This window comes from Larkinella harenae (assembly GCF_054780515.1).
Window position 1 is genome coordinate 576,714 of record NZ_BAAGWE010000001.1, and the last position, 230,686, is coordinate 807,399.

Consider the following 230,686-nt stretch of genomic DNA (forward strand, 5'->3'; position numbering starts at 1 on the left):
GACAAACCGGTTTTTTTGTACCTGATGAATGCCTATGGGTTGTTTACACCTGGTATTTCGGTGATGTTTCTGCTCGGAATTCTCTGGAAACGAACCACCCACGCCGGGGCGCTAACGGCGGGTATTCTGACCATTCCGCTTTCCATTGCGCTGGAGTTTATGTTTCCGACTATGCCGTTTTTCAACCGAACCGGGATTGTGTTCTGGACTTGTATGGTACTATGTGTCCTTGTCAGTTTAGTAACCAAACCCAAAACAGAAACGGAACTGGAAGGGTTAATCTGGAATAAGGAAAGTTTGTTGCTACTACCCGAAGAGCGCGAACAACAGCGTGGATGGCGCAATCCTGCGATCTGGTGGGCCATCATTACGGCTGCGGTTCTGTACTTTTACATTCGGTATGCTTAATGAGGTTTACGGTTTTTGGTTTACAGTTTACGGTGGTACACCATTTTGGATAAGTCGGCTCATCAAAACCCGTGAACCAAAACCCGTGAACCGAGAACTGTAAAACGATTTATGGAGAACACAAATTGGGAAGTTGTACTGGAGCATTCCTGCCAGTTGGGTGAAGGCCCCGTCTGGGATGCTGAAAACAAACGTGTATTGTGGGTGGATATTCTGCCGGGTGACATTCATTCGTTCGACCCGGAAACCAAAGAACACCGCACGTTTAACGCCGGGCAAATGGTGGGTGCCATCGCTTTGTTGCCGTCGGGCAATCTGATAGCGGCCCTTCAGGATGGGTTTCACACCATTTCGCTGGAAACCGGTCGCGTCGAACCGATTGCCGATCCGGAAGCACATTTGCCCGAAAACCGGTTTAACGACGGAAAACGCGATCCGGCGGGCCGCTTCTGGGCGGGTACGATGGCGCTGGACGAGAAACCCGGTGCCGGCGCGTTGTACATGCTGGACGAGGACCAGTCCGTCTCGCTAAAAATAGATAACGTAACCTGTTCCAACGGATTGGCCTGGAGTCTCGACCATCGGTTGTTGTATTACATCGATTCTCCTACCCAGCAAGTCGTGGCTTATGATTACGATTTGCCAAGTGGTTCGATTACCAACAAGCGGGTAGTGCTTCAATTTGGGGAAGATGATGGTTTTCCGGATGGCATGACCATCGACAACGAAGGAATGCTCTGGGTTGCGTTCTGGGATGGCTGGAAGGTGGGCCGTTACAACCCGGGCACCGGTGAAGAACTCCGGCGGATTAAGCTGCCCGCTGCCCGCATTACCTCTTGTACCTTCGGGGGCGATACGCTACAGGATTTATACATTACCTCGGCCAAAAAGGAATTGAGCCCGGAGGAGCTGGAAAAGCAGCCGCTGGCCGGTCGTCTTTTCGTGGTGAAAAACGTCGGCAGCCAGGGCGTTGTCTAGGAAATTTGGTATAGCAAGAACATAAAAAAACCGTCATCAGATTGCTGGTGACGGTTTTTTTGTAAAACGATACGGTTATTTTTTACCGTACCGCTTCAGGAATTTATCAACGCGACCGGCGGTGTCGAGCATAACGTTCTTACCCGTGTAGAAAGGGTGAGACTCCGAGCTTACTTCGACTTTAACCACGGGATACGTGTTGCCTTCAAACTCAATGGTTTCTCTCGTTTGAATGGTCGAGCGGGAAAGAAACTTGTGATCGCTGGTCAGATCCCAGAACACAACATCTCTGTACTCTGGATGGATGCCTTTTTTCATGACAATATAAAAAATACAAAAAATGAATCAGTTGTTGAATGCTTTCTCCTCCACTTCGCTCAGAAGCTTATTGGATTTAAGGAGTGCAAAGGTACAGACTTTCTAATTGGTTTCCAACCTATTGAGTAGCTTTTGTTACAATCAAAAAAAGTATGTTGTTCCTGGTTGATTTTTTGTACTTTTTTTGTTATTTTAACTAACAATATGGTAACAATCAGTGTTTTACCGGAGGTCGCTACCGTTAGCTAAATAAGCGCTATCAAGTTTTTTAGACCTAGTTTTCGATAGGCTTTTCCTAAGTTATTCTGGGTTAGCTCTTAACAGTTTCGTAACATTGCTACAGGTTAGAATATTTCTAAGTTAGTGACGTAGGCATGAACGTTCCGCTTTGCATTGTTGTACTACTGCTTAGTACCTTTAAGGAATCATAAACGGAGAGTCAACTTATTCTTCTATACTATCTACAATAATATCCCAATCACACTATGTACGTAATCAAGCGTGACGGCCGCCGGGAATCGGTCAAACTCGATAAAATCACTGCACGGATTGAAAAACTGTGCTACGGTTTGGATCCCGCCTATGTACAACCCATCGAAGTATCGATGAAAGTAGTCAACGGGATCTACGACGGTGTAAAAACGACCGAGCTGGATAACCTGGCGGCTGAAACGGCGGCCTCGATGACAACTCGTCACCCGGATTACGCGATTCTGGCGGCCCGGATGGCTATTTCCAACTTACACAAGGAAACCAATAAATCTTTTTCGGGAACGATCAAACGGCTTTACAATTACGTCGATCCGAAAACCGGTGAAAATGCCGCGCTGATCTCGAAGGAGGTATACGACGTGGTTCGGAAAAATGCCGCCCAGCTTGATTCAACGATTATCTACGACCGCGACTACGGTTATGACTATTTCGGCTACAAAACGCTGGAAAAGTCGTATCTGCTGAAGATGGACGGTAAAATTGCCGAGCGGCCGCAGCACATGCTGATGCGTGTGGCCGTCGGGATTCATATGAACGACGTGGAAGCGGCCATCGAAACCTACAACCTGTTGTCGGAAAAGTGGTTTACGCACGCAACGCCCACGTTGTTCAACGCCGGAACGCCCAAGCCGCAGATGTCGAGCTGCTTCCTGCTGACGATGAAAGACGACAGCATTGAGGGCATCTACGATACGCTGAAACAAACCGCCAAGATTTCGCAATCGGCGGGCGGTATTGGCTTGAGCATCCACAACATCCGCGCGACCGGCACGTACATCAAAGGCACGAACGGAACCTCAAACGGGATCATCCCGATGCTGCGGGTGTTTAACGACACCGCCCGGTACGTTGATCAGGGCGGGGGCAAGCGCAAAGGTTCGTTTGCGGTTTATCTGGAGCCCTGGCACGCCGATATTTTTGATTTCCTGCAATTGAAGAAAAACCACGGGAAAGAAGAACTCCGCGCCCGCGATTTGTTCTACGCCCTCTGGGTGCCGGATTTGTTTATGAAACGGGTAGAAGACAACGATGTCTGGTCGTTGATGTGTCCGCACGAGTGCCCCGGTCTGGCTGATACGCACGGCGATGAATTTGTTGCCCTGTATGAACAGTACGAGCGCGAAGGCCGGTACCGCCGTCAGGTGAAGGCGCAGGATTTGTGGTACGAAATTCTGGAATCGCAAACCGAAACCGGAACGCCATACATGCTGTTCAAGGATGCCGCCAACTCAAAATCGAACCAGAAAAACCTGGGAACGATCAAATCGTCGAATCTTTGCACGGAAATCATCGAGTATACTGATGCCGACGAAGTAGCGGTTTGTAACCTCGCGTCGATTGCCCTGCCGAAATATATTACGAAAGGCCAGGACGGTATTTTGCGGTTTGACCACCAGAAGTTGTACGAAATTACCAAGGTGGCAACCAAAAACCTGAATAAAATTATCGACATCAACTACTATCCGGTGGAGGAAGCCCGCCGGTCGAACATGCGCCACCGGCCGATTGGTCTGGGGGTTCAGGGCTTGGCCGATGCCTTCATTATGCTGCGGATGCCGTTCGAATCGGAGGAAGCCAAGCAGTTGAACAAGGATATTTTCGAAACCATCTATTTTGCCGCCATGACCGCGTCGATGGAACAGGCAAAGCAGTATGGACCGTACGAAACCTGGAAAGGATCGCCGATTTCGCAGGGTATCTTCCAGTTTGATATGTGGGGTGTTACGCCCGAATCCGGTCGTTGGGATTGGGAGTCGCTGCGAAAAGAAGTCGTACAGCACGGTGTTCGGAACTCGCTGCTGCTGGCACCTATGCCGACGGCTTCGACCAGCCAGATTCTGGGCAACAACGAATGTTTCGAACCGTTTACGTCGAACATTTACGTTCGTCGCGTTTTGTCGGGCGAGTTTGTGGTTGTCAACAAATACCTGCTGAAAGACCTCGTGAAGCTCGGCATGTGGAACGACCGCATGAAAAACATGCTGATTGCCGCCAACGGTTCGGTGCAAAATATTCCGGGCATTCCGCAGAACATCAAGGATCTGTACAAAACCGTTTGGGAGATCAAGCAGAAAACCGTAATTGACATGGCCGCCGACCGGGGTGCGTACATCTGCCAGTCGCAGTCGCTGAACATTCACATGGTGGATGCCAACTTCGGCAAGCTGACGTCGATGCACTTCCATGCCTGGAAACGCGGGCTGAAAACCGGTATGTACTACCTCCGTACGAAAGCCGCAGCCGACGCCGTGAAGTTCACGGTCGAAAAGCAGGCCGACGCGCAACTGGAGCCGGTACTGGCCGAGACGATGGAAAAACCGTTGAACTACGAAAAGTTTGCTCAGGAAGGAGCCGCTGCGCATCCGGTGCAGGCTAGTGAAGCAGAAGCCGCCTATGCCGCAATGATGTGTTCGCTGGACAATCCGGAAGGCTGCGAAGCTTGCGGAAGCTGAGAAGTTCTAATACCGAATAATGAAAAGCCCTTCTCTTAGTGAGAAGGGCTTTTCTTATAAAATAAAACGAATTATTAAGGAATAAGGGTAGGAACGCTGTATTGATGAACTTTATAATTGTTTGACAATGCAAAAAAAAATAGCCCTATGGATTGGATTTTAGGTTCAATAGGAATTTTTCTTATTCTATTCGGACTTATCATTTGGCGGTTTCGACTTGTTGACCTACTGAGCAATGTGGACGGAAGGAAAGTTCTTGATAAAGAAAAAGCAACTCGCTTAACGTTCTATTATCTGGTAATCTTAGGAAGTTGCTTTTTACTAGTAAGCTACTTCATAGAAGAAATGAGCGAACGAACTTTAATGCTGACTTTAGCCTGCTTTATTCCGGTAAACACGGTAGTGCTGGTTTTCTACATGGTTGCGCAAAGTCGTAATATGAAATAATGCATAAAAAAACCGTCCTGAACCCGGGACGGTTTTTTGCGTTTTAGACTTGGTTATCTCGGGCGGTCATCCGGCTGTGCGTGGTAATACCGTTCCCCCTTTGGCATGACAATCCACAAAACGATGTAGACAATAACAGTCGGGAAAGAGGTTGGCAAAATGAGCATCAGCGCAAAAAAGAGACGGACCCATACTTTATCAATACCGAAGTAATCAGCAAGGCCGGCGGCAACACCACCTAGCATGGCTTCGGAAGGAATTCGGTGCAACTGATTCGTTGTCATGACTTTATTAGTTTAGTTGTTTACTTTTTGTTCGTTTGTTGCTTACTGTTGATACAAAGGTACTGTGCAATGCCAAGTAGTCAAACAACTTTCTTATGAGCGGATTGGGGACAGTATGACAGGACTAAAATCGGGACGGATCAGGCCAGAATGGTGTCGGTCAGCTTGCTGATATCGTGGCTGATTTTCTGAATAAAATCGAGTTGTTCCTTCAACGAGCGGTCGTCGTTGGTAGGTGTTTCTGGTTTCTCAGCCGTCATGACATCGTTTCCGGGAGCTTCTGTACCGATTTTGGCCGCTTCGGGGTCGAGACGCTTCAGGCTTTCATTCAAAACCGTCAGCGATCGTCGGATGGGGCGCAGCAAATCCGGCGAATAGGTAGGCGGTTGTCCAGCTACCAACTGGGCCGAGGCTATGGTAGCAATGTTTGACGACAGAATGTGGTTCAGCACCACGAATTCATAAATGTCATTCCGGTGCCACTGCTTACTCTGCGGTTCGGACGTCATACGCTGGAAAGCGGCAGCCAGGTTGGCCGAGCTGACGTAAACCTCTTTGCGGGTTAGTTTATAATCCGTCAGCGTCAACGGTTTTCCCGACAAGCTGTCGGCGAGTTTGCGCAGATAACTGCGGTTGGCCCGCAAAACATCGGAGAGCAGGCCCTTAAGTTGCTGCGACTCCCAGCTGGGAAACAGGTAGCTGGCCAAAAATGCAATGAGGCAGCCAATGAACGTATCGAAAATACGTTCTTCAACCAGGCTGATGCCGCCCAGACCAATAAACCGCAGAACAATCAGGATGTAAGGCGTCATCAGAATAACCATGACGATGTACTGAGTCCGCTGAAAACTGTAGGCACCGATCATCAGCGGCAGCATCGCCCAGAACAAACCCGTGGGGCTCGAAATAAACGTGAGCAGCGCTACCCCAATTAGTCCGCCCGCAACCGTGCCGATGATCCGCTCATAATTCCGCTGCTTGGTCAGGCTGAAAGCTGGTTTGAGAATCACCGAAACCGTCAACAAAATCCAGTAGCCGTGGTGACCGTAGGCAATGAGCTTGGCGACGACAAAACCAACCAGGCAACCAATAGTCACCCGGAGCGAGTGCCGGAAGATGGAAGAATCCAGGGTCAGGCTGTTCAGGATCAGTTTGGGGTCAATTTCCTGGTGTGACACGAATCGGGAATATTCAGTTACTTCGTGACGGCCCGGTTTTAAGGTTTGATCCCTTGGCGAATACGTGTGAATATCGTTCAGTCGCTGGTTGATGTTGCGGAGTGTGATCAGAATTTTTTTCAGGACGAAATTGCTCCCTTCCTTGTCCGTGGCGCCGATCTCGTCAATTTTCAGCTTCAGCCGTTCCAGGTGCCGGATCAGGTCCGTCCGGCTTTTATACGGGCGGTTTGACTGGATCGACAATCCGATATAATCCATTTCAATGGCAAGTTGACGAATCAGCCGGGCAATGTCATCCAGAACGCCGGTTTTGCCAAACCGTTCGCGAATAGCGGTATAGTCGTAATACATCGCCACGATTTGCTCATAAAGGTCCACAATATCGCCAAAAGTCAGCACCAGTAACCGGCCCGGCCAGGTGGATTCTTTCATGAAGACCCGGGTTTTGAAAAGCAGTTCGCGAACGGCGTCCTGCTTTTCGCTGACCACGGCCTGTTGGGCAACCAGCTTGCGGTAATCCTCCTGCAAGTCTGTCCGGATGCTGTAAAACTCGGCTTTGATGGTCAGGAACTTTGCAATTTCGTGGATGCATTCGCCCAGTGCCTGCTGGGCCGCCCGGTAGGGCAGAAGCTGCGAGAAAGACAGACTAATGGCGGTGTACCAGCATCCTCCGGCCAACACCAGCGCACCATACCGCCAGACTTCGGCCGGTTCGAGTTCCCGATCCATCATCAGAATCATGGCCAGCAAACCCGCCGATCCAACGGACGTTGCCCGGTTGCCGTAGATGGCGAACATTGAAAAGAAGAAGCTCAGGAGCGCAACTTCAATGCCCAGCATCCAGACGTTCATACGGGCAAAGCCGGTTAGCAACGAAATCAGGACTACGACCAGATTTCCGGCCAGCATACCGTTGCGCCGGTGCATGACGGGACCCGGCGCATCCGTCATGCTTACCCAGAGGGCACCCAGAGAAATGGGTAAACCGGTTTCGAAATCGCCAAACTGATACGAAACGACAGCTGGGATCAGAATGGCCAGCGTAATCCGCAAACCATCCGAAAAATGCTGACCAGATAGAAAATACCGGACTTCCCGGATCTGTCTTTTCATGGTGGCAAGGTAGGTGGTATTACCCGACTAACCAACCCCCAAAAGCAAGAATGAGTGCGAAAAACCGAGTTTGAGTTTACCGGACGGCGATGGAATAGCCGGCTTTTTCCAACTGCTTTGCCCAGTGGGACGGAACCACACAGTAGCGCATTTTTTCTAACCGAATGATGCTGTGCAATTCGCCGGTACGTTTGTCAATGCATTGACGACGATAAAGAGCGTCGGAAAGGCAGTTGAACTGCGGAAAAATTTTCAGGAAATCAGATGATTCAGCTTGCTGCTGGGTCAACGGTAGTGACATACACGCGTAACGGAAAAAGGTCGCTTAGTGAACACGGATAATACTTTTCAGAGGATGTTACGGCGCTTTACCCAAGTCAGTCACCTAGCTTAGGTAAAAGGTGGTTACAAAAATACAGTGTTTATCAAATAAATACAAATAAAGTAGTAACAAAATATCGGGTGAATAATATGACTATATCGTTAATTTTGACCGGTTAATCACCAGTATTTATAAAAATACGGAGTTGACCGCCCGGCGGTCCAACTCCGTATTGAAAATGCTGCCGGTAAAAATTTACTATTTGTAAATTGCTTTGTCAGACAGTACACTAAGTGTCAGTCCGGTCCAGCAAAAGCCCTCATGATGAAATCACGGTGCCAGGGCCACTTTTTTCTGTCCGGCTGCTCGCAAACCCAGAATTTGAGCGACGATTAAAGCTGCAACAATCATCGTGTCGATCAGCAAAACTTCCGTTGCCAGAGCTGAAAGCGGGGGCCCCCAAATCAAGATTTCGATGTAGTATCCGAACAACAGTGCATTCAGCGCAACAATTGCCAGAATCAAGCGCCGGGAAGCGGTTGCGCGCAGGGCAGCATACGTTGCCAGCCCCGCCATTACCAGCAGTTCGACTCCGAACACCAGCCGGTTGCCATTGGTGAGCTCATCGAGAAACGGAAGTTTATTGCCCAGAAAAAGAAAGGCAATGGCACCGAGCTCGGCAAAAACAACGTTCGCCCACAGGGCTCTCCGTAATAAGGGTGACTTTTCCATGTTTGTGTTTGTTTGAGTGATGACACAAAAGTAGCGGGGCACCGCCGGGTACGGTTTACCCGAATGCGCCAATCGATTACCAGTTGGCGACACAGGCATTGGGTGAATTGGATAACGAGTACCTTTAGGACATGGAAAATCCACAAAAGCAGTTTGTGCTGAGTTTGCTGGCGTACGCAGCGCAGAAAGATGTTGATCCGGAGCGGCTGTGTAGTTTGGCCGGGATCGATTTACCTTCTTTTAGGAAGCAACCAGACGCATCGTTGGTGCCCCGGCAACTGAGCGATCTCTGGCTGAATGCGGTGCACCTGACCCAGGATCCGCTGCTGGGCCTGCATTTTGGTGAGTCGGTACAGCTGGCGGCTTTGGGCGTGGTGGGGCAGTTAATACAAACTTGTGCAACAGTTGGCGAAGCCCTGACGCTGGCGGCCGGGGCGATGCACCTGATCACGGATTTGTTCCGCATGGAAGTCCGTCAGGCTGGGCCGACGTTTACTATTCAGTACACGCCAACGGACGGCGACGAAAACGAGCCCACACCCGTGCTTCGGCAGATGATGGAGTTCTTCCTGGTTTTTACCCTGCATGAGGCCGACGGCCTGGTTTTAAAGAAAATAAGTCCCCAAACCGTTAGCTTTCCCTACGATTTATCCAATCCGTCGGAATACGAGCGGGTGCTTCGTTGCAAGCCTGTCAGGAAGCCGGGGGCGTATTCGATGGAGTTTGAGAACCGGTACTGGAATGAACCCATTCTGACGGCCCACTACGAACTGCAAACGGTTCTGCTGAAGAAAGTGAGTGAACAAAACCGGACCTATGAAAACGCAAAGGCGATGAAGGAGCGCATCCATAATTTTCTGTTAACCAACGCTTACCTCGGCATGCCCACGCTGGAACAAATGGCGGCCAATTTTAACACCAGCCCCCGTAGTCTCCAGCGAAAACTTCAGGACGAGGGCGTTAGCTATCAGCAGGTTGCTGATTCCATCCGTAAATCGCTGGCCTTGCATTATCTGTCGCTGGGGCGTTATCCCGTCAAAGAAATTTCCCATATTCTTGGTTATAATGAGTTGAGTGCTTTCAGCCGGGCGTTTAAACGCTGGACGGGAACAACACCGGGATCTTATCAGAAAAGCCAGGGCTAAATGCTCGTCTGACGTACGCTCGTTCAGGGACCGACTTTCACTGACGAAACAAAACCGTATTGATGCTGTTTATCAAGGATCATTCCCGGACGCAGACGGTATCTGGAGCAGAGAAGGGGGATGACTAACACCGTAAAACTGTTTATATGCCGTCGTCTTCTACTCCGCCCTTTTATCACCAACTCTCGCATACCCTGCTGGCGCTGGGGCTGATTATGGCTGCGCTTTACCTGGGGCAGGACATTATTGTTCCTTTTGCAATGGCGGGGTTGCTGGCAGTGCTGTTACGGCCCATCGAAGCCTGGCTAATCCGGCGGGGCGTTCCCAAAGTGATTGCTATCAGCCTGGTATTGCTGCTGGCAATTGTTGTAATAGCGGGCTTAACTTTACTGCTTTCCATGCAGCTTGCCAACTTTACGGATGACTGGCCGAAGCTGAAAAAAAACGTCAATGACGTCTACAATGATGCCCGGCGCTGGATTCGGCGGGAGTATAACGTCAGCTACCAGAAACAGGAACAGTACCTGAAACAGGCACAGGCGCAGACCCTGGATACCTTGCAGGGGTCCGGAACCCTCGGAATCATTACAGGACCGCTTGGTACGCTGCTGTTGCTGCCCATTTATATTTTTCTGCTGCTTTATTACCGGGCCATGCTGATTCAGTTCGTTCTTCGGTCGTTTGCCGATCAGCACATGGAGCGGGTGCGCGAAGTATTGGGCGAAATTCGGGCGGTTATTCAGAGCTATGTAGTGGGGCTGGTGGCCGAAACCGTGTGTGTAGCGGTTCTCAACTCGGTGGGTCTGCTCATTTTGGGTATTCAATACGCGGTTCTGCTGGGCGTTATTGCTGCCATCATGAACCTGATTCCGTACATCGGTGGGCTGGTTGCAACGGTGCTGGCGGTGGCTGTCACGTTTGTCAATCATCCCGATCTGACTTCGTTGCTGGGAGTCGTGGGCGTATTCCTGGTGGTGCAATTTATCGACAACAATTTTCTGGTACCGGTCATTGTTGGTTCCAAAGTGCGGATTAACGCGTTAGTGTCCATTGTGGGCGTACTGCTGGGGGGAGCACTGGCGGGTGTTTCCGGTATGTTTCTGTCCATTCCGGTCATTGCCATTCTTAAAGTGATTTTCGACCGCGTTGAGGGCCTCGAACACTGGGGGATTCTGCTGGGCGATCAGACAACCGAAGCCGATATCAACAAAATGCTGCGGTTACGCGGTCGGAAGAAGAAAATCCCGTAACACGTTTGCGGTTCGTGTTTTATCTTCGGGAACATGAAACCAACACTTCGCTTCCTGCTCATGGCCCTCCTTCTGACGGGCTGGTTTTCTGCTTATGCGCAATCCATAAAACGCCCCCGCGATTACGGGATTCGCTTCGGCGTATTGTCGCCCGGCCCTCTGAATGCCATTACCGATGTGCCAGGTATTCGGGTGGGGCAGGTGACGTTACAGCAAGGTCAGGACGTTCGAACGGGTGTAACGGCCATCCTTCCGCACACGGGTAATCTATTTCAGGAAAAATGTCCGGCGGCCATTTACATTGGCAACGGGTTTGGCAAACTGGCGGGATACAGCCAGGTGGAAGAACTGGGCACGCTCGAAACGCCCATTGTCTTGACCAACACCCTGGGGGTACCGACGGCGGCTGATGCCGTGATCGATTATACGCTGGCACAACCTGGTAATGAGCAGGTTCGCTCCCTGAACCCGGTGGTGGGCGAAACCAACGACGGTGGACTGAATGACATCCGGAGCCGCCCGGTTACCAGACAACACGTTTTAGAAGCCATTCAACGGGCCAAAACCGGTGCCGTTGAAGAAGGGAACGTGGGCGCCGGAACGGGTACGGTTTGTTTCGGTTTCAAAGGGGGCATCGGCACGGCATCCCGCAAACTTCCGGCTTCGCTCGGCGGGTATACCGTTGGCGTTTTAGTGCAAACTAATTTTGGGGGTGTTTTACAAATTGCGGGTGTACCGGTGGGCGTGGAACTAGGACGGTTTTCGTTTAAAGAAAAGCTCGACGGTTCGTGCATGATGGTTGTGCTGACGGATGCTCCGATGGATGCCCGAAACCTGAAGCGCCTGGCCAAGCGGGCTTTTATGGGGTTGGCCCGGACGGGTGGTATGGCTTCCAACGGCAGTGGTGACTATGTCATTGCGGTTTCAACCGCCAACCGGATTCCGAACGTTTCGACCGCGTCGCTGGACGAAATGAAAGTACTGCGCAACGATGAGGCTTCTCCCTGTTTCCTGGCCGCGATTGAAGCGACCGAAGAAGCCATTATCAATTCGTTGTTTGCGGCCCGAACGCTAACCGGCTATCGGGGCAGCCGGGTGGAGCAGCTTCCGGTTGAAAAGGTAGTGGAAATCCTGCGAAAAGCGGGTCAGGTGCGATAAATCAGGCTGTTGGTCTCGCCAATCTTGGAAGCGTCAGCAACACTTCCTGCCAATCTTTCATGCAGATGGGTTTGGTCAGGTAGCAGTTGGCACCCCAGTGATAGGACCGTTCTATATCGTCAGAATCCGTTGATGCACTGACGATAACCACCGGAATGGATTGGTAAACGGCGTGCGCACGAAGTTTGCGCAACAGTTTCCAGCCATTGTCCCGATGGGGCATGTACAGGTCCAGCAAAATGAGACTCGGTAAATTTTGTTGACGCGCGCGGCAGTTTTTCAGATAAGTCCAGGCTTGCTGGATTGAGGTTGCCCCAACGGGGAGTACATCTTTGATCTGTTGGCGCAATAAATAGTGTAAAATCAACTGGTCGTCGAGCTTGTCTTCAATAATAAGAATACTGACACAATCTTGAATGATCGGTTGGAGGCCCGTTAGCGTTTCCATGGACAGGAAGATTCAATTACTTATTATAAGGTGTCTTGTTTCTATACGCATATTAAACTAAATTTTTGAAATAGTATTTCGTAAAAATCAGATTATTACTAACAGGTAAAACCGTCATTCGGCTTCGGCCAAATGACGGTTTTATAGGGGTATAGTCTTAGTTTGCGGTAGTTCATTAAAACTTCCGGGCCCAGATTAATCCGTAATCCATCTGGGTCGGAATGTTCTCATCGCTAGGTTGAAGCCCGGCCATTGTCAGCCAGTGGCGGTATTCTTTGCGGCTGTAACAGCGTCCTTTGGTTCCCCAGAACAATTGAGCCGAATAATCGGTGACAGGCAGGGGCCCATCCAGCGCATCGTTCAGGAAGGCATCATGTACCCAGAGCTCTCCACCCGGCCGGATGGCTGCGGCAAACCGGTTGGCCAGTGCCTGACAGGTTTCGGTGGGCCAATCGTGAAACAGGCTGGCCGCCAGCAGAAGATCCGTTTCGGGTATATCGTCGGTCAACATATCACCGGGCCGGAATGTCACCCGTTCTTTGATGGTTTCGGCCCCGGGGCGGCCGCTTTTTGCCAAGGAGTCGAGTAGTTCGGCGGCCACGGACAAAACGGCCGGCCGGTCCAGAATGGTTGCCGTTGCGGTTGGGTTGCGGAGCAGCCATTCGTAAGTGTAAAAACCCGTTCCACCGGCTACATCCAGCAAATGACCGCTGCTTTTCGAAAGCTTTTCGGCCACGATGGGTGAGAGTTGCTGAGCACGTCCGGCCAACCCCAGCGTAAACATCCGCGAAAGTTCGGCGTCGTCCATCGGTGAAAAATCATCGCCCTCCTTGATGTAGGAGATCCCGCCGGATGTATCCAGCGGACCATCATTGCGCAGCCGAACGGCCATTTCTACCGCACCCGGATCGTTCTTTTCCAGGCCCACATACCCAATCAGATTGGGCGTTTGGGCCTGCGTTATGTACGTTCCCAAAACCGTCAGCTGGAGCGCCCCGGCTTTGTTATATTCGAGCAAATTCATCGCGCAGAGGGCCGGAAACAATACGTTGGCCGGGCGCTCTTTTAAGCCGAGCCGCTGGCTGATTTCCGAAACGGAAAGGGGGCCGTTGCTCAGCTCTTCAAAAACAGACAGGTGATGAACGGCGGCAATCAGCAGTCGGGAGCCGAACATGGCCCGCAGGTGTCGGGTGATGGGAGCGAGGTCAGGTTGCGAGGTTTCCTGCATTCCGTAGAGGGTTTTGTACCACCCAAAGATAAGGAGCCGGAACCGATGCGCCACGGTTTTTCGAGGGCGTGGCCTCGTTTCTTCCGTACCTGCGCTGTTCGGGGTGTGCCGCAGCAACGGCGAATCGGTCCTGAATCCTTTGGTTGCCGCTTTGTAACCGACATTTACACCCTGATTCGCTCATAAACCGGCACGCCAGCCACCGGGTCAACGCCGAATAATTCGATATACTGCACCTTTGGAACCAGTCCGGATTCGGGTTCGAGTTGCACGAATACTTTCTGTAAACAGGCCCGGCGACCGCTGATGGTTGTCAGAGCTACGGGTTTTCCCTGTTGCAGATCGACCCAAATGGGGCGTTTTTTGAACGCGTTCAGGTGAATTTCAAAACCGTCGTTTTTTCGATCCACCAGCTGGTGTTTGTAGCCATAAGCCATCTTCCACTGAAAGAGCGAAAGCTGCTCGCGCTGCCCGCGATCGGCATACCGAATCCAGTAGACATTCACTGGTTCGTCGGGATTCAGCCGGTGACCCCCTGCCAGATTGGCTTCGTAAATAACGGTGTTGGCGTTGTTGCTCCGCTGAATGTAAAACAGACGATTGGGCGACGAAGGAGGAACCGGAAATTCTTTTTCGGCGGCAACGATGGGGCTGCTGGAACCGAAAAGTCCCAGCAGCACGAGTAGGCGGAAAATGGATCGGCAAGTCATGTAAGTAGTTCAATAGTATGTTGTTGTTGCGCTTAAGACCCTTATGGACAACTCAACCCCTACGCAGTTTCAAAAAAATAGCGAAGAACGAATCGCCCGGACCGTCGTTTTTTTCTCCTACTTTTGCACAACTTAACTGCTTTCAGCGTTTTACGCAGGTATGAAGTCATTTTTGTTTCGTTTTGGAGTGGTGTTGGCCGTGCTGATCGTGGTCAATCTATTATCGTCGTTTTTGTTTTTTCGGGTCGATCTGACGCAGGAGGGCCGGTATACACTTTCGGAAGGAACCGAAAACCTGCTGGCCAACCTAGACGATGATGTCCACGTCAACGTTTACCTGACGGGCAACCTGCCACCCGCTTTCAAGCGGCTGGAAACGAGCATCCGCGAAACCCTGGCGGAGTTTCAGGCCCGCTCCAGCCGAACGCTGACCTACCGCTTTATTGATCCGACGGCCAATCCGAACGAGAAGCAGCGCGTTGAGTTTCAGACGCAATTGCTGCAAAAGGGCTTGACACCGACCAGCCTGAATTTTTCTACCGAAGGCAACCAGCGCACCGAGCAGTTGATTTACCCCTGGGCTGTGGTGTCTTATAAAGGCCGCGACTTGCCGGTTCTGCTGCTGCGCGGAAACCGGACCAGTTCGAAGGAGGAGCAGCTGAACCAGTCGATTGAAAACATCGAATACGAGCTGGCGTCGGCAATTCGGCGGTTGACAATTCAGAAGAAAAAAGTGCTGGGAGTTACGGTAACCTATACGGATGTAGAACCGCTCCGGCTCTCCGACCTGCTGGCCACTTTGCAGGAATTTTACACGATTGAACTGATTGACTTGCAGGCATCCCGCGATCTGGTGGGGCTCGACGGGCTGATTGTTCCCAAACCCGACCGGCCATTTTCGGAAGCCGATAAATACAAACTGGATCAGTTTGTGGTCAACGGCGGCCGGGCGTTGTTTTTCGTCGATGGCCTGAAAATTGACAGTGTTGGGCGGGAAGGAACGTACGCCCAGCCGTTGAATCTGAACCTGAACGATCTGTTCTTTCGCTGGGGCTTTCGGGTCAACAATGACATTATCAAAGACCTGAGCTGTGCTTTTATTCCACTGAATGTGGGGAATATGGGCGATAAGCCAAACGTGCAGTTGCTGCCCTGGCGGTTTTTTCCATTGATCAATAATTTTGGAAACAGTCCGATCGTACGGAATCTGGATGCTATCTACAGCCGGTTTACCAGCACCCTCGATACCGTGCAGGCATCAGGGATTGTGAAAACCCCCCTGCTAATGAGTTCGCAGTACACCAAAATTCTGAAAGCGCCCGCGCTGGTGAGCTACAACGAAGCCCGTCAGCAACCTGACCCCCGAACGTACGATAGTGGGGTGCAGCTCATTGCCTGTTTGCTGGAAGGACGGTTTCAGTCGCTTTATACCAACCGCATTTTGCCGGGCGATCCGCGGGCTGCGGCTTTCAAAGCCCAGAACCAGGCCGCCAAAATTGTGATCTGCTCCGATGGAGATCTGCTCATCAACGATATCAATTACCGCAACAATACGCCCTATCCGCTCGGCTACGAACGGTTTTCGAAGAATACCTTTGCCAACAAGGATTTTGTGGTCAATGCGGTCAATTATCTGCTGGACGATAACGGAATTATCACCGCCCGCACCCGTCAGGTGACTCTGCGACCGCTGGATAAAATCCGGCTCCGCGAAGACCGGTTGTCGTGGCAGCTCCTGACGCTGCTCGGACCGGTAATTCTGATTGGCTTTGTGGGTGTTATCTGGCAGTTTTCACGCCGGAAGAAGTACGCCTAATTGGTATTTAAATGTTTATTAGGGTCAATCAGGGGGCATCAGAGTTGATCAGGGAACTTCGCTGATTACCCCTGCTAATTCCCGATAAACTCTGTGTCATAACCCTCCTTATATCTCGACTATTTTTCCTACTTTTGTTCTTATTGGACAAACGGCTTCAACTAAAATTGCATATGAAATTTATCGTTTCCTCCTCCGTAGTACTCAAGCAACTTTCGGCCATCAACGGTGTGGTGGCAACGAATCCGATTGTGCCCATTCTGGAGAACTTCCTGTTTAAATTGGAAGACGATACGCTGACGGTGACGGCTTCGGACCTGCAAACGACCATGATCACCAACATCGCCGTTGAGTCGTCGGAGAAGGGAGCCATTGCCATTCCGGCCAAACTGCTGCTGGATACGCTGCGCGGTCTGCCCGAACAACCGATTACCTTCAATGTCAACACGGAAACCTTCGGAACGGAAATCCTGACCGACAACGGGCGGTATAAATTATCGGGCGAAAACCCGATCGATTTCCCGAAAATTCCGACGGTGAACCGGAGTCTGGCCGTTGAGCTGTCGTCGGATGCTCTGTTGAGCGCCATCAACAATACGGTTTTTGCCACCAGTACCGACGACCTGCGCCCGGCCATGACGGGGGTGTATCTGCAACTGTCGGAAGATAACGCAACTTTTGTAGCTACCGACGGTCACCGGCTGATTCGCTACCGCCGGACTGACATCACGTCGCCGAGCAACAGTTCGATGATCATTCCGCGGAAAGCGCTGACGCTGCTGAAAGCGTCGCTGCCCGAAGATGCAGTAGTACGGGCTGAGTTCAGTCAGTCAAACGCGTCGTTTACGTTTGGAAACACACAGATGATTTGTCGATTGATTGACGAACGGTTCCCGGATTTTGAAAATGCCATTCCGGTGAACAACCCAAACATCATGACAATTGGTCGGACGGATATCCTGAATTCGCTGAAGCGGATTATGATTTACGCCAACCGGACCACGCACCAAATCCGGCTTTCGCTGAAAACCAATTCGCTGACGATTTCGGCGGAGGATCTCGACTACAGCAACGAAGCCAACGAAAAACTGCTTTGCGATTACGACGGTGATCCGCTGGAAATTGGTTTCAACGCCCGCTTCCTGACCGAAATGCTGAACAATCTGAGCGCCAAAATGCTCTCCTTTGAAATGTCGGCTCCCAACCGTGCCGGTCTGATCATTCCGGCCGATAAAGAAGAGAACGAAGATATTCTGATGCTGGTGATGCCGGTCATGCTGAATACGTACGCATAGTCTGAACTAAGAGTATACGAATTAAAGTGGTCCGCCGTAGCGGGATTAACGAGGATGAGTTGCGCGAAATCGCAATCTTTTACGTCCTACGTCGTCCTGCTACGGCGGATCGTTTTTAGTTGCTCTGGACAATTCAGTTCCGGTTCTTTACAGCTTCCCTTTTTATCTCCTGCATCGCTAATGACGATAGCCCTTTGCCCGGTTATTGCCAACAACCCGGCCTGAGCTACCACCCGGTGAATCCCGTAAGTCGGCAATGCGAAAACCGTCTGCCTTTCCGCTGATCACATAAACAGGCCGTTCACTCAGTTCACGATTGCTTCCGGGCGATTGCATTTGCCTTTGTTGCACCTATTCGTATATTTGAGTTTGTTGCTTATTCTAACCCGACGGTAAACCGTCCGTTTTGCTTGCTTTCAGAACGGATGGTTTTGGGCTGTCACCGGTGCGTTGGCCGCGCCGGATTTTGGTGAAGTCGTACTAAATACGGATCGCTTAATTTGTTATGAAAGTATCACCTGCGGAACCGTTTCAGTTGATCTACTCGCTGTTGGAGCACGAGTTTTTGGGCTATTTGTTCGAAGCATTTGTCGTACAGCTCAATGCCCGTGGTGAGTTAACCTTGCAGAACCAGACGCTGTCGGCCAAAAACGCCGGCGAGTTTGCAACGGGTCTGGATGAGGGTGATTTTGAACTAGTTCGGATCATTGATGATATTCAGCAGGATGTTATTCTGAAAAAGTTTAACTCCAAAAAATTACCGGCGGTCGACTTTTTTCTGAAAGTCTACGATCCCCAAAAGGGCGATAAGGAATTACAGGATCGGATTTGCGAATACCTGGAAGTGCGCCGGGCCAAGATTCTGGAACGGCTGTCCGACAAAAAGTTGTATATCATGGGCAGCGACGGCAATCCGGCCTGGATGCCCATCGAACGAATGCCGGAGAAGGCCGACGTGTATTTCAATTTTGTGCGTACCGAAACCGCAACGGAATACTTCCCAACGATCAAGTACCAGGGCGAGCGGATTGATTTTCAGTTCAAAGACGCGCTGCTGATCTGCGATGATCCGGCCTGGATGATGGTGGACGGCCGATTGTTCCATTTTGACAAAAACGTGGACGGGAAAAAACTGCGCCCGTTCCTGCAAAAACGGAAGATTGTTATCCCGAAAAATATTGAAGATCAATACTATCACCGCTTTGTAGCTCCGCTGATCGCATCCTATAACGTATACGCCAAAGGGTTTGAAATCCGAAAGGAAGTTGTTACTCCAGCGCCCGTTCTGACGGTTTCGGAACAGTTGGCGTCACCGCGTTCGGTACCTGCCTTGTTCGAATCGGCGGTTGCGAACGGGCACGGTCCGGCAGAGCGGATGAATAGTGTGCTGGCCGAAATGGCACCGGCGGTTTCGACCGACGATTCGCAGGTGGTTTTTGACCTGATGTTTCAATATGGCCAGTTTACGTTCCGGTACGACGGTTTCACGAATGCCTCCAACGTCAGCATCGAAAAGAAGGGCGATGACTATGTGTTCCACAAGATCCGCCGGGACATTGGCAAGGAGAAATCGACGCTGTGCTGGCTCAAGGAAAATGGGCTCGAACTGAAAGACAACGGTCACTCCCGACTGGATAAGGCAACGGCTTTTGAATGGCTTCAGCAAAAGCATAATTTGCTGATGGAGGCTGGTTTTCAGGTTTCGCAACACGCCAGCGATGCCAAGCGGTATTTCCTGGGGTATTCGTCCATCGTGGTTTCCATCAACGAAACCCGCGACTGGTTTGATATTTATGCCAAAGTGCAGTTCGGAGAATTTGAAATTCCGTTCATTAAGCTTCGAAACCTGATTCTAAACAAGAAGCGGGAGTTTACGCTGCCCAACGGCGAGATTGCGGTGATTCCGGAAACCTGGTTTACAAAATATTCGGAGCTGTTTGCGTTTATGGAGCACGAAATCGATGGTGATCGGCTCGTGCTGCACAAACACCACGTTTCACTCGTTCAGGAATTGCAGGAAGAAAGCCTGGCGTCGGCGGTGATCAGCCACAAACTGGAGCAACTACGGACGTTTGAAGAGATTCATTCGCACCCGCTGCCCACCCAGTTCAAGGGATCGCTGCGGCCTTATCAGAAAGCAGGTTACGACTGGTTGCAGTTTCTAAACCAATACCGTTTTGGTGGCTGCCTGGCCGACGATATGGGGTTGGGAAAAACCGTGATGACGCTGGCGATGCTGCAGTCGCAGAAAGAAGCTGGCTTTAAGGAACCAACGCTGCTGGTGATGCCTACATCGTTGCTGTACAACTGGGAGCTGGAAGCCCGCCGGTTTACGCCCGATCTGCGCGTGATGGTGTATACGGGCACCTACCGCGATAAAAATACGGCTCAGTTTGATGAGTACGATTTGATTCTGACTTCGTACGGTATTGTCCGGATCGACGTCGATCTGTTGAAAACGTACCGGTTTCATTACATCATTCTGGACGAATCGCAGGCCATCAAAAATCCATCCTCGCACATTACGCGGGCGGTGATGCAGCTCAATTCGGCGCATCGGCTCATTCTGACCGGTACTCCGCTGGAAAACAGCACGATGGATTTGTGGACGCAAATGACGTTCATCAATCCCGGTTTGCTGGGCAGCCAGACGTTTTTCCGGAACGAGTTTCTGGTGCCCATTGAAAAAAAGAACGACGAGCAGAAAACCCAGCGGTTGTACGGAATCATCAAACCGTTCATGCTGCGTCGGCACAAGTCGCAGGTCGCGCGCGATTTGCCCGAAAAGGTAGAAAATATTCACTACAGCGATATGTCGCCGGAGCAAGAGAAGCAGTACGAAGAAGCCAAATCGTATTACCGCAATCTGATTCTGGAACACATTGAAGAAGAGGGTGTTGCCAAATCTCAGATGGTGGTTTTGCAGGGGTTGACCAAGCTCCGGCAGATTGCCAATCATCCGCGCATGATCGACGAAACGTACGAAGGCAACTCGGGCAAACTCGACGACATGGTGATGCGGCTGGAAGGTGCCATGGCGGATAATCATAAGGTGCTGGTATTTAGTCAGTTTATCAAACACCTGGACGTGGTTCAGCAGTATTTGCAGGAGCGTGGTATTCAGTATGCCTACCTGGATGGCTCGACGCAGGACCGCCGGGGGCAGGTGAATCTGTTCCAGACCAACGATGCCATCAAACTATTCCTGATTTCGCTGAAAGCGGGCGGTTTGGGCCACAACCTGACCGCAGCTGACTACGTGTTCATTCTGGACCCCTGGTGGAATCCGGCCATCGAAGCGCAGGCCATCGACCGCGCCCACCGCATTGGGCAGCAGCGCACGGTTTTTACCTACAAGTTTATCTCCCGCAATACCGTTGAGGAAAAGATTCTGGCCTTGCAGCGGTCCAAACAAAAACTGGCCAGCGACCTGATCACAACCGAAGAAAACTTCATGAAGTCGCTGACGAAAGAAGACATCATGGCCCTGCTCGAATAGGAAACCGGTCAGAGGTTGAGCAGCGACTTCAGTTTTTCATAAAAGCCCGTATTGCGGAACGTAAAGGTTTTGTGCAGGATGTAGTTCGAGATAAAGCTCAGGCCCATTCCAAACGTGTGCGAGAAGAGTTTGTTGAGATTAACGGTTTTGACCGAGCCTGGCAGGGTGAAGGTATAAATCCCGTTCTGGCTGATGGAAAAATTGTACAAAGCCGAAGCACCATACACGGTTATTAAGCAGGAAATAATGGAGACCATCGCGAATTTTGCCATTTCCCGACGGGTTTTGGCGGAATTTTTGGCGTTGAAGGCCAGCAGTTTTGTCAGGAAAAAACCGATGAAAAAAGAGCTGACGTAGCCAATCAGTACACCATTTTCGTAAGAAATATGAAACCATTCCTGAAGCAGTGAACTAACGACAATTTGCAGGGATGCGCCGATGGCGGCTACAATAAAATACGCAACTAAATCTTTTTGATTAAAGAGTTTGTTCGACATAAAAAATACTTCCGGATGCGGCTAAGACCCGCAAATTAACAGGTAGAGTTGAATTTACGGTAAGCGGATTTATGATCAGACAGGGGTCTTTAGGAAACGGCAACGTTTGACAAGCGGTGTTGTCGAAAAACAAGTAACGGAAAAACTTCGATAAAGCCATAAATGGGGCTACTTTTGTGGACGTATCTTTCTACCTATGTCTACATTTAATCCCCAAACCCGCATTGGTATTCTTGGCGGAGGGCAACTGGGCCTGATGCTGTTGCAGGCTGGTATCGACTGGAACCTGAATGTTCATATTCTTGACCCGGATGCCGAGGCTCCGTGCCGTCAACTGGCCACTGTATTTACGCAAGGTTCGTTGACGGATTACGATACGGTTTATCAGTTCGGTCAGCAGGTTGATGTGTTGACGATTGAGATTGAGCGGGTTAACGTGGATGCATTGGAAGCACTGGAGCGTGAGGGTAAACGGGTTTTTCCGCAGCCATCCGTTATTCGGATCATCCAGGACAAACGGGCGCAGAAGCAATTTTACCGGGAGCACAACCTGCCCACGGCTGATTTTATCCTGACCGAAAACCGGGCGGATGTACCATCGGCGCTGGCTCAGCAACCCGATTTTCTGCCTGCTTTTCATAAATTGGGCCGCGATGGTTACGACGGACGGGGTGTGCAGCGCATTGCCAGCAGCGATGACTTCGGAAAAGCATTTGATGCGCCCGGTGTGCTGGAGAAAGCCGTTGATTTTGAAAAAGAACTCGCGGTGATTGTGGCCCGCAATGAACAGGGACAAACCGCTACGTTTCCGACCGTGGAGATGGTTTTTCACCCCGAGCAGAATCTGGTCGAATACCTGTTTGCACCAGCGGCTATTTCGGAGGCCATCAACCAGCAGGCGCAGGACGTAGCCCGTAAAACTGCCGAAGCCTTCGGCATTGTGGGCTTGTTGGCGGTTGAATTATTTCTGACAAAAGACGGACAGGTGATTGTCAATGAGGTAGCGCCACGCCCGCACAACAGCGGCCATCAGACAATCCGGGCCAATATCACGTCGCAGTTTGAGCAACACTGGCGGGCTATTCTGAACCTGCCGCTGGGCGATACGGCGGCCCTGACACCGGCCGCCATGATCAACCTGCTGGGGGAACCCGATCACAGCGGTCCGGCCCGGTACGAAGGCATGGAAACGCTGCTGGCTATGTCTGGCGTGTTTCCATTTCTGTACGGTAAAAAAATTACCCGCCCGTTTCGCAAAATGGGTCATATTACCGTTATTAGTTCAGATTTAGAGCAACTTCGCGCCAAAGCCGAAACCGTCAAGAAAAGCATTAAAGTGAAAAGTTAAGAATGAAGCGTTACGAGTTGCTCCGCGCCAGGTAAAACGCGTCAGCCAACTCCTAACCTTAGCTAAAAATATGGTTGGAATTATTATGGGCAGCAGTTCGGACCTGAAGGTCATGCAAGAGGCTGCCGACATTCTGAATGAGTTTGGGGTACCGTACGAAATCGACGTCGTGTCGGCGCACCGGACCCCGGAAAAGATGGTTGAATACGGAAAAACCGCCCGACAGCGCGGGTTAAAAGCCATCATTGCGGGGGCGGGTGGAGCAGCTCACTTGCCGGGCATGGTGGCTTCCCTGACCACCCTGCCGGTGATTGGCGTACCAGTTAAATCCAGCAACTCCATCGATGGCTGGGATTCCGTTCTTTCGATTCTACAAATGCCGTCGGGGGTGCCTGTGGCCACCGTGGCCCTCAACGGTGCCCGGAATGCGGGGATTCTGGCGGCTCAGATTGTGGGAACGTTTGACGATAAGGTGGCCCAGCGATTGCAGGATTACAAGGAAGATATGAAAGCGAAAGTAGCTAAAATGAGCCAGGAAGTGAAGAACAGTTAAAAAGTTTACGGTCTATTGCTGAATGACGTCCGATTGCGATGCGCCAGCCAACGAAAAACCGTAAACCGTAACCTATAACTATGGAAACCGAAAATGCGAAGCGTAACCCCCGGCCCACGGAGGGTTCAAGTTTGCCGACGATTACACTGGCTGTGCTGGTGCTGACGATTCTGGCGCTGCTGTACGTTGGCTATGAGTACGTGGCCGATGATACAAAAGGCTCGGAGGAACTGACGAGTGTAGCGTTGGATACGACGGTGCAACGACCGGTGGAACTGCCGATCGAACCCGAACTGGTGGCACCGATAGAAATCGATACGTCCAGCCGAAACGCTCCGATCGATTTGTCGCAGGCTACTCCGCCCCCGGTCGAAGAAGAAAAGCAAGTGGCTAAAAAACCGGCGCTGGATTCGGAAGAGCGGCCGGCAAAAGGAGTGCCTACGGCCGAAAAAGCCGCTGAAGAAAAGCCAAAAGAGGAGAAGCGCGTTCGGGAAGAAAAAACCGTAGCGGAAAAACCGAAAGAAGAAAAGAAAGAAACGCCCAAAGCCACTGTTCCGGCGGGTGGGGTTTCGATGACGCACACGGTTCGGCCCGGTGAAACAATTTATAGTGTTGCCACAAAATACAATATGTCGGTCAATACCTTGAAGGCGCTCAACCCGGATTTGAAAGATAACGATGTGAAAGCCGATATCACGAAACTAAAAGTGAAGGCACGGGCGTATCATACCGTTGGGGCGGGGGATATTCTGCGGGTGGTGGCCGAAAAATACGGGGTGACGGTTGAAGCCCTGATGAAAGCGAACGGCAAGACAAAGAATCACGCAGCCCGGGGTGAACGGCTGATTATACCGTATGCCGAAAAGCAGTAGGCAGTAGTTTTCAAAAACGACTGACTTTTTCTAAACATTCTGCCTGGCAGAGCCACTTACAAGCCAATTTCATGAAAACCGTTTTAGTAACCCTTCTATTTTTTGGTCTCGCCCTAACCGGCGCGACCGCTCAAAACAAAATGAAGAAAGCCACCCTTGAGCACGTCGTGCTATTTAAATTTAAACCCGAAACTACGCCTGAAAAGGTAAAGGAAATTGTGGCCGCTTTTGAAGCACTGCCCTCGAAGATTAAAGAAATCAAAAGCTTTAAGTGGGGCACCAACAATAGTCCGGAAGGCCACGATAAAGGATTAACGCACGCCTTTATCCTGACGTTTGATAACGAAAAAGACCGGGATACGTACCTGCCGCATCCGGCCCACAAAGAGTTTGGCAAAATTGTCGGCCCGTGGCTGGCCGATCTGACTGTTGTTGATTTTACGAATCAGGCGAAATAAGGATAAAAAAGAGGAAAGCAGGAAGGGATAAGAGGCAAAACCGCTTATTTCTTCCTGCTTTCCTCTTTTTGTGCTTTCTTACTCTTTCCCGTCCGCTAGATAGCCTTTCCGCTTCAGGAGGGTGTCCATGAATCTGAGTTCATTCTCGGTTGTGAAGATGGAGTACGGCAGGTAAAGAAACTGCGCATCCTTCATGCCTTTGGCCACGATTTTAGCCAGCCAGTTGACCTTCATCCCGTTCGTTGCCTGATCGTTGGACACTACCATAACATAGGCATCTTTGTCTTTGGTCACGCTGCGAATCTGATCCCACTTCAGAATTCCACCTTCGCGGGCATTCAATTTCATCAGAATCTGTCGGCTGTCGATTTCGTAGACGTACTTCTGAAACAGCGCTTTAGTCTGTTCCATTTGCGTAATGCCCGTAAATTGCACCGCCCAGAAGAGTACATACAGGATGGTGAGCAGAACGATGACGAGGTAGAGCCACCAGTTCGGATAAACGCCTGTTACGTTCAGAATGGCATTGGCAATGATAAGTCCCAGTGGCACAAAGGCCCAGTACCAGTTTTGTTTTACCCAGCTACGCATCGCCAGACTGATGTAGGTTTTCTGGTCGAGTGCGTATTTTTTGGTTTTGATAATCATTGAAATAAAGAACTTAATAGACAAGAGCCATTAGACAGGAGGAGAAGGAAAAAGAGATTCGACGTCTTTCATCGCTGTCCCAACGGTCTGCCGTTGCAGCTCTCTCGTCTAACGAAGTTGCAAAAATACGAAAAGGCTTTGTTTATTTTGAGCATTCACCCTTTTCGGTTAATTTTCATTTTTAATAAAGCGTATATGACTTCCGAAATGACCCAGATTTTGACGCGTGTGCAGGTAGAGCAGAAAATCCGTCGGATCGCGTTTGAAATTTATGAGAACAATTTTGAAGAATCGGAGGTGATTCTGGCGGGGGTGTCGGGTGAAGGATATGTACTGGCCGGATGCCTGGCAGATGTGCTCCGGCAAATTGCGCCCCTGGAAATCAAGGTGATGGAGATTAACCTGGATAAAACCATCAAGCAGCAGCCTCCTATTCACCTGAATGCGGAAGAAACGGTTTTTACGAATAAATCCGTGGTAGTGGTCGATGATGTGCTGAACTCGGGCCGAACGCTGGCGTTTGCGCTGCAACCGTTTCTGAATGTGCCGTTGATCAGCCTGAAAGTGGCCGTTATTGTTGATCGGGACCACAAACGCTACCCCATTGCCGCCGACTACATTGGCTACAAACTATCCACCACGCTGACCGAGCACGTGGAAGTGATCCTGAGCGACGAAGAACGGATTGGGGTATACCTCCGGTAAAGTCACGATGGTACGGGTTGCCAAGAACGGTTTATCGGGAAAGCGACAGTACTAAACTCTGCAAATCCTGGTCGATGGAACGGATGGATGACTGAAGCTGATTAAGCATGTTGGCGCGATTGTGAAGATCATCGGCCTGGTAGTTTCCTCCTTCCGTAAAATACAAAGCTACTTCCTCGGGCGAATCGTTATCCACTACAAAGCTTTGCCAACGTTGACGGATGTTATGGCTTAGGCTATACTGACCATCATTGCTAAATGATTTTTCGGTCAAAACATACCAGACCATTGGGGGGTAAACCGTTGATTCCCGAGGTTGCTTCCAGATATCGGTCAGCAAATTGCGGGCATGCTTGAAGGGTACGGTCTGGTTGGATTGAAAAGCCGCGATACCGCTCAGCCCCGCACTGACCACGCCACCCCCAATTCCAACAATATTACTGGGTTTTTCACCCGGAATCAAAGACGTGGCAACGGTTGTAGCAGCCCCCAGAATGACGGAATAAATAGTAAGACGCCGGATGCGCTGTTCGTCGCGCTTATCCAAATACGTGGCCAGCTGTTCGGCGCGCTCACCCTCACAATCCAGTTCGGCGGCCAAACTGGCTATTTGCGTAGAGGCCAGCATCAGCCGGTTTAGAATCTGCTGCCTTTTTTGCAGCAACGTTATCTTCCCTTCCAGGCTGGTATTGGAAATCAATTGATTTTCTTCTTGTAACAACGGCAAGATTCCGACGGCATTGGCCAGTAAAAGATCATGCTTGGAAAACCGTTGCAGCAGACTACTGCTAAATTCCCGGAGCGCCTGATCGGTGGGCTTGGGAAAATACGTCGAATCATAGCGGTATTGAATCGGTGGCTCACAATAGCGATCTGACACCCGCATTGACGACGGTTTGAATACGTTGCAGGAAACGAGCGCATGGAAGCCGATGCCCCAAAAAAGTAAGCGAAATACGTGCTGCATCATAAAGCTGAATGAGACCAAAGCGGACCGGTTTGAAAAGGAGCCAATAAGCTTACTTTTTGACTTCTTTGTAAACAAACAGACGAGTCCTTTGGTTATCTGATGTCCGCTGATGAGCGCAAATTCAACAAAACCGTTCTGAGCTACAACGTTTTCTCAACAACGCCCCCTTTCCGGCTGTCGACTGAAACCGTGTATTTGCCACTGCGGCCCCCTTTCACAATCCAGCGGACTTTTACGTAACCCATGCCCGGAATATTAGGCACTTCAATCGTAGCGGGGTTATTTCTCTGCTCCTTCGTGATGTTCAGGTCGGCATTTTCCACGATCATGCCCGCCAGCGGGTTGGCTCCCTTCAGCGTGATGTAATCAGGACGCTCGATCTTGAACCGGATGTCGTGCGATGAATGCGTCGGAATAACGCGCTGGTTGATGATGGTTGCCGTCACTTCCGTCAAGCCGTTGCCGAGCGGTTTGCTCGTGATGGCCTGAACGTCCAGTTTAGGCGTCTGGTAGGCGTGGAACAGCGTAAATGACATGTTCCGGTGGGCATCTTCTTCGAGCATAAAACCGGGGTGATTCCGGATGTAATTCTTCTTGGGGCCACCAATTTCAATATCGCCATACTGCGGATGTTTGAACGGTTTCCAGGGCACGTAGGCGTCATCGAACAGCAGGTATTTGCCAAACTGATTGAACTCGTCGTTCTGAAACCGATTGCTTTCGCCCGGTTTTTGGCGGAACAACAGGTAGGAAGACATCAATTCATTGGAGAACGTGAAAATGCCCCGGCCCAGCGCCAGCCAGTCGATTTCGCCCCCGTAAACCGTATACAAATCCTTGTAAATCACGTAGTAATTGTAGCCGGGGATGATTTTTTCGCCCGTGCGTCCGATCACATCATACACGGCAATGTCGCTCGGATTGTAATACTGCTGGTCTTCTTCGGCACCCGGCCCCCGCAGAAACATCCCGCCGTAATTGTGGTAACTCTGGGCTCCGGCGATGTTCGGGTGGCTCATGATGTATTTTTTGATGGCCTGCGTTTCCGGTAGTGTTCCGGGATAAAACAGCGCCCCGCCCTGAATATAATCCGGTTGCCAGCCCCAGCCCCAGTCGCGGTTGGGATCGTAGCGGCCCGCTACATCTTCGTTCACCAGTCCGTCGCCGTCGTTGTCGATGCCTTCATAGCCCAGCATTTCGTATTCACCGGGTTCGTCGGGTTTCGCCGGGATCATGCGCGTCGGGTCGTTGGGGTCCTGTTTCATGCGCCCCAACGGTGTTTTCCGGCGCATCAGCACAATATTTCCGTCGCCGTCCAGGTCGTCATACTTGTCTTCGTCCACTTCGCCGTCGCCATCGTCGTCAAACGGCATCAGTCCCGAGCGGGGCGAATTCGGATTGTTCGGGTTTTTGATGAAATCTTCCCGGGCGTCGAGGTTGATGCTGGGTGCGATATAAAACACTTTATCCTTGAGCAACTGCGTCGTGAATTCGATTGTGCCAAAGTTTTCGGCAAGGTACCAGGCCGTGTACATGGCGATTTCCGAACCCTGCAACTCGTTCGAGTGAATGTTGCCATCGATGTAAAAACCCGGCTTGCGATCTACATTGCCGGTTTTGAAATCGCTGACAACCAGTACCCACAAATCCCGGCCCTGAAAGGTTTTCCCCATGGATTCAACCCGAATCAGATTCGGATGCGCCTTCGCCATGTCCTGGCAGAATTTGGTGATGCCAGCGTAGTCGTTGTAATGGTTCCAGCGCATGGGCACCTTCGGATTGGCGGGCGACCCCACAGCCCGCAAACCGGTTAGATCATCGTTCTGCGCCGGTTTTTGCTGCGCCAGCCCCACAAACGGCAGGGCAGTTACTAAGAATAAGAATAGTTTTTTCATGTATCCTTTCTCTGACTCCCTCTGATTATTCTGTGTAACAACTATATCTCAGAGTTAATCAGAGAACATCAGGGTTTTATTTGAGGGTGATGTCGATTGATTTGGTGCCGGTCATGGCGTTGCCGGCTTCGAGCGTGGCTCGACCCGTGCCGGAGACGAGAAACGTGACTTCCATCGATTCGCCAGCCGCCATCGGGCTGCGCAGAATCCGTTTCCGGCCCGATACCACGGTTTGGTCGTTTCCGGTTCGCAGTTCGATTTTCATCTTGGGAACAAACCGCACCCGGTCACCGATTTCGGAACCCGTTGGGAGCAACCCCCGGTTGACAACCTGCGCCGTCACGCGCGTCAGGCCGCCCGACAGCGATTCCGTCCGTACATTCACCACGTCGATGACGGGCATCCGGCGGGCAAAAACCGTCAGAAATTTCAGGTGTTTCTCCGCCACATCGTTCAAAAACGAAACCGGCGGGTTCAAGCGGGCAAAGGGAACAATTCCGCCTACGTCGGTTTTACGGCCGGGAAAATCGGGGTGTTCGATAGACTGCCAGTTGACGAAAACATCACGCAGGTTGTTCGCATCGGCCCATTTCAGCAGCCTCACGTCTTCGTTATCCGACGGTTTGGCCGCACCTGGAGCTTTGCTTTTGGCTGTATCGGCGGGAGCAACGGTTTTGGGTGCCCACCAGCCCGGTGTCGAAAAGCTGAACCGACCGTAATGGTAATAGGCGGTTTGGGCAAAGTTCCCCTTGGTGGGTGGCATTGGCGGAGCGTCTTTCAGACCGGTTTGGCCATTATATAATTTCGAAACCTGTTCACCAACGGTGGCATCTTTCTCCAGTAAGCCGGTAATGATGCGCCGGACGGTTTTGGCGCGGTCGAATTTGGGGGCTTCTGAAAGGTTGTTGTAGGGGCCGAAGGTAAAGACGGCATAGACGTTCGGGGCTTTGTACAGAAAATCAAGCAATGCTCGGTTTTCGGGTTCCGATACGGGCATTTCGCCCGAGCCCGGCGTAAAGAACGGATAGTCGAACGTAAAATTCTTGTCCAGCGCAACACCCCCCGCGCCATCTTCGTTGAACATGCCGTCTTTATCATTATCAACACCTTCCGAAAGCAGAAGATAACGCCCCGCTTCACCTTTGGCCGGATCGGCTTTGATCAACACGCGCGGGTCGTCTTTGCTGGGAATAAAAGCGCCGGTTGGGTCTTCTACGCGGATTTGCGTAATCAAACCGTCCTTGTTCAAATCCTCAAACGGGTCTTCGTTCAAACGGCCATCGCGGTCATCGTCGGTATCGGTTCCGTTGCCGGTTCGCTCATAACGCGGTCGGGCGGTAAATTGCTCCTGCGCGTCGGGGTTGATGCTGGGGAAAATGTAAAACGTCTTGCTGTCGAGTAACCGCGCTACGCTGTCCTGGTTCGAGGCCGCCAGCAGCTTTTCGGCCAGTTGAACGGCCAGTTCGGTTCCGGCCAGGTGCGGACCATGAACTCCGGCTACGAGCGCAATAGCCGGTTTTTGAGCCGCCGTTCCGCGACCGAGTGTCAGCAGCCAGACGTCTTTGCCACCGGGTGATTTGCCAAGCGACTGAAGCGTGGACAGTGATTTGTAGCGGGTTGTCAGGGCTTTTAAGCGGTTGGAGAGCTGAGAGGCTGATGAGTAGGAGCCGGGAGACGGGGCCTGAGCCTGCACAGACGTGAAAAGGGCTAAACAAGAGGTGAATGTGCTCGCCAGCAGAACTGGGAGGTAACGATATTTCATGAAAAAGGGGTAACCAACGTTTGAATGACGGAGTGACGCTCTAAATTAGAGAAATTGCCGGAAAGATCAGTAACTTTCTGCCAATCGATTGCCCAACGAAACCACCCTTACCTTAACTTAGAGAACATGGCTACGGATCGCCGTATTTTTTTACAATCCCTGGCCGGATTGGCCGGACTGGTTCATTTTACAAAGCTGGACGGTTGGGCCGCCAGCAAAACTGTTGCTATCAAAAAGCCACACATTGCCTGCAACCAATACACCTGGCACACCTTCTACCAGCGGCAGGGGCGCAGCTGGTCGGCGGATCTGGATGCGTCGCTGGCCGATTTTGCCAACTCAGGTATCAAAGGGTATGAACCCTCGGTCAACTCAGCGGTTGATATTCAAAAACTGGCACCCTTGCTGAAAAAGCACAAACTGGAAATGCATTCGCTGTATGTCAACAGTACGCTGCATAAGGCCGACGAAGCCGATAAAACGCTGGCGACAGTAACGGCCATTGCCGACGCAGCCCGCCCATTGGGGGCCCGCCTTGTGGTGACCAACCCGAGTCCGCTCAAAGGAGGAAATGTGGCAGACAAAACCGATGCAGAATTGGCTGTTCAGGCGGCTAATCTCGACCGGCTGGGGGCGGAACTCAAAAAACGCGGCATGACGCTTTCGTACCATACCCACGACGTGGAAATGCGGAACTCCGCCCGCGAATTTCACCACATGATGCTGGCAACGGATCCCCGCAATGTGTCGCTTTGCCTGGATGTACACTGGATTTACCGCGGCTCCGGCAATTCGCAGGTGGCGCTGTTTGATATTGTCAAACTCTACGGTAAACGGATTACGGAACTGCACCTTCGGCAGTCGAACAACGGTATTTGGGCCGAAACCTTCGGGCCAGGCGACATTGACTACCTTCGTCTGGCAAAAGAGCTAAAAACGTTGGGTGTCCGGCCGCATCTGGTGCTGGAGCAGTGTATTGAAAAGCAATCGCCAAACACACTGGATGCCCTGGCGGCCCATCGGCAGGATCTGGCGTATGTTGAAACGGTTTTTGGCGGATGAGGTTTCGGGCTTCTGGCCACTCGGTATATATTTTCGATAAAACGATCCACTGGTATGCACAAAGAAGAGGACAGGGCGTTTATATGAAATATCCCTGTTCTCTATGAAAAAGTATGTACTTCTGTTTTTAGGGGCATTATTGAGTTTGATCACGGTTTCGGATGCGCTGGCAACGCACGTTCGGGCGGGAGAAATAACGACGCGACGGATTTCCTCTAATTCACTCACGTACGAGATAACCCTGACGGTTTATTACGACATGCGACCGGGGCCAACCGGTGGACTCAATGCCGCCCGCAGCCAGATCGATGTGAACTTCTGCTTCGGGGTTGGACAGCAAATGCGACGTGTCCCGCGCGTTGATGCCGAAACCCGGAATATCAACCCTAACACCAGTATCAATATATACCGGACGACTTATACCTATCCCGGGCCGGGCACGTACGAAATCAGTTGTACCATCATCAATCGGAACGAAAATACCCGTAATATTCCGGTTTCCGTTCAAACCAGCTTCAAGCTGCGGACCACCATCGTCGTCAATGCCAATCTGGGGCTTAACAGTACGCCGGTTCTGTTGAACCCTCCGCTGGATTCGGCTCGTGTTGGCCAGAAATGGTGCCACAACCCGGCCGCTTTCGATGCCGATGGCGACAGTCTGGCTTACCGGTTGTATACACCTTCCGGACGATTGTACGAAGCGGATGATGCGTCCTGCGATCCGGTTTTTGTGGCCGGTTATATAGATCCTTCCCGAATTGGCCAGAACCCGGTGACGGAAACCGGCTCCGGCCCGGCGACGCTGACCGTCAACCCCATTACAGGAGACGTATGCTGGGATGCACCCGCCGAACAGGGGCAATACAACATTGCCTTCATTGTAGAAGAATGGCGCGATGGGGTCAAAATCGGCGAAGTAGTCCGGGATGTACAAATTATTGTAACGCCTTCGATCAATCGACGACCGGAATTGCTCGTGCCGGAGGAGATCTGCGTCGAAGCGGGTACGCTGATCAACCAGACCATTACGGCCACCGATCCAGACGGAAACCGGATCGAACTAACGGGTTACGGTGGGCCGTTCAACCGGGGGCCGGATAATGCGACGCTGCCCCTGGTTGCCCCTCCAGCGGCAACCCTAACGCCGGGCGGCATTCAAAACAGCCCCCTGACGAGTACTTTCAGGTGGCAAACCAACTGCGCCCACGTTCGGGAAGAGCCTTACAATGTGGTTTTTCGTGTCGTCGATTTTCCGCGTGCGGGGCAGACGCAGCTGGCTACACTGGGTTCGTTCCGGATTCGGGTTTACGCACCCCGGCCCCAGAATCTAACCGCCCGGCCCGCCGTTGATGCCGCCGGTCGGGCCATTGCCCTGAACTGGGCGGCTTACAACTGCGGTAATGCGGCACCACCAGCCACTGCCGAAATGGTTATTTACCGCCGGGAAGGCTGTGCCACCATCACGCCGGAGGCCTGCGAGACGGGTATTCCGGCCGGATCGGGGTATGTGGAAGTAGGTCGTGTTCCGATCGGACAAACCAATTTTACTGACAATAACAACGGAGCCGGACTCGCTCGCGGGGTGCAGTACAGCTACCGCATTGTGGTGCAATACCCGCGACCGGCTTACGGGCAGAGCGTGGTTTCGGAAGAGGTCTGCGTGAACTTGCCCCAGCAAGTACCGTTGATCACCCACGTTACCGTCGATAGTACGTACGATACGCGGGGCGTTATTACGGTACGCTGGACCCGCCCACCCGGTGTCAATTTGCAGGATGCGGGGCCTTTTCAGTACCGTTTGTTGCGGGCTACGGGCCTGGAGGGGGGCGATTTTACCCAAATTGCCGCCATCACGACTACGCTCCAGCCCAACGTGGCCGATACGGTTTACGTTGACCGGGGATTGAATACCGTGGCCAACGCATACCGTTACCGCATTGAGTTTTATATCACCGACCCTGCTTCGGGGCAATTGCAGCGGTTGGATGCCACTGAAAATGCCAGCTCGGTGCGATTAACGGCCACTGCTGGCGTGCGCCGGATACAACTCAATTGGCAGGCGAGTACCCCCTGGAATAACGATAACCAGGTGCATCGCCTTTACCGCAGCACAACGGGGCCTAACGGACCCTTTAATCGAATTGCCGACGTAACGGTGCAGGGGCCCAATACCTACACCTATACCGATACCGGAACAGATACCTATGCCGCCGACGGGGTCGTGCCGGTGACGATGGACCTCGACAGTAATTATTGCTACCGGGTCGAAACCGTAGGTCGGTATGCCGCTCCGCAGCCGACGACGCTGCTTTACAATTTTTCACAAGGTGTTTGCGCATCACCGATCGATACGACCCGGCCCTGTCCGCCGGTACTGGCGATTGATACGCTGATTTGCGCTGATCTGACCGATGATGCATTTTGTAACCAGACGACCTTTGCCAATAACCTGAGCTGGCAGCGCCCTACGTCGGGCGATTGTGAGCAGAATCTGGTGAACTACAACCTATATTATGCGGCCTGTGAAGGGGATGAACCCCAATTGCTGACCACCATTGATGCGGCTGTCCTGTCGTATCGGCACGAAAATCTGACGTCATTCGCGGGCTGTTATTACATAACGGCCGTGAGTCGGAGTGGCCAGGAAAGCGTGCCCAGCAACCGGGTGTGCAAAGACAACTGCCCGATTCTGAAAATGCCTAATGTGTTTACCCCGAACGGGGATGGTAAAAATGATGTTTTTCAGCCTATGCAATGCCCACGGTTCGTTGAATCGGCTGAACTGCTGGTCTTGAATCGTTGGGGAGTAGCGGTTTACCGGAGTAACGATTTGAGCTTGCAGTGGGATGGTAAAACCGACCGGGGACAGGACTTGCCCGGTGGTCTGTACCATTATCAGGTTCGGGTGAAGTTTAAGCGCCTGAATTGCAACGCTCCGGCTGAAGTTTACAAAGGCTGGGTCGAGATGCTGCGAGAAACCGGCGGAACGAATTGACAGGGAGACGATTTACGGTTTAAAGTGTACGGTGCGGTTCTCCGCCGGGACGGACGCCTTCTTAATTCACGGGCGTAGCCACCGTACACTTTAAACCACCCCAAAACCCTACACTATTCCTCTGCCAGCGTCCGGGAGATGTTCATCCGGTAAACGCCCAGCGCCGGAAGGGCCGCAGCCAGAATGCCGATCAAAACCGCTACGCCGAGCACCAGCCATTCTTCAGACAAAATGCTCAGGTTATTCAGGGAGTAATGGAAACTTTGTTCGGTCCGGGTGGAGAGAAATAGCAGACCAACGCGGCTCAGCACCAGGCCGAGCACAAAGCCGATTAGCGACAGTACTAACCCTTCCAGCAAGAGCATCCCGAATAATTGCGTTCGTCCAGCCCCCATCGATAGCATCAGGGCCATTTCGTATTTGCGTTCCTTCAGCGAATTATAGAGCGATACAAACACGCTGATTCCGGCAATAAGCATGATGGCCACGGCTAGTCCGCGCAGTGTATCGACGCCAACACCTAGTAGCGAAAACAGCCGATTGATCTCGATGGAAGGCAAAGCCGCCTGCAATTTGGAGTTGTTGTTGATGCCCCGCGCAATCATCATGCCCAGCGGATTCCGAAATTTGATCAGCATACTTGTGATTTCGCGGGGTGCTTCGGCTTCGTGCTCATGATCGTGGCCTTCTTCCAGCGCTTCCACATCGTCGCCTTCGTGTTCCTCGTGGTGCTCGTGAATCGCCCAGACGCTGGACAAGGGTGTCAAAATCAGTTGGTCAATCACAGTATTGCTCGGATTGAAAATACCGACCACCTTGTATTGGGTATCACCGTGTTCTTCGCCTTCGCCGTCCAGGCCGTGTGAACCCGAAAAAGTGTCGCCGATTTTCAAACCGGTCACCTCGGCCACGCGGGCACCAATAGTGGCTTCAAGGTTTTTCTGAAACAAGGCACCTTCGCCAACTGTGGCCTCGAAATGGTCGACGTATTTTTTATTGGTACCAACGATCCGGAATGTCTGGTAACTATCGCCCATCGACAGTGGAATAGCGGTTTTGATCATCGGGTTGCGGGTCAGCCGTTCGGCTTCGTCCAGCGGAATGTTGCCCGTTGGCGCATCAATCTGGTAAATACTCGACAGGATGAGCTGCAACGGACTACCTTTGGCGCCTAACACCATGTCAACGCCTTTGACGTTGCGGGAAAACTGCTCATCCAGTTGCTTGTTGAGCAGCAGCAGCAGGGAGATGATGGTGATGCCAAGCGTCATCAGTAAGCCACTCAGGAAACTGCTGAGCGGTTTGTCTTTCAGATTGGCCCAGCTTATTTTTAACAGATTCATAGCGAGTTAGTCTGTTTTTAGTTTAGGGTTCATGGTTAGAAGCAATCCGCTTTATTTCAACGGGTTGGCCAGAAAAACCATCAACGTTAAACTAATTTTAACGAAACACTTTATAAAATCACCTGATTTGAAAATTCGTCTTTCAGCCGCTGGTCGTGCGTGACGACAATCAGACTAGCACCGATTTGTTCGGATTGTTCGCGCAGTAGAGCCACTACCCGGGCGCAGTTGACATCGTCGAGACTGGACGTGGGCTCGTCGGCCAGGATGACCCCCGGTTTGTTCATCACGGCACGGGCGATGCTGACGCGCTGTTGTTCGCCCTGGCTCATCTGGTGGGTGCGTTTGTCCAGATGATCGGCAAAACCCAGGTGAGCCGCCAGTTCGCGCGCCCGGTTTTTATCCTGCGGTTTGTTGGCCAGGTAGTTCGCCATGAGCAGGTTCTCCATCACTGAAAGGGAGCTGACAAAGTGCGGTTTCTGGTAGATGATACCCACGTGAGCCGCCCGGAAGCTGGCCGTTTTTGCCGGTGATAATTGAGTCAGGTCGGTTTGATCAATGGTGATGGAACCGCTCTCGGGACGCAGAAGCAGGGCCAGCAAATGCAGAAAAGTAGTTTTGCCGGTACCGGAATTTCCCAGGATCAAAACCGCTTCGCGATCATTGCAGCGAATATCCGGGAACGAAAACCGCTTGGTTGGTGAGTACGAAAAGGTGAGTTGATGCGATTGAAGCATAGGGCTAATATCATCAAATTTTGCTAAAGATACGTAGGTTTGTAGCGTTATTGCATTTTCTATTGTTTAATAATCCATGAAGCGAATTGCCATTTTTGCGTCCGGCTCCGGAACCAATGCGGAGAAAATCGCCGGTTACCTGACTGATCATCCCGATCTTGAAGTCACCCTGATCCTATCCAACAACCCGAAGGCCGGCATTATTGACCGGGCGCGCCGGGGCTTTGGTGCCGACCGAAAGCTGCACGTTCCAGTGCTGGTGTTTGACCGAGCCACGTTTTATGAAAGCAACCGTATTGTGGATGTATTGCGAAAGCAGGAAATTGATCTGGTTGTGCTGGCGGGCTTCATGTGGCTGATACCGGAAATGCTGGTCAACGCGTTTCCCAAACGGATTATCAACATTCACCCGGCCCTGTTGCCGAAATACGGCGGCAAAGGCATGTACGGTCATTTTGTGCACGAAGCAGTGGTAGCCGCCGGTGAAGCGCAGTCGGGTATCACGATTCATTACGTGAATGAGCGGTACGACGAGGGAGATGTTATCTTCCAGGCATCCTGTGAACTCGATCCGCAGGATACACCCGAAGATGTGGCCCGAAAAGTGCAGGTGCTGGAGCATCAGCATTACCCGGAAATTGTTGTGGATGTATTAAAAAGAATGGATTGATGGATGATCAATTAAAAAGAGGAAATGCGTCGGGTTGGGCAGCTATGATGATGGTATTGGTGACGGTTTTGGCGGGCTGTTTTCGTCCGGCTATTCCCATTTCCATGTCACCCCATTATCCGGTGGATGTGTTCTATGAAAATCAGCAGCCCGACCGGCCATTTACCGAGATGGAATGGATGGAATACAAGGAGGAAGTTCCGCTGGTTGACCAGCAAAAACCGCAGAAAGGCCGCCTGATGCAACGGGGCAACAACGTAGAGCAGAAGGAGTTGATGCTGGCGCGGCTGACCATGCAGGCCAAAAAACTAGGGGCCGATGCACTGATATCGGTACGGTACCAATATTACAGTTCCGCCACGGTCAATGGATACTCAATGCGGGGCATGGCCGTCAAATACCAAAAGGAGCGGGAAGTAGGGCAGTGAGCCTTACTTTACTTCGTCGTAATCAACATACTCACCACCCTTCAGTTTGGATTCATTCGCACCTGGAGGGGAGGTGTGGACGCGGGTTTCCCCTTCGCGGCCCTGGTAATATTGCTGATTTGCTTTGCGTTGTTCTTTGGCCAGTTGCCGGCCCACCAGCAGCCAGAAGAAAAACCGTCGTACTGGCGGTACGAACGCAATCAATAAGATAAGGACGAATAAGAATTTGAAAATCATGCTGAACAACATTCGGTGTCGGTTCTGATACTACAAGTATAACGTAAAAGCCCGAAAAACAGTTGCCCTACTCTTGAAGATTGCCCCTATTATTGGATATACTCCCTGCTTTCCGGTTTGAATGGTAATTTTTTGACCAACGAACCACAACGGTTAATCGTGGGCGGGTGGCGCTGGGTGGTATTGGAGGGTGGACTATCAAGCCAAAGAACAATGAGGAGCGTATACTTACTCGAGCTTTGTGGGAGGAAGCGTTATTGAACTTTCAAACACGGGGCTTGAATTGTATAAAGATTTCTGTGATGAATACGTTTTTGAGAAAATAAAAAAGCCGGTATTCACGTAATAAGTTGTGAATACCGGCAACAAACTAGTAGTTGGATAGGCCCTCCGTTTACCGGCTCAGGTACAAATTCCGCTCGGAATACACCTTCTGGAAAAACTCGTCTTCCAGGTCATCGATGAAATAAATGCCTTCACCAGTCGATTTCATTTCGGGTCCAAGCTCCTTGTTTACATTCGGGAATTTATTGAAGGAGAACACCGGAATCTTGATGGCGTAGCCATTTTTTACCGGTTTGAAATCGAAATCCTTCACCTTTTTCTCGCCCAGCATCACCTTCGTTGCGTAGTTGACGTACGGTTCCTGATAGGCTTTGCAGATAAACGGCACCGTCCGCGATGCCCGGGGGTTGGCCTCAATGATGTATACCTTTTCGTCTTTGATCGCAAACTGAATGTTGATCAGTCCAACCGTGTTCAGCGCCTTGGCAATGGTGTGCGTATGCTCTTCAATTTGCTTGATCACGGTCTCACTCAAGTCAAACGTCGGCAGTACGGCATAAGAATCGCCGGAGTGAATACCCGCCGGTTCGATATGCTCCATGATACCGATAATATACACATCTTCGCCGTCGCAGATGGCGTCAGCTTCGGCTTCGATGGCATTCTCCAGGAAGTGATCGAGCAGAATGTTATTGTCCGGAATGTCGTGCAGAATCTTGACGACGTGCTGCTCCAGTTCCTGTTCGTTCAGCACAATCTTCATGCTCTGACCGCCCAGAACGTAGCTGGGCCGCACCAGCAGCGGAAACCCGAGTTCGCGCGACAGCTCGACGGCTTCGTCGGAACCGCGCACCGTCCCGAATTTCGGGTACGGAATGTTGTGGTCCCGCAGCAGGGCGGAGAATCGGCCCCGGTCTTCGGCTAAATCAAGCGATTCGTAATCCGTTCCGATGATTTTGATACCGTAACGCGTTAGTTTTTCGGCCATTTTCAGGGCCGTCTGTCCGCCCAGCTGTACTATCACACCCACGGGGTTTTCGTGCATGATGATGGCATGAACGTGCTCCCAGAACACCGGCTCAAAGTAAAGCTTATCGGCAATGTCCGGGTCGGTCGAAACGGTTTCGGGGTTACAGTTGATCATGATCGTCTCGTAACCTGCCTCCTTGGCGGCCAGGACACCGTGCACGCAGGAGTAGTCGAACTCGATACCCTGTCCGATCCGGTTAGGCCCTGATCCGAGAATCACAACTTTTTTCCGGTCACTGGTGACCGATTCATTACCGGCCAGAACGCCAACCGGCAGCGCGCCTGTTTCGGGGGCTTCAACACCCTCAACCGGTAGTTGCGGACTGTTGAAGGTTGAGTAATAATAGGGAGTCCGGGCTTCGAACTCGGCGGCACAGGTATCCACGCATTTGAAGACGCGCCGGATGTTGTGTTCCTGCCGGAAGTTATAAATTTTGCTTTCTTTCACGCCCAGCAGGTGCGCCAATTGGCGGTCGGCATAGCCTTTCTGCTTGGCTTTCAGAATTAACGCGGGCGGTACATCTTCCAGGTCGTAGTGACCAATTTCGCGTTCCAGTTCCACCATTTCTTCAATCTGGTACAGGAACCACTTGTCGATTTTGGTCAGGTTCTGGATGGTTTTGAAGGACAGACCCGCTTTGAACGCATCGTAAATATGGAACAACCGGTTCCAGCTCGGATTGGCCAGGCTGTGTTTGATGGCTTCCTGATCGGTCAGTTCCTTGCCGTCGGCACCCAGACCATTACGCCGGATTTCGAGCGACTGGCAGGCTTTCTGCAAGGCTTCCTGGAAGTTGCGGCCAATCCCCATCGCTTCACCCACCGATTTCATCTGCAAACCGAGTGAGCGGTCAGAACCCGGAAACTTATCGAAGTTCCAGCGTGGTACTTTTACGATGACGTAGTCGATGGCCGGCTCGAAGAACGCCGAGGTTGAACCGGTAATGGGGTTGATTAATTCGTCCAGGTTGTAGCCAATCGCCATTTTAGCGGCAATTTTAGCAATGGGATAGCCCGTTGCTTTCGAGGCCAGGGCCGACGAGCGGCTAACGCGCGGGTTGATCTCGATGGCGATAATGTCGTCGTTGACCGGATTAACCGAGAACTGAACGTTACAACCACCCGCAAATTTTCCGATACCGTCCATCATCTTGATGGCCAGATCGCGCATTTTCTGGTACAGCGTATCGGGCAGCGTCATGGCCGGGGCCACAGTGATGCTATCGCCCGTGTGAATCCCCATCGGGTCGAAGTTTTCGATGGAGCAGATGATGATGAAGTTACCGGCACCGTCGCGCAGCAGTTCCAGCTCGTATTCTTTCCACCCCATCACCGACTGCTCGATCAGTACTTCATGAACCGGTGATGCGTGCAAACCGTTATTCAGGGCTTTATCAAAATCTTCGGGCCGGTCCACAAAACCGCCCCCGGTTCCGCCCAGGGTAAACGAAGGGCGGATAACGAGCGGAAAGCCAATTTCCTGCGCAATTTCTTTTCCTTCCAGAAAGGAACGGGCCGTGCGCCCCTGGCAAACACCGACACCCAGCTCGATCATTTTTAGCCGGAATTTCTCCCGGTCTTCGGTTGTCTCGATGGCTTTGATGTCCACACCGATGATGCGAACGCCGTATTTGGTCCAGACACCGGCTTTGTCGCACTCGATAGCCAGGTTCAGCGCCGTCTGGCCACCCATTGTGGGCAAAACCGCATCGATCGGGTGCCCTTCTTCCTGATGCTTCTTGAGAATTTCGACAATGGATTTTTTTTCGAGCGGCTTCAGGTAGACGTAATCCGCATTGATGGGATCCGTCATGATGGTGGCCGGGTTCGAGTTAATCAGCGAGATCTCGATCCCTTCTTCGCGAAGCGACCGGGCCGCCTGTGAACCCGCATAGTCGAATTCACACGCCTGACCAATAACGATGGGGCCGGAGCCAATAATAAGAATCGAACGAATGGAAGAATCTTTGGGCATTACAGTGAGGAAAATGAATAATGAATCGCTGCGGCAAAACCGTTGAACCGCAGCAAAAAACAATCACTGTTCCTGACCCCCTGAAACGTACTGGCCCGAAGCGAAAACAGGTTGGCAAAGCAGCCGGAACGCAGTCACAGGGCGAACCGTTTCGTCGTTTCTAGGCCAATCTGTTTCGGTATGGTCAAAAATCCCACAAAATTAGTAGATGCCGATGAATTTCGAAGAAAATTTTTAAATGTTTTTGCCGTTATGCCTTAAATCGCCCGCATAACGGCAAAAAAGCTTATTTTTTGCTAATGAACAGCAAGTCCTGGTAGTCGACGGTATTTTCCCGACCGCACCAGTTTCCAAACTTAACATCGCGGATGGTCAGCCCGGCTTTTTCGAAAGCTTCCCGGGCGTAGGTTTCGTCAAAGGCAATCATACTCTCGGGCAGATCCTGCAAATACACCATCGTTTTGTCCGTAAACGGCGTCAGATGGCGCTCGTATTTGTTCTTCCCGTCGGCGTTCAGTTTGCGGGATTCATCATTGAGCAAAAACATGGTGATGTAGCCACGGGCGCCTTTTTTCAGAACCCGTGAAATTTCGGCCAGATACCGCTCAAAATCCGCTTCGAGCATGTGGGTAAAGACCGAGTTCAAAATGACGTAGTCGAAGGTTGATGCCTCAAACGGAAACCGCAGTTCGTGGCCCTGCATCGTTCCCTTCGGGTTGTACATTTTGTTATACACATTCAGATGGTGAAAGTTGAAGTTCGGAAACCGTTTCCGAATCTCCTTATTGCACCAGTCGACTCCATCTTTCACAATTTCGATACCGTCGTACCCGCCGGGTGCCTTCAGGTATTCGGTTAATGGAACCGCCAGCCGGCCAATCCCGCTTCCTACATCCAGAACGCGATCGGTGGGCTTCAGACTGCCGATCTCCCGCATGCGGTCAATCGTCAGTTTACCGACTTTCTTGAAGTCGCCATCACCGATAAAAATCATCCGGGATGGGGGAGTGAGCACATCCCGTTCGCCAGTAATGATCTCTAGCTGATCAATGACTGAGATGGGGATCACATTTTTTAGTGCCGTTTTTATCGGATTGGGAATCAGGCTTTTAAGACCCATATATGAAAAGACTTTTGTTTTTAATAGTCAGCAAGTTAAACATTAAAGGCATTATTTTGTAAACTTAACCCAGATTTGACATTTTACAAGAATTAGTTTTTAGCAACTGGCTGGTACAACAAATCTCTTAACTGGAATGAACATGATGATACGTCGACGTGCCTGGATTTTGATTGGAGTGGTTGGTCTGACGTTAGCAGGCTGTTATAAATACGAAGAAAGGGTATGGCGGACGCCCTCCGTGCAGTCGGGTACGGGTTCTGACCCCAGCAATCCCGGTTCGCCCAATAATCCCGGTTCCGGCGGCCCCGGTGTTTCGCCAATCACCGGTTTGCCAAATCCACCTGCCCGCCCTTCCTATATAGATAATGGTTCGATTCGGTTAAGCATCGACCTGAATATGGGCGGGGCCATTACCTACCTGGCCGCTTCGGCCAATGGGCAGAATCTGGTGAATAACTGGGATTCAGGCCGCCAGATTCAGGCGTCATTTTATTCGGGTCCCACGCCGTTTGCTCCAGGGGGCCGACAGCCCCATCCGGAATGGAAAGAACTCGGCTGGAACCCCATCATGTCGGGTGACGTTTTCGGAAACCGTTCCAAAGTGCTCGAAACCCGGAACGACGGGCGGGAAATTTACGTCAAAACCGCTCCGTTGCTCTGGCCCAACAACAATGAACCCGCCGAGTGTACCATCGAAACCTGGATTACACTCGATAAGAATACCGTAAAAGTGCGTCACCGACTGAACAATGCCCGGTCCGACACGAAGCAATATTCGGCTAAACCGCAGGAACTGCCGGCCGTTTTCCTGAACGCTCCCTTTCGGCATATTGTATCGTATACCGGAACCCGCCCATTCACCAACGACGGTGTGACAAAAGCAACGAGTCAGACGGTCAACGAAATCTTTGGCGGAAAAGCCATGATTTCGGGCGAGAATTGGATGGCGATGGTCAATAATTCTGATTGGGGACTGGGGGTTTACAAGCACGACCACCAGTATTTTATTGGCGGCACCTTCGGCACCTCGCCCACCGGTGGCGAATTTGATTTTACAACGGGGTACATTACGCCCTCCGGGTACGAAGTGATCGACCATAACATTCAGTATCAGTACGATTACACCTTAATTCTCGGATCGCTGAACGAAATCCGGAGTTATGTATATTCACAACCCCGCCCCCGAACTACCCCGGATTACCGTTTTGTCAATGACCGGCAGTCGTGGTGGTACTACGGAGGAGTGGACCGGGGCTGGCCCATCAGGAATGAGCTGGATATTCCGCTCGACAACGGTAGCCTTCTGATGATTGGACCGTACGAGATGTGGCAGGCTGCCGACATGCCGAAAGTGTACGTGCGAGCCGCTTTTAAAAGCGATGCGACCCACTCCCGGCTGCGGTGGATTGTGCCGGGTGACCCCGAATTCGTGGCTGGTAATTATGTGGACTTCCCGATTATCAACGATGGTCAATTCCGCACCTACGAAATCGACATGACGAAAGTTCCCACCTGGAAAGGTACCATCATTCAAATGGGCTTTGAACCCGCGTTTGGCGAAAAGGGTGGCGCTGGTAAATTCGCCAAGATTCAATCGATTTCGTCGAAACCGTAATGACCTGTTTCCCATGAAGACGCTGGTTGCGCTGGCCGCTCTGTTGCTGTTGATGAGTTATCGAACGGCTTCCATCACCGAACGGCCGGATTTTGAACGGTTTTTTACCGACAAAAAGCTGAAAGGATCGTTTCTGCTTTACGACCCGCAGCGTGACCATTACACCGCCTACAATTTTGAGCGGACCCGGAAAGGCTTTCTGCCCGCGTCTACCTATAAAATTCTGAACACGCTGATTGGCCTGGAAACCGGCGTGTTGAAGGATGAAAACACCCTGATGAAATGGGATAGTGTTAAGCGGGAGGTGGATGCCTGGAACCGGGACAATACGCTCGAAACGGCGTTCAAAGTGTCGTGCGTGCCCTGTTACCAGGAGGTTGCCCGAAAAGTGGGCCTGAAGCGTATGCAGGAATGGGTGCGCAAAACCGGCTACGGCAAAATGGACATCACTGCCAATACCCTGGATAAGTTCTGGCTGGAAGGCAAATCCGTGATTACGCAGGAAGAACAGGTGGCTTTTTTGCGCCGGCTACACGAAGAAAAGGTGCCATTTGCGAAGAACAATCTGGCGATCCTGAAGAAGATTATGCTGATTGAGGAAAAGCCGGGAGTTCGACTGTACGGCAAAACGGGCTGGGCGGGCGGAACTGCCTATCCCAACATTGGCTGGTTTGTCGGCTACGTTGAAAAAGGCGATAAGGTTTACTACTTCGCCACAAACATCGAAAGTCCAAAACCCGTTCCCGATGCATTTGTGCCGGCCCGCCGTCAAATTACCGAATCCATTCTGAGCGAATTGGGCGTGCTTTAAAAAACCGGATGAAGGTTACCAGCTCGTCCAGCCGCCATCGACAAACAAGTTCTGCCCCGTCACATACGAAGCGGCATCAGAAAGCAAAAAGGCTACCGAACCCGCTATTTCAGGTGATTGGCCCACGCGCCCCAACGGCGTTTTCTGGGCTAGTCGTTCCACAAAAGCCGGTTCGTGTTGCTGAACCACCGGATTCGGAAATGGACCCGGCGAAATGCAGTTGCAGCGCACGCCCTGTCGTCCCCAGTGAACGGCCAGGTAACGGGTCATCTGAATGATTCCGGCTTTGCCAACGCCGTATTCAATCGGATTTTTGTTCATCGGAGCCTCGTAAGCCGCCGGATCGGGGGAAACCGATCCGTACATGCTAGAAAACAGCACAATACTGCCCCGGCCCGCGTGCGCCATTTCCTGACCCACCCGGCGCGCCAGCAGAAACGTAGCAGTAAGTCCGCCATGATTCACCTCGTCGAAATCCTGTTCGGTTAGTTCCTCCAAACGCTTGCCGGTCGATGCAAAGGCCAGATTGACCAAGCCGTGCGGTATCCCGCGGCTTTCGATCTGGTGGGCAACGAATTCATTAATGCTCGCTCCCTGGCAAATATCGAGGGAAACCGGTGTGACCTGCGGCAGGTGGGCGGTCTGCAAAAAAGCGGCTGCCCGCTCTTCCAGATCGGCACAAAGAACATTGGCCCCGGCAGCCTGAAGCAGCCGTACCGTAGCCTGACCCAGGTAGCCCGCTCCGCCAATCACCCAGATATCTTTCCCGGTCAGACCAAACGCGTTTGTAAATAGATCCGTCATTGATCAATTCAGATAAACGATTCTGCCGCCCTGCGATAAGCTTTCCTGAGCCGCCAGCAGGGTTCGGATGATATTTTCAGTTTTTGAAAACGCCAAACGGGGTTTGTTTTCCTCTACCGAACGGATAAACTCGATTAAATTGTCGCGGAACATACCGAACCAGTTTTTGACCTCAATCAGTCGCCAGCCGTCTTTGCCGAACAGCGAAATCTGGAAGGTCAGGGCAATGTCCATGAACAGATGCACCGTTGCCTGCAACCCGTCGGCAAATTCCAGGTAAACCACATCGCCCCCGTCGCGCCCAACGTGCCGGACGGAAACGGGCGTCGGATCGTCCAGCACCATAAACAGGCCTTCCAGCATGTGAACACCGTACCGAATCCAATCCTTCTTGCCCACCGACGTCGCCAGTTGCAGTTTGCCCAGCGCGGCAAAATCGTTCTTGACTGCCCGCAATTCGGTAGCGTAACGCATGGAGGAACACGACATGATAAACTTTCCGTTAGCCACCTGTTCGGCAAAATAAGTCAGATCGCTCAGGTTGCCAGCCAGCGGTTTATCGATAAAAAGTGGGATGCCCGCTTCGATGAACGGTTTAGCCATTGCGACGTGATTTTCCGGATCATCGCGACCCAGAATAACCGCATCGACCGATCCGATCAAATCGGTCATTTCGTCCACTACGTGTTCCACCTGAACGGCTTTGGATATGCTTTCCGAAATGGATCGATCCTGCGCCCAGACGTGCGTAACCTTCGCGCCCGGAATGCCTAGCAGATCCCGGTTCGCCGTTAGATACGCCGACACGCCGGGGTAGCCCACCCGATTGATTTCGTCGGCATCGAAAAAACCGTTGATGATGGCCGACCAGGAGTACGGATGGGCGTTGCCCGCACTCATGCCAATAATTCCAATTCTTACCACAGTTTTATTAGTTGTATGAGCCTTCGGTAGAAACCGCGCGCTTAGTTGAACAATCGGTTAATCAACGGTGGGCTCTTTTGCTAATCTTCAAAATCGCGTAAGCGGCTCCCGCCCGAACGTCGGCATTTTCGTGCTTCAGCAGGGGAACCAAGACCGGGATGTCAGTCCCTAGCCCTTTTTCGGCCAGCGCAGCAGTCAACTCCAGTTGGTCTCCCACGGCGGAAGAATGCTGGGCCGCCAGGAGTTTAACCCGGAGCAATCGATACGGTTCCGACCGAACGGCATCAGCCGAAGCTGTTACCAAAGCGGCATGAACCAGATTGAGTTGAAGGCCCGATGACATGGGTTCTGATAACGCCGATTCGGCCAGTCGTTTCCATTCAACGGTTGTCAGCCCCCCCAACCGACGGACAATAAAAGCGCCGAGTTTTCGGGGGGCGGTTTCTTCGGTGGGAGCGAGGGCCAGCTTCAGGAACGTTTGCCGGTGGGCAGATACGGCTCCCGGATCAGATAAAGAAGCTCCCCACAACGTGTAGAGCGACAGCGCCCGGTTACTACCCGCAATGGCCTGCCGAGTTGCTTCAGCATCAACGGTTTGGGGAGAAACTCCCAGTTTCGCCAGCGTTTCGGCGGCATGGATGCGGTCGGGGCCGTTGGGGTCTTTGAATGCTGCGGCAATCTGATCGGTCCACTTTTTCTTTTCCGCCGGGTTGGCAGCTGCCTGAGCCAGTACCCGCCAGATGCCAATGCGGTAAGGCGCTTTGGTTTCAAACTGCCGTAGTTCGTTCAAATACACCTCCTGAACGCCAGCCGGTTCGCCGAGCCAGAGTAGGTATTCGGCGGCATGAACCTTAATCCATTCCTGTTCGGTTTTCAAAACCGTTCGCAATTCCAGAAGGCATTGGCTTCGTAAAGCGTCGGATACGGTTTGGGCCGAAGCGGTCAGGTTGGCAGCGTACATCATGATGAAAAAAAGGAAAATAAATTTCATTGACTGGACCATGATCAAAGCTTATCAAGCGGAACCTGCGCCAGGTAAATAGCCGATTTGCCATCGTGGGTCGAGTAATACGACACCCACAATTTGTTCTGGTGAATCACCATGCCCGGGTAGCTGGCGTCGCCACTGCTGGGAAAGGGAATGGTTCGGGTGATGGTACCGGTTCGGTCGGTCAGGTAGAGCGCCATTTTGTTCGGCGACGCGTAGTTTCGGGAGCCAACTACCAGCTTCTGGTCATTCAGGAAGAGAAAGTTGGGACCGCCCAGCCGGATTGTCATTTTGTGGTACGTCCAGTTGGTATACGGCGCTTTGCTTTCGGCCACAACACCCATCTGGTCTTCGGCTTCCCGGCGGATCAGAACGAGCATGTTACCGTTTTTGTCGAAGCGGATGGTCGATTCATTGGGCCGGCCGGTTACGTCAAGATCAGAGACTTTGTCGTAGTGAATACCGTCTTTGGTTTTCAGCAGGTAAACCACCCATTTGTCATCGGTTTGGATCTGGTAGTCGATGGCATACCCCGTACCCTTGTGCCAGGTAGTACGCCAGATCCAGTCTTTGGAGGGCGAAATGGCCGGGTCGAGCGTCGATTGCTGCGGGGCCGAAAAATTGGTGCCCTTTTTGTCGGAAAACGAAACCATTGGCTTGATCCACTGAACCTTTACTTTGCCGCCAGTTGGTCCGAAAACCGCTCCAGCCATCGTGACCATCAGCTTTTTATCGGGCGTAATCGTCAGCTTGGGATCGCGCAGGTCAATTTTCGGAATCGCCAGCAACGCAACGCTTTCCCACTGCTTTCCGTCGCCCGATTTCAGCACCCGAACCTTGCCGCTGTTGGTGGTATCGACGTGGGTAAGACCTTCCCGAAACGTGCAGTAAAACGTATTATTAAACAAAACAAGATCGGTAAACGCGCTGTGGGGCGGTTGATCCCAGATTTTGGTGACCTGAACGTAATCCGGAAAAGGACCGTCCTGCGCGAGCACCGCCCGCAAATCGCATAAAAGCAGGGTTAGGAATAGCAGAAGTTTTTTCATCGGTTTGGGCTTATTCTTCAGCTTTTAGGTTGGTTCGGGATTTAAGCCAAAATAGCGTGGCGGCACAGATCAGCAGCAAAATCGTAGCAATCTGGAATAACTGGCTAAAACTTACCTGCGCATCCCGCAGTGCTCCACCCGCGTACAATCCGAACCCACCCACAATGCAGCTGCCCAGGTTCAGAATACCGTAACCCGTGGCCCGGTAACGTTCGTCGGCAATCAAACACAAAATGGGCATCATGTTGGTGTCGCTGAACACCCGCGTGAAAGCGTAAAAGATAAACCCAATGATGGCGACGGGCAAAACCGTGGTGGTGCTGGCGACAAAGATGGCCGGGGCGGCAATGCAAAGCGCAAGGGCCGGAACCAGAATCCGACCGCGCGGATTGTGGCGACTCACCCGGTCGGTGAGCGCTCCGCCGGTCAAAACACCGACCAGGGCGGCCGTGTGAAAATAACCGGTGGCATAGAGTCCGGCCTGCGACTGCGGCAGGTTGAAATGCTCCTGATAAAACGTCGGCAACCAGCCCACCACCAGCCAGCCCACCACGCCCAGCAAAGCCCAGAACAGGAGCAAGAGGCTAAAGGCCGGTTTGCTGAACAGGTTTCGGACGGCTTCCCCAAACCGAACCGGTTCTTCCGCTTTGGGAATGACTGCGGTTTCTTTTTCGGTCGGTTTCGGCGCGTCGCGCAGCAAGAATGCCAGCACCATGGCGTATCCGATGCCAATCAACCCAAAAACACTGAACGCTGCGCTCCAGGTACGGTTTTCGGCGATCATGCCGCCCAAAAAACCCAGGCTCTGCCCAACCATGACCCCGGCAATGTGGATGCCCGTCGCCAGCGAACGGGTTCGCCCCCGGTGGTAATCGACAATCAGCGCCATAGCCGCCGGGATGTAGCAGGCTTCGCTAATACCCATCAGCGCCCGCGTTGCCAGCAATTCCTCAAAGGTCGTCGCGTGAGCCGTCAGCCAGGTTACCAGCGACCAGACAAACAAACTGCCGATAATGACCCGGCTGCGGTTGAACCGGTCGGCCAGAAAACCGGCGTAAGGACTCAACAAACCGTATACCCAGAGGAAAACCGCCGTCAGCAACCCAAACTGCGCGTCGGTCATCGGGATGGCTGCCTTGATCGAATCGCGCATGGTGGTGATCATGATACGGTCGAGGTAATTCAGGCACCCCACCACGCAGAGCAGCGCGACAACCAGCCAGGCTCGGGCCGGAACAGCGGCAGTTTTGGAGGGAATCGCGATTGTTTCGGTTTTCATAACGGCTCAGGGTCGGAATAGTCTTATTTCAGTTCCAGAATTGATCCGGCGATGTGACGGGTACCGTTGTCGAGGTTGTAGTAATACACGACCAGAACCCGTTTTTTATCCAGTTGCACCGACCAGGGGTAACCAATGTCGGTGTTGCCACCATCTTCCCGCAGCACGATTTCGGGAGCGGTTTTGAAATCCGTGCATTCAGCATTCAGAATTCGGGCGCGAATGCCGAACGGTTTATGCCGGTAGCCGTAGACCAGCAGCACCCGGTTGTCGGCCAGCCGCAAAGCCTGCATTGGGTGACCCTGAAAACCCATCGATTCCCATTTAAAACTTTTGCCACCGTCGGTGGAACGGGCAATGCAGGCCTGATCGTCCAGATTCGCCGTGCGCAGAAAACCAATAATGTCACCTTCGGGTGTTTCGTAAGCGGAGGCTTCGTTGAACAACACTTTGTCGTCGATGGCCACCACACTTTCGTATTTCCAGGTCTGTCCTTTATCATCCGAAACAATCAGATGATTGGATGTTTTCTTCGGGGAGTTGGAGTCGCTTGACGCTACGATCCAGTAAATCCGGCCGTTTTTGCCTTCGTACAACGCGCCCCGGTTATAGGCCGGAATGGGTGTTCCACCGAGGGGGCTGAAATTAATTTCGGGCTTAATATGCGGAGGATAAATCGGCCCTGTCCAGTTTTTGCCACCGTCGGTTGAACGCACCAGATAGCCGCCCAGAAAAATAGCCCCACCCGCTTCAAAATACGGTTTTTTCAGATTCGCCATGCCGTCGGGACGGAGGAACGCCCAGCCGTAACTCGCGCACAGAATGTCGCCGTTTTTCAGTTGCAGCAGGCACGGGTCCTGCGAACCGCCAAAGGCATGCGAATAAATCAATTCTGGTTCCTTCGTCCAGTTTTCGCCATCTTTCGAGCGCAGACCGACCAGGTAGCTATTCGGGTCAACGTGGTTCGTTCCTTTTTCGCCGAAGCCTCTCCGCTCCGGGGCGCGCCGAAAGGCCAGCAGCAGCTCCCCGTTCGGCTTCTTGATAATGGAAGGAAACGAGGAGTAAAACCGTTCGTCCTGGTAAATCACGAAATCTTTTACTTTCCGGATGCCGGGCAAATCTTCGGTTGTTGAACCGAACGGTTTTTCGGGTATGAATGACATCATCCCAATTGAAATCGCGCTGATGATGAGAAGAGCGAAAAAAGCTTTGTGTATTCTTGAAAACATGGGTACGGGTTTAGGGTTACAGGTATTACGCCATTAATTCACGAAACGGCCACTATTCCATATTTTATTCGTTATCGGAATGTCTCAACAAAATTAAGTTTTGTTCGCTAGCGAGTCTTCTACTTTCCTTTTGATTTATGATACTATTCTTCAGTTTCATTAAAAACGGACCCGGTTCGGCCAATTGTTTTTGAATGATTGTACAAGTCTGGCCACACGAATCGGTCGACGTTCACCGGGTGTTTTCCCAACTTATCAACGTTCCTTTTTTAGCTTAAAAGTCGTGCTGTGGGCCATCGACACAATCATTTGCTGGTCTTTGACAGCGTTGCTACTGCCAACGGCGACGGTTTTGTCCTGAATCCAGGCAACAATCCGCGTTTGCACCCGCCCTTTCAATACGGTTCCGGTCTCCCGATCGACCCACTGTTCGCGTTTGTAGAGGATTTTGCCGCCGTGCGGATTGAAGAACTGGTACCGTGGCCCGCCCACGCGCCGGACTTCCTCATCGGGAATCAAATCCGTGATCTGAACGCCCAGGTCACTGAGCCAGAGTTCGCCCGTGGCCCGGATGAGCCGACAGGCCCGCCCTTCCAGTTCGGTATTGCTGATGTAGGTCATGGACATAGTAGTCGGTTTTACCGGTGGTAGTTCGGTACCGTTCAGCATCGGCACCCGTACGGTTTCCAGGCTTTCCCAGCGGTCGCCCGGCCGGATGCCATCTACGGGCAACAACGGAACCAGGATCGAGACATCCGGCGACAGCCAGCGGGCTGCGTGGCCCGTTGCCTCAATCTGACTTACTTTTCCCTGCCGACTGGCCACCAGCTGAATCTGCTGTTGTTCCTGCTGAGCTTCTTCAAACCACCGAAAACCGTCTATGTCTGCGGTCAGCGGAGCGGCTTCTTCCGGGCCGTGGCTGCCTACTTTCAAGGTCAGGTTGGCGGTGGCTTCCAGGTACGGCATGTTTGTGGCCGGGCGGGGCGAAAACATTTTGAAATGAGGATGCTCAATTCCCTTGAGCGTATTTGTGACCGGAATTCCCTGCAACTCGGCCACCGTCACCTCATAATTAAACGTTTTGCCCGCTGGTAGCTGGGGTGCTTTGACGCCCTGGTCGGGTTTTAGGTACCGGAAAAGCTGTTTCAGAATCCGTTCGTTCTCGGCCCAGGGGCGCGACATGTTACCGGTCCAGGAACCGTTGTCGCCAACCAGAATGAATTTTCCTTTGCCCGGCCGCGTCATCACGATGCCCGGTCCTTTGACGCTGCGGTCGGGATAACCCGCATCGGAAGCGACCTGCATCAAAACCGTTGGATTCTTGGCTTCTGGCAAAATCCGGAGCGTGCAGCCCGAACCGTAGTGGAAAATAGGAACGTCGTAGAAATACGGGTGGTTTTCGCCGATGGTAACGTCCGAATAATGCGTATCGTCGCTGTTCCAGTCGAGGCCAAAACTACGGACCAGTTTGCGCAATTGCACACCCTCAAAGTCTTCGGCGGCCCGGTCGTCGCCCCCGCTATTGATCATGACCATCAGACTGCCGCCTTTTTCGACGTAGCGACGGAGCATCGCAATTTCGGCATCGGAGATGAGCGTGGCCGTAGGGTCCAGCTTAGGGTTGTCGGGATTAACAATCACGACGGCATCTTTCTGCGCCAGCGTTGCTTCGGAATACGGTTCCTGCGCCATCGAAATGGCGAACTCCTTTTCCAGCGCCACAAAAACCGGGTCGAATGAATTGGTGTGTACAAAATCGTCCCAGCCATAACGCCCGTTAATGGTGGTCCAGGCGCCGGTTACCATAAAATTGCCAACTTTCGTGCTGGGGCCTTTGCGGTGATAATAGTCGAACAGGAGTCGGGGCGTCGGGGCTGCCGGTGGACTGTACAGAAACGGCACGGGTTCTTTTTTCGGCTGCTTCGTTTTGGCCGTCCGACTCGAATCGGCGACCAGCGGTTTTGCGCTGCGTCCGATTCCGCTGCCATCTGCTGCGCCCGCAAAAACCGTAAACCCAAAACTCAAAGCCAGAAAAAGCCAGTTGCGATGATTCATGTTGCGTAAAGGTTGAGTGCGTTGGGCCGGTTATATCAGCGCGGAGAAACCGTGACTTCCCGCACTTTGATGGCTTTGCGGAGTTGCCCCTGCGAATTTTTGTGATTGAAATCAGAATAAACGATCAAAAAGGAGTTGTCACCCGTTGGTAGCAAGCCGGTGTAGCCGCAGGAAACATGCTGAAACGAAGACGGTTCGTTTTGGTTAAATGGCAACATCTCAAATGCGTTGGTCCACTGCCTGCCCTGTCCGTCGCTGGAAAACCGGAGCTGAACCCCCGGGCGGCCGGAAGAAACAACGGTGACCCCGTTTTTCAAGGACAGGATGCGCGGATAAACCCCGTTCGGGGTGATGACTTCGGGTTTGGTGAACGTCTTGCCCTGATTGGCCGACCGGCTGGCGTACATCGGGCCGCTGTAAATGTCATGCGAGCGAATGACGCTGAGGTAGGTGTCGTTGGGCAGAATGTCAAAAGCGGGTTCGGTAAACCAGAATTTGTTGATGCCGTTCGTATCGGTTTTAGTATCAGGTTGGTACGGAATGCGGCTCAGGATTTTCCAGGAATGCCCCGCATCGGTCGAACGGTAAAAGAATACCCCACCTTTGGCATCCAGACTCCCGTCGTTCCGAAGGTGAAAACCCGGGTACACGCAGGCCACGACCGAGCCATCGGCGGCTACTTTCATGTCGCCCCACCACACCACCGGCACCATGCCACGGAGGCTGTAGCGCAAGGCCTGCGGGTCGTCGAGGCTGGCCTGCTCGTTTGTCCAGTCCGGTTCGCCTTTCTTCCGACGCGCCAGAAAAACGCCCTGCCGACTGGCGGGCATTTCACTTAGTTTATAAAACGTGTGTTCGTAATTCCTTCGTTTGAACGAACCGACTGGCTGGGGCATCTTCAGGTCGGATTCTTTCACGGGTTTCGGCGTCACAATTTTGATCCGGTCGCCGTTGGGCAACAACACGCCTTCCTCCAGTCGGGAGTGCTCCCAGTCCGTTGGGCTGATCTTCCAGGTTTTTCCGCCGTCGGTCGAGATGGCCGCTGGTGAAGACGTATTCCCATACGATTCCATCGCGTCGTTGGCCATCTGCCATTTCACCGCAATGGCGCCGTCAACGGTACGGGCGATGTCCGGAAACTGAAAATGTCCCCATTTTTCTTCTTTGTCGGCCACGCTTACCACCACCGGTTGGCCGAGCGTAACCCGGTATTTGGCTTTCCCGTTCTGTTTGTATTGAATAGCGGTTTGGTTATACGCAGGAATACCGTGCGTAATAATGGAAAGGGGGGCACTGCTTCGTTCGGTCCATTCTGTCGCGGATGTGGAGGATTTCTGAACGGTTTTACAGCCGGCCAAAAGAATTCCGAGCAGAAAAAGGTACGATTTATTCATGTTGAGCTGGGGTATGGAGGCAAAGAAAAACCGTTGGCCGGCAATCGGGCTGGCTACAGCGGAGTGACGGTGACTTCTCGCACTTTAATGGCCTTGCGGGTTTCGCCCTTTTCATTTTTGAATTTAAAATCGGAATAAATGAGCAGGAATTTATCCGGGCCGACGGGTAAAAGATCCGGATAGCCGCAGGAAACTGCGTCTTTATCATTTATAAAGGGCAGCATTTCAAAGGCATCGGTCCATTGCAAACCGTTCGAACCGTTTGAAAACCGAAGTTGCATACCCGGTCGGCCAGCGGCCAGAACCGTAACGCCGTTCTTCAATTGAAGCAGCTGGGGCAACACCCCGGTGCTGGTGAAGGCTTTCGGATGGCTCCAGGTTGCACCTTTATCCGTTGAGCGGCTGACGTACATGGGACTGTTGCCCAGGCCGTCGGCAGTGCGGAGCACGCAGAGGTACGAGCCATCAGAAAGAATTTCAAAAGCGGGTTCTGTGAAGCCCAACGCGAGCCGTTTGTTGCCGTTGGGGTCGTTGGTCAAATCCGGGGCATAGGGAATTTTACCAACTACTTTCCAGGTCTTTCCCTGGTCGGCCGATCGGTAAAAAATCACACCTGATGCCGGGACTTTTCCGTTTTGAATGAAAAAACCGGGGTAAATACCCGTAACGATGTCGTTCGTCGATTCTACTTTCATGTCGCCCCACCACACCAGCGGAAAAAGCTTGTCGTCGGTGTAACGAACCGCCGTCGGATCGATTAGACGGTTGTGTTCCAGGGTCCATTCATTTTGGCCTTTTCTCAGGCGGTTGAGGTAAAGGCCCTGTAATTGCTCCGGCAATTCGTCCAGTTTATAGTAGGAAAACGTTCTTCCGTAGGTTTCCGGAGTCGTACTCACTTTTTGGGGCAGTTTCAGGGTCGTCGTATCCAGCGCTGGTGGGGTATAGTTTTTGATCCGGTCGCCATTGGGCAGCAGCAAGCCGTCGCCCAGCGGTTTTGGTCCGTTCCGGGTGGTCCAGGTTTTGCCACCATCCTTCGAAACCGCAAAACCGTCGCTGTCCTTGCCGTAACTTTCGGCATGGTCGGTATGCATGGCCCAGGTAGCCACCAGGGTGCCGTCTACACTGCGGTAGATGTTTGGAAACTGGTAAAAGCCCCACTTTTCTTCCTTTTGGGCCACCGTAATGACCACCGGTTCGCCCAATGCCACGCTGAACTTCTTTTTGCCACCCTGTTTGTATTGAAGTTCCGTTTTTCCATACGCCGGAATACCGGGTGTTAGGCGGGTCAGGCTAGTTTTTTTCCGTTCCTCCCAGGTCGTAGAAGAAGAGGGCTGGGCCTCTACGGCCCAGCCTTGACACAGGAAGCCAATGAATAAAAGCAGTTGCTTTTTCATGGGCAGATTTATTTGGGTTAGGGTTTAGGAGTCGGTGGGCTAGTAACCGGGGTTTTGTTTGATTTTGGGTTCCAAACTCAGTACGTTGCTGGAAATTGGGAACAACAGCAGGTGGTCTTTGCCTTTCTGCGACTGGAGCGACGGCACAATATCAAACGCTTTGCCAAACCGCACCAGATCCCACCAGCGTTTGCCTTCGTAAATCAGTTCCAGCAGTCGTTCTTTCAGGATGGCCGCGTCGTTGGCTTCTTTCGTGCCGTTGACGAATTTGTACGTTTCGAATTTAGCGCCGTAAGCCCGCTGCCGAACCTGATTGATTTCGGCGCTGGGGTCCTGGCCCAAACCGTTCTTGGCTTCGGCTTTGAGCAGCAACACATCGGCGTAACGGTACAGAATGATGTCGTCGACGAAGACGCGTACCCCGCCGTCGACAACGCCTTGTCCTTTCAGCGGTACCGAGATAAAGTAGTTGCGGGTGCCGTTGGCTCCGTTGGTATAAATTTCGTGAAACGAACCGTTCCGGCGCTGATCGTCGGCCACAAACTGATTACGGACGAGGGCGCTGGCTTCCCACACGTTATTTCCGCCCGAAACGCCCACAATTGTTTTGGTCGCATCGTCCACGTTGGCGGGCAGCACACCCACCGCCATGTACATGTTGTCGAAATAGTTGCCAGTGGGTGGTTCCAGGAGCCGGAAGCCCACCGACATCAGAATTTCCTTGTTGCCCTTGTTCGCGTACCGGAAAATGCTGTTGAAGTCCGAAAGCAGCGCGACATCCGCTTTGGCTACTTCGTCGCAAGCTGCCAGCGCCGTGGTAAAATCAGCCGCTCCGCCGTTCATGCGTTTGGCGGTCCACAAAAATACGTCCGCCTTCAGCGCGTTTACCGAAGGTTTGGACCACATACTGCGGCCATTGGTAAAGGCATTGTCCGGGAAGAGCTGCAACGCTTTTTCCAGATCCTCCTTAATCAGCGTAAAAACCGCCGTCACGGGCGAGCGCTCCAGAAAGGTCGTCTCCGGGTCAAATCCTTCGGTGGGCGTAGTCCGCAGTGGCAAATCACCCCAGGTTTTGGCCATGACGAAGTAAAGATAAGCCCGCATTGCATACGCCTGCGCCAGCGTACTGTTTTTGGTGGCTTCGGAATTAAAGGTAATGCCCGGGACGTATTTCAGAATCAGGTTAGCGGCATTAACCGCCGAGTACAATCCGATCCAGTCGGGGGCCGTGGCGGCCTGGTTGAGCGTGTTCAGGTAATAGCGGTCGTAGTCGAGTGTACCAGCCAGCGATTTCTGCATGACTTCGCTGCGGCCCTCGCCGTAGATAAACAGGTTCAGGCGGGCTTCATTCCGTAATTTGACGTACATCCCGGACAAACCGCCCTTGGCATCATCCTCGGTTTTCCAGAAGGAGGCATTGGTGATTACGCTCGTCGGTTCAAGGTCCAGTTGATCGGTACAGGATGAGGTGCTAAGCAGCGTTCCCAACAGAACGCCCATCATTACTTTATAGGAGAGTTTCATGAGGAAGCGAATGATTTAGAAGGTTAATGAAGCACCAAAGGCGATATTTTTCGGAATGGGATACCGGCCATTATCGCGATCACCATCTTCCGGATTCAAGCCCTTGTAGTTTGTAAAGTAGTGCAGGTTGTTGCCGGTCAGGTTGAAACGCAGGTTGCTGATTTTGAACCGCTGCAAAACCGCTGTTGGCACACTGTAGCTGAGCGTAACCTCCCGGAGACACAGGTAATCGCCGGATTCGTAATAAATGGAATTGGTCGTTAGCTCATGCCAGGCCGTTCCGCGCCAGTTGCTGTAATTTCCGATACCCGGCTGGTACTGCACCATGCTGGCAACATCGCCCTGTCTTTTCCAGGATTTTTCGGCCATCTCCTTTGTCATGTTAACCCCGGCCCACTGACCATCCATGAACGCCCGGGCGTAGTTGTAAATGGTATGGCCGGTTGCGTAATCGAGCCGAAGCGCGAAACTGAAATTCTTGTACGATAAATTGTTGGAAATACCGCCAGTCCAGACCGGGAACGGATTGCCGACGTATACGCGATCCCGTTCATCAATGATGTTGTTGCCGTCGAGATCCTGAAAAATGGCATCTCCGCCGTACTTTGTTTTGTCGGCATAGGTGATCAACTGATCAACCGGCGCTGATTTGGCTTCTTCATCGGTGGCATACACCCCGATCTGTTTCCAGGCGTAATGATCGCCAATGCGACCGCCTTCCCGCAAACCACCGCCCCAGACGTACGTGCCGCTGGCCGGGTCGTAAACGTTGTACCCCCCGATGCGGTTGTTGGGCGTGCCGTTGAAAGGCAGCGTCAGGATTTTATGACGGGTTTTGGCGGCATTCAGGCCAATCTGCCATTGCAGGGGGGAAGACGGCGGCAAAATTTGTGCGCTCAGTTCCAGCTCGATTCCTTTGTTTTCCAGACTACCCAGATTCGTGAAGATGCTGGTAAAACCGGTGGACGGTGGCAGTGTCAGGCTGGTAAGCAAATTGTCGGTCACGCGCCGGTACACATCGACGATCATGTTCACCCGACTTTTGAAGAGGCCCAGATCGGCACCGACGTTGAACGTCTTGGACTGTTCCCATTTCAGGGCCGGGTTCGGAATAACGGTGTTCTGTACGGCGGAGGTTCCGAGGTAACGGTCGCCCACACCGTATTCGCCCTGCGCCTGAAAGTCGTTTAGCCCGCTGATGTTCCCGTTGACGCCGTAGCTTCCCCGCAGTTTCAGCTGGATCAGATCGGCGGGCAAAGCTTTCCAGAATTCTTCCTGGTGCAGGTTCCAGCCGACCGATACGCCCGGGAAAAAGCCCCATTTGTGGTTGGCACCAAGGTTGGACGCGCCGTCGTAGCGGGCATTCAGGGAGAACAGGTATTTCTGTTTATAATCGTAGTTGATCCGGCCAAAATATCCCAGAATCACCTGGTCGCTGATTACACCACCTACCGAAACCGGCGTAGCGGCCGCATTCAGGGTCGGAATCAGGTCCGTAGCGGCCCCCTGTCCGTTGGCTGTCATTCTGTAATTATTTCGTCCGAAGTAGGAAAAACCGGCTTTTGCCGACAGGTTGTGGAAGGTGCCAAACGTTTTGTCGTACGAGAAAACCGCATCGGCCTGCCATTGGGTCAACCTTTCATAAAGAGCCGAAGCCGCCCGGGTGGTGACGGGCGTGGTGCCGTTGTAAAAGGAGGGCAGAAAGGAATAGCCATCCGTGGTTACTTTATACAATGAGAGCTGCGGATCGAAGGAAAGTCCCGGCAAAATATCCCAGCGTCCACCGACCGACAGGGTCATGTTTTCGATGGAATTGCCCCGTTTGTCTTTGTTCAGAAAGTACAGGGCGTTGCCGTTGCCCCGGTTGGCACCCGGTGCCAGGGTACCGTCTTCGTAATAGAGTTTGGAGGTCGGGACGTTGGCGGCTGAGCGGTAAAAAATCTGCGAAATATTATAGACTTCATTATTGCTCGAGCGGGTGAACATCGTCCGGCCAAAAAACATCAGGTTATCCCGTACCTTGAGTTCGCCGTTCAGGTTGAATGTCAACCGGTCGTATTTGGTTGTAATGACGGTTCCCTGGTTGCTCAGGTAGCCAACGCCCGCATTGAATGTCGCTTTCTCAGAGCCACCCGTCAGCGCGACATAGTGATTGTGCGAAACGCCGTTCTGATAAATCAGTTTCTGGTAATCGGTATTCTGGAAGATGATCGTTTTGGTGGAATCCAGCGGATCCGGCATGCTTTCCCAGCCTTCGTTCAGTTTGTGCTGATTCTGGGGAGTCAGGTACTGGGTGGTATAAATGGTATTTTTCGTTAAGTCATTACCGGTTCCGGCCCCGGTTGCCAGGGTCAGCATGCGCGTGGCCGTCGGGTCTTTTTTAGCCGACCGAACGGCACCCACCCGTTGCAGATAAATATAATCCCGGGCGTTGGCCATTTCGTACATCTTGCCGGGTTGGGAGAAAACCAGGTCGTAGGAATACGTGACGCGGGTTTTGCCGCTTTTACCGGTTTTGGTGGTGATAATAACCACCCCATTAGAACCACGGGCACCGTAAATAGCCGTTGAGGCCGCATCTTTCAGTACTTGCAGTGATTCAATATCGTCGGGGTTGATATCATTCATATTGGTCCGGATAATCCCGTCGATGATGTAGAGCGGGGCCGCGCCATTCGGGTTGTTGATGGAGGTTCCGCCCCGCACAATGATCCGGGGAGCCGCGCCGGGCTGTCCGCCGTTGGCCGGAGCCTGGACCCGAACCCCGGGCAATGCACCCTGTAGGGCCGAAGCCGCATTGGCATACGGTACGTTCTCCAGTACTTTGGCGTCCAGTTTCGTGACCGATGTGGTTACCGTTTCCCGCGATTGGGTGCCGTAGCCGACAACCAGGACTTCGTTGAGGGTTTTGCTGTCGCCTTTCAGCGTAATGTCCAGTAAGGTCTGATTACCGACGGTTATTTCCTGCGATTCGTACCCCAGAAAACTGAATACCATTACTGCCTGGTCGTTGGGAACATTGAGGGTGTACTGGCCGTTGGCGTCGGTGGTGGTTCCGGAGGTCGTTCCTTTCAGAACAATGCTGACGCCGGGTAAGCCTTCGTTGCGTTCGTCGGTAATTTTACCTTTGACCGTGCGCGCCTGCTGCGCAAAAATCGTCAGGCTACAACAAAGAAGTACAACCAGCAAAAAACAGCGCTTCCCGTTTAAAAAAGCAGGTAAAGTTTTATTTTTCATAGTATTCCAAATAGAAAGTCGTGCCGATTTTGACAAAAGCAAAATTAAGTTTCGACCCTATCGGAATCTGCTACTTTTATTTGTATTTGTAATACTATTTTTCAGAATTGCCGTCCTGCTCCCTTTTTCCGGTGAAAAAAGAAAATCAAACGGCTGCGTTGAGGGTTTTCCGGTATTCGCTGGGTGTCATGTGTTTAATTTTTTTGAATTGCCGATTAAAATTCGCGAGGTTATTGAACCCGCTTTCGCTGGCGGCTTCAACAATATTCAGGTCCTTTTCGGAGATTAATTTGCAGGCATGGCCAATGCGTACCGTGTTTAAGTATTCCACGAACGAGACGCGGTAATGTTCCTTGAAAAAACAACAAAACGTTGTTAGCGCCATGTTCGCGACGCTCGCAATTTCCGGCAGCGAAATCTCTTCCTGGAAATTCTGCATGATGTACTGGTTGATTTTTCGCAGGTGGTCCGACGATTTGAGGTGGATGTTCTGGACGTAACCCGGGCTGGCAAGCATCTCATATTCAGTAGTGTTTGCCAGGGTGTCAAAGATGGATAGTAAGGCAGAAAGCCGCTGCAAACCGTTCATGGTTAGCATCTGTTTCATCAGCTCGGTGATCTTTTCGCGGGTTGCTCCCATTAGGGTCATTCCTCGGTTGGAGCGCTTGAGGAAGTTGCGAAAGGTGTCCATTTCGGGGATGTCCATGAACGGTTTTCCGAGGAAGTTATCCACAAACTGAACCACAATGGCCCTGGCCTGGTAGCCAGCTTCGCCTTTGAAAAACTCCGGATCATTGACCCAGACATGGGGCAGCGACGGCCCCATGAAAACCAGGTCACCCGCGTCAAAGTAGCCGATATGATCGCCCACCATCCGGCGGCCGGTGCTTTTCAGAACCAGTACCAGTTCATATTCCGGGTGATAGTGCCAGGGGCAAGGAAAAAATTGGCCAGTTTCCTGAAAGACAATAAAAGATTTGTCATATTCTTGCGGTAACCGAACTTCAACAGTCTTCATGGCGAAAAGGGCTTAAGGGCTATACTAAGAGGTGAGTAAGTATACCAAAATTATTGAATCAGCCGGAGGGTTGTGAAAAATAGTATCAGAAATATGGATAAAAGTAACAGAAATAGCAAACTCGCACGACTACTTTTGCTGTAAGTTCCGGGTCCGATAATTCCGGCTGCCCGTCAACAACCTTTCTATCTGCTTTTCACGCATGAGTAAAACAAAAGTGATTCACCCCGACCGTGATCCTGCCTTTGCAACCGGTGCTTATTCGGACGGGGTCATTGCCGGTGGTTTTCTGTTCATCAGTGGACAGGCTTCCGTTGACTTTAAAACCTCCCAATTTGTACTGGGAACCATTGAAGACGAAACACACCGGACGTTGCAAAACATCAAAGCCATCCTTGAATCGGCGGGAGCCACGATGGACGACGTGGTCAAATGTACGGTTCACCTGGCCGACATTGCCGAGTTCGACCGCTACAATGTAGTGTATGCCAGTTACTTTCCGGCCATCAAGCCCGCCCGGACTACCGTGCAATCGGTGCTGGCGGAGCAGTTAAAAGTAGAAATTGATTGCATTGTTAAACTTCCGGCCTGAAAACCGTTCGGCGAATGGATGAGATGATACAAACGAGTGAGATCAGCGTAGGCGTTGTTGGGCTGGGGTTGATGGGGAGCAGTATCGTAGCAGCGCTTCTGCTGGCGGGTCATCCGGTAAAAGCCATTGCGCCACTCCCAACCGAACTGGCCGATGCCCCAGAGCGCATTCTGAGCCAGATCAAACACGGTGAGGAAGCCGATTTGCTGACCAAATCACCGGAAGAACACAGAACGCAACTGACGGTTTCGGCGGATTACGCCATTTTGAAAGAGTGTCGGCTGGTCCTGGAGTGCGTTACGGAGCGCATCAACATCAAACAGGTCGTTTACCAGAAAATAGCCGCCGTGGTTGGCAATGACGCCGTCATTGCCAGCAACACCTCGGCTATTCCGATCAGCCAGCTTCAACAATACGTGCCCAATCCGGAACGGTTTCTGGGCATTCACTGGGCCGAGCCGGCGTACATGACCCGGTTTATGGAAATTACCTGCGGTAGCCAGACCTCGCTGGAGCGTGCCAACTGGGTGTTTGAATTGGCGCACTACTGGAAGAAAGAACCCACGCTGCTGCGGAAAGACATTCGCGGATTTGTCACCAACCGGCTAATGTACGCCATTTACCGGGAAGCCTTTCACCTGGTAGAAACGGGGGCGGCCAACATGGACGATGTGGATAAGGCTTTTCGCTACGATGCCGGTTCCTGGATCACGATGATGGGTATTTTTCGGCGCATGGATTACACCGGATTACAAGATTATGCGGAAATTTTCCGGCGTATTTTCCCGCTGTTGTCCAATTCTGATGACGTGCCTGATTCAATGAAGCCTTTGGTAGAGAAGCAGTTGCGCGGCACGCAAAGCGCACAGGGTTTATACGATTACACGGAAGACGAAGCGAAGGAATGGGACAACGCCTTTGCGGTTTTTAACAAAGATATTTTTCAGTTGGCGGCCCGGTATCCGTTCCGGAAAGACCAGCAAATCGGTTAAATCCAACCATGACAAACTATTCTGAATCGGCAGCCCTGCTCCAACGGGCCAAGGCCGTGCTGGCCGGGGGCGTATCGTCCGAATTTCGCAAATACAACCACCCGCACGCCATCTTTTACACGCATGGCAAAGGCAGCCGGATTTACGATGTCGACGGCAACGAATACCTGGATTTTACCCTGAGCCAGGGGCCATTGCTGCTGGGCCATTCGCACCCGGAGGTGCTACAGGCCATCAATGAATACTCCGACCTGGGGCAACTCTTTGCCGGGCAGCACATCCGGGAAATTGAGCTGGCCGAAAAGCTGGCCGAACTCATTCCATCCGCCGAACTGATGCGGTTTTGCCTGGATGGCTCAGAAGCCGTCCAAACCGCCTTTCGGATCGCCCGGGCTAAAACCGGCAAGTCCAAATTTCTCCGTTTTGAGGGCCATTACCACGGCTGGCTCGACAACGTGGCCTGGGGTCTTTCAACGCCTTCCGTTGATGCGCTGGGCGAGCGCGAAAATCCGACGGTTTTTCCCTGGAGCGCCGGTCTGGCCGAAAACGCCCGCGAGGAATTCATTATTCTGCCCTGGAATGATTTGGAGCTGGTGCGCAAAACCGTGGCCGAACACCACCACGAACTGGCCGCCATCATCACCGAGCCGATTATGTGCAACAACGGCTGTATTGTGCCGCAGGACGGTTTTTTGCAGGGCCTCCGCGACCTGTGCGATGAATACGGTATCGCGCTCATTTTCGACGAAGTAATCACCGGTTTCCGGGTAGCGCTCGGTGGGGCACAGCAGCGGTTTGGCATTACGCCTGATCTGTCCATCTTTGCCAAGGCCATCGCCAGCGGCTACCCGATCAGCGCCATCGTGGGTCGGCGGGAGTGGATGCACCTGATTGAGGATGCCAAAGTCATTCACGCGGGTACCATGAACGCCAGCAACCCGACTGTGGCGGCTGCCTTGGCCACCATTCAGGTGCTGGAGCGGAACCAGCCTTACGAGCGACTGTACCAATTCGGCCAGAAACTGATGGCTGGTTTGCGGAAAGCTGCCGCCGAAACGGGGCAGAATCTACTGGTGCAGGGGCTTGGGCCGATGTTTCATGCCGGGTTTACCGATCTCGAAACCGTAACCGACTACCGGGGCACCCTGTCGTACGACAAAGCCAAGCTGGGGAAGTTCATCGCGGCCATGCACGATAAAGGCGTGCGCGTCATTGGCCGGGGGCTGTGGTACATCAGTGCCGCCCATACCGAAGCCGACATTGACCACGCCATCGCCACCGCCCGTCAGGTGCTCGAAAGTATGGCCCTGGAAACAGTAAAGAACTAAAAGCGACTCATGCGCAAGCCTGTTAACGAACAATAGTATGGGTACTACATCCGCTAAAAGAGACGCTATTTTGGTCATGGGCTGGAGCAAAGCCGTCACGGGCATTGTGGCCTGTTTGCAGCAGGCCGGTCATCCCGTGACGGTTTATACCAACAACGGTTTTGAAGCAGCCGAATGCCAGCCAATTTCACCGAGAACGATCAATTTGCCGGAGCTGGATTCATCGGTGGAAATCACCGACCGGCTAGACGATGCCCATGACTTTAGTCTGATCATTGTCTATACAGACGAAAATGAGTTTCAGAAAAAAGCGTGGATTCAGCAGTTGGAAGGTATCATTTCACCAGCTACGCTGATTGCCATCAATACCGAGAGTATTCCTCTCAGTACGATTCAGCAGGGGAGTCGATACCCGGAGCGAATCATGGGTGCCAATTGGACCGAACCCGCCGATACGACCTACTTTCTGGAAATTGTTGCCAATGAAAAAAATGATCCGGAGCAGGTCGGCGGTTTTTGTGAGTTGGCAAAAGCAAACTGGCAGAAAGACCCATACGTCGTGCGCAGCGACCGGGGTATTCGGTCACGGATGCTGTGCGCGATGATTCGGGAAGCGTTTTATCTGATCGAAAACAAGTACGTTTCCATTGAAGACGTGGACCGGGCCTGCCGCAATGATCCGGGGTACTACCTGCCGTTCAGCGGCCATTTTCGGTACATGGATTTGATGGGGGCGTTTATCTACGGCGTGGTGATGCAGGATTTGTTTCCTGAACTATCGAAGGCCCGTCATATTCCCCGTTTTTTTGAAGACATTGTACAAAACGGTGGGCTGGGCATGATCACCGAAAAAGGATTTTATCCCTACGAAGCGGGCGAACCGGAGCAGTGGGAAGAGTCATTTCGGGAGTTTAGCCAGCAAATCCGGGAGTTGATCAGCAAGTACCCGTTCAATTACGAAGAGGTCGCGCAGCCGTCGGCCAATCATTCCATTGTGCAATGAAAAGACGACTGATTTTCGACGCCCACCTCGATCTGGCGATGAACGCCCTGGAATGGAACCGCGACCTCTCGCGTCCGCTGGCCGAAATCCGGCAGCGCGAAATGGGAATGCGCGACAAACCCGACCGGGGTAAAGGCACGGTTTGTTTGCCCGAACTGCGGAAAGGCGGCATCGGGCTGGTGGTGGCCACGCAGTTGTCGCGGGTGACGCCCTACGGCAGTTCGCTGCCCGGCTGGCATTCGCCCCAGCAGGCCTGGGCCATGACGCAGGCACAACTCGTCTGGTACCGCGAAATGGAAGCGCTCGGCGAGATGGTACAAATCACCAATCTGACCGAACTGGACAACCACCTGGCGCTCTGGAACGATCCCGAAAAACCGGACGAAGAAAAACCGATTGGCTATATTCTGAGCCTGGAAGGAGCGGATTCGCTGGTCGATATTTCGTATGTACACCGGGCCTACGAGTACGGGTTGCGGGCGCTGGGTTTATCGCATTTCGGGCCCGGTCGCTACGCGCCGGGAACCAAAATGGAAGGCCCTATTACGCCCCTTGGACTGGATTTACTGACGGAAATGGGGGAACTGAACCTAATTCTGGACGTGACGCACCTGACCGACGAAGGCTTCGAGCAGGCGCTGGATCGCTATCAGGGACCGGTCTGGGCGAGTCACCACAACGTTCGGGCCATTGTACCGACCCAGCGACAACTGACCGATGAGCAGATACGACGGCTTACGGAACGGGGGGCGGTGATTGGTGGGATGTTGGATTGCTGGGCGATGGACATCCGGTTTATCGATACGGTTTCGGATCCCTGGCAATTGAACATCCGACTCGAACAGCTCGTCGATCACTGGGATCACATCTGCCAGATCACCGGAAACAGCCATCACGTAGCCATCGGTAGCGATCTGGACGGTATTTTCGGGACCGAGCAGTCGCCCTGGGACATGAATTCGATTGCGGATTTGCAGAAATACGAGGACATTCTGACCCGTCGTGGCTATCAATCCGAAGACATTGACAACATTTTTCACGGAAACTGGCTGCGGTTTTTACGCAAAGCCTGGCAATAAACAACAGCAATAGCCATGAACGCGCACGATTTTCAGGCCGGTGCGGCACAGGTTGATATTACGCCCCCGTTGGGAACCCTGATCAACGGCGACTTTATTACGCATTACGCTCGCTCTATTCATGATCTGCTATATGCCAAAGCGCTGGTGTTGCAACACGGCAGTACCACCCTCGCCATTGTGATCGTGGACATCTGCGCCATGCCGAAGGATTTACTGGACGAGGTGAAAAACCGCATCCAGACCGAAGCCGGGTTACTCCCACAAAACGTCCTGATTGCCAGTACGCACACCCACGCAGCGGGTTCGGTGGCGAGCCTGTTGCTGGGCGCGGCCGATCTGCCCTACCGTCAGAAATTACCAAGCCTGCTCGTCGAATCGGTGAAAGCCGCTTTGCAGAATCTACGCCCGGCAAAAATCGGGTTCGGGTCGGTGGACGTGCCGGAACACGTGGTGTGTCGCCGGTTTTTCATGAAGGAAGGCTATCAGGCGCTCAATCCCGTCACGGGCGGGCTGGACGGTGTGAAAACCAATCCGTTTGGTGATGAACAGCAGATCGACCGTCGGGTGGTTCCGGTTGATACGGAGGTGAGTTTTCTGGCCGTGCAAGGATTGGACCATCAATGGATTAGCCTCCTGGCCAATTACTCGCTGCACTACGTCGGCGATTGGGAAAATGGCACCATTACGGCTGATTATTTCGGCGTGTTTTCGGCCGAAATCGGGCGCTTGTTGCAAGCCGGTTCGGGCTTTGTCGGGATGATGAGCAACGGCACCAGCGGAGAAGCCAACATCTGGGATTTTCTGGACCCGGACCGTTACCCGACGGCGCATTTTGCCAAAAGTGAGCTGATCGGAAAAGACATTGCCAGTAAAGTGTTTGATGCGCTGCAAACTGTTGACTGGCAAACGGAGCCCGCCCTGTCCGCCCGGTATGCCGAGGTCGTTACGGGCATTCGGAAACCGTCGGCGGATGAACTGGAAGCGGCTAAAAAACTCGTGGCTGAAACCTATTACGAGAACATTCAACAACTTGATATGGATACGCTTCGCCGGATTTATGCCCGCGAACAGGTGCTGCTGAACGAGTATCCGGATACAAATGTGTTTCCAGTGCAGGCATTTCAGATCGGAACTGGCCAGATCGGGGCGCTGGGTGCGGAGTTTTTTGCCGAAACCGGCCTGAAATTGAAGCAAAACCGTCCGGCCTATTTTACGATTACGATGGCCAATGGGTACATCGGCTACGTGCCGCCCGCCCACGAACTTTTACGGGGTGGCTACGAGACCTGGCGCTGCCGGACCAGCTTTTTGGAACCGGGCGCCGAAGAGACGATCCGGACAAAGCTGACGGAATTGCTGACATCCAGCGTAGACAGTCCGGTTTATCAACCAAACTAAGCGTTCAAAACTGTTTAAATTCCGATGAAAACCCTTGACATTCAAGCTCTGAAAGAATCGTTTCGGACTAACGGATACGTTTTTCTGCCCGGTTTTTTGTCCGCCGAGGAAGTGAGCGAACTAAACGAAAAAGTGAAAAGCTTCGTCAGCAGCCAGGTTCCCGAGATGCCCCGGGACCTTGTTTTTTACGAAGACAAAAACGACCCGACGACGTTGAAGCAGCTAATCGATATGCAAAAGTATAATGCCTATTTCGATACGATGCTGAACAACAGCAAGTTCAAGGCTATTGCCGAATCCCTGCTGGACGACGCTGTGGTGCCCAAAACGCTGGAATATTTCAACAAACCGCCCAAAATTGGGAAGCCGACTCCCCCCCACCAGGATAATTATTACTTCATGCTAAAACCGGCCGAAGCCGTCACGATGTGGCTGGCGCTGGAAGACGTAGACGCCGAAAACGGCTGCGTTCGGTACGTGACTGGTTCGCACCAGCACGGCGTTCGGCCACACGGACGGACGCAGACACTCGGTTTTTCGCAGGGCATCACGGACTTCTGGACTGACGACGATCAGGCCAACGCCATTGCTTTTCCGGCCCAACCGGGTGACCTGCTCATTCACCATTCCATGACCATCCACTGGGCGGAAGCAAACCGCAGCGAGACCCGGACCCGCAAGGCTATCGGCTTGATTTACTGGGCCAAATCGGCGCAGGAAGATACGGCAGCTAAAGCCGTTTACCAGCAGAAACTGAAAGCCGAAACCATTCAGTAAGATGGTCGATGAAGCGCTCGTAATCGGACATGGCTCGCACCGGTATCGGGTTTCTCCGGACTGGGGCAAACTGGACCCGGCCACGCATCCGGTGAACGATTGCCACGAAATGGTGATTGACGCACGCGGGCGGATTTTTCTGCTGACCAACGAAACCCGCAACAACGTGCTGATCTACGACCGGTCAGGGAAGTTGCTGGATTACTGGGGAATCGATTATCCCGGCGGCCACGGCTTGACGCTGGCGAACGAAAACGGCGAGGAGTTTCTGTTTATCACCGACATTGACCGGCATCAGGTGGTTAAAACGACGCTTTCGGGCAAGGTCGTGATGGTACTGGATTACCCCAAAGAAACCGGCCAGTACGCGTTCGCCGAGCAATTTTTGCCCACGCAAACCGCCGTCAATCCCGCCAATGGTGATTTTTACGTAACCGACGGATACGGTTTACAGTACGTGATTCAGTACAACAACCGGGGCGAGTACATCCGGCACTGGGGCGGCAAAGGCGACGCGAATGAGCAATTTGACTGCGTGCACGGTATCGCGCTCGATATCCGAAAGCCAAATCAGCCAACGTTGCTGATTACGTCGCGGAATCACAATGTCTTGAAACGGTTTACGGTGGACGGCCAGTATATTGCCACGATTCCGTTGCCCGGCTCCTTTGTCTGCCGACCGGTTATCCACGGGCAGCACGTATTTGCCGCCGTTTTCCGGTCAACTACAAACCGGAATTTCGGCTCTGGTTACATCACGATGCTCGACGAAACCGATACGGTTATTTCGACGCCGGGTGGAACCGAGCCGGTTTATCAGGACGGTTTGCTGCAACCACAATCGCAGGCCGAGCCGGTGTTTGTGCACCCGCACGATGTGTGCATCGATGCCGACGAGAACGTGTACGTTTGCCAATGGAATGCCAATAAAGTGTATCCCATGCGTTTGCAAAGGGTATAAACGAAATAGAGACAAACCGTACATTGGATACGGGTTCAGAAACGACATAAACAGCTAGTTAATATGAAAATGCGCGAAAGCCGGGTCCTGAAGAAGTTGCGGGCTGGTGAAGTGGTAAGTTGTTTTAAAGTAAACATTGGCGACGGTCAGGTGTCGGAACTGGTGGCCATGACCGGCTTTGACTGCATCTGGATCGACCAGGAACACCAGGGACAGGACTGGTCGGTGGTGAGTGCTCATATCTGGGCGACCAAATCGCAGGGGGCCGACATCATGGTGCGGGTGCCGCGCGGCAGTTACAGCGGCTACGTCAAACCGCTAGAACTCGACGCGACCGGTATTCTGGTGCCACACTGTATGGGCCTGGAAGATGCGAAAAACGTGGTGAAAATGACCCGGTTCCACCCGTTGGGTCTGCGCGCCATCGACGGCGGAAATGCCGACGGAGCTTACACCAACCTGGAGTTCAGCGAGTACCTCCGCCAGGCCAACCAGCAGCGGTTTGTGGCGCTCCAGATCGAAGATCCCGAACCACTCGACGAACTGGACGAAATTGCGGCCCTCGACGGCGTGGATATGCTGTTTTTTGGCCCCGGCGATTTCAGCCAGGCCATCGGTGCCCCCGGCCAATGGAACCACCCCCGGCTGGTTGAGGCCCGGAAACGCGTGGCGGAAGCGTGTCGGAAACACGGCAAGTTTGCCGCGACCACCGGGCCCATCGACCGGCTGGAAGAATTCGTGAACATGGGCTACCAGTTCGTCAGTGTGGGTGCCGATGTACTAGGCATCAGTACGTATTGCCACGGTCTGGTCAGCCGGTTTAACAAGGAAACTACGACGACCCAACCCGCGCAGGGCGGTTACAAATAAAATGAGAAAACGAGCTTTAGGAGGCACCGGGATGGCGGTTTCCGAACTGGCTTTCGGGGGCGTCGAAATCGGAATGCCCTACGGCATTGGCGTCAACGGCGCGGAGGATATGCTTTCCGAGCAGGACGCCATTGCCCTGTTGCACGCGGCCACCGATTCGGGGGTTAACTTTTTCGACACGGCCCGGCTATACGGCGCCAGCGAAGTCATCATGGGCAAGGCGTTCCGGGACCGGCGTGAGCAGGTGATTATCGAAACCAAATGCCGCCAGCTGCGGGATGCCAACGGCGAGCTTCCAGACGGAGCCACCCTGAAAAAGATCATCAAAACGTCTTTGCTGGAAAGTCTGACGGCCCTGCAAACCGACTACGTGGACGTTTTCATGCTTCACCAGGCCGATCTGGGTATTCTGGCGAACAACGACATTCCGCTGATTTTTGATGAACTGAAAACCCAGGGCGCGATCCGCAGCACGGGCGTTTCGACGTATTCCGTCGAAGAAACCGGGAAGGCCATTGAAACCGGCGTGTGGGATGTGGTTCAGTTGCCGTTCAATCTGATGGACCAGCGACAGGCGGCTTTGTTCGCGCGAGCCCAGGAAAATGGCGTTGGTATTGTCATCCGGTCGGTTTTGATGAAAGGCTTGCTCACCAGCAAAGGTCAGCAATTGCATCCGGCTCTGGCTGATGTGGAGAACCACATTCGGCGGTTTGATGAACTGGTTGCGGAGCCGATTCCGGACTTGTCTACGCTGGCGATCCGGTTTGCGCTGGCCTTTCCGGAAGTGTCGGCGATTCTGGTCGGAATCGACAAACTGGATTACCTGAACCAGGCGCTGGCCGCTGTCAACGGTTCGGCGCTAACGTCTGAAACTGCCAACCGTGCCCAACAGCTGGCGTACCCTGACCCAGCCTTTCTGAATCTGCCACACTGGGACCGGATGGGCTGGCTGACGTAGCGGTTTCTTCTTAAAAACGCTTATTGCTATGCATGTCAAAGACTTACTGAGTTTAAAAAATACCGTTAGCCTGGTGACGGGCGGGGCCGGAAACTACGGCAAATGCATTGTGGAAGGACTGGCCGAGGCCGATTCGACGGTGATTATGGCTTCCCGGAATCTGGAAGCTGGTCAGGAAGTGGCCGCCCGGTTTCAGGCTCAGGGACTGGATGTTCACGCGTTGCCTGTCGATCAGGGAAACCCGGCTTCGGTTCGGGCGCTGAAAGAACAGATTCGTTCACAGTTCGGGAAGCTGAACGTATTCGTCAATAATGCGGTTTCGCGGCCGATGAAAGGGTACGACGCACCCATTGAGGATTTTGCGGAATCGATGCGCGTCAACGCGACGGGTTCAATGGATATTCTGCGCGAAATGGCCGACCTGATCGTTGAAAGCGGGGGCGGCAGCATCATCAACATCGGCTCGATGATGGGCATGTTCGGGCCGGATTTATCCAATTACGAAGGAACGACAATGGGCACTCCACCCCCCGATTATTTCTTTCACAACGCCGGTTTGCTCAACCTGACGAAGTACATGGCGCAGGTGCTGGCGGGCAAAAATGTCCGGGTCAACTGCATCAGTCCCGGCGGTTTGTTCAACCACCAGCCGGAGCGGTTTCTGGAAAATTACACCAAAAAAGTGCCATTGCGACGCATGGCCAACAACGACGACATCAAGGGGCTCATCGTGCTGCTGGCTTCGCAAGCGGGCGCGTACATCAACGGCGAAAACATTCTGATGGATGGCGGGCTGAATGCCTGAAACCGTCAGATATATTTCAGTTCTGTGGCCTTATGAATGAGAGCGGCAGCATTGACAACCTTGAACTTTTGCAGCAGATTCCGGCGGTGACTTTCAACGGTGAGCGGGCTGACGAAGATTTTATCGGCAATTTCCGGCGTGGTCATCCCTTCGGCCAGCATCCGAAGCACTTCTTTTTCCCGCCGGGTGATGATCGGTAGATCGCCCGCAGTAGCGCCCTGTATAATGTCCCGGACGCTCTGGCTCAGCGCAATTTTGCCATCCATGGCGGTTTCTACGCAGGAAATCAATTCTTCCGGCGAGGCATTTTTCAGGATGTAACCAGCCGCTCCGCTTTGCAGCATCCGTTGGATGATGCTGTGTTCGTTGTTGTTGCTGATTGCAATCACTTTGCACGACGGTTGTACCCGGATAATTTCTTCGCAAGCGGCAATACCGTTCATGTCAGGCATGTTGATATCCAACAAAACAACATCAATCGACTGGTCTTCGATGAACGCAATGCCGTCCGTTGCCGAGGTGAACGAACCCCGCAGGTCAATGTGTTCCATGTCTTGCAGCATGAACGTAAAGCCCTGCAAAACAATGGGATGGTCGTCGATGATGATAATTGATACCTTAGTTTCCATTCAGCGGGATGTCTATGTGGAAAGTGGTGCCTTCCCCGGTTTTAGAGTCAACGTCCACCGTTCCGTTCAGGATGGTGACCCGGTTTTCAATGTTCGACAGACCGATGCCTTTGCCCTGGCGGGCGGTTGTCGGGTCAAAACCAACGCCGTCGTCTTCTACAGCAATGTAAAGATGGTTCTCGTTTTCACTGCATTGCACCACAATATTGTGGGCTTTGGCGTGTTTAATGGCGTTGGTCAGCAATTCCTGTACAATCCGGTAAACCGTGATCAGCAGTGCCTGATCGTAGGTTTCCCGCAGATCGAAGGCCTGAAACTTAACGGTGGTTCGATCGGTGTCGAGGGCCGCACACAAATCCCGCAGCGCCGGTTCCAGTCCCATGTAGAGCAGTGACTCCGGCATCATGTTGCGGGCAATCCGCCGGAGTTCGTCCACGGAATGGTCCAGCTGGTTGATGACTTTGTAAAGTTCCATATCGGGTTGTTTGATCGTATCGTGCTTCTTGGTGGCAATGGACGAGAGTTTGAGCTTGACACCCGCCAGCATCCCGCCCAAACCATCGTGTAAATCCCGGGCAATGCGGTTACGTTCCTGTTCCTGGCCCTGGAGCATGGCGTTGTACTGGTTGATTTTTTCCCGCTGGCGAATGGCTTTCAACTCCTGTTGGTGCAGGGCTTCGTGTTGCCGGGCGGCTTCCTTGTTTTTGCGGTATAGTTTCCAGCCCAGGTACGATAGCAACAGCATGACTAGTAACCCCGTGGTCAGCAGCAGGATAGACAGTCGGTTTCGTTCAATTTTTGACTGCTGCTGGTAGTTCTGATCCCGGAGTTTCAGGATTTCGTTTTCCTTTTCAACAGTTTGGAACTTCTTCTCCAACTCGGCAATGCCCACCGCTGCCCCGACCTCGAACACACTATCCGACAACGCGGTATACTGGTTGAGCCATCGCAAAGCCGACCGATAATCGCCCAGTTTGGCATCGGTTTCGGACAGTTCCTTCAGCAAAAGCCGCCGGTTGTGCGTATTGCCCGCTTTTTCGAAATACCGATACGCTTCCAGAATGGCAGGCTTGGCCCGGTGGTAATCGCCCGCATCCTGAAAAAGAATGCATTTTTCAAACAGAATGTCGGCTACGTAAAACTCATCCTTCAGCTCATGTGCAACGGCCAGGCCCCGGTCGAAACTGGAAAGGGCTTCCGAATACTGCTTGACATGCCGGAAGTAATTGCCTTCCGTCCGGTAGAAAGCCGGAAGATAAAGCGAATGCGGAATCGCCCGCACCTGAACCCGGGCGCTGTCGAGGTACGTTCTGGCTTTGGCGTAAGTGCGGCTGTATACCGCATTTTTGGCGGCATTGACGAATGCCGTGAGCTTCTTCTCATGCGCTTCGGGATACGCGGATAAGCCGCTCAGAGCCCGCTGGTAATAGAGATCGGCTTTGGCATAATCTGTCGTATTCATCAGCACCAGGGCCACGTTGTGGTAATACTCCGAAATCATCAGAGTATCACGGGCTTTTGTGGCCAGCGGAATCGCCTTATTCAGCAGAATATCGAGGTACGCTTTTTCCTGTTCGGCCGACTGGAGCAGAATGCCGTAATTGTTCCAGGTACGGGCGCGAAACCGGTAGGCTTCCGCGTGATTGTATTTTTTCAGCAGCTTTTCAGCCTGCTGATATTCGCGTTTGGCGCGGTCACTGTCTATACTGAAGTGGATTCCGGCGGTATAAAAATGCAGCAGCCCCTGGTAATAAGAGTCACCGTCGGGCATAAAACGGCGGGCCTCCCGAATATACGCAAAAGCTTTAGTCGTATCCCGGTCCGACCAGAAGTTGCTCAGTTCCAGGAAATGCCGGATTCTGGCGCTATCAGTTTTGGCTTGTCGGGCCTGTTGCAACAGGCTGTCTGCATAGAGCGTGGCGCTGTCTTTCTCCTGCGAAAATGACAGGAGACTCCACAAACTGAACCACACGGTTATGACTGCCTGTTTCATGCAAAATCGGTTATTCCTTGCTGCCGTACTGGCCCGGTTTACGTTCGATCATCTGGTTGGTTCAACGGCTCACTTTGATGAGTTCAACCCGGCGGTTTCTGGCTTTGTTTTCTTCCGAGTCATTGGCCACCAGCGGTTTTTCGGAACCAAACCCCCGGGCGGTCAACCGGTCTTTGTTAATCCCGGACGCGATCAGCGCCCCCACAACGGTTTCGGCCCTTTGTTGCGACAACGTCTGGTTGTGGCTGGCCGAACCGGTATTGTCAGTATGGCCTTCGATGGACAGACTCAGATCGGCGCTGGCTTTCAGGACCGACCCGATTTCGTCGACGGCCCGTTGCCCATCGGTCTGAAGTGTCGCCTTATCCACGTCAAAGTTAATGTATAAAACCGCCCTGCCTTTCGCGTCCAGCTCTTTCTGAATCTCGTCGGCTTTGAGCAGGCTCATGGTGTTGTTCAGTTTGCCGCGCTGGACAATGGCAATCGAACCGCTTTTATTCAGGGGCGATAAATAAAACTGCACCCATATCTCCGCGTCGTTGGTACGAATGACGTACGTTTCGGGATTAAAATTGCTGGACGAATGCAGGTATTTCTTGGTGTAAGCACCCTCTTCCAGGTTTTCCTTCTGCCCTTTTTCGGGCACTTTTCCATCATTCACCTTTACCCCACCCAGTTGCCCGATAAGCTCTTCGAAGCTTTTACTAAGTTCCCGTTCGCTGAATTCCTTCTCTTTATTGGTTCGCGCGATACTGATGCGAGCCTTGTAACTTTTTCCATCCACCGGGTGGTACTTGCCATCAATCAGAAAATATTCCCGGTCAAACTCTTTGGTAATGCCGATTCCAGAGTTGTTTTTCCCAGGGGCCGTATACACGTAGCCATCGGGCAACTTAAAGAAAGGAAAAGTTCCCAGATCGGCGTCGGTTACCGGAATAGCCTGAAGATCAAAACCGACAGCCGCTGCCTCTGAAGTGGTCTGGGGCGATTCCTGCACGGTTTTTTCCTGAGTGGGCGTTTGGTTTTCACTTCCCTGCTGACCGCATGATGCCGCCATCAAACTAATGACTAAAAGAAACCCTAGTTGCTTCATTCTTTCAAAGTTAACTTTAACGTAACACGTCTATTCAGAATCAAATATGACTAATTTAAGTGTTACTATGTTACTATTTTCATTTAATGTTCTAACGGAGCATCGGTTGTGCCCGGCTGCTTAATTCCGTGTACTCGCCAGTTTGGGGCCATTTTTCGTACAACATGATGGCGGTTTCGCTCTTTTCGTTCACCTCAATCGGCTCCGGGGCGTTTGCTGGAATCAGGAAGATATTGGGTGTGCTTAGGTGATTCTGCTGCTGGTTGGCACCCCACAAAACCGACAGGTGTTTTCCATCCGGACTCCAGCTGGGCGAAAAAACCTCCAGCGACGAGCGGGTCACTTGCTTCAACTCACTGCCGTCCAGCTTCATGGTCCATACGTTGCCTGCGTGGTAAAACGCCAGCTTTTGCCCGTCCGGACTGACGTCCGGTTCCCGCACGGCACCCGTCAGCTTTTTGACGGTGGAACCGCTCGTTAGCTCTTTGTTCGTCAGGGCAATTTCACCGCCGTTATTCGTCAGGATCAGTCGGCCATCGGGCGTCCAGGCGTAATGGCTGACTCCGCTCATGGCGGTAATGACGGCACCATTGCGTCCATAAATCGCCACTACATCGTCGGTTAGCTTTTTGGTCGCAAACTTCGATTTGTCCGGTGAAATTTTAACATTGACATAGCTCTCCGGGGTCGGGAAAGCCAGGACGCGCCGACCGGACGGATCCATGACCCGGATTTCGTAGACGTTGCGTCCCGCGCTGCTGTTGTAATCAAAATAATTGAACGCGATTTCCTGACCATCGCGGGAAACATCAACCGACCGGGACTGGTCGGGTTTGTCATCGCTTCCACCAATGTTCGTGATAACGCCCGTTCCGAGGTTGATTTTTTGGATGTTCTGATTGGCAAAAAAGTACAAATCACTTTTGACGGGCAGGTTGGGCCAGCCCCCGCTTTTGCCAATACGATCCTGGTCCGAACAAGCCAGCAGGCCGGTCAAAAGAAGCAGGTAAATACCGTATTGAACTGTTTTTATCAGGTGTGTGGCGTTCATATTTTGTGCTTTTCGTGGAGCCTGTTTGTACCGTCTGGCAGTCTGGAGAGGAATGACAACGGTATGTTGACGAGTTTCATCTAACTAAATAGACAAAAGTAGACCGGCCCGCCAAGCCGATCAATCCACGAAAACCAGTAATTTTAAGTAGGGATGGACGAAAGAACTCTCTCCGTTCTTGCAAAACCGGTTTTATGCTACCTGATGTAGCGTCCGGAACGCAGAATCTCTGCCCACTTGCGGTAGCCCGCCAGCGTTAGGTGGACCCCGTCCCAGGTATATTCTTTTTTGAGCTTTCCGGTGTCGTCCGCGAAGTGTGGATGCAGGTCAATCACTTCAAAACCCTCGGTGGGGGCCATTTGCTTTAGGGCATCGTTCAGGTATCGGGTGTTTGCTTCCTTGTTGTAGTGGTTTTTGAGTTTCTGAAACGTGTCGTTGGTGGGCAACAGCGTCTGGAAATAAAGGCGGGTATGGGGCGAACCGGCTTTTAACCGGCGCGCGATTCGGCGGTAATTTTGCAGAACCACGGAATCTGGTATGTTGCGGGCCAGATCGTTAATTCCGATCAGAACGAAGACCTTGGCCGGCCGTCCCTGAATGACTTCGTCCAGCCGTTCCAGAACGCCAAAGGTCACATCGCCCGGAATCCCCCGGTTTTTGTAGCGGCTGTTGCCGAGTAGTTCGCTCCAGTTTGCCCAGAAGGTAATGCTATTGCCCAGAAAAACCACATCTTTTCGGGCGTGGGGCAGCGAGCGGAAAAGCTCAACCTGGGCTTGGTAAATATCGGGCCGAATAGTGCTGTCCCACTTGACTTCCTGAGCAAACAAAGTCCTGAAAGAAAGTCCGAGAAGAGCGATCAGAAAACCGTTCTTTTTCATGATCAATGACCTGCTAGTTGATCTGGTGTTAGTTCATTGAGCAACTTCTGCCCCTTTTGAAACCGGTCAATATTTTGTAAAAAGATGGATGAAACCCGTTCCAAAAATCGGGGGCTCAGGCTGGAACCGGAAATATGGGGCGTCAGAAGCACATTTGGGAAGGCCCAGAGCGCATGTTCCGGCGGCATCGGGTAGTGGTAGTGGGTGTCGAGGGCGGCTCCCGCAATCCAGCCTTCCGTCAGTGCTTTCAACAAGGCCGCTTCCTGAATCAGGGGGCCGCGGGCGGGGTTCAACAAAAAAGCCGTCGGTTTCAGCATTCGTAGTTCGGCTTCGCCAACCAGCCCCGTTGTGGTAGCGGTTTGCGGCAGGGCCATGACCAGAAAATCCAGGCTGTTGAGAAACGCTCCCTTTTCGTGACTGAAAAAAACGCGGTCGGGCAGCGCACCTTCGGGATCACCGGTTTCGGGAACACCATAGGTTGTTTCGCGTTTCGGGATCGGTTGCCGGACCAGTACGTGCACGGTCATGCCCAGCGCTTTCGCTAACCGGGCCGTTTCGCGCCCAATACCGCCGTAGCCCCAAATGCCGACCACCGAACCACGGATTTCGTTCTGAAACCGGGCCGAGCGATCCCAGATCCGGTTTTCCTGATTTCGAACCAGCCCGCGCAGGTCCCGTGACAGGTTAATCATCATGGCGATGTTCCACTCGGCAATCGGTACGTCGAACACGCCCAGCGAATTGCAGGCCCGAATGCCCCGCTCCGTCAGGTTTTTGCCAAACAACTGACTATACCCCGCCGAGCTGATCTGCACCAGTTTCAAGTGCGTCATTTCGTCGTGGTTTTCGGGCAGGAACGTGCAGAAAAGCACATCGCAATCCCGAATCTGGTCTGTGGGTAATGGCCGTACTTTTTCTTCCGGCTGCGCCACTACCTCCACGGATACATCCGGCAGGTTCTGCAACGAACGAAGCACCGGTTCGTATACCGGCATGTCAATCAAAATTTTCAGCATACGTCAGGTCGTCAGGATTTTGCCGGGAACGCTGTTGAATTCTCCGCTGCCCGGAATGAATGGAAACCGCCGGATGGTCTCGTCCGTCAACTCAATGCCCAGACCCGGTTTTTCAGGACGCTGGACGTAGCCATTTTTCAATTGCAAACTATCGCCGATGACTTCCCGGTGCAGCGGGCCATACGCCGGGGCTACTTCCAGAATGACGGTATTCGGGCAGGCGAAACCGGCGTGGATGTTCTGCATCTGCGAGCCGCCCGCACCCCAGGCATGGGGAGCGATCTTCTGCCCGCGCTGGGCCAGGCTGGAAGCCACCTGCATAAATTGATCCAGCCCGGCGGTAAACGACGCATCCGGTTGACCTACGCCGAAACTGTCCTGCTCGATGAACGTCTGCCATTCGCAGACCGCCGTCAGGCATTCGCCCCCGGCGATGACGGTTTTGGTAGTTCGGCGTAGTTCGGCGTAGAGGTCGGGGCGGGTATAGTGGAGCGGTTCTTCCAGAAAAAACAGGTTGTAGGGTTCCAGCGCCTGGGCCACGGCGGTGGCGGTTTCCAGACCCCAGGTCAGCGTCGGGCTGTTGCCCATGTGGGCGTCGAACAGCAGCCGGAGATGGTTACCAAACTGAGCGCGGACAAATTCCGCTTTCTTCGCTTCCAGATCGGCGGCTTCATGGGGGTCGGTAGAAACTTCAAAACCACGGTTTTTCCAATACGCGCCGGCTCCGATTTTGACACCCTGAAAACCGAGTGACTGGTAAAACGCGATTTTATCGGCCAGCTTTTCCAGTGGGTAGTTGCTCGGCCCGCCCGTGGCGTAGGCCGGAAGCTGGTTTTGGGGAGCAAATGGTGTTTGGACCGTTTCCGGAAAATCGTCTTTCCAGGCATCGCCCAGCAGTTTATAAACTGGCACGTCCAGCGCTTTGCCTTTCAGGTCCCAGAGCGCGGCTTCGATCCCGGCCAGCACAATCGCGCCCAGCCCAACCCGGCACCAGAAATTCCCGCATTGGTACATGCGTTGCCAGAGCTCCGGAATGTTATCAACGGTCTGGCCAATTAGAATCGGTTTGAAAAACTCCACAATAGCGGGTACGCCTTCCGGGAAAAAATAGCCCGCGTAGGTTTCGCCCAGACCTGTCAGACCCGCGTCGGTTTCGATGCGGATGAAAGCGGCACTGCGAAGTTTACGCGCTTCGGAAAGGTACGGATCGTCGGTGCAGGGGCCCGTCAGCAAAATCGTTTGAACGTCGGTAATTTTCATGATTATCCGGCTCCATTAAACCGTTTTGGGTTGAACAACGAGTTCGATGGCGGCCACCGTAATAGGCTCTTTGCTTTGGTTTTCAACGACAATTTTATTCCAGCCGTCGGTCACAAGCGAAACCGGAAAGCGATAATTGTAGGCCACATTTTCCGGCGAGTGGTGCGTCAGCGAACCGCACGGCATGAGCAGCTTCTGGCTGGATTCGTTTTTGAGATTGGGCCAGCAACCGTTGACCGAAACCGGCAAGTGAGTCACCTTATCGCTCGCTTTCAGCACCACCTGTACCACTAGTTCCAGGTTCTGGTCGGTGGGTTCGGCGCACATGGCTAGCTGAAACGGTCGTTGCGCAAAAGGACCAATGCTGGCGGGCATTTGAGCGGGAAGTTCAAACGGCGTTGGGTTGAAATTCGCACCGGCCGTGCTGAAACAGTAGTGTTTGGGTTTGCCGCGCAGGAAGTCGAGTTTATGAATGTCGCGGAGGGCCGTGTAATCGGCCTTGATACCCGACAGTCGGTTTTGATCGGAACAGAAAAAATTGAACCACTCGATGCCGTGTACGCCCATGGCCAGCTTGCCAGCCGCGTTGGCCCGTTCAATTTCCGGACTCGCGCCGATGTACCGCATCCGTTCCTTAACCGTTCCGGCTTCATTTTGTGTGGGCAGGCTGTTGGCACCGTCATCTACGGAGCCGTAAATAGTCACGCGGTCGCCCAGACGTCGGCGAAACTCGTCGTGTGGCATATCCCAGGTTGTAGCCCAGAATCCCGCCGGAATGATGAAGTCGAGTGTTCCTTCCTGGCATAGCGTCACCACATCCACGCCAATGGCTTTCAGTTGATCCAGCGCCCCCGGAATGCGCATCCCGAACGGATACGGTTTTCCGGTTTTCTTGGCTTGCCGCTGCGTAAGCGCCCGAATCTGACGAAACCAGTCGTTCATCACGGCAATGGTCTGGGGTGACGCGCCGGGTTCGCAGCAGAGGGGTTGTCGCCACCAGTCGAGTTCCAGTCCTTCGAAGTCGTAATCTTCTACCACCTCCCGAATCTGCTCCAGCATCAGCGCGCGGACTTCCGGTTTTTCGTAATTCAGCCCGATCCGATCCTGTGCGTTCTGCAAACCGTAGGAAGCGTGCTGGAGCCGCATTTCTTTCTGCTTGAAAAGCGGAAGATTAAAAAAGCTACCTTCGGGATTCCGACTGCCGTGCATGTCGTTCATCCGAATGCTCACCCAGGGCGAGATTTTCCGGCGTCGGCACGCTTTGGAGGTTTCGGCCAGCCAGTCGACACCTGCGTCGATCAAATCCTGGTAGCGATTCATGAACAGGGTAAAATTGTCCAGAAACTCCTCCACGGCTTCGGGGTCGGTAATGCCCTGGCAGATGGCATGGCCGCGAAAGAAGTCGCGATCGCCCCGTTTGTAGCCGTCAAGAATGCTAGGGATTTTCTTGCTGGGATACCAGGCGCGGTTGGCGTTGGCGTTGATTACGAAGGTATCAATGCCGTTGTCGGCCAGCAGATCCACATAGCGGTGAATGGATTTGGCTTTGAAGGGGCCACCCACGAGGGTGGGCTTGGCGTTCATCTTACCGGTGCGGGGGTTGACAACGGTTTTTAACGAATAGTCTTCGGGTTGCCAGAGCTCCGGGTTGTAAAAATAGACGCAGGTGTCACCATTGAACAGGTTACGGTGGGTGTCAAGAATCGATTTTTTGGGTGGCTTGGCCTGAGCCTCAACGGATGAAGTGGCAAAGATATTCGGCAGGACAGGGGCCGTGGCGGCACTGACGAAGCCACTGCGCAAAAAATCCCGCCGGGTTTTTGAAGGTTCGGATCCCATGACAAACGGTTGTGATAATTTCAGGGCGAAGGTGTACGGCAACGGTACGGTTTTAGCCGGTTTGACCTGCACTCCACAAAATTAGCTGCTGCGTCTGCCGCTTTCTTTTACTTTCTTATGGATTACTGATATTATTTTTCGGGTAGGAGTTCAGCGCTCCAGCAGCATGGGTTGTCGGTGCCAGTACGTGAGTGATCGCCAGAGCCACTCAAAGGGGCCAAAGCGAAAAAAACGGAGCCAGAGGGCCGAAAAAAAGAGTTGAAACAGCCAGACGGCGGCCACGACGTAGTAGAGTTCGTGCAGCGCCAGTTTGCCGAAGTACCCAAAGCCGTATCCGTAGAAAATCAGTGTGCAGATGATACTCTGCATAAGGTAGTTTGTAAACGCCATTTGTCCAACGTTTGCCAGGGCATTCATGAGCCAGGAAACGATGCCCGATCGGTAAATCAACAGGAGTAAGCTTGCGTGGCCGAGCGCCGAGGCAGCCCGCCGGATATGGTAGAAAGCCTGAAACGGAAACGTATCCGCATCGAGCACATTGCCGGGATTAGTAAACCAAGCCACACCGTTCCAGAAGCTGAACCAGCCGAGCGTCAGGCCAACACCGTAGCCAGCCAGCAACGTGATCACGTACGTTTGGGTACGCAGTTTGTTGGAGAAAAACCCCCACTTGAACAGCGCCATCCCCAGAAACATCAGCGCCCAGGCATCCCAGACGTAACTCTGGTAGAATTTGGTCGATTCAAGTTTGGTGTTGAGCGGCAGGTAATTAGTAAAGATGGCTTCATAGCTGCCTTCCTGCATGGTTTTGTTGATCTCTTGTTCTTTCTTAGGGTCGTATTTGGTGTTTTTTTCTACGGATAGCCAGGCTTCTTTCGCTTTCTTCTGCTCGGCGGTCAACGGTTTTTTTTGTTTTTCGAGCTGAAGGGCGGCAAGATACCCTTCGCGTTTTTCTTTGGTTTCCATGGTTCGAAAAAAGCCCTTTGCACCCAACACTGCCACGCAGAAAAATGCGATCAGCAGGTACGTCCGGGCTTTCATTTTCCGAAAGGGAAACAAAAACAGGCCGCAAATTCCGTAGGTATACAGGATGTCGCCCGGCCAGAGAAGCACAAAAGCGTTGAAAACACCGAACAAAATGAGCCAAAACAACCGGCGGTAATAATAATCGGCCATGCCGTAGCCATCGGCCAGCGTGTCTTTTTTGGCCATGAACAACAACATTCCGGCACCGAACAGCATGGAAAACAACCCCCGCATGGTACCTTCAAACAGCACCGAAACAACCAGGAACGTCTTGAAATCGGCGGAATCGGCCGGGGCGGTGAAAAACCGGGGCGTGGCTGTATGCGAGATGCCGAAGAAGGGCATGTTCATCATCAGAATGCCGAGCAGGGCAAACCCCCGAATGATATCGATGGTTTGAATTCGCTCCACTTTGGCTACGGGCCGGGCTGATTCGCTGGCCGGCAGAACCTCAAAAGAGACGGGAGAAGTAGAAATTGCATCCATGAGCGAATTGTGTAGGTTAAAGAAGATTGTTTTGATTTGAAAAGGCCAGAGGATAAGTTTACTCCCGGATCGGAAAACAACGCAGACTGAAAGGGCATTTTTATTGTTTACTATCCGTAATGTATCGAGTTATACGCTGTAAATCAAAACGTTTTATTAAACGGAAGTTTTGAAAGGTTGCACCATTATCCTATGAAAACCAATCTATTTATCGTTCTCACGCTGGCCGGTTTAGGCTTATTTTCATCGGCGCAGGCTCAGAAAAATGTCCGGCTGCAAGGCAATGTTAGCGGGCTGGGAACGACCACGATTTACCTGAAGAAAACGGATAATTCCAACAGCCGTCCGGTGCTGGTTGACTCGACCCGGGCCGTCGATGGAAAGTTTACGTTCAGCCGCAGTATTCCCGAAGTCGATTTTTACAACGTGGTGGCTGCGGGTTTGCCGGGGCAGGTGCAATTTATCTGGGATGGTGATCTGACCTTGGAAGGAACCCGGGATGCATTTCGGGAGGCTGAAATCAAAGGGTCTCCGCTGACCGCTAGCTGGCTGAAATTCCAGAATGACGTGGATCGACCCTACCGCGATATTCTGATGGATTTGTACAACGAGCGTCAACGATCGAACAGCGACACGGCGGTGGCCAACCGGGTGGCTCGCGAAGAAAAGCGGTTGAAGCAGGAACAGATTCAGAAAGTGGCGCAGCAGATCCGCGCTGAACCAAATTCGCAGTTGAGTCTTTATTTGCTGAATTGGTACTGGATGCAGTTTCCCAAAGCCGAAGCCCGCGCCATGTACAACCAGCTAAATGCTTCGCTCAAAACTCACTCGCTGGCGAAGCGGTTACAAAATCAGTTGAAATAGGACCTCATGCAAGGTTTTCAGACGCGGAATGGTCTCACTCGTCTGCTGTATGGTTTGTTGCTGGTGGTAGGGCCAGGCTGTTGGGTCGGTTGTCGGGTTCAGTCGCCCCAGGGCATTATGGAGCCGGATTTTTACCGGATTTTGCAGAAAACACAACCGGGTCTGAAAGGCAGGGACGTCTATGTGGTGGATTCGGGCGACTCGCTGGAACTCGTCTTCCCGCAAACGGATCATCGTCGGGTCGTGCGCTCGCCGGACTATAAAACGTGGACGTTCCGGCGCACGGAGGTTGACGTGGATGTTTTTACCATTCCTTTCAAGATCAGGCCCGCCCGGGCACACCTTCCTGCCCAGCTGAACTCCAACTTTAATGCGGCCCTGTACGTGGGCCGCCGGACGGATTTGTACAATTACCGCTGGAAAACCGTCAGTCCTTCATTTGCGGTTCGTCAGCTGCAAAGCCGGGGGTTTGGTTACGGTTTGTTTGCCGGGATTGGCTCTACGTCCATCAGTGATTTTGTTTTGCGTCGCCCCATCGGGGTGGAGTATGAGGGGGTGGTGCTGGATGCCGGTGTGGCTGCTATTTACGATGCCCGGGTGTTCAATGTCGGGATTGCATTGGGCGTGGACCACCTACTGGATGTGAACCGGCGCAACTGGATTTACCAGCAACGACCGTGGTTTGGCGTCTTGTTTGGTCTGAACCTGAATTAAGCGGAATGCATCCAGCAAAAGGGCACCGATTGCGTCATTTTGTGGCCGGTTGCTCAATCGATCGCCGTTGTTTCATCGCATCCGGGCTAGTTTTAGGGCTTCATTCATTCTATTCATACCACCGCTTATGAATGTTGCCTGGCTCCGAATTAGGTTAGTATTATTGCTTCAGCTCTCAGCTTTCGCGGTTTTTTCTCAATCACAGCAACTTACGCTGGCAACGTATACGTACGCCGATAATAACCGTTTGGGTAATATTCAGCCATTGGCCGAGGTGCTGAGTCAGCGGTTGGGGATGACGGTGCAGACAAAAAGTTACGCAAATGTGGCGGCTTTCATCAGCGGTCTCGAAGCAGGAGAGGTGGATATTGCCCTCATCAGTACGTTTGGGTACTTGCTGATGATCAACCGAAATGCCAGCCCGTACACGCCGGTGGCGGCCTTGCAGGTGCCTCCCGACGTAAGCGATAATTACAAAACCGCCCTCGTTGCCCACGCATCGCTGCCGATTACCCGGATTGCGGATCTGAAGGGCCAAGCTGCTCAATATCGGATGACGTTTGTCAGCGAGACTTCCACGTCCGGTAACCTGATTCCGCGCGCTCTTTTATACGCCAACGGCCTGACGCAGCCCGAGCAGCAATTCAAAAGCGTGTCGTACAGCAAAACGCACGCCAACGGGTTGCGCCAAGTGCTGGATGGAAACGTCGATCTGGCGGCCTTCGGCAGTGAAGAATATTACAAAGCCGTCAGGAACGATCCGACGTTGCAGAAGCAGGTCAAATTGGTCTGGGAGTCGGGCGAAATTCCGCTGGGACCGGCTTTGTTGAAAAGTTCGCTGGCTCCATCGTTGCAAAAAAAGATTACCGACATTTTACTGAGCCTGCACGCTGAAACGCCCGACGCACTGGCGGCACTCCGTTCGGGCTGGTCAGAAGCCCGGCAAGCGGAGAGATTTACGCCCATCAACCGCGCTTTTTATCAATCATACCAGCAACAGATTGGTGCTCCGAAGGAGTTGATCGAACAGTTTGCGAGTCTGATTCGCTGAGTCAGGCCAGCGGAATGCCCGCTTCGGTGGCTTGGCTGATGACGTATTTCCGCGCTTCGTCGTATTCTTCCGGAGTGCGCAGGTGTTCGAGCAGAAACGGTGTTTGCTGCGGCAGGGCGGTGACATTTCGGATGTACGTACGGTAATCGAGCGCTCCGCGTCCCGGCATGGTTTCGGCAAAATGAACATCTTTACCATGTACATCTTTGGCGTGTACCGATACAATCCAGCGACCTAGTTTTCGGAAGGTGTCGTTGATGAGTTTCGGATTCTGGTAAAACCGTTCGGGCGTGTTGATGATATTGGCAATGTCGATATGAGCCGCAAACGCCGGTCGGTCGATGGCTTTGATGAATTTCAGGTATGAATCCGGGCCGTCGGGTAGGCTCCAGCCCATCATTTCCAGCGCAAATTTGGCGTTTTTAGGTTTTACAGCATCAATTACCTTCCGGCAGTTTTCGACTGTAGCATCAAAATACTCCCTGGATACATTCCGGGCATCCGGCCCATCCCATTGCTTCGGATTGTAAGAACCGCCAATATTAACACAGGTTAGCGCCCCAATTTCGTCGGCCAGCGCCAGCCGTTCCGATACGTACGTCATGTTTTTCTGCCGCTTGCTGGCATCTTGTTCCAGCATATTGACCCAGGCACCCACCTCGGCAATAATTACGTTCTGAGCCGCAAACGCTTTTCGAATCGCTTCTATTTTAGCCGTATCCTTTATGTCAACCGCCGGCACATAGGCCGAGCTGTACTGCAAACGCCGGTGTTCCCGCGCCAGGGCTTCCGGATCATCGCTTTTCAGGAAAATGGGACCGCCCAGCCGCAACGGTTTTGGCACTGCGCTGAACGCGGGAAGAGACGGGGTGAACAGGCTTCCGGCCAGCAGGGCTGACGTTTGTAAAAAAGCGCGACGGGATGACGGTTTCACGGCGGTTTGGCGTTCAATCGGTTTTTCAAAGCTACACTTTTCTACGTGACGCTATGGATTTTGCGCCGGAAAACGTTGCGGACCGATTGAAAGTATGCCGGAAAGATTTTGCAAATGCGAAAAACTGTCTACTTTTGCATCATTGTTGCATTTGCATTATAGTTGCATTTAAAAGAGCAGAAATGAAAACCGTTTTTTACAAACTTGCCTTTACGCTGGGCGTGGTAGTAGCCCTGACAGCGTGCCAGAAAGAAGAAAACCCAACGCCGGGAGAAGTTGCCAGTGAATTCAAACACGTTCGCTTACTGGTTTCGGATGGCACCAGCAACCAACTGACGCAGGTGACGCCCGCCGGTGGGGCCGTTACGACCTTTGAGGGACAGTATCCTAATGCTACCTTATACACAACGGCTTCCGGACGGTTTGCGGCTTTGCTGTACGGGTCTCAAAATTTTGTGCAATTCTTCGATAGTGGACTGGAATACCACGGCGATCATGTCGATGTGAAGGGCACGCCCAAGTTTGCCGCCATCACCAGTGACCGGCCTAAACCGACTCACTTTAAAACGCGAGGCAATGAGTCGCTGATTTTTAACGATGGTGATGGAACCCTGAGTGCGGCCAATGAAGCTGATTTTCATACAGCGGGTGCCAAGATGAAGGTAATTAATGCCGGTTTGACGGCGCACCACGGAGCGATGGCTAAATTTGACAACGGGACCTACGCCGTTACGTTTGTGGATGCCGCGTCGAAATTGTCGGGGCCGCATGGGGTAAAAATCATTGATGCTACCGGAAAAGAGCTATTTGCCTCGAAACTGGCGGTGAGCCGTCTGCACGGCAATGCCACCGACGGTACGAATGCCGTTTTTGGTGTGGCTGGTGGCGCGCTGGTAGTAACCCAAAACGGCGATCAACGCCTGATTCCCAATCCAGACGGTTTTGGTGATATTCGTTTGGGAACGATCCTGGAAGCCGCTGGTGTTAAGAAATTCGTTGGCTTTGTTGCGACCAAAGGTGCTTATTTTGTGGATGTTACAGGCAACAAAATTACGCCGATTTACGAAGGAACGGACGTGATGCAGTGTAAAGTGGACCGGGCCGGAAAGAATCTGTTGTTGCTGCTGACCGACGGAACCCTGAAAGTATACGATTTGTCGACGGGCAGTCTGAAAAAGCAGGGCAGCGTGATTGGCGCTACACCGTCGACCGACACGTTCAAGCCGGTGCTGGAGGCCACGGAAAAATACGCTTACATTGCGCTACCAACGGCCGGAGAAGTGCATCAGGTCAACTTGGCGGACTTTGCTCAGATTACCAAACATAAAGTCTCGGCACAACCTACGCGGCTGGTCATTCTAGGCTTCGAAACCGACGAGTCACATTAAAACCGTACGCAACGGCATCCGGCCATTCTTGGGAAACAATCTGTTTCGTTTGAGAATGGCCGGACGTGCTAAAAACCGTTCTCAATTGATTAGCTAATCCGGCTCCAGTTTGTTTCACCTTCCCGCTGTAGTTCCACCTGATTGCGGATGGGGGCGTTCTGGGGCAAAATTAATTCCGGATCTTCCTCCAGAATGCGCTGGGCCGATTCGCGGGCGGCCGTCAAAATCGCTCCGTCTTTGGCAAGGTCGGCCAACACCAGATCGGCAATTCCGCTTTGCTGGGTTCCGGAAAGATCGCCGGGACCGCGGAGTTGTAAATCCACGTCAGCAATTTCAAAACCGTTGTTGGTCTTCACCAGGGTCTCGATGCGGGTGCGGGTTTCTTTACTGAGTTTATAACCCGTCATCAGAACGCAGTACGATTGCTCGGCGCCCCGCCCGACGCGCCCCCGCAGCTGGTGTAGCTGGGCCAGTCCAAACCGCTCGGCACTTTCTACAACCATCACGCTGGCATTCGGTACGTTCACGCCCACCTCAATAACCGTTGTAGCCACCATAATTTTGGTTTCGCCCTTCACAAACCGTTCCATCTCAAAATCCTTGTCGTAACCGGTCATTTTGCCGTGTAAGACGCCAATAGGATACTGCGGAAAGGCCCGGACGATGCTTTCGTAGCCGTCCATCAGGTCCTTGAAATCCAGCTTTTCCGATTCTTCGATCAACGGATATACCACGTAAACCTGCCGTCCCTGCTCGATTTGCTGCCGGATAAACCCAAAAACTTCCAGGCGGTGGGTATCATAACGGTGAACGGTTTTAATCGGTTTGCGACCCGCCGGAAGTTCGTCGATAATGGACAAATCGAGGTTGCCGTAAAGCGTCATGGCCAGCGTTCGCGGGATGGGCGTGGCCGTCATGACCATCATATGTGGGTAAATTTCCTGGTTCTTGTTCCAGAGCCGGGCGCGCTGTGCCACACCAAAACGGTGTTGCTCATCAATGATGCACAGGCCGAGGTTCTTGAACTGAACCGCATCTTCCAACAGCGCGTGCGTTCCAACGATGATGTGCATCATGCCGCTCTGCAACTGTTCGTGAATGATTCGGCGTCCTTTGGTGCGGGTCGAACCCGTCAGCCGCCCGATGTTCAGGCCCAGTTGATCGGCAAAAACCTTTAAACCGTAGTAATGCTGGTCGGCCAGAATTTCGGTGGGGGCCATGATACAGGCCTGTGCACCATTATCGATGGCCATGAGCATCGTAATGAATGCCACGATGGTTTTCCCGCTTCCAACATCGCCCTGCAACAGCCGGTTCATCTGATCACCGCTGACCAGATCGCCGTGGATTTCGCGCAGAACCCGTTTCTGGGCATTGGTCAGCGGAAAGGGGATGAATTCCTTGTAAAACCGGTTCAACAGGCTCATGCTCCGGAAAACTTGCCCCGGATATACGGTTTTGTGAACCAGCTTATTTTTGATCAGCCGCAGCTGATTGTAAAACAACTCCTCGAACTTTAGCCGCCGTTCGGCCTGCTTGAGCCAGGCCTGACTTTGGGGCAGGTGAATATTTTCGATGGCATCGGCTTTTGAAATCAGCCGGTATTGTTCGATCAGCGTGTTGGGTAAGGTCTCGTGAATGTGCGGATAAGCCAATTCGAGCAACTGGCGCATGGTGCGCGCAATCAATTTGCTATCCACCCGCATCCGACGCAGCTTTTCGGTCAGGTTATAAACGGGATGAAACGTGCTATTCTGTTCGCTTTCCGGCGTCAGCGGGTCCAGCTCCGGGTGCGTGATGCTGTAGGTTGATCCAAACGCGATGGCTTTGCCGTAGGCGACATATTCGGCACCGGGGCGCAAAAATTTCTCAAAATGCGTAATGCCCTGAAACCAGACCAGGTCCATTGAACCGGTATGGTCGGTAAAGGTGGCTACCAGCCGTTTCTTAGGCCCTTCGCCGACTATCGTCCAGTCCCGAACGCGACCGATCACCTGAACGGCCGGAAGCGTGTCAGACAGTTCGGCGATGGTATAAAAGCGGGTACGGTCTTCGTGCCGGAACGGGTAATACTGAAGCAGGTCCCGGTAGGTGAAAATACTAAGCTCAGTATTGAACAACGCTGCCCGTTGGGGTCCAACACCTTTCAAATACTCAATTTTTGTGTCGAAAAACGTGATGCGCTCCGTCATACCCTCTATATGTAAACCATTCCGTTTCGGCGAAGTGGCTTTACTGTCAGTTCTTCAGATTGATCAAAACTACAAATTTTCTTAAAAGATACGCTTATTCGGGCGTTTTGCTACCCCTGGAAGGTCAAAAAGTAGGCTAGTTGGGTGTCGGTTTCCAAAAAATGTATGGGTGATTTTAAACAAAATTCCGACAATGGCTTGCTTTTTGTGCGTATCTGTTCAGGACAGCCTGTGTTCTATGACTCAACGTACTACTTTCCTTCTTCTCTTTTTTCTGCTTGGTATAAAGGGCTGGCTATCAGCATCTCATATTACCGGCGGCAATGTTCGGCTAACCGCTAAGCCCGCACCGGGTTATTATACGCTCTCACTGGATTTATTCATTGACGAACAGAATAGTCAGGTAGGTGATATCAAACCGTCGCTCAAACTCGCGATCTACCGTCGGCGGGATAACCTGAAAATGGGCGAATTTGAGTTGCCGTTTCTCACTCAGAAACCGCTGACGGCTTCCAACCAGGCCTGCGCCATGCTGCGGCCCCTGAAACTGAGCGAAGTGATTTATAGCCAGGATATTGAACTGTCGCTGGACCGCTTCGACGATCCGGGCGGTTATTACGTGGTTCACGGCGTTTGTTGCCGCAGCGGTGCCATCGATAACATTACGCAGGCCGACGAGTCCGGAATGGTGTTCTACCTGGATTTCCCGGCCCCTAAAACAACCCTTAACTCCTCGCCCCAGTTTTCGGTGCCCACGGGCGAATATGCCTGCAAAGGTCAACCATTCACGTTTAGCTTCAAAGCAACTGATGCCGATGGCGATCAGTTGAAGTATTCGCTGGTGACACCCTACAAAGGATTTACGGACCAAGGTCTTGCTTATGACAACCGCCCCAGTTCGGCTTATCCAACAGTAGGCTGGGGCTCGGGTTTCAGTGCAGAAAATGCCGTTCCCGGCACCCCTGGTCTGCGCATCGATGCAGCAACGGGCGAGTTGAGCGTAACAGCTAGTCAGGTTGGCTTATTTGCTTTTGCGGTTTTGTGCGAGGAATTCCGAAATGGTCAACGGATTGGCTCGGTTCGGCGCGATTTCCAGCTAGCCGTTGTTGACTGCCCCACCAATACCCCTCCGGCTCCCGTTATTTCGCTCGAAAAAGCACCTGAGAAAGCTAAAATCGGGCGGGCGGCTAACGGAACCGTCACCAGTGTTTCGGCCTGCCAGGGGCAAACCATTTCGCTGAAAACCGAGTCATCGGCGGAGTGGACATTTCAGTGGCAACGCGACGGCCTGGATCTGGCTGGCGATACAACCGCCAGCCTGGTCGTCAACGAATCGGGAAATTATACGGTTATCAAGAAATTCCGCAAAACCTGTGGCAAGCCAAGCCCGGCGCAGACGAGCGTCAAGGTGGATTTGATGACAGCCGAGCAACTGAAAGTAACCGCAAGTGGCCCCACCACCTTCTGTGCCGGACAAACCGTACTGCTGAAAGCTCCCGAAGGTGATTACACCTACGCTTGGTTTCGGGATGACCGGGTACTGCCGGGAGCCAACGTTTTTTCGTACCAACCCCGCGAAACGGGCGAGTACAAGGTTCAGATAACCAGCTCGTCGACCGGCTGTGTGATCACCGACAGTATGGTGGTAAAAGTTCATCCCAACCCCCAGGCTTTGATTCAGCCACCGGCGCTAACAACGGCCTGTCTGGGCGATACAATCCGGCTGAATGCGGTTGCCCGCCCAACCTATATGTACCAATGGACAAACATGGGGAATGTATTGTCGGAAAAAAGGGCTTTGCTGGCGGTAACGCAGTCGGGTCAGTATGGGCTGACGGTCACCGATACCAACCAGTGTCAGGCAGTGGCCGATGAAGTGCTGCTGGATTTTAAGACTACGCCGGGCGTTACCATGGCTTCATTACCGTCGGTTTGTGAAAATGCCGCCGAACGCTTACCCCTGTTGGCCGAACCGGCTGGAGGATCTTTTACCGGTATTGGCCGGGCGGCTGGTGCCGTGAACGGTGCTGAGTTTGATCCGGCTAAGGCGGGCCCTGGCCAGTTTGTGATCACATATACGCTTGCCATGCCCGGAAATGCTTGTCCGGGACGGGCGCAGCAGGTTGTAACGGTTCTTCCAGCGCCGGTTATTGCTGTGACCGATGCAACGATTCGGCGGGGCAGCGAAGTTCAATTGAATAAGAACAGCGTGGATTCGTTGAACTATGATTGGTCACCTTCCGTGGGTCTAAGCAGTTCGGTGATCGCGCAGCCTTACGCCAGCCCCGATACTACCACCACGTACCACGTGCGGGTTACATCGCCCCAGGGGTGTCAGTTTACGGCCCAGTTGACTGTAACGGTTACAACTGCGCTTTACATACCGGATGCGTTTACACCCAATCACGACGGTTTGAACGATAACTGGGTGATTCGCGGAATTGAGAATTATCCCGATTGTCGGGTGGAAGTCTATAACCGTTGGGGGAATCCCGTATTTGTTTCCAAGGGCTACGCGGAACCGTGGGATGGCCGCAGCCAAGGGCAGGATGTTCCACCAGCGATGTATCATTACGTGATCAAACCCGGTGATTCACAACCGCAGCGAAGCGGTAGCCTGCTGATTACCCGATAAACTGTACCCGGAGGATAGGCAGGCCGAATGGCTGAACCAATTTTTGTTTAGCTTTTCTTCAACAAATTTGCGCTTTTCCTATTCAATGGGTTTATGGATTGCCGATGATTGCCGATTTTTGATCCTTCATTGGATGACAAAACCGGATCGTATGGAAAGACCGTATACCCAATCTGACCGAAAGCCAACGGTGTTGCTGGTGGATGACGATGAGGAAGATCGGATGCTGATGCGCATGGCCCTGGAGTCGATGGAAATGACGGCTCTTATTCAGGAGTTTCCGAGCGGAGAGCAACTACTGGATTTTATGCAGCAGGAAACCAGCGGTCCGGTGCCCACCGTGGCATTATCGTGGATTGTTATTCTGGATAAATACATGCCCGGGCTCAACGGGTTTGATACCTTGCGGGAAATCAAGGCGAACCCGGCCTGGCAACGTATTCCGATTGTATTATTTGTCAATACCCAGAACCAGGGAGAAATGGAATTATGCGTCGATCTGGGTGCTACGGTTTGTGTCAGTAAGCCCCTGTATTTTGAAGAAATCAAGGAGCTACTGCGCGAAGTTTACCAACACTGGCAGGCTTCCGTATCAATTTCGTAGGTCAACGATTGCTCATTCTAGCAACCGCACTTCAACCCGACGGTTTTTTCGTTTATTTTCCTCCGTATCATTGGCCGCGATAGGGCGCGTATGGCCGTACCCTTTATGACGCAGCCGGCTTTCCGAAATACCGTTGGTAATCAGATAGGATGTAATGACCCGGGCCCGGTTTTCGGAGAGCGCCAGATTCAGGCGGGGATCACCCACATTGTCGGTATGGCCCGCAATTTCAATCTTCACTTCCGGGCGATTTTTGAGCAAGTTTACCAGTTGGTTGAGCTGCGTATAGGACTCCGGACGGAGCATATAACTGCTCTGGTCAAAATAAACATTGTTGAGTGTAACGGTTTTACCCGAAGTCAGTGCGGAAAGGTCTGAGCTGGCGGGGGCGGGTGCTGCGGGTTTGGGTACCGGATTGGCAGCCGGTGGGGGCGCTGTTGCCGGAGCCGGGTTGGTGGGAGCCGGTACAGGGGCAGTTGCTACGGGGGGAGCCGCTGTGGGTTCCGGACGCGTAGTGGCTGGTGGTGTGGCTGCCTGCGGGGCAGATTCCGTTGGGGTGGACTCCTGAGTAGCAACCGGATTCTGGAAGCGCTGCAAGGGAATGGTAATGTCGTGCTGCTCTTTTACATCGACCGTGTAAGTGTATGGCTGATAGCCCGGTGTTTCGACCACAAACTGTATCTTTTGGCCAAATTCAGCCAGAAAGGTAAATTTTCCTTCGCGGGGCGGGCCGGTCATGATCACGCGTCGACCGTCAAAATCCTGAACCTGAACATTGAGCTTCTGCCGGATGAGCTGCTTGGTTTCGTAATCGATAACCGTGACATTAACGGGCGATTCACTCGAAACCTCCCGATCCATGGTCAATACGATAACCTGCTGGCTCTGATTTGGATCGAAGACGCGATCCAGGCGCAGTACTCTCTGGGCGGGGCGGTATCCGGCCTGGGTTGCATCAAGACGGAAAACGCTTCCGGCCGGGAGGGCAACCGTATAAGAACCGGACCGTAAGGTGCCCCGTTGCACTTTTTTTGTTTTTTCGTTGGTGATGGTCAGCGTTGCCGGCACCGGTTGCCCGTTGCGGTTTTTGGTTTCAATTCGGACAGTGTATTCTTCGACCGGATTGTTCTGGCCGGTACAAACCGCTGCCTGTAAATACAGAAGCAACGAAATCATAAAAACGGTCAAACGCTTCATGGGCTGGGTTACTACGGTTTCCGGCGCAAACTAGCCAGGGCTAACCCGGCATAAATGTCTGCCCCGCGCGGTCGCAGCTGATTCGAATTACTGCCAATCATCCCGAACAAATTATCCGTACCGAGAAAAACCGGTCCAAGCCGGATGGAGGCACCTGCAACGAATGAATTATTGATCAGAGTCAGCGGAATGGACACGCCCAGGGTTGAGGTTTCCAGCCGGGGAGCGACCGAAACCAGCGAAGGCTGGCGGATGGAAATGGCGTTGCTGGAGCGTAAGTTCTGTAATACCGTACCGGTTAGGTAGAAGCCCCGGCCAACATAAATGTCGGCATTGACGGAAAGGGCTGCAGGCAGGCCCGACGTAAACTGACCGGTGTTGTTGGCTTCGGTTAAGTTAAGTTCATCCCGGATTACGTTGGCAATGCTTTCGCTACCGGTAACTTTTTTGAAATCGTCCGAAGTGAATTGCTGATCCGTCGTATTGATGACGTAATGTTGCACGTAAGGGCTGTTGCGGTATCGAATAGCACCCAGATCCGTTAACGCTACGCCCAGGCGGAGTGCGTATGCATCCGGGTTATCGCTTGATTTAAGCTGGTAGGAAAAACCGACATCCGCACCCCAGCCCCGACCCGGATTGCTGCCGTCGAAAAACCGGCGTATGGAAACTGCCGACCGCTCCATATCCTGCAAATACGTGGTGTAACCCAGTTCTGCATTGAGCTGGTCTACTTGTAGATAATAATTATTAGGCAGGTTCTGATCCGCCAGGACACGGTAGGAAAGGCCATTGTTCCTCATAAAACCAGCCGTGATTCCCTGCAATCTTTTCACCGTAACCCCAATCGAAAGTTGCTGATCATCGTCTTGGATGAGCGTTCCGGCCAGGGTTAGACCAACTTCTGCGTACGTATTGGTGTTGATATTGAATTGGTTATCCTGACTCGGGATATTATAGAGCCGTTCGTCCTGCAGCCCCGCGCGGACCACCGAAAGGAGTGATTCGGAGGTATTGTTAAACTGAGCAGCCGCGCGTAACCGGGTTGTCAGACCCACTGCAAACCCATCGCCCATCCGAACCATCAGCGAAGGGCCCCGGAAATCCGTCCAGGCCGACCCGGACTTGGATTTGCCGTTGGAGTCTTCGCCCAGGTATTCGGGCTGGAACAAAACCGCGCCGTCGGCCAGCCTATACTGATCAGGTACCCGGTTCAGTACGAGTGAGGTAAGCGAAAACGGTGCCTGATAGCGGAAATAATCGTTGTTGATGTGGGCATTTGCAGCCCCCAGATTCAGGTAAAAACCGTATCGGGAGTCGGTTGCAAAAGCGGGATTGAGGTAAAGACTTTGCGTGCCCCCGTACGGGCTGGGAGCTATTCCCAGAAAGTTCTGGGCAACCGCGGATGTTGTAAGCAGACAGAATAATACTAAACGCAGAAAGCGCAAACCCATAAGCCAGAAATTAAAGGATGGAATGATGAATGATAAACAATGACGTTACAGCCGCACGGGCGTGCATCCGATCATCAATCGTTCATCATCCATCATGTATTCCTTAAACGCCTTCGGCCTCGACTTGTTTTACGTCGGGGACTAATCGCGTCAGGAGATTTTCAATTCCGGCCTTCAACGTCAGCGTTGATGAAGGGCAGCCGCTGCACGAACCCTGTAGTAACACTTTTACCGTACCGCTTTCGTCATCGAACGAGTGAAAGCTGATGGCTCCCCCATCAGACTCAACGGCGGGGCGGATGTACTGGTCGAGTACGGATTTTATTTTCTGAATTGTGGGCGAATCGGCTTCTACTTTCGTGGTGTTGGAGTCGATGGTTTGCTTTGCAAATACCGGTTTCTGATCGTTGAAATACGACCGGATGAACTGTTTTACTTCAAACAACACCTCTTCCCACTCGGTTTCCTCGTCTTTCGTAACCGTGATAAAGTTGCTGGCAATGAATACCCGCTTCACAAAGTCGAAGCCAAATAAAGCAACGACCAGCGGAGAATCTTTTCCGGTGATGAGCGCTTCGGATGCGTCGGCATAATCAAAGGAGAGCCCTTCTGGAACCAGGGGAAAGTTCACCACGAACTTCATCGAGTTGGGATTCGGGCTGCTTTCGGTATACAGCGATACCGGCGGATATAGCGTCGTCGTCATTTCTTTAATCAATGAGTAGTCCTGATAAAGGTTGATATAACCTCGTACCGGGAGAACAGCAGCGGGCTTGGATTAGTTTGCGGATATGAAAAAACCTGCCTGGCATCAGCCAGGCAGGTTTGCTATCACTTTGATTGTTTCGTTGGAAATAATCAAAAAGCTTATTCAGCCGCTACGGTTTCAACCGGAGCTACTTCAACCGCGGATGGGCCAGCAGCGATGATGCTCACGAACGAACGACCGCCTTTACCTTTACGGAATTGAACCTGGCCATCCACCAACGCAAACAGCGTATGGTCTTTGCCAATGCCAACGTTTTTGTCGGGGTGATGTTTGGTGCCACGCTGACGAACGATGATGTTACCGGCAATGGCTGCTTGACCACCGAAAAGCTTAACGCCCAGGCGTTTGCTGATCGAGTCGCGACCGTTCTTGGAACTACCTACACCTTTCTTGTGTGCCATTTTGTTAGAAAGTTTACGGTTTACGGTTTATGGTTTACAGTTTATCGTTAGCTATGCATTCGTGATAAGCGCATGTCAACTAACCGAAAACCGTAGACGGTATACCGTAAACGATTTTATACTGTAATATCTTCGATTAATACTTTGGTCAGATACTGACGGTGGCCATTTTTCTTTTTGTAGCCTTTCCGACGTTTCTTTTTAAAGACGATCACTTTCTCGCCTTTCAGGTGCTCCAGAATTTTGCCTGAAACCTGGGCGCCAGCGACGGTCGGGGCACCTACCGAAATAGTACCGTCATTATCGACAAGTAACACCTTGTCGAACACAAGTGCAGCGTCCGTGTCGCCTTCCAACCGGTGGGTGTAGACGTAACGGCCCTTCTCAACTTTAAATTGCTGCCCTGCGATCTCTACGATTGCGTACATGATTGATACAAAAAAAGTTATTTCCAGAAATGAGGTGCAAATATAGCGGTTTTAGTTTGAAAAAAGAAACCCGAACCTTCTATTCTGTTGAAATGTTATTTTGCTGGAGAACCGACTGGCTACTTGCCAGTTAGCATGAATTTTGCACGGGTTTCCGGACATAGCGGCCCGCCAGCCCGTAGAACTGGCGAACCGAACTTTACCTTGCCGGAAAAGAAGTGGATGAGGACCGGCCGCGCATTGTTCTACGGAAAGCTTTTTCGACTGATAACGCATCTGATTATGAAAGCATGGATAAGGTTGCTTGCTGTGCTGATGACGGTGGTAGCGGCTGCTTATGTTCCCAGGGCTCGTTCTGACGAGAAAAAGGCATATGCGCTCGGCGACGTTGTGCAGGATTTTAAACTTAAGAATGTTGACGGGCGGCTGGTTTCATTGTCCGACTATAAAAACGGAAAAGGGGTCATCATCGTCTTTACGACCAATCACTGCCCATTTTCGAAGGTTTATGAAGAGCGCCTGATCGCGCTTGACCGTAAATACGCTGCGCAGGGCTTTCCCCTGATTGCCATTCAGCCCAACGATCCGGCGGCCTATACTGAAGATTCGTTCGATAACATGAAAATCCGGGCGAAGGAAAAGAATTATCCGTTTCCGTATCTGGCCGACGAGAGCCAGACGGTGGCCCGCGCCTTTGGGGCCAGCCGTACGCCCGAAATATTTGTTCTGAAAAATGCGGGTGACCGTTTCACGATCGAATACGCGGGAGCCATTGACGACAGTCCCCAGAATGCAGCGACCGTGCGCCGGCGGTTTGTAGAAGAAGCCGTCAACAACCTGCTGGCGGGGCGGCCCGTTGTGACTACAGCTACCCGCGCAATTGGGTGCGCGATCAAATGGAAAGGCATTTAAGGAATCAGGCCTCAAGAATTATAAATTGATGTCTTCCGGAATCTGCTACCACCGGGCCGCCCCGTTTTAATGCTTAACTTCTATTTGGCATTGCTTTTGTCAAACGGTCTTCTACAAACCAATCAATCAGTAATTGCTATGAAAAAGTTAATCACGACGTTCAAACAGGTTCGTATCGTGGCCGGTGCCGCCTTGATTATCACTTCAATGTCGCTGACGGCTTGCCAGAACGACGGTAAAAAGGATTCTCGCACCGAAGATGCCCTGGAAAATACGGGGGAAGCTATTGAAGCTGATGCCGAAGCCGCTGGCGATAAAATGGAAGCAAAAGGTGAAGAAGCGGCTGCCGATTTTCGGGAGGAGCGCGATAAAGCCGTGGCCAACATCAAAGAAGAACAACGCAAACTGGATGCGCGTATTGATGAATTGAAGGCTGATATTCAGCGGGAAGGCGCACAGGCGAAGGAAAAATCACGCGAGAAACTGGCGGATCTCGAAAGGGAGCGCAAAGAGCTGGGCGATGATCTGGACAAGGCGCAAAATGCCACCGCAGCGGCCTGGGGCGATGTAAAGAAAGGATTTAAACGGGCCGGCAAAGAAATTGGCAATGCATTCGACAAAGCTGGTGAAAAGCTGGATAACGATAACCGATAATAAGTAGTTTTCAGTTAGGTAATGCAGTAAAGCCGCTCCAACGTACTGATTGGGGCGGCTTTATTTCTGGGTATATTTTTCCACAAAATTGTTGGCGTAAATTGACAGTGTAAGAGTCGGTGAGCGCGTGCATCGGCGCTTCTGGAAAAAAATCTCGTTGGCTAAAAAAAAACGTTGCGGCCAAACAAGCTGACCCAGTTTCAGTAGTATCAGGAAGACAAAATCAGGAAAGTACATTGATTGTTACATTTACATTGCTGCGGTATCCGCTTCGTAATTGGTACCGGGCTTTTGCCAACATGGGGCGTTGGGTCATGCAACCGTTTCAGGCGGAAGGATTGCGGTTTCAGAAAATGATGGGGTGTGGGAAAAACTTCGGTCTGATGCCGGATTTTTCCGCCTATGTTTTTCTGGGCGTCTGGTCGGACGAGCAAGCGGCTCGCCATTTTTTTGAATCCGAACGCTGGCAGTCGGTCCGCCATGGGGCTATCGAGACGGGTACCCTTTACCTACGGCCAATTCGCTCACACGGGGCTTGGGATGGCCAAAATCCGTTTGAATCTCCGCCTGGTCCACGAACGGCAGATGGGCCGGTAGCCGTGCTGACCCGGGCTACGATCCGGCTGGCGTCCTTACCTGATTTCTGGCGTCACGTTCCGCAGGCACGGGAGCGTTTGAACGCACACGGCAACGAATTGCTGCTGGCGTTGGGCGTTGGCGAAAAACCGTTGATGCAGCAATGTACGGTCAGTGTCTGGGCGGATGAGAAAAGTATCGAACAGTTTGCCTACCGGCAGAGCGGTCATAAGGAGGTTGTCCGGCGGACCCGCGAGCGTCGGTGGTATTCGGAAGAACTGTTTGCCCGTTTTGCAGTGGTAGCACATGAGGGCGTTTTTTTGGGAAAACCGTTGGTTATTCCCGAGCAAACTTCCCCGGTTTCGGCTGCCTGACAGAGGTGTCTACTTGGGCGCCATTCGAATCGCTCCATCCAGCCGGATTACTTCTCCGTTCAGCATCGGGTTTTCAACGATAGCTTTGGCCAGCAGGGCATATTCGTGCGGGCGGCCCAGTCGCGACGGAAACGGAACTTGCTGCCCGAGCGATAGGCGGGCCTCTTCGGGTAGTCCCTGCAACAGGGGTGTCTCGAACAAGCCGGGTGCAATGGTCATCACCCGAATGCCGGTTTTGGCCAGATCCCGGGCCACCGGAAGCGTCAGACTGGCGATAGCGCCTTTGGAGGCTGCGTAGGCCGCCTGCCCGATCTGCCCGTCGTAAGCTGCAACGGAAGCCGTGTTGATGATGAGGCCGCGTTCCCCTTCCTCATTGGGGTCGTTTTTTTCCATTGCAAAAGCCGCCAGCCGGATCACATTGAATGTGCCGATAAGATTAATTTTAACGGTTTTCTCGAAAGCCTCCAGCGAATGCGGGCCGTAAGTGCCGCCCACTTTGCCCACGGTTTTCCGCGCTTCGGCAATCCCGGCGCAGTTGACAGCGATCCGAAGGCTCCCGAACTCCTGAAGGGCCAGGTCAACCGCAGCCTGGACGTCGGATTCGCTGGTAACGTCGGTGCGCAGGAAACGAATCTGTTCCTGTAATGCCGTGGCCAATGCATTTCCTTTGTCTTCATTGAGATCCAGAATAACAACATTGGCGCCCAGCGAATGAAACAGCCGGACCGTGGCTTCTCCCAGGCCGGAAGCTCCGCCGGTGATCAGCGCTGTTGTGTTGGCAAATTGCATAACGATCAATTTAAAGAATAACCATCAGTTCTTTCAGATGCTGAATTTCGTACGTCGGTTGGATATTACCAATTGGCAGACTGCTGATGTTGTAATAGACAACGTCTATGCCGGCATTCAAGGCACCACAGACATCCGCTTCGTAATTGTCACCAATCATTAAACTTTCGTTCACCGATGCGCCGGACACCTCCAGGGCAAATTCAAAAATGCGCGGATCGGGTTTTTTTGCCGCAGCTTTCTGGTTGGTGATGACATGCTGAAAATAATCGGTCAGGCCCGAACTCGCCATTTTCAACGCCTGAATCTCGTCAAAACCGTTGGTGATGATGTGTAATTCGTAGCGATCTTTCAGGTAGTCGAGTACTTCAATAGCCGATTCCATCAGGTGCGCTTTGCGGGGCAGGAGCTGTAAATAGGTTTCGTTGATGTCGTCACAGAGCGAGTGGTCTGATACCCCAATGGCATCCAGCACCATCCGAAACCGGCGGTATCGTATGTCGCTATGAGATAGTCGGTTATTGTCGAAGTCGGACCAGAGTTGCCGATTGATTTCAAAGAAATGCCGATTAAAAACTTCCACCGACTCAACGCCTATTTCTACGAGTCGGTAGGTTTCGTACAATTCACAGAGCGATTCGGCAGAGTTGCGATCAAAATCCCAGAGGGTGTGGTCAAGATCGAAGAAAAGATGCTTATACATAAGTTGATAAAAGAACGTATTTTAAAATTATCATACGTTCAGCAAACCGTTGGGCAACAAATTTCGTATATTAGATTCGTGCGGCAAAGCCTGGGTATAATTTACAGGAGTGCTGCTCAAAAAAAACAGAAGAATTTGCAGGATGGTTTAAACCCTTTGGAAGGCAAGGGGGTCCTTTTAATTGATTGGGTGAAAAGAGTACAACTATTCCTTGAATTAGGATAAAATTTAGAAAAAGATCAAAACTGAAAGTTTTTTACATTATTGCACAATAAAGTGGTTTATTTTGACTCATTTCTATGAAAATAATTCTTCCGGCTATTGCAAAGTACAATGAAAATATTTTACTTTGAGACAAACAATCAGATCTTTCACTAAAAATTCCAACGCTCACACACTATCGATACAACGCTCTACGTTACCTAACTGATTACTGAAAATGGACAAATTGCAGGTTAGCGACAGTGAGCTGATATCCCTGTACATCCGCGGTAGTGAAAAAGCTTTTGAGAAGTTGGTTCAGCGCCATAAGTCGAAAGTTTATACCACGATTTATCTGATTGTAAAGGACCAGTACGTTGCCGAAGACTTAATGCAGGACACCTTTATCAAGGCCGTCGAAACGCTTAAGTCAGGTAAGTACAACGAAGAGGGTAAATTTCTGCCCTGGATTATTCGGATCGCTCACAACCTGGCTATTGATTTTTTTAGAAAGGAAAAACGCTACCCCAATGTAGTGTTTGAGGATGGGAGTAATGTTTTCAATACGCTGGAGTTTGCTGAAGATTCAATTGAGTCCGTGCAGATTCGGCAGGAAACACACGAACATCTGCGTGAGCTGATTCAACGGCTGCCCGAGCAGCAACGTCAGGTTCTGATTATGCGGCATTACGAGGAAATGAGTTTCCAGGAAATTGCCGATGCAACCGGAGTCAGTATCAATACGGCATTGGGGAGAATGCGTTATGCTTTAATTAATTTGCGGAAGCAACTAAGCAAACGTTCCCCATACTATGATACAAATTTTTACCAACGATGACGTTATTCGGTATGTTTACGAAGAAACATCCGCTGAGGAGAATCGACTCATTGAAGATGCCTTGATGGCGGAACCCGAGTTGATGAGTTTCTACCTGGATACGCTGGAAATTAAATGTCTGATGAATAAAATCGAACGGACGCCAGCCGCTTCATCCATCCAGAACATCCTGAATTATTCAAAGAATTACATACCAAACCCGTCGGCCTGATTGCAGGGTCTGACGGGTTTTTGTTTTCTCCGATGCGCTCCGAATAATTTCGGATCAACGCTGTGTAACAACTGAAAAATTATTACATAGCGTTGATCCGGGAAAATCAGAGTTGATCAGAGAGAGTTATCTTTGCTTCATGCAAAAGAAAGAACGGTTTCGCCTGTTTCTCGAATACTTCACGACGCATTTCCCCGAACCCCAGACGGAATTGAATTACGGCAATCCGTATGAATTGCTGGTGGCGGTTATTTTGTCGGCGCAGTGTACTGACAAGCGGATCAACCAGGTTACCCCCAAATTATTTGAACGGTTTCCGGAACCGGAATCACTCGCAGCAGCTTCGGTTGAAGAAGTGTTTGGCTATATTCGCAGTGTCTCTTATCCCAACAACAAAGCCAAACACCTGGTGGGGATGGCGAAGGTGCTGACCGAGCAGTTTGGTTCAGAAGTACCGGCAAAAGTGGATGATTTGCAAAAAATGCCGGGTGTGGGCCGAAAAACCGCCCATGTCATCGCTTCATTGATCTTCAATCAGCCTACCATGGCCGTTGATACGCACGTTTTTCGGGTGTCGCATCGGCTGGGCTTGGTGCCGCAAACCGCAACAACTCCGCTGGCGGTTGAGAAAGCCCTGATGCCTTACATTCCGAAGGAGTACGTGCCCAAAGCGCATCACTGGCTGATTTTGCACGGTCGTTACGTTTGCATCGCTCGCTCGCCCAAATGTAACGAATGCGCGTTGACGCACTTTTGTAAATACTATGAGCGTCTTGAACTAGGATTACGCCGATTAAAGGATGAACGGTCATGAACTGGGATTACACCGGTGTAATCCCAGTTCATGACCGTTCAAACTAAAATTGTTCAATTCCCGCAAAGAAGAAGTCGCTTTCAATTTTCGCATTTTCGTCGGAATCCGAACCGTGGATGGCGTTGGCCTGCATCGATTTGGCGAACAGTTTACGGATGGTGCCTTCCGCTGCCTTGGCCGGATCTGTTGCGCCGATAAACTGGCGGAAATCGGCAATGGCGTTATCTTTTTCCAGAATCATCGGAATAATCGGTCCGGATGACATATAGGTAGTTAGGCTGTCGTAGAAGGGTTTTCCTTCGTGTACAGCGTAGAATTGTCCGGCGCGCTCTTGGGTCAACTGGACTTTCTTTAGGGCTACTATCCGAAAACCGGCTTCTTCAATCATTTTGATGATTGTACCGGAATGGCCCTCGGCTACAGCGTCGGGCTTGATCATGGTAAACGTACGGTTGGTCGTCATCAGAAAGTAAACAAAATATTATTTGGTTCCAAAGGTATAAAGATTACATAACAATTCTTCGTAATTTTGCGAATTGATACCTACCCGTTTAAGAACGGGCTTACTTATAAATGCAAGACTTCGACGCAATCCGTGATTTGATCGATAAGCCCCAAACGGTGCTGATTACCACTCACCTCAACCCCGATGCCGATGCGATGGGATCGTCGCTGGGGTTGGCAGGTTATTTAAAAAAACGAAACCACCGGGTGACGGTCGTGGCTCCGACGGATTATCCCGAAAATTTGTACTGGTTAAGCGGAAACGACGAAGTAATCGTATTCGACGAGAAAAAGCGGGTAGAAATAGCCCAGCTCTTTGAGCAGGCTGACGCTATCTTCTGTCTGGATTTTTCCGTTCTAAACCGCATCCGTGATCTGGAGCCGCTGGTGCGCCAGTCGCGGGCGAAAAAAGTGATGATTGATCATCACCTGGAACCGGAAGCTTTTGCTGATTTTACGTATTGGGACACGAAGGCTGCCGCAACCGCCCAGCTCATTTTTCAATTAATTGATCAGATCGGTGATAAAGCCCTGATCGATGTTCCCATCGCCGAGTGTCTGTATGCTGGAATCATGACCGATACGGGGTCTTTTCGGCACGCCAGTACGACGGGGGCGGTTCATCGGGTGGTTGCCGACCTGATCGATGCAGGCATTGAGGTCAGTTCTATTCACCGCCGGATTTACGACAACATTTCGCTGGATAAACTGAAATTTACCGGGTACGCGCTGTCGGAAAAGCTGGTAGTGTTGCCCGAATACCGGTTTGCGTACATTACCATTACCGATGCCGAACTCAAGCGGTTTCGTTCGAAAATGGGTGATACCGAGGGGTTGGTCAATCAGGCGCTGGCTGTGGAAGGCGTTATCATGGCAGCGATTCTCATTGATCGGGGAGACGAGGTGAAGATGTCGTTTCGGTCGGTCGGTGATTTTTCGGTGCGGGATCTGGCCAGCCAGCATTTCAACGGCGGAGGCCATAAAAATGCCGCTGGTGGCCGGACAACGTTGACGTTGAAACAAACGGAGGAAATGTTACTCAAGGTGCTGCCTGCGTACCAGGAGCAATTGTTGGAAACGGTTTAATGAAACGCATAAAAATAATTCCTACGGTTTGTGGTGCGTAGTTGACCACAAATTCTAACCATAAACTACAGAACTACAAACTTTAATTTCATGAATCTCAAATCCATTGGTACACTCTCCCTGCTGGTTGCGACTCTGGCTGCCTGCGACAACAACCGAGTGCAAGTAACCGAAAACGGCTTGAAGTACAAGTTTCACGAAGATGTTGAGGATACGCCCAAAGCCAAAGTCGGCGATGTGATGACGTTCAACATCACGGTTAAAAACAGCAAAGACTCCCTGCTGGGAAGCAGCTACCAAAACGGTGGTCCCGTTAAGCAGCCTTTACAAGCTTCCACGTTCAAAGGTAGCCTGGAAGAAGGAATGGCTTTGCTGAGCAAAGGTGACAGCGCCACCATTTATGTAAACGCGGATTCGATCGCAGCCCGGTCGGGACAGCAGTTGCCGCCGTTTATTCCGAAAGGCTCTGAAATTGCGTACACCCTTAAAGTGATTGATGTTCAGTCGATGGAGCAATTCCAGAAGTCACAAGCGGAATCGCGGGAAAAGCAAAAAGGCGTAGATGCGAAAACCATTGCGGATTACGTAGCAAAAAACAAACTGGCTGGTCAAAAAACCGCATCGGGTCTGTACTATGTCATTACGCAACCCGGTACGGGACCACAACCGGTGTCTGGCGATGTGGTAAAAGTAAAATACACCGGCAAGCTGATGGACGGAAAAGTGTTCGACAGCTCGGAGAAAAATCCGCAGACGCAGGCTGGTATTGATTTTCCGCTGGGACAAGGTGCCGTGATCCCCGGTTGGGAAGAAGGCATTCAGCAGTTACGCAAAGGTGGCAAAGGTACGCTGATCATTCCGTCGACGCTGGCGTACGGAACCGAAGGAGCGCCGGGTGCCATTCCGCCGAACTCCGTGATCATGTTCGACGTGGAACTGGTGGATGTAAAGAAAGGTGCAGCTCCAGCTCCGCCTACCATGCCCCACGGCGGCCGGTAATAAGTTGATAAATCTGTCGACGAACCCGATACCAGATTCCGTATCGGGTTCGTTGTTTACAAACAGAAGCGGTATAAACGGAAAAACCGTGCGAAGAACCATATTTATCTATAGGAGTAAAATGAATGGAATGAAAAATTGGTCGAAATGGTGCGCAGCCATCTCGCTGATTGGCTTGTTAATCACGCAGTTGGCTTGTCAGCCGGATCCGGGCGAAGCGCTGAACGATCGGAAGCGACGCGAAAACGAACAGGAGATCAACGAATACATCGACAAATACAACCTGAGAGGGAAGGCGGAAAAGAACGAAGTAACGGGTCTGTACATCATTCGGACGAAAGCTGCTACCAATGACCAACTGCCGGCTATTGGCGACGAAGTAAAATACTATTTTGTGCAGAGCCGTCTGGATAGTGTGATCGTTGATAGTTCGGACCGGTCAAAAGGGCCTAATATGGTGACAGTCGGATCGCGTGTTAATATGCTTGCTAATAGTGGAATCACGGCCCGGCTCTATCAAAGCCTGCAACTACTAAAAGAAGGAGAGGAAGCTATTGTATTAGCGCCCTATGACCCGACCGATAACAAAAGTGGTAATTTGCTGCTACCGGCCTATACACCCGTTCGGTACGATATCAGGATGGTGAGTGTTCGGACGGAAGACGAACAAATTCAGGATTATCTGGTGGCTAATAAACTGACCGCAGCGGAAAAAACCGCATCAGGGTTGCGTTTTCTTCGGACAAAAGCCTACTCGGATTCGGCACAGGTAAAAACCGGGCAGACGGCAAAAGTTAAATATACGGGCCGTTTCCTTAATGGAGCTCAATTTGATAGTAATACAACCACGGGGCTGGATTGGAGTATCGGTACAGCGCAAGGTATTGCTGCTTGGGATGAAGCACTTGTAAAAATGCGGGTGGGTGAGAAAGCTACTATTGTGTTGCCTTCTTCCATCGGTTATGGAGAAGCAGGAAGGCAGAGTAATAATGCATATTCGATATTACCCTACTCTCCGTTGATGTTTGAGTTAGAAGTCGTCAGTGCGAAATAACCATACTTTCTTTTAAATTCAGGCTGCTTCTTCAAACGGGGCAGCCTATTTTTTTAACGTTCTTGTTATGATTCTTTGTTTTGCGACCAATAACGCCAATAAGCTGGCAGAGATTTCGGCTATGCTGGGCGACCAGTTTGAATTGAAAACCCTGCAGGATATTGGCTGTTTCGAAGAAATTCCCGAGACGCAGGATACCATTCCTGGCAATTCGCGCCAGAAAGCCGCGCACGTCTGGGATCATTATCGCGTCAATTGTTTTGCCGATGATTCGGGGCTGGAGGTGGATGCGTTGGATGGCGCGCCGGGGGTCCATTCAGCGTACTATGGTGGTCATCCGCGCAGTTACGAACGGAATTTGAATGCATTGCTTACGAATCTGAACGAAGCGGCCGATCGCAGGGGCCGCTTCCGAACTGTTATCACGCTAGTGCTCGATGGGCAGTACCATGTTTTCGAAGGAGTGGCCGAAGGCAAAATCCTGACGGAGCCGCGCGGTTCCGGTGGGTTTGGTTATGACCCGGTTTTTCAACCCGACGGCTATGATCGCACGTTTGCGGAGATGAGCATGGAGGAAAAGGCCGCCATCAGCCACCGGGGTAAGGCTTTTCAGCAGCTGGTTCGCTTTCTGAAAGCGCTGTAAACCGTTGTTAAATGCAAAAAGCCCGGTCAAACCGGGCTTTTTGCATGCTGCTGGGCTAGCAATTAATAGAATTTTGCCCGGCGGTCTTTGATGTTGGAGTTGTCACGAATGGCTTCGTTGATCATGAAACCGGCTCGGCTACTGGCATTTTGTTGCAACTGATTTTTGTACAGTGCGTAATCTGCCACCGATGGAGCAGGGGTTACTTTCGTAGCTTCCACCACCAGCACACCCGCATCACCCGCGAAAGGCTTGGAGCGTTTGCCCGCTTTCAAACCGAAGATCTTGCCGACGGCCAGCGGATCCACACCCGCGCTTTTCAGAAAACCGTTTGCCAGGTTGATGTCCGATACGGTTTCGACCAGCGCACCCGCACCATATTTCTGGGCAATCGACTCGAGGCTTCCCGATGCGCTTCCGAGCTTGGCAATAATTTGCTCCGCTTTTACCTGGTTACGAACCTTGGCGGTCAGCTCCTGCCGGAAGTTATCAACCGATGCTTCATCTTCGTCGGTTTGGCCGGTCAGGACCGCTACTACATATTGATCATCCACTTCAATAGCGGAAGAAACGTCGTTCAAATCAGTTTTGTCATTGAAAGCCCAGCGAACCAATTCACGGGCATTGCCGAGTGCATTGACGCTGGTTGCATTTTCCGGAACGCGTTCGGCCGTTGCCACGACCAGATCCTTATCTTTCTTCGCGTTTTCTTCAAAATCCGCTTTGGATTTGCTTTCGGTCGCAAATTGCTCGGCTCTCCGGTATACTTCGTCGCGTGTTACCTGGCTCGGCGTGATGGTTTTACCGATTGTTGCAATGCGGTAAAGAGTATTGGTTTTTGGCTCGGTTATTTTGATGATGTGATAACCGAAGTCCGTTTCAACCAGCCGGGGAATCAGCCCTGCGCCATTGAATCCAAAAACCGCGTCCTGGAACGGTTTGACCATTTGGTTATTGTTTTTGAAATAACCTAGGTCGCCACCCGTCTGCCGTGAGCCGTCATCGCTGTTGGCCTGGGCTAATGCTTCGAAGCTGGCTCCTCCCTGAATCTGTTTCAGAATGCCTTCGGCTTTCACCCGGGCTGCGGCTTTGGCCGAATCACTACCGGCTGCGCGAATCAGAATGTGGCTGGCCCGAACCGTAAAGTTCGTGTCTTTTTTAACTCCACCGTATTTGTAGATGTAATACGTGTTGCCTTCTTTGTAAGGACCGTACACACCGCCCGCTGCGAACGTACCAACGGTTGCTTTCAACTGCTCGGGCATTTCGCCGAGGGTCATGTAAAGCGGAGCCTGAATATCGGAATTCATGCGGGCATATGACGAATCGTTCGGGGCCGACGCCAACCCACGTGCCAGTGTTTTAATCTGTTCGTATAAAGCCGTGCTGTCTTCTTTGGAAGGAGCGACCGGAAACGTTACGTATTGAAGCGTCCGGCTGTTGTAGCTTTTGTATTCGTCTTTATGCTTATCGAGGTATTCTTTCAACTGGCTATCGGTAACTTTTACCGTCGTATCAGGAACGGCAAAATAAGGAACCAGCAGGAATTTGGCATCCGCCCGGGTGTTTTGCGCCTGATATTCTTTCTGAGCTTCGGCGGTGGTTACAAACGACGATAACCGAACCAGGTTTTCGTATTTGGTCCGCATACGGTCGGCGCTCAGGTTTTTTTCAAAATTCGCCCAGGCCTGTTGTTGTTCGGCGGGCAGCGTCTTGAGGCTTTTGAGGTAATTGATAACGGTATTTTTATCAAAGGCACCGGTTTGGGGGTCGGTAAACGTCTGGCGGATGGCGGGGCTGATGTAATTGCCCTGAACCATGTCGATCAGCTCTTCCCGGGTCACCGTCAGACCAAGCGACTCGTATTCTTTCTGATAAGCAATGTCTAAAATAAACTGATTCCAGGCTTGATCGCGGAGTTGCAGTTGATCCTGCTCGGATGCGGGCCGACCGGTTTGCTGTTCGTAGGCAGCCCGGGCTTCGTCTACTTTTGCATTAAATTCCTGATAGGAGATTTTCTGGCCGGCAATCTCGCCCACATTCTGGTCCTGTCCGCCAAACAAGCTTCGCGAACCGAGCAAGTCTCCTCCCACAATAAATAAAATCAAACTGACGGCAATAATACCTACCGCAACGCCCGATTTTTCCCTGATCTTGTTAATTAAAGCCATTATTAGTTATACAAAAATGAGAACCGCAAAATAACACCTTTTCTCGCAGAAACACAAGGCAAAAGCCGGGCCAAAACGGCTAAAAACTTCAAAACGAATCTTCTAAATATGGGCTGTCCAGTGGCGTCCTCTGACGGAATAGGAAGGCTGTCTGTTCCGACGATCCTGCCCAAGGCATTACGCGCCGGGAGCTATGGGTGCAAGAAACCCGCAAACTGGTGACCGCTGACAGCGTCATCGGGTCGGTAGGTGGCTGACCATGAGTTTGTTGGCGTAGGAGGTTTTACGGGAGCCGGTTCTTTCTTCATTCTGTAATGCATTCTTCGTTTTAGGAGCCCATATTCGCAAAGGCCAGCGGGAAGAATGGCGTTATTTAATACCCTGAGATGCGGTTGGGTCGGTGAACGTAAAACCGTTAAGGCAGTGTAAATGGAGTTTCGGAAAACGTTTGGAAAACAAGTTGTTGAGCCTTTATAAATTCGTCAAAGTAATCGTGTCTGCCTGGTAGTTTCGCGCGGCAACTTAAGTCATTCCGATTGTGTACCGTATATCCTGCTACATTTCAGTAATGCATCAATACCAGATTATTAAGTACCACGATCTTTACGTTAACAAATGTGCTATTTATTTTTCAGGAGCGATGGAATAACGCTGGAAGTCCGGTATAAGATTGTCGCTTATTGGAATTGACAATAAGTAACGAAAGCTGGATTTAACAATAAGTTAACCACGGTAAATCATATGTCAACGAAGAGTGACAAACACGGCAATTAATAACAGCTGAATTATTGTTCATCATCGTAAAAATAACCAGCTATACTTCCGTCTACATAGGTTGTTTTTTAAGTATTTATACGCTGTATATAAAGATGTTTAGGTTACCCAGCTGGAACTTCGTTCATGAAGCTTTGGGTGAAACTGTAGTACTCAATGAAACTGGTGGTGAATAAAAAAGAATCGGCTGTGGTTTACTTTTGAAAAAGCAAACCATAGCCGATCAAAGCCTATTTATAAGCAAGAAAATAGGTTTCGTTACAACGAATCAGAACTGGTGGAAACCCGCCGAAACAAACTCCAAAACCGTTGGTAAAGCCGTTCGCCAGTACGTCCAGGTATGGCCACCGTCCCGAATGCGAAACTCATGGGGAATTTCTTTTTTGCGCATCGCAATATGGACCAGCGAATTGCCTTCATACAAAAAGTCATCATCCCCGCAATCGATGTACCAGCGCACGGCTTTTTTCTGGTCATCCGGTAGGTTCTCGATCAGTTGCAATACACTCTGCCGTTTAAAATAAGCCTGTAGTTCATCGTCGGTAGCAGTTTGGTTGCTGCGGGCCAGTTGCGCTTTGGCGGCTTCCAGGTTTAGCGGTCCAGTAGCAGCGCTGAGCGGGCAGGCTGAAGAAAACAATTCCGGATGATGCAGGGCGTAGGTAAAGGTTCCGCCACCGCCCATTGACAAACCAGAAACGGCCCGAAACCGCTTTTCTGCTTTAATCCGGTAGTTTTTTTCAACGTGGGGCATTAACTCTTCAAAGAAAAAATCTTCGTAGCGCCATTCGCCTTTGGGGTCGTTGGCGTAACCCCGTCGCCCCGTATTGGCATCCGGCATAACAATTATCATCGGCGTTGCTTTGCCTTCTGCAATCGCTTTATCGGCAATGTGCAGTACTTCCCCAAACTGCACCCAGCCGGTATGATCGTCACCCGCGCCATGAAGCAGGTATAAAACCGGATAAGCGCGCTGGGAGGATTCATAATCCGGTGGTAAATAAATGGCAAATTTTCGTTCACCTTTCAGAACTTTGCTTTTCAGGGATTGATTGTCCAGTACTTTTCCGGTTTGAGCCAGGAGCAGATGGGGAAAAAAAGCGAGAAAAATGAGGAATCGGTAAATAAATCGCTTCATGTTTAAATGGATTTAGGAGGAAATAAAACCGTTGTTTGGCCGGAAGCCAAGATACAACAAAGAAATAAAAAAGGAGCGCTGGCCAGCCAGCGCTCCTTTCAAATAACCTGATGATTGGTTATCTCATGCCATCCTGAATGGCTTTTACGGCATCGTAGTGCTTTTGAAGTGTCGGCAGCGTTTTACCGGCAAACGCTTTTACATCCGGGTCTTTGGCGCTGAAAGAAGCATCCTTGAACAGATCGATATCTTCCTTATGATCATCAACCATAAGTTTAACGTATTCTTTGTCAAATTCAGCCCCCGATAATTTACTTAACTCATCAACGTGTTTCTGATGGTCTTCGCTCAGGGTGGCCGGTATAGTGATGTTTTTAGAGGCTGCCAGCGCTTTTAGCTCTTCGTTCGCTTTTGAATGATCAGCCGCCATCATCGCGCCGAACTCCTTCACTTTCTGATTCTGGGCTTTCTGTTCGGCCATTTTGCCCAATTCCACTTCCATCATTCCTCCGCTGGCCGCCTTTATCGCAAATTCGGAATCATCCTCAGGCATATCTTTGGCCTCGTTTACTTCTTCAGCCTGCTCGGCGCTGTCTTTATTACTAGTGCTATTACACGATTGGAATGTCCACGCGCTCAAGACGAGCAGCATAAATAAGCTTACTTTTTTCATGATTGGTTGAGTTTTGTTTATACTCTTTGTGTTAACGTTTCATATAAACTACCGAAATCCGTAAAAGTTATTTTTCGAAGGTTTAAAATTTCTTGAACGGCAGTTTATACGTTTGGGCATTCTAAAATGCAGCGGATAAATCTGGCAACGTTTCAGGTGAACAATTGTTTATTTAATGGGCGATCCAGTGGCTGAGATCCGTACAAACGAACAGAAATCATTTTTAATGTAAGGAGTGTGTAAACGATAACCGATTCTGAGACCGTATCCGATTGCAAAAGTTTCGCTCAATTTGACTTCTGATTCATCAGCAACTGAGCAAGTATTTTACTGGAATTAATTAGGGGTAAGTTAGATTTAGTAAAGAAGACTTTTTGATATTCTTGGGAAAACGCAGAAATCGATGTTCAAAGCAACATTTGTAATCACCTGAAATAATACGGATAATGAAACTTTTTATACGCCGTTAAGCCAAAAAAATAAATATTTTAAACAGAATTATATAGTTTTGCACAACAACATTATTTACACACCCAATGAAAGTGAAACCAAACAAAATCCGTTTTTTCTCTCCGGCAGATAATACGGATGAAGCACCCAAAGTAACTCCTAAAGAGACAACTTTCACCACCGCAGTTACGAAAACCGGACGGCTGGCTTTTCCGCAAAAATTAATGGAAGGGCTGAACATTGATCCGACCAAACCTTTTTACAAAGTAGGAACGGTTAACCGTCGGAAAGGTGTAAAAGCATTGTATTTAATGCCTACTGAACAAGGTGATAATGAGGCCTTTGAATTGGCTAAGACGGGCCGCGGTTATTCGATCCCACTAAAAGGTGTATTTCAGAAAATTGGTCTTAATTTTCAGGATCAGGAATATACTTTTACCATCAAACCGTATGATTTTGGCGACGATATCTCCGGATTTGAACTGGTATCGGATCAGCAAACGCCCCGTACTGGCGCATCCGATGATTCTGACGAATAAAGCCCGAATGGCCGGAATAGTGTTTGCCCTTCTGGTAAGCCTATCCGGCTTTTCCCAAACCAAGTATGCCGATCAGATTGCGGCTCATCGGGAGGAATACAAAGCTGAATTTCTAAAATCACCGAAGAGTCCGCTCAAAAAAGAAGATTTGCCACGCCTGCGTTTCTTCAACCCCGATTCAACGTTTCGGCTCGAAGCGACGGTGCAGCGCACCACGAATGCTGAACCCTTTGAGCTGCCTACCTACGACGGTAAGAAAAAACCGTACGTCAAGTACGCCGTGCTGACCTTTCATTTGCAGGGCAAACCGTACCAGCTTGCCCTTTATCGAAGTCTTCAACTCGCCCAACTTCCTCAGTACCGCGATTACCTGTTTCTGCCCTTCAAAGACGCAACCAACGGAAAAGAAACGTACGGTGGAGGGCGCTATATGGACGTACGGGTTGGTGACATAAAAGATGGGAAGGTCGTACTGGATTTTAACAAAGCGTATAACCCCTACTGTGCTTACAGCGATGGGTACGCCTGTCCTATTCCGCCGAAAGAAAACCACTTGGCGGTCCGCATTGAGAGCGGGGAAAAAAACTACCAGAAAACGCAGTAGTTGCTTGATAAAAAGGGAATGTGTAGTTTCGAAGGGTAATTTATCTGTCCCTATCATACTAGCATGTTTTCATTTCGATTCAAGGATTGCGGGCTCGGTGTAGTTTGCTGGCTGATCTCCTATTGTGCTTTTTCTCAAAATGTTACCTTTGGTCAGGTAAAGATGGAAGATTTGAGGATGACGGTTTTTTCGGCCGATTCCTCCGCAGAAGCCGTCGTTTTGTCAGACATTGGGAAGACGACAATCACTAAAAATGACACCCGGGGGTATTATGTTTACTACGAACGTCATGTCCAAATCAAAATTCTGAAGAAAAGTGCTTTTGACCGGGCCACGGTGACGATTCCTTTTCACCGGGTTCGCGCTGATCTGCAAGAGGATGTAAGCAATGTTGAAGGGATTACGCACAACATTTCCCCTGATGGATTGCTAAAAACAGATCGGCTGGCCAAAGATGCTATCTTCGAAGAACACCGTTCGGATAAACTGTACATCAAGCGGTTTACATTGCCGAACGTTCGTGAAGGGTCAATCATTGAATTCCGCTATACGCTCGCTTCCGATTTTGTGTTTGAACTACGCGAATGGGATTTTCAGCGCGCCATTCCCGTGCGCTGGAGTCAGTATGATCTGTACCTGATGCCAGGGTTTGAATACCGCATTTTGTTTCAGGGTTATGAATCGCTGGTTGCCGATGAAAAGCAGCAAGTCGGCAGCGATATTCACTACCGCTGGGCAATGAAAAATCTGGTGGCCTTGCGGCAGGAGGATTTCATGACGACGCCCGATAATTACCGCGCTAAAGTTTGGTTTGAGCTGATTCGAACCAGCCTTCCGAATCAGATTGGCCCCCAGAACTTCGCCAGAAAATGGGAGGATCTCGATAAGTTTTTGTTGGGCGATGGGCAGTTTGGCCAGGCGATCAATCGAAGCGGTTTTTTGAAAGAAATTGCGGTTGCTCTCCAGAAGCAGTCCACCGATACATTGCAACGGGTGACGGCAGCTTATCAATTTATTCGAGGAGCCATGACCTGGAACCGGCAACGGGGCGTTTTCGCAAAAAGCAGCCTCAAGAGTGCTTTCGAGGCCAAAACCGGTAATACTGCCGACCTGAATCTGATGATGGTGAGCTTGCTGCGGGAGATGGGGCTGGAAGCGCATCCGGTTATTCTGAGTACGAAGCAGAACGGTACCGTCAGTAAAGACTATCCACTACTCTCCCGATTCGACTACGTAATCGCCTTGGTGACCTGGGGAGGAAAAGACCTACTGCTGGATGTTTGCGAGCCGGGGTTCAGGGTGGGGGTCTTGACCGAGCGCTGCCTAAACGGTGATGGCAGGCTTGTTCACAATCGCCGACCTCGCTGGGTGCCCCTTTCGGCTGTTGAAAAACGCAAGGAAATTGGGCAGTTTGTTTTTACAATGACCAAAGACGGGCAGATGGACGGCACGATCTCAATTAGTCACACGGGCTATGCGGCTGTCGACAGCCGTCGCGCAATCCGGGAAGTGGGTCCCGCCAAGTTTCGCCAGGCGTTTGTAAGCCACAACCCCGACTGGCAATGGAACAACCTGGAAATACAAAATGCGGACTCCAGCGATGTGCCGTTGACCATCAAAGGAAAGGTGGTGATTTCGGATGCTGTCAGCCGAATCGATAACCGCTTGTTTCTGCGGCCGCTGCCCATTGCCAGCATGATGCAAAATCCGTTCAAATCACCAGAAAGACGTTTTCCGGTCGATATGGGCGTGCCCATTGAAAAGTCATACGTTGCCAGCTATACCTTGCCTAAAGGCTATACCGTCGACGAAGCTCCCAAAGACGTAGCATTGGTTATGCCAGGCAAAGCGGCCCGCTTTACCTTTATGACGCAAGCAAAAGAAGGACAGTTGCAGGTAATCAGCCGATTGGTCTTCCAGAAGGCTATCTTTAGTCCGGAAGAATACGGCTCGCTGCGGGAGTTCTACAACCAGGTTGTTGCCAAGCATGTTGAACAAATTGTCCTGAAAAAAGCAGAATGAAGATGAAACGGCTCATCAGTCTGGCGATTTTGGGGTTTGTTAACCTGGTGGCTCGGGCGGCAGAACCTTTTTCTGTGGCGGCCATTCCGGCAGAGCTATCGGTGGGCGCCAAGGTGGTTATGCGGCTCCAGGAACATACGTTTCAGGTCAAAACCGTAGCGGAAGCCACCGAATCCGTCCATTATGCCGTTACAATTTTGAACAAAGAAGGGCAATCGTACGCCAAGTTGAGTGTGCCTTACAACAAACGTTCGAAAGTAACCAGCATTGAAGGAATCCTCTACAATGCGGAAGGCAAAGTCATTCGGCGGCTGAAACGCAGTGAAATCAAAGACCTGAATGCCATCAGTGATGTGTCTTTATTTGAAGATAGCCGGGTCAAAGAAGCTGAATTTACCTATGCTGATTATCCGTTTACGGTTGAGTTTCGCTACGAAACAACGACCAGTAATACGATGTCGTATCCGGCCTGGTTTCCATTGGATGATGAGAAGCTAGCGCTGGAATCGGGAATTTTTCGGGTGGTTTTACCAACGGGGCAGCGGTTACGGTATAAAACGCTGAATCAGCTCTCGGAGCCCACGCGGGTCGACGATGCAGTAAGTCAGTCTTATACCTGGCAATTGAAGCAGAAAAAGCCGCACGAAAAAGAACCGTATGCGCCTTATTTTTCTACCCTGGGACCCGGTGTTCTCACTGCGCCGGAAGAGTTTGAGCTGGAAGGGCGTCGGGGTAGTATGCCTACCTGGCAGGAGTTGGGACGTTTTCTTTATCAGTTGAACGCGGGTCGTGACCAATTGCCGGAATCGCTTCGGAGGCAGGTGCTGGAACTCGTTGCCGGTGAAACGGATGTGCAGAAAAAAATCGAGAAGGTATACGGGTTTATGCAACAGCATACGCGCTACGTAAGTATTCAGCTGGGCATTGGGGGCTGGCAAACTTTTCCGGCTGCGGTGGTGGCCGAGAAAGGCTATGGAGATTGTAAAGCGCTGTCTAATTATACCCATGCGCTGTTGAAAGCGGTAGGCATTCCGTCTTATTGGGCCGTGGTATCGGCTGGCCGAAGGGTGGGGGATGTACTCCCGGATTTCCCCATGTCGGGGTTTAATCACATGATTCTGTGTGTTCCCCTGGCAAAAGATACCGTTTGGCTGGAGTGCACCAACCCGCACGCTCCGGCGGGTTATGTTGGGAGCTTTACGGGCAATCGGCATGCGCTGCTGCTGACGCCCGAAGGCGGTAAATTGGTTCAAACTCCCATTTATCGTTCAGGAGATAACCAGCAGAACCGTTTGGTGAGGGTACGGCTTACAACGTCGGGAAGCGCGACTGCTGATGTGCAAACCGTCTACACGGGCATCCAGGCCGAAACCGTCGAATCCGTGATGCGTAAAAACACCAATGAACAGCAACAATGGCTTTATGGGCAATTCCGGATTCCTAATTTTTCGATTTCCTCTTTTGTCTTTCAGGAACGAAAAAATAAGGTGCCAACTGTTGTTGAAAAGCTGACGGTTCAATTGCCGAACTGTGCAACACGCAGCGGAAATCGTCTTTTTTTTACGCCGAATCAACTGTCGCCCGCTCAGGCCCTTCCGTTGCAGTTGGATTCCCGAACGGCAGAGCTGCGATTGCCTGCCGGGTATTTGGATGTCGACACTGTAGTCTGTGAATTGCCGGCCGGACTTGGCGTCGAACACGTGTTTGAACCGGTTCAGATCGCGACTCCCTTTGGAAACTATCAGGCGTCGGTACAAGTGCAAGGGAATACCGTTATATATATTCGAAGACTTGTTGTGGAAGGCGGTTTTTATAAACCGGAAATGTATGCCGCCTACATTGACTTTCGCAGAAAGATTGCGAAAGCCGACCGGATGCAAATTCTGCTGAAATAAAAAAGCCCCGGCAAAACGTTTTGCCGGGGCTTTTTCAAGAAACTAGCTCCAGTCGCGGTCGGAGGAATCCCGGGTGTTCCAGGTGTCGGTTGGAGCAAACCAGGTGCCGCCTTTCTTGAGGAATTTTTTGGCAACTTCTTCGTTCAGCTCAACGCCCAGACCCGGTTTATCGGGCACTTTCGCGAAACCTTTTTCAACAATCGGTTTAATACCGGTCACGATATCTTCCCAGCCTTCCACGTCCACGCCGTGGTGTTCGAGGGCCACAAAGTTTTCCGTAGCGGCTGCGCAGTGGATATTGGCCATCATACAGATTGGCGAGCCCGCAAAGTGCATCGCCATTGGAATACCCGCTTCCTCGGCATAATCGCCGATTTTTTTCGTTTCGAGCAGACCGCCCGACGAGGCCAGATCCGGGTGGATCATATCGATGGCCTTGGCATCGATGAGTTTGATGAACTCTTCTTTGGCGAAGATATCCTCACCTGTCAGCGTGGGTGTATCGATGGCGTCAGAAATTTGCTTCCACTGATCGGTATAGAACCAGGGCACGAGGTCTTCAAGCCAGGCCAGCCGGAACGGTTCCATGGCTTTGCCGATCTGAATGGCGGTATTGACGTCGAAATGGCCAAAGTGGTCCGCCGACAGCGGGGTGTCATACCCAACAATCTCCCGCACTTTACCGACGTGTTTTGCCAGTGCATCAATCCCTTTGGAGGTGACCTGAATCCGGGTGAACGGGTGTTTGGTCTGGGCGTAGTTGCCCATCAGGCCCGGCTTGGCATCATTCCACTGTTGTTTGACATTCCAGTTTTTGGCACCCACGAGCATGCCCGGCGTGTCGGCCAGCATGCCGATGCCGAAGTCCATTTTCAGGAACGTGTACCCCTGATCCCGGCGACGAACCATGTGTTTGGCAAATTCATCGTAGTCGCGGCCTTCCGGCGTATCGGCATAAAGCCGGACATAGTCGCGGTATTTTCCGCCCATTAACTGATAGGCCGGTACGTTATATGCTTTACCCGCTAAGTCCCAAAGCGCCATTTCGACCCCGCAAACGCCACCGGCCGCCCGTCCGTGGCCACCAAATTGCTTGATCTGTTTGAAGATCTGCTCGACATTACAGGGGTTTTTGCCCAGAATACGGCTTTTCAGCATTAGCGCGTAATTAGCACTGGCACCGTCGCGCACTTCTCCCCAACCCACCAGGCCCTGGTTGGTATCCAGCCGAATGATGGGACTGCTAAACGGAACGCCCTGCAAAACCGCAATGCGCATGTCAGTGATTTTCAGCTCAGACGGTTTCGAATCACGTTTCACTTTTTGGGTAATAAACTCCATCTCGCGTTCCGGCTTTCCGTCAAACATCAGACCCAGCGATAGGCCGCCCAGGGCCGAATTGCGGAGAAAATTACGTCGGTCGACACCTGACGAAGCGCTTTCCGGCTGAGGAAGAGCCGCCGTTGGGGCCGGGTATTTCTTAAGCAACTCAAGTAAACGTTGAACTTTTTTCATGGGTTAACTGGATTTAAAAACTGGCTACCCGCCGAAATTGTAGTTGATGGAAAAAGAGAGTTATGTCTGGTTATAATTCTATTTATTGGGTAAGTTAATCAAAAAGTGTACTTTCCGGTTTGTAAAATCCATTTTTTTCTGTGTTTGCTTTCAGCAGTATTTTGCTTTTTTTGTTGCCTTTTAGGGGAAAGCAAATCATTTTTGGCTAATAGAAACGGTTGTTTTTGGTTTTACCCGCGTTCGGCAGAGTATAATTTCGTTGATTGATCATCCTTACCCTATAAAGCAATGTTAAAGAAAAGTTTACTAGCGTTGGCCATCGTCCTTGCGGGAAGTTTGCTGGCGCAGGCCCAGCAGATTGGTTCATCGCCGGATTATGTGAAGGCCCTAACGTCGAACTGGAAGGGCGAACGCTTTCCCGATGGTCGTCCGAAAGTGCCCGACATTGTGCTCGAACGCTTACAGAATTGTACGCTGGAGCAGGTCTGGGGCTATCTGGGTAACCGCGGATACCGAAATCAGGTCGAGAAAAACTGGATCATTCTCAAGCCCGGCGAAACCATGACCGGACGGGTTGTAACGGCTCAGTTTATGCCCACCCGACCCGATCTGGATAGCCTGGTGCGGAAGACGGGTAAGGCCGAGGGCCGTTCTCAGAAGGGCGGTATCAACATCTGGCCCATCGATATTCTGACGAAGGGAGATGTATACGTAGCTGATGGATACGGCAAAATCAAAGACGGAACGCTGATCGGGTCGAGCTTGGGAAATGCTATTTACGGTAAAACCGGCAAGGGCGTTATTTTTTACGGTTCAATCCGCGACATGCAGGAGCTGAAAGACACCAAAGGCTTCAACGCCTGGGTGAAAGGCCATGATCCGTCGTACATCAAGGACATGACGCCTACGTCGATCAATGCTCCGATTCGTGTTGGGGACGTGACGGTTTTTCCGGGCGATGTTGTGTTTGCGAACGAATACGGAGTCGTCTTCATTCCGGCCCACCTGGTCGAAGGACTCGTGTCGGCTTCCGAAATGACGGCTTTGCGCGATGAATTTGAGCGGGTTTTGCTCCAACAGGGAAAATACCCGTCGGGTGAAATTCACGGCGACTGGTCCAATAAAATCAAAGATGAATTTAGAGCCTGGGTAGGCAAATACCCTAAAAAATTAGCTGTCACTCAAAAAGATATTGAAGCGTACCTGGCCAAAGATGGCCATTAATTGACTTACTACATGAAATCCAGAATTGCCTTCCTCGTAGCGGTTTTAGCCGTTTTATTGATCGACCGCCCTGTATTGGCCCAAACCATTCCGAAAGATGAGTTGGTATTTTTAACGTCTGAATGGAAAGGCGAACGCTTTCCCGACGGGCGCCCTAAGCTACCGGATGCCTTGATTGAACGGGCCAAAAAAATCGGTATTGATGATGCCTGGACGGTTTTGAAAAATGAAGGCTATTTGAACCAGTTTGAAGGCGGCTGGAAATTCATTCACGACGATGTGATTGTGGTTGGACGGGCCGTGACGGCCATGTTTATGCCCACCCGCCCGGATGTGGAGAAAAACATCAAAGACCGGGGCATCAATAAGCAAGGTCGGAAAGGAAACACCAATACCTGGCCCATCGAAACCCTGACGAAAGGGGATGTGTACGTGGCCGACGGTTTTGGTAAAATTGGTGGAGGAACACTCGTGGGCGCTACCCTGGGCAATGCCATTTTTAGCAAAACCGGTAATGGCGTGGTGTTCAACGGCTCAGCCCGCGATTTGCAAGAATTGCAAAATATCAAGGGATTCAACGCTTATGTGCGGGATTTTCATCCTTCATTTCTGGAAGAAATGGTGCTGATGGGTCTTAATTCGCCGATTCGGATGGGCAACACAATGGTATTGCCGGGTGATCTGGTGATCGCTCAGCGCGAAGGCGTCCTTTTTGTTCCGGCTCACCTGGCCGAGCAGGTGGTTACCACCTGCGAGTTTGTGACTCGCAAGGATCAGTTTGGTTTTGAAATGGTTAAATCGGGACGGTATAACACCGGGCAGATCGATAGCCAGTGGACCGACGAAATCAAAACGGAATTTCTGAAGTGGCTCACCAAGCATCCGGAACTGGGTACCATGACCCGGGCTGAACTGGACAAAGTTATGAGCAAACGAACCTGGTAATTTCCGTTCGAATACAGCAACGGCCGGAGCTATCTTCGGTCGTTTTTTGTTAATTAGAAACGATAGAATAAAGAATTGTGACAAAATATCTCGTGCCACAATTCCAGCATCGCACTTCTAAGAAATGACGGATCAACAAAAGGATATTCTGCGCCGGGCGGCTTCGTTCTGCGCCTATCAGGAACGAACGCAACGGGAAGTTCGCGAACGGCTGAGTGAGTGGGAGGTATACGGCGATGAAGCAGAAGAACTCATCGTCTGGCTGATTGAGCAGAATTACCTCAATGAAGAACGGTTTGCCAAAACATTTGCGGGCAGCAAGTTCCGGGTAAAACGCTGGGGAAAGCAGAAAATCAAGCAGCACCTCAAGCAGCGCGGCATCACCGGCTATAACCTCGATCAGGCTATGAAAGAAATCGAATCCGACGATTACCGGCAAACCTTGGTCGATTTGCTTGAGAAAAAGAAACGGAGCTTACAAGGCGAGAATCCGTTGGTGATGAAACAGAAACTCGTTCGTTTTGCGATGAGTAAGGGGTACGAAAGTGATCTGATCTGGTCGGTGTTGGGGCAGGAGCAGTAAACCAAGCTGGATAAAAAAGTAGCGACCAGCGCAGAAAGACAAATCCGATTTGTCTTTCTGCGCTGGTCGCTACGCTTTAATTCTCATTAGAATTGAAAGAGTGCTGCCCCGTGGAGGTTCTTCTAATTCTACAAAAGGTATTTGTAATGCCTTAAAAATCAGCGTCGAACGTAATCTTCTGATCTTCTTTCTCTTTGGTCGATCCCATAACGCCCGCTTTCTGGTATTCGCCAACGCGCTTCTCAAAGAAGTTGGTTTTGCCCTGTAGCGAAATCATATCCATGAAATCGAACGGGTTGGTCGAATTGTAGACCTTTTTCAAACCCAGTGACACCAGCAGGTGATCAGCGACGAATTCGATGTATTGTTTCATCAAATCCGCATTCATCCCAATGAGCGATACCGGCAATGATTCGCTGACGAACTCCTGCTCGATACTGACGGCGTCTTTGATCATGTTGTAGACCTCAACTTCCGGCAATTTATTCTGAATGTGTTCCGTGTAAAGCAGACAGGCAAAGTCGCGGTGCAGGCCTTCATCGCGCGAAATCAGTTCGTTTGAGAACGAAAGACCGGGCATCAAACCACGTTTTTTCAGCCAGAAAATGGAACAAAACGAACCGGAGAAGAAAATGCCTTCAACAGCCGCAAATGCCAGCAGCCGCTCAACGAACGTACCGTTCTCGATCCAGCGCATGGCCCAGTCAGCTTTGCGTTTCACACACGGAATGGTATCAACCGCCCGCAGCATCTTGTCCTTCTCAACGGGATTTTTGATGTAGGTATCGATCAGCAGCGAATAGGTTTCCGAGTGGATGTTCTCCATCATGATCTGGAAACCGTAGAAACATTTAGCCTCGGCATACTGCACCTGCGACAGAAAACCAACCGCCAGGTTTTCATTAACGATGCCATCGGAAGCAGCAAAAAAAGCCAGTACGTTGGAAATGAAATGCCGTTCGCCATCGTTCAGGTTTTCCCAGTCACGTTGATCCTGCGAGAGGTCGATTTCTTCGGCTGTCCAGAACGAAGCTTCGTGCTGTTTGTACATTTTCCAGATGTCGTGGTGCCGAATGGGGAACAGAACAAACCGGAGCGGATCCTCTTGTAATATCGGTTCGAGTGCTTCAGGTTGAGTCATGATCTATTGACTTATTTATACGATTTATATGCAGTTAACCAAAAAAGTAATCTAACAAAGTTACCGGATTGCGGGAGGAATACAACCGAAAAAATGAACGGTGAAAGTAGTTGATCAACTGCTTGTGAAATAACTATATAACTATCAAACAGTTGTTGGCTCTGGCAGATAATAAGTTCTTAGAAATCTGCTAAAATTTGATTTTTGCATTGAAAAACAGTCATTTGTATTTTTTTCCATCCTTTTTTCGCCTGCCATGTCCCGATTGCCCGTGTCCAGTTTTCCAGCGGTGAGTGCCGTCATGATTACGCTGAACTCCGCCCGCATTCTGCCCGCTGTTCTGGATGCTTTGCAATGGTGCGACGAAATTGTAATCGTCGATTCGGGCAGCACGGATCAGACCTTGCCGATTGCCCAGCGAGCGGGGTGCCGGGTTATTCACCGCGATTTCGACGGTTTTGGGTTGCAGAAAGGATTTGCCGTTGAACAGGCCCGAAATCACTGGGTGCTGGTGGTGGATGCCGACGAAGTGGTGACGGACGAACTCCGGGCCGAAATCCAGCAACGATTGGCTGAGGTGGAAGCCGGAAGGCAAACGTTCCGGGGGTTTGAAGTGCCAATTTCGCTGGTTTTTCTGGGACGGCTGATGCGGCACGGGGGTGAATACAAGATGCCGCACCTCCGGCTTTTCGACAAACGGTTTGGGAATTATAATTCGGCGCGGGTTCATGAAGATGTTATCCTGAACGGTTCGGTGAGCCGGCTCACGCACCACATGCTGCACGACAGTTACGGCAGCCTGCACGAGTATTTTGAGAAATTCAACCGTTATACCACTGCAGGAGCTCGCGATTTGCAAAGCCGGGGTAAAAAAGGAGCCGTTGCGCAGGTGATCTTTCGTCTTCCGCTCACGTTCCTGAAAGAATACCTGCTTAAGCAAAATATTCTGAACGGTTATCCCGGATTCGTCTGGTCGCTGTTTTCGGCCATGTACCCCGTCGTGAAATATGCCAAGCTGCGGGAATTGCAGCAGAAAACGGGTCAGGATTTGCAGTCCTAACCAGCTTTGTAATCTGCTTCTCCAATAAAATTCTACTTCTCAACCACTTTCCGAATCATTTCCCGGATTCGAAGGCTGGTCGTGTTGCTTTGTCCGGGCACCGTGCGCGTAAAAATGATTCCGGCCACCTGATTCTTCGAATCCTGCCACGGGTGCGTGCCAAACAAGCCCGGGCTGCTGCTTTCGAGAACCGTACCGTCCGGCGCAACCACATCCAGCCAGTTGCCCATACCGTAGCGGATTTTGGTAGCCGGATATGGCGAATGCGGGTTGGTGGGGTAGGGAGTTCCGACAATCGTTGCACGCATGGTTTGGTCTTTCAAGAGTTCGGCAATGGCTTGCTCGCTCAGCACCCGGGTCGTGCGGAACCGGCCTTTGTGGACGATCATTTCCAGAAAGTTCAGGTAGTCGCGGGCACTGGTACGGACTCCTCCGGCAATCAGCGGGTTCCGGTGGTTGATTAATAAATAAGTAGCTTTTAACTGGCAGGGAATGGCAATTTTTTCGTTGAAGAGGGTTTGCCAGGAGCGCCCGCTCACTACTTCGGCAATGCGTCCGGCAATGTGCATGCTGGCGCTTCCATAATTGAACGTCGTACCCGGCACGCTGGTCAGTTTGGTATGCACCGCGAGGGAATCAACGGCCTGCGCCAGAGTCAGGTCGCGCCGGTATTCAAATTTTTCGGGCGAATCGCCTGCAAAGCCAGCGGTATGGGAAAACAACTGACGGATGGTGATGTGACCTTTCCCGTATCTCGAAAAAATAGGAAGGTATGTGCCGACCGTGTCTGTTAACGCCAGTTTTCGATCGTCCACCAGCGCCATGATCACAGCACCAGACATCCATTTGGAAGCCGACGCAACGACGCGGTTGATCTCGGAAGTGAGGTTGTGTTCATGTTGGTAAATGATTTGCCCATTCTGCGAAACAAGCACTACCACGCTGTCCCGATAAACGGCGGCATTTTCCGTAATAAAACGGTCCAACGCCGAGAAATCATACGGTGAAGATTGGGGAACAACAGGCGAAGTACAGCATAGCAAGGTAATCAACAAAGAAAGGGTTACTAAAGCGGTTCTCATGACTGGATTTTAGTTGGCAATGGACAAAGAAATCACCTTCGAGAATGATGAAATTGAAAACCAGTCTGAAACGTCTGAATTGATTGGTGAGCCGGCTTAATAGCTGGGTCAACTTTTTAGCTTGCTCATTCATTTGCCTTTAAGTAGGAGACAAGTACTTTGGTTTTTGGCAACTGTTTGTAAATCAGTCTCATTTTTTTGTCTGAAAAATAATTTAGAGGAAATAATTGACAGTGTTTTTTCTTTTACTTTGATTTACAAAGTTCTTTTAATTTTAAAATGATGGAAAAACCTTTAGCCTCAACTGTGCGCGAAACGAACATTTCGCCTTCCAGATCTCATTCGGTGGAAGAGCCGGAATTTTCCTCAGAACTAACCAATCGACCTCCCGAATGGTGGAAGGTTTTTCAAGAGTTAGACGTCCGCTGGGGACTCCTGTGGGTAGGCTTATCGGCCCTATTGTTTGCGGGGTACGACTACTATGTGCTTCGCCATGAAGACCAGCATAGTTTCCTGGTTTTTATGATTCATTACGCCATTGCGATTGCCTATACCATTGATTTATTGAAGGAAAAAAAGTTACGGTTTTTGGGTGAGCAACCCCCCGAAGGGCGATCCGCGCGGATGGCTGCTCTGGTGTTATGGCTGCTTAGTGCCTATGCGTTAAACCGGAACTTACCGGTTTTTCAGGAGTCGGTGCCGTGGTTACAAGGTTTACTGGTGTTGTCCGGTCTGCTGATGCTGGGCGTTGCCTGGCTGGATAAGCTGCCGGTGCGGGGCCAACAGGGGCTTGTGTTTGGCTTGGCGGTGGTTTGGGGTCTGTTTTTCTACCAGGCGCTTTACCTGTTTCTGTACTATTTTTTTGGTGTCCCGGGTATTCTTTTGTTGGGCATTGGCGTGCATGCGTTCATTCCGCTGCTGATTGCAGTTACTATTGGCAGGATACTCTGGCGGAGCTGGATCCAACACGAACACCGGCAGCCTGCTGTTGTTGCCGGGCTATTGGTGCCGGTGTTCGTGCTTGTCTGGTTTTTGTACCAGTGGACCCAGGTGGATACGCAGGTCCGGTACGAATCGAACGCGGCCAATGCCCGTAAGGACGACGAATTTCCGGTCTGGCTATTACTGGCGCAACGCTTACCGGATAATTGGGTGACGGATCGGTATTTGAAAGCAGGAACAAAATATAGCCAGGCCGGAGATCAAGCAGGGAGCTTATTCGGAGCGAAGGTAGAATACCAGCGGCATGATCCACTGGTGTATATTGCTACGGCGTATCAGAGACCCGTAACGGCTGGTAATTCGGATATGGATAAAGCCAAAATCGTCAGGACAAAGTATGGATTTCGGCATCAGACTGAAGAGCGGCTGTGGCGGGGTACGGCTCTGCGGACGACCAATGTGCTGACGCAAGCCCGAATTTATCCGGAATACCGTCTGGCTTATACCGAAAAAACGCTTCAGGTCCAAAATGGCGACAGATGGAGTCCGCAGGAAGCTCTATACACGTTTCATGTACCAGAAGGCGCAGTTGTTACGTCGCTGTCGTTGTGGATCAACGGGCGGGAGGAAAAAGGCCGATTAACCACAAAAGCCCGCGCCAATGCTGCTTATCGTACCATTGTGGGCGTCGAAAGCCGCGACCCGGCGGTGGTTCACTGGCACGAAGGTAACCGTGTAACGGTGCGGGTGTTCCCCTGCCCACCGAACGGCACGCGCCAGTTTAAAATTGGCATCACGTCGCCCCTGCGGCTCGAAAACCGCCTGGATGGACCGGCTCAGCTCGTGTATGAAAATTCCTGGTTTGAGGGGCCGGACGGGCAAATAGCGACCGAAACCGTTAAGCTGAATTTTTCGCAAAAACCGCACCATCCGGTTTGGCCGGATTTTCTGAAACCGGGTTGGTTGGACAAACCTGTTGAGCATGAAATCATCAGCGAGTCGACGTATCAACCGCTTTGGGAATTTCGTTTCGACGCGCCACCGCTGGCACCGAATGGATTTCGGTTTGGCAGCAACACCTATGCCCTGCAAAGCGTCCGCCAACAGACGGAAGTATTCAACCCAACAGCTATTTTTCTGGATCTGAATCAAAACTGGAGTGAGAACGAAACCGATGCGGTTCTGAAAATGGTCGGAACCCGTCCCGTTTGGGTCTATGATGAAGGATTGGTGCGGCTTACTCCCCAAAACCGTAAGGAATTGACAGAGCGACTCCGGCAGCAGCGGTTTAGCGTATTTCCGTTCTACCGAATTCCGAATCGGGCGTCGGCCTTGCTCGTTACAAAGGGCGCGGAAATGGGGCCTTATTTGAACGATCTGGCCGGTAGCGCCTATGAGAAAGGCCTCAAGCATGATCCGGTGAACCAACCGGCCTTGCGGACCTTTTGCCTGTCGAAACCGTCCGAGCTGGTGAAAACGCTGAGCGAGCTGGGTATTTTTCAAACGGATTACGGTACCCTCCGCGAATTGCAGGGCTTGCTGACGAAAAACCGTTTTTTTCGACAAACGCATGGTGATGACACCGTGGTACTTCCCCAATCGGGCGTGCGGATTGTGCGTACGCCGAACGCGAAGAATACCGTTTCGATAGCGAATATCCCTGACCATGTGTTTCGTTTGTACGCCTATACCCACTTGCTGAAGCAGATCGGGCGGTCTTATTTAGCCGACAACTATACGCAGGATTCGTTTCTGGCTGATGCTCAGCAGGCCAACATCGTTTCACCGGTGTCGAGTCTGATTGTCCTGGAGACGCAGGAAGACTATGACCGTTTCGGCATCCGGAAATCGCGGGATGGGCTGGAAAATGCGACGTTGAAAAACACAGGCGCGGTGCCCGAACCGCACGAGTGGGCGTTACTTCTGCTGCTGCTGGGCTGGGGAATATACAATTGGTGGAAAAAACGGCATGTGGGCGTTTGATCTGACATTTGGGCTCGGACTGGCGCTGGCCGTTTATGTTCTGCTAACACCCGCCCGTGTCCGTTGGGGGGGATTATTGGGCGGCTTTTTGCTGGTATCACCGGTTTTGCGCTGGTTTACAACGGTTTTCGGATTTCCGATCCGGCTGCATTTGAGCGCCTGGGTTGTGGCTGTTTTGCGCATAACCGGTGCCGATGCCAGCGCAAGCGGCAATTTGATTCGGCTAAACGGAACGGACTTTGCCGTTGACCCAGCCTGTATCGGCTTGCAAATGACGGGATTGGCAGCGCTGGCCGGATTGTTTCTGGTCATTCATCTGGAAAACCGTACACGAATGCGGCTTTCGTTGGGCTGGCTGGTACTGGTGGCCGTCGGTACGGTTGTATTGCTGTTGCTAACCAACCTACTACGGATGCTGGCTTTGGTTGTTTTCATGATCCGGCCCGAGAATCCTGCTCACGATGCAATCGGCCTGATGTGCCTGGTTTTTTACCTGTTGGTCCCCTTAAACGAGGGAGTGCGTCACCTGTACCAGCGATTCGGAAAACCGGTGCCGGTTTTGGGGGGGCGAGTCTGGATGCGGCTGGCATTATTGTATAGCGTTGTGGGCCTGGTCGCTTTTGGAACGGTTCGGAATGGTCCACCGGCGCGGTCAGTTCGGATTGACATCCCGGCTGGTTATGCTGAAAAGCAGGTCGAGAACGGTTTTAGGCAGTACAGCAAAAAGGGGGTACTGGTTTATGTGAAACCCGTCCGGACGGCGTACAGTGCTGAACACAGCCCAACGGTTTGCTGGAAGGGCAGCGGTTATGTGTTTGGAGCCATCGAGGAAAAACGGATCAATGGACATTTGATCTACGTTGGACTAATTCAACGGGGGAGCGAACGGCTGTATACGGCCTGGTGGTTTACCAACGGGACGCACCAAACCGTTGGACAGATCGATTTCCGCTGGCGAATGCTTCGGGGCGATCCCGCTTTTGCCCTCCTTAATGTAACAGCCGCCCACCCTGTAGTGCTCGAAGACGCCGTGAAAAGCTGGTTGAACGAAAAGCATAACTTGTGGCTGTAAACTTGAAGCCTAGCAGTTTGAAGGAGGTTTTGTGTGAATCCAGGCACGTGATCGAACCATTTTGGTAAATTGACGTTACTAGGAGAAATTATTGAAAGTCAGTATTTAAGATGAGGAGTTGCTAATTCCTCAATCTGTCGGAGTATGAAGCTTTTTAAATGTACACATTGCGGAGAGCCCATTTATTTTGAAAATACGCGCTGTCCCCACTGTGAATATCCGCTGGGTTTTGTCCCTCAGGAGCTGGAGTTGTGGCCGCTGGTTTCCCACGATACCGATACCTTTCGAATCTACGATCGGGGCGAAACCGTTTATCGGTATTGTGCTAATCACCAATACGGGGTGTGTAACTGGCTGGTAGAAGACGGGCAGAAATCGCGCTACTGCGAAGCCTGTAAATTAAACCGGACGATTCCGAATCTGAGTAAATCAGAATACCTGCAACGCTGGAAGGGTATCGAAACTGCCAAACACCGCTTGATCTACGCGCTCCACCGTATGAACTTGCCGTTGATGAGCAAATCGGTCGATCCCGACAACGGCCTTTCGTTTGATTTTCTGGCCGACGGCACGCAGCGCCGGGTACGAACGGGCCACAAACGGGGATTGATCACCATCAATATTGCGGAAGCGGATGATATCGAACGGGAGATGACCCGGCAGAAAATGGACGAGCCGTATCGAACGGTTTTGGGCCACTTCCGGCACGAAATTGGCCACTATTACTGGGATCGGCTGATTCGGGGAACTGAGCGGATCGACGACTATCGCGAAATGTTTGGCGACGAACGCCAGAGTTATAAGGATGCCCTGAGTCGACATTACCGGGAAGGCCCCCCGGCGGGCTGGAACCTGAATTACATCAGTGCCTATTCCACTGCACATCCGTGGGAAGATTGGGCGGAAACCTGGGCCCATTACATGCACATTCTGGACACGCTGGAAACCGCCCACGCCTTCGGGTTGAGTGTCCGGTTTCAGTCCGTTGTAGACGCCGTGGGCGCTGTAGAAGAAAAAGTTGATCCGTACGATCCCGAAGATTTCAAAACCCTGATGGATTTATGGGGCCCGTTGGCGTTTGCAATGAACAACTTAAACCGCAGCATGGGGCATTCGGACCTGTATCCGTTCATTATTCCACCCGGTGTCATGGAAAAACTGAGCTTCATTCACCAGGTCTGTTACCAGACCCGGCGAAAATAGCTTATACGGTTAAACGCCGGTAGACCCCTTCTTCCATTCCGAGTAAGTCCTGGTGTGTACCGCGTTCGACGATTTCACCGTTTTGAACCACCAGAATTTCGTCGGCGTGCTGAATGGTGCTGAGCCGGTGGGCAATGACCAGCGTCGTGCGGTTTGCCATCAGGCGCGTCAGAGCCTCCTGTACCAGTTTTTCGGATTCGGTATCCAGCGCCGACGTAGCTTCGTCCAGAATCAGAATGGGCGGATTTTTCAGAACGGCGCGGGCAATGCTGATGCGCTGCCGCTGTCCACCCGATAAACGCCCTCCCCGGTCGCCGATTACGGTTTGGTAGCCGTCAGGCTGGGCCATGATAAAATCGTGGGCATTGGCGATTTGGGCCGCCCGGATCACTTCCTGTTCGGAGGCTTTGCTGCCAAAAGCGATGTTGTTGAAAATCGTGTCGTTGAACAAGATGCTTTCCTGCGTCACAATGCCCATCAGACTGCGGATGGAATGCGTTGTGCCATCGCGTAAGTCAATGCCGTCGATGAGAATCCGGCCACCCGTAGGGTCGTAAAACCGGGGAATCAGATCCGCGATGGTCGATTTGCCGCTACCCGACGAACCGACGAGCGCAACGGTTTTGCCTTTTTCAAGCGTAAAATTAATTCCTTTCAGAACGGGTCGATCGGCGTGGTAGGCAAACGATACGTTTTGTACTTCAATGTTGCGCTGAAAATCTTGGATGGCGAGGGCGTTGGGTTTGTCCTGAATGGCCGGTACGGTATCGATCAGTTCGAGCACCCGTTCGCCTGAGGCAATGCCGCGTTGCGAGCCACTGAAGGCGTTGGAAATGTCTTTGGCCGGGCGCGTTACCTGCGAAAAAATAGCGATGAACGTAATAAAATCCGACGCCGACAGATCCGACTGCTGAGTCAGCACCAGGGAGCCGCCGTAGAGCAGAATGATCGAAACCACCGTTACACCCATGAATTCGGAAAAAGGGGAAGCCAGCTCGCGCCGGTTGGCCAGCGCCTGAATGGATTGCCGGTACCCATTATTTTCATCCTGAAATTTCTGCGTGACAAACGGTTCTGCATTGAATCCTTTCACCACGCGCATGCCACCGAAGGTTTCGTCGAGCAGGCTCAGAATACCGCTCAGCCGCTGCTGTCCGGCCTGTGCATCGCGTTTCATCCGGCGGACGAGCATGGCAATAAAACCGCCCGAAACCGGAATAACCAGCAGGGCAAAAAAAGTCAGGTTGGCCGAGATGTTGAACAGCGTAATGATGTAGGCAACCAGCAGAAAAAGTTCTTTGGAAACCGCCGAAAGGCTGTTGGCAATCGAGTTTTCTACCTCCTGTACGTCGGTCAGAATGCGGGCGATGAGATTGCCTTTGCGCTCATTGGAAAAGAAACCCAGGTGCAGTTGGATAGACTTGGTAAAAACCGTTTCGCGCAAACGGGCTACCATGCGGGCTTTGAAAGATTCCAGCTGCCGCACCGACAGATACTTGAACAGGTTGTTTAGTAACACCGTTGCCACAACCGTTAAACAGACGAATCGCAGGGCACCCAGTTTGCCCTGCTCCTGAAAAAAGCGGGCAAAGTGATAGCGAAAAACATCAATAGGAGAAGTGTCGAGCGATAGGGTTGGAGCAGGCTGACTGAGCAGCTTCTGTAATTCCACCGGATCAACCTTATCAAAAAGGACATCCAGCAGCGGAATCAGTAACGTAAAGTTTAGTACGCCAAACACGCTGGCTAACAGCGAAGTAACTAAAAACGGCGCTAGAAAACCGCCCAGCGGCCGGGCGTACGAAAGTAAGCGAAAGTAAGTCTTCATGCGGTACAAAGATACACGATGATTATGGTGTTGTGTATGAGAGGAGAGGATAAGAATGATGCATAAGAATTATGGGTATATTGATTTTGTTGGTATATTGCCTTCATGAGCAGCAATCAACAGGTCCTTAAAGGCAGTTTGTCCGTTATAATTCTGAAGCTACTCGAAGAGCAGGAACGGATGTACGGATATGAGATTACGCAGAAGGTAAAAGCATTGACGGCGGGTCAGATGACTATCACGGAAGGGGCGCTTTATCCGGCGCTGCACAAAATGGAAGCCGAAGGCTTGCTGAGCACCGACACACAGGTGGTGGAAGGCCGCGCCCGGAAGTATTACTCGTTGACTAAAGAAGGGCATACCGAAGCTACCGGGCGGATTTCGGAGCTGAGCATGATGCTGGAAAATCTGCAACGGCTTTTGACGCTAAAACCGGCTATCTGATACCGTATTGAGCACCGGCCAACTAGTTGAGATTAGGATTTTTAGAAACAGTAAACGGCTTTAAGTATGCTTGCTGAGTACCAAATTAGCGTATTACGTCATGACCTACGGACACTGGCGCATATTGAATACGAGGAAGTTGAAAACGAGCTGCTAGATCACTACGCAACCCTGACTGAACAGGCAATGGCCAATGGGCAGACTTTCGGGCAGGCCAGCTATGAAGCCTGGGTTGCGCTAGGCGAGGGGGTTGGCCTGCTGCAAATTCAGGAAGATTTTGTGAAGAATGTCCGTAAGCAGGTATCGGATCGCCATAAAGAAATTGTAAAAAGTTATTTCCGCTGGCCAACGATCGTAACCACTTTACTAATCTGTGGCTTGCTCTATCTGTTGTCAACGGTGCTTTCACCCGGAGTTCTTTACCTTATAATCTGCGCACTGTTTATCAGTCCTGGGTTAATTCTGCTATACGCTGTTCTGCGACGGGAAAACCGTCATACCGATTCGCGTAAATTGGTTTGGCAGTACATGAACGAGAATGCTAACTTGCCTATTTTTAGTATACATTTTGCCAAGTTGGTCGATTATTTTGTTGGAAATAAAAACAAGCCGGTTTTTTTCTTTCAGGAATATCCTGCCTTTTCGGCGGGTCTGGCCTGCATACTGCTGATCTATGCGTTAACCTTTCTGCAACTTTACCAGGAGCGATTTTATTATAAAATTGCCCGCTAGTAATGCCTGCTCTAATGCGTTCAGTCAAAATTCGGGCTGCTTACTAATCATATAGGCCGGTTTTCGCGTTATTTGTAGCATACAACCAACCTTGAATCGAACGCATGCATTTCCGTCACCTGGCTGCGAGCCTGCTCCTGTTCCTCTCGTCTTGTGGAATCATTTCGCCCAATCCGTCAAAATCCGACCGGTTTTCGACCACCCCGGAAAAGTTTACCGTCGAACCGGGCCTGGTGGATGAAGCGTCCGGAATGGCCGCCAGCCGGACGATGGACGGGCGTTTGTGGGTTCATGAAGACAGCGGAAACCCCGCCGAAATCAACCTGCTGACGACGGACGGAAAACTGGTCAAACGCTTTCTGCTAAACGGGGTCGTTAACCGCGACTGGGAGGATATGGCCATCGGACCGGGACCTCAGAATGGCCTTTCTTATCTGTACCTGGCCGACATTGGCGACAATTTCAAGCAGAATGAAGTTAGCTACATTTACCGTTTTCCCGAACCGAAAAACCTGGACGAAACCATCAGCGGAGTTGAGCGCATCAGTTTTCAGTATCCCGACGGCCCGCGCGATGCGGAAGCGATTTTGCTGGACCCCCAAACCCGTGATTTGTGGGTGATCAGTAAAGCCGAAGAGAAAGTGCGGGTATACCGCTTGCCCTACCCACAGAGCACGACCGAAGTGATCAGGGCCGATTACTATGGCGAAATTCCCCTGACCCTGATCACGGGCGGAAGTGTGTCGGATGATGGCAATGAAATTCTGCTGATCTCTTACCTGGGAGCTTACCACTGGCGCCGGAATGAAGGGCAGTCGATGGCGGATGCGTTGCAGAAAAATGCCTATAAATCAGTGGCCAGCGATCCCCTGGGCATACAGAGTGAAGCAATTTGTTTCGACAAAGGCAGCAACGGTTATTACACGTTGCCCGAACGAGGAAGCCAGCCGTCTGTAACATTGAACTACTACAAACGGTTGTAGAAAGTTGAAAAACGAGGGCCAGCGTGTCCGCTCAACGCTTTACCATTCATTATTTTGTCCAAAACTGCTGCTGTTGTCGGGGCCGGAATTGCCGGAATTGCGGCTGCGATCCGGCTATCGCTCAAAGGCTACCGGGTTGATATTTACGAAGCCAACGCCTATCCCGGTGGTAAATTGTCGGGGTTCACGCAGGACGGTTTTCGGTTTGATGCCGGTCCTTCGCTGTTTACCATGCCACACCTGGTTGATGAACTGTTTCAACTGGCCGGTCGAAATCCCAAGGATTATTTTGATTATAGTCGGCTGGACGAAACGTGCCAGTACTTCTGGGATGATGGCACGCATCTGACGGCCTGGGCTGATCGGGAGGCTTTTGCCCATGAGGTAGAAACACAGCTCGGCGAACCCGCCAGCACATTGCTGACCCATCTGGCCGACAGCGCAACCAAATATTCCATTACCGAGAAGCTGTTTTTGCACCGTTCGCTGCATAAACTGTCGACCTGGTTCAACCGGGATGCGTTGTATGGTTACCTGAATCTGCCGAAACTGGAAGTGTTCAAAACGATGAACCAGGCGAATGAACAACGATTTCGGAATCCGAAGCTCGTCCAGCTCTTTAATCGGTACGCAACCTACAACGGTTCTGATCCGTACCAGACACCTGCCACCATGAACATTATTCCGCATCTGGAATACAATATTGGGGCATTTTTTCCGAAAGACGGCATGATTGGCATTACCAACAGCCTCGTTCAACTGGCGACAGACCTTGGTGTACGGTTTCATTTCAACACCCGCGTGACGAAACTGGTGACGGAAGGCGCGCGCGTGGTGGGCGTTGTACCAGCGGACAGCAGGCAGGCAGGCAGGGGCGCGTCAGCGGCACCCACTGCTCCAAGTCATCTGCCCTACGACGTTGTGATTTCCAACATGGATGTGGTCAGTACGTTTCGGAAACTGCTGCCACAGGCCCGGCAGCCGGAGCGGATTTTACGGCAACCCAAATCGAGTTCCGGACTGATTTTCTACTGGGGAATCAAGCGGGAGTTTCCGGAATTAGGGTTGCACAACATCTTCTTCAGCAACGATTACCGCGCCGAATTTGACCACATTTTCAACCGGCAAACATTGTCAAATGACCCAACGGTTTACCTCAACATAACGTCTAAACACAAACCGGACGATGCGCCCCCCGGTTGCGAAAACTGGTTTATCCTGATCAATGCGCCCAATAATTCCGGGCAGGACTGGGATGCCCTGATTGCGGAAACCCGGCAGCACGTGCTCCGGAAATTGAGCCAGAATCTGGGGGTCGATGTGGCCGCTTCCATTGCCTGTGAGTCGATTTTGGACCCTCGAACCATCGAAAGCCGTACGTCGAGTTCGCAGGGCGCATTGTATGGCAACAGTTCCAACAACCGGTTTGCGGCTTTTCTGCGTCACGCCAATTTTTCTCCACAATTCAGCAATCTGTATTTTGTGGGGGGCAGCGTTCATCCGGGTGGTGGCATTCCGCTGTGTTTGCTGTCGGCCCAGATTGCAACCGGTCTCGTATAGTTTGTCTGGTAATAAAGACCGCTGAACACCGAAAGTCTGAAAACCGTATATTGCGTTTTTGCAGCGAAACTCGACGGCATGGATACCTCGTACCTGATTATTATTTTCAGTTTATCGGTTCTGATTTCTTACGTATTCGATTTGCTCAGTAGCCGCTACAAAACGCCGTCGGTGATTCTGCTGCTGGCGTCGGGGATGCTGATGCGTCAGGTGACAAACTACTTTGCATTTCAACTGCCGTATGTTGACACTCTTTTGCCCACGCTGGGTACTCTGGGGCTGATTTTGATTGTATTGGAAGGGGCTTTGGAGCTTGAGCTGACGGGAGATAAACTGGGCATGATCCGGCGGGCTTTCTGGGCGTCGCTTTCATCAATTCTGATTACCTCGCTGCTCATGGCCTCGCTGTTTTACGTGCTCATGGAAGCGTCGTTTTTCAAGTGTCTGGTAGCGGCTACTCCCTTTGCGGTCATCAGCAGTGCTGTGGCTGTTCCGGCCACCAGAAACCTGAATTTGTCCAGCCGCGAATTTGTTGTCTACGAATCATCGCTGTCCGATATTCTGGGCGTCATGATTTTTAATTTTCTGGTTTACAACGCTTCCGGTGGTATTTTTTCCATCTTGTCGTTTGCCAAAGACACGCTGATCATGGTGGTCATATCCCTGATCTGCTGCTTTTTTTTGTTGTACCTGATCAGTAAAATTAGCCATCATATCAAATTCCTGCCGATTATTTCGGTGCTGTTTCTGGTGTATGCCGTGAGCCGGATTTATCAGCTTTCTCCGCTCTTGTTGATTCTGGTTTTTGGGCTATTCCTGAACAATACCGAACTCTTCATCCGGGGTCGGCTCGATCAGATTTTTAAAAACGATCTGTTTGAGAAAGAGTTGGATCAATTCAAAAACCTGACGGCAGAAGGCGCGTTCATTGTCCGGACTTTTTTCTTTCTGCTGTTTGGGTATGCCTCTAACGTACAGTCGCTTATCGAAGCGGATGCATTGATTGTCGGTTTTCTGCTGCTGCTGATTCTGTACGCGGTGCGGGCAAGCGTTCTGCGTTTATCCTTGCCCGGAAGCATCAATCCGGTCGTTTTTATTGCCCCGCGCGGGTTGATTACGATTCTGTTGTACCTGAGCATTCCGGAAAACCTCAAGCTGGTGGGTTTTCGCGACGGTATACTGATGGTAGTGGTGTTGCTAACGGCTTTGGTAATGATGGCCGGGGTCGTCAGTTACCGCGAAACAGAACCCCTCTAAGATTCTCGAATACGTTGACGGTAAGCCCAGAAACCGTACCATTTTCGGGTTTTCCAGTACAGTAAATTATGTTCGTTGGCAAACGCTTCGCGTTCAAAACTGATGTTGCGGTAGGCCAGATAATGGTCATTGTACTGCCAGCGACGAACGAGGTATTCCAGCAAATACCAGACATAGAACGGGATAATTCCCAACTCCAGTTGCTGGCGGAGATGAATGCGTTCGTGGTGAAGCAGGAAAGCATCCGGGTGTTTGGTTCGTACCAAAACGAACGGAAACAAGGCCATGCCGCTAACCCATAAAAAGGGAATCCGGACAACGATCATAGTCGGTTTTCAGTCCTGTAAAACGGTTTTCTCGGGTAAAGATACCGGCCCGGCGTTTACACCCGGTCTTTTTGGTTTAACAAATTGAGAGAGTTTGCCGTTCGCCACTCACATTCAGCCTTTTGACAAACTTTAACAGATGCCCCTCCCTTAGATTGTTTCCCCAAAACAAAACAATTGTATATTTGAAAATGGCCGGAATACCGGAATTAATCTATTCTCTATTTTAGTAAACACTTTATGAAAAAAACCGTGCTTTACGTTGCGTTGAGCCAATGCCTGCTCTGGTCGGCTATAGCGCAAACGCCCAAGAAACCGACGGCGCCCCGGCCCGCGCCCAAACTGGCCGCAGCATCGACAGCCCCTCGCATTAAATTTACGGAATACGATCTGCCCAATGGGCTGCATGTTATTCTGCATCAGGATAACACAACTCCGTTGGTGGCCGTCACAATGATGTATCATGTAGGCTCAAAAAACGAACAACCGGGGCGGTCGGGTTTTGCACACTTTTTCGAACACCTGATGTTTGAAGGGTCCGACAACATCAAGCGGGGCGAATACATGAAAATCATTAAAGCCGCTGGGGGGCAACTGAACGCCAACACCTCCAATGATCGCACGTTTTATTACGAAATTCTGCCTTCTAACAAACTGGAGCTGGGACTTTATATGGAATCAGAGCGGTTGCTGCACGCCAAAGTGGATGAAAAAGGCGTCGAAACCCAGCGTGAGGTGGTAAAAGAGGAACGGCGGCAACGGTATGAGAACCAACCCTATGGCAGCTTTTTTCCGCAGGTGTTGAGTCATGCCTATAAAGTACACCCGTATAAATGGGCACCCATTGGTTCGATGGAAGACCTGAACGCGGCCAAAATTGACGAATTCCGGGCTTTTTATAAGGAGTTCTACGTTCCGGGCAACGCCATTTTGTCCATTGCCGGCGATATCAATCCGGAGGAGACAAAGAAGCTCATCGAGAAGTATTTTGGTGAAATTCCGAAAGGTGCCAAAACACCGTTCCGCCCGGATGTGAAAGAACCGGAACAAAAAGCCGAGGTGCGCGACATTATCTATGATAATGTTTCACTGCCGGGTGTTTTTCAGGCCTACCACATGCCCGCACAGGGCGATCCAGATTATTACGCGCTGGATGTTTTGCAAACGTTGCTGGCTGCGGGCGAGAGTTCCCGGATGAATAAGGAACTGGTGGATAAGCAACAGAAAGCCGTGCAGACCGGCGTATTTCCGCTCTCGACCGAAGACCCCGGTTTGTTTATTTCCATTGGTATTGCCAACATGGGCGTGAAGGCCGAAGACCTGGAAGCAGGTATGAATGCGGAGATCGAAAAAGTGAAAAAGGACCTTGTCAGCGATGCTGAATTCCAGAAAGTGAAAAACCAGATCGAAACCAATTTCGTGAATCAGAACGCGGGTGTAGCGGGTATTGCCGAAAGTCTGGCCAACTATAAAATGTACCTGGGCGACGCCAACCTGATCAACACCGAACTGGAACGGTACAACAAAGTAACAAAGGAAGACTTGCGCCGGGTGGCTAATAAATACCTGACGAAAGAAAACCGCGTTGTGCTCTACTACCTGCCGAAAGCGATGGAACCCAAGAAGAGCGAATAGGCCCGTTTGAATTCGATAAACGCATTTTGAAAACAAATGATGAAACCAAAATATATATTGACCGCGGGGCTGCTCGCTCTCGGTTTGTCGATGCAGGCGCAAACGCTTGACCGGACAAAATTACCCGCCGACGGACCGGCACCTACAATTAAGGTTGGAAAGCCCGTTTCGTTTACCCTCGCCAACGGCTTAAAAGTGTTTGTTGTTCAGAATAATAAGCTGCCCCGGGTAGCCTTTAGCCTGCTGTTTGATTACCTGCCCATTCGGGAAGGCGAGAAAGCGGGTTATGTGAGCATTGCCAGCCAGCTAATTAAAACCGGGACAAAAACCCGGACGAAGGATCAGATCGACGAAGCGGTTGACTTTATCGGTGGGAGCCTGAGTACCTCGCCAACGGGTGTTTACGCCATGTCGCTGAAAAAGCACACCCCGAAAATGCTTGAGTTGATGTCGGATGTGGTTTTGAATCCGAAATTCACGCAGGAAGAACTGGATAAGCTAAAAAAACAAACCAAGTCGGGTCTGGCGGCCCAGAAGGAAAACCCGTCGGCGATTGCTACCCGCGTGAGCAGCATATTGGTATACGGAAAAGATCATCCGTACGGCGAACCTGACTCGGAAGAAACCGTTGACCGGATTACGCTGGACGATTGCCGTAAGTTCTACGAGACCTACTACCGGCCCAATATCGGCTATCTGGCCGTTGTGGGCGACATTACCCCCGCCGAAGCACGGTCGATGATTGAAAAATACTTTGGCAAGTGGCAAAAGGGCGAGGTGCCCAAACCCAACTACGACATGCCGAAGCCGCCCGCAAAAACCACGGTAGCCATTGTGGACCGGCCCAGCGCCGTGCAATCCATCGTATACATCACGCACCCGGTTCAGTTAAAACCGTACACCAGCGAGTCAATTCAGGCTAGCCTGACCAATGATATTCTGGGCGGTAGTGATGCCCGTTTGTTCAATAACCTGCGCGAAAAACACGGATACACCTATGGCGCTTATTCGTCGCTGACGAGTGATCGGCTGGTAGGACGGTTCCGGGCCAACGCGAGCATCCGGAATGCTGTGACCGACAGCGCCGTAGCGGAATTCATAAACGAGCTGAAAGCCATCCGGAGTGCAAAGCCAACCGCTGAGGAGTTGAGCCATACGAAAAACACCTTTACCGGCAACTTTATCTTCACCCTGGAAGACCCCGAAACGATTGCCAATTTTGCGATTAATACCGCTCGTTATAAGCTGCCGGAAGACTTCTTTTCCAATTACCTGAAGAACGTAGACGCTGTGACGGAAGATCAGGTACAGACCGCTGCGTCTAAACTCATTGATCCGGAGCACGCTTATATTGTGGTCGTTGGAAAGGCGTCGGAGGTGGCCGATAAACTGAAGCGGTTTGGCGATGTTACTTACTACGACGTAAACGGAAATAAAGTGGAAGCTTCGTTGGCGGGGAAACTGACGACCGCTCCAACGGGGGTAACCGCAGATCAGGTGGTTGATAACTACCTGAAGGCCATCGGCGGGAAGGATGCCATCACCAAGATTGCCGATATGACCCAGAAAATGAGCACCGAAGTGCAGGGAACGAAGGTTGAGGTGATTGGTAAACAAAAAGGGCTGAATAAATACTCGCTCGCTGTAACGGCCATGGGGCAGGTACTGCAGAAAGTGACTTCCGACGGTGAAAAAGTGAAGATGGAAGGCGGAGGGCAAGCCAAGATTCTTACCAACAATGAAGCGAAGGTCGAAATGTTGAAAAATGCGGCTTTCCCTGAATTGCTGTTCGCAACGCTGGGCGCTAAGACAACACTGGTGGGAACCGAAAAAGTAGACGGAAAAGACGCATACAAAGTGGATGTGTCGCTAGGTGGCAAGACGATTTCCATTTTTTATGATGTTCAGACTGGTTTGAAAACACAGTATGCAACCGTTGAGCAAGGGCCGCAGGGCGAAATTTCTGTCAATACCGGCCTAGGTAATTACAAAGAGGTCAATGGGGTTAAATTCCCGCAAACCCTCACCCAGAACATGGGGCCGATGGTGCTGAAAATGGAAACGCAGTCGCTGGTGGTTAATACCGGATTGGATGACAAAGAGTTTGTCGTACAGTAAAGGCGGCTTTTAACGTCACGGTTTTCATAAAAACCGCTGACAGATCAAAATAAAATGGGCCAGACAACTCACTGTCTGGCCCATTTTATTTTGTCTTCTTGGGATTACCTGCCAATCGGTCGGATGCCTGATTTCCGGACGTCAGCTACAACAATAAACCGGTAACGGGGGTCTTTTTCAAAGAAATCCTTCGAGCTGCGGTAATGTTTCTGAGCGCGCTGGCGGGCTTCGGTAAATAGCTTTCGGGAAGCTTTCCGGCGACGAACCGGCATTACTTTGCGCAAATCCACATCACCAATCATCGACGTTTCCAGGCAGGCCAGGTCTTTATGCTCGGCATCACGGTAATACCCCAGTACGCAGTGATCGGCCATCAACACCAGCACCGGATCAATGTGAATCGAGCGCAGCACCGACGCCATCAACACCATGCCGTCGACGCAGTTGGCTTGTCGGTTGTTCCACGTCTGGTCAATTCGGCGGATGCGCTGGCTGTATAGATTGGCCGAAACGCCCGTGCTCGAGTTGGTAGAAATGGAGCTGTATTTGATGCCTTGTTTCTGCATGGCGTACCAGACGGAAAAAACCTGATCATCGACCCGCTTTTTATCGCCGGTCTGATAGCCGTCAAAGGCATCAACAATATCATTTTTCAACGCCTGACTCAATACTTCATCCACAACCGGATCGTCCTCGTTGATGTAAGCCACGTACATATAATTCAGGTCCAGATCGCCCGAACCGGTTTCGTCATCTTCCCAATAATAGGGACAGTCGTTGATCGAACGCATGGTAGCCACGATGGTGCGATGGCTCACTTTTTCGTTGTCAATGTACGTCGTAATCGTAAAATTGACGGGAGTTGGTTGCAGCAGACCGCGCAGCTTTTCGTAATTCCACGAAATACGGGGGTTGATTTCATAGTCTTTATCCGCTTCCTGCAAAACACCTTCAAAAATGGCGGCATCGCTAAACGGGGTCGCTCCGACTTCCACGCGCACCGACGTATTCAAGCCCGGATTGTGGAACATCACGGATACATTGCCGTCGCCATCACCTAATTTGTAGTTCTTGCTTTTTCCGGACATGGTGGCCCTTGCCAGCAGATAGGAAGGGAAAAGTTGCTGCTCCATGCCTACCATGACCGAAACCCGTTGCCGGTTGTTCAGTACAGTTTTGACAGGAGCTGACGAGACATGAGCGAGTGCTTCACCAGCGGTTTCGACAGAAGCTAACTGCGAAAAGCCCGGGGTACAAAACAAATAAAGCACACTAAAAACTAGCGTAGTACGCAATAATGTCATTTTCGGTTAAGTAGTTACGATATATTCTTCGGTCGGCTATGCGAATATACAAAATGCAGCTATTTTAATCAATAAATAACGGCTGGGAGGTGTCAACATTTTTTTGTACTATTGCGCGGATTTCAGAATTCATATGCGCGTTGTACTGGCATACATTTTATTGATTGCCACGCTGCTGCCAACTTGTAGTCAGTGGGGTACGATTGCGTATTACCACGCCAACAAGGACTATATTGCTAAAGTTCTCTGCGAAAACCGGGCCAAACCGCAGTTACGTTGTAACGGGCAGTGTTACTTGGCCAAACGGCTGAAAGCGCAACAGGAGCAGCAGGACAAAGCAACCACCGAACGCGTGCAGAAAACCCCCCATTTTCAACTGTTTGTTCAGGTTACCTCCTCTTTTCAATTTTCCCCGGTCGGTTTACCGGTTTTGGCGGACTTGCCCGCCTATCTTCTGAAAACCTACCAGGCCCCCTTTCATACGTTGCTCCAGCCTCCACGGGTTTGATGATCCGATAACGCACCGGTCAGGAGCGGGTGATCCCGTTTTTACGACCTGATCGGGGTATTGTTTTGACCATCCGTTGGTCAGCATTTTTCATCAAACCTAGCCATTTCATGCAAGTATTATACCGGCTCATTGCTGCGGTTTTCGTGGCAGTTGTGCCTCATTGGGTCATAGCCCAATCCCTTATTGAGGGAACGGTTTTAGACGCCCAAACCAAAGAACCGCTGGCGGGCATTACCGTTTCGTCGGACGATCATCAGAGCGGAACGGTAACGGACGCCAATGGTCATTTTTCCTTTCCGTCAACCACACCAACTGTCTTGGTTTCGGCGGTCGGGTACCGGTCCCAAACCGTAAAACCGACGGAAGGTCCGTTTCGGATTGCGCTGGAACCCGCGGTCGAAAACCTGCAAACTATTGTGGTAACGGCCAGCCGCGAAGCCCAGAAACGAACGGAAGCACCGGTGGCCATTTCCCGGTTGTCGTCCACGCTGATTGACGACACTAAACCGACGGTGCTGGCCGAACTGATCAATAAAACACCGGGCGTGGTCATGCTCAATTACAACAACGAGCAGCACGGCATGGGCATCCGGCAACCGTTTGGCACCAGCGCGTACTTCTTATACCTCGAAGATGGCCTGCCACTTCGGCCAATGGGCGTTTTTAACCACAATGCCCTGATCGAAATGAACCTGTTTACGGTCAGCTCGGTAGAGGTCGTCAAAGGTCCTGCTTCGTCGCTGTACGGCCCGGAAGCGGTCGGAGGGGCCATCAATTTCATTACACAGCGCCCTACGGCGGTGCCAACGTTTCGGATTGGTTTGCAGGGCGATCAGTGGCATTACGGTCGGATTCAGTACGGTGGGGGCGGAATGATCACCAAAAAGCTGGGCGTTTATGCGGGCGGTTTTTTTGCCCGGCAGCGCAATAGCTGGCAAAGCCGTTCCGATTACGACAAAGTATCGTTCAACGCCCGGGCCGAGTACGCGTTTACGGGCCGCACCCGGCTGACCGGTACGTTTTCCTACAACGATTATTACTCACAAACCGGCGGGAGCGTCGATAGCATCGCCTTTTACAACCGGCAGTATACGTCAACGTCCGATTTTACGTACCGCAACGTGAAGGCAATCCGTTCGCGTCTGACACTCGATCACCAGTGGAAAAATGGCTCGGACAGCTACGTGACGGTTTTTTACCGCGACAATTCGATTGGGCAGAATCCGAGCTACGGTATTCGCTGGACGAGTGGGTCAACGAAAGCAACGGGTCAGATCAATGTCAATGCCTTCAGCAGTTACGGACTGATTGCCCAGCATAGCCAGCGGTTGCCGTTCTGGAATGCCCGGTTGCTGGCGGGCGTCCTGGCTGATGTGTCGCCCACAACGTACAACGCCTACCAGATTGAGCTGGAAGCCCAGTTACGCCCCGACAAACGGTCGGTGCAACGGTACCGGCTGGTGGCCGAACGACCCGATCTCAAGCTGGCCGATTACGCTGCCAATATTCATAATTCGGCGGTTTACGCCCAGTTTGACCTGAATCCGTTGCCCGCCCTGCGTCTTTCGCTGGGCGGGCGGTTTGATCAGATGGCGTTCAGTTACGACAATTACCTGGATCAGAGCACCGGTCGAAAGGCTTATCGCCAGTTTACACCCAAAGTGGGCGTGACTTACGATTTGGGCCATGATCGCGGTTTGTACGGGAACTACAGCCGGGGTTTTTCACCACCGGGTCTGACATCGATTTTTACCAAGCGAACCAACGCTCAGCCGGGCGAATCGCAATTTTACTATAACCTGCAACCGGCCTATTTCAACAATTACGAAATCGGTGGCTGGGCATCGCTTTTAAACCGCAAGATTTACCTGGATATCGCTCTGTATCAGATGGAGGGACGCAACGAATTGCTCAATATTCGGCAACCTGACAACAGCACCGATTACCAGTCGGCGGGGCAGACGTTGCACCGGGGCATCGAGTACAGCCTGACGTACCGCCCGACCAGCGAATGGTTTTTCCGGTTTGGGGGGACCAACGCCGTGCACCGGTTTGTCGATTTTACGCTGAGTACCCGGACGTCGGACGTAGTCAAGAACGTGAACGGTTTTGACATGCCACAGGCTCCGCGCTGGATCGCCAATACCGAACTGACGTACAAACCGCGCTGGGCAAAGGGGCTACGGATGTCGGCAGAATGGCAGCGGATCGGTTCGTGGTATCAGAATCAGATCAATACGGTTTCGTACAACGACCGGGGTGCTTTCGGAGGACGGGGCGTCAGCGTGATCAATCTGCGGGCGGGTTATCCGTTCCGGCGGTTTGAGGTATTTGCCAACCTGATGAATGCAACCAACGAACTGTACGCAACCTCGGCTACGCGGGGCAATAATCCGACCGATCGCACGACCTACACCCCAGCTGCACCCCGGACGCTGGCGGGGGGAATTCAGTACAATTTTTCAAAATAAACCGTTCGCCGTTGCTGAGGGGCAACGCTTTTTAGCAACGGCGGAAAACCGTTTCAACCATGAAAAACACCATTTTAATCGCAGCTGCGCTCCTGCTGGGCTTTGTTGAAAAACCCGTCCGGGAGGTTCGGCTTTCGAATCCACAGTTTGTGGGCGCTACTCCGCGTCTGACGCGGGATCACCGTCAGAAACCCGTGCTGAGCTGGACGGAAAAAGAAGGCAAAACCGTAGCGTTCTATTTTTCTGTTTCGGACGACGATGGCCGGACGTTTGGCCCCAGAATCCGGGTCCAGACGCCAGCGGTTTTTTCGGCGCATGCGGAAGGAATGCCGAAAGTGGCTTTTAAAAAAGATGGTACCATTCTAGCCACCTTCGAAGTCTCCAAGCCAACCGATAACGCCCCCCGGGCCAGCGATCTGCTGTATGTTACCTCATCCGATGGCGGAAAAACCTGGACCGAACCAAAAGCCGTTCACCGGGATACGACGCCGGGAAAAGGGCACTCGTTCAGCAACATGAGTCGGCTGCCCAACGGGGAAATTGGCATTGCGTGGCTGGATGAAAAAGCACCCAACAAAGAAGGCCGGACCGTGAAATTTGCCCAAACCGTGAACGAGGGTGGATTTTCTGACGAGGTACTGGTGGACGATAACGCCTGCCAGTGTTGCCGTACCAACGTATTTGTTGATGCGCAGAACCGGATTCACGTCGCTTACCGCGATTTGCTCGACAGTGGTGCGCGTGACATCAGCCAGGCGGTGTCAACGGATGGTGGAAAGACGTTCACCCGGCCCAAAACCGTTTACAACGATGGCTGGAAAATCAACGCCTGTCCGCATACCGGTCCGGATGTGGCGCAGGTCGGCAACGATTTATTCGTAACCTGGTTTTCGGGGGGCGAAAAAACGCCGGGAATCAAGCTGGCGCGGCTGGGTTCGGAGCAGTTGGTGGCGGGTATCGTTTCCGATCGTACCAAACACCCGCAGGTGGCTTCGGTGAACGGTCAACTGGTCTGGTTGTGGGACGAATCAATGGAGGTTAAAACGCCAGAAGGAGAGAGTCGCTTCATTTCGAGGATCGGTATGCGAAAGGTCGTGAACGGCAAGGCGTTGCCCGTGACTTACCTCACGCCAACGGACGTCAATGCGCTTTATCCGGTCGTTCTACCCTCAAAAAAAGGCTTTTTGGTTGCGTATGAACAGCAGAAAGGAGGACAGAACAGCGTTATAGTAAGTAGATGGATTGAATTACTTTAAGCAACGTGTGACCATGAAAAACTACTTTTCCCTTTCCATGATGAGCGGATTTCTCTTTCTACTTGTTTTGCTGGCCTGCCAAAATGACCCGCTGGAGCCCGAATATGGTACCTTCCAGCTGCGGTTTGATAATGTAGTAGGAACGCGGGATTTACGCCTGGACAGTAGTACGACGTATACCAACGGAAGTGGAGAAACGTTTACGGTTTCCAGACTGAATTATTTTGTCAGCAACATCAAACTGAAGAAATCGGACGGTTCGGAGTATGTGGTTCCGCAGGATAGTAGCTATTTTCTGATCATGGAAAGTGATTCGCTTTCGCGGACGGTTTCACTGCGCAATGTTCCGACGGGCGATTATACGGAGGTTTCGTTTGTGCTGGGCGTAGACCCTGAGCGCAACAAAATGGGTATTGACCGGCGAACCGGCGCACTGGACCCGGCGGGTACGGCGGCTGGCATGTACTGGGACTGGAACTCGGGGTATATCTTCCTGAAACTGGAAGGTACTTCTCCCAAAGCCCCGGTTGATGCCACTGGAAAACGGAATTTTATGTACCACATTGGGTTGTTTGGCGGTTATGATGCCGCTCCGGGAACCTTGCCAACGATTAATAATGTAAAAACCATTTCGTTGCCGCTGGCTACCGCACGGCTGTTGCCGGATGGAGCAACAAATGTTACCATCAAAGCCGATGTACTGAAAATCTTTGACGGCGTAAAGCCCATCAGTATTGCGGCCAAGCCGAATATCATGGTGGCCAGAGAGTCAGAAGACGTGGCCGCTAATTATGCCAGAATGTTCAGTGTAGGTGGTGTTCAGGTGAATTAAGAATTTTGATAAGAGACACACTGTTTCATGGCCCGGAATATACTCCTTTACAGCTGGTTGTGTGCCGTTTTACTGCCGACGTTCAGTCGGTGGGGAACGATTGCGTACTTCCAGGTCAATAAGGAGTATATTACCCGGGTGCTCTGCGAAAACCGCACTCGGCCCGAATTGCACTGCGACGGTCACTGTTATCTGGCGCGGCAGCTCAGGGCGCAACAGGAAAAACAGGATCAGCAGACAGCGGAGGAGGTGCAGAATACACCCATTATCCAGTTGTACAGCCAGCCTCTCGTTCAGTTTGATTTTGCGGAGACGCCAGCGGTTCTACCAAACCGGGCGCTTTTTTACTACCAATTACTGACCTATTCGGCTCCGCTAGCCGATTTATTGCATCCTCCCCGGCGGTAATCAATCACTACATTTCTCAATAGAACCGTTGGCGCACTTTGTCCATGCTGCGTTCGGTCCAGGCCCGTGGCTGTCGACATCGGAATGCTCGACGGACTGGGGATCTTATTTATTTTAGTGTAGTTAGACCGTATAATCTTGGTTAATAATGAATTATCTGAAAAGTTTTCCGTTTTTTTGTTTGTTCAATCTCCTCATTTGGTCGTGCCAATCCGGGCAGGATCACCAAACACACCATCATTCGGAATCCGAGAGTCAGGCGACCGGGGCGGTTGCCGAGTTGGAGAAACAGGTGCTGGCGGTACACGATAGCTTGATGCCCCAGATGAGCGATTTGATGGAGTTGCAGGCAGAAGTGACCGCTAAAATCGCCCGGGCCGATGCGCCAGCGAAAGCGCGGGGAGCGCAGATCAGTCAGCAACTTACAGCGGCCGATGATGCCATGACGGACTGGATGCATCAATACAAGGGTGATACGCTTTCGCAACTCAGTCAGGAACAGGCATTGGCGTATCTGAAGATTCAACAGGGCAAGGTGGAGACCGTACGCCAGCACTTGCGCCAAAGTCTGGCCGATGCCCGGAAGTACCTGGCCGAATAAGAGCAAACGGGTTGGGGCGGAATTAACCTGAATGCTCGAACAATCATACGTTAACGGTTATCCGTTCGTTTTAAAAGCGTAAATTTGTTGTTGATCTAGAGAGAAAGGTTTAGAGATTGATATGAAGTCGTGGCAACATGCGGGAATTATAGCTGCCATCGTTTTTTACGCTTTTACGGTCGCGTGTCAGAGCGATTCGGGCGGAGATGGACCGATTGAGCCCGATCCGGGCACCAAACCGGTCGAGTTTCAGACAACGCCCTATGCCTGGCGAAAACCGGCAAATTTCGATGCAACGCACTACGACCTCGCCAAAAATCCATTGACGGTTGAAGGGGTGGCCTTGGGAAAAGCGTTGTTCTACGACGGCCTGCTGTCGAAAGACGGTAGCATCAGCTGCGCCTTTTGCCACCAGCCCGCTGCGGCCTTTGCGCATACCGATCATCCGTTGAGCCACGGCATTGGCGATAAAATCGGTACGCGCAATGTGCCCGGTATCCAGAATGTGGCCTGGAAGAAGGCTTTTTTCTGGGATGGTGGTATTGTTGACCTGGATCTATTGCCCATTGCGCCCATTCAGAATCCGGTCGAAATGGGCGATTCGCTGGGGAACGTGTTGCGGAAAGTGCGGGCCAGTGGCCGGTATCCGGCGATGTTCAAATCTGCTTTTGGAACGGAAGAAGTTACCACCGAACGGTTTTTAAAGGCGCTGTCGCAATTCATGCTGACGATGGTATCGGCCACGTCAAAGTACGACAAACACGTTCGGAAAGAAGCGGGCGTTGAACTGGGCGAGCACGAACAGCATGGGTTGGCCCTCTTCAAGCAGCATTGCGCCGGTTGCCACAGCGGGGAGCTGTTTACCGATCAGAGTTACCGGAACAACGGCCTGCGGATGCAGCTTGCCAACAGCAAAGACTACGATCTGGGCCGGTATCAGATTACGTTGAACCTGGACGATTACAACAAGTTTCGGGTGCCGAGCCTGCGGAACATCGAGCTGACGCCACCGTATATGCACGACGGACGGTTTCAGACGCTGGAGCAGGTGCTCGAGCACTACATCAACGATGTGCAGGATACGCCCCAGCTAGATCCCTTGCTGAAGAAAAATGGCAAACCGGGCATTTCGCTTACGCCCGATGAAAAAGCCGACGTGATTCTCTTTCTCAAAACCCTCACCGATTACGATTTCCGGAATGATCGGCGTTTCCAGCCGGATTAAGCGGTTTTCGTCAGTTTCGGTAGTAAGCCTGATTTTCCCGCGTGACAATGTCAATCGGCATGTATTGTTCTTTGTCGATGGGTTTGGAAAAAATCAGAAACTGGTACAGGGTCATGATGCTTCGGTAGCCCTGGTCTTCGGGTTGGTGGCAGATCAGGAAATCGATCAGGCCGTTGTCCAGGTAGTTCGCATTTTCTTTAATCAAATCGTACCCAATCAGCAGGGGTTTGTGCGCCCGGTTGGCCTGTTCCAGAAAACGTGCCACCAGAAAAGACCGCGAGTTGGTCACAAACAGCACATCAATGGCCGGATTGGCATCAAACAGCGGTTGGAGATTTCGGAACACCGATTGCTCATCGGTTTGGTGAATGTCGACCCGCAGGATGGGATACGGTTTGGCATGATCGGCAAAATAGGCCCGAAAACCCGCTTCGGTTTGCTGGTACGTGTAGCTGTCCGTGGCCGTTGCAATATTAACCACTAACAACTGGCTCGTCTCGCGCAGCGCGTACGTGCTTAATTTTGCGGCCAGGTAGCCACTCTGAAACAGCGGAGGACCGATGTAGGAAAGGTTTTGCTGGTTGGGCAGGTTTGAGTCGATGAAAACGTAAGGAATTTTTTTATCCGCACAGGCCGCAATGAATGTTTGAGCTTCCTTGATAAACATTGGGGTCAGCACGACGCCGTCGATGGGTGATTCCAGGATGGTGTTGGCCTGATTGATGAAGGATTGCGGATCGCTGAGATCAAAGAAGAACAAATCAACTTGTAATCCGTACTGGCTGATTTCGGTGGTGGCCCGCTGAATGCCCCGCAGTGGCGCGTCCCAGAACTCGGTTTCTTCAGTAACGGAGGGAATCAGAACGGCCAGCTTGATAATTTTGCCGGAAGCCAGTCGCCTGGCCAGCATATTAGGCTGGTAATTGAGTTCCGCAATGATTTTATTAATTTTGTCGCGCGTTTTAACCGATACGCCAGCCCGGTTGTGGATAACCCGATCAACGGTCGCGATGGTTACATTGGCCCGGCGGGCAATTTCTTTAACGCCCTGTAGTTCTTTTTTTTCCATAGTTGGCTTTCCGGAAATACAAATATACCTTCAAAATGACGGCGTCAAAAACCGCTCGTCAAACTGAGCGGTTTTTGACGCCGGGCATTCTCGCTACGCCGGAAAGTTCTACTGAGCCGTGCCGGGGTTAGGCCAGACGCGATGCGCTGTCGTTATCGGCGTAGAGAATGGCGTTTTCGTGCAGCCGCAGTACCGTGGAAGGATACTGCTCACTCACGGGCGAAAGCAGCGTGTGGTAGATTGCCGGGGCTTTGTTGATACCGGGCACCATGCAAAAAACGTGGGGTGCCTGCATCAGGGCCGGAACCGTCAGCGTCAGCGCGTGCGTCGGAACATCTTCAAACGTGTTGAAGCAGCCATCATTCACCTGCTGCTGACGGCAGGCGTTGTCCAGATCGACGACTTTCACCAAAACCGGATCGTTGAAATCCGCCACGTGGGGGTCGTTGAAGGCAATGTGGCAATTTTCGCCAATGCCCATGCAAACCACATCGACGGGCTGGTTTTGGAGCAAGGTACTATACCGTTCACATTCAGCGGATAAATCCGGTGCATTTCCATCCAGGTAATTGACGGTTTGGAAAGGAAGAAGATCGAAAATCCGTTCTTTCAGAAAGTTACCAAAACGCTGCGGAGCCTCTTCCGGCAATTGCACATACTCGTCCATATGAAAGGCGCAGACCCGGCCCCAGTCGATGCCTTGCTGCCGGCACAAAGCCGCCAGAAATTCTTCCTGCGAAGGGGCAGCGGCAAAAATCACGGAAACCGTATCCTGCCGCGCTAATAAATTTCGCAGGCAGTTGCCAACGTCCTGGGCGGCATTTTCGCCCAGCAGGTTACGGTTGTCAAACCGGCGGAAATCAAGTTGTTGGGTATTCGATTGACTAATCATTCGGTTGGTTTCTAATTTTCACAGTATGGGTTGCAAAGGACGGCGCGATTTCACAAAGCCATATAATCCGGTAATCCGGCCTTTTACCACAGTTAATTATACAGCACAGGCTTCCACGGCATCCTATCCGTGGATCACGACCGTTGATTTTTAATGCGTTGTGGTGCTGTGCCAGTTTGATTCATGAACAGTCGGGTTGTCAGACCCGGAGACACGCCATCGGCGAATCTTGTGACCGTAAAAGGCATAATAGGCCAAATATAGGTAGCAGGGAAACAGAACCCAATAGGCTTCCCGAAGACCGTACCGATCAGCCAGGTAACCATAGATCAGGGGCAGGATGGCATTACCGCTTAGTCCCATGATCATCAGGGCTGCGCCTACTTTGGTAAACCGTCCCAACCCATCAAGCGCCAACGGCCAGATGCTGGCCCAAACCAGCGAATTGGCCAGGCCCAGCAAAACAATAAACCAGATGGAAACGTCGGCTTGATGACCTAGAAATGTTACGCTGCTTTTGGCAAAAATGATGAGTAAGGTAAAAGCCAACCCCAATACCGTACAGATTCGGAATACATTCACCTGGCTGATACGTTTGGGAATCAGGATGATACCCAGCAAATAGCCGCAAATGGAAGCTGACAGCGTATACGACGGAAACGTTTTGGCCTCCAGTAGGGAAATGCCCATCGAACTGGCGTACCCGATGATGGTATCAATGGATATTACCTGCGTTCCAACGTGCAGAAAAATGGCCAGGGCCCCTAAAACCAGGTGCGGAAACTGAAGGATGGACGTTTTTCCGACGTTGGCAGCCGCTACTTCGGTGGTTTCCTGCTCGGTGTTGATTTCGGGTAAAGGCGAGTAACGCACCAAAATGCCCAGCCCAATCAGTACGCAACCCATCACCGAATACGGAACAATGACCCGCCGAACCAGTTCATCCAGCGCCTGTGATCTCTCGGTGGGCGACATGCCCGGCAACTGACTGAAAAGGTCGGTGTCGGTGGCCCGCAGAATGACCGCAGCAAACAGGATGGGCGCCAGAATCCCGGCGGCCTTGTTGCCAATGCCCATAATGCTGATGCGTTGGGCGGCCCGTTCTTTCGGCCCTAAAACCGTAATGTACGGATTGGCAGCGGTTTGCAGAATAGCGAGCCCAACCCCAATCATAAACAGCCCCAGCAGAAAAATTTCGTAGGTCCGCATCAGGGCCGCCGGTACAAAAATGAAAGCGCCCAGCGCCATCACCCAGAAACCAACCATCATCCCTTTCTTGAAACCAACGGCTTTCAGCAGGTACGACGAGGGGACCGACATTAGGAAATAAGAAATGTAAAACGCGAACGTAACCAGGTACGACTGAAAATTCGTCAGTTCGCAGGCAATCTTGAAATACGGGATCAGAATGGCGTTCACCCAGGTTACAAACCCGAAGACAAAGAACAGCAGCCCGATCAGCGCAATGGAAATACGCGTATCCCGCTGACTCAGCGATCCTACTTCAACAACTTTTCCTTGATTTTTCATGAAAATTAAAGCTAAACGGTGGGTTCCCAGCCCCGCTGGTATTCACGCTTCCAGTATTGCTGCGCCTGGCGGTTGTTTTTGATATGGCCGTTGGAGGGGTCAATTTCCAGCGTTCCACCCGACCGAAGGGCAATGTTCCCCAACTGACACAGCAACGTACTTTGGTGCCCACTCAGAATGTCGGCGTTCAGAGCGGTTCCTTTTTTGATGCCGTCAAAAAAATTCTGGATGTGAATCGCGTCCAGCGCCTGCGACGGATTCATCCGGTCGCGGGCATTGATGACCACATTGTTTTTTACTTCCTTCACCAGTTTGTTATCCAGGTCATAAACCGTGTAGGCATTTCCCCCGTCAATTTGTAGCGAACCGTTATCGCCGTAGAAAACAACGCCAACGCTGCTGCCTTCAATGGTACGCCCGTTGCAGCTGCGTCCTTCCCAGGTCATGGCCGTGTTGTTTGGAAACTCTAGGTTAATCACCTGTGTATCGGGCGTTTCCCAATCGTCTTTGTAGCGATACCGCCCGCCCGAGGAGGTCACGCGGTTGGGGTAGGTAACGTCGAGGCCCCAGCGCATCAGGTCCAGCATGTGGGTACCGTTGTTGAGGGCTTCGCCGGTTCCCCAGTGCCAGAACCAGTGCCAGTTGTAATGCACCAGGTTATCCTTGAAGGCTTGCCGGGGGGCGGGTCCCTGCCACAACTCATAATTGAGCCACGACGGCACGGCGGCCTCTTTGCCGACGCCGATGGACGCCCGGTTGTTGGTATACCAGCCTTTGGCGAAATAAGGCCGTCCGATTATTCCTTCCCGAACCGCCTTGACACCAGCCGCTACGTTGGGCCACGACCGGCGCTGGTTGCCCATCTGAATGACGTTTTTGTATTTTTTGGCAGCCTGCACCAGAATTTCCCCTTCGTTCGGATTGTGGCTACACGGTTTTTCCAGGTAAACGTGTTTGCCCGCTTTCGACGCCAGAATAGCGGCTGGTGCGTGCCAGTGATCCGGTGCGGCTACTACAAGAGCGTCCAGGTCTTTGTCTTCCAGTGCTTTCCGAAAATCGGGCACGTTCCGGGGTTTGGATTTCTGAATGCCTTCAACTGTGGTGATGCATTTGTCAGCCGCGCGGGTGTCTACGTCCGAAACCGACCGGATTTCGCAGTTGGGTTGCAGGGCAAAATTACTGGCCAGGGCCAGTCCGCGGCTGTTGACCCCCATCATACCCACCTGAATGCGTTCATTCGCTCCCAGAATCCGGGCGTAACTTTTGGGACTGAAACCGGGCAGCATTCCACCCAGCGTTAACGTAGCCGTGCCGGCCAGTGTCTGGCCCAGAAACGTTCTCCGCGATTGGCCCGAACGGGCCGTGTCTTCTGTGTTCTGTGTTGATTGAATCATTGTACTCGTTTTGGTTAAAAATGAAAAAATGGCGGAATTACCGATTGGCCGATAGGGTCAGAAACCGGGTGATGTCAGCCTGCATGGATTGGGTGATCCGATTAATTTCAGGGGGCATCTGAAAAAGCAAGGCGTCGGTTTTCTGGTAATGAGTGTACACGGCTTTCACCCGGTTCATGGCCGACTGCACTGCCAGCGGATCGGCGTGACGGTTCAGGCTGGGAGAAATCACCAGCAGCGGACGCGGGGCAATGCAGGCCATCATGTCATCAAAGTCGACCGGCGTTTGCTGCGGAGTATCGGCGTAAAGACCCAGCCGGGGCAAAAAACCGTGTTGATGCGAATAATTCTTCAGGCTTTCGTACTGTTTGGTACTCGCTCGCCAGGGCGAAAATGCGGCCACCACGGCTACACCAGCAATTCGCGGGTCCAGCGCAGCCGCCATCAGTGCGACGCTTCCGCCCAGGGTTTCGCCCAGAACATAAATCTGTTTTCCATCGATCCCTGCGTAGGTCTCCAGGGCATCGACACAGGCCCGTACATCGCTCACCATCCTGCCCATTTTGGACCAGGTCGGGAAACGTTCGTAGAAGTAACGCCCTTCTTCCTGACGGTTTCCAAACCCGACCAGGTCGATGGCCAGCACCGCAAATCCCTGATCCAGCAAATGTTGAAAGAGTGCTTCGTTGCCCCGTCCACCTTCCGGTTTGTAACCAACGGCATAACCCGTGTTGTAGTTGTAAGCGTGCAGGTAAATAACCACCGGTCTTTTTTGGGCAGAATTATCGGCGGGCTGGTATAGGGTGCCGCTCAGGTGGTCACCGATGGCGGAATAGGGCCCCAGGTACGTGACCGTCGCACGTTTGGGCCGGGGGCGGCCCATAATTCCGTCGATCCAGTCGACGCGGTCGATGGTAGTGGGCGCAACGGGAGCGGGTTTGGCCCCCGCCGGTTCGTCGCCCAGCAGCCAGTTGAGCCGTTCGCGAATGGTTTTTTGCTGGCGGCCAATTGCCACGGTATCCGCTGTTTCACCCAGTTTGATGGTGGGCCAGAGCGGGCGGGCGGTTTTTGTCGTCTGGAGCCATTTTTCGTACGAAAAGTCGCAATAGCGCACATTTTCCCAGGGTATGTTTCGCTTTTTAAACTGGTTGTCCAGAAAATCCAGCGTCCGTTCCACATCCCGCGTCGTTACGGCGTGTTCGCCCATGCGGGGCAGCAAGCCAATCTGGTTGGGCGAGCCCAGGAAATCATACACGGTTTTGACCGATTGGAAACACTGCTCATTCGCCCACGGATTCAGCTGTCGTTCCACGGTTGAGTAGGTGAGCAACAAACCGCGGGGGGCAACCAGCGCCAGTAGCTGGTTCTGGTCGATGGGCAAGCGGTCTTCCCGGCCGAATAAAAATCGTAATCGCGGGTGAAACCAGTGAGCCGCATTGGCACAGATGTCGTCGAGGGTCTGGTTGCCATACTGCGGGTCGCTAAATCGCCAGGGGGTAATGCCGCCCGTTCCGCAACTGCTGGAAATCACGGCGGCAAACCGCTCGTCGAAGGCGGCCGCCCACAGCGCCTGTTTGCCATTCCGCGAATGCCCCGTAATCGCAATCTGGGCCGGATTCACGTCGGGGCGGGTAATCAGATAATCCATGACCCGCGACGCACCCCAGGCCCGGCGCATCAAACCCGTGAAATCGTAATCGGGGTAAAGAGCCTGATAGGCCTGGGTATCGTCTTTGGTATCAGCCGCGGCATACACACAACCGATGTAGCCCCGCTTTACGGCCAGTTGCGCCCAACCCCGGTGCGTCCAGGGAGCCATGTAGACGGGTAACGGTCCTTTTTTCGACGGAACCATCAGCTCCAGTGTCATCCGGCCCCGGTTTTCAGGGCCGAACGACAGCTCAATCAGCTGAACCAGAACCCCACCTTCCTGGCGATTGGATAGAATCCGGGCCTTGACGGAAGGGGGAGCGGGAGGAACCGTGCCGCCAATCCAGTGCTGAAACGCCTGCCTGATGCGTTTTTTTTCCTGTTGCCATTCGGCTGCGGTTTTCATGCGTTTGCCGGTTTGGGCAGACAGAAGCGGATCCGGAAGAAAGGGAATGGACGGCAGGAGCGAAAAATCCGGCGGCAATTCGCCCGTTCGTCGTTGCCAGTCCAGCCAGGTACTATCCTGAAGCGTCACCCGCCGACTGATCGGGTGCCGGTGGTCCTGCCGGACGTTCAGGAGCAGCGATTCGTCCAGATACTGCTTTCGCCGGGCCATATCGCCCTGCGCCCGGAGCGACGTTGCCCAAAAAACACCCAGCAAACTAGTCAGCCAAAAGGAATACCGCATGATGGACAGGATTTACGAATCAGTTAAAATAAAAAAGATAAGGCGGTTTTAGAACGTATAATGCGGATTTTGCTCCAGCGCCTTGTTGCGGTTCCAGGCATCGCGGGGAATGGGAAACAAAATCGGGACGGTACTCAGCCACGGTTTTTTGTCGATTTCCAGGTCTTTGATGTTGGGCCGGTTGGCTTTGATAAAGTTGATAAACCGGCCCCGGCGGTTGAGATCGGAGAAGGCCCCGGCCGGTTCCCAGATAAATTCCATGCGCCGTTCGTAGAAAATAGCATCCAGCACCTCGGTTTTGGCCAGCGTCGTCGGTTTGGCGGCAAGACCAGCGCGGGCGCGAATCCGGTTGACCTGCTGCATGGCCTCCTGGGAACGCCCCACTTCGTTGAGAGCTTCCGCGTAATTCAGCAGGGCTTCGGCAAACCGGAGCACGGGCGGATTGACTCCGCCGTTGGCCACCACCGGGCCTTCCCAGTATTTGGTAACGATATACCCCGTTCGGGACCACCCGGCGGGAACGTCTTTCGGCATCACGAAGGCAGGCATGTCCTGGTGGGCTTCGCCGGGTCCGATGATGACGCTCCAATACCGTTTGTCGATTATTTTGCCGCTGGCATCTTTCTCAAAAGCATTCACCCATTGGGCTTGGGGCACGAAGTTACTCCAGGCCGCACTCCCGCTGTATTGCGACGGCGATCCGCGGGGGGCGGTGCGTTTCACGAGGTTGTTGCCCTCGGCATCGGGCGAAACCCGAAACTGCGTCGAGAACAAAATCTCCTTGTTATTTTCGTTGGCTTCGCGGAAAACATCGCGGAAGTTCGGGATCAGGTCATGCACTCCGGCGGTCATCAGGTCTTCGCTGTATTTGACGGCTTCGGCCCATTTTTGCTGCCACAGACTGGCTTTTACCAGGTAGCCCAGTGCTGCGCCTTTGGTGGCTCGGCCGATGTCGGCGGTTTCTTTCCAGGTAGCTGGCAGGGTAGTGGCGGCTTCCTGGAAATCGGTTTCGATCTGCTTCCAGGTTTCGGCAGCCGTGGCCCGCGGAATGGACAGGTTGGAGGACGCATCCAGTTTTTCCAGAATGAGGGGAACACCGCCGAAATAATTGGCCAGCCGGTAATAAAACAAGGCTCGTAAAAATTTGGCCTGACCCAGAATCAGCGTTTTCTTTTCGGCGCTGAGGCCCGTCATTTTGTTGACTCCGTCGATCACCAGGTTCGCGCGGCCGATTCCGAGGTAAGCTGCCTGATAGACGTCCCGAATGATGGTGTTACTGGAAGGCAGATTCAGGGAATGCAATTCGATCCGGTTGGCGCTGCCGTCCATTTCGTACATATCGCCCGACATGGCCCACTCGATATCGGCGGCATCCCGCACGTTTGCGAATGTTTCTTCGCGTTGCAAAACCGCATACGTTCCGATCAGGGCCGCTTGAGCATCCGACTCGGTCAGGAAAAAGTTGGCATCCGTCAATACATCCTTGGGCGTCAGTGTCAGAAACGAATCACTGCACGCGGTGGCCGTCAGCAACAAACCGACAAGAACCAGTTGGTTAATATACTTGCGCATGATTTCGGTTGGGTTAGAAGGTCAGATTGATGCCCGCCATGAAGGTTCGGGGTTGCGGGTAAACGCCGTCGTCGATACCGGCCTGCAACGGATTCAGGCTGCCGATTTCGGGATCGAAACCCGAATATTTGGTGAACGTGAACAGGTTCAGAGCCGAGACGTACACGCGGGCACCCTGGAAAGCCCGGGTCCGGGAGAGCAGGGCCGCCGGAATCCGGTAGCCCAGCGTGACGTTGCGGACGCGGAGGTAGTCGCCGTCTTCCACGTAAAAGGTCGAGCTGTTGCCAAAGTTGCCGTTGGCGTCCGTGTATTGCAATTTGGGAACGTCGTTGCGGCCGCTTCCGGGCGTCCAGCGGTTCAACACGTCTTTGACCCCGTTGATGACGCCCGACCCTCCGAAATACTTCAGCGGGTAAACCGACCGGCGGTTGGCGTTGTAAATCTGGCTGCCGCCAATGCCCTGCATAATGATGTTCAGATCAAAGCCTTTGTAGGACAGATCGGCGTTGGCACCGTACATAACCGTCGGCCACGGACTTCCGATCCGCACCTGATCGGCATCCGACAGTTTGTTGTCGCCGTTGATATCCCAGAACCGGAAATCACCCGCCTTGGCGTTGGGTTGCAGGGTTTTATTGACTTCGTCGTCGGTTTGGTAAATACCGTCAACCTGATAGCCCCGGTAATAGCCAATGGGTTGCCCAACTTCGGTGTACGTCGCCCGCATATCAAAGTAGCCGGAAACCGCAGCGCCCGTGATGGGCTGACCGACGCCCAGACTTTTTACCTCGTTTTTCAGCGTCGAGAAGTTTGTGTTGACGTCGAACCGGAATTGACCCACGCGGCCCCGGTAACCCAGTAAGAACTCCCAACCCCGGTTTTGCACCTTGCCGCCATTGACCGAAGGCGCATTCTGAAAACCGGCTTCGACGGACACCGGCAGACTCACCAGCATATCTTTGGTGTTTTTGACGTAATAATCGGTGGTCAGGTAGAGCTGGTCGTTGAGGAAAGAGGCATCAATACCCACGTTGGTTTGTTCGCTGACCTCCCATTTCAGGTTCGGATTTCCCGGCCGCGACATACTGGCTCCGATGATCAGCCCCTGATTGGTGCCCAGCACATAGTTGTCGTTGACGGTTCCGATCTGGATGGTACTCAGATACCCAAATGAGCCAATGGCGTCGTTCCCCAGTTGGCCCCAGCTTCCGCGCAGTTTCAGCGAGTTAATGGCCGGAATCCCTTTCATAAAGGCTTCGTCAGACAGGTTCCAGCCCGCCGATATGGACGGGAAATTGCCCCATTTGTGCGTCGGTCCGAAGTTGGACGAACCGTCGCGTCGCAGGCTGACGGAGAACAAATACCGCTCTTTGTACGAATAGTTGACCCGGCCCAGGTACGATGCCAGAGAATACAGTGAACCGGTTCCGGTTGCCCGGCGCTGGGTATCGTTGCTGCCGTTGATCACCTGTAGCTGCTCATTCTGGAAATCCAGCGCCGTGACCGACACCCAATCCGAAACGTTTTTCTGGGCAGTTTGCCCCACCACGGCACTAATCCGGTGAGCACCCACTTCGGTGGAGTACGAAAGCGTGTTTTCAATCAGCCAGTTAAGGCCCTGCGTAAACGTATTCCCCAAACGGGCCTGCAGGTTCCGATAATGGCCGCGCTCCGCTTTCGGCTCCCAGGTCGTGGCCCGGTTGTTATTGGCGTCAATACCTACGCTGGTACGCCATTTCAAGCCCCGAATTACTTCATACTCCCCAAACATATTGCCGTACAGGCGCAGGTTGTACAGGTTGTTCTGAATGGATTGAGCGCGCAGCAGCGGATTGTCGCCCTGCGTGGTATAATACGCTGAAGAGCCGTTGACCACATCATTGGGGCCGAGCGTCGGGTAGAATTGCTGGGCCAGGTTGAAAATACCGATGCGCAAATCCTGGTTCTGCTGTCCGCGGGCTTGTGAATAGGCGAGTGCCATCGTTCCACCAAATTTCAGCTTGTCATTCACAATCAAATCGGCGGTGGCGCGGGCGGTGTAGCGTTTGTACCAGGTTTCGATCAGAGTTCCCTGCTGATCCCGGTAACCGAGGGTCAACGCGCCTTTCAGTTTCTGACTGCCTCCCGAAATGCTGAGATCGACGTTTTGTAGCGGAGCACTCCGAAAAACCTGGTCAATCCAGTCGGTTCCCTGGCCAAACGATGCTGGATTGGCCCATTCCGGATTGGGCGTCATACCCGAGTTGGTATACAGTTCGTTAGCCAGGGTAGCAAACTCCTGTCCGTTCAAAAAATCGGGCTTTTTCCACAATTGCTGCACACCGGTATAGGCGTTCAGGCTTACTTTCGCCTGACCTTCTTTACCGCGTTTTGTTGTAATCAGAATCACGCCATTGGCCGCCCGTGCGCCATAGATGGCTGCTGCTGCGGCATCTTTCAAAATTTCTACGGATTCAATATCGTTCGGGTTAATGATGGACAACCCATCGACCTGATCCGAACTGCCGCTAATGCCCATGTTGCCTCCACCGAGCGGAAAACCGTCAACCACATACAGCGGTTGGTTACCCCCCGTCGTTCCGACACCCCGAATCCGAACCGATGCGCCCCCGCCGGGAGCACCACTGGTCTGGCTGATGAATACACCCGGCACCCGCCCTTGTAGGGACGACGTTACGCTGTTGGTGGCCACTTTCTGCAATTCCTCCGCTTTTACGGACGAAACCGATCCGGTCAGTTCGCGTTTGAGCTGGGTTCCATATCCCACGACTACCACTTCGTTGAGCGAAGAAGCCGCCTGAGCCAGCACCACGTTAATTGTTGTCTGACCTTCGACTTTCACTTCCTGGGTGGTGTAGCCGATGTAGGAAAACACCAGAATGTCGTTCGGTTTGGCATCGATGCTGTAGCGGCCCTCGCCGTCAGTGGAAACGCCCCGCGTTGAGCCCTTGATGGCAACGTTGGCACCCGGCAAGGGGGATTGAGCGACGTTGTCCCGAATAACTCCTTTGATCGGGGTACTGGTTTGGGCCGACGCTGGTAGGATGGCCAGCATCATTAATAGCCCTAGGCAGGCCAGAGGCCACAGAAGGCGGGGCACTTTTGGGGGAGCAATTGTCATGGCGTAAAAGGTTTAAGCATAGGAATACGTGGAAAAATCAGTCAATGAGTTGGATTAACTGAATCAAAATCCATTTTCCGGGTACGTACCCGGAAACGGAGCAAAAAAAGGCAATTACGATTTTTGCGCTTTTTTAAGGACGCTAGCCAGACTCACCGGAGCTCCTCCCTGGCGTTTGCTTTCGTCGGCGGCTTCCATAAAGGCGAAGATTTCGAGCGTCTCGGCGGGTTTGATCGGCGTCTCACCCGTTTCGAAGAAATGAATAATGTCTTTTAGCAGAGGGTTGTACCCTCCGTAAGGACCCAGCGTTACATTTCCATTTTTGGTATAAACCGTGCCGCCGTACTCGTGCTTACCCGTTCGGGTTCCGCGGAAAGTGCCTATGCGTCCGTCATTCCAGATACCAATCACGATATCGGTGTCGGGCGTGTTGACCCGGGTGACCTGCTGACAGCCGGTTCCCATGGCGGTAAATAGGGCTTCGACGCCGTGAATACCGTACCAGAACAGGTCGGGGTGCGTTTTTTCCAAAACCGCCGGGCTATACGTGTCGGCACCAACTACCTGACTCTTGTCAACATCCGGCATTCCTTTGATGTAGCGCAATGACGATGCGGAGAAAACGGGTACGCCTTTTTGTTTTGCGGTTTCAAAAATGGCGACGGCGTCGGCGAGGGAAGCCGCAACGGGCTTGTCGATAAAAACTCGTTTGCCCGCAGAAAAAACTTTTGTTGCCTGTTCCCGATGCAGCCGGCCATCGTTGGTTTCCAGCATCACCACATCTACTTTTTTTAGCAAGGCATCAATGGAATCAACGATTTCGACACCTAGTTTTTTGACCTCTTCAATGTAGCCGGGAATGCGCTTTACGCTGCTTTCAATGTCATTGCTTCCTTTTGGGTAAGCCGCCACTACCCGGTAGCCCGCCCAGTCTGGATTCGGTGTCGGGTTGTTTAGTTCTTTCGTGAAGGCGATGCTGTGGGAGGTGTCCAGTCCAATAATTCCCACTTTTTTCCCCTGAAGCGGTTCGGTAACAGAAAGGCTATGGGCACCAAAAGGAAGTAGATAAGCCCCGAAACCGGCTGAAGCAGCTGTCACGGAGAACTTTCTACGGCTAAGCGTATTTGCCATATAAAATTCTAGTAAGGTAAGGGTTTAGGAAAGCGTGTACGTACCCGAAATATCAACAGCAAAATTTTATAAAGCAAATATTTTCTGATTTTATTGGATGGGCTCTGGTTTTCGTGCAGCTAGTAGAAATGGTACCGACGCTGAGAAATACACTGGTCGGCCTGAAATACGCCTTCTGGTTGGCAATGCTATCCGGCGCTGAAACGATAAAAGCTGTAAAAAACAAACGTGCCGGGGCGCCCCGGCACGTTGACTTATGATGTAAAAATGTTGCGATCAGTGTGAATGACGCAGCCTGTGAAAACGAATGTTGGTGAGGTGGGTTAATACTAGACCCAGTGATGCAGCATAGCCAATGTACTCAAATGTTTCGCTCACGTCTTCGAGCATGATGGCTGCGGCAAATACGCTCAGGAAAAACCACAGACACATTTTGATGGCGGGGGTTGTAAAATGCCGGGTGGCGAAATAAACCGCCAGGATGTTGACACCGATAAAGACATAATCGAGGCTCAGAAAGCCAACCCGTACGGTATCGTTTTTCAGAAAAGATGACGAAACCAGCAAAACGGGCGTGATCAGGCAGTGAATAATGCACAGAACTGACCCGCTGATTCCAATATAATCGGCTTTCCTATTTAGTATGTCTGATTTCATATCCTTCAATTCTACTGACTTGGTTTTGCAAAATAAACAGATGCTATTGTACCGGACAAGATTATTTGCAATAAAGTTGCATTTATTTTGCATCGTTGTTGCAATCAGATACTTTTGTACCGCGGCTAGTGAATAATTTAACGGAAAACCGTCAGCCAAACCAGATCGAATTGTATGGAAATAAAGCAAAAACAAACCCGTCGGTGGTTGTTTCTCTTAACGCTCGGTGCGTCGATGACGCTGTTGTCGGGGTGTAATGATAAAGCGGATGAGCCCGAGCCCGCCGACGAAAATGAACTTATTACGACCGTGAACCTGAAATTTACGGAGCAGGGAACTACCACTATTCAGACCTTTTCGTGGCAGGACAAAGATGGAGATGGCGGGCAGGCACCCACCAAGTTTGATAAAATCACGCTGAAGCCTAACAAGACCTACGATCTGTCGGTGGAATTGCTGGATGAAAGCAAAACACCCGCCGAGGACATTACGCGGGAAATCAACGAAAAAAGCGCCGAACACCTGTTTGTGTATACGCCCAATCCGGCTACACTGGCCACCTATACCTACGGTGATAAAGATGCCAACAACTTGCCCATTGGCTTGAAAGGGACCTTGAAAACAAACGCAGCCGGTGCCGGGAAACTGCGCGTGCAGCTACGGCATCAGCTGAATTCAAAAGACGGAACGCCGGGGCCGGGGTCCAATGATGTGGACCTGGAATTTGATTTAACGTTGCAATGAGAGGCACGATGAAAACGTCGTAAACGGACGGTTTTGGATTTGAGCACTCAAAAAGCGGTTTTATAACAGAACGGGTTGGCGAAACTGTTTCGCCAACCCGTTCTGTTGATTGCCCGGTGTGGTGCTTACTGTGTGGAGGAAGCTGATTCGGAAGGATCATGGGGTTGGGACTCTTGTGGTTCCCGTCCCCAGCGACGACCGTAGCCAAATCCGCGCGGGGCGCATCCGTTGCGCCATTGCTCCTTCATTTGCTGCTTGAATCGCTGGCGTTCCTCGGGCGTCATGTTTTGCCAGCGGTTCGACAGTTGCTCCCGCCAATAGGCCTGCTGAGGGTGGCCGCCGTATCGTCCCCAGCCGCGCCCTCCCCAGCCCCCGCGGAATCCGACCAGAATCCGGCTGAGCAGCAGCAACCCCAGGGCCTGCCCAAATGTGATGATTGGTCCGGCGAATAGGGCCGGAATGAGCCAGTTCCAGAGGTTCATGACGGCAAAACCGGCAAGGCCGACAAAGAGCAGACCGAATGCCAGAATACCCAGCCCGCGTTTAATCCAGAATATTTTCATAATAGTTTAATGTATAAGTAAATAAGGTGGTGGAGAATCCGGCGTATTACTGCGGCAGTGGTTGGGCAGTTTTGGCGGGCTCCGCGGTTTTTTCGTACGGCTGGCAAACGGTAGCGTGATGGCGATCGAAGCCATGATGACCGCGCCAGGGGCCGCTATGCCCCCCGCCGAATCCGCCCACCAGCAGCCGGGTTAAAAACAGCAGTCCCAAGGCCTGTACAAACCGGATGCGCGGACCGTTAAAAATGGCGGGTACCAGCCAATTCCAGAGCCGCATGACAACCAGCGTTGCCAGCATGAAAAGAGCAATGCCGAGGGCCAAAAAGCCGAGTCCTTTTAAAATCCAGATGGTTTCCATTTGTAGTTGATGCTTAGTTAATTAGTAATCCATTCTTCATAGACTTCCCGCAGCCGTTCCCGGAGGTACAAAACCGCGTACCGTTTGCGCGACAACAGCGTGTTGATTGGGACGCCAGTGTCGTCGGCCATTTCGCGGAAGCTCTGCCCCTCCAGTTCGTGCCGGACAAAAACCTCCCGTTGTTCAGCGGGCAATTCCGCAACAGCTTCCATGACCGCTTCCATGATTGCTTCACGCATCAACCCTTCGTCGGCGGTCATTTCGTCGGTGGGTAGCAGCGCCGTCAGCAGCAGTGGTTCGCCTTCGTCGCCGGCATAACCACTGTATTGGTCGTCCAGCGAAACCGTCCGTTTTTTACGGTACCAATCGATGATTTTCCGCCGGGCCACCGCAAAGAGCCAGCCAGCCAGGTGTTCAATCGGCTGGACCAATTGTTCGGCGGGCGTCGGCAGTTGGGTTCGTCGGTCAATCTCGGCCCAGTCCATGAGCACATCCTGGAGCAGGTCTTCGGCATCCTCGCGCGTCGGAAGCCGTCGACGGATGAAATCCAGTAGCCGGGAACGCTCGCGCTGAACCATCCGGGCAGCCCCGTCGGAGGGCCGTGGTGCGAAACCGGTGTTCTCGGTTTCGTCCGGATTCAGGGAAGTAGACAGCGCAACGTTTCTCATATACCAGGGAAGTCGGATGGAGAACAACGGATATTGTACAGGCGGTGTAAACAATCGCTAGAAAGGGATGAATGGCGCTATCGACCCGTGAGAGGCTGGAAAAGAGGGCAAGAGCGTATCGACTGGAAGCCGGGAAAGAACGACGGTTTTGCAGGGTTTGCTTCGATCGCTTTTCTCTAAAAAGAAAAATTCATTTCTGATGGCTTTTGAAGCGATTCTGCGGTTCAAAAGCCATCCGTACGGCGAGAACGATTTTTAGCTTTTATTATTTATGGTGAAACCGGTTGGCGACCGTACAAATAGCCATCCGATTGTATATATTTGTCATGGATTATTCCGTTAGTTTTTTGAATCTCACTTATCTTTTTACTGAATTAACATGAACAGAAGAGATGCCTTGATGCGGGTTGCGGCTATGATGGGAACCGCCCTGACGCTGCCTGCACTCGCGGATACGCTCGAAGCATCGGCCACTCAACGGGCCTTTAGCGGGAAGCCTCTGTTGTTTACGGCCGACCAGGATGCGATGGTGGCTGAAATGACCGAAGTCATTATTCCCACAACCAGCACTCCCGGCGCCAAAGCCGCTAAGGTCAATGAAATCATTGATATTATTCTGAAAGATTGCTATCCACAAAAAGACCAGAAATTGTTTCTGGACGGACTGGCGCATACGAACGAACTGAGTCAGGCTGCTTACAGCAAAAACTTCGTGGCACTTGATGAAAAACAGCGCATCGACATCCTGACGAAACTACAGGCTGAAGCCGCTGAGCAACGCAAAGCCATGGCCTCGATGCCCGCCGAGCAACGGTATACCCCCTTCTTTAATACGCTGAAATCGCTGACGCTGAACGGTTATTTTACGTCCGAGATTGGGGCTACGCAGGCACTGGAATACATTGCGGTGCCGGGGCGTTTTCAGGGGTGTATTGATCTGAAACCCGGGCAAAAAGCGTGGGCTACCTAGCGTGTACTACCAATTCCCAAGCGTGATGACTACCTCCGGCGGACCAATCAGGATCGTCCGGCGCGGGTTATCGCTCACGACTACTCACTTTTATTATTGAAATAACCATGAATCTCAACATAGATAGTATAAAAGCAATGACCTACGACGCCATCGTGGTCGGATCCGGGATCAGCGGGGGATGGGCCGCCAAAGAACTAACGGAAAAGGGGCTGAAGGTTCTGATGCTTGAGCGGGGCGAAGACATTAAACACATCGAAGGCTATAAAACGGCGATGACCGACCCCTGGCAGTTTCCGCACCGGGGCCGGGTGCCTTCCCAGATTGCCGAAGAACAGGCCGTACAGGCCCGGACGGGATACACGATTTCGGAAGCGACTGGTTATCTGTTCGTCAATGATAAAGAAAACCCGTACCTGGAAGACAAGCGTTTTGACTGGATGCGCGGCTACCACACGGGCGGTCGTTCGCTGATGTGGGGCCGGCAGAGTTACCGGTTGGGGGATCTTGACTTTGAAGCCAACCTCAAGGAAGGCGTTGGGGCCGACTGGCCGATTCGCTACAAGGATATTTCGCCCTGGTACGATTACGTGGAGAAATTCATCGGTGTTAGTGGATCGCGCGACGGGCTGGCGCAGTTGCCCGACGGCCAGTTTCAGCCGCCTATGGAGATGTACTGCCTCGAAAAGCACGTCAAAGATGCCGTTTCGAAAAAATTCAATCGGTCAATCACGATTGGTCGGGTGGCACACATCACCAAACCAACGGCCCAGCAAACCGCTTTGGGCCGCGCCCAGTGTCAGTACCGCAACCTGTGTAGCCGGGGCTGTCCGTTTGGTGCTTATTTCAGCACGCAGTCGGCCACGTTGCCAGCAGCCATGAAAACCAAACGGCTGACGTTGCGGCCGCATTCCATCGTCACGTCGGTTATTTACGACGAAGGCAAGAAAAAGGCGACGGGCGTGCGCGTACTTGATCAACTGACGAAGGAAGAACTGACTTTCAACGCCAAGATCATCTTCTTGTGCGCTTCATCAATGGCGTCGACCTATATTTTGATGAATTCCATCTCAACCCGTTTCCCGAACGGGTTGGGCAACGACAGTGGGGTGCTGGGCCACTATGTGATGGACCACCATTTCCGGGTGGGAGCCAGCGGCACGTACGAAGGCTTCGAAGACAAGTACTACTACGGTCGGCGGGCAAACGGTATTTACGTACCGCGGTACCGCAACCTGCCGGGGCAGGAAAAGCGCGATTACCTGCGCGGTTTCGGTTACCAGGGCGGAGCGGCCCGCATGAACTGGGGCCGTGGTACGGCCACGGAGGGCTTCGGAGCGGCTTTCAAGGACGAGATGACCAAACCCGGACCGTGGACGATGAACCTCGGCGGTTTTGGCGAATGCCTGCCGTATTTCGAAAACAAAGTGGTGATCGACAAATCGAAAAAAGATGCCTACGGTTTGCCGGTGCTGCGTTTCGATGCCGAATTCAAGGACAACGAGAAGCGCATGCGGAAAGACATGGGCAACGATGCCGCCGAGATGCTCGAAGCCGCTGGTCTGAAAAATGTCAACATCAACGACAACGGGTCGTGGCCCGGGCTGGGTATTCACGAGATGGGTACCATCCGGATGGGAAATGATCCCAAGCAGTCGGTGCTGAATAAATTCAACCAGGTACACGCGGTCAAAAACGTATTCAACACCGATGGCGGTTTTATGGTGTCGGCGTCGTGCGTCAACCCATCGCTGACCTACATGGCCATGACCGCCCGCGCGGCCAACTACGCCGTGCAGGAGCTGAAGCGGCAAAACCTGTAAAACCGGAACGGTTTTTTGCAATGAAGAGTGATGAGTTGGGAGGGAAGAGTTAAAGACGCGTCAGCCAACTCTTCCCTCCCAACTCATCACTCTTCATTTTTTAAAGTGAATTATTTCGTAATTTCGGTGTTCTATCAGAAATAAGTCACTTAACTCATGCTAGAAAGACCCCTTACCGACTGGTTGCCTCTGACGATGAAAGAAGTCGAAAAAAGAGGCTGGGACGAAGTGGATATTGTGCTGGTGTCGGGGGACGCTTACGTGGATCATCCGGCTTTCGGAACCGCCGTGATTGGCCGGATCATGGAAAGTGAAGGCTTTCGGGTCGCGATCATTGCCCAGCCTAACTGGAAGGACGATCTGCGCGATTTCAAAAAATTCGGAAAACCGAAATATTTCTTTGGTGTGACGGCGGGTTGTATGGATTCGATGGTGAATCACTACACGGCCAACAAGCGCCTGCGCTCCAACGATTCCTACACCCCCGGCGGAGAAGCGGGTTTTCGGCCCGACTACGCGACGATTGTGTACACCAAAATTCTGAAACAGCTGTATCCCGATGTGCCGGTATTGCTCGGCGGGATTGAGGCTTCGCTGCGCCGGGTTACGCATTACGACTACTGGCAGGATAAGCTCATGCCGTCTATTTTGGTGGATGCCCAGGCCGATATGCTGGTGTACGGGATGGGGGAGCAGCCGTTGCGCGAGATTCTGAAACTGGTGCAGAAAAATGTGCCGTTTTCGTCAATGCGCAACATCAATCAGGTGGCGTTTCTGCACGAAGCCAGTACCGAGCTGCGGGATTATAACAACTGGAATACCGTTGAACTGGCAAGCCACGAGGTTTGTCTGGAAGACAAAATCAAATACGCAGCCAATTTCAAAATCGTTGAGGTTGAGTCGAACAAATGGCAGGCCAACCGAATTACGCAGAAAGTAGGCGACCAGGTGCTGGTGATCAATCCGCCGTTTAAAACGATGGATGAAACCGAAATCGACAAATCGTTTGATTTGCCGTATACGCGGCTGCCGCATCCGAAATACAAAAAGCGGGGACCGATTCCGGCGTACGAAATGATCAAATTTTCGGTCAATATGCACCGGGGTTGTTTTGGCGGCTGTAGCTTCTGTACTATTTCGGCCCATCAGGGTAAGTTCATTGCGTCGCGGAGCGAAAAATCCGTGCTGAAAGAAGTCGACGAAATTACGAAACACCCGGAGTTCAAGGGCTACATCTCGGATTTGGGCGGACCGTCGGCCAACATGTACAAAATGAAAGGCAAGGATGAGGATATCTGCGCCCGTTGCCAGAGCCCGAGTTGTATTCACCCGGTGATTTGTTCGAACCTGGACACTTCGCACAAACCGTTGACGGAAATTTACCGCAAGGTGGATGCGAATCCGAAGATCAAAAAAGCGTTTGTTGGCTCGGGAGTGCGTTACGATCTGTTGGTTGATGATTTCAATAAGAACAACCAGGACGGTAACCACGACGAATACCTGGAGCAACTGACCACGCGTCACGTCTCGGGCCGTCTGAAAGTGGCCCCCGAACATACATCGGACGACACGCTGCGGATCATGCGAAAACCGTCGTTTAAGTACTTCAAGCAATTCAAGAAGAAGTATGATCAGATTCAGGAAAAGCACAACCTTAAACAACCGCTGATTCCGTACTTCATTTCATCGCACCCTGGCTGCGAAGAGCAGGATATGGCCAATCTGGCCGCCGAAACAAAGGATCTGGGCTTTCAGCTCGAACAGGTGCAGGATTTTACGCCGACGCCCATGACCGTGGCCGAAGTTATCTATTACTCGGGCGTTCATCCGTACACCCTGAAGCCGGTTAAAACCGCCAAAACCCGGGAGGAGAAACAGGCCCAAAACCGTTATTTCTTCTGGTACAAACCCGAGTACAAAGACTGGATTAGGAACCGGTTGAATAAACTCAATCGCCCGGATCTGCTCGAGCGATTGTTGGGCAAATCCCAAAAAGAAAGTACTGGAAAACCTACTTTTTCCCGGAATCAGATAGGTCGGAAAAAAGGGAAGCGGTAACTTCGCGTTGGTATGCAACCCTTTCGTTATCAGCCTTGTCATAACTTTCAGCGCGGGGGCTTGAAAGGATATGATTAAAACCAGAATCTATAGTACGGTAGTTGCGGTATTGCTGCTGAGCACGGTAGCCTGCGATCGAATTGTGCAGGATGCCGAGCCCGGCCCGACCCCCATTGATACCGAAGAAATCGAGTATTATACCCTGCCTGATCAACAGGTGGCCATTGACCTCAAATCCATATCCGGGCTGAGTGCTGTCACAACGTTGCGCATTACCCAGACTCCCCGGCTCGGATATGCGAATTTTAGCGGGAGTGGCCTGCTGATCTATACCCCCCAGTCAACGTTTGTGGTGGGCGAGGATGGCTTCTCGGTGAGCGCCAGTCAGGAAGCCCGGCTGACCCGAAATTTCCGGATCAATATGGCGGCCGATAGCAGCCGGATTCCCTGCAACGCCGGACCACTTCCGGATTGGTTCCGAACCCCTGAAAACCAGACCGCTACGCTGGATGTGCTCAAAAATGACCGCTTTTGTGATGCCACGGTTGACCTGGCGAGCCTGGAAGTGGGGCAGCAGCCTGAACACGGCAAACTGACCGTCGAAAATGGAAAAATTGTGTACACGCCCACGGCGGGTTTCAACGGGTTTGATTACTTCTTTTACAAAGTTAAGGCGGTTTTCCCGCAGAAAAACCGTACGTTTTTAGCGCCCGTCCGGATTGGCGTTGGCGATCCTTACAAGGATTGTAAACTGGTTTTGCGGGATGATGACGTATACTGGAAACAGTGGTTTATTACCGACTCCCTGCGCATTCCGGTTTTGGCCAACGACCAGCTTTGTCGATCCCGTTTCGATTTGCCGGTTACCATTATCAAAGCACCCGATAACGGTATTGCGAAGGTGTCCAGGTACAATGTGATCACGTATTATCCAACCAACGGTTTTACAGGCGACGATCAGTTTACTTACCAGCGTTGTGACGACGGAACCTGCCTTGAGGCTACGGCCCGCATTTCGGTAACAGACCCGGGAGCAAACTGTAAGTTAATGGCTCAGGATGATAACGGGCAGATCGCGTCGGCGGCTTTGCCAACAGACCCCAAAAAGCGCACTATTTACATCTATGCCCTTGGTAATGATCAGATTTGCGCCCCTTTGAAACAAATGGTGATTGCCGAAAATCCGACTGGCGCGGATTTGCAGGTGCAGGCCAACGGGGTTATTGTGTACCGACCACCTTTCGATTTTACGGGAACTTTGCAGTTTACGTATGAACTGACCGATGTGAAAAACAATCGCTCGTCGGCAACGGTAAAGCTTACGATAAAATAAAAACCATTTCGTTAATTTGTGCACTCAACGAAAAAATCGTAACTCGTAAGATTACTAACGCACGTTGGATCTCCTTTGTCAGAAATAGAATTGTTGCTTGCATGTCAGCGCCAGGATTCGCGGGCTCAAACGGTTTTGTACGAACGTCACAAAAGCCGGATGATGGCACTTTGCCGTCGTTACGCCCGTTCGCGCCAGGAAGCAGAAGACATGTTTCAGGAGGGATTCATTCGCATTTTTCAACAGATTCATACCGTAGAACAACCCGAACGACTGCTGCACTGGATGAAGCGGGTGATTGTCAATACGGCGATCAACTGGTATCACAAACACCAGCACGAACAATCCGAAACCGACTACGAAGAAGCCTGGGAAGCCAGTAACACCGAACACACAGACATGTTGTCGCGGATTTCCACCGAAGAATTACTCATCCTGGTGCAGGGGCTGGCCGACGGATACCGGATGGTTTTTAACCTGTATGTGATTGATGGCTACAGTCACCTGGAAATTGCCCGCATGATGAACATTTCGGAGGGAACGTCAAAATCACAACTGGCCCGGGCGAAGGAAGTGCTAAAGCAGAAATTGAAAAAAATGGGAATTGTCAGCTATGGCAACTACTGATGACGAGTGGGAACGACTCTTCCGACAGCGGTTGGAAAACTACGAGTCAGAACCAGAGGATAATGCACTGGAACGTATTTTGGAAGGAGCTCAACCGCCAGCGGTCAAAAAGCCGGGAGGAGGTTTGGGGCATCCGTATGGCTGGAGCCTGGCCTTGTTGGGGTTGATGGCTATCATTGCCGTTCGCATCAGTTCTTACTGGGATTTAAAACATGCCGTCAAACCGATATCGGGTAACTCGTCCGGAAAAACCGCACAAACAGCTCCCACAACAGTTTTCGAAAAAACCGTTATCCGCGCAACACCGGAGGAAAACACACCGGCGGATAACCGCAGCCAGCTACGGGCGGCTTCACCCCAGATTGCACCCGACCAGCGGATTGTGACTTTGGGCACACCGCTGAGTCAGCAACCGCCCAAGCTGGTCCAAGTACCTGCCGGTCAAATGATTATGCGGTATGTGGAGGGCGAGAAGGTAGAGATAGTTACTTCAGAGTTGGAAAACGAAATGCCTGGCTACGAGGTGGGCGAGCGAGCCACCCACCCCATAATCGGTCTGGATAGATCCGGTCTGGATAGATCCGGTCTGGATAGATCCGAATTACTGTTCGAACCCATTGCCAGCCGACAACACCGTCGCTTGTTCCTCACCGGGAGCCTGCCCGCCGTTCCTCCTGTTTCGGCAGCATCTACTAGACGGGCCGCAGCCATTGAACCCGCGCGCTACGCTTCCCGGCCTGTTTTCCGGACCAGCGTGATGCCTTTGTACACTTTCCGGGAGTTGACGCCCATGCGGCAAGACGATATTGTGATGGAGAAAATCCGTCCGGCAACCGATCTTTCGGCCCGAACAGGCTGGCGGGTGCAGGCCGGAGCCGAGTGGGACATCAATCGCGTGCTTGGCTTTCGGGTTGGCCTCGTGTATCAGCAGTTGCAGCAGCAATTCACGTATACCGCCCGGGCGTTGCGGTCCGACTCCGCGAAGGTGGAGTGGGTTGACCCCCGGACGATTAAACTAACTCCGCTGTATCAATCCCAGGAACGGCAGGTCAGAACCGTCTGGCGGTACGTGGCGCTGAGTGCCGAAGGTCGCTGGCAACTCAGTCCGGGGGCGGCTGGCGTGCGGCATTATCTGGTCGCTGGCGGAAGTGCGGGATATTTAATTGATGGAAAATCGCAACAAAAATGGCAACCTTTTTTACAGGCTTCTTACGGAATTGAACGTCGGCTGACAACAAATCTGAGACTACAGGTTGAACCCGGAATTGTGTATAATTTGCGCGTAATGCAGGATTATTCCCGGATTTTCAGCGTCCGACCGTATAGCTATGGACTGACGGTTGGAGTACGTTGGCAGCCCGAAATTTGAAAACCGGCCTGTCCCGCTGCCTCAAAAATTAAAAATTTTCTTGAACAACTTTATAAACCGTCGTGTTTGTTTTGTATTGGTTTGACAAAAACAACCATCATAAAACAAACTCAACGATGAAAAAGATAGTGATGATGGGGGCTCTGTTACTGGCGGTTGCCCTCAATGCGAAAGCACAGAACCCCGCGGGAACAGGAACTACGGTAAACCCGCAAACGCAAACGACAACTCCTTCGGCCACGCAGCCGACAACGGGTAACTCAGGTACCACTTCTTACCCGCAAGGACAGACCACGCTGGGTACGCAGTCGCCGACTGGCTCTACGGCTAATCCACAGTCGCAGATGCCACAGTCACAAATGCCGCAGTCAACGCAGCAGCCATCGACAACCGGCACAACTACGCTCCCGCAAACGCAGGATCGCCCACAGGATCAGCAAGGCCAGATGAACCGTGAACGTCGTTCGACGGATCCGACATCCAACCAGACCGATTCAATGCAGAATTCGACGCTGAACACGCCGGGTGCAAACACCAACGATAACATGCGGAATGATCGGAAGAACCGGAAAAACCGGAATCGGAACAACTCCAGCATGCAACGGGATACATTGCGCAATAACTAATAAGTTATAGTTATGTGTTTCACAAAAAGCAGATATCCAACGGTATCTGCTTTTTTACTTTCTACAGCTATGAAAAAGATACTAGTTAGCAGCCTGATTGGAATAACGGTTTTCGGAATGACCGTCCTAACGCCATCGTCGGCAACGACGCCTAGAGCAGCGTCACCGCAGACTGTTTTACAGGATACAACCCGAAACGATACAAATCGTCTCCGGCAGGGTGATCGGATGCGTCGGGGACAGATTGATGATCGTCGACCCACGGGGGACCCGAAACAATTTCGCTCGGATTCGCTCCGTCGTGGTGGCGCGGTTAAAGTTGATACCGTTCGGCATTAATTGGTAAGGGGGTGATTGGTCGTTGTGGTTAGTTATTTTAACCTGCTTAGCGGAATTTTTGAATAAATTTAACCCGCTACGCTGGTAAAAGAACGGTCAGTACGTCTTTATACCGTACCGGTGCTCCAGGGCCGGTATATTATTATGCAGATGTATTTGGTTAAAACCGTTGCCTTATTCCTACTTTGCTTGGGTGTCAGGATTATCTCCGCCCAAACACCCGGATTTAATTACGAAGAGAGCAAAGTCCCCGCATATACGTTGCCGGACCCGCTCGTGACATCGTCAGGAAAGCGCGTAAAAACCGTTCGGCAGTGGGAAACCGAGCGTCGTACGGAGTTACTGAACTTGTTTGCCCGTGAAGTGTACGGTCAGACTCCCAACCGACGGCTGGCTACTCGGTATGACCTCAAATCGGTGGACTCGTCGGCATTGAACGGTACGGCGATTCGCAAACAGATCGCCGTCATCTGGACCCAATATCCCGATTTGCCCCCGCTGAACATTTTGCTGTATATTCCCAGGCAAAAACAAGGAGCTAAAAAACCAGCGGTTTTTGTCGGCCTGAATTACATGGGCAACCATAGCGTAAGTATGGATCCCGGCATTGCGCTTTCAACCAACTGGCTACCCAATCGCCCAGACGGAAAAGTGGTCAATAACCGGGCAACGGAGGCTGCCCGGGGCCTACAGCAGTCGCGCTGGCCTCTTGAACTCATTATTTCAAAAGGCTATAGTGTTGCTACGGCGTATTACGGCGACCTGGAGCGGGATCATGCGGAAGGGTGGAAAACGGGCATTCGCTCGGTACTTGATCCGCCCACTGATCAGAAAGGCGACGGCTGGCAGGCTATCGGAGTTTGGGCGTGGGGCATGAGCCGGATGCTGGATTATTTGGAAACAGACGATCTGGTGGATGCAAAACGAGCCATTGCCATCGGGCATTCTCGCCAGGGAAAAGCTTCGTTGTGGGCGGGTGCGCAGGATCAACGCTTTGCCGCCGTGATTTCAAATGACTCGGGAGAGGGTGGAGCGGCTCTGTCGAAGCGCGAATTTGGCGAAACCGTTCAGCGACTTAACACGACATTTCCGTACTGGTTTTGCCTTAACTACCGCGCGTACAACAACCGGCCCGCAGCGATGCCGTTTGATCAGCACGAACTGCTGGCTCTGATTGCTCCCCGCCCGCTCTATGTGGCCAGTGCTCAGGATGATCATTGGGCTGATCCGAAAGGTGAATTTCTCAGTGCCCGGCAAACCGATCCGGTGTATCATTTATACGGTAAAAAGGGAATCGGCACCGATACATGGCCCTCTATTCACAACCCCGTAGGAGAAACCGTTCGTTACCACATCCGTGCGGGCGAACACGACGTCAAGCGGTATGACTGGGAGCAGTTTATTGATTTTGCCAACAAGCAGGTAAAGTAAACGGGAGAAGTAAGGCAGGAGCGTAAAGTGCCCGTATCTTACTTCTCTTGTCTCGTCTCTTTGGTCAATCCAGGATCAAGCCGGAACTTCAGCCAGAGCCGGGTAATCAATGAAGCCTTTCTCACCACCGGCATAAAGCGTTGCTGCGTCAAGCTGGGCCAACTCGGTTCCCGTGCGTAGCCGTTCCACCAGGTCGGGGTTGGCAATAAAGGGGCTGCCAAACGCAATCAGATCAGCCAGGCCACTTTGTAAATCTTCTTCCGCCCGTTCGGCGCTATATTTATTATTTAGAATCAGGGTGTTACTGAACTTCTCCCGGATGGTTTTGATCAGAGGGCGGGTTGTTTCGGTGCCATTCGGAGCTGCCGTATCGACCAGGTGAATGTACACAATGCCGATGTTGTTCAACTTTTCGGCCAAGTAGGTGTAGGTTTCGACGACTTCTGGGTAAGCCCCCATATCGTTGAACGCATTGTAGGGTGATAGCCGAATGCCGACCCGTTCTTTGCCAATTGCCTGCGCAACCTGCTCGGCGGTTTCTAGCGCAAAGCGGGAACGGTTTTCAACACTGCCGCCGTATGCGTCGCTGCGCTGGTTACTATTTGGATTCAAAAACTGCTCGATCAGGTAACCATTGGCTCCGTGCAATTCAATGCCGTCAAAACCGGCTTCTACGGCGTTTTTGGCCGCCTGAACGAATTCTTGAATGGTCTGTTTTACTTCTTCGGTTGTCAATTCGCGGGGTGTTGCATTGTCTTTCATCCCTCCCTGATCGGTCCATAGAGAGCCGTTCGCTGGCAGGGCCGACGGAGCCACCACTTCAGCACCAACCGGTAAATTCAGGGGGTGCCCAATGCGCCCGGTGTGCATCAGCTGGGCGAAAACGCGTCCGCCTTTTTCGTGAATAGCCCGTGTAACGGTTTTCCAGCCAGCTATCTGTTCGGCGCTGAAAAGACCCGGAATCCGGGCGTAGCCCAAGCCGTTGGGTGAGGGAGCAACGCCTTCGGTAATAATCAGACCGGCCGATGCCCGCTGGCCGTAATAAGTCGCAATCAGATCGTTCGGAAGGTTGTCAAAAGCCCGGCTTCGCGTCATCGGAGCCATTGCAATATGATTGGTTAATGTTAGCGAGCCGAGTTGCGTTGGGGCATGCAGTAATGAATTCATTGACGGTTGATGTTTTGGTTCGGCGGGATAACACATCGATACATTTAAAAGTTTGGATGTTTTAGGGGAAATTTTTTTACGTGAGCTTATTCAGGAAACTGGACAGGTCTTTCAATCCTTCTTTATTTAAACTTAAGTTCTGGGTACGGCCTTCTTTGTTGGAGGTTACTAGTCCGCTGTCAACCAGAGTCTTGACGTGATGCGAAACGCAGGGTTGCGACAATCCGGTCATTTCCTGAATATCCGAATTGTTCAACGTTCCTTTTTCGGAAAGGGCCACTAAAATTTTCAACCGGTATTTGTCAGCAATGGCACCGGAAGCTTTTTCAATAAATTTGCAGTCTGAATGCGGGTGTGACTCCATACGGTTTGTTCATCAATGATTCGTACATATACTACATCGTGCCGCCTGACTCCGTTCACGGTATTGTAAAATTGAGTAACTTTCTTCAATTATTCCAGCAAAACGGGATAAGTAATTACGAATTAGCTAGTTCACGTATGCATCGGCTTCTGCGCCATTTTTTCCTACTCCTGATCACCAGTCAGATTTTACAGGCTCAAACGGTTTCTTCTACGTCTACCTCCCTGAAAACCGCAGCTCCTTTTCCCATTGGGGCAGCTCTTAATCCGAATCTGTTGAAAAAGAATCCAGCCTACCGCCGGATTGCTCAGAACGAATTCAGTGGCATTACCTCCGAAAACCATTTGAAAATGCACCATGTTCATCCGGAACCGAACCGGTATGACTGGTCGGGTGGAGACGCGCTAATGCTGTTTGCCCGGCAAAACGGGCAACGGATGCATGGCCATGCGCTACTTTGGCATCAGGCCGTTCCTAAGTGGGTGCGGGAGTTCCAAGGCGATTCGACGGCCTGGCAGCAACTGATCAAAACGCATATTTACGCGGTTGTTCGGCACTATAAAGACCAGATTGCGGCCTGGGATGTGGTCAATGAAGCTTTCGAGGACGATGGTACGTTGCGAAAAAGTATCTGGCTGGAAAAACTCGGGCCGGACTATATCGCCCGCTGTTTCCGGTACGCCCGCGAAGCCGACCCGGATATCAAGTTGTTCTACAACGATTACGGCCAGGAAAGTAGTCCACAAAAACTGGCGGCCATCGTTAAACTGGCGGCAGATTTTAAAAAACGCCGGATTCCGATCGATGGGATCGGGCTACAGATGCACACGAACATCAAACACCCGGATGGGCAGATTGAGAACGCCCTGCGAAAAACCGCTGCTACCGGACTTCTGGTGCATATTTCAGAACTGGATGTTCGGATTAATCCCGACAAACAGCCGGGTTTTGTACCAACCGATGCCCTCTGGCAGCAACAGAAGCAAAAATTCACCGCGATAGTCAAACTCTACAAAACCGTGGTTCCGAAAGCGCAGCAGTACGGTATTACAACCTGGAACGTTGGTGATGACGATAGCTGGATACCGAATTTCTGCAAGTGTACGGACTTCCCGCTGCCGTTCGATCGGCAATACGCCCGAAAACCGGCTTACGACGGTATTCTGGATGGCTTAAAATAAACGAGTTATTCCAGCCGTATTTTTTTGTAATACGGCAGCGATACAGTTCCGTCGAAATCTTCAAACGTCAGGGTATAGTCTCCGGTGGGTATCGTGGTCGGAATCGTCCATTTCCACATAATGAATTCGGGAGCCGCAACGAACGGAGCGAAGGAACCGCCCGCTGCCAGGTCGTAGGAGCGGTTAGTGGTATCGGTCAGCCGGACGAATTTAACGGTTCGTCGTGCCAGAGACGAAGGCGACAGATTGCCCGTCGTGAATATGTACCGCATTTCCAGGGCCGCCCCCCGCTTGAGAATCGGTAATGTCGGCAACCAGTTCATGTTGGCCGCGTATTGTCCCTGCGGAGCAACATACGCAAAGGAAGCACTGGATTTTTCGGACGGAATGGCAAACAGGACCCGGTAGGCTTTTCCGCCATCCGGCGCTACTTCCAGGTGGTATTGCCCCGCCGACAGACTGGCCGGAAGCGAAACCTTCGCCAGCGTATCGCTCTGAACGGTTGCCCGGGTCACCGTAGCCGGGACAAAATCGTTGGTTAACCGGACGGTGACGGTTTTTGAGGGCGTAAAGTTACGCCCGGTGATCCGCAATTCGCGGTTGGCGGTCGGTGATGAATTGATGAATCCTACAATCGGACTCCCCGCTTTGATAACCAGCGGAATGGGCAGCTCCAGGTATTCATTGCCAAATGAGGAGCAGGCACCGCTGGAGCTGGGCGCATAGCAGGACTGCACCTGTAGCGTAACGGTATATTCACCGGCTTTTATACCCAGGGGCAGGGTGCCGGTCAGGCGCAGTTTGATGTCGTTGGGTACGGGCGGGCCGTTCAATTCGTTAAGAATCACAAGCTGATCTGCCCGATCGAAAGCGATGTAATTATCGCCGGTATAGCTGTAGCCGGTGGCTTTGTTGACCAGCCGGACCTGGAACGTGCGGGTGACGGCCGTAGCGGTTTTCAGGTTGCTTAGGTTGAAAAGAAATTCATAGGGTTGGTAAAACTCGGTCAATTCCATTCGCATGGTGGCCGGATCAACCGAAACCGTTATCGGGCTTGGTGCCTCAATGATGAGTTGGTAGGGCAACGTGCAATTGCCGGATTGGTCCTGCTGAATGCAGATGGTTCGGGAAGGCGTATCGCGGATGGGCAGCTGCGAACCCGAAGCTGGAATAACCACTTTGACGCCTTCCGTAACTTTGTAATCCAGCCGAATGGTATTTTTGGTGTAACCCGCCGGAATTTTTATCCGGATCGTCTGCCCGTCGATTGTAGCTTTTCCAATGCCCTCAACTTCCGCTTCTAAAATAGCGGGTTTGTCGCCCGAGCCGGGTACTACCGTTCCAACAGATGGCGAGGGTGGGTTGGGGTCGGGGTCAGGATGTTCGGGTTCGAGCGGTGCAGTTTGACAACCCCAAAGCAGGATGACAAAAATAACCGGCAGAAGTGCTTTCATAACGTGGATACTGGTTCGTAGTGGTATTGTTTTTAGACAATTTTATATGGTTTATTATAAGATTGTCAGGTTAATTGGTATTAATTATCAGATTCAAAATTCGGGCCAATTGGTAATAAGAACGCTGTAAAAATAAAATTGGTTGAAAGCCCCAGGCTTTCAACCAATCGAATTTAACCCTACTTACTGATGGGTCTGGTTTGCTACAACAGTATTAAAATTGAATACCGACATTCAGGCCTGGCCACATCCGAACGCGCACCTGGTCGTCGCTCCATCGGCGGGCGAATGTCTGGTCGTAAACCTGCCACTTAACCCATTCCGTACCTACGCCTTCGCCCGTTTCAAACTTTGTTACCTGCACATTGAAGGTAGGCGTGACGGTGAGCGCCAGGCGGTTGTGCAACGGGAAGATAAAGCTCACCCGGGCCTGGTTCAGCATGTTGAGTTCATCCCAATAATTGCCGTTTTCCAGGATCTGGTACGAAAGCAATTCGACGCTAATCTGGTTGCTTCTACCGATGAAATGGTTGGTGCCGATCCCGTAACCGTATCCCCAGCGGAGGTTGCTCCAGCGGTTCTGATCGGGTTTGGGCCAGGCGGCTCCGACCGTGAAAATGTTATAAAACTTGCGATTGCCACCCATTTTGTAAGCAATGTTGGCGTGGAGCGCATCACCAGCCCAGGCTTCGAACCGGTGATACCCGTTTTTGGATAAGCTGATCAAACCAATCTGGGCACCGTCGACGGTTTCGGCGATGTTGATCAAACCGATCTGTGTCCCTTTCACCCGTTTGGCCACGTTGGCAATGCCTGCAATCTGCACCCCGTCGACCGATTCGGCGATGTTCGCAATCCCGCTAATCTGCGCTCCTTTCACGTCTCCGCCGGTTACATTGACAATACCAGCGGCCTGAAATCCTTTCACGTCTCCGCCAGTTACATTAGCAATACCAGCGGCCTGAACACCTTTCACATGCTGGGCAACAACATTGGTAATGCCGGAAAATTGGGCACCGTAGAGCGGCCCACCAACGATGTTGGTGATTCCGGCAAACTGCGCGCCATCCACTTCGTTTCCGACCCCGTTCAGGATACCCGAAAACTGCGCTCCTTTCACGTAATCTTTTTCGAGACTAAACCAGCCACTGAACTCGACCCCGTCCAGTGCCGCTGCGTAACCGCCGAAAAGATTCAGGGAAAACCGGTTGCTTATAACCGAGTTGCTGATGCCGTTGGTGCTTAACGGAGGAATGATTCCAATCTGGACGGGGCGTTGGGAGTAACGGTTCTGCCGGGCTTTGCTCAGTTCGTGGCGGAGCGAGTCCATATCCTGCGAAAACGCGCTTAAGACGGAACAAAAAAGAAGCGAGGCTGATAAAAATAGCTTTTTCATGTTTAGTTAGAATTGTGTTTACTGTCGTATCAAACTTGATCAATCAGGGGAATCTATTTGCTTCTATGACCACCGTGTTGCAGAATACCCCCATCGGCCGTTGAAAAAAAACTTTTGCCAAAACCCGCCAAAGGGGTAAGTCCAGAAAATCGGGACCCTTATTTTTGTAAAAACTCATCAATGCTATGAACCGCATCGACCGCCTGACCGCCATTCTGATTCACCTCCAGACCAAGCGCGTTGTGAAGGCGCAGGAGCTGGCCAAACGGTTTGGAACCAGCCTACGGACGATTTACCGCGACATCCGGTCGCTGGAAGAAGCAGGCGTGCCCATTGGAGCAGAAGCCGGAATTGGCTATTTTCTGGAGGATTACCACCTGCCGCCGGTCATGCTGACCCGCGAGGAAGCTGCGGCTTTGTTATTTGGCGCTAAAGTGATTGAAAAATTCGCTGATGAGTCAATCCGTACGGAGTTTGACTCCGCCTTGTACAAGATCAAATCCGTGCTGAAACGGACGGACCAGGATCACCTTGACGATCTGGAACCGCGCGTCCACGTGCAGAAACGCCCCACAACGCCCCCTTTTTCGGATATGTTACTGGCGGATATTCAGCGGGCGATTGGGATGCGACAGGTTTTGCAGCTGGATTACCGGTCGGCGTATAAAGAAGAGACGACGCTCCGACTGGTTGAGCCGGTGGGGTTGTACCATTACGGTGCGGGTTGGCACCTGATTGCTTTTTGCCGATTGCGGCAGGATTACCGTGATTTTCGGGTCGACCGCATCCGGAAATTGGACCATACCGGACACACGTATTCCAGCCAGAACCTGCTTTCTCTTCCTGCCTATCTGGAGCAGATTCAGCAGAATCAGAACCTGGAAGAAGTAGTCATTTTCTTTACCCAAAACATGGTTCGGCACCTGCAGGAGATGAAATACAGCTACGGTTATGTATCGGAAGAAAAAGTTGACGGCGGAGTCCGAATGAAATTCATGACGCAGTACACCCGTGGATTAGGCCATTGGTTGATGATGTTTGGCAACCAGGTTCGGGTCGAAAGCCCCGCATCACTCCAGGAGACCATGCGGGAGCTGGCGCAGGAAGTGCAGGAGCATTACCTCCAGTTGTTGTGATCGGACCGTTTTAAGCTGCATAATCCCCGTTCACACTGAACCCTACTGACACACCGTTGTCACAGCCGGGCAGTTACTTTGGAGCATCAAACCAACATCTTTTCGCGATGCAAATCAAACATGCTCCATCCGTCACCGCACTGGCCTTTTCGACCCGCACTACGCTGCCTGAATTAAATTCGTTTGTGCGGACGGTGGCACGAAGATTATACCAGGAGGCTGCCCGGCTTGATCTCGAGATCACCGGACCGATCATTTGGCAATACGAAGGAGTAGATGGCCGGCCAGAAACCGTTTTTACGCTGGATATTTTATTGCCGATCCAAACGATCCAGGGGCAACCGGGTGACAGCCTGGTAGTTAAGCGGTTTGAAGCCTTTTCTTGCATTTCGGCGGAACATCCGGGGCCCTGGGACGAACTAGTGACTGTTTATCCAGCCCTGCGGGCCCAATTGTTGCAGGAAGGGTACCAGCAGGGCGCGTTGAGCCGGGAAGTCTACACCAATATAGACTTTGAAAATCCAGCAAATAATGTGACTGAAATTCAGGTGCAAATCCTTTAAACACCAGCCCACTTATGAAACTGAACGCAGGCGTTATTACCCACAAACTGGCCGAAACCAAGGCCTTTTACCAAACCGTGCTAAACTGCGGGATTACATTCGAGAACGATTTTTACGTATTGCTACACACACCCAATCAGCAGGCTGAGCTGAGTTTTCTGCTGCCCAACCACCCGTCGCAGCGGCCTATTTTTCAAAAACCGTTTGCGGGGGAAGGCATGTACCTGACGATTGAAGTAGACGATGTGGACGCGGAATACGAGCGCATCCGGTCGCTGAACGTACCGATCGAAATTGAGATTCGTGACGAACCCTGGGGTGATCGCCACTTTGCCATCGTTGACCCGAATGGGATCGGGATCGATATTGTGACGTATGCCGCGCCGGACGCTTGAATGTCTTGAACAGGGATTACACAGATTTAAGGATTAACTGGGATCGGATTTTAAATGATTTGTTGAACTTGTCGTGACAAAATGCTTCGTTCGACTTCTAAAGAAAAATATTTTTTAGAAAAGTGAATCTTTTTCAAAGTAAAGACTTGACAGGTCGGATTATTGGCAGCGCGATGGAAATTCATCGACAGTTAGGTCATGGCTTTCAGGAAGTCATTTACCCAGGCCATTAATTACCTCGAAGCATACCGGCTTCAACTTGGGTTGCTAATTAACTTCGGTTCGAAAAGTTTGGAGTTTCGCCGATTAATCAACAGGAAAATTGCGGCAGCCTCTTAGTTAATCCTTAAATCTGGGTAATCCCCGTTCAAGACTTTCTTTTTTTCAACCAGTCCCGCACCGCTGGTCCCGTTCCGAACGGCCACGGTTTTAGCTCCCTGATCGGAACGAGCTTATGCGCCTGGAGTTCTTCCTCGTCGATATGAATGGTGCCCCATGCCCGGACGTGGTAGGTAATGATGACTTCGTTGCGCTGGTAGAACGTGTATATGCCGAGCCGCTCGACAATCTCGGCCTCCAGGCCAACTTCCTCCCTGATTTCCCGCAAAACCGCCTGATCGGGCTCTTCGCCCGGTTCCAGAAAACCCGTAATCAGTCCAAACCATTCGGCGGGCCAGCCCCGGTTCTGAATCAGCACAACTGTATCGTTTTCGTACTCGACAATAGCGCCCACTACGGGGAGCGGATTGTTCCAGAAGATATAGCCACAAGCCGCCGAACAGATCAGCCGCTCGCGGCCTCCCGCAACGCCGGGCGTCAGCAAACTGGCGCATTGGGGGCAAAAAGTCATTTTGGTCATTGGCGAGCCATCAAGGATATTCGGGTGAATATAAACAGCCCCGTTCGGATTTCCGTATATTTGCAACTCATTTAGCAAATGTTACTTTGCCGAGATTACTGGCTATCGACTACGGAACCAAACGGACGGGTTTGGCCGTCACCGACCCTTTGCAACTGATCGCAACGGCGCTGGAAACCGTTCCAACCCACCAGTTGTTGGACTACCTAAAACGGTATGCTGCCGGCGAACCCGTTGAAGCGTTTGTGGTGGGATTGCCCACGCGTCTGGACGGAACCGATACCGATAACACGCCCCGAGTCAGAGCATTTGTTGAAAAGCTGAAAACCGCATTTCCGGCCATTCCGGTGCATTGGCACGATGAGCGGTTTACGTCGGTGATGGCGTTGCAGGCCATGATTGCGGGCGGAACGAAAAAGAAAGACCGTCGCGAAAAGGGCAACATCGACAAGGTAAGTGCCGTGATTATTTTGCAATCTTTTATGGAATCCAGACGATAATGATACTCCCAATAGTGGCTTACGGCGACTCCGTTTTGCGAAAACGGGCGCAGGACATCGAGAAAGGAAGCATCGATGTGAAAAAATTCAGTGAAGACCTCTTCGAGACGATGTACAATGCTTCGGGCATTGGGCTGGCCGCTCCGCAGGTTGGCAAGAGCATCCGGATGTTTGTAGTGGATGGTACGGCACTCAACGAAGACGAACCGGAAGAGGATAAAGACCCGAGTCTGGACGGTTTCAAGAAGGTTTTCATTAATCCTGAGATTGTGGAAGAAGACGGTGACGAATGGGGTTTTGAAGAAGGTTGTCTGAGTATTCCGCAAATCCGGGGTGAAGTGTTCCGGCCCGAAATCGTTAAAATTCAGTATTTCGATACTGACTGGAACGAGCACCTGGAAGAATACGACGGCATGGCCGCCCGAATCATCCAGCACGAATACGACCATCTGGAAGGCAAACTGTTTACCGATTACCTGCCGCCCCTGAAACGCCAGCTGATCAAGAAAAAACTGGCTGACATCACGAAAGGAAATGTGAAGGCGGATTACAAAATGAAGTTTCCCAAATAAAAAAGGGCGATGATTTACCCGATTGTGGCTTACGGTGATCCGATTCTGCGCAAGCGGGCCGAAGACATCAAGAAAGAGGAGCTGGATGTTAAGCAGCTGAGTGCCGACATGCTCGAAACCCTGTTTGCCATTCCGGGCGCGGGGCTGGCGGCTCCGCAGATTGGCCAGGCCGTCCGGCTTTTTGTGGTCGATGCGCGGGCGCTATTGGACGAGGATGACGACGAGGAGGTTGTGACCGAGCCCACCGGAAAAGTATTTATCAACCCCGAGTTGCTGGAAACGGATGAAGATGAAGGCCTTTTCGAAGAAGGCTGCCTGAGTATGCCCGGTTTTACAGCCCGCATTTTTCGACCCGTTTGTGTTAAGATCCGGTATTTTGACACCGACTGGAACGAACACATTGACGAATACCAGGATCGGGCGGCTTCCGTTATCCAGCACGAATACGATCATCTGGAAGGCAAACTGTTTACCGATTACCTGCCGCCCCTGAAACGCCAGCTCCTGAAAAAAAAACTGGCCGATATTGTCAAGGGCCATGTTAGCGTAACTTACAAGATGACATTTGTAAAATCATAAAAAGAGGGAGAGAGCCAAAAAACCTCTCCTTTTTCTTTGTATCGTATGCTCCACCTTACCCTCATCCAAACGGAACTTTACTGGGAGAACCCAACGGCAAACCGCGCTATGCTCGAGGAAAAAATCTTTTCTCTGCCCGAGCCAACTGATCTGATCATCCTGCCGGAAATGTTTACGACGGGGTTTACGATGAACGCCCGCGCGCTGGCCGAACCAATGAACCTGACGACGTTTCGCTGGATGAAGCAAATGGCCGCCCACACCAACGCGGTGGTAACGGGTAGTTACATTGTGCAGGAGAAGGGCCAGTATTACAACCGGCTGATCTGGATGCAACCCGACGGTTCGTTCGATGCCTACGACAAACGGCATTTGTTCCGGATGGCGGGTGAAGAACGGACCTATACCGGTGGCGATAAGCGAATTGTGAAATCCTGGAAAGGCTGGAATATCTGCCCGCTGATCTGCTACGACCTGCGTTTTCCGGTTTGGAGTCGTAACGTCGGGCTGGACTATGACCTGCTGATTTATGTTGCCAACTGGCCCGCGCCCCGCGCCCTGGCCTGGAACGCCCTGTTGCAGGCCCGCGCCATCGAAAATCTGGCTTACGTTGCGGGCGTCAATCGGGTGGGCGAAGACGGCAACGGGCATCCTTACGCGGGCGATTCCTGCCTGATTGATCCGAAGGGCGAGGTGCTCTTTCGGCAAAACCAGATCGAAACGGTTTTTCAGACCACCTTATCACTCGACGACCTGCGGGCGTACCGGGAACGGTTTCCTGCCAATCGTGATGCCGATCAGTTTCAGATAACCGGATAGCGGTTCTGTTCTCAATGTATGCAGTTTGGACCCCGATAAGTATAAAAATTGAAATAATACATACTTATCGTTAGATAGTTAGTAATTTTGCGGTCGGGTTAAAGCCCGGTTACTGAATTAATCACCTCATATCTCATGTCTGCATCGGTAGAAACTGCCAGTTTATTGGCAGACCGCATCATCGCGCTGGAGGAATCGTCAACGCTGGCGATGACCAAAAAAGCCCGCGAACTGGCCGCTCAAGGCCACAAAGTAATCAGTCTCAGCGTCGGCGAGCCTGATTTCAAAACGCCGAAACACATTTGCGAAGCCGCCAAGCAAGCCATCGACGAAGGCTACCACGGTTATTCGCCCGTAGCGGGTTACCCCGATCTGCGGAAAGCCATTGCAGATAAGTTTAAACGGGAGAACAACATCGACTGGAAGCCGGAGAACATCGTGGTTTCAACGGGGGCCAAGCACTCTCTGGCCAACGTGATTCAGGTGCTGGTGAACCCCGGCGACGAGGTAATCATTCTGGCGCCGTACTGGGTGAGCTACTCCGAAATGGTGAAGCTGGCCGAAGGAAAGTCGGTTGTCCTCGACGGGGCCTTCGATAATGACTTTAAAGTAACAGCCGACCAGCTGGAAGCGGCCATCACCGATCGCACAAAAGTGGTGATGTATGCCTCGCCGAACAACCCGACGGGCTCGGTGTACAGCGAGGAAGAACTGCGGGCCATTGGCGACGTGATTGCCCGGCACGAGAACGTTTTTGTCCTGGCCGACGAAATCTACGAACACATCAACTTTACGCCCAAAGGCCATTTCAGCATCGGGTCAATTCCGGCAATCAAAGACCGCGTTATTACCGTCAACGGGGTTGCCAAGGGATATGCGATGACCGGCTGGCGGATCGGCTATATCGGAGCCGCCAAATGGATTGCCGACGGCGTGGAAAAATTGCAGGGCCAGGTAACGTCCGGCACCAATTCCATTGCGCAACGGGCTACCATTGCCGCCCTGAACGGTCCGCAGGAAACAACGAAAGAAATGGCTCAGGCCTACGAACGTCGCCGGGATCTGGTGGTAAAGCTGCTGAAAGAAATCCCTGGTTTCAAGGTGAATGTACCGGAAGGCGCTTTTTACGCGTTCCCGGATGTGAGCTATTACTACGGCAAATCAGACGGAACCACTACCATTAAAGATTCCGATGATTTTGCGGCCTGGTTGCTGAATACCGCCTATGTCGCTACAGTAGCTGGTTCGGGATTCGGCGCGCCCTATGGTTTGCGGATCTCCACCGCGGCTTCGGATGAAGCCCTGACCGAAGCTGTGCAACGGATCAAAGACGCGGTGGCAACGCTGAAATAGAAGTTAGAAGTAAGACAAGCGAATAAAGACAAAGCCCAACCACTTCGTGACATTCTGTCTTTATTCGCTTGTCTAACTTCTTTTCTCTAAAAAATCATCAAGCATTAATTTACACTTCTTATGTCTACAGAAACATCCACCTACGTTCCCTACAAAGTTAAGGACATCGCGCTGGCCGAATGGGGCCGCAAGGAAATCCGGTTGGCTGAAGCCGAAATGCCGGGTTTGATGGCACTTCGCAAAGAGTACGGTCCGTCGAAACCGTTGGCGGGTTCCCGCATTGCCGGTTGCCTGCACATGACGATTCAAACCGCCGTTCTGATCGAAACGCTGGTGGAACTGGGTGCCGAAGTTACCTGGTCGTCGTGTAACATCTTCTCGACGCAGGATCATGCCGCAGCCGCTATTGCTGCCGCCGGTATTTCGGTCTACGCCTGGAAGGGGATGAACGAGGAAGAATTTAACTGGTGCATCGAACAAACGCTGTTTTTCGGCGAAGATCGCCAACCATTGAACATGATTCTGGACGATGGTGGTGACCTGACTAACATGGTTTTTGACGTGTACCCGGAATTGATTGCGGAGATCAAAGGCTTGTCGGAAGAAACCACAACGGGGGTTCACCGCCTGTACGAGCGGATGAAAAACGGTACGCTGCACCTGCCCGCCATCAACGTCAACGATTCGGTTACAAAATCGAAATTCGATAACAAATACGGCTGCCGCGAGTCGCTGGTGGACGCCATCCGTCGCGGAACGGACCTGATGCTGGCTGGTAAAGTAGCTGTTGTGGCCGGTTATGGCGATGTAGGGAAAGGCTCGGCGGAGTCATTGCGGGGCGCGGGTTGCCGCGTGCTGGTGACCGAAATTGACCCGATCTGCGCGCTGCAGGCGGCTATGGACGGTTACGAAGTGGTAACGATGGACGAAGCGGCTACCCGCGCCAATATCTTCGTAACGGCTACGGGGAATATCAATATCGTGAAAGACCGTCACTTCAAGGCCATGAAAGACAAAGCCGTGGTGTGTAACATCGGTCACTTCGACAATGAAATCGATATGGCCTGGTTGAACAAAAATTACGGTTCGAGCAAAAGCCAGATCAAACCGCAGGTGGATCTGTACGAAATCGATGGCAAGGAAATCATTGTACTGGCCGAAGGCCGTCTGGTGAACCTGGGCGTGGCAATGGGCCACCCGTCGTTCGTAATGTCGTGCTCGTTCTCAAACCAGACCCTGGCACAGATCGAGTTGTGGAACAATTCCGATAAATACGAAAACAAGGTATACATTCTGCCGAAACACCTGGATGAAAAAGTTGCCGCTTTGCACCTGGATCACGTCGGGGCAAAACTGGAAAAACTGGAGCAGGATCAGGCGGAATACATCGGCGTAACCGTCGAAGGTCCGTTCAAATCGGAACTGTACCGGTATTAATCAGTATGAATAATGGAGCCGCCTGGCTGCTCCGTCATTCTCCCAAAGCGCGGTTTCGGAAACGGAGCCGCGCTTTTTGTATTTACCGGGTATTTCCAGTTTCAGAACGGGTTTTGAAAAGAGAACAATTCGATTCAGAGGGGACAACTGACGCTTCAAACGTGAAATAAAGCAGTTAAAACAAAAGCGTTCTTGCCACGCTTGCGACGGGCCTAATTTCGTAGCGATTCACACCTCGTATCGCGAATTCGGCATGAAAAACCGTTGTCTGTTAATTGTTGTCTGCTTTTTACTTTTTCTCCGTCAGTTCGCATACAGCCAGCCTACGGGTATCGTTTCGGGCACGGTGCAGGAACCCACTGGACAACCGCTGGAGCTGGTAAACGTTTTGCTGGTTAAAGCCGCCGATTCTGCGCAGGGACCGGAACAAGTGGTCAAGGGAGCGGTGAGCAATGCACAAGGGCAGTATGTGTTTGAAGCGGTTCGGCCGGGCACTTACCGGGTAGCGGCTTCGCTGATGGGGTATCAGAAAATCTATTCAAAACCGTTTACGGTTGATGAATCGCGTCTTCAACACGTTTTGCCGCCCCTGGTTATTCAGCAAGCAGTCCGGACGCTGGACAATGTGACCGTGAAAGCGCAAAAACCGTTCATTGAACAGCAGATTGACAAAACCGTTCTGAATGTTGAAAACAGCATTGTGGCCAGCGGGGGCACGGCGCTGGAGGTGCTGGAAAAAGCGCCCGGCGTGGTGGTCGATCTGCAATCGGAGCGCATTAGCCTGAAAGGGCGGGAAAATGTGCTGGTGATGATCGATGGGAAGCCAACCTATTTGTCGACCGCCGAAGTGCTTGATCTGTTGCGCAATACGCCTAGCAATACCGTCGAAACGGTCGAGCTTATGACCAACCCATCGGCGCGATACGACGCAGCCGGAACGGCAGGAATCATCAACATCCGTCTGAAGCGGAACAAATCCCGCCAGCCGTTGAACGGACAACTGTCGGTCGGAGCGGGTTACGGGCGTTATGCTAAGTATAATACGGCTTTAACACTGAATGCCCGACCCGGCAAGTGGAGCTTTTTTGGCAATTACGCCTTCGACCAGCGCAACTATTGGGCCTTTGCTACCATTGATCGCCGATTGAACACGGGCGGGCAGGCTACCTTGATTCATCAGGAAAACTACCGGCCTATCCAGAACACGAGCCATACATTCCGGTTGGGTGCCGATTATGCTTTTAGTAAACGAACCGCGCTCGGATGGCAGCTTAATGGGTTGAAAGTCAACGGAAAATCACAAGGTGGAACCAACGGGGAAATTTACCAGTCGGAAAAGCTGACGGCTTTGCAGCAAACGGAGAATGATCACCGGCGGACCATCAGCCGGCTGTCGACCAATGTGAACTTCCGGCACCAGTTCGATTCGACTCGCCGGGGTGGCAAAGGACGCGAGCTGCTGGTAGACGTGGATTATTCCGACGCTTCGTTTCACCCCGTCGAGCGCTTCGAAACCCGCTACCTGACTCCGCAGCAAACCGAAACCGGACCGCGTTCGTTTCAGCGGCTCAATACCGTGTCGAAAGCCGTAATTCGGGCGGCCAAAGCGGATTACGTTCATCCGCTTGATGGCCGAACAACGCTTGACGTGGGTTGGAAAAGCAGCTTTGTAACGCTCAACAACGACTTGCGGGCCGAAATTAAACAATCCGAACAGGGGCAAAGTATTCCCTGGCAACTGGACAGCAGCCGGACCAACCAGTTTGAGTACCGCGAAACGATTCACGCGGGCTACCTGACTGGCCGGCGAACCTGGACCAATTGGACGTTGCAGGTCGGGCTTCGGCTGGAGCAAACGCAAACCGATGCGCAGTCCCTAACGACGCGGAATACCGTCAGCCGTTCTTACCTGAATTGGTTTCCGAGCCTGACACTCACCCGGAAACTGGGCAACAATCACCAGCTTCAATATGCTTTCAGTCGCCGAATCGACCGCCCAAACTACCAGTACCTGAACCCCTTCATACGGGTTTTTGATCCGTATGCGTATCAGCAGGGTAATCCCTACCTGAATCCACAATATACCACGGTTTTTGAGGTAGGCTATAGTTACAAGGATGAAACTACTGTCAGCCTGAGTTACAACCGGACGCAGGATGTGATTGTCGATATCAACGAGCAGAATGACCAGACCGGTGTGACCCGCATTACGTTCATCAATCTGTCGAAACAACATAATCTAAGCCTGAACCTGAGTGCTCCCCTGCGACTAACCCGCTGGTGGTCGTCGCGCAATTCGGCGAGTATCTTTTACAATGCTTACCATGCTGAGATTGGTGGTACGCCTTTGAATTATAGTCAGTTATCGGCAAATCTGTCTAGTAGTCACTCCCTGGTGCTGCCCCACGGTTTTACGGCGGAGCTGATTGCTGCTTACAGCTCGCCCTACGTCTACAGCCAGAACCGGATGCGGGCATTTGGGCAACTGAACGTGGGAATCCAGAAAAGTCTCTGGCAGAAAAAAGCCGTTTTGCGGCTCAACTGGAATGATTTGTTCCAGACGCAACGCTTTTACGGTACAGTGCAGTTTCAGAACATGGATTTTCGGTTTGCAACCTACACCGAAACGCGGGTGGCCCGACTGACTTTTACCTACAACTTCGGAAACAGGGAAATGAAAGCCCTGCGCAATCGCCGGACGGTTTCGGAAGAGGAGCAAAACCGCATGAACTGAGCGGTACGGTTTACTCCGGAATCAGCGCGTACTGGTTGACAGTATTACCGGTTTTGCGGCTTTCGGCGGTGCGCTGGAGGTTCAAGGTCGAACCGTCGGGTGCCGTCAGAATATAAAATTCGATGATGCCGCCGGTGCTGGTTGGTTTCGGATTCAAATTATCCAGAATCAAGCGTTTATTGTCCGTCGAAACCGTCCAGGTGCCGGTTACCAGACGTCCATCAATGTCTTTCAGCGTGGCTTTTTCGGGCTGGCTCAGGTCAAGCCGGTAGGTGGTGTACGCCGGTTTGAGATTCGCGGGTGCGCCCAGCGTAAACACCAGCATATCCGCTTCTTTGACGGTATTGGCCTTCCAGATTTTGTTGATCAGATCGGTAACCGGTTTGACCGGTTTGGGCTGACACCCCGCCATCAGGGCCAGCATGAGAAGCGCAGTAAGCTTTTTCATGGGAGTAAAAACCGTTTGGCGAATACGCGCCCGTCGGCCACGATTCGGAAAATGTAAAGGCCGGTGGGGCGGCTGTGGAGGTCATATTGCCAGTTGTCTTCGGGCGCAACCCGGCGCTGATCACGGGCGATTTCCTGGCCATTGGGGTTTAAAAGCTGAACGGAAGCCTGGACGGGCTTCTGCCACTTCGTCCGAACGGTTAGCATCCGGTTCTGAATCGCCAGCGTCGTGAACGTGATAAACTCATCTTCAACGCCAATCACAATTTCTTCAACCCGGGCCGAAGCCACATTCGAAAACGCCGAGCTTCCGGCGGCATTGACGGCGCGAATCCGGTAATAATACGTCGTGTACTCCTGCAACCCGCTATCGACAAAACCGATCTGAGCGGCTGGCTGCTGTTTGAGTTCTGCAAAACCGCTGTTGGGGTTGGTCGAGCGTTCGATTATCACCGTCGTGGCCGAGGCACTGGGTGCGTTCCAGTTGAGCCGAATCTGGTCGTAATCAAACACCTGTGCACTTAGGTTCGTAGGGGCTGCGGGTGGCGCTAAAGGAGTGGTCGCACAAACCGCATCGGTGTAAGCCGACGGACCTGCCGCGTTGATGGCCCGGATGCGGTAGCAATACTGGGTATTGTCGGTCAGACTTTTGTCTTGGTACGATACGGTATTGGGTGAAAGATCGGCAACTTTCTTAAACGCCCCGGTAGCACTGGCGGCCCGTTCCAGTTCAAAACCGCTCTCGTTGTCCGACACATCGCCCCAGTTTAGTTCAATCTGATTCGGAGTGATCGCTTTGGCCGTTAGCTGAGCAGGTGCCGTCGGGGGAACATCCGGCGTCTGAGCGTTGGCGACGTTCGAATAGGGGCTGAGGCCGCTGGGGTTGACGGCCTGGATGCGGTAAAAGTAGCGGGTATTTCGCGTTAGATTGGCGTCATTGTACGTCGTGGCACTGCCCGCAGCCGTACCAATCGGGGTCCAGCCATCGTTGCCGTTGGGGCTGCGCTCAACCTGCATCGTGGCCGCATTGGCAACTGGAGTCCAGCTCAGGTTGATTTGCGTCGTGGAAACGGCGGTAGCGGTCAGATTCTGCGGGGCGGCTGGTGGGCCAATGGGCGTTGTGGCATCTGCCACGTTGGAATAGCCCGACGGGCCAGCGCCATTGACTGCCCGAACGCGGTAAAAATACCGCGTTTGCGGTTGCACACCCTGATCGGCATATGAAGTGGTGTTTGGACCCACTTCCGCGATTTTTTCCCAACCATCGTTTCCGTTGGGGCTGCGATCAACCTGAAAACCGCTCTCATTGCCCGACCCATCGGCCCAGGCCAGATCAACGCGATGGAACGAAGCCGCCGTAGCCGTCAGCCGGACCGGTGATGCCGGTGGAGTATCGGGTGTCTGGGCGTCTGCAACGTTGGAAAATGGCCCCGTATTGCCGTTCACTACGGCGCGAATGCGGTAATAATAGCGCGTATTTGGCGTCAGGTTGCCGTCGGTATGCGTGGTGGCATTTCCGGCGGGATCGGCCACTTTTTCCCAACCATCATTGCCATTGAGGCTGCGTTCGAGCTGGTAGCTGCTGGCCCCCGCTACCCCGACCCAACTCAGGCTGACCTGCGTGGTGGAGGTCGCCGTAGCGGCTAGATTCTGCGGTGCACCGACGGGCGGGGCATGGGTCGTGGCACATTGTACCTCCGTAAAACCGCTGGCTCCCACACCATTGATCGCACGAACGCGGTAACAATACGAAGTGTTGGCGGCCAGGTTCTGGTCGCTGAAGGTCGTGGTATTGATGCCCAAATCTGCAATTTTTGTAAACTCTGCCGTCGGATTTGGGGCGCGTTCGACCTGAAAACCGGTTTCGTTGTCCGACACATCGGCCCATTGCAGATTGATTTGCGCAGGAGAAGCCGCCGTCGCTGTCAAACGGGCGGGGGCGTTCGGGGCGGTTGGTTGCGTTTGGGTGGTGGCGCAGGCAATGGCAGAGTACGTATGGCCGTTTTCGGCGATTCGGTAACAATACTCGGTATTCGGCGACAGGTCGTTGTCGGTAAACTGACCGGCGTCGCCCAGCGTTGCGGTAATTTTACTCCAGCCACCGTTTTGCCCGGTTCGCCGTTCGATGTCGATGGACGATTCTTTCCCGAAAGCGCCCCACGTCAACCGAATGGAGCGCGTACCGGTGGCCTGTGCCTGCAAATTGGTTACACGACTTGGTGCCAGATTCGCCGTAGCGCAGGCCACCGTGGAGTAATCAGAAAATGTGGAACCTACCCGCGACCGAACCCGGTAGCAATATTGCTGACCACCCAGAACGCCGTTGTCGGTGAACGTTGGCGTGCGGCTGTATTCCACACTTTGCAGTAGGTTAAACCGGCCATTCGCCGATTCGCCCCGTTCAATCTGATAACTGGTGGGCGTCATGCCCGAACCATTGCTCCAGCTCAGTTTGATACCGTTGCCTTCGGCGGTCGCGTTTAGACCAGTCGGAAGGGCCGGAGCCTGGGCATAGGAAAGCTGGACACGGATTGTCAGCAGTGGCAATACTCCGAAAATCAGCAGAAGGAAATTTTTCATACGCGCGAAAGTTGGGCTCTCAGGACTCATTTCCGGGGAATCGCTTTGACACTATCACTTTTCAGTTGTTGCCCGGTCTGGCTGATGGCCACCACGGCAATCTCGTATTCGGCCCCGGTTTCCCAATCGGTCAGGGTCGCCTGCGCTTCGGTCAGCAGGGGCGTTACCGCCCGGAACGTTTCGCCCTGGTCGCGGGCCAATACCCGGTAACCGGCAAAATCGGCAGGTTGCGGTGGAATTGTCCAACTGACCATCATCGTCTTTGCGCGTTCGTCCAGCCGCACTTTTACATCTTTGGGAGCGGTTAGCGAATTTCTGCCGCTGATTTCGACCACCTTCGGCAGTGACGGTTTGGACTGGTTGCCGGCACTGTCGATGGCTAAAACCGCGTAGCTGTAAATGCCCCCCGTTACATGGCGGTCAGTAAACTGGCGTTGTACCGTGCGGCCAACCACCAGAAAAGCGGCCTGTTTCTCACCGTCGTTACGGCGCAGAATCTGGTAGTTGCGTACATCATCCGAAACCGGCACGGTCCATTCCAGCCGAACGGAATCAGCTGCGGGCGCGGGGGTAAGCAACATCGGGGCTCTGGGTGGCTGGTGATCCGGCAGTCGAACCGTGATCAGAGCGGGCTGACTTTCGTTGTCGCTGTTGTCTACCGCCGTAATTCGGTAGAAAAAGACGTTGCGGTTGCTGCGGGGTAGCGTGTCCCGAAAAACTGTACCGGTTAGCGGGTTAAGCTGTAATTGGGCGTAATTGTCGGTTTTATTGTCCAGTGCACGGTACACAAAATACCCTTTCAGATCGGTCTCCTGATTGGCCCGCCAGCTGAGGACGATGTGCCCCAGCGTGTCGGTCTGGACGGCCAGACCCATAGGCTGGGCGGGGGGCGTCAGATCGGGATGGGTCACCTGGATGGGCGGTGTCGTAACAGTGTTCCCGGCCTGGTCTTCCGTTTGCAGGTAATAATAATACGTCGCGCCTTCCACGGCGGTTTCGTCCGTAAACGTGGTATCAGCCGTCGCCAGCAAGCGCGGTAATACCGGCTGAAACGGTTTGTCGATGGCAATTCCCCGGAAGAGCTTATAGCCGATGCAATCGCGCGAGGGCGACGGTTTCCAGCTTAACCGAATCCCTTTTTTGCCGATCTGACCGCGCAGTGCTGTGGCTCCGACGGGTGGGTCCAGGTCTTTGAGGGTGAGCCAGGCGGTCTGGCTCATTTCCCCGGCGTTGACAAACGGGTCGAGGGCGGCAATCCGGTAATAATACGTTTCACCTACTTTCAGCGTACTGTCGGTGTCGGTAAATTGCGTCGAGGGCCGTTTGCCATTCAGCGCATCGACCACCACCACCGGTTTTTTGTTGAGCTTTACTTCCCCGCCGTTTTCGCGCCGACGGTAGACATTATAAGCCAGTACATCCGTGCGAATATCCCAGCTCAGCGCAATTTGGCGGGTTTTCTGCTGTACGATTTTCAGGCCCGTTGGTGCCGTTTCTGGTCGGAAATCGCCGGCCCGAACAGGGGCGCTTATGGCCCAGCTGTATTCTTTTCCGTTGAAAACCGCACTTACGGCGTATTCATAGGTTTTTCCAACGGTAACCGTATGGTCTTTGTAATACATCCCGGCGGCTCGGGCAAACTCATTATCGGTATAAGCATTCATGCCGAATAGCTGAAGAAAAAGCTGCACTTCGTCTTTCGTTGTGGGCCATTTCTGGGTGAAGTCAAGGTAATTCTGGCGAGCTTCGGCTACCGCGCCGGGACCTTTCAACGAATTGGAGGTGATGGCTTCCAGCGGTTTTTCGGACACTTTTTTGAATGTTTTTTCGCCCACGGCCCGACGAAGGATGTGGTACTGAACCCGGACGGGAGTTGTTACAATCCACTTGATCTGAATGGCATTTTCCCGCGGAACCGCCTGCGCATACGCCTTCGGTAGTTTGTTCTGGGCCCAGTTCTGGCTTAGGCTGAGCAGCAGGAAGCCAATCGTCAGAAATCCTTGCTTTGTCATTTTGTTGTTCAGTTAAAGAAGTCAACAGCCAAAACCGATCGTGGCACAATACCCCTCTTTGAGGGCTCCCCCTACGGCTTCCGCGCCTTTGACAACCGCTCCCGTGGCATCCTTGAGCAGGTTGTAGGCCGTATCCAGTACCTCACCGGCGGCATTGATAATCACCTGCGCCCCGTCCATCAGCCAACCCAGAATCCCTTCACATGGCCCCTGCACGGTGCCATCGTCCCGGCACATGTCTCCCGGGCCACCGTTGGTGCGCATGAATGGGGTTGGGCGCAGGCCAATGATCAGGTTGCAGCCGCCCAAAACCGGGAAGCAGATGCGCTTGTTGTAGGCCACACAGAAGTCCGGCAGCGTTAACTGGACGCTTTCCGAAACGTTGGCGAGGTTGTACGAATAATTGCTGTAACCGACGTAGAGGCTGATGTCTGTGCCAACCCGGGCGTACAAATCCACCGACGGCCGAATGGTTACATCCAGGTCGGCATCGGTTCCGGCGGTGAGGGTGGCCCAGGGGTTGGATGAGAAAACTTTGCGGGTATCGATGTTCAGCAGGGTGGCTGCCAGGTGTGCCCGGATGCCAATGCCACTGGTCGGAATCCAGGGCATGCCGCCGATGGAACCGTTGGTGGCATATAGCGCAGTGTAAGCCGTCGCGTATGGCGTCATGTCGCCCATGATGCCGCAGAGCGCGGTTGCTTTCACGGGCTGTGCGGGCGAGCCAACCGACACCGCAAAACCGCTCGGTCCCATGTAAAAATAGGCCGTTCCGGTCATGCAGACTGCCGTGAAATCGCCCTTGGTCATGTTCACGGTTCCCACGACGGTTTTTTCTTTCGGGGCCATCACCAGCACGCCGTAGCCCTGAATCCGGGAGGTGCTGGCGTCGCCCGTGCCGCCCAACTGCTCCAGGTTCACATCGCCCCGGATGGTAATCTGGTTGGGGGCAAAACCCTGGAAGGTCATCTCAACACCGGTTTTTCCCCAGAGCAAACGGCCCTTATCCGCCACCGACTGAATGGGCATAGCGGCAAACAACCCGAAGCTCGTGCTGGCATCCGGTACGTAGTTGTCGTTGAAAATGGCGGTGGGTTCGCCGACGTGCTTCATGCGGCTGTAAATCCTGCCCTCAAAACCGTAAGCTTCCAAATTCAGGAACAGCGGAATACCGGGCGAATCTTTGCTCTCGTATTTAAATGCGGCAAACCAGTATTTCACGCCCTGTGCTTTTCCAGCAATCACGGTAGCGCCTACATTGGTTTTGACCGGACTGAAAATGAGTGCTTTCGTTTCGAGCCGAAAACCGTTGCCGAAGGTCGCATCGTCGGTGTAGAGCGTAAAATCGCCCTGGTAATAAGCCGTTCCGGTGCTGAACGAACCGTGAATGGTTTTGGCTTTCAGGGGCATCAGAGCCGAAGCCGGAGCCGAACGTTCGAGGTGATAACCAACCGCCAACTCCGCTGCGGAAAAGGCGTCAGTGTCTTCGGACGGGCCACCCTGGTTTGCGTTGGGCAGGGAAAAACCGTCGAACGGCAACGAACCCGTAAAATTGAAATCGTCCGTCGGCGGTTTGGCAAAAACCAGATCGTAGAGGTATTGATCATCGGTGACGATTTTCTCACCAATCACCAGTTTCCCATTGAACGACAACCGACACTGCTTGCCACCCGGTTCGTCGCTCAGCACCACCCGCGCCAGATGATAATCCAGTCCATTGAGGTAGGCGGTTTTTTGCTTGCTGCCGCTGTAGAACGCTTCGGCTTTTTTGTTTTTGTAATCGCTGACCAGCTCGCCTTTGGGCGTAATCGCTACGTCGATGGCGTCCATCCGGATTTCCCGGGCATCGAGGCCGCGCGTGGGATTCGTCGCGTTGTAGACCGAAAGCGACAGGTCGGGGTAGAAATAACCGTCGGCAAAATACCCGCCCGACACCTTCACCGTGACGCGGTCGCCAGCCGGAGTTTCCAGCAACGTCCGTTCGTTCTTGTCAAAGGAAACCACCTCTGCATCGCCCAAACCGTATTTCTCGATGATGATTTGCAGATAACCCACGCTGCTCACAAACGGCACATACACCTGCCCGACCAGGTGCCCAACCTTGAATTCACTTTCTTTAATGACCGTGATCGCGTCGGTAATTTTGCCTTTGAAGCCCAGAAATTGGGTTTGCCAGCTGAGTCCTTTGTGGTCGGCGTTGGTGGACTCGTAGCCCTTGCCACGGTTGACAACGGGGTTGATCGGCACGATGGTCCAGTCGAGTTTGTCGGCATTGTAGTCGCCGGAGCGCATCCAGAACTCAGGCTCCGGGCACGAAACGCCCTTTACCCACTGCGGATACAGCAGATCGTCGGCTTCGAACAAGTCGCCCAGCTGTACGTTGATTTTCTTGAAACTCAGAAAAAGCCGGGCCTGATTGTTGACCACCGAGAGTGGGAGCTGTTGATCTTCAACCTGGGTCGTGAACGTGATGCCGTCGGATTCCTGAAACGGCACGGCGAGTGGCGCGGTATCTTTCCGGCCACTAGGAATGGTAACGGTTCCGTTCAGCCGGGCAAGCAGGGTGCCGTTTTGCACCTCGAAGTAGGAATCGGCCCGCAGGGTCAGGTGAAAACCTTTCAGGTCGGCCAGCGGCCCTTCGTACGCCTTGCCAAAAGGGATTTTCAGCGCTGGCGCTTTTTTGAGTTCGTTGCCTGCCGTTGCGATGGGAAACCAGTCGCCGGGCACATCAACGTTCAGATTACCGTCAAAACTGGCTGTGCCCACCGAGAGGGGGCCCCCTTTCCCCGGTTTGTAGCTTGTCAGGGTGGTCAGGGTAATGGGGCTATACCAGGTCAAACCAGTTTGAATCGACGCTTCTTCGGCCCCGCCTTTGCGCAGGGTGTGCGCATTCTGTTTTTCGTCAAACGTTTCGGAGTGATTGGCCACCAGACGAATCGCCTGGTAGGTCATGGCGGCTGTTCCGCCGGTGTGTGGAGCGGTTTTCAGCTTCGCCGTTCGGTCGCCTAATTGTGCGCCTTTCAGACTGCTTTCGAGGGTGCCCTTAACAACCGTAAAATCGTAAAAACCGCTTTTTCCGCGCTTCTGGCTTTTGTCGTAGCTCAGGGGCCGAACAGCCAGGTTGCTGAATGTAATCTCCGCCGACAACTTCACCGGCGACTTCATGAGGAGCGTTCCGGTGCCCGAAAAATGGTCCCGGTCGGCGTTGGTAATTTTTTTGATGGCAATGGGCTGGCCGCAGAAAATCAGCTCCGTTACACCCGAAAGGTTGAGCGGAGACTTGGCAAAAGCTAGTGTCGGGCGCGCCGTCAGCGTGTCGGCCGGGCCGTACTGAAAGGCGCAAACCGGACTTTTTCCATCGTTCAACAGGTTCAGCTTGCCGAATTTGTCGATGGCCTGTACCCGCCAGGCGTAGCGTTTCCCAACTTTCAGGGGCAGATACTGCGGCCCGTACAGGAACGTACTGGTCGGTAAATTCTTGATTTCGATGCCCGAAGGTGGCAAAGCCACGGCGTCGATGAACACATTTGGATCGACGTGTTGCAGCGGCAATTCCACCACTCGCAGCGTGTAGCTGACCTGCGTAGGCAGAATTCCGGCGGGCGGTGTCCAGGTAAAAACCGTAGCCTGGGGCGTGGTCGGAAGCACCTCGCCATCGCACAACGGCGCGATCAGGATGGGCGGTTCGATGGCTTTCACCGGAAACGGGGGCGAGCAACCCAGCGGTTCGCCCGCCGAGAGGGGCTGACTGGTCCGGTTATCGAACACCTGCACGCACAATTGGTAGCTGCCTTCGGGCAACGGTTTTCCCTGATACAACTGGTTTTTATTGATACCTTCCACCACAATCTGGTTGAGGTCAAAGAGCCCTTCGAGGTCTTTGCGGGTCAGGAGGGTAGCGCCGGGTTGGAGCACCAACGGAATGGGCGGACGGTAGTTGGGCAAGGTGTGGATCGAAACGCCGTTGTCGCCCGTAACGCTGCCTTGCAACCGAATTTCGAGGGGCCGGGCCGTGGGGTTGATCAACCGGATCTGGACCTGCTGACCCGCTCCGGCGTAGTCCTGCAAATACGCACTGTAGGGAGGATTGACGTTGACCAGCACCTGAACCTGTTGGGCGCGGAGCGTCGGCACAAGACCGATGAACAGGAAGCTGATCCAAACCGTAAGCGACGAGCCCCGGCAATTACCGATAAGATTAGAACGTGATGCCATAGCCAAGGGTGCCTCGAAATTCATTATACCGTTGTTCCGCCAAACCCGTATTTGAGTTCAGATAAAGAAGTTGCAAACTGAGGTTCTGCCGTTTGCCCAGTTGATAACCGGCGTTTGCCGAAGCATTGATGATTTGCCCGGTGAGCGTTTCGCCCGGCAGATTGGTTTGCCGGTTGATCAGGTAGCTGGCGTTCAGGGCGGTGCTGAGTTTATTGACTAGAAAGGATTTTGTCAGTCCGAGCGTCGGGCCGTAGAAGGTCGTTTGCAGGCCCATCGCCAGATCGGCTTGCGTATACGAAACCGTCAAATTGGCTCCCAGACCGGTTTTTACCCGCTGGTAGAAATAGCCCAGATTCAGGTTTGTGTTGGTGTTGTTGGTAAAAGCCGCTGTGTGTGCGTTGAGATCACTGAGCTGCTGACGGGTGGCCGAAAGCGTAAACAGGTTGACAACTTCTTCGTTCTGAAGGGTGTATCGCGTGTTGATCGTCGCTGAAAAATTGTTCTGTGCCAATCGGATGGTGTCGATCAGCGGACGAATCCCGGTCTGCTGGCTGATCCCGTAATTGGAAAGCTGAAGGTCCAGGCCGAACTGTGTGACCGGGTTGTAGCTAGCCATGAATGACCCGATTCGGCGGCCTGTGCGGGCGTCTTTGTTCTTTGCCAGGTTATCGAACTGAACGCCGTAACTGCCCGACAACCGGAGCTGTCCTTTCAGTAGAGTAAGATTAGGTGCCAGGGCGTAGCTTTCAATATCGCTCTGGAAATAATACGCACCCATCGTCTGGAAACTCGGGTCGATGCGCTTGTACTGGAGTTTGATGCCCGCGTTTTTGGTCCGGTAGCCGATGGCTGCCTGAGTTGCCTGGGTTAGTTGCGTCGAAAGCCGGGCGGTGAACATCCGGCCAAACAGGCGAGTGAGGGCGTTACTTCCTTCCGCCGAAACCGGGCTGCTTCGTATGTCGCGGGTATAGGCACTGACGGCGGCATCCAGCTCAACAATCCAGTGTTTGATCATCAGTAACCGGCTGGTTACCCCAACGACCAGATTTTCGGCGGGGGTAACCGTTTGCGTTGCCGATTGCGGGACAGAGAAAATGGAGCTTGAATCGTCTTTGGCGCGCAGCATCAGCAGATCGACGTAATTGCCGGGTTTGCCGTAGCCGAGTTTGAGCGCATAGCCCGTTCGCTGGTATGCCGGGAGAATGTTGGGTTCAACCAGGTTGGTCGAGATGGCTTTGTTGAATCGACCGTACACCGCACCAAGCCGCAACTTGCCGGGATTGAGTTCAAAACCGCCCCCCAGAAACGTGTGACCGGCCAGCGTGAACGGCGAAAAACTGACGTTGCGATACCCCGCGTGCACGGTCGCCCATTTATACGTAGGCGATACGCCAAATTGGTTGAAAGGCTGCCGGAAGCTATTGCCCTGATTGCCGAGCACTACCGAAAACGGCAGCGAAACACCGCCCGGCAGCGCAACCGTTACGGAACCATTCAATCCGAAAGGCGCTGGTTGATTACGGTTTTCAAGGCCATTGGCGCGGTAAAAACCGGCGTAAGCGTTCAATCCACCGGAGACCTTTATGGGTTTGGAGCGAGTTTCTGACGAATCCGTTTGCGCCAGCAGCGAACTCGTCAGGCAGCTCCAGGAAACCAACAACAGGCTGAAAAAGCGCATACCGCAGAACGTTAAGTAGTCTTGGAAACCGAGCCAAAACTACCCTCAGAATCAGCGCTCCGCAATCGGATAAATATATGAACGGGAAAATACGCTTAGGATCTTTTTATGGTATAATATTCTGGTAGTGAAGATATTGTGATGGATAGTTGAAAATAGAAACAGCTATAAATGCGTATAAAACCGGTGCTCCATACTTGTGTTGAAAAGATACCATCCAACGATTGATCCTTGCTTGGGGTCATTCCGGAAACAATCAGGCTTATGAAACCTATTGTCCTGTTGACCTTTCTCATTTTGATGGGGGCTTGCGAAAAGTCGTACTTTGAGATTGACCCTGATAAAGTCTATACACCTTCCGAACTCATTGAGAAGGCGAACGGGAAGTGTAACCAAAGACTGCCCTGGGAGGATAAGTCCGTTTCTGTTGTGGGCGCTATTGATCGAAATTTTGGGAGCGAAATCGAAAATGAGGGTAAATTCTGGCTGCGTGACGAAGAAACCCGTGCTGTGATCGAAGTGTATGTTCGGGGAGCGTCTGTAGAAGAACTGGCCCGGATCAATGCCGTGCTTCAGAAGAGCTTTCGCGTCACGGTAGCCGGTAAAGCAGTAGCGGTTGAACGCCCGACGCAGCTAAAATGCCGCAAAATGCTGCATCTGGAAATCAACAGCCACGAAGCAATTGGGTTATAAAGCGGCATCCGACCGGTTTTCGTACTATTTAAACAACCCGGTTTTCAGGGCTTTGACGACGGCTTCGGATTTGGAGTTGACGTGGAGCTTTTCGTAAATGTTCACGATGTGGGTCCGGACGGTGCCCATGCTCATGTGGCAGTGGTCGGCGATGAGTTTGTAAGAATCACCCGCCACGAGCCGCTGTAAAACCGTTTTTTCTTTTTCCGTCAAAGTGTAGGTGTTGGGTTTGGGCTGGCGGAAGGCTTCCATTACTTTCAGCGCAATGGAGGGCGTCATGGCGGCCCCGCCTTCCATCACATCCCGGATCGACTCAATGAGCTTGCCCGACGGCGTTTTTTTGAGCAAATACCCCACCGCCCCCGCCCGAATGGCCGCAAAAATGCGCTCGGTATCGTCAAAAACCGTTAACATCAGAATTTTGGGCTGGAAGTTGTGCTGCCGGATGAGCTGAACGGCTTCAATGCCCGTACGACCCGGCATGTCGATGTCCATCAATACCACATCTGGCTGGTCGCGCTGCACGGCGGCCACGGCTTCGAGTGCGTTGGGATAATGGCCCGTTACGATCAGGTCGTCGGTAGCGTCGAACACCAGTTGGAGCGTTTCGCGCAGGGAATCGTTGTCGTCGAAAATGGAAACCCGGATCATGAGGAAGGCCGTTAGTGCCAGACAAAAATAAGCGGACCGGCAGTGGCATGAAATCAGATAAATATATGAATTAGCCGTTCAATACCAGCCGGATGCGGGTGCCGTCATCCGGTGCCGACTGGACGGTTAGTTCACCTCCCAGCGCCCGCGCTCGCTGTTGCATGCTCTGCTGCCCCGTCCGGGTCGTTTGCTGTTCTGGGGTAAATCCGCGGCCGTTGTCTTCAATCAATACCATAATCTGCCCCTTATCGTAATCGAACCGAATTGTGGCCTGTGTAGCGTTGGAGTATTTAATGAGATTATTAATGGCTTCTTTACCAATTAGATACAGGCCGCGCCGTACTTCCATCGAGATGGGGGCCTGGTCGAGTGCCGGATTGATGGCGAACGAAAACTGAATATTTTTCGACTCCATCAGCGGCTGGGCGTATTCCTGCAACCGCAGGGCAATCCGCGGGAGCGAATCATTGCCGGGGTTGATCGTCCAGATGATTTCGTCGATGGATTCCAGAATCTGGCGGGCGTCGGTGTAGATTTTTTGCACCATTTTTTGAGCCGTTTCCGGACGGTTTTGACTCAGCAGTTCGTCGGTATGACCACTCAGCAACGAGATGCTGCTGAGGGTGCTGCCAACTTCATCGTGTAAGTCGTGGGCAATCTGTTTGCGGAGCTTCAGCGAGTCTTCCAGCCGCCGGAGTCGGGCGCGATTGAGCAGCCAGGCCGTTACGGCACCACCCAGCAAAAGCAACAGGGCGCCACCCGCCAGCGACGCATTCCGCTGAAACCGTTGCTGTTCGAGTTCGTCGTTGCGTAATTGAGCCTGCTGGCGAAGAATTTTGATCTGGGCTTCTTTTTTTTCGGTTTCGTAGTGCGCAATCAGGCGCTGCACCTCGGCGTTGGTCCGCACCGTGGTGGCCGAATCCGTCTGTTTATTTTTTTCGAGCTGAAAAAGGTACGCTTCCTGAAAATTTTTCATACCCCCGTACAGGTCGGCCAGCGCCTGGGTGTAGTCGGTAATTTTGTCCGGTTGTTCCAGTTCTTTCACGAGCTGGAGGGCTTTCTTCAGGTTTTCCTCGGCGGGTTTATATTGTTTCAGATCCTCATAAATCCGTCCGAGATTGAAATAGGCCGTCGCCATCGTGGATTTATTTTCCTGACGCCGGCCAATCGCCAGCGACCGTTCGACGTACGGAATGGCCTCCTGCGACCGTTTGGCCAGGTTCAGCGCCAGCCCAATATTGACTAGGATGTCGCCCTGCAATAATTCGAATTTTACTTCTTCAGCGTGTTTTAGCGCCCGTTTGTAGTACATCAACGACTGATCATAGCGCTCCAGGTAATCGTAGCAAATACCCATGTTGTTTTCAATGATGGACATACCCCGAACATTGTTTTCGGCCTGCATCAGGCGCAGGGCCTGTTGATAGTAGGGCAGCGCCTGCTGCGGTTTTTGCATGTTTCGGAAGGCGTTGCCGATGCCGCCATAGGTGGTTGCAATGCGGGGTTGTACGTTGTATTGCTCTTGTAAATGGAGCGAGCGCAGTTCCATTTCCACCACCTTGTCGTATTGCTGAAGCTTGCCAAAGGCCGCGGCCACATTGGAAATGGCCCCGCAGGTGAATCTGGGCGGAAGCTGGTATTTTTCAGCGGCTGCGAGGGCTTTCTGGAAATAGGCCAGCGCCAGTTCGGGGCGGTTGGTCAGGTAATAAATAGACGCCCGGTTGGTATACGCTTTGGCCAGGCCCATTCCATAGTTGAGCTTTTCGGCCAGCTTTTCCGACACCATCAGGGCCGAATCAGCCCGTTCGTAGTTCGGATTGGCTCCCGAATGAAGCTCGCGGCCCAGCACGTTCAGCGCGCGGACGTAATTTGTATCCTGAACCGTGCGGGTTTTTAGATACACCTGAACAGAATCGAGTGAATTAGGAACCTGACCCAGTCCCCGGTGGGCGTGTAGCAGAGCCAGACCGACAATGAAAGCGAACAGAGCGTAGCGGTTTTGCATAAAGGCAGGGTAAAGACCGTAAATATCAGTGAATTACTAAACAGTTGGCAATACTTTTAGTATACGGTTTCTGTAAAATGAACTGTAGTGACAGGAAAAGTCGGCAAGGGTCAGCCAAAAGAAAGCTGACGAGCGAATGGATAGGAGAATGGCCGAAAAATACGTCTTTTTTCGGATCAAAAAAAGTGCTGTCAGTAGGGGAAAGGTTTTGAAATACAGGCTTTAGCGGCAGGTAATGGGTGGCAGAACGGTTTTTTTATAGCCCTTATCAGGAAAAAAAGGACGGGTTTGATCGTTAGCCGGGCCGGTTGTTGGCCGGCAGGCGGGTTGGCACCGAGTTCGCGAAGAGTAAATAGGTTCATTTCGTCGAGTCTTTTTCCGTCGACGAGCCGAAATCGCCCGGACTCCTGTAAGTCCGTTAAACTGGGTTTGTTCATGAACTTGAAAATGCCGTATACTTCCTGTAGGTCAAAGACTACGATTGAGGTTACTAATTATCCCGGTCAATCGACTTGCTGCATGCTGGTTGGCGGGTTATAATTTCTTAGTTTTGTGTAGATATTGAAGAATGAATTCATGAGAAAATGGCTGGTGGCCGTGGCGGCCTTTTTTAGTTTTACTCCTCTTTTTGCGCAATCAACGCAGCAACCTTCTGAACCCGAACGTTTTACCCGACAAGACTCGTTACGTGGATCGCTGCGACCTGAACGGACCTGTTACAATGTGGGATTTTATGAGCTTAATCTGACGATTGATCCGGCCACGAAATCCGTTTCGGGCAGCAACACCATCCATTACCGGGTGCGGAATTCGTTCAGACGCATGCAGATTGACCTTTTCGAGAACCTAACGATCGAGTCGATTACGCAAGGGGGCGAGCCGCTTCGTTACACCCGCGAGGGCAATGCGGTTTTTGTTACGATGAAAAGCCAGCAGGAGCAAGGCAATGTGGAAGCCATCCGGATCAAATACCACGGCAAGCCGCAGGAAGCCGTCAATCCGCCGACGCAGGGGGGCTTTGTCTGGAGCAAAGACAGTACGGGAAAAGACTGGGTAGGGGTTGTATCGCAGGGCGTGGGCGCGAGTTCGTGGTGGCCCTGCAAGGATCACGGATCCGACGAACCCGACTCAATGCGGATGACGTTTCGCGTGCCGCGTGGGTTGAAAGCCATCTCGAACGGACGGTTGCTGCGGCAGCATGATGTGGGCGAAAACCAGTCGGAATACACCTGGGAAGTATCGTATTCCATCAATACCGCCAGCGTTACCGTCAACGTGGGGGATTATGTGGTGGTGCGGGATCAGTACCGGAGCCGGGATTATCGCTACCTTGATCTGAATTACTACATGCTGCGAAACAACAGCGAAAAAGCCGTTAGTCACTTTGGACAGGTCATTGGAATGCTGGATTGCTATGAATGGTATTTTGGGCATTATCCCTATTGGCGTGATGGCTACTCGGTGGTGCAAACGCCGTATCTGGGCATGGGACATCAGACGGCGATCGGGTACGGCAATCAGTTCCGAAACAATTCGTTTGGTTTTGATCCGGTGCTGATTCACGAGAGTGCCCACGAGTATTTTGGCAACTGCCTGAGCAGCTCCGACCCGGCCGAATTATGGATTCACGAAGCGTTTGCCACCTACATGGAATCCATTTACGTGGAAAATACGGATGGTTATCCGAAGATGATCAAGTATTTGATGGGGCAAAAACCGCTCATCAAAAACAAATACCCGATGATGGGGCCGCGGGGCGTCAATTACCAGCACAAGGACACGGATATTAATTACAAGGGTGCCTGGCTGCTCCATTCGCTGCGCTGCATCGTTGACGACGACAACATCTGGTTTATGGCGCTGCGGCAGGTGGCGCTGCAACGGAAGCATTCGGTGGTCACCACCAAGCAGATAATCGATATTCTGTGCCGGGAAACCGACGTCGATTTGCGGCCCGTTTTTGACCAGTTTCTGAACTATGCCGCCCCACCCGTGCTGGAATACAAGGTAACTGAAAAAGGCGACTACGTTGAGGTACAGCACCGTTGGATTGCCGGTGCCTACGGTTTTAATATGCCTCTGAAATACCGGTTTGCTTACGGGCCCTGGCATACCTTATTCACCACGCGCGAATGGCAGACAACCCTGATTCGTCGTTCCAATGGCTGGTTGAATTTTGGATATGAATTGCAGTACTTTGGGGCCAAGCATCTAGACCCCAATAGCTTAAAGTCAGATCAATAACGCTCTCATGCGCTTCATCAACCTATTTCTTATCCTGATTCTGGCGTTGCTGACAACGGCCTGCCAGAAGAGCGGTTATCACCTGACCGAACAATCGTACAAGCGCCTTCAGATTGATTCGGTGGCCGCACCGGCCGATAGTGCGATGGCCCGCTTTCTGCAAACGTACAAGCAGCAACTCGGCCAGACCATGAATGAGGTGCTGGCCGAATCGGCGGAGCCGCTGATCAAGGCCAAACCAGAATGCGCCCTGAATAACATGCTGGCCGATGCTATGTTGCAATATGGGCAGCAAAAGCTGGGGCAAACCGTCGATTGTTCACACCTGAATTACGGCGGAATCCGGACGAACCTGCCCAAAGGTCCCATCCGAATTGAGCATATTTATGAAGTCATGCCGTTTGACAACCAGCTCACGATGCTGACCTTGAAAGGCTCCATGCTGCGGGAATTTTTCGAGTTTTTTATTGGCAATCAGGCCGAAGAAAATGCCCTGATCGTAGGCGGTGTGCGGGTGACAATTAAAAACAACCTCATTACGTCCATCGCGTTCACGAACGGAAAAACATTTGATCCCAACCAAACCTATACCGTTCTGATCAGTGATTACATCGCCAACCGGGGCGGAGGTACGGCTTTTCTGAAAGACGCGGTTCGGCGGCAGGATTTCGCCGTCACGATTCGGGATATTTTCATTGATTATTTCCGGCAACTTGGCAAATCCGGCCAGCCCATAAAACCCACCACTGATGGACGCATTGCAATCCAATAGACGCCAGTTTCTGAAATTGTTCGGAACGGCTGCGGTTGTCGGCAGCCTGGCACCCGAGGCTCTGGCCAAGCCAACAACGACGCACCTGACCATTTTGCACACCAACGATGTACATAGCCGACTGGAGCCGTTTCCGATGGATGGGGGGCGCAACGCCGGGCGGGGCGGTATTGTTCGCCGGGCTGCATTGATTGAACAGATTCGGCAGGAGCAGCCAAATGTGCTGCTGTTCGACGCGGGCGATTTGTTCCAGGGAACGCCCTATTTCAACGTGTTCAAAGGCGAACCCGAAGTACAGGCCATGAACCGGATGCGCTACGACGCCAGCACCATTGGCAACCACGATTTCGACGGTGGAATGGACAACATGGTGACGCAGTTCGGAAAAGCCACCTTTCCATTCCTGATTGCCAACTATGATTTCCGAAACACGGCCATGAACGGGCGGACGGAGCCGTACCGGATTTTCAAAAAAGACGGGTTAAAAATCGGTGTTTTTGGCGTTGGAATTAAACCCGATGGCTTGATTCCGAAAGAATTATACCGCGAAACCCGTTACCTTGATCCCATCGGCGTGGGCAACGATATGGCGATCACATTGCGCAGGGAGAAGAAGTGCGATTACGTGATCTGTTTGTCGCACCTGGGCTACCAGTACAACGACAAAACCGTTTCTGACCGGGTATTTGCTTCCCAAAGTCGGCACATTGACCTGATCATTGGGGGCCACACGCACACTTTTCTGGAAGCGCCCGTCAACGTGCTGAATCAGGACGGTTTGCCGGTGTTGATCAATCAGGTTGGTTTTGCCGGGATTTATTTGGGGCGCATTGATCTGACCTTCGAGCGGGGAAAAGCGACCGTGGAAGCCGGTGGAAAGGCCGTCGAAGTGAAATCCTGAGATTAAATAGGGAAATATGGTTCAAAACGGTCCTTTACCACAATTGCCTGAAACCTTACCGAATCGATTCGAGTTATCCTGACAAAAGGTTTAACTCAAAAGAACATGAACCCAAATATTCCACGTACCGACCGGAAGCGTGTAGTGATTGTGGGGGCGGGGTTCGGAGGTTTGCGGCTTGCTCGTAAGCTCTCAAGCCGGAAAGAGTTTCAGGTCGTTCTGATCAATAAAAATAACTTCCACGAATTTCAACCGCTGTACTACCAGGTGGCTACTTCCGGGCTGGAAGCCAGCTCGATTCTTTTCCCACTCCGGGCGGTTTTTCAAGACTGCAAAAATGTCCATATCCGTGTAACAACCGTTACGGCGGTGCATCCTGATACCAAAACCGTTGATACCGATCTCGGACCCATCGAATACGACTACCTGGTGGTGGCTACTGGTGCGGATACGAATTTCTTCGGAATGAAAAATATCATCGAGCGGGCGTTGCCAATGAAGTCGGTCTCAGAAGCTATTACGCTCCGAAACCGGGTTCTCCAGAACTTTGAAGACGCGCTGTCGGTCGACAGTGTCGACGAAAAAGAAGGTTTTTTGAACGTGGTCGTAGTGGGCGGAGGCCCTACGGGTGTCGAACTATGCGGAACGTTTGCCGAAATGCGAAAAACCGTATTGCCGAGCGATTATCCCGAGCTGGACTTCCGGATGATGAAAATTTACCTGATTGAATCCGGGGGCGAGTTACTCGGTCCCATGTCGAAAAAATCGCACGTCAAATCGCAGGAATACCTTGAGAAGCTTGGCGTTGTGGTGCGGCTGAATACCCGCGTTCAGGATTTCGACGGGCGGTATGTATACATGAACGATGGCACCACGATTCGGACGAATAACCTGGTGTGGGCGGCTGGGGTACGCGCCAATGCGCTCAACGGTTTGCCCGCTGAATCGCTGGGGCGGGGTGGGCGGTTGATGGTGAATCGGTATAGTCAGGTGCAGGGATTTACGGATATTTTTGCCATTGGCGACATTGCGGTGATGACGGAGGAAAAATACCCGGACGGACACCCGCAGATTGCGCAACCGGCTATCCAGCAGGGTGGTCATTTGGCGAAAAACCTGATCCGGATGCTGAAAGGTGAAACCATGCAGGAATTTACCTACAAAGACCTGGGTACCATGGCCACTATTGGGCGTGGAAAAGCCGTTGTCGATTTGCCGTTCTGGAGTTTTCAGGGCGTTTTTGCCTGGATGGTCTGGCTGTTTGTTCACCTGATGGCTATTGTTGGTGTCAAAAACCGATTACTGATTTTAATCAACTGGGCCTGGAATTACCTGAGCGATGACCAGTCTTTGCGCCTGATTATCAAACCGAAACTGCCAAAAGGCAACATGGATGCCATCAAACAAAAGATGGATGATCAGTTGGTGACGAAATAGAAATCAGTCAACTGACTTGACTATCTCTCTACTTGAAGTATAAATTTGCGCGTATCAGTATCCAACCATCGCTACTGCGGCCTCCAACGTGTTAGCGGCAATTAATTGTTAACAATCATGAACGAAACGATAACCAAAAACAAAGTAAGACCTAAAAATAGCGGTACCAAACCGTTGTTTGAAAATCCAATCCTGGAACGCCTGTCACGGACCCACATCTCCGTTCCCATTACAATTTACCTGGTTACCTCTACCATTTTTGGCTGGTATGCCTTCACGTACACCGACATGTCGGCGGCCTGGATTACCTTCCTGTTTTTTGCCGGAGTAACGGTATTTACGTTAGTAGAGTATGCGGTTCACCGGGGTGTTTTTCACATGGAAACAAATACGCCGGCGAAGGCAAAAATCCAGTATACGTTCCACGGCATTCACCACGAATACCCGAAAGATAAAACGCGGCTGGCCATGCCGCCGGCTGCGGCCATTTTTGTCGGAGCGGCCCTATTTGCCGTTATGTTTCTGTTGCTGGGCGAAGCGTCCTACGCCTTCTTCCCTGGTTTTCTGGTGGGCTACGCGGGCTACTTGTTTGTTCACTTCATTGTACATGCTTATGCTCCGCCCAAAAACTTATTCAAGTGGCTGTGGATCAACCACTCAGTTCACCATTACAAAAGCCACGACAAAAATTACGGAGTTTCGTCACCGCTATGGGACCACGTTTTTGGGACCTACATGGAATAAAATAGCTGTTTGAGCCGGGATTACACGGATTCAATGATTCACTAGGATTTGCTGCCGCGATCTTGTTTTTTTACATCCTGTTAGTTGTCGAATCCGTGTAATCCCAGTTCAGAATGCTATCCGACTTCGGTATCATCTTACTGTTTATCATCACCGGCCTGGCATTCGTTGGGCTGATTTTGTTTATTGGGGGGCTACTCCGCCCCCACCGCCCTAATATCGAGAAGCTGACCACGTACGAATCCGGCGAAGAACCCGTGGGCAACGCTAATGTGCAGTTCAACGTTCGGTTTTATGTGGTGGCCATCATCTTCGTTTTGTTTGATGTCGAGCTGGTTTTCCTGTTTCCGTGGGCAACGGTTTTTGGCCAAAAATTGTTGATAGAAGAAACGTACGGGTTGTGGGGTTGGCTGTCACTGACCGAAATGCTGATCTTCGTGGCGCTGCTGGCCCTGGGGTTGGCGTATGCCTGGGCGAAAGGCTTTCTGGATTGGGTAAAACCGGAACCCAAAATACCGGAAATAAAGACTGCCGTACCGGCTTCGCTGTACGAAAAGGTTAATCAAAAATATAAAAACAAGTGAACGGTTTTTGGTTGCTAACGCAACGGCTTTCGTGGTAGCAACCGAAAATCGTAAACTCGAAGAGATATGAGTGGCTTACTGGATCAACGATTTAAATCGGGCGAAGGCGGTGTTTTACTGACCACTGCCGAAGACCTGCTGAACTGGGCGCGGCTGTCGTCGCTGTGGCCGATGGGCTTCGGGCTGGCCTGTTGTGCCATTGAGATGATGCAGACTTTTGCGTCGGGCTATGACCTGGAGCGGTTTGGGATTTTTCCGCGCCCTTCGCCCCGGCAGTCGGACGTAATGATTGTTTCCGGAACGGTGACGTTCAAAATGGCCGACCGCATCCGGCGGTTGTACGAGCAGATGCCGGAGCCGCGCTACGTGATTTCGATGGGTTCCTGCTCCAATTGTGGAGGACCATACTGGCAGCACGGTTACCACGTCGTTAAAGGGGTAGACCGGATTATTCCCGTGGATGTGTACGTGCCGGGCTGTCCGCCCCGGCCAGAAGCCCTGATTGGCGGTTTTCTGAAGTTGCAGGAAAAAATCCGAAACACCCGGCTGACTGAAGAGCCAGCGCCAACGGCGTTGCTGGCACTGGAAGCGGAAGCAGCGACAAAAGTTTGAGCCGTACTCCAACCCTTTAAAAGTCAAAAGGGTCATGGAAAATAAAAACAACTAGGTATGAAAACGACCCTGATAGTTCTGTCATTGATTTTTGGGTTGGCTATGTGCCGCGAAAGCGACGATCCAACCGGCCCTGAACTGCGTGATCACATGATGTTATACACTAACGGGCTGGCCTATGATGGCTGCCAAACGCACGTAGCAAAAAACTGGAATGATCCGGAGAAAATAGTTCGGTATGCACCTGACGCTGAGTCGGTGGGCGTGGTCGAAAGCTTTCTGGGGAAGGAAAACCAGAAGGAGGGCGACGTTATTTATAAATTTACCGATCGTAAACGAACGGTTGAGTGTGGCTGGGGTTCTAAATTTGAAGCCGACGAGATCACGATTGTTTCGATTCGTTAATTCACCCAATGACTTTTTCCGAAATTACCGATCTGCTCGTTGCCCAGTTTGGCACTGATCTAATTCAGCAAACCAACACGGCTAATTCCCAACCGTTTCTGGTGATTCAGCCCGCGGCTGTTGCGGAGGTTTGCCAATGGCTGCGCGATCACGATCAGCTGTATTTTGATTTTCTGGCCTGCATGACCGGGATCGATAACGGCCCGCAGGCCAACACCATGGAAGTCGTTTATAACCTCACATCGATACCGTACGAACATGATCTGACGCTGAAGGTGGTGGTGCCGCGCAATAGAGACAGGGAACCGCTGCCGGAGGTGCCGACGGTGAGCCAGGTCTGGCGAACTGCCGATTGGCACGAGCGTGAAATCTACGATCTGGTCGGGCTGCGCTTTGTCGGCCACCCGGATCTGCGCCGGATTCTGTTGCCCGCCGACTGGCAGGGGCATCCGTTACGGAAAGATTACCGGGATATGGAAACGTACCACGGAATTAAAGTGAAATAGTCCGGCCAGTCAGGAACGTTTGGTAGTATGGGGGATGCAGCTTAACTTGTATTCTTTTCAGATTACCATTAGCGTTACTGCCTCCATGCCAACTCTTCGCCATAAATTATCCCCGGTTTTTTGTGTCCTGCTCATCGGTTTGCTCGGCCAATTTTCAACGGCGCACGGCCAGTCCAAATCCGATTCGGTTACGGTAAAAGGGCGCATCAAAAACCTAACGATTCAGCTGTATCGGCAAAGTCCGAACGTGACGATTTCGCGCAATAATATTCTGCAGGCCAGTCGCGAAATGGCCCGCCCGGCCCCACTCGAACCCGATGGATCTTTTCGGGTAACGCTGCCCCTGGTGTATCCTTACGAAGAACTGTATTTTAATTTTGGACAGATTTCAACGGCCTTTCTGGCCTCGACCGGAACCGTGGAAATTGCCCTCGACGCCGACTCGCTGTTTCTCTCCGAAGCGCCTTTCCGGTTTAGCGGAACCAACGCACAGGTGAACAACCAGCTTACGCGCTACAAAGCTTTTGAATTCAAGAACCGACCCAAAATTGACAACCGCCAGCTGTCCCGACGACTTACTGGCCGGTCGGCGGAAGATAGCCGAAAAATCCTGACCAATGAGTTCATGGCAACGTACGAAAAATACCGTCAGACGAACGACGTACTGCCGCTGCTGGACAAATACATTCATTCGGCTGTTAAATACGAAGTAGCGGCTTTTCTGTACGATAAAGCATTGGCCGAACAGGATTCGCGGTTTGAAACGAATGTGTCGGTTACTAACCTGCGCCCGGCCGATGACCTTTTCCTGACGGTGCAGCGGGCTACGGCGATGGACCGGTTTGCCAATTATGCGGGTTCGCGGGTCACCGAAATGTCGGTAACAGGCTCAGAACGGAGCATTCCGGTAGGAACGTTTGCCCGTTTGATCGACCGGTATGTTTCTGATCTGTCGGAAACGGAACGGACCCGGATTCAGGAACTCAAAACCGCCAAATCGGGTGTTAGCCGCGATATTACCATGTTGCAGCGGATTATGCAGCGTCATGAAGATAAACTGACGAAGCTGCTGACGTACGAAACGACAATGGCCCAATACCGCAAAATAGTGGACAGCACCGGCATGGATTTCCTGAAAGCGCAGTTTCTGGCGATGAACCTGCCCACCATTGAGTTGAAAAATCAGGAGCTGCTGTACCGGCATATCATCCCGCAGGTAGAAAATAGGTATTACCGGCTCTCGCTGGCGGAGCTGTATCAACTGGAGGTAAAGGACAGCGCCGTGGTTCGGGAAGTGGCCGGAAAGTTCAGTGATCGACAACTGGACGAACCCGTTGAAGTGTTGCCGGAAGTTACCTTGCTTCGGTCGAGTTTGTACGGGAAAGAGCTTATTGAGCAATTCAGAAAGCAGGCTCAGGGGCGTTTGGTATACCTACTCGCCTGGTCGACGGATGTAGACCCCTCGCGCCAGGAAGCATTGGCAGCCCGGGCACTTCAGGAGCGAATCGGCAGTCGCGACGTCTTTTTTGTGTACGTGTGCAGCAACGAAACTTCCGTTGCGCACTGGCGCGAATGGGTAGCCAAAAACAAACCAAAGGGCCTGCACGTCTACGTCGAAGAAGATCAGCTCGGCAATCTCCTTAGTTCGCTGCGGGCCGCATACATTCCGGCGGCTGGACTGCTGGGGCGCGATGGCAAGTTTATCAAACGCGACGCCCCGCTGCCTTCCAAAACCGACGATATTCTGAAGCTTTTTCGGGAAAAGTTATAACGCCGTTTCGGGTTATTTGACAACCCGCAGCTTTGTTAATTTGACGGGAACGCCCGCCAGCCGGACATTCGGCGGGGGAGCAAACTCGTCGGCGTCAAAAATCACTCGTGTGCCCGTTTTCCGGACCTGATCGGGCAGGTTGCAGGCAAAATAACGCGTGGTTTCATTGGCCTGAATGTAAACCCAACTGCTGGTTTGTGAGCGTTCTGCTTCGTTGATGACGATGCCGGATACTTCGTGCAGATCACCAGCCTTCTTCCATCCCGTGTAAGAGGTACAATCGGCGCTGACGGAAACCTCATTTTCCCAGGGTGCTTTCTGGCAGGTGGCCATTAATAGAGGCAGACTTAATACTAAGAACAGCGTCTTCATGACGGTAACGGTTTTTAGGAAGAAGACGCTCAAAAATGGAAAAAGGTTGGAGCCGCGCCAAAACCGTTCTAAAAAAAGACCCGCACGGTTAAAACCGTGCGGGTCCAAAAGATATGAAAAGCGGAAATTAACCCAGCTTCACTTTCAGATTTTGATCCAGTGCTTCCAGGAAGTCTTCGGTGTTGAGGTAGTGCTCACCAGCCGTCAGCTTCGTGCCTGCCGGGAAAGCCGACAAGGCCAGATCCTTCGTCATTTTACCGCTTTCCACGGTTTCGATACAAACCGCTTCCAGGGCGTTGCAGAAGTCGATCAACTGCTGATTACCGTCCAGTTTACCCCGGAATGCCAGTCCGCGCGTCCAGGCAAAGATTGACGCGATCGGGTTGGTGGATGTTGGGTTGCCTTTCTGGTGTTCGCGGTAGTGACGCGTTACCGTACCGTGAGCCGCTTCGGCTTCCATCGTTTTGCCATCGGGCGTAACGAGTACCGACGTCATCAGACCGAGTGAACCAAAGCCCTGCGCAACGGTATCCGACTGAACGTCACCGTCGTAGTTTTTACACGCCCAGACAAAGTTACCTTCCCATTTCAGGGCTGAGGCTACCATGTCGTCAATCAGGCGGTGTTCGTAATGAACGCCTTTCGCCTTGAACTCGTTTTCGTAAATTTCCTGGAAAATATCCTTGAAACGACCGTCGTATTTCTTCAGAATTGTGTTTTTGGTCGACAGGTACAACGGCCAGCCTTTTTGCAGCGCCATGTTGAAGCAAGCCTGCGCAAAACCGCGGATCGACTCGTCAACGTTGTACATACCCATTGCCACACCCGCTCCTTTGAACTGGTAAACTTCAAATTCCTGAACGGTTCCGTCTTCGCCTTCGAATTTCATCGTCAGCTTGCCTTTGCCGGGCACCACGAAATCCGTAGCGCGGTATTGATCACCAAATGCGTGACGACCTACGATGATCGGGGCCGACCAGTTGGTCACCAGACGCGGTACGTTATTGATAACAATCGGCTCGCGGAAAACCGTACCGTCCAGAATGTTCCGGATCGTACCGTTCGGCGACTTCCACATTTGTTTCAGGTTAAATTCTTTCACCCGGTCTTCATCGGGCGTGATGGTGGCGCATTTGATTCCAACGCCGTATTCTTTGATGGCGTTGGCGGCATCAATGGTTACCTGATCGTTGGTTTCGTCGCGGTATTCAACGCCCAGATCGTAATATTTAATGTCAACGTCGATGTAGGGGAGGATCAGCTTGTCTTTGATAAACTTCCAGATAATGCGGGTCATTTCGTCGCCATCCAATTCAACCACTGGATTGGCTACTTTAATTTTCTCCATTTGTTAGATATCAATCAGTGAAACGATACAGGAAATCAGGCGCAAAGGTAACAATTCTGGCCGTAACGGGAAATGAAAGTTAGCAAACCGATCTGTGGTTCTGTATGACCTTAAACCGTATATTTAAGCGTATTATTAGCTGATTATAAAATAAAATTGAGCTGATTCAATGAAAAACTTTACAAAAATCATTTTTGCACTTTTCTTGACACCGTGCCTGCTCCTGGCGCAATCAAAAAAAGCGAAAGCGCCCGACAGGCTGGAACGACTGAAGCAGGAAGCTGCCGCCGAAATCGATAAGCGGAAAGACCAGGCGCAGCAGATCAACGACATGCTGTTTAGTTTTTCGGAACTCGGTTTTCAGGAAGAAGAAACGTTTAAGTACCTGACCACGCTGCTCGAAAAAGAAGGGTTTAAAGTTCAGAAAGGCATCGCAAACATGCCCACCGCCTGGATTGCCACCTGGGGGAGTGGAAAACCCGTTATTGCCATCGGTTCCGACGTAGACTGCATTCCGAAAGCCAGCCAAAAACCGGGTGTGGCCTACCATGATCCGCTGGTAGAAGGTGCCCCCGGCCACGGTGAAGGGCATAATTCCGGTCAGGCGCTGAATATCGTCGCAGCCCTGACGGTCAAGCAGATTATGGAACGCGAAAAGCTGTCGGGCACACTGATGCTTTGGCCGGGTGTGGCCGAAGAGCTGGTAGGAGCGAAGGCGTTTTACGTCCGTGACGGGTATTTCAAGGATGTCGATGCCTGCATCTTTACGCACGTGGGCAACAATCTGGCGGTTTCGCACGGCGACGCGGGCAACACGGGGCTGGTGTCGGTCAAATTTTCGTTTGAAGGCCAGGCTGCCCACGCTGCCGGTGCACCCTGGCGCGGTAAGAGTGCGCTGGATGCCGTTGAGCTGATGAACATTGGCTGGAATTTCCGGCGTGAACACCTCGAACTGACGCAGCGATCGCACTATGTCATTTCCGACGGTGGAGATCAGCCCAACGTGGTGCCGTCGAAAGCCTCGGTCTGGTATTATTTCCGCGAACGCTCGTATCCCAAAATCAAAAAGCTGTTCGATACCGGCGTCAAAATCGCGGAAGGGGCGGCTCTGATGACCGATACCAAATTTACCTACGAAATTCTGGGGTCGGCCTGGCCGGGACACTTCAACAAACCGATTGCCGAAGCCATGTACCTGAATATGAAAAAAGTGGGGTTGCCCACCTGGTCGGCGGAGGACCAGATGCTGGCGAAGGCATCGCAGAAAGAATTGCAGGCCCCCAAAGCCGACGGTTTGGCCACCAAACTGGATACGCTCGGACTACCTGCCGGTGCGCCGACGGCCATGATGGGCGGTCAGGGGATGATTCCGACGGGCGGGGCTGGCTCCGACGATATTGCCGATATTTCGTGGTCGCTGCCGACGGTGGTGCTGCGGTATCCGTCCAACATTCCCGGTTTGCCCGGTCACCATTGGTCGAACGCCATTTCGATGGCTACGCCGATTGCCCACAAGGGCGTAGTGGCCGGGGCGAAGGTGGAGGCCATGACCTTGCTGGATATGTTGCTGAAACCCGGAATCATCCAGAATGCGTGGGAATATTATACGAAGGAGCAAACGAAAGAGATCAAATACACCCCGCTGATTTCGCCCAAAGAAAACCCGGCGGTTTACCTGAACAAGGAGATTATGACCCGCTTCAAGCCGGAGTTGCAGAAATACTACTACGATCCGACGAAATACAAAACCTACCTGGAGCAACTGGGCATCAACTACCCAACGCTGCGTGAGGATCAGAAGGCAGAACTGGCGAAGGAAAAAGAAAACAAAGGAAAGTAACTACCATGACCGAAATCGACTTGCTGGGCTACGCCCTGAAACAGTTCGCGGGAATGGACGAAGAAGCCTTTGCCTTGTCCGTCCCTTACTGGCAGAAAAAGCAGTACCGGAAAGGTGAATTTTACAACGAGTATAAAAACGTCTGTAAACACCTCGGTTTCATTCTGAACGGCATTTTTCGCACCTACTACATCAACGGAGAAACCGCCGAAGAAAAGAACGTCTTCTTTTTTTCGCAGAACCAGATTGTGGTTTCCTACAAAAGTTTTGTCAACCAGACGCCCTGCAATTATTACACAGAATCGATGGTTGATTCTACCATTCTGTACATCCACGTCAACCACATCAACGAACTGTACGAACAATCCAGGCAGTGGGAACACTTCGGTCGGCTGGTGGCCGAAAAAGCTTTCAACATCGCTATGGAGCGGGCGGAGGATTTTCTGTTCAAAACACCGGAGCAGCGGTATCTGGAGCTAATGGAGCAGCACCCAGACTTGTACAACGCCATCCCGCTTTACCATATTTCGTCGTATCTCGGCATTCAGGGACCGTCGCTGAGCCGCATTCGGAAACGAATGACCCGTCACTGAACCTGGTGAACGCAGTCAATCACGGTTTTGGGCCACCAGTCTGACGGGGCCAAGCAATCCGGAAGGCAGCAGGGGCGAATCGGCCCGGTAGAAGGGCATAGTCGTAAATGTGATTTTTTGTTTTACGTCGGGTTGAGCATCACCGATGAGCCGATTGACCCAGAGGTTTGTCACCTGAATCTGGACGGTATTCTGGCCCGGTTTCAGGGCATTGGTAATGTCGATTCGAAACGGTTTTTTCCAGATTGTACCCACGGTTTTTCCATTCACGGCGACTTCGGCAATGTTTTTAACATCGCCCAAATCGATGATATAGCGACCAGTCTTGTTGAGGTTTGGTAGGTTGATGGTGTTTTCGTAGGTTGCGGTGCCCGAAAAATACCGGACTCCGGCATCGGTATTATCGGTCCAGGAAGCCAGCTGTTTGAACGTGGTGCTGGCGGGTGCGCCCCGTTCCGGCTGAAACCGTACTTTCCAAGGCGTATCAATAGTACTGATTAGCGTTTCTGAAGCGGCTGGTTTGGTGTAAGCTGTTGCGGTGGCTTTTTCCCGGAAAACAATAAAGTAGGCGTCCCAGGAATCAAAATGCAGCGGAATGTGCGTACGCCCTTCTTTAATCTGGTACGATACGCGCTCTACCTGACCCGTGACGGGATTCCATAACGCCGGAATTTTGCCCGTCACCCTAAAACTGATTTCGGCGTTGTTAGGGTTTTCACTCCGGCTGTTGAGCCAGTAAATATCGGTGTCTCCGGATTGGCGGTGTACATAAAGCACTTCCGCATCGGCCTTGCTGACGGTAATGTCTTCCGGAATCTGGGCAGTTTTTAAAACGTCGGCCACCGATTTCGTGGCCGAAACGTTGGGGGCATTCCAGATTTGATCCACCAGAGCCGTGAATTCGGCGGGATTGTCGCGTAGGCTGGGTGACTTTTCCGGCTTGGCGCCAACCACCGGAACACCGGCCTTAACCAGTTCCGCTAGTTTTTTCAATACCGGCAAGGTCATGTGTCTGGAACTTTCGTCTAGTACCAGCACCTGGTAAATCATGCCGCCCGGCGTGATCAATTTCCCGTTTTTAGCCTGAACGGCGTTTAGCAGAGCCGTCGCATTGACAAAATCATATTCGTACCCCGACGGAATGGCGGGTAGCTTTTCCGTGAACTGCGACGTGATGTTGGTGTTCTCTCCGTAAAAATACAGGACATCCACCACGGGTTTTCCCTGCTGAAGCAGATAGCAACTGCGGCCCAGATAGCTTACCCACGATTTGGCCTGCTCGGCCCAGGTTTCCTGGCGGGTGAAATACTGCCCAAACGGTCCGAGTGAAAAACCGGGTTTTTTATCATCCAGCGGCTGGTGAACGGAGGTGTGGATCACGAAGCGGTTTAGGCCCGAGGCCATTTCCATATCGGCGGTGCGTTTCAGGCGTTCGGGGTGATAGGAAAAGGCATTGCCGACGGAGGTCATGGATTCGGCGGCCACCAGATTTTGCCCGTAAATGTGAGCCACCGACGCCGACTCCCGGATGTCGGCCTTGCTGCGGACTTCTTCATCACTACCTCCGGCCAGGCTGCCCGGCGTCCACATGGCAGCCATCGGAATATCGGCTTTTCGTTTCACATCCATGCCGTCGGCCAGGAAAATCCGCTTGTTTTCGTGCGATTCCGTGTAGCGTTTCATGCCACGCTGGTGCAGGGCATCGCCAATCACCTCGTAATGGTTTTCGGCGATCAGCTCACCAATCGTTTTGCGAAAATCCCACAGAAATTTTTCACTGGCTTCCGTGTTTGTAACCACACGACCAGTCAACACCGGAATCCACGGTTTAAGGTCGTAGCCGCGTCGGCGGGCAAACTCCGCGGGCAGGGCCGGTGTCCAGGTCATGTGCCCGGCTTCGTAACTATCCAGAACCATGTATTGCAAGCCCTGTTTCCCCATCTGGCCACCGGTGGCATCCTTATACATGTCCAGGTAAGTCGTGATGTACCTTTTAACGGCTTCTGGGTCGAGTTTATCCACTTCCAGCCCGGTTGCTTCGGGTGAGGCCGGGTGATTCTGCCGACCCGTCAACGAGTAGCCCAGGCGGACTATGAGCCAGTTGCCAGCCGGAACCGCCCAGTCCAGCGAACCGTCGGCTTTCATTTTGTCCGTCAGATCGACCACGGTTTCGGCTGCAATGGCGTCGGTTGTCGGGCCTGACGGAAAGGCTTTGTCTTCTTTCCAGGGGTTGAATCCCGCTTTGTCTTCAAAAAGATGGATGCGGTCGGTGTTGTGCAGCACCAGTTCGGCCACTTGGACACCTTCCGCTTTGGGCGGATCGAGTTTGGACCCCGACATAGCGGCAAACATGTTGACGGCGGGTGGTAGTGTTTTGAAGGTAAATCGGAAAAACCGCGCTGTCGTGGGTGGAATACGCAGCGTGTTCTGCGGAACAATGCTGCCCGGAATCGTGGCTATGGCCCGGAAATTGACACCGTCATCGCTGACTTTCAGGGTACGGTTGAGCGGCCCGCCGTTGAATTCTTCCAAGGGTAGGTGGCTGGCTCCGGCAATAGAGAAGGCCTTGAACGTCTGGGGTGTCGCAAATTCGTACTGAATCCACATGTCTTCTCCCACGGCCTGGGGGGGAAGGTAACGGCTGTTGCTCAGGTCGCCATCGGTCAATTCATCCAGACTGAATGTGCCTCCACTGGAGGTTACTTTAGGGGCAAACATCGTCAGGGGCTTGTCGTTCGTCGGGAGCGGATAAGCAATCACAGCAGCGTCCTGATAGTAAGTCGGCAACGATTGAGTCGCTTGTCCCAACATACTGGTTTTGGGCATTTCCACCTGCTGAAAGCTGCCCGTGGCAGCCGAGGGCTGAAGGAGCCTGCCCGAAAAAGGCTGCCCGCCTACAACGCGCGTTTCCGTCCAGACGTATTTTTTCATACCATCCTTTGGCTCTACCCAGGGCCCACCCGTCACGCTCCAGCCCGGCGAACCGGCAATGGCCATTTCCAGTTGTAATTTCTGGGCCAACTGGGTGGTAAACCGGAAGGCTTCTTTCCATTCCGGGGTCATGAAGACGAGCTTTTTCTCCACAACCTGGGGCGTAAATAGGCTGGCGTCAAAATTCTGGAAACCGCCAATGCCAACCCGATTCATCCATTCCAGGTCTTTCCGGATGCCTTCCTGGGTGATGTTTCCGTTCATCCAGTGCCACCAAACGCGGGGTTTGGCCGAATTGGGTGGGTTCACAAAACCGGCCTGCAGTGGATTAGCAGACTGAGCAAATCCTTGCAAACTGAGCAGAAACAGCCCGGCGAAGACCATAGCCTTCATTACCGAGTTTATGAAGTGGAACATGGCTTGAACGGTTTGTGAATATTAGAAGGTAAGATATGAATAAAACCGTTCAAGCCAAGGTGCGCTACCGCAGGAAGTGCTTCAGTTGGATGCGTAAGGAGCGAACCCAACTGACCTCCTACGACTCCGTAGCCATTGAGCTATTCTTTTCGGTATCGTCGAGGTCGGTGCCGCGCAGGTCGGTTTGGTTTGAGCTATTTTTCTGGGTTTCGTCTTGATCAGGAGCGGTGTTCTTTTGTGTATCTTCGGTTAGCTGGGAGCTATTTTGCTCTTGTTTCGTTTCCATGAGAATGGGAATTTAATGAGTGAACAATCAATACTAAAACCATTATAAGCAACGGTTTTGTTGTTAGGATTTTCGGTGCAAATCCTCCATGGCGGCCCGATGAAGCAACTCCTTTACTTCATCATCGGTAGTTTGCGAAAAATCTTCATACCACCTGCCAACGCCGTAAAAGGGTTCTGGCGTTGCTGTGCACACGACGGCATCGACGTCCTTGCCTAGTTGTTCACAGGTCGATTCGGCCGCTACCGGAACCCCGGCGATCACCCGCGTGGGTTTTTGCTGGCGGAGTGCCTGAGCGGCTGCCCGCATGGTGGCACCGGTAGCAAGGCCGTCATCAATGAGAAAGACGGTTTTGCCTTGTATTTCCACTGTCGGTCGAACGTTGCGGTAGGCTTCCTCCCGCCGTTTCAATTCCTGTTGCTCCCGCGCGGTTATCTCCTCGATCACCTTCTGACTTAGGTGCATCGACCGGACAAGGTCAGTGTTCAGCACCCGGATACCACCAGACGCAATGGCCCCAAAAGCGAGTTCTTCCTGGCCCGGAACGCCCAGTTTTCTGACCAGAAATACATCCAAAGGTGCTTTTAGTTGCCGGGCCACTTCATAGGCGACTGGCACTCCGCCCCGGGGTAGTGCTAATACCAGCGGTTTCCCATCTGTAGCGTAGCCGGTCAATGCATTTGCCAGCCGTTGGCCCGCTTCTCGGCGGTTTTTAAAGAGCATACGCATCGGAGTAGGGCTGGCCTACGAGTTGGTCCACTCTTCAATAACCCTTTTCAGACCGATCGGTTTTGAACCTACCGGTTTTTAGCAGCGTCTTTCGGGAAGCTTAATCAAACCGGCGGCTGGGCGGGGCAAGCTGGCGATTGGCAAAAATGATTCATGCGAAACTGGGACCAGCGTTGGACGAGGCTGGTGGTCAGGCTAATACAGGCGGGAAAGTTTTTTATCTAAATCACGAGACCTCTATCACTTCTTAACCCAGGTTAAACTTTTTGATCGACACCGTTCCGAATTTTGTCTCGTTCAAATTGCTGAACGACAGCTACAAACAAAACTCTTAAAACGATACGATCATGAAAGCTAGTAACACAAAAACCGTCTTGTTTATTACCGGAGCCTTCGTTGTCAACACCAGTTGGAAAGAATGGCAAGCCTACTTCGAAAGCAAAGGCTATACAACGCTGGCACCGGCCTGGCCGTACAAAAACGGAACCGCTACCGAACTCCGAAACCGCCAGCCGAACGATACTGACTTGGCGGCTTTAACGCTGGAAGAACTGGTTGATCATTACGCGGCCATTGCCAGAAAACTGCCCGAAAAACCGATTATTATTGGGCACTCGCTCGGTGGACTGATTACCCAGATCCTGATTAACCGTGGACTCGGCGTTGCCGGTGTGGCTATTCACCCCGTGCCGCCCCAGGGTGTTTTTCCGTACGAATTTTCATTTCTGAAAGCGGGCTGGAAAGCGTTAGGTCTGTTTACCTCCCTGAAGAAAACGTACCTGATGTCGTTCAAAGACTGGCAATATGCGTTTGTGAACAACATGCCGCTGGATGAGCAGCAAAAAGCGTACGAAGAAAACACGATACCGGAATCGAAAACCGTCGCCCGGGGCGGTTTGACCAGCGCGGCCAAGGTCGATTTTGCGAAACCGCACGCGCCGTTGCTGATTACTTCCGGGGAAATCGACAACATTATTCCTGCTCACCTAAATTACCGGAATTACAAAGCTTACAAGCCGAATGGTTCGGTGCTGGATTACAAGGAGTTTCCGGGCCGGAACCACTTTGTGCTGGGCCAGCCGACCTGGACAGAAGACGCCGACTACATCCTGGACTGGCTTAGTCAGCGCTGAGTAAGTAATAATCCACAAAAAAGCCGTCCAGAAAAATCCTGGACGGCTTTTTTGTAGGTATCAAACTAGGCAACCGGCTGCTCGGCGGGGATAACACCCAGCTTGCGGCCGATTTTGGTGAAGGCGGCAACGGCTTTTTCGAGGTGCTCCGGCTCGTGGCCCGCCGAAATCTGCACCCGAATCCGGGCTTTGCCTTTCGGAACCACCGGGTAAAAGAAACCGATGACATAAATGCCTTCTTCCAGTAATTTGGCCGCAAATTCCTGAGCCAGCGGAGCGTCGTACAGCATGATGGGGACAATCGGGTGTTCGCCGGGCAGAATGTCGAAACCGGCGGCCGTCATCGCTTCCCGGAAATACCGCGTGTTGGATTCCAGTTTGTCACGCAGTGCGGTAGACAAGGCCAGAATCTCCAGCACCTTCAGCGACGCGCCGACAATGGCGGGAGCCAGCGTATTCGAGAACAGGTAGGGCCGGGAGCGTTGGCGTAGTAACTCTACAATCTCTTTCCGGGCGGCCGTAAAGCCGCCTGATGCACCACCGAGTGCTTTCCCGTAGGTACCGGTAATGATGTCGATCCGGCCGAATACGTTCCGGTGTTCCGGCGTTCCACGACCGGTTTTGCCCAGAAAACCACTGGCGTGGCATTCGTCCACCATCACCATCGCACCGTATTGATCGGCCAGATCGCAGATTTTGTCGAGTTGGGCAATGGTTCCGTCCATCGAGAACGCGCCGTCGGTCACAATCAATTTTCGGCGACTGCCCGAAGCTGCCTGCAACTGGGTTTCCAGATCGGCCATATCGTTGTGTTTGTACCGAAACCGTTTGGCCTTACACAGCCGAATTCCGTCGATGATCGACGCGTGGTTCAGTTCATCCGAAATAATGGCATCTTCCTCGTTCAGCAGGGGTTCAAAAACTCCGCCGTTGGCGTCGAACGCGGCTGCGTACAGGATGCAGTCTTCGGCTCCGACAAACTCGGCGGTTTTGCGTTCGAGTTCTTTGTGAATATCCTGGGTACCGCAGATAAACCGTACCGACGACAGCCCAAAACCGTGGGTGTCGAGCGTTTTGTGCGCGGCTTTGATGACGTCCGGGTGCGATGACAGACCGAGGTAATTGTTGGCGCAGAAGTTCAGGACTTCCCGGCCGCCATGAATCGCGATGACCGACGATTGCGGAGAAACAATAATCCGTTCGGATTTATACAAACCGGCTTCCCGGATCGAATCGAGTTCCTGTTGAAGTTCTTTTTGAATACCGTACATACCGTTAATGCGTTGGGATGAGGTGATAGACAGTAGAAAGTTGCGAGATCATTTCCTGCGTCATGCGCGGCAGATCGTATTCCGGTTGCCAGCCCCAGTCGTGCCGGGCCACCGAATCGTCGATGGTTTTGGGCCAGGAGTCGGCGATGGCCTGCCGGAAATCGGGTTGATACTGAACCGTAAAATCGGGGAAATAGGCCTGAATCGAAGCCGTCAGTTCGGCCGGTGTGAAGCTCATGCCCGTCAGGTTGTACGACGTCCGGATGCTGATCTGGCTAGCTGGTGCTTCCATCAATTCGAGGGTGGCCCGCAGTGCATCGTCCATGTACATCATCGGCAGCAGGGTGTCTTCGGACAGAAAGCACGTATACGGTTTTCCCTGAACTGCTTCGTGAAAGATGGCGACGGCGTAGTCGGTGGTGCCGCCCCCCGGCATGGACTGGTAGCTGATCAGGCCCGGATACCGCAGCGAGCGCACATCCAGCCCGTAGCGTTTGTGGTAGTACAGCGACCAGTTTTCGGCGGCCACCTTGCTGATCCCGTACACCGTGGCCGGGTCGAGCGATGCCGTCTGAGGGGTTTCAAACTTGGGCGCGTGCTCACCGAAAGCCGCAATGGAACTTGGAACGAACAATTTTCGGACGTGGTGAATGCGGGCCACTTCCAGCAC

At 52.2% G+C, this 230,686-nt stretch carries 199 protein-coding genes (2 of these 199 only partly in view); 109 read left to right on the forward strand and 90 right to left on the reverse strand.

Features of this window, described 5'->3' with window-relative positions; genetic code table 11:
• Together ACYVH9_RS02335 and ACYVH9_RS02340 are read left to right on the forward strand one after the other, a co-directional pair.
• Positions 1 to 408: the 3' portion of a sodium:solute symporter family transporter gene (locus ACYVH9_RS02335; RefSeq protein ID WP_460634680.1), read on the forward strand. Its footprint begins 1,158 nt before the window's first position; only the last 408 of its 1,566 coding nucleotides appear in the window; its start codon lies beyond the left edge, outside the window; the stop codon is at positions 406 to 408.
• A 111-nt stretch (positions 409 to 519) separates the two neighbouring features.
• Complete coding sequence (locus ACYVH9_RS02340) at positions 520 to 1,386, forward strand: SMP-30/gluconolactonase/LRE family protein (RefSeq protein WP_460634681.1); 867 nt, start codon at positions 520 to 522, stop codon at positions 1,384 to 1,386.
• A gap of 75 nt (positions 1,387 to 1,461) precedes the next feature.
• On the opposite strand, the gene ACYVH9_RS02345 is transcribed toward ACYVH9_RS02340, so the two are convergent.
• Complete coding sequence (locus ACYVH9_RS02345; RefSeq protein WP_460634682.1) at positions 1,462 to 1,704, reverse strand: type B 50S ribosomal protein L31; 243 nt, start codon at positions 1,702 to 1,704, stop codon at positions 1,462 to 1,464.
• 485 nt (positions 1,705 to 2,189) lie between these two features.
• Here ACYVH9_RS02345 and ACYVH9_RS02350 point away from each other — a divergent pair, with 485 nt between their 5' ends.
• Positions 2,190 to 4,649 (forward strand): ribonucleoside-diphosphate reductase subunit alpha, encoded by a 2,460-nt coding sequence (locus ACYVH9_RS02350; protein ID WP_460634683.1) that lies wholly within the window; start codon positions 2,190 to 2,192, stop codon positions 4,647 to 4,649.
• A gap of 500 nt (positions 4,650 to 5,149) precedes the next feature.
• On the opposite strand, the gene ACYVH9_RS02355 is transcribed toward ACYVH9_RS02350, so the two are convergent.
• From ACYVH9_RS02355 to ACYVH9_RS02370, 4 genes are all read right to left on the reverse strand, one after another.
• Entirely contained in the window at positions 5,150 to 5,380 is a 231-nt protein-coding gene (locus ACYVH9_RS02355; protein ID WP_460634684.1) for a PspC domain-containing protein, read from the reverse strand.
• A 140-nt stretch (positions 5,381 to 5,520) separates the two neighbouring features.
• Positions 5,521 to 7,671, reverse strand: coding sequence for an FUSC family membrane protein (locus ACYVH9_RS02360; RefSeq protein WP_460634685.1), 2,151 nt, complete (start codon positions 7,669 to 7,671; stop codon positions 5,521 to 5,523).
• A gap of 76 nt (positions 7,672 to 7,747) precedes the next feature.
• On the reverse strand, positions 7,748 to 7,972 hold the full coding sequence (locus tag ACYVH9_RS02365; RefSeq protein ID WP_460634686.1) for a hypothetical protein: 225 nt from the start codon (positions 7,970 to 7,972) through the stop codon (positions 7,748 to 7,750).
• Between the two features lie 351 nt (positions 7,973 to 8,323).
• A complete protein-coding gene (locus ACYVH9_RS02370; protein ID WP_460634687.1) occupies positions 8,324 to 8,725 on the reverse strand; it encodes a hypothetical protein in 402 nt (133 codons plus the stop codon).
• A 131-nt stretch (positions 8,726 to 8,856) separates the two neighbouring features.
• Here ACYVH9_RS02370 and ACYVH9_RS02375 point away from each other — a divergent pair, with 131 nt between their 5' ends.
• The 3 genes from ACYVH9_RS02375 to ACYVH9_RS02385 all read left to right on the forward strand — a co-directional run bounded on the left by ACYVH9_RS02375 (position 8,857) and on the right by ACYVH9_RS02385 (position 12,278).
• Entirely contained in the window at positions 8,857 to 9,870 is a 1,014-nt protein-coding gene (locus ACYVH9_RS02375; RefSeq protein ID WP_460634688.1) for an AraC family transcriptional regulator, read from the forward strand.
• 146 nt (positions 9,871 to 10,016) lie between these two features.
• Positions 10,017 to 11,120: an AI-2E family transporter gene (locus ACYVH9_RS02380; protein ID WP_460634689.1), complete on the forward strand. Its 1,104-nt coding sequence runs from the start codon at positions 10,017 to 10,019 to the stop codon at positions 11,118 to 11,120.
• Positions 11,121 to 11,180: 60 nt separating this feature from the next.
• A complete protein-coding gene (locus ACYVH9_RS02385) occupies positions 11,181 to 12,278 on the forward strand; it encodes a DmpA family aminopeptidase (protein WP_460636437.1) in 1,098 nt (365 codons plus the stop codon).
• Between the two features lies 1 nt (position 12,279).
• Here ACYVH9_RS02385 and ACYVH9_RS02390 read toward each other — a convergent pair whose 3' ends face one another.
• The 3 genes from ACYVH9_RS02390 to ACYVH9_RS02400 all read right to left on the reverse strand — a co-directional run bounded on the left by ACYVH9_RS02390 (position 12,280) and on the right by ACYVH9_RS02400 (position 14,664).
• Positions 12,280 to 12,726: a response regulator gene (locus ACYVH9_RS02390; protein ID WP_460634690.1), complete on the reverse strand. Its 447-nt coding sequence runs from the start codon at positions 12,724 to 12,726 to the stop codon at positions 12,280 to 12,282.
• Positions 12,727 to 12,901: 175 nt separating this feature from the next.
• Positions 12,902 to 13,954 carry a methyltransferase gene (locus ACYVH9_RS02395; protein ID WP_460636438.1) on the reverse strand — a complete coding sequence of 351 codons (1,053 nt, stop codon included), beginning with the start codon at positions 13,952 to 13,954 and terminating at the stop codon, positions 12,902 to 12,904.
• A gap of 164 nt (positions 13,955 to 14,118) precedes the next feature.
• Positions 14,119 to 14,664, reverse strand: a complete 546-nt coding sequence (locus ACYVH9_RS02400; RefSeq protein WP_460634691.1) for a DUF4833 domain-containing protein — start codon at positions 14,662 to 14,664, stop codon at positions 14,119 to 14,121.
• Positions 14,665 to 14,824: 160 nt separating this feature from the next.
• Between ACYVH9_RS02400 and gldG the strand changes: the two genes are divergently transcribed.
• On the forward strand, positions 14,825 to 16,480 hold the full coding sequence (gene gldG / locus ACYVH9_RS02405) for a gliding motility-associated ABC transporter substrate-binding protein GldG (RefSeq protein ID WP_460634692.1): 1,656 nt from the start codon (positions 14,825 to 14,827) through the stop codon (positions 16,478 to 16,480).
• 173 nt (positions 16,481 to 16,653) lie between these two features.
• A complete protein-coding gene (gene dnaN, locus ACYVH9_RS02410) occupies positions 16,654 to 17,775 on the forward strand; it encodes a DNA polymerase III subunit beta (protein WP_460634693.1) in 1,122 nt (373 codons plus the stop codon).
• 177 nt (positions 17,776 to 17,952) lie between these two features.
• On the opposite strand, the gene ACYVH9_RS02415 is transcribed toward dnaN, so the two are convergent.
• Entirely contained in the window at positions 17,953 to 18,111 is a 159-nt protein-coding gene (locus ACYVH9_RS02415) for a hypothetical protein (RefSeq protein ID WP_460634694.1), read from the reverse strand.
• Between the two features lie 169 nt (positions 18,112 to 18,280).
• Between ACYVH9_RS02415 and ACYVH9_RS02420 the strand changes: the two genes are divergently transcribed.
• Positions 18,281 to 21,274, forward strand: a complete 2,994-nt coding sequence (locus ACYVH9_RS02420; RefSeq protein WP_460634695.1) for a DEAD/DEAH box helicase — start codon at positions 18,281 to 18,283, stop codon at positions 21,272 to 21,274.
• A gap of 8 nt (positions 21,275 to 21,282) precedes the next feature.
• Here the strand turns inward: ACYVH9_RS02420 and ACYVH9_RS02425 are convergent, their stop codons facing one another.
• Entirely contained in the window at positions 21,283 to 21,771 is a 489-nt protein-coding gene (locus ACYVH9_RS02425; RefSeq protein WP_460634696.1) for a GtrA family protein, read from the reverse strand.
• 196 nt (positions 21,772 to 21,967) lie between these two features.
• On the opposite strand from ACYVH9_RS02425, the gene ACYVH9_RS02430 reads away from it, so the two are divergent.
• From ACYVH9_RS02430 to ACYVH9_RS02445, 4 genes are all read left to right on the forward strand, one after another.
• Positions 21,968 to 23,119 carry a 5-(carboxyamino)imidazole ribonucleotide synthase gene (locus ACYVH9_RS02430; protein ID WP_460634697.1) on the forward strand — a complete coding sequence of 384 codons (1,152 nt, stop codon included), beginning with the start codon at positions 21,968 to 21,970 and terminating at the stop codon, positions 23,117 to 23,119.
• A 70-nt stretch (positions 23,120 to 23,189) separates the two neighbouring features.
• Positions 23,190 to 23,672, forward strand: a complete 483-nt coding sequence (purE, locus tag ACYVH9_RS02435) for a 5-(carboxyamino)imidazole ribonucleotide mutase (protein WP_460634698.1) — start codon at positions 23,190 to 23,192, stop codon at positions 23,670 to 23,672.
• A gap of 80 nt (positions 23,673 to 23,752) precedes the next feature.
• The gene (locus ACYVH9_RS02440) at positions 23,753 to 24,544 is read left to right on the forward strand and encodes a LysM peptidoglycan-binding domain-containing protein (RefSeq protein ID WP_460634699.1); all 792 of its coding nucleotides are present in this window, start codon (positions 23,753 to 23,755) and stop codon (positions 24,542 to 24,544) included.
• Between the two features lie 71 nt (positions 24,545 to 24,615).
• Positions 24,616 to 25,002 (forward strand): Dabb family protein, encoded by a 387-nt coding sequence (locus tag ACYVH9_RS02445; RefSeq protein ID WP_460634700.1) that lies wholly within the window; start codon positions 24,616 to 24,618, stop codon positions 25,000 to 25,002.
• 78 nt (positions 25,003 to 25,080) lie between these two features.
• Here the strand turns inward: ACYVH9_RS02445 and ACYVH9_RS02450 are convergent, their stop codons facing one another.
• Positions 25,081 to 25,650, reverse strand: coding sequence for a YcxB family protein (locus ACYVH9_RS02450; protein ID WP_460634701.1), 570 nt, complete (start codon positions 25,648 to 25,650; stop codon positions 25,081 to 25,083).
• 195 nt (positions 25,651 to 25,845) lie between these two features.
• Between ACYVH9_RS02450 and ACYVH9_RS02455 the strand changes: the two genes are divergently transcribed.
• On the forward strand, positions 25,846 to 26,355 hold the full coding sequence (locus ACYVH9_RS02455; RefSeq protein ID WP_460634702.1) for a phosphoribosyltransferase family protein: 510 nt from the start codon (positions 25,846 to 25,848) through the stop codon (positions 26,353 to 26,355).
• Between the two features lie 31 nt (positions 26,356 to 26,386).
• Here ACYVH9_RS02455 and ACYVH9_RS02460 read toward each other — a convergent pair whose 3' ends face one another.
• The 3 genes from ACYVH9_RS02460 to ACYVH9_RS02470 form a co-directional block, all read right to left on the reverse strand.
• Complete coding sequence (locus ACYVH9_RS02460; RefSeq protein ID WP_460634703.1) at positions 26,387 to 27,322, reverse strand: hypothetical protein; 936 nt, start codon at positions 27,320 to 27,322, stop codon at positions 26,387 to 26,389.
• Positions 27,323 to 27,465: 143 nt separating this feature from the next.
• A complete protein-coding gene (locus ACYVH9_RS02465; protein WP_460634704.1) occupies positions 27,466 to 29,220 on the reverse strand; it encodes a M14 family metallopeptidase in 1,755 nt (584 codons plus the stop codon).
• A gap of 76 nt (positions 29,221 to 29,296) precedes the next feature.
• Positions 29,297 to 30,982, reverse strand: a complete 1,686-nt coding sequence (locus ACYVH9_RS02470; RefSeq protein WP_460634705.1) for a M14 family metallopeptidase — start codon at positions 30,980 to 30,982, stop codon at positions 29,297 to 29,299.
• Between the two features lie 126 nt (positions 30,983 to 31,108).
• Here ACYVH9_RS02470 and ACYVH9_RS02475 point away from each other — a divergent pair, with 126 nt between their 5' ends.
• A complete protein-coding gene (locus ACYVH9_RS02475; protein ID WP_460634706.1) occupies positions 31,109 to 32,044 on the forward strand; it encodes a sugar phosphate isomerase/epimerase family protein in 936 nt (311 codons plus the stop codon).
• Positions 32,045 to 32,147: 103 nt separating this feature from the next.
• Positions 32,148 to 35,039, forward strand: a complete 2,892-nt coding sequence (locus ACYVH9_RS02480) for a T9SS type B sorting domain-containing protein (RefSeq protein WP_460634707.1) — start codon at positions 32,148 to 32,150, stop codon at positions 35,037 to 35,039.
• 113 nt (positions 35,040 to 35,152) lie between these two features.
• Here ACYVH9_RS02480 and ACYVH9_RS02485 read toward each other — a convergent pair whose 3' ends face one another.
• Both ACYVH9_RS02485 and ACYVH9_RS02490 read right to left on the reverse strand, forming a co-directional pair.
• Positions 35,153 to 36,382: an ABC transporter permease gene (locus tag ACYVH9_RS02485; RefSeq protein WP_460634708.1), complete on the reverse strand. Its 1,230-nt coding sequence runs from the start codon at positions 36,380 to 36,382 to the stop codon at positions 35,153 to 35,155.
• Positions 36,383 to 36,492: 110 nt separating this feature from the next.
• Complete coding sequence (locus ACYVH9_RS02490; RefSeq protein ID WP_460634709.1) at positions 36,493 to 37,119, reverse strand: ABC transporter ATP-binding protein; 627 nt, start codon at positions 37,117 to 37,119, stop codon at positions 36,493 to 36,495.
• A gap of 76 nt (positions 37,120 to 37,195) precedes the next feature.
• Between ACYVH9_RS02490 and purN the strand changes: the two genes are divergently transcribed.
• On the forward strand, positions 37,196 to 37,789 hold the full coding sequence (purN, locus tag ACYVH9_RS02495) for a phosphoribosylglycinamide formyltransferase (RefSeq protein WP_460634710.1): 594 nt from the start codon (positions 37,196 to 37,198) through the stop codon (positions 37,787 to 37,789).
• Entirely contained in the window at positions 37,789 to 38,217 is a 429-nt protein-coding gene (locus ACYVH9_RS02500) for a hypothetical protein (protein WP_460634711.1), read from the forward strand. Before purN ends, ACYVH9_RS02500 begins: the two co-directional genes overlap by 1 nt.
• Before the next feature lie 3 nt (positions 38,218 to 38,220).
• On the opposite strand, the gene ACYVH9_RS02505 is transcribed toward ACYVH9_RS02500, so the two are convergent.
• From ACYVH9_RS02505 to ACYVH9_RS02515, 3 genes are all read right to left on the reverse strand, one after another.
• Positions 38,221 to 38,454 (reverse strand): DUF4834 domain-containing protein, encoded by a 234-nt coding sequence (locus tag ACYVH9_RS02505; protein ID WP_460634712.1) that lies wholly within the window; start codon positions 38,452 to 38,454, stop codon positions 38,221 to 38,223.
• 394 nt (positions 38,455 to 38,848) lie between these two features.
• A complete protein-coding gene (carB, locus tag ACYVH9_RS02510) occupies positions 38,849 to 41,743 on the reverse strand; it encodes a carbamoyl-phosphate synthase large subunit (protein ID WP_460634713.1) in 2,895 nt (964 codons plus the stop codon).
• 286 nt (positions 41,744 to 42,029) lie between these two features.
• The gene (locus ACYVH9_RS02515) at positions 42,030 to 42,812 is read right to left on the reverse strand and encodes a class I SAM-dependent methyltransferase (protein ID WP_460634714.1); all 783 of its coding nucleotides are present in this window, start codon (positions 42,810 to 42,812) and stop codon (positions 42,030 to 42,032) included.
• Positions 42,813 to 43,008: 196 nt separating this feature from the next.
• Here ACYVH9_RS02515 and ACYVH9_RS02520 point away from each other — a divergent pair, with 196 nt between their 5' ends.
• Together ACYVH9_RS02520 and blaOXA are read left to right on the forward strand one after the other, a co-directional pair.
• The gene (locus ACYVH9_RS02520) at positions 43,009 to 44,481 is read left to right on the forward strand and encodes a hypothetical protein (RefSeq protein WP_460634715.1); all 1,473 of its coding nucleotides are present in this window, start codon (positions 43,009 to 43,011) and stop codon (positions 44,479 to 44,481) included.
• Positions 44,482 to 44,494: 13 nt separating this feature from the next.
• The gene (blaOXA, locus tag ACYVH9_RS02525; RefSeq protein WP_460634716.1) at positions 44,495 to 45,292 is read left to right on the forward strand and encodes a class D beta-lactamase; all 798 of its coding nucleotides are present in this window, start codon (positions 44,495 to 44,497) and stop codon (positions 45,290 to 45,292) included.
• 15 nt (positions 45,293 to 45,307) lie between these two features.
• On the opposite strand, the gene ACYVH9_RS02530 is transcribed toward blaOXA, so the two are convergent.
• From ACYVH9_RS02530 to ACYVH9_RS02585, 12 genes are all read right to left on the reverse strand, one after another.
• Complete coding sequence (locus ACYVH9_RS02530; protein ID WP_460634717.1) at positions 45,308 to 46,096, reverse strand: SDR family oxidoreductase; 789 nt, start codon at positions 46,094 to 46,096, stop codon at positions 45,308 to 45,310.
• Positions 46,097 to 46,099: 3 nt separating this feature from the next.
• Positions 46,100 to 47,020, reverse strand: coding sequence for a Gfo/Idh/MocA family oxidoreductase (locus tag ACYVH9_RS02535; RefSeq protein ID WP_460634718.1), 921 nt, complete (start codon positions 47,018 to 47,020; stop codon positions 46,100 to 46,102).
• 61 nt (positions 47,021 to 47,081) lie between these two features.
• Entirely contained in the window at positions 47,082 to 47,984 is a 903-nt protein-coding gene (locus ACYVH9_RS02540; protein WP_460634719.1) for a hypothetical protein, read from the reverse strand.
• A gap of 41 nt (positions 47,985 to 48,025) precedes the next feature.
• Positions 48,026 to 49,057, reverse strand: coding sequence for a hypothetical protein (locus tag ACYVH9_RS02545; RefSeq protein WP_460634720.1), 1,032 nt, complete (start codon positions 49,055 to 49,057; stop codon positions 48,026 to 48,028).
• A 10-nt stretch (positions 49,058 to 49,067) separates the two neighbouring features.
• Complete coding sequence (locus ACYVH9_RS02550; RefSeq protein ID WP_460634721.1) at positions 49,068 to 50,336, reverse strand: MFS transporter; 1,269 nt, start codon at positions 50,334 to 50,336, stop codon at positions 49,068 to 49,070.
• Between the two features lie 23 nt (positions 50,337 to 50,359).
• Positions 50,360 to 51,499, reverse strand: coding sequence for a sialidase family protein (locus ACYVH9_RS02555; protein ID WP_460634722.1), 1,140 nt, complete (start codon positions 51,497 to 51,499; stop codon positions 50,360 to 50,362).
• A gap of 321 nt (positions 51,500 to 51,820) precedes the next feature.
• Positions 51,821 to 53,620, reverse strand: a complete 1,800-nt coding sequence (locus ACYVH9_RS02560) for a hypothetical protein (RefSeq protein ID WP_460634723.1) — start codon at positions 53,618 to 53,620, stop codon at positions 51,821 to 51,823.
• 35 nt (positions 53,621 to 53,655) lie between these two features.
• Positions 53,656 to 55,014 carry a sialidase family protein gene (locus ACYVH9_RS02565; RefSeq protein ID WP_460634724.1) on the reverse strand — a complete coding sequence of 453 codons (1,359 nt, stop codon included), beginning with the start codon at positions 55,012 to 55,014 and terminating at the stop codon, positions 53,656 to 53,658.
• A 53-nt stretch (positions 55,015 to 55,067) separates the two neighbouring features.
• Positions 55,068 to 56,408 carry a sialidase family protein gene (locus ACYVH9_RS02570; protein WP_460634725.1) on the reverse strand — a complete coding sequence of 447 codons (1,341 nt, stop codon included), beginning with the start codon at positions 56,406 to 56,408 and terminating at the stop codon, positions 55,068 to 55,070.
• A 39-nt stretch (positions 56,409 to 56,447) separates the two neighbouring features.
• Entirely contained in the window at positions 56,448 to 57,932 is a 1,485-nt protein-coding gene (locus ACYVH9_RS02575; protein WP_460634726.1) for a RagB/SusD family nutrient uptake outer membrane protein, read from the reverse strand.
• 15 nt (positions 57,933 to 57,947) lie between these two features.
• Positions 57,948 to 61,169, reverse strand: a complete 3,222-nt coding sequence (locus tag ACYVH9_RS02580) for a SusC/RagA family TonB-linked outer membrane protein (RefSeq protein ID WP_460634727.1) — start codon at positions 61,167 to 61,169, stop codon at positions 57,948 to 57,950.
• 145 nt (positions 61,170 to 61,314) lie between these two features.
• Positions 61,315 to 62,187 carry an AraC family transcriptional regulator gene (locus tag ACYVH9_RS02585; protein WP_460634728.1) on the reverse strand — a complete coding sequence of 291 codons (873 nt, stop codon included), beginning with the start codon at positions 62,185 to 62,187 and terminating at the stop codon, positions 61,315 to 61,317.
• A 202-nt stretch (positions 62,188 to 62,389) separates the two neighbouring features.
• Between ACYVH9_RS02585 and ACYVH9_RS02590 the strand changes: the two genes are divergently transcribed.
• The 11 genes from ACYVH9_RS02590 to ACYVH9_RS02640 all read left to right on the forward strand — a co-directional run bounded on the left by ACYVH9_RS02590 (position 62,390) and on the right by ACYVH9_RS02640 (position 72,953).
• The gene (locus ACYVH9_RS02590) at positions 62,390 to 62,779 is read left to right on the forward strand and encodes a RidA family protein (protein WP_460634729.1); all 390 of its coding nucleotides are present in this window, start codon (positions 62,390 to 62,392) and stop codon (positions 62,777 to 62,779) included.
• Positions 62,780 to 62,793: 14 nt separating this feature from the next.
• Positions 62,794 to 63,771 carry a 3-hydroxyacyl-CoA dehydrogenase family protein gene (locus tag ACYVH9_RS02595; protein WP_460634730.1) on the forward strand — a complete coding sequence of 326 codons (978 nt, stop codon included), beginning with the start codon at positions 62,794 to 62,796 and terminating at the stop codon, positions 63,769 to 63,771.
• A gap of 8 nt (positions 63,772 to 63,779) precedes the next feature.
• The gene (locus ACYVH9_RS02600; RefSeq protein WP_460634731.1) at positions 63,780 to 65,099 is read left to right on the forward strand and encodes an aspartate aminotransferase family protein; all 1,320 of its coding nucleotides are present in this window, start codon (positions 63,780 to 63,782) and stop codon (positions 65,097 to 65,099) included.
• A gap of 37 nt (positions 65,100 to 65,136) precedes the next feature.
• Positions 65,137 to 66,102: a 3-hydroxyacyl-CoA dehydrogenase family protein gene (locus ACYVH9_RS02605; RefSeq protein WP_460634732.1), complete on the forward strand. Its 966-nt coding sequence runs from the start codon at positions 65,137 to 65,139 to the stop codon at positions 66,100 to 66,102.
• Positions 66,099 to 67,181: a dipeptidase gene (locus ACYVH9_RS02610; RefSeq protein ID WP_460634733.1), complete on the forward strand. Its 1,083-nt coding sequence runs from the start codon at positions 66,099 to 66,101 to the stop codon at positions 67,179 to 67,181. The genes ACYVH9_RS02605 and ACYVH9_RS02610 overlap by 4 nt, the downstream gene beginning before the upstream one ends.
• Positions 67,182 to 67,196: 15 nt before the next feature.
• Positions 67,197 to 68,582: a neutral/alkaline non-lysosomal ceramidase N-terminal domain-containing protein gene (locus ACYVH9_RS02615; protein WP_460634734.1), complete on the forward strand. Its 1,386-nt coding sequence runs from the start codon at positions 67,197 to 67,199 to the stop codon at positions 68,580 to 68,582.
• A gap of 24 nt (positions 68,583 to 68,606) precedes the next feature.
• Positions 68,607 to 69,359 (forward strand): phytanoyl-CoA dioxygenase family protein, encoded by a 753-nt coding sequence (locus tag ACYVH9_RS02620; protein WP_460634735.1) that lies wholly within the window; start codon positions 68,607 to 68,609, stop codon positions 69,357 to 69,359.
• Between the two features lies 1 nt (position 69,360).
• Positions 69,361 to 70,320 carry an NHL repeat-containing protein gene (locus tag ACYVH9_RS02625; protein WP_460634736.1) on the forward strand — a complete coding sequence of 320 codons (960 nt, stop codon included), beginning with the start codon at positions 69,361 to 69,363 and terminating at the stop codon, positions 70,318 to 70,320.
• Between the two features lie 63 nt (positions 70,321 to 70,383).
• On the forward strand, positions 70,384 to 71,190 hold the full coding sequence (locus tag ACYVH9_RS02630; protein ID WP_460634737.1) for an HpcH/HpaI aldolase family protein: 807 nt from the start codon (positions 70,384 to 70,386) through the stop codon (positions 71,188 to 71,190).
• A 1-nt stretch (position 71,191) separates the two neighbouring features.
• Positions 71,192 to 72,148 (forward strand): aldo/keto reductase, encoded by a 957-nt coding sequence (locus ACYVH9_RS02635; RefSeq protein ID WP_460634738.1) that lies wholly within the window; start codon positions 71,192 to 71,194, stop codon positions 72,146 to 72,148.
• 28 nt (positions 72,149 to 72,176) lie between these two features.
• On the forward strand, positions 72,177 to 72,953 hold the full coding sequence (locus tag ACYVH9_RS02640; protein ID WP_460634739.1) for an SDR family oxidoreductase: 777 nt from the start codon (positions 72,177 to 72,179) through the stop codon (positions 72,951 to 72,953).
• A gap of 5 nt (positions 72,954 to 72,958) precedes the next feature.
• Here the strand turns inward: ACYVH9_RS02640 and ACYVH9_RS02645 are convergent, their stop codons facing one another.
• The 9 genes from ACYVH9_RS02645 to ACYVH9_RS02685 all read right to left on the reverse strand — a co-directional run bounded on the left by ACYVH9_RS02645 (position 72,959) and on the right by ACYVH9_RS02685 (position 84,224).
• Positions 72,959 to 73,582 (reverse strand): response regulator transcription factor, encoded by a 624-nt coding sequence (locus tag ACYVH9_RS02645; protein WP_460634740.1) that lies wholly within the window; start codon positions 73,580 to 73,582, stop codon positions 72,959 to 72,961.
• A complete protein-coding gene (locus tag ACYVH9_RS02650) occupies positions 73,572 to 75,575 on the reverse strand; it encodes a sensor histidine kinase (protein ID WP_460634741.1) in 2,004 nt (667 codons plus the stop codon). The genes ACYVH9_RS02645 and ACYVH9_RS02650 overlap by 11 nt, the downstream gene beginning before the upstream one ends.
• A gap of 61 nt (positions 75,576 to 75,636) precedes the next feature.
• Positions 75,637 to 76,668, reverse strand: a complete 1,032-nt coding sequence (locus tag ACYVH9_RS02655; RefSeq protein ID WP_460634742.1) for an OmpA family protein — start codon at positions 76,666 to 76,668, stop codon at positions 75,637 to 75,639.
• A 91-nt stretch (positions 76,669 to 76,759) separates the two neighbouring features.
• Positions 76,760 to 77,719 carry a hypothetical protein gene (locus tag ACYVH9_RS02660; protein ID WP_460634743.1) on the reverse strand — a complete coding sequence of 320 codons (960 nt, stop codon included), beginning with the start codon at positions 77,717 to 77,719 and terminating at the stop codon, positions 76,760 to 76,762.
• 197 nt (positions 77,720 to 77,916) lie between these two features.
• Positions 77,917 to 78,597 (reverse strand): GDSL-type esterase/lipase family protein, encoded by a 681-nt coding sequence (locus ACYVH9_RS02665; RefSeq protein WP_460634744.1) that lies wholly within the window; start codon positions 78,595 to 78,597, stop codon positions 77,917 to 77,919.
• Between the two features lie 2 nt (positions 78,598 to 78,599).
• Positions 78,600 to 79,613, reverse strand: a complete 1,014-nt coding sequence (locus tag ACYVH9_RS02670) for a D-2-hydroxyacid dehydrogenase (RefSeq protein WP_460634745.1) — start codon at positions 79,611 to 79,613, stop codon at positions 78,600 to 78,602.
• A gap of 3 nt (positions 79,614 to 79,616) precedes the next feature.
• Complete coding sequence (locus ACYVH9_RS02675) at positions 79,617 to 80,873, reverse strand: mandelate racemase/muconate lactonizing enzyme family protein (RefSeq protein ID WP_460634746.1); 1,257 nt, start codon at positions 80,871 to 80,873, stop codon at positions 79,617 to 79,619.
• Between the two features lie 15 nt (positions 80,874 to 80,888).
• Positions 80,889 to 82,712 (reverse strand): glycoside hydrolase family 10 protein, encoded by a 1,824-nt coding sequence (locus ACYVH9_RS02680; protein ID WP_460634747.1) that lies wholly within the window; start codon positions 82,710 to 82,712, stop codon positions 80,889 to 80,891.
• Between the two features lie 150 nt (positions 82,713 to 82,862).
• Positions 82,863 to 84,224, reverse strand: coding sequence for a DUF418 domain-containing protein (locus tag ACYVH9_RS02685; protein ID WP_460634748.1), 1,362 nt, complete (start codon positions 84,222 to 84,224; stop codon positions 82,863 to 82,865).
• Between the two features lie 192 nt (positions 84,225 to 84,416).
• Here ACYVH9_RS02685 and ACYVH9_RS02690 point away from each other — a divergent pair, with 192 nt between their 5' ends.
• The 3 genes from ACYVH9_RS02690 (at position 84,417) to ACYVH9_RS02700 (ending at position 86,853) form a co-directional block, all read left to right on the forward strand.
• Positions 84,417 to 85,088: a DUF4369 domain-containing protein gene (locus ACYVH9_RS02690; RefSeq protein WP_460634749.1), complete on the forward strand. Its 672-nt coding sequence runs from the start codon at positions 84,417 to 84,419 to the stop codon at positions 85,086 to 85,088.
• Between the two features lie 6 nt (positions 85,089 to 85,094).
• Positions 85,095 to 85,802, forward strand: a complete 708-nt coding sequence (locus ACYVH9_RS02695) for a hypothetical protein (RefSeq protein WP_460634750.1) — start codon at positions 85,095 to 85,097, stop codon at positions 85,800 to 85,802.
• A 127-nt stretch (positions 85,803 to 85,929) separates the two neighbouring features.
• A complete protein-coding gene (locus tag ACYVH9_RS02700) occupies positions 85,930 to 86,853 on the forward strand; it encodes a phosphate/phosphite/phosphonate ABC transporter substrate-binding protein (RefSeq protein WP_460634751.1) in 924 nt (307 codons plus the stop codon).
• 1 nt (position 86,854) lies between these two features.
• Here the strand turns inward: ACYVH9_RS02700 and ACYVH9_RS02705 are convergent, their stop codons facing one another.
• Positions 86,855 to 87,787 carry a sugar phosphate isomerase/epimerase family protein gene (locus ACYVH9_RS02705; RefSeq protein ID WP_460634752.1) on the reverse strand — a complete coding sequence of 311 codons (933 nt, stop codon included), beginning with the start codon at positions 87,785 to 87,787 and terminating at the stop codon, positions 86,855 to 86,857.
• Positions 87,788 to 87,969: 182 nt separating this feature from the next.
• On the opposite strand from ACYVH9_RS02705, the gene ACYVH9_RS02710 reads away from it, so the two are divergent.
• Positions 87,970 to 89,175, forward strand: coding sequence for a hypothetical protein (locus tag ACYVH9_RS02710; protein WP_460634753.1), 1,206 nt, complete (start codon positions 87,970 to 87,972; stop codon positions 89,173 to 89,175).
• 89 nt (positions 89,176 to 89,264) lie between these two features.
• Here the strand turns inward: ACYVH9_RS02710 and recG are convergent, their stop codons facing one another.
• Positions 89,265 to 91,367, reverse strand: coding sequence for an ATP-dependent DNA helicase RecG (gene recG / locus ACYVH9_RS02715; RefSeq protein ID WP_460634754.1), 2,103 nt, complete (start codon positions 91,365 to 91,367; stop codon positions 89,265 to 89,267).
• A 238-nt stretch (positions 91,368 to 91,605) separates the two neighbouring features.
• On the opposite strand from recG, the gene ACYVH9_RS02720 reads away from it, so the two are divergent.
• Together ACYVH9_RS02720 and ACYVH9_RS02725 are read left to right on the forward strand one after the other, a co-directional pair.
• On the forward strand, positions 91,606 to 94,002 hold the full coding sequence (locus ACYVH9_RS02720) for a gliding motility-associated C-terminal domain-containing protein (protein ID WP_460634755.1): 2,397 nt from the start codon (positions 91,606 to 91,608) through the stop codon (positions 94,000 to 94,002).
• Between the two features lie 151 nt (positions 94,003 to 94,153).
• On the forward strand, positions 94,154 to 94,606 hold the full coding sequence (locus ACYVH9_RS02725) for a response regulator (protein WP_460634756.1): 453 nt from the start codon (positions 94,154 to 94,156) through the stop codon (positions 94,604 to 94,606).
• Positions 94,607 to 94,618: 12 nt separating this feature from the next.
• On the opposite strand, the gene ACYVH9_RS02730 is transcribed toward ACYVH9_RS02725, so the two are convergent.
• The 5 genes from ACYVH9_RS02730 to rplU form a co-directional block, all read right to left on the reverse strand.
• Positions 94,619 to 95,803 (reverse strand): OmpA family protein, encoded by a 1,185-nt coding sequence (locus ACYVH9_RS02730; RefSeq protein ID WP_460634757.1) that lies wholly within the window; start codon positions 95,801 to 95,803, stop codon positions 94,619 to 94,621.
• Positions 95,804 to 95,814: 11 nt separating this feature from the next.
• Positions 95,815 to 97,257, reverse strand: coding sequence for a DUF5723 family protein (locus ACYVH9_RS02735; RefSeq protein ID WP_460634758.1), 1,443 nt, complete (start codon positions 97,255 to 97,257; stop codon positions 95,815 to 95,817).
• A gap of 103 nt (positions 97,258 to 97,360) precedes the next feature.
• Positions 97,361 to 97,963 (reverse strand): NifU family protein, encoded by a 603-nt coding sequence (locus ACYVH9_RS02740; RefSeq protein WP_460634759.1) that lies wholly within the window; start codon positions 97,961 to 97,963, stop codon positions 97,361 to 97,363.
• 161 nt (positions 97,964 to 98,124) lie between these two features.
• Positions 98,125 to 98,427 carry a 50S ribosomal protein L27 gene (rpmA, locus tag ACYVH9_RS02745; protein WP_134030883.1) on the reverse strand — a complete coding sequence of 101 codons (303 nt, stop codon included), beginning with the start codon at positions 98,425 to 98,427 and terminating at the stop codon, positions 98,125 to 98,127.
• Positions 98,428 to 98,543: 116 nt separating this feature from the next.
• Positions 98,544 to 98,855: a 50S ribosomal protein L21 gene (gene rplU / locus ACYVH9_RS02750; RefSeq protein WP_111626617.1), complete on the reverse strand. Its 312-nt coding sequence runs from the start codon at positions 98,853 to 98,855 to the stop codon at positions 98,544 to 98,546.
• 282 nt (positions 98,856 to 99,137) lie between these two features.
• Here rplU and ACYVH9_RS02755 point away from each other — a divergent pair, with 282 nt between their 5' ends.
• From ACYVH9_RS02755 to ACYVH9_RS02765, 3 genes are all read left to right on the forward strand, one after another.
• Complete coding sequence (locus ACYVH9_RS02755; RefSeq protein ID WP_460634760.1) at positions 99,138 to 99,767, forward strand: thioredoxin family protein; 630 nt, start codon at positions 99,138 to 99,140, stop codon at positions 99,765 to 99,767.
• A gap of 138 nt (positions 99,768 to 99,905) precedes the next feature.
• On the forward strand, positions 99,906 to 100,421 hold the full coding sequence (locus tag ACYVH9_RS02760) for a sll1863 family stress response protein (RefSeq protein WP_460634761.1): 516 nt from the start codon (positions 99,906 to 99,908) through the stop codon (positions 100,419 to 100,421).
• 236 nt (positions 100,422 to 100,657) lie between these two features.
• A complete protein-coding gene (locus ACYVH9_RS02765; protein ID WP_460634762.1) occupies positions 100,658 to 101,371 on the forward strand; it encodes a DUF3291 domain-containing protein in 714 nt (237 codons plus the stop codon).
• Between the two features lie 9 nt (positions 101,372 to 101,380).
• Here ACYVH9_RS02765 and ACYVH9_RS02770 read toward each other — a convergent pair whose 3' ends face one another.
• Positions 101,381 to 102,160, reverse strand: coding sequence for a 3-hydroxyacyl-CoA dehydrogenase (locus ACYVH9_RS02770; RefSeq protein WP_460634763.1), 780 nt, complete (start codon positions 102,158 to 102,160; stop codon positions 101,381 to 101,383).
• Positions 102,161 to 102,170: 10 nt separating this feature from the next.
• On the reverse strand, positions 102,171 to 102,863 hold the full coding sequence (locus ACYVH9_RS02775) for a YjjG family noncanonical pyrimidine nucleotidase (RefSeq protein WP_460634764.1): 693 nt from the start codon (positions 102,861 to 102,863) through the stop codon (positions 102,171 to 102,173).
• A gap of 439 nt (positions 102,864 to 103,302) precedes the next feature.
• On the opposite strand from ACYVH9_RS02775, the gene ACYVH9_RS02780 reads away from it, so the two are divergent.
• The 3 genes from ACYVH9_RS02780 (at position 103,303) to nth (ending at position 104,927) form a co-directional block, all read left to right on the forward strand.
• On the forward strand, positions 103,303 to 103,902 hold the full coding sequence (locus ACYVH9_RS02780; protein ID WP_114405445.1) for an RNA polymerase sigma factor: 600 nt from the start codon (positions 103,303 to 103,305) through the stop codon (positions 103,900 to 103,902).
• Entirely contained in the window at positions 103,877 to 104,113 is a 237-nt protein-coding gene (locus ACYVH9_RS02785; RefSeq protein WP_460634765.1) for a hypothetical protein, read from the forward strand. Before ACYVH9_RS02780 ends, ACYVH9_RS02785 begins: the two co-directional genes overlap by 26 nt.
• Positions 104,114 to 104,252: 139 nt before the next feature.
• Positions 104,253 to 104,927, forward strand: coding sequence for an endonuclease III (gene nth, locus ACYVH9_RS02790; RefSeq protein WP_460634766.1), 675 nt, complete (start codon positions 104,253 to 104,255; stop codon positions 104,925 to 104,927).
• Between the two features lie 43 nt (positions 104,928 to 104,970).
• On the opposite strand, the gene ACYVH9_RS02795 is transcribed toward nth, so the two are convergent.
• A complete protein-coding gene (locus ACYVH9_RS02795) occupies positions 104,971 to 105,390 on the reverse strand; it encodes a nucleoside-diphosphate kinase (protein ID WP_460634767.1) in 420 nt (139 codons plus the stop codon).
• Positions 105,391 to 105,500: 110 nt separating this feature from the next.
• On the opposite strand from ACYVH9_RS02795, the gene ACYVH9_RS02800 reads away from it, so the two are divergent.
• From ACYVH9_RS02800 to rdgB, 4 genes are all read left to right on the forward strand, one after another.
• Entirely contained in the window at positions 105,501 to 106,517 is a 1,017-nt protein-coding gene (locus ACYVH9_RS02800) for a DHH family phosphoesterase (RefSeq protein ID WP_460634768.1), read from the forward strand.
• Positions 106,518 to 106,607: 90 nt separating this feature from the next.
• Entirely contained in the window at positions 106,608 to 107,516 is a 909-nt protein-coding gene (locus ACYVH9_RS02805; protein WP_460634769.1) for an FKBP-type peptidyl-prolyl cis-trans isomerase, read from the forward strand.
• 121 nt (positions 107,517 to 107,637) lie between these two features.
• Positions 107,638 to 108,570 (forward strand): FKBP-type peptidyl-prolyl cis-trans isomerase, encoded by a 933-nt coding sequence (locus ACYVH9_RS02810; protein ID WP_460634770.1) that lies wholly within the window; start codon positions 107,638 to 107,640, stop codon positions 108,568 to 108,570.
• 67 nt (positions 108,571 to 108,637) lie between these two features.
• Positions 108,638 to 109,213 carry an RdgB/HAM1 family non-canonical purine NTP pyrophosphatase gene (gene rdgB, locus ACYVH9_RS02815; RefSeq protein ID WP_460634771.1) on the forward strand — a complete coding sequence of 192 codons (576 nt, stop codon included), beginning with the start codon at positions 108,638 to 108,640 and terminating at the stop codon, positions 109,211 to 109,213.
• Positions 109,214 to 109,275: 62 nt separating this feature from the next.
• Here the strand turns inward: rdgB and ACYVH9_RS02820 are convergent, their stop codons facing one another.
• From ACYVH9_RS02820 to ACYVH9_RS02830, 3 genes are all read right to left on the reverse strand, one after another.
• The gene (locus ACYVH9_RS02820; RefSeq protein ID WP_460634772.1) at positions 109,276 to 111,384 is read right to left on the reverse strand and encodes a peptidylprolyl isomerase; all 2,109 of its coding nucleotides are present in this window, start codon (positions 111,382 to 111,384) and stop codon (positions 109,276 to 109,278) included.
• 1,042 nt (positions 111,385 to 112,426) lie between these two features.
• The gene (locus ACYVH9_RS02825) at positions 112,427 to 113,293 is read right to left on the reverse strand and encodes an alpha/beta hydrolase (RefSeq protein WP_460634773.1); all 867 of its coding nucleotides are present in this window, start codon (positions 113,291 to 113,293) and stop codon (positions 112,427 to 112,429) included.
• A gap of 118 nt (positions 113,294 to 113,411) precedes the next feature.
• On the reverse strand, positions 113,412 to 113,966 hold the full coding sequence (locus tag ACYVH9_RS02830; RefSeq protein ID WP_460634774.1) for a DUF4142 domain-containing protein: 555 nt from the start codon (positions 113,964 to 113,966) through the stop codon (positions 113,412 to 113,414).
• 536 nt (positions 113,967 to 114,502) lie between these two features.
• On the opposite strand from ACYVH9_RS02830, the gene ACYVH9_RS02835 reads away from it, so the two are divergent.
• From ACYVH9_RS02835 to ACYVH9_RS02850, 4 genes are all read left to right on the forward strand, one after another.
• Entirely contained in the window at positions 114,503 to 114,955 is a 453-nt protein-coding gene (locus ACYVH9_RS02835) for a hypothetical protein (RefSeq protein WP_460634775.1), read from the forward strand.
• Positions 114,873 to 115,559: a DUF1684 domain-containing protein gene (locus tag ACYVH9_RS02840; protein ID WP_460634776.1), complete on the forward strand. Its 687-nt coding sequence runs from the start codon at positions 114,873 to 114,875 to the stop codon at positions 115,557 to 115,559. The genes ACYVH9_RS02835 and ACYVH9_RS02840 overlap by 83 nt, the downstream gene beginning before the upstream one ends.
• A gap of 162 nt (positions 115,560 to 115,721) precedes the next feature.
• Positions 115,722 to 117,581: a DUF3857 domain-containing protein gene (locus ACYVH9_RS02845; protein WP_460634777.1), complete on the forward strand. Its 1,860-nt coding sequence runs from the start codon at positions 115,722 to 115,724 to the stop codon at positions 117,579 to 117,581.
• Positions 117,582 to 117,583: 2 nt separating this feature from the next.
• Positions 117,584 to 119,476: a DUF3857 domain-containing transglutaminase family protein gene (locus ACYVH9_RS02850; RefSeq protein ID WP_460634778.1), complete on the forward strand. Its 1,893-nt coding sequence runs from the start codon at positions 117,584 to 117,586 to the stop codon at positions 119,474 to 119,476.
• Positions 119,477 to 119,518: 42 nt separating this feature from the next.
• On the opposite strand, the gene ACYVH9_RS02855 is transcribed toward ACYVH9_RS02850, so the two are convergent.
• Entirely contained in the window at positions 119,519 to 120,991 is a 1,473-nt protein-coding gene (locus ACYVH9_RS02855) for a mandelate racemase/muconate lactonizing enzyme family protein (RefSeq protein ID WP_460634779.1), read from the reverse strand.
• Positions 120,992 to 121,279: 288 nt separating this feature from the next.
• Between ACYVH9_RS02855 and ACYVH9_RS02860 the strand changes: the two genes are divergently transcribed.
• The 3 genes from ACYVH9_RS02860 (at position 121,280) to ACYVH9_RS02870 (ending at position 123,743) form a co-directional block, all read left to right on the forward strand.
• Positions 121,280 to 122,215: an RraA family protein gene (locus ACYVH9_RS02860; RefSeq protein ID WP_460634780.1), complete on the forward strand. Its 936-nt coding sequence runs from the start codon at positions 121,280 to 121,282 to the stop codon at positions 122,213 to 122,215.
• A gap of 12 nt (positions 122,216 to 122,227) precedes the next feature.
• Complete coding sequence (locus ACYVH9_RS02865) at positions 122,228 to 123,160, forward strand: RraA family protein (protein WP_460634781.1); 933 nt, start codon at positions 122,228 to 122,230, stop codon at positions 123,158 to 123,160.
• A 124-nt stretch (positions 123,161 to 123,284) separates the two neighbouring features.
• Positions 123,285 to 123,743, forward strand: a complete 459-nt coding sequence (locus ACYVH9_RS02870) for a regulatory protein RecX (RefSeq protein WP_460634782.1) — start codon at positions 123,285 to 123,287, stop codon at positions 123,741 to 123,743.
• Positions 123,744 to 123,894: 151 nt separating this feature from the next.
• Here ACYVH9_RS02870 and ACYVH9_RS02875 read toward each other — a convergent pair whose 3' ends face one another.
• Positions 123,895 to 124,884, reverse strand: a complete 990-nt coding sequence (locus ACYVH9_RS02875) for a ribonucleotide-diphosphate reductase subunit beta (RefSeq protein WP_460634783.1) — start codon at positions 124,882 to 124,884, stop codon at positions 123,895 to 123,897.
• 256 nt (positions 124,885 to 125,140) lie between these two features.
• On the opposite strand from ACYVH9_RS02875, the gene ACYVH9_RS02880 reads away from it, so the two are divergent.
• On the forward strand, positions 125,141 to 125,944 hold the full coding sequence (locus ACYVH9_RS02880; RefSeq protein ID WP_460634784.1) for a glycosyltransferase family 2 protein: 804 nt from the start codon (positions 125,141 to 125,143) through the stop codon (positions 125,942 to 125,944).
• 32 nt (positions 125,945 to 125,976) lie between these two features.
• Here ACYVH9_RS02880 and ACYVH9_RS02885 read toward each other — a convergent pair whose 3' ends face one another.
• Positions 125,977 to 127,026, reverse strand: coding sequence for a serine hydrolase domain-containing protein (locus tag ACYVH9_RS02885; protein ID WP_460634785.1), 1,050 nt, complete (start codon positions 127,024 to 127,026; stop codon positions 125,977 to 125,979).
• A gap of 282 nt (positions 127,027 to 127,308) precedes the next feature.
• On the opposite strand from ACYVH9_RS02885, the gene ACYVH9_RS02890 reads away from it, so the two are divergent.
• The 3 genes from ACYVH9_RS02890 to ACYVH9_RS02900 all read left to right on the forward strand — a co-directional run bounded on the left by ACYVH9_RS02890 (position 127,309) and on the right by ACYVH9_RS02900 (position 132,226).
• The gene (locus tag ACYVH9_RS02890) at positions 127,309 to 129,951 is read left to right on the forward strand and encodes an XrtN system VIT domain-containing protein (protein ID WP_460634786.1); all 2,643 of its coding nucleotides are present in this window, start codon (positions 127,309 to 127,311) and stop codon (positions 129,949 to 129,951) included.
• Positions 129,938 to 131,023, forward strand: coding sequence for an exosortase N (gene xrtN / locus ACYVH9_RS02895; RefSeq protein WP_460634787.1), 1,086 nt, complete (start codon positions 129,938 to 129,940; stop codon positions 131,021 to 131,023). The genes ACYVH9_RS02890 and xrtN overlap by 14 nt, the downstream gene beginning before the upstream one ends.
• 144 nt (positions 131,024 to 131,167) lie before the next feature.
• Positions 131,168 to 132,226: a zinc-binding metallopeptidase family protein gene (locus ACYVH9_RS02900; protein WP_460634788.1), complete on the forward strand. Its 1,059-nt coding sequence runs from the start codon at positions 131,168 to 131,170 to the stop codon at positions 132,224 to 132,226.
• Position 132,227: 1 nt separating this feature from the next.
• On the opposite strand, the gene ACYVH9_RS02905 is transcribed toward ACYVH9_RS02900, so the two are convergent.
• On the reverse strand, positions 132,228 to 134,054 hold the full coding sequence (locus ACYVH9_RS02905; RefSeq protein ID WP_460634789.1) for an ABC transporter ATP-binding protein: 1,827 nt from the start codon (positions 134,052 to 134,054) through the stop codon (positions 132,228 to 132,230).
• 105 nt (positions 134,055 to 134,159) lie between these two features.
• On the opposite strand from ACYVH9_RS02905, the gene ACYVH9_RS02910 reads away from it, so the two are divergent.
• From ACYVH9_RS02910 to ACYVH9_RS02930, 5 genes are all read left to right on the forward strand, one after another.
• Positions 134,160 to 134,498 carry a PadR family transcriptional regulator gene (locus ACYVH9_RS02910; RefSeq protein ID WP_460634790.1) on the forward strand — a complete coding sequence of 113 codons (339 nt, stop codon included), beginning with the start codon at positions 134,160 to 134,162 and terminating at the stop codon, positions 134,496 to 134,498.
• Positions 134,499 to 134,564: 66 nt separating this feature from the next.
• Positions 134,565 to 135,230 (forward strand): hypothetical protein, encoded by a 666-nt coding sequence (locus ACYVH9_RS02915; protein WP_460634791.1) that lies wholly within the window; start codon positions 134,565 to 134,567, stop codon positions 135,228 to 135,230.
• A 104-nt stretch (positions 135,231 to 135,334) separates the two neighbouring features.
• Positions 135,335 to 136,213 (forward strand): PE-PGRS family protein, encoded by an 879-nt coding sequence (locus tag ACYVH9_RS02920; RefSeq protein ID WP_460634792.1) that lies wholly within the window; start codon positions 135,335 to 135,337, stop codon positions 136,211 to 136,213.
• A gap of 54 nt (positions 136,214 to 136,267) precedes the next feature.
• Positions 136,268 to 137,773, forward strand: coding sequence for a 1-hydroxycarotenoid 3,4-desaturase CrtD (gene crtD / locus ACYVH9_RS02925; RefSeq protein WP_460634793.1), 1,506 nt, complete (start codon positions 136,268 to 136,270; stop codon positions 137,771 to 137,773).
• Between the two features lie 78 nt (positions 137,774 to 137,851).
• Positions 137,852 to 139,030, forward strand: a complete 1,179-nt coding sequence (locus ACYVH9_RS02930; protein WP_460634794.1) for a cation:proton antiporter — start codon at positions 137,852 to 137,854, stop codon at positions 139,028 to 139,030.
• On the opposite strand, the gene ACYVH9_RS02935 is transcribed toward ACYVH9_RS02930, so the two are convergent.
• Positions 139,027 to 139,356: a hypothetical protein gene (locus tag ACYVH9_RS02935; protein WP_460634795.1), complete on the reverse strand. Its 330-nt coding sequence runs from the start codon at positions 139,354 to 139,356 to the stop codon at positions 139,027 to 139,029. The genes ACYVH9_RS02930 and ACYVH9_RS02935 overlap by 4 nt on opposite strands.
• Positions 139,357 to 139,596: 240 nt before the next feature.
• Here ACYVH9_RS02935 and ACYVH9_RS02940 point away from each other — a divergent pair, with 240 nt between their 5' ends.
• Together ACYVH9_RS02940 and ACYVH9_RS02945 are read left to right on the forward strand one after the other, a co-directional pair.
• Entirely contained in the window at positions 139,597 to 140,991 is a 1,395-nt protein-coding gene (locus ACYVH9_RS02940; RefSeq protein WP_460634796.1) for a M16 family metallopeptidase, read from the forward strand.
• Between the two features lie 39 nt (positions 140,992 to 141,030).
• Positions 141,031 to 143,109 (forward strand): M16 family metallopeptidase, encoded by a 2,079-nt coding sequence (locus tag ACYVH9_RS02945; RefSeq protein ID WP_460634797.1) that lies wholly within the window; start codon positions 141,031 to 141,033, stop codon positions 143,107 to 143,109.
• Between the two features lie 104 nt (positions 143,110 to 143,213).
• Here the strand turns inward: ACYVH9_RS02945 and ACYVH9_RS02950 are convergent, their stop codons facing one another.
• Entirely contained in the window at positions 143,214 to 144,413 is a 1,200-nt protein-coding gene (locus ACYVH9_RS02950) for a hypothetical protein (RefSeq protein ID WP_460634798.1), read from the reverse strand.
• Positions 144,414 to 144,546: 133 nt separating this feature from the next.
• Here ACYVH9_RS02950 and ACYVH9_RS02955 point away from each other — a divergent pair, with 133 nt between their 5' ends.
• The 7 genes from ACYVH9_RS02955 (at position 144,547) to ACYVH9_RS02985 (ending at position 151,717) form a co-directional block, all read left to right on the forward strand.
• On the forward strand, positions 144,547 to 144,921 hold the full coding sequence (locus tag ACYVH9_RS02955; RefSeq protein WP_460634799.1) for a hypothetical protein: 375 nt from the start codon (positions 144,547 to 144,549) through the stop codon (positions 144,919 to 144,921).
• Between the two features lie 110 nt (positions 144,922 to 145,031).
• The gene (locus ACYVH9_RS02960) at positions 145,032 to 147,395 is read left to right on the forward strand and encodes a TonB-dependent receptor (protein ID WP_460634800.1); all 2,364 of its coding nucleotides are present in this window, start codon (positions 145,032 to 145,034) and stop codon (positions 147,393 to 147,395) included.
• A 59-nt stretch (positions 147,396 to 147,454) separates the two neighbouring features.
• On the forward strand, positions 147,455 to 148,651 hold the full coding sequence (locus ACYVH9_RS02965; protein WP_460634801.1) for an exo-alpha-sialidase: 1,197 nt from the start codon (positions 147,455 to 147,457) through the stop codon (positions 148,649 to 148,651).
• Between the two features lie 13 nt (positions 148,652 to 148,664).
• Positions 148,665 to 149,483, forward strand: a complete 819-nt coding sequence (locus ACYVH9_RS02970) for an MbnP family protein (protein ID WP_460634802.1) — start codon at positions 148,665 to 148,667, stop codon at positions 149,481 to 149,483.
• A 27-nt stretch (positions 149,484 to 149,510) separates the two neighbouring features.
• Complete coding sequence (locus ACYVH9_RS02975) at positions 149,511 to 149,891, forward strand: hypothetical protein (protein WP_460634803.1); 381 nt, start codon at positions 149,511 to 149,513, stop codon at positions 149,889 to 149,891.
• A gap of 148 nt (positions 149,892 to 150,039) precedes the next feature.
• On the forward strand, positions 150,040 to 150,492 hold the full coding sequence (locus tag ACYVH9_RS02980) for a hypothetical protein (RefSeq protein ID WP_460634804.1): 453 nt from the start codon (positions 150,040 to 150,042) through the stop codon (positions 150,490 to 150,492).
• A 121-nt stretch (positions 150,493 to 150,613) separates the two neighbouring features.
• Positions 150,614 to 151,717: a cytochrome-c peroxidase gene (locus ACYVH9_RS02985; protein WP_460634805.1), complete on the forward strand. Its 1,104-nt coding sequence runs from the start codon at positions 150,614 to 150,616 to the stop codon at positions 151,715 to 151,717.
• 10 nt (positions 151,718 to 151,727) lie between these two features.
• Here the strand turns inward: ACYVH9_RS02985 and ACYVH9_RS02990 are convergent, their stop codons facing one another.
• The 9 genes from ACYVH9_RS02990 to ACYVH9_RS03030 form a co-directional block, all read right to left on the reverse strand.
• The gene (locus ACYVH9_RS02990) at positions 151,728 to 152,786 is read right to left on the reverse strand and encodes a LacI family DNA-binding transcriptional regulator (protein WP_460634806.1); all 1,059 of its coding nucleotides are present in this window, start codon (positions 152,784 to 152,786) and stop codon (positions 151,728 to 151,730) included.
• 127 nt (positions 152,787 to 152,913) lie between these two features.
• A complete protein-coding gene (locus ACYVH9_RS02995; RefSeq protein WP_460634807.1) occupies positions 152,914 to 153,678 on the reverse strand; it encodes a glucosamine-6-phosphate deaminase in 765 nt (254 codons plus the stop codon).
• A 150-nt stretch (positions 153,679 to 153,828) separates the two neighbouring features.
• Positions 153,829 to 155,208, reverse strand: a complete 1,380-nt coding sequence (locus ACYVH9_RS03000; protein WP_460634808.1) for a sugar MFS transporter — start codon at positions 155,206 to 155,208, stop codon at positions 153,829 to 153,831.
• Between the two features lie 11 nt (positions 155,209 to 155,219).
• Positions 155,220 to 156,602, reverse strand: a complete 1,383-nt coding sequence (locus ACYVH9_RS03005; RefSeq protein WP_460634809.1) for a Gfo/Idh/MocA family protein — start codon at positions 156,600 to 156,602, stop codon at positions 155,220 to 155,222.
• Between the two features lie 37 nt (positions 156,603 to 156,639).
• Positions 156,640 to 158,940 (reverse strand): alpha/beta hydrolase, encoded by a 2,301-nt coding sequence (locus ACYVH9_RS03010; RefSeq protein WP_460634810.1) that lies wholly within the window; start codon positions 158,938 to 158,940, stop codon positions 156,640 to 156,642.
• A 48-nt stretch (positions 158,941 to 158,988) separates the two neighbouring features.
• Positions 158,989 to 160,512, reverse strand: coding sequence for a RagB/SusD family nutrient uptake outer membrane protein (locus ACYVH9_RS03015; RefSeq protein ID WP_460634811.1), 1,524 nt, complete (start codon positions 160,510 to 160,512; stop codon positions 158,989 to 158,991).
• 13 nt (positions 160,513 to 160,525) lie between these two features.
• Entirely contained in the window at positions 160,526 to 163,633 is a 3,108-nt protein-coding gene (locus ACYVH9_RS03020; protein WP_460634812.1) for a SusC/RagA family TonB-linked outer membrane protein, read from the reverse strand.
• Positions 163,634 to 163,747: 114 nt separating this feature from the next.
• Positions 163,748 to 164,764, reverse strand: coding sequence for a Gfo/Idh/MocA family protein (locus ACYVH9_RS03025; protein WP_460634813.1), 1,017 nt, complete (start codon positions 164,762 to 164,764; stop codon positions 163,748 to 163,750).
• Positions 164,765 to 165,040: 276 nt separating this feature from the next.
• Positions 165,041 to 165,421 (reverse strand): MerC domain-containing protein, encoded by a 381-nt coding sequence (locus ACYVH9_RS03030; protein ID WP_460634814.1) that lies wholly within the window; start codon positions 165,419 to 165,421, stop codon positions 165,041 to 165,043.
• A gap of 174 nt (positions 165,422 to 165,595) precedes the next feature.
• On the opposite strand from ACYVH9_RS03030, the gene ACYVH9_RS03035 reads away from it, so the two are divergent.
• The gene (locus tag ACYVH9_RS03035; protein WP_460634815.1) at positions 165,596 to 166,165 is read left to right on the forward strand and encodes a hypothetical protein; all 570 of its coding nucleotides are present in this window, start codon (positions 165,596 to 165,598) and stop codon (positions 166,163 to 166,165) included.
• Between the two features lie 125 nt (positions 166,166 to 166,290).
• Here ACYVH9_RS03035 and ACYVH9_RS03040 read toward each other — a convergent pair whose 3' ends face one another.
• The 3 genes from ACYVH9_RS03040 to ACYVH9_RS03050 are packed head-to-tail and all read right to left on the reverse strand — an operon-like array spanning position 166,291 to position 167,754.
• Entirely contained in the window at positions 166,291 to 166,728 is a 438-nt protein-coding gene (locus ACYVH9_RS03040; RefSeq protein WP_460634816.1) for a hypothetical protein, read from the reverse strand.
• A gap of 46 nt (positions 166,729 to 166,774) precedes the next feature.
• Complete coding sequence (locus ACYVH9_RS03045; RefSeq protein ID WP_460634817.1) at positions 166,775 to 167,086, reverse strand: hypothetical protein; 312 nt, start codon at positions 167,084 to 167,086, stop codon at positions 166,775 to 166,777.
• Positions 167,087 to 167,103: 17 nt separating this feature from the next.
• On the reverse strand, positions 167,104 to 167,754 hold the full coding sequence (locus tag ACYVH9_RS03050; RefSeq protein WP_460634818.1) for an RNA polymerase sigma factor: 651 nt from the start codon (positions 167,752 to 167,754) through the stop codon (positions 167,104 to 167,106).
• A gap of 379 nt (positions 167,755 to 168,133) precedes the next feature.
• Between ACYVH9_RS03050 and ACYVH9_RS03055 the strand changes: the two genes are divergently transcribed.
• The 9 genes from ACYVH9_RS03055 to ACYVH9_RS03095 all read left to right on the forward strand — a co-directional run bounded on the left by ACYVH9_RS03055 (position 168,134) and on the right by ACYVH9_RS03095 (position 178,330).
• The gene (locus ACYVH9_RS03055) at positions 168,134 to 168,724 is read left to right on the forward strand and encodes a gluconate 2-dehydrogenase subunit 3 family protein (protein WP_460634819.1); all 591 of its coding nucleotides are present in this window, start codon (positions 168,134 to 168,136) and stop codon (positions 168,722 to 168,724) included.
• A gap of 107 nt (positions 168,725 to 168,831) precedes the next feature.
• Positions 168,832 to 170,547 carry a GMC oxidoreductase gene (locus ACYVH9_RS03060; protein WP_460634820.1) on the forward strand — a complete coding sequence of 572 codons (1,716 nt, stop codon included), beginning with the start codon at positions 168,832 to 168,834 and terminating at the stop codon, positions 170,545 to 170,547.
• 156 nt (positions 170,548 to 170,703) lie between these two features.
• Positions 170,704 to 172,605, forward strand: coding sequence for a YgiQ family radical SAM protein (locus ACYVH9_RS03065; RefSeq protein ID WP_460634821.1), 1,902 nt, complete (start codon positions 170,704 to 170,706; stop codon positions 172,603 to 172,605).
• A 70-nt stretch (positions 172,606 to 172,675) separates the two neighbouring features.
• Positions 172,676 to 173,938, forward strand: a complete 1,263-nt coding sequence (locus ACYVH9_RS03070) for an Ig-like domain-containing protein (protein ID WP_460634822.1) — start codon at positions 172,676 to 172,678, stop codon at positions 173,936 to 173,938.
• A gap of 75 nt (positions 173,939 to 174,013) precedes the next feature.
• The gene (locus tag ACYVH9_RS03075) at positions 174,014 to 174,565 is read left to right on the forward strand and encodes an RNA polymerase sigma factor (protein ID WP_460634823.1); all 552 of its coding nucleotides are present in this window, start codon (positions 174,014 to 174,016) and stop codon (positions 174,563 to 174,565) included.
• Positions 174,552 to 175,934, forward strand: a complete 1,383-nt coding sequence (locus tag ACYVH9_RS03080) for a hypothetical protein (protein WP_460634824.1) — start codon at positions 174,552 to 174,554, stop codon at positions 175,932 to 175,934. The genes ACYVH9_RS03075 and ACYVH9_RS03080 overlap by 14 nt, the downstream gene beginning before the upstream one ends.
• A 116-nt stretch (positions 175,935 to 176,050) precedes the next feature.
• Positions 176,051 to 176,560, forward strand: coding sequence for a hypothetical protein (locus tag ACYVH9_RS03085; protein WP_460634825.1), 510 nt, complete (start codon positions 176,051 to 176,053; stop codon positions 176,558 to 176,560).
• Between the two features lie 69 nt (positions 176,561 to 176,629).
• Positions 176,630 to 176,899, forward strand: coding sequence for a hypothetical protein (locus tag ACYVH9_RS03090; RefSeq protein WP_460634826.1), 270 nt, complete (start codon positions 176,630 to 176,632; stop codon positions 176,897 to 176,899).
• Positions 176,900 to 177,088: 189 nt separating this feature from the next.
• Positions 177,089 to 178,330 (forward strand): glucuronyl esterase domain-containing protein, encoded by a 1,242-nt coding sequence (locus ACYVH9_RS03095; protein ID WP_460634827.1) that lies wholly within the window; start codon positions 177,089 to 177,091, stop codon positions 178,328 to 178,330.
• Positions 178,331 to 178,405: 75 nt separating this feature from the next.
• Here ACYVH9_RS03095 and ACYVH9_RS03100 read toward each other — a convergent pair whose 3' ends face one another.
• The gene (locus tag ACYVH9_RS03100) at positions 178,406 to 179,497 is read right to left on the reverse strand and encodes an alkene reductase (RefSeq protein WP_460634828.1); all 1,092 of its coding nucleotides are present in this window, start codon (positions 179,495 to 179,497) and stop codon (positions 178,406 to 178,408) included.
• A 76-nt stretch (positions 179,498 to 179,573) separates the two neighbouring features.
• Entirely contained in the window at positions 179,574 to 179,861 is a 288-nt protein-coding gene (locus ACYVH9_RS03105; protein WP_460634829.1) for an ArsR/SmtB family transcription factor, read from the reverse strand.
• Between the two features lie 137 nt (positions 179,862 to 179,998).
• Between ACYVH9_RS03105 and ACYVH9_RS03110 the strand changes: the two genes are divergently transcribed.
• Complete coding sequence (locus tag ACYVH9_RS03110; protein WP_460634830.1) at positions 179,999 to 181,042, forward strand: endo-1,4-beta-xylanase; 1,044 nt, start codon at positions 179,999 to 180,001, stop codon at positions 181,040 to 181,042.
• A gap of 5 nt (positions 181,043 to 181,047) precedes the next feature.
• Here the strand turns inward: ACYVH9_RS03110 and ACYVH9_RS03115 are convergent, their stop codons facing one another.
• Together ACYVH9_RS03115 and ACYVH9_RS03120 are read right to left on the reverse strand one after the other, a co-directional pair.
• On the reverse strand, positions 181,048 to 182,496 hold the full coding sequence (locus ACYVH9_RS03115) for a hypothetical protein (RefSeq protein ID WP_460634831.1): 1,449 nt from the start codon (positions 182,494 to 182,496) through the stop codon (positions 181,048 to 181,050).
• A gap of 214 nt (positions 182,497 to 182,710) precedes the next feature.
• Complete coding sequence (locus tag ACYVH9_RS03120) at positions 182,711 to 183,892, reverse strand: hypothetical protein (protein WP_460634832.1); 1,182 nt, start codon at positions 183,890 to 183,892, stop codon at positions 182,711 to 182,713.
• Positions 183,893 to 184,077: 185 nt separating this feature from the next.
• Between ACYVH9_RS03120 and ACYVH9_RS03125 the strand changes: the two genes are divergently transcribed.
• The 5 genes from ACYVH9_RS03125 (at position 184,078) to ACYVH9_RS03145 (ending at position 186,325) form a co-directional block, all read left to right on the forward strand.
• Positions 184,078 to 185,028 carry a helix-turn-helix transcriptional regulator gene (locus tag ACYVH9_RS03125; protein WP_460634833.1) on the forward strand — a complete coding sequence of 317 codons (951 nt, stop codon included), beginning with the start codon at positions 184,078 to 184,080 and terminating at the stop codon, positions 185,026 to 185,028.
• Positions 185,029 to 185,135: 107 nt separating this feature from the next.
• A complete protein-coding gene (locus ACYVH9_RS03130; RefSeq protein WP_460634834.1) occupies positions 185,136 to 185,591 on the forward strand; it encodes a GyrI-like domain-containing protein in 456 nt (151 codons plus the stop codon).
• A gap of 14 nt (positions 185,592 to 185,605) precedes the next feature.
• Entirely contained in the window at positions 185,606 to 185,986 is a 381-nt protein-coding gene (locus ACYVH9_RS03135) for a VOC family protein (RefSeq protein WP_460634835.1), read from the forward strand.
• A gap of 122 nt (positions 185,987 to 186,108) precedes the next feature.
• A complete protein-coding gene (locus ACYVH9_RS03140; RefSeq protein WP_460634836.1) occupies positions 186,109 to 186,219 on the forward strand; it encodes a GxxExxY protein in 111 nt (36 codons plus the stop codon).
• Entirely contained in the window at positions 186,185 to 186,325 is a 141-nt protein-coding gene (locus ACYVH9_RS03145) for a GxxExxY protein (protein ID WP_460634837.1), read from the forward strand. The genes ACYVH9_RS03140 and ACYVH9_RS03145 overlap by 35 nt, the downstream gene beginning before the upstream one ends.
• Before the next feature lie 28 nt (positions 186,326 to 186,353).
• Here the strand turns inward: ACYVH9_RS03145 and ACYVH9_RS03150 are convergent, their stop codons facing one another.
• Positions 186,354 to 186,845, reverse strand: a complete 492-nt coding sequence (locus ACYVH9_RS03150) for an NUDIX domain-containing protein (protein WP_460634838.1) — start codon at positions 186,843 to 186,845, stop codon at positions 186,354 to 186,356.
• A gap of 86 nt (positions 186,846 to 186,931) precedes the next feature.
• Between ACYVH9_RS03150 and ruvX the strand changes: the two genes are divergently transcribed.
• From ruvX to ACYVH9_RS03185, 7 genes are all read left to right on the forward strand, one after another.
• Positions 186,932 to 187,345 carry a Holliday junction resolvase RuvX gene (ruvX, locus tag ACYVH9_RS03155; protein WP_460634839.1) on the forward strand — a complete coding sequence of 138 codons (414 nt, stop codon included), beginning with the start codon at positions 186,932 to 186,934 and terminating at the stop codon, positions 187,343 to 187,345.
• On the forward strand, positions 187,345 to 187,917 hold the full coding sequence (gene def / locus ACYVH9_RS03160; RefSeq protein WP_460634840.1) for a peptide deformylase: 573 nt from the start codon (positions 187,345 to 187,347) through the stop codon (positions 187,915 to 187,917). Before ruvX ends, def (ACYVH9_RS03160) begins: the two co-directional genes overlap by 1 nt.
• 9 nt (positions 187,918 to 187,926) lie before the next feature.
• Complete coding sequence (gene def, locus ACYVH9_RS03165) at positions 187,927 to 188,496, forward strand: peptide deformylase (protein ID WP_460634841.1); 570 nt, start codon at positions 187,927 to 187,929, stop codon at positions 188,494 to 188,496.
• A 45-nt stretch (positions 188,497 to 188,541) separates the two neighbouring features.
• A complete protein-coding gene (locus ACYVH9_RS03170) occupies positions 188,542 to 189,315 on the forward strand; it encodes an amidohydrolase (RefSeq protein ID WP_460634842.1) in 774 nt (257 codons plus the stop codon).
• A 135-nt stretch (positions 189,316 to 189,450) separates the two neighbouring features.
• Positions 189,451 to 190,668, forward strand: coding sequence for a pyridoxal phosphate-dependent aminotransferase (locus ACYVH9_RS03175; RefSeq protein ID WP_460634843.1), 1,218 nt, complete (start codon positions 189,451 to 189,453; stop codon positions 190,666 to 190,668).
• Positions 190,669 to 190,788: 120 nt separating this feature from the next.
• Positions 190,789 to 192,105, forward strand: a complete 1,317-nt coding sequence (gene ahcY / locus ACYVH9_RS03180) for an adenosylhomocysteinase (protein ID WP_460634844.1) — start codon at positions 190,789 to 190,791, stop codon at positions 192,103 to 192,105.
• A 253-nt stretch (positions 192,106 to 192,358) separates the two neighbouring features.
• Positions 192,359 to 194,839, forward strand: coding sequence for an outer membrane beta-barrel protein (locus ACYVH9_RS03185; protein ID WP_460634845.1), 2,481 nt, complete (start codon positions 192,359 to 192,361; stop codon positions 194,837 to 194,839).
• Positions 194,840 to 194,849: 10 nt separating this feature from the next.
• Here ACYVH9_RS03185 and ACYVH9_RS03190 read toward each other — a convergent pair whose 3' ends face one another.
• The 5 genes from ACYVH9_RS03190 to ACYVH9_RS03210 are packed head-to-tail and all read right to left on the reverse strand — an operon-like array spanning position 194,850 to position 205,771.
• Positions 194,850 to 195,287 (reverse strand): hypothetical protein, encoded by a 438-nt coding sequence (locus ACYVH9_RS03190; RefSeq protein ID WP_460634846.1) that lies wholly within the window; start codon positions 195,285 to 195,287, stop codon positions 194,850 to 194,852.
• Entirely contained in the window at positions 195,284 to 197,866 is a 2,583-nt protein-coding gene (locus tag ACYVH9_RS03195) for a fibronectin type III domain-containing protein (RefSeq protein ID WP_460634847.1), read from the reverse strand. Before ACYVH9_RS03195 ends, ACYVH9_RS03190 begins: the two co-directional genes overlap by 4 nt.
• A 26-nt stretch (positions 197,867 to 197,892) precedes the next feature.
• On the reverse strand, positions 197,893 to 199,878 hold the full coding sequence (locus tag ACYVH9_RS03200; protein ID WP_460634848.1) for a fibronectin type III domain-containing protein: 1,986 nt from the start codon (positions 199,876 to 199,878) through the stop codon (positions 197,893 to 197,895).
• Positions 199,879 to 199,899: 21 nt separating this feature from the next.
• A complete protein-coding gene (locus ACYVH9_RS03205) occupies positions 199,900 to 204,093 on the reverse strand; it encodes a hypothetical protein (RefSeq protein ID WP_460634849.1) in 4,194 nt (1,397 codons plus the stop codon).
• Positions 204,077 to 205,771, reverse strand: coding sequence for a hypothetical protein (locus ACYVH9_RS03210; protein ID WP_460634850.1), 1,695 nt, complete (start codon positions 205,769 to 205,771; stop codon positions 204,077 to 204,079). The genes ACYVH9_RS03205 and ACYVH9_RS03210 overlap by 17 nt, the downstream gene beginning before the upstream one ends.
• Positions 205,772 to 206,035: 264 nt before the next feature.
• On the opposite strand from ACYVH9_RS03210, the gene ACYVH9_RS03215 reads away from it, so the two are divergent.
• Positions 206,036 to 206,464 carry a hypothetical protein gene (locus tag ACYVH9_RS03215; RefSeq protein WP_460634851.1) on the forward strand — a complete coding sequence of 143 codons (429 nt, stop codon included), beginning with the start codon at positions 206,036 to 206,038 and terminating at the stop codon, positions 206,462 to 206,464.
• A 24-nt stretch (positions 206,465 to 206,488) separates the two neighbouring features.
• On the opposite strand, the gene ACYVH9_RS03220 is transcribed toward ACYVH9_RS03215, so the two are convergent.
• Positions 206,489 to 207,115, reverse strand: coding sequence for a response regulator transcription factor (locus tag ACYVH9_RS03220; RefSeq protein WP_460634852.1), 627 nt, complete (start codon positions 207,113 to 207,115; stop codon positions 206,489 to 206,491).
• A 70-nt stretch (positions 207,116 to 207,185) separates the two neighbouring features.
• A complete protein-coding gene (locus ACYVH9_RS03225; RefSeq protein WP_460634853.1) occupies positions 207,186 to 209,120 on the reverse strand; it encodes a tetratricopeptide repeat-containing sensor histidine kinase in 1,935 nt (644 codons plus the stop codon).
• A 576-nt stretch (positions 209,121 to 209,696) separates the two neighbouring features.
• Between ACYVH9_RS03225 and ACYVH9_RS03230 the strand changes: the two genes are divergently transcribed.
• From ACYVH9_RS03230 to ACYVH9_RS03275, 10 genes are all read left to right on the forward strand, one after another.
• Positions 209,697 to 211,364, forward strand: a complete 1,668-nt coding sequence (locus tag ACYVH9_RS03230; protein WP_460634854.1) for a M1 family metallopeptidase — start codon at positions 209,697 to 209,699, stop codon at positions 211,362 to 211,364.
• Positions 211,365 to 211,371: 7 nt separating this feature from the next.
• Positions 211,372 to 212,136 carry a 5'-nucleotidase C-terminal domain-containing protein gene (locus tag ACYVH9_RS03235; RefSeq protein WP_460634855.1) on the forward strand — a complete coding sequence of 255 codons (765 nt, stop codon included), beginning with the start codon at positions 211,372 to 211,374 and terminating at the stop codon, positions 212,134 to 212,136.
• A complete protein-coding gene (locus ACYVH9_RS03240) occupies positions 212,114 to 213,037 on the forward strand; it encodes a bifunctional metallophosphatase/5'-nucleotidase (protein WP_460634856.1) in 924 nt (307 codons plus the stop codon). The genes ACYVH9_RS03235 and ACYVH9_RS03240 overlap by 23 nt, the downstream gene beginning before the upstream one ends.
• 105 nt (positions 213,038 to 213,142) lie before the next feature.
• The gene (locus ACYVH9_RS03245) at positions 213,143 to 214,474 is read left to right on the forward strand and encodes an NAD(P)/FAD-dependent oxidoreductase (RefSeq protein ID WP_460634857.1); all 1,332 of its coding nucleotides are present in this window, start codon (positions 213,143 to 213,145) and stop codon (positions 214,472 to 214,474) included.
• Between the two features lie 117 nt (positions 214,475 to 214,591).
• The gene (locus ACYVH9_RS03250; RefSeq protein ID WP_460634858.1) at positions 214,592 to 215,218 is read left to right on the forward strand and encodes a sterol desaturase family protein; all 627 of its coding nucleotides are present in this window, start codon (positions 214,592 to 214,594) and stop codon (positions 215,216 to 215,218) included.
• 113 nt (positions 215,219 to 215,331) lie between these two features.
• On the forward strand, positions 215,332 to 215,802 hold the full coding sequence (locus tag ACYVH9_RS03255; RefSeq protein WP_460634859.1) for an NADH-quinone oxidoreductase subunit A: 471 nt from the start codon (positions 215,332 to 215,334) through the stop codon (positions 215,800 to 215,802).
• Between the two features lie 66 nt (positions 215,803 to 215,868).
• Positions 215,869 to 216,414 carry an NADH-quinone oxidoreductase subunit NuoB gene (nuoB, locus tag ACYVH9_RS03260; protein WP_460634860.1) on the forward strand — a complete coding sequence of 182 codons (546 nt, stop codon included), beginning with the start codon at positions 215,869 to 215,871 and terminating at the stop codon, positions 216,412 to 216,414.
• A gap of 57 nt (positions 216,415 to 216,471) precedes the next feature.
• Positions 216,472 to 216,819: a hypothetical protein gene (locus ACYVH9_RS03265; protein WP_460634861.1), complete on the forward strand. Its 348-nt coding sequence runs from the start codon at positions 216,472 to 216,474 to the stop codon at positions 216,817 to 216,819.
• 8 nt (positions 216,820 to 216,827) lie between these two features.
• Positions 216,828 to 217,325, forward strand: coding sequence for an NADH-quinone oxidoreductase subunit C (locus ACYVH9_RS03270; RefSeq protein ID WP_460634862.1), 498 nt, complete (start codon positions 216,828 to 216,830; stop codon positions 217,323 to 217,325).
• Positions 217,326 to 217,410: 85 nt separating this feature from the next.
• Complete coding sequence (locus tag ACYVH9_RS03275) at positions 217,411 to 219,096, forward strand: TlpA family protein disulfide reductase (RefSeq protein WP_460634863.1); 1,686 nt, start codon at positions 217,411 to 217,413, stop codon at positions 219,094 to 219,096.
• A gap of 12 nt (positions 219,097 to 219,108) precedes the next feature.
• Here the strand turns inward: ACYVH9_RS03275 and ACYVH9_RS03280 are convergent, their stop codons facing one another.
• Complete coding sequence (locus ACYVH9_RS03280; RefSeq protein WP_460634864.1) at positions 219,109 to 219,468, reverse strand: hypothetical protein; 360 nt, start codon at positions 219,466 to 219,468, stop codon at positions 219,109 to 219,111.
• A 127-nt stretch (positions 219,469 to 219,595) separates the two neighbouring features.
• Positions 219,596 to 220,816 (reverse strand): NADP-dependent isocitrate dehydrogenase, encoded by a 1,221-nt coding sequence (locus ACYVH9_RS03285; protein WP_460634865.1) that lies wholly within the window; start codon positions 220,814 to 220,816, stop codon positions 219,596 to 219,598.
• A 169-nt stretch (positions 220,817 to 220,985) separates the two neighbouring features.
• Here ACYVH9_RS03285 and ACYVH9_RS03290 point away from each other — a divergent pair, with 169 nt between their 5' ends.
• Positions 220,986 to 222,656 carry an amidohydrolase gene (locus ACYVH9_RS03290; RefSeq protein ID WP_460634866.1) on the forward strand — a complete coding sequence of 557 codons (1,671 nt, stop codon included), beginning with the start codon at positions 220,986 to 220,988 and terminating at the stop codon, positions 222,654 to 222,656.
• A 5-nt stretch (positions 222,657 to 222,661) separates the two neighbouring features.
• Positions 222,662 to 223,249 carry a Crp/Fnr family transcriptional regulator gene (locus ACYVH9_RS03295; protein WP_460634867.1) on the forward strand — a complete coding sequence of 196 codons (588 nt, stop codon included), beginning with the start codon at positions 222,662 to 222,664 and terminating at the stop codon, positions 223,247 to 223,249.
• Positions 223,250 to 223,264: 15 nt separating this feature from the next.
• Here ACYVH9_RS03295 and ACYVH9_RS03300 read toward each other — a convergent pair whose 3' ends face one another.
• The 3 genes from ACYVH9_RS03300 to ACYVH9_RS03310 form a co-directional block, all read right to left on the reverse strand.
• Positions 223,265 to 226,564 carry a glycosyl hydrolase gene (locus tag ACYVH9_RS03300; RefSeq protein ID WP_460636439.1) on the reverse strand — a complete coding sequence of 1,100 codons (3,300 nt, stop codon included), beginning with the start codon at positions 226,562 to 226,564 and terminating at the stop codon, positions 223,265 to 223,267.
• A 151-nt stretch (positions 226,565 to 226,715) separates the two neighbouring features.
• The gene (locus ACYVH9_RS03305; protein WP_460634868.1) at positions 226,716 to 226,883 is read right to left on the reverse strand and encodes a hypothetical protein; all 168 of its coding nucleotides are present in this window, start codon (positions 226,881 to 226,883) and stop codon (positions 226,716 to 226,718) included.
• 63 nt (positions 226,884 to 226,946) lie between these two features.
• Entirely contained in the window at positions 226,947 to 227,612 is a 666-nt protein-coding gene (locus tag ACYVH9_RS03310) for a phosphoribosyltransferase (protein ID WP_460634869.1), read from the reverse strand.
• 347 nt (positions 227,613 to 227,959) lie between these two features.
• Between ACYVH9_RS03310 and ACYVH9_RS03315 the strand changes: the two genes are divergently transcribed.
• The gene (locus tag ACYVH9_RS03315; RefSeq protein ID WP_460634870.1) at positions 227,960 to 228,745 is read left to right on the forward strand and encodes an alpha/beta hydrolase; all 786 of its coding nucleotides are present in this window, start codon (positions 227,960 to 227,962) and stop codon (positions 228,743 to 228,745) included.
• Between the two features lie 65 nt (positions 228,746 to 228,810).
• On the opposite strand, the gene kbl is transcribed toward ACYVH9_RS03315, so the two are convergent.
• Both kbl and ACYVH9_RS03325 read right to left on the reverse strand, forming a co-directional pair.
• Positions 228,811 to 230,016 carry a glycine C-acetyltransferase gene (gene kbl, locus ACYVH9_RS03320; RefSeq protein WP_460634871.1) on the reverse strand — a complete coding sequence of 402 codons (1,206 nt, stop codon included), beginning with the start codon at positions 230,014 to 230,016 and terminating at the stop codon, positions 228,811 to 228,813.
• Positions 230,017 to 230,020: 4 nt separating this feature from the next.
• Positions 230,021 to 230,686: the 3' portion of an NAD-dependent epimerase/dehydratase family protein gene (locus ACYVH9_RS03325; protein WP_460634872.1), read on the reverse strand. It continues 294 nt past the right edge of the window; only the last 666 of its 960 coding nucleotides appear in the window; its start codon lies off the right edge, out of view — the gene reads right to left on this strand; it ends in the stop codon at positions 230,021 to 230,023.

Bases quoted from the DNA above. Each gene is read 5' to 3' on its own strand.
- ACYVH9_RS02340 (WP_460634681.1), top strand. From the start codon at position 520: ATGGAGAACACAAATTGGGAAGTTGTACTGGAGCATTCCTGCCAGTTG.
- ACYVH9_RS02345 (WP_460634682.1), bottom strand. From the start codon at position 1,704: ATGAAAAAAGGCATCCATCCAGAGTACAGAGATGTTGTGTTCTGGGAT.
- ACYVH9_RS02350 (WP_460634683.1), top strand. From the start codon at position 2,190: ATGTACGTAATCAAGCGTGACGGCCGCCGGGAATCGGTCAAACTCGAT.
- ACYVH9_RS02355 (WP_460634684.1), bottom strand. From the start codon at position 5,380: ATGACAACGAATCAGTTGCACCGAATTCCTTCCGAAGCCATGCTAGGT.
- ACYVH9_RS02360 (WP_460634685.1), bottom strand. From the start codon at position 7,671: ATGAAAAGACAGATCCGGGAAGTCCGGTATTTTCTATCTGGTCAGCAT.
- ACYVH9_RS02365 (WP_460634686.1), bottom strand. From the start codon at position 7,972: ATGTCACTACCGTTGACCCAGCAGCAAGCTGAATCATCTGATTTCCTG.
- ACYVH9_RS02370 (WP_460634687.1), bottom strand. From the start codon at position 8,725: ATGGAAAAGTCACCCTTATTACGGAGAGCCCTGTGGGCGAACGTTGTT.
- ACYVH9_RS02375 (WP_460634688.1), top strand. From the start codon at position 8,857: ATGGAAAATCCACAAAAGCAGTTTGTGCTGAGTTTGCTGGCGTACGCA.
- ACYVH9_RS02380 (WP_460634689.1), top strand. From the start codon at position 10,017: ATGCCGTCGTCTTCTACTCCGCCCTTTTATCACCAACTCTCGCATACC.
- ACYVH9_RS02385 (WP_460636437.1), top strand. From the start codon at position 11,181: ATGGCCCTCCTTCTGACGGGCTGGTTTTCTGCTTATGCGCAATCCATA.
- ACYVH9_RS02390 (WP_460634690.1), bottom strand. From the start codon at position 12,726: ATGGAAACGCTAACGGGCCTCCAACCGATCATTCAAGATTGTGTCAGT.
- ACYVH9_RS02395 (WP_460636438.1), bottom strand. From the start codon at position 13,954: ATGCAGGAAACCTCGCAACCTGACCTCGCTCCCATCACCCGACACCTG.
- ACYVH9_RS02400 (WP_460634691.1), bottom strand. From the start codon at position 14,664: ATGACTTGCCGATCCATTTTCCGCCTACTCGTGCTGCTGGGACTTTTC.
- gldG (WP_460634692.1), top strand. From the start codon at position 14,825: ATGAAGTCATTTTTGTTTCGTTTTGGAGTGGTGTTGGCCGTGCTGATC.
- dnaN (WP_460634693.1), top strand. From the start codon at position 16,654: ATGAAATTTATCGTTTCCTCCTCCGTAGTACTCAAGCAACTTTCGGCC.
- ACYVH9_RS02415 (WP_460634694.1), bottom strand. From the start codon at position 18,111: ATGCAATCGCCCGGAAGCAATCGTGAACTGAGTGAACGGCCTGTTTAT.
- ACYVH9_RS02420 (WP_460634695.1), top strand. From the start codon at position 18,281: ATGAAAGTATCACCTGCGGAACCGTTTCAGTTGATCTACTCGCTGTTG.
- ACYVH9_RS02425 (WP_460634696.1), bottom strand. From the start codon at position 21,771: ATGTCGAACAAACTCTTTAATCAAAAAGATTTAGTTGCGTATTTTATT.
- ACYVH9_RS02430 (WP_460634697.1), top strand. From the start codon at position 21,968: ATGTCTACATTTAATCCCCAAACCCGCATTGGTATTCTTGGCGGAGGG.
- purE (WP_460634698.1), top strand. From the start codon at position 23,190: ATGGTTGGAATTATTATGGGCAGCAGTTCGGACCTGAAGGTCATGCAA.
- ACYVH9_RS02440 (WP_460634699.1), top strand. From the start codon at position 23,753: ATGGAAACCGAAAATGCGAAGCGTAACCCCCGGCCCACGGAGGGTTCA.
- ACYVH9_RS02445 (WP_460634700.1), top strand. From the start codon at position 24,616: ATGAAAACCGTTTTAGTAACCCTTCTATTTTTTGGTCTCGCCCTAACC.
- ACYVH9_RS02450 (WP_460634701.1), bottom strand. From the start codon at position 25,650: ATGATTATCAAAACCAAAAAATACGCACTCGACCAGAAAACCTACATC.
- ACYVH9_RS02455 (WP_460634702.1), top strand. From the start codon at position 25,846: ATGACTTCCGAAATGACCCAGATTTTGACGCGTGTGCAGGTAGAGCAG.
- ACYVH9_RS02460 (WP_460634703.1), bottom strand. From the start codon at position 27,322: ATGCAGCACGTATTTCGCTTACTTTTTTGGGGCATCGGCTTCCATGCG.
- ACYVH9_RS02465 (WP_460634704.1), bottom strand. From the start codon at position 29,220: ATGAAAAAACTATTCTTATTCTTAGTAACTGCCCTGCCGTTTGTGGGG.
- ACYVH9_RS02470 (WP_460634705.1), bottom strand. From the start codon at position 30,982: ATGAAATATCGTTACCTCCCAGTTCTGCTGGCGAGCACATTCACCTCT.
- ACYVH9_RS02475 (WP_460634706.1), top strand. From the start codon at position 31,109: ATGGCTACGGATCGCCGTATTTTTTTACAATCCCTGGCCGGATTGGCC.
- ACYVH9_RS02480 (WP_460634707.1), top strand. From the start codon at position 32,148: ATGAAAAAGTATGTACTTCTGTTTTTAGGGGCATTATTGAGTTTGATC.
- ACYVH9_RS02485 (WP_460634708.1), bottom strand. From the start codon at position 36,382: ATGAATCTGTTAAAAATAAGCTGGGCCAATCTGAAAGACAAACCGCTC.
- ACYVH9_RS02490 (WP_460634709.1), bottom strand. From the start codon at position 37,119: ATGCTTCAATCGCATCAACTCACCTTTTCGTACTCACCAACCAAGCGG.
- purN (WP_460634710.1), top strand. From the start codon at position 37,196: ATGAAGCGAATTGCCATTTTTGCGTCCGGCTCCGGAACCAATGCGGAG.
- ACYVH9_RS02500 (WP_460634711.1), top strand. From the start codon at position 37,789: ATGGATGATCAATTAAAAAGAGGAAATGCGTCGGGTTGGGCAGCTATG.
- ACYVH9_RS02505 (WP_460634712.1), bottom strand. From the start codon at position 38,454: ATGATTTTCAAATTCTTATTCGTCCTTATCTTATTGATTGCGTTCGTA.
- carB (WP_460634713.1), bottom strand. From the start codon at position 41,743: ATGCCCAAAGATTCTTCCATTCGTTCGATTCTTATTATTGGCTCCGGC.
- ACYVH9_RS02520 (WP_460634715.1), top strand. From the start codon at position 43,009: ATGATACGTCGACGTGCCTGGATTTTGATTGGAGTGGTTGGTCTGACG.
- blaOXA (WP_460634716.1), top strand. From the start codon at position 44,495: ATGAAGACGCTGGTTGCGCTGGCCGCTCTGTTGCTGTTGATGAGTTAT.
- ACYVH9_RS02530 (WP_460634717.1), bottom strand. From the start codon at position 46,096: ATGACGGATCTATTTACAAACGCGTTTGGTCTGACCGGGAAAGATATC.
- ACYVH9_RS02540 (WP_460634719.1), bottom strand. From the start codon at position 47,984: ATGATGTACGCTGCCAACCTGACCGCTTCGGCCCAAACCGTATCCGAC.
- ACYVH9_RS02545 (WP_460634720.1), bottom strand. From the start codon at position 49,057: ATGAAAAAACTTCTGCTATTCCTAACCCTGCTTTTATGCGATTTGCGG.
- ACYVH9_RS02550 (WP_460634721.1), bottom strand. From the start codon at position 50,336: ATGAAAACCGAAACAATCGCGATTCCCTCCAAAACTGCCGCTGTTCCG.
- ACYVH9_RS02555 (WP_460634722.1), bottom strand. From the start codon at position 51,499: ATGTCATTCATACCCGAAAAACCGTTCGGTTCAACAACCGAAGATTTG.
- ACYVH9_RS02560 (WP_460634723.1), bottom strand. From the start codon at position 53,620: ATGAATCATCGCAACTGGCTTTTTCTGGCTTTGAGTTTTGGGTTTACG.
- ACYVH9_RS02565 (WP_460634724.1), bottom strand. From the start codon at position 55,014: ATGAATAAATCGTACCTTTTTCTGCTCGGAATTCTTTTGGCCGGCTGT.
- ACYVH9_RS02570 (WP_460634725.1), bottom strand. From the start codon at position 56,408: ATGAAAAAGCAACTGCTTTTATTCATTGGCTTCCTGTGTCAAGGCTGG.
- ACYVH9_RS02575 (WP_460634726.1), bottom strand. From the start codon at position 57,932: ATGAAACTCTCCTATAAAGTAATGATGGGCGTTCTGTTGGGAACGCTG.
- ACYVH9_RS02580 (WP_460634727.1), bottom strand. From the start codon at position 61,169: ATGAAAAATAAAACTTTACCTGCTTTTTTAAACGGGAAGCGCTGTTTT.
- ACYVH9_RS02585 (WP_460634728.1), bottom strand. From the start codon at position 62,187: ATGAAGACTGTTGAAGTTCGGTTACCGCAAGAATATGACAAATCTTTT.
- ACYVH9_RS02590 (WP_460634729.1), top strand. From the start codon at position 62,390: ATGAGTAAAACAAAAGTGATTCACCCCGACCGTGATCCTGCCTTTGCA.
- ACYVH9_RS02595 (WP_460634730.1), top strand. From the start codon at position 62,794: ATGGATGAGATGATACAAACGAGTGAGATCAGCGTAGGCGTTGTTGGG.
- ACYVH9_RS02600 (WP_460634731.1), top strand. From the start codon at position 63,780: ATGACAAACTATTCTGAATCGGCAGCCCTGCTCCAACGGGCCAAGGCC.
- ACYVH9_RS02605 (WP_460634732.1), top strand. From the start codon at position 65,137: ATGGGTACTACATCCGCTAAAAGAGACGCTATTTTGGTCATGGGCTGG.
- ACYVH9_RS02610 (WP_460634733.1), top strand. From the start codon at position 66,099: ATGAAAAGACGACTGATTTTCGACGCCCACCTCGATCTGGCGATGAAC.
- ACYVH9_RS02615 (WP_460634734.1), top strand. From the start codon at position 67,197: ATGAACGCGCACGATTTTCAGGCCGGTGCGGCACAGGTTGATATTACG.
- ACYVH9_RS02620 (WP_460634735.1), top strand. From the start codon at position 68,607: ATGAAAACCCTTGACATTCAAGCTCTGAAAGAATCGTTTCGGACTAAC.
- ACYVH9_RS02625 (WP_460634736.1), top strand. From the start codon at position 69,361: ATGGTCGATGAAGCGCTCGTAATCGGACATGGCTCGCACCGGTATCGG.
- ACYVH9_RS02630 (WP_460634737.1), top strand. From the start codon at position 70,384: ATGAAAATGCGCGAAAGCCGGGTCCTGAAGAAGTTGCGGGCTGGTGAA.
- ACYVH9_RS02635 (WP_460634738.1), top strand. From the start codon at position 71,192: ATGAGAAAACGAGCTTTAGGAGGCACCGGGATGGCGGTTTCCGAACTG.
- ACYVH9_RS02640 (WP_460634739.1), top strand. From the start codon at position 72,177: ATGCATGTCAAAGACTTACTGAGTTTAAAAAATACCGTTAGCCTGGTG.
- ACYVH9_RS02645 (WP_460634740.1), bottom strand. From the start codon at position 73,582: ATGGAAACTAAGGTATCAATTATCATCATCGACGACCATCCCATTGTT.
- ACYVH9_RS02650 (WP_460634741.1), bottom strand. From the start codon at position 75,575: ATGAAACAGGCAGTCATAACCGTGTGGTTCAGTTTGTGGAGTCTCCTG.
- ACYVH9_RS02655 (WP_460634742.1), bottom strand. From the start codon at position 76,668: ATGAAGCAACTAGGGTTTCTTTTAGTCATTAGTTTGATGGCGGCATCA.
- ACYVH9_RS02660 (WP_460634743.1), bottom strand. From the start codon at position 77,719: ATGAACGCCACACACCTGATAAAAACAGTTCAATACGGTATTTACCTG.
- ACYVH9_RS02665 (WP_460634744.1), bottom strand. From the start codon at position 78,597: ATGAAAAAGAACGGTTTTCTGATCGCTCTTCTCGGACTTTCTTTCAGG.
- ACYVH9_RS02670 (WP_460634745.1), bottom strand. From the start codon at position 79,613: ATGCTGAAAATTTTGATTGACATGCCGGTATACGAACCGGTGCTTCGT.
- ACYVH9_RS02675 (WP_460634746.1), bottom strand. From the start codon at position 80,873: ATGAAAATTACCGACGTTCAAACGATTTTGCTGACGGGCCCCTGCACC.
- ACYVH9_RS02680 (WP_460634747.1), bottom strand. From the start codon at position 82,712: ATGGGATCCGAACCTTCAAAAACCCGGCGGGATTTTTTGCGCAGTGGC.
- ACYVH9_RS02685 (WP_460634748.1), bottom strand. From the start codon at position 84,224: ATGGATGCAATTTCTACTTCTCCCGTCTCTTTTGAGGTTCTGCCGGCC.
- ACYVH9_RS02690 (WP_460634749.1), top strand. From the start codon at position 84,417: ATGAAAACCAATCTATTTATCGTTCTCACGCTGGCCGGTTTAGGCTTA.
- ACYVH9_RS02695 (WP_460634750.1), top strand. From the start codon at position 85,095: ATGCAAGGTTTTCAGACGCGGAATGGTCTCACTCGTCTGCTGTATGGT.
- ACYVH9_RS02700 (WP_460634751.1), top strand. From the start codon at position 85,930: ATGAATGTTGCCTGGCTCCGAATTAGGTTAGTATTATTGCTTCAGCTC.
- ACYVH9_RS02710 (WP_460634753.1), top strand. From the start codon at position 87,970: ATGAAAACCGTTTTTTACAAACTTGCCTTTACGCTGGGCGTGGTAGTA.
- recG (WP_460634754.1), bottom strand. From the start codon at position 91,367: ATGACGGAGCGCATCACGTTTTTCGACACAAAAATTGAGTATTTGAAA.
- ACYVH9_RS02720 (WP_460634755.1), top strand. From the start codon at position 91,606: ATGACTCAACGTACTACTTTCCTTCTTCTCTTTTTTCTGCTTGGTATA.
- ACYVH9_RS02725 (WP_460634756.1), top strand. From the start codon at position 94,154: ATGGAAAGACCGTATACCCAATCTGACCGAAAGCCAACGGTGTTGCTG.
- ACYVH9_RS02730 (WP_460634757.1), bottom strand. From the start codon at position 95,803: ATGAAGCGTTTGACCGTTTTTATGATTTCGTTGCTTCTGTATTTACAG.
- ACYVH9_RS02735 (WP_460634758.1), bottom strand. From the start codon at position 97,257: ATGGGTTTGCGCTTTCTGCGTTTAGTATTATTCTGTCTGCTTACAACA.
- ACYVH9_RS02740 (WP_460634759.1), bottom strand. From the start codon at position 97,963: ATGACGACGACGCTATATCCGCCGGTATCGCTGTATACCGAAAGCAGC.
- rpmA (WP_134030883.1), bottom strand. From the start codon at position 98,427: ATGGCACACAAGAAAGGTGTAGGTAGTTCCAAGAACGGTCGCGACTCG.
- rplU (WP_111626617.1), bottom strand. From the start codon at position 98,855: ATGTACGCAATCGTAGAGATCGCAGGGCAGCAATTTAAAGTTGAGAAG.
- ACYVH9_RS02755 (WP_460634760.1), top strand. From the start codon at position 99,138: ATGAAAGCATGGATAAGGTTGCTTGCTGTGCTGATGACGGTGGTAGCG.
- ACYVH9_RS02760 (WP_460634761.1), top strand. From the start codon at position 99,906: ATGAAAAAGTTAATCACGACGTTCAAACAGGTTCGTATCGTGGCCGGT.
- ACYVH9_RS02770 (WP_460634763.1), bottom strand. From the start codon at position 102,160: ATGCAATTTGCCAACACAACAGCGCTGATCACCGGCGGAGCTTCCGGC.
- ACYVH9_RS02775 (WP_460634764.1), bottom strand. From the start codon at position 102,863: ATGTATAAGCATCTTTTCTTCGATCTTGACCACACCCTCTGGGATTTT.
- ACYVH9_RS02780 (WP_114405445.1), top strand. From the start codon at position 103,303: ATGGACAAATTGCAGGTTAGCGACAGTGAGCTGATATCCCTGTACATC.
- ACYVH9_RS02785 (WP_460634765.1), top strand. From the start codon at position 103,877: ATGATACAAATTTTTACCAACGATGACGTTATTCGGTATGTTTACGAA.
- nth (WP_460634766.1), top strand. From the start codon at position 104,253: ATGCAAAAGAAAGAACGGTTTCGCCTGTTTCTCGAATACTTCACGACG.
- ACYVH9_RS02795 (WP_460634767.1), bottom strand. From the start codon at position 105,390: ATGACGACCAACCGTACGTTTACCATGATCAAGCCCGACGCTGTAGCC.
- ACYVH9_RS02800 (WP_460634768.1), top strand. From the start codon at position 105,501: ATGCAAGACTTCGACGCAATCCGTGATTTGATCGATAAGCCCCAAACG.
- ACYVH9_RS02805 (WP_460634769.1), top strand. From the start codon at position 106,608: ATGAATCTCAAATCCATTGGTACACTCTCCCTGCTGGTTGCGACTCTG.
- ACYVH9_RS02810 (WP_460634770.1), top strand. From the start codon at position 107,638: ATGAATGGAATGAAAAATTGGTCGAAATGGTGCGCAGCCATCTCGCTG.
- rdgB (WP_460634771.1), top strand. From the start codon at position 108,638: ATGATTCTTTGTTTTGCGACCAATAACGCCAATAAGCTGGCAGAGATT.
- ACYVH9_RS02820 (WP_460634772.1), bottom strand. From the start codon at position 111,384: ATGGCTTTAATTAACAAGATCAGGGAAAAATCGGGCGTTGCGGTAGGT.
- ACYVH9_RS02825 (WP_460634773.1), bottom strand. From the start codon at position 113,293: ATGAAGCGATTTATTTACCGATTCCTCATTTTTCTCGCTTTTTTTCCC.
- ACYVH9_RS02830 (WP_460634774.1), bottom strand. From the start codon at position 113,966: ATGAAAAAAGTAAGCTTATTTATGCTGCTCGTCTTGAGCGCGTGGACA.
- ACYVH9_RS02835 (WP_460634775.1), top strand. From the start codon at position 114,503: ATGAAAGTGAAACCAAACAAAATCCGTTTTTTCTCTCCGGCAGATAAT.
- ACYVH9_RS02845 (WP_460634777.1), top strand. From the start codon at position 115,722: ATGGAAGATTTGAGGATGACGGTTTTTTCGGCCGATTCCTCCGCAGAA.
- ACYVH9_RS02850 (WP_460634778.1), top strand. From the start codon at position 117,584: ATGAAACGGCTCATCAGTCTGGCGATTTTGGGGTTTGTTAACCTGGTG.
- ACYVH9_RS02855 (WP_460634779.1), bottom strand. From the start codon at position 120,991: ATGAAAAAAGTTCAACGTTTACTTGAGTTGCTTAAGAAATACCCGGCC.
- ACYVH9_RS02860 (WP_460634780.1), top strand. From the start codon at position 121,280: ATGTTAAAGAAAAGTTTACTAGCGTTGGCCATCGTCCTTGCGGGAAGT.
- ACYVH9_RS02865 (WP_460634781.1), top strand. From the start codon at position 122,228: ATGAAATCCAGAATTGCCTTCCTCGTAGCGGTTTTAGCCGTTTTATTG.
- ACYVH9_RS02870 (WP_460634782.1), top strand. From the start codon at position 123,285: ATGACGGATCAACAAAAGGATATTCTGCGCCGGGCGGCTTCGTTCTGC.
- ACYVH9_RS02875 (WP_460634783.1), bottom strand. From the start codon at position 124,884: ATGACTCAACCTGAAGCACTCGAACCGATATTACAAGAGGATCCGCTC.
- ACYVH9_RS02880 (WP_460634784.1), top strand. From the start codon at position 125,141: ATGTCCCGATTGCCCGTGTCCAGTTTTCCAGCGGTGAGTGCCGTCATG.
- ACYVH9_RS02885 (WP_460634785.1), bottom strand. From the start codon at position 127,026: ATGAGAACCGCTTTAGTAACCCTTTCTTTGTTGATTACCTTGCTATGC.
- ACYVH9_RS02890 (WP_460634786.1), top strand. From the start codon at position 127,309: ATGGAAAAACCTTTAGCCTCAACTGTGCGCGAAACGAACATTTCGCCT.
- xrtN (WP_460634787.1), top strand. From the start codon at position 129,938: ATGTGGGCGTTTGATCTGACATTTGGGCTCGGACTGGCGCTGGCCGTT.
- ACYVH9_RS02900 (WP_460634788.1), top strand. From the start codon at position 131,168: ATGAAGCTTTTTAAATGTACACATTGCGGAGAGCCCATTTATTTTGAA.
- ACYVH9_RS02905 (WP_460634789.1), bottom strand. From the start codon at position 134,054: ATGAAGACTTACTTTCGCTTACTTTCGTACGCCCGGCCGCTGGGCGGT.
- ACYVH9_RS02910 (WP_460634790.1), top strand. From the start codon at position 134,160: ATGAGCAGCAATCAACAGGTCCTTAAAGGCAGTTTGTCCGTTATAATT.
- ACYVH9_RS02915 (WP_460634791.1), top strand. From the start codon at position 134,565: ATGCTTGCTGAGTACCAAATTAGCGTATTACGTCATGACCTACGGACA.
- ACYVH9_RS02920 (WP_460634792.1), top strand. From the start codon at position 135,335: ATGCATTTCCGTCACCTGGCTGCGAGCCTGCTCCTGTTCCTCTCGTCT.
- ACYVH9_RS02930 (WP_460634794.1), top strand. From the start codon at position 137,852: ATGGATACCTCGTACCTGATTATTATTTTCAGTTTATCGGTTCTGATT.
- ACYVH9_RS02935 (WP_460634795.1), bottom strand. From the start codon at position 139,356: ATGATCGTTGTCCGGATTCCCTTTTTATGGGTTAGCGGCATGGCCTTG.
- ACYVH9_RS02940 (WP_460634796.1), top strand. From the start codon at position 139,597: ATGAAAAAAACCGTGCTTTACGTTGCGTTGAGCCAATGCCTGCTCTGG.
- ACYVH9_RS02945 (WP_460634797.1), top strand. From the start codon at position 141,031: ATGAAACCAAAATATATATTGACCGCGGGGCTGCTCGCTCTCGGTTTG.
- ACYVH9_RS02950 (WP_460634798.1), bottom strand. From the start codon at position 144,413: ATGACATTATTGCGTACTACGCTAGTTTTTAGTGTGCTTTATTTGTTT.
- ACYVH9_RS02955 (WP_460634799.1), top strand. From the start codon at position 144,547: ATGCGCGTTGTACTGGCATACATTTTATTGATTGCCACGCTGCTGCCA.
- ACYVH9_RS02960 (WP_460634800.1), top strand. From the start codon at position 145,032: ATGCAAGTATTATACCGGCTCATTGCTGCGGTTTTCGTGGCAGTTGTG.
- ACYVH9_RS02965 (WP_460634801.1), top strand. From the start codon at position 147,455: ATGAAAAACACCATTTTAATCGCAGCTGCGCTCCTGCTGGGCTTTGTT.
- ACYVH9_RS02970 (WP_460634802.1), top strand. From the start codon at position 148,665: ATGAAAAACTACTTTTCCCTTTCCATGATGAGCGGATTTCTCTTTCTA.
- ACYVH9_RS02975 (WP_460634803.1), top strand. From the start codon at position 149,511: ATGGCCCGGAATATACTCCTTTACAGCTGGTTGTGTGCCGTTTTACTG.
- ACYVH9_RS02980 (WP_460634804.1), top strand. From the start codon at position 150,040: ATGAATTATCTGAAAAGTTTTCCGTTTTTTTGTTTGTTCAATCTCCTC.
- ACYVH9_RS02985 (WP_460634805.1), top strand. From the start codon at position 150,614: ATGAAGTCGTGGCAACATGCGGGAATTATAGCTGCCATCGTTTTTTAC.
- ACYVH9_RS02990 (WP_460634806.1), bottom strand. From the start codon at position 152,786: ATGGAAAAAAAAGAACTACAGGGCGTTAAAGAAATTGCCCGCCGGGCC.
- ACYVH9_RS02995 (WP_460634807.1), bottom strand. From the start codon at position 153,678: ATGATTAGTCAATCGAATACCCAACAACTTGATTTCCGCCGGTTTGAC.
- ACYVH9_RS03000 (WP_460634808.1), bottom strand. From the start codon at position 155,208: ATGAAAAATCAAGGAAAAGTTGTTGAAGTAGGATCGCTGAGTCAGCGG.
- ACYVH9_RS03005 (WP_460634809.1), bottom strand. From the start codon at position 156,602: ATGATTCAATCAACACAGAACACAGAAGACACGGCCCGTTCGGGCCAA.
- ACYVH9_RS03010 (WP_460634810.1), bottom strand. From the start codon at position 158,940: ATGCGGTATTCCTTTTGGCTGACTAGTTTGCTGGGTGTTTTTTGGGCA.
- ACYVH9_RS03015 (WP_460634811.1), bottom strand. From the start codon at position 160,512: ATGCGCAAGTATATTAACCAACTGGTTCTTGTCGGTTTGTTGCTGACG.
- ACYVH9_RS03020 (WP_460634812.1), bottom strand. From the start codon at position 163,633: ATGACAATTGCTCCCCCAAAAGTGCCCCGCCTTCTGTGGCCTCTGGCC.
- ACYVH9_RS03025 (WP_460634813.1), bottom strand. From the start codon at position 164,764: ATGGCAAATACGCTTAGCCGTAGAAAGTTCTCCGTGACAGCTGCTTCA.
- ACYVH9_RS03030 (WP_460634814.1), bottom strand. From the start codon at position 165,421: ATGAAATCAGACATACTAAATAGGAAAGCCGATTATATTGGAATCAGC.
- ACYVH9_RS03035 (WP_460634815.1), top strand. From the start codon at position 165,596: ATGGAAATAAAGCAAAAACAAACCCGTCGGTGGTTGTTTCTCTTAACG.
- ACYVH9_RS03040 (WP_460634816.1), bottom strand. From the start codon at position 166,728: ATGAAAATATTCTGGATTAAACGCGGGCTGGGTATTCTGGCATTCGGT.
- ACYVH9_RS03045 (WP_460634817.1), bottom strand. From the start codon at position 167,086: ATGGAAACCATCTGGATTTTAAAAGGACTCGGCTTTTTGGCCCTCGGC.
- ACYVH9_RS03050 (WP_460634818.1), bottom strand. From the start codon at position 167,754: ATGAGAAACGTTGCGCTGTCTACTTCCCTGAATCCGGACGAAACCGAG.
- ACYVH9_RS03055 (WP_460634819.1), top strand. From the start codon at position 168,134: ATGAACAGAAGAGATGCCTTGATGCGGGTTGCGGCTATGATGGGAACC.
- ACYVH9_RS03060 (WP_460634820.1), top strand. From the start codon at position 168,832: ATGAATCTCAACATAGATAGTATAAAAGCAATGACCTACGACGCCATC.
- ACYVH9_RS03065 (WP_460634821.1), top strand. From the start codon at position 170,704: ATGCTAGAAAGACCCCTTACCGACTGGTTGCCTCTGACGATGAAAGAA.
- ACYVH9_RS03070 (WP_460634822.1), top strand. From the start codon at position 172,676: ATGATTAAAACCAGAATCTATAGTACGGTAGTTGCGGTATTGCTGCTG.
- ACYVH9_RS03080 (WP_460634824.1), top strand. From the start codon at position 174,552: ATGGCAACTACTGATGACGAGTGGGAACGACTCTTCCGACAGCGGTTG.
- ACYVH9_RS03085 (WP_460634825.1), top strand. From the start codon at position 176,051: ATGAAAAAGATAGTGATGATGGGGGCTCTGTTACTGGCGGTTGCCCTC.
- ACYVH9_RS03090 (WP_460634826.1), top strand. From the start codon at position 176,630: ATGAAAAAGATACTAGTTAGCAGCCTGATTGGAATAACGGTTTTCGGA.
- ACYVH9_RS03100 (WP_460634828.1), bottom strand. From the start codon at position 179,497: ATGAATTCATTACTGCATGCCCCAACGCAACTCGGCTCGCTAACATTA.
- ACYVH9_RS03105 (WP_460634829.1), bottom strand. From the start codon at position 179,861: ATGGAGTCACACCCGCATTCAGACTGCAAATTTATTGAAAAAGCTTCC.
- ACYVH9_RS03110 (WP_460634830.1), top strand. From the start codon at position 179,999: ATGCATCGGCTTCTGCGCCATTTTTTCCTACTCCTGATCACCAGTCAG.
- ACYVH9_RS03115 (WP_460634831.1), bottom strand. From the start codon at position 182,496: ATGAAAGCACTTCTGCCGGTTATTTTTGTCATCCTGCTTTGGGGTTGT.
- ACYVH9_RS03120 (WP_460634832.1), bottom strand. From the start codon at position 183,892: ATGAAAAAGCTATTTTTATCAGCCTCGCTTCTTTTTTGTTCCGTCTTA.
- ACYVH9_RS03125 (WP_460634833.1), top strand. From the start codon at position 184,078: ATGAACCGCATCGACCGCCTGACCGCCATTCTGATTCACCTCCAGACC.
- ACYVH9_RS03130 (WP_460634834.1), top strand. From the start codon at position 185,136: ATGCAAATCAAACATGCTCCATCCGTCACCGCACTGGCCTTTTCGACC.
- ACYVH9_RS03135 (WP_460634835.1), top strand. From the start codon at position 185,606: ATGAAACTGAACGCAGGCGTTATTACCCACAAACTGGCCGAAACCAAG.
- ACYVH9_RS03145 (WP_460634837.1), top strand. From the start codon at position 186,185: ATGGCTTTCAGGAAGTCATTTACCCAGGCCATTAATTACCTCGAAGCA.
- ACYVH9_RS03150 (WP_460634838.1), bottom strand. From the start codon at position 186,845: ATGACCAAAATGACTTTTTGCCCCCAATGCGCCAGTTTGCTGACGCCC.
- def (WP_460634840.1), top strand. From the start codon at position 187,345: ATGATACTCCCAATAGTGGCTTACGGCGACTCCGTTTTGCGAAAACGG.
- def (WP_460634841.1), top strand. From the start codon at position 187,927: ATGATTTACCCGATTGTGGCTTACGGTGATCCGATTCTGCGCAAGCGG.
- ACYVH9_RS03170 (WP_460634842.1), top strand. From the start codon at position 188,542: ATGCTCCACCTTACCCTCATCCAAACGGAACTTTACTGGGAGAACCCA.
- ACYVH9_RS03175 (WP_460634843.1), top strand. From the start codon at position 189,451: ATGTCTGCATCGGTAGAAACTGCCAGTTTATTGGCAGACCGCATCATC.
- ahcY (WP_460634844.1), top strand. From the start codon at position 190,789: ATGTCTACAGAAACATCCACCTACGTTCCCTACAAAGTTAAGGACATC.
- ACYVH9_RS03185 (WP_460634845.1), top strand. From the start codon at position 192,359: ATGAAAAACCGTTGTCTGTTAATTGTTGTCTGCTTTTTACTTTTTCTC.
- ACYVH9_RS03190 (WP_460634846.1), bottom strand. From the start codon at position 195,287: ATGAAAAAGCTTACTGCGCTTCTCATGCTGGCCCTGATGGCGGGGTGT.
- ACYVH9_RS03195 (WP_460634847.1), bottom strand. From the start codon at position 197,866: ATGAAAAATTTCCTTCTGCTGATTTTCGGAGTATTGCCACTGCTGACA.
- ACYVH9_RS03200 (WP_460634848.1), bottom strand. From the start codon at position 199,878: ATGACAAAGCAAGGATTTCTGACGATTGGCTTCCTGCTGCTCAGCCTA.
- ACYVH9_RS03205 (WP_460634849.1), bottom strand. From the start codon at position 204,093: ATGGCATCACGTTCTAATCTTATCGGTAATTGCCGGGGCTCGTCGCTT.
- ACYVH9_RS03210 (WP_460634850.1), bottom strand. From the start codon at position 205,771: ATGCGCTTTTTCAGCCTGTTGTTGGTTTCCTGGAGCTGCCTGACGAGT.
- ACYVH9_RS03215 (WP_460634851.1), top strand. From the start codon at position 206,036: ATGAAACCTATTGTCCTGTTGACCTTTCTCATTTTGATGGGGGCTTGC.
- ACYVH9_RS03220 (WP_460634852.1), bottom strand. From the start codon at position 207,115: ATGATCCGGGTTTCCATTTTCGACGACAACGATTCCCTGCGCGAAACG.
- ACYVH9_RS03225 (WP_460634853.1), bottom strand. From the start codon at position 209,120: ATGCAAAACCGCTACGCTCTGTTCGCTTTCATTGTCGGTCTGGCTCTG.
- ACYVH9_RS03230 (WP_460634854.1), top strand. From the start codon at position 209,697: ATGAGAAAATGGCTGGTGGCCGTGGCGGCCTTTTTTAGTTTTACTCCT.
- ACYVH9_RS03235 (WP_460634855.1), top strand. From the start codon at position 211,372: ATGCGCTTCATCAACCTATTTCTTATCCTGATTCTGGCGTTGCTGACA.
- ACYVH9_RS03240 (WP_460634856.1), top strand. From the start codon at position 212,114: ATGGACGCATTGCAATCCAATAGACGCCAGTTTCTGAAATTGTTCGGA.
- ACYVH9_RS03245 (WP_460634857.1), top strand. From the start codon at position 213,143: ATGAACCCAAATATTCCACGTACCGACCGGAAGCGTGTAGTGATTGTG.
- ACYVH9_RS03250 (WP_460634858.1), top strand. From the start codon at position 214,592: ATGAACGAAACGATAACCAAAAACAAAGTAAGACCTAAAAATAGCGGT.
- ACYVH9_RS03255 (WP_460634859.1), top strand. From the start codon at position 215,332: ATGCTATCCGACTTCGGTATCATCTTACTGTTTATCATCACCGGCCTG.
- nuoB (WP_460634860.1), top strand. From the start codon at position 215,869: ATGAGTGGCTTACTGGATCAACGATTTAAATCGGGCGAAGGCGGTGTT.
- ACYVH9_RS03265 (WP_460634861.1), top strand. From the start codon at position 216,472: ATGAAAACGACCCTGATAGTTCTGTCATTGATTTTTGGGTTGGCTATG.
- ACYVH9_RS03270 (WP_460634862.1), top strand. From the start codon at position 216,828: ATGACTTTTTCCGAAATTACCGATCTGCTCGTTGCCCAGTTTGGCACT.
- ACYVH9_RS03275 (WP_460634863.1), top strand. From the start codon at position 217,411: ATGCCAACTCTTCGCCATAAATTATCCCCGGTTTTTTGTGTCCTGCTC.
- ACYVH9_RS03280 (WP_460634864.1), bottom strand. From the start codon at position 219,468: ATGAAGACGCTGTTCTTAGTATTAAGTCTGCCTCTATTAATGGCCACC.
- ACYVH9_RS03285 (WP_460634865.1), bottom strand. From the start codon at position 220,816: ATGGAGAAAATTAAAGTAGCCAATCCAGTGGTTGAATTGGATGGCGAC.
- ACYVH9_RS03290 (WP_460634866.1), top strand. From the start codon at position 220,986: ATGAAAAACTTTACAAAAATCATTTTTGCACTTTTCTTGACACCGTGC.
- ACYVH9_RS03295 (WP_460634867.1), top strand. From the start codon at position 222,662: ATGACCGAAATCGACTTGCTGGGCTACGCCCTGAAACAGTTCGCGGGA.
- ACYVH9_RS03300 (WP_460636439.1), bottom strand. From the start codon at position 226,564: ATGGTCTTCGCCGGGCTGTTTCTGCTCAGTTTGCAAGGATTTGCTCAG.
- ACYVH9_RS03305 (WP_460634868.1), bottom strand. From the start codon at position 226,883: ATGGAAACGAAACAAGAGCAAAATAGCTCCCAGCTAACCGAAGATACA.
- ACYVH9_RS03310 (WP_460634869.1), bottom strand. From the start codon at position 227,612: ATGCGTATGCTCTTTAAAAACCGCCGAGAAGCGGGCCAACGGCTGGCA.
- ACYVH9_RS03315 (WP_460634870.1), top strand. From the start codon at position 227,960: ATGAAAGCTAGTAACACAAAAACCGTCTTGTTTATTACCGGAGCCTTC.
- kbl (WP_460634871.1), bottom strand. From the start codon at position 230,016: ATGTACGGTATTCAAAAAGAACTTCAACAGGAACTCGATTCGATCCGG.